The sequence below is a fragment of the Labrenzia sp. ATLA3 genome (assembly GCF_057180185.1).
In genome coordinates, this window is the sequence record NZ_JBXUKV010000005.1 from 115,344 (window position 1) to 346,029 (window position 230,686).

General features: G+C 59.1%; 201 protein-coding genes (1 of these 201 running past the window's edge). 74 read left to right on the plus strand and 127 right to left on the minus strand.

The window, feature by feature from the left end; translation table 11 throughout:
• Positions 1-221 precede the first annotated feature (221 nt).
• Positions 222-1,091, plus strand: a complete 870-nt coding sequence (locus AC2A6O_RS14780; RefSeq protein ID WP_148583919.1) for a dioxygenase family protein — start codon at positions 222-224, stop codon at positions 1,089-1,091.
• A gap of 93 nt (positions 1,092-1,184) precedes the next feature.
• Positions 1,185-2,075 (plus strand): LysR family transcriptional regulator, encoded by an 891-nt coding sequence (locus tag AC2A6O_RS14785; RefSeq protein WP_498928151.1) that lies wholly within the window; start codon positions 1,185-1,187, stop codon positions 2,073-2,075.
• Between the two features lie 214 nt (positions 2,076-2,289).
• Here AC2A6O_RS14785 and AC2A6O_RS14790 read toward each other — a convergent pair whose 3' ends face one another.
• The 8 genes from AC2A6O_RS14790 to AC2A6O_RS14825 all read right to left on the minus strand — a co-directional run bounded on the left by AC2A6O_RS14790 (position 2,290) and on the right by AC2A6O_RS14825 (position 11,736).
• Positions 2,290-3,444 (minus strand): muconate cycloisomerase family protein, encoded by a 1,155-nt coding sequence (locus AC2A6O_RS14790; protein ID WP_498928153.1) that lies wholly within the window; start codon positions 3,442-3,444, stop codon positions 2,290-2,292.
• Positions 3,445-3,697: 253 nt separating this feature from the next.
• Positions 3,698-5,203 (minus strand): aldehyde dehydrogenase family protein, encoded by a 1,506-nt coding sequence (locus tag AC2A6O_RS14795; RefSeq protein ID WP_498928155.1) that lies wholly within the window; start codon positions 5,201-5,203, stop codon positions 3,698-3,700.
• A 27-nt stretch (positions 5,204-5,230) separates the two neighbouring features.
• A complete protein-coding gene (locus AC2A6O_RS14800) occupies positions 5,231-6,739 on the minus strand; it encodes a tripartite tricarboxylate transporter permease (RefSeq protein WP_148583923.1) in 1,509 nt (502 codons plus the stop codon).
• 12 nt (positions 6,740-6,751) lie between these two features.
• Positions 6,752-7,291, minus strand: coding sequence for a tripartite tricarboxylate transporter TctB family protein (locus AC2A6O_RS14805; protein ID WP_498928158.1), 540 nt, complete (start codon positions 7,289-7,291; stop codon positions 6,752-6,754).
• Positions 7,292-7,341: 50 nt separating this feature from the next.
• Positions 7,342-8,280, minus strand: coding sequence for a tripartite tricarboxylate transporter substrate-binding protein (locus AC2A6O_RS14810; protein ID WP_498928160.1), 939 nt, complete (start codon positions 8,278-8,280; stop codon positions 7,342-7,344).
• A 129-nt stretch (positions 8,281-8,409) separates the two neighbouring features.
• Complete coding sequence (locus AC2A6O_RS14815; RefSeq protein WP_498928162.1) at positions 8,410-9,267, minus strand: intradiol ring-cleavage dioxygenase; 858 nt, start codon at positions 9,265-9,267, stop codon at positions 8,410-8,412.
• Between the two features lie 28 nt (positions 9,268-9,295).
• The gene (locus tag AC2A6O_RS14820; protein ID WP_498928164.1) at positions 9,296-10,372 is read right to left on the minus strand and encodes a maleylacetate reductase; all 1,077 of its coding nucleotides are present in this window, start codon (positions 10,370-10,372) and stop codon (positions 9,296-9,298) included.
• Complete coding sequence (locus tag AC2A6O_RS14825) at positions 10,369-11,736, minus strand: aminotransferase class III-fold pyridoxal phosphate-dependent enzyme (RefSeq protein WP_498928166.1); 1,368 nt, start codon at positions 11,734-11,736, stop codon at positions 10,369-10,371. The genes AC2A6O_RS14820 and AC2A6O_RS14825 overlap by 4 nt, the downstream gene beginning before the upstream one ends.
• Positions 11,737-11,888: 152 nt before the next feature.
• On the opposite strand from AC2A6O_RS14825, the gene AC2A6O_RS14830 reads away from it, so the two are divergent.
• Both AC2A6O_RS14830 and AC2A6O_RS14835 read left to right on the plus strand, forming a co-directional pair.
• Positions 11,889-12,929 carry an AraC family transcriptional regulator gene (locus AC2A6O_RS14830; RefSeq protein WP_209001062.1) on the plus strand — a complete coding sequence of 347 codons (1,041 nt, stop codon included), beginning with the start codon at positions 11,889-11,891 and terminating at the stop codon, positions 12,927-12,929.
• Positions 12,930-13,079: 150 nt separating this feature from the next.
• The gene (locus tag AC2A6O_RS14835; RefSeq protein WP_148583929.1) at positions 13,080-13,535 is read left to right on the plus strand and encodes a MarR family winged helix-turn-helix transcriptional regulator; all 456 of its coding nucleotides are present in this window, start codon (positions 13,080-13,082) and stop codon (positions 13,533-13,535) included.
• Between the two features lie 64 nt (positions 13,536-13,599).
• Here AC2A6O_RS14835 and AC2A6O_RS14840 read toward each other — a convergent pair whose 3' ends face one another.
• A complete protein-coding gene (locus tag AC2A6O_RS14840) occupies positions 13,600-14,367 on the minus strand; it encodes an amidohydrolase family protein (protein WP_498928169.1) in 768 nt (255 codons plus the stop codon).
• Between the two features lie 87 nt (positions 14,368-14,454).
• On the opposite strand from AC2A6O_RS14840, the gene AC2A6O_RS14845 reads away from it, so the two are divergent.
• Genes AC2A6O_RS14845 through AC2A6O_RS14860 form a run of 4 tightly spaced genes read left to right on the plus strand, consistent with a single transcriptional unit; the run spans position 14,455 to position 18,107 of the window.
• Entirely contained in the window at positions 14,455-15,183 is a 729-nt protein-coding gene (locus AC2A6O_RS14845) for a GntR family transcriptional regulator (protein WP_498928171.1), read from the plus strand.
• A gap of 27 nt (positions 15,184-15,210) precedes the next feature.
• Positions 15,211-16,161 (plus strand): tripartite tricarboxylate transporter substrate binding protein, encoded by a 951-nt coding sequence (locus AC2A6O_RS14850; RefSeq protein ID WP_498928173.1) that lies wholly within the window; start codon positions 15,211-15,213, stop codon positions 16,159-16,161.
• Positions 16,158-16,595 (plus strand): tripartite tricarboxylate transporter TctB family protein, encoded by a 438-nt coding sequence (locus AC2A6O_RS14855; RefSeq protein ID WP_498928175.1) that lies wholly within the window; start codon positions 16,158-16,160, stop codon positions 16,593-16,595. The genes AC2A6O_RS14850 and AC2A6O_RS14855 overlap by 4 nt, the downstream gene beginning before the upstream one ends.
• A 12-nt stretch (positions 16,596-16,607) precedes the next feature.
• Positions 16,608-18,107 carry a tripartite tricarboxylate transporter permease gene (locus AC2A6O_RS14860; protein ID WP_498928177.1) on the plus strand — a complete coding sequence of 500 codons (1,500 nt, stop codon included), beginning with the start codon at positions 16,608-16,610 and terminating at the stop codon, positions 18,105-18,107.
• Positions 18,108-18,277: 170 nt separating this feature from the next.
• Here AC2A6O_RS14860 and AC2A6O_RS14865 read toward each other — a convergent pair whose 3' ends face one another.
• The 5 genes from AC2A6O_RS14865 to AC2A6O_RS14885 form a co-directional block, all read right to left on the minus strand.
• Positions 18,278-19,750, minus strand: coding sequence for a methyl-accepting chemotaxis protein (locus AC2A6O_RS14865; protein WP_498928179.1), 1,473 nt, complete (start codon positions 19,748-19,750; stop codon positions 18,278-18,280).
• Between the two features lie 323 nt (positions 19,751-20,073).
• Entirely contained in the window at positions 20,074-22,422 is a 2,349-nt protein-coding gene (locus tag AC2A6O_RS14870) for a cytochrome P450/oxidoreductase (protein ID WP_498928181.1), read from the minus strand.
• A 114-nt stretch (positions 22,423-22,536) separates the two neighbouring features.
• A complete protein-coding gene (locus AC2A6O_RS14875) occupies positions 22,537-23,850 on the minus strand; it encodes a TRAP transporter large permease (protein WP_498928183.1) in 1,314 nt (437 codons plus the stop codon).
• The gene (locus tag AC2A6O_RS14880; protein ID WP_498928185.1) at positions 23,843-24,271 is read right to left on the minus strand and encodes a TRAP transporter small permease; all 429 of its coding nucleotides are present in this window, start codon (positions 24,269-24,271) and stop codon (positions 23,843-23,845) included. The genes AC2A6O_RS14875 and AC2A6O_RS14880 overlap by 8 nt, the downstream gene beginning before the upstream one ends.
• A 122-nt stretch (positions 24,272-24,393) precedes the next feature.
• Complete coding sequence (locus AC2A6O_RS14885; RefSeq protein ID WP_498928186.1) at positions 24,394-25,410, minus strand: TRAP transporter substrate-binding protein; 1,017 nt, start codon at positions 25,408-25,410, stop codon at positions 24,394-24,396.
• 379 nt (positions 25,411-25,789) lie between these two features.
• Between AC2A6O_RS14885 and AC2A6O_RS14890 the strand changes: the two genes are divergently transcribed.
• The gene (locus AC2A6O_RS14890; RefSeq protein WP_353619191.1) at positions 25,790-26,218 is read left to right on the plus strand and encodes an acyl-CoA thioesterase; all 429 of its coding nucleotides are present in this window, start codon (positions 25,790-25,792) and stop codon (positions 26,216-26,218) included.
• A gap of 12 nt (positions 26,219-26,230) precedes the next feature.
• Here the strand turns inward: AC2A6O_RS14890 and AC2A6O_RS14895 are convergent, their stop codons facing one another.
• Genes AC2A6O_RS14895 through AC2A6O_RS14930 form a run of 8 tightly spaced genes read right to left on the minus strand, consistent with a single transcriptional unit; the run spans position 26,231 to position 34,504 of the window.
• Positions 26,231-26,956 (minus strand): SDR family NAD(P)-dependent oxidoreductase, encoded by a 726-nt coding sequence (locus AC2A6O_RS14895; RefSeq protein ID WP_498928189.1) that lies wholly within the window; start codon positions 26,954-26,956, stop codon positions 26,231-26,233.
• The gene (locus AC2A6O_RS14900) at positions 26,953-27,726 is read right to left on the minus strand and encodes a cyclase family protein (protein WP_498928191.1); all 774 of its coding nucleotides are present in this window, start codon (positions 27,724-27,726) and stop codon (positions 26,953-26,955) included. Before AC2A6O_RS14900 ends, AC2A6O_RS14895 begins: the two co-directional genes overlap by 4 nt.
• Positions 27,723-28,979 (minus strand): SDR family NAD(P)-dependent oxidoreductase, encoded by a 1,257-nt coding sequence (locus AC2A6O_RS14905; RefSeq protein ID WP_498928193.1) that lies wholly within the window; start codon positions 28,977-28,979, stop codon positions 27,723-27,725. Before AC2A6O_RS14905 ends, AC2A6O_RS14900 begins: the two co-directional genes overlap by 4 nt.
• Positions 28,976-30,151 carry a thiolase family protein gene (locus AC2A6O_RS14910; protein WP_498928195.1) on the minus strand — a complete coding sequence of 392 codons (1,176 nt, stop codon included), beginning with the start codon at positions 30,149-30,151 and terminating at the stop codon, positions 28,976-28,978. The genes AC2A6O_RS14905 and AC2A6O_RS14910 overlap by 4 nt, the downstream gene beginning before the upstream one ends.
• Positions 30,151-31,764, minus strand: a complete 1,614-nt coding sequence (locus tag AC2A6O_RS14915; protein WP_498928197.1) for an AMP-binding protein — start codon at positions 31,762-31,764, stop codon at positions 30,151-30,153. The genes AC2A6O_RS14910 and AC2A6O_RS14915 overlap by 1 nt, the downstream gene beginning before the upstream one ends.
• On the minus strand, positions 31,761-32,234 hold the full coding sequence (locus tag AC2A6O_RS14920; protein ID WP_498928199.1) for an aromatic-ring-hydroxylating dioxygenase subunit beta: 474 nt from the start codon (positions 32,232-32,234) through the stop codon (positions 31,761-31,763). Before AC2A6O_RS14920 ends, AC2A6O_RS14915 begins: the two co-directional genes overlap by 4 nt.
• Positions 32,234-33,544, minus strand: coding sequence for an aromatic ring-hydroxylating dioxygenase subunit alpha (locus AC2A6O_RS14925; protein ID WP_148583945.1), 1,311 nt, complete (start codon positions 33,542-33,544; stop codon positions 32,234-32,236). The genes AC2A6O_RS14920 and AC2A6O_RS14925 overlap by 1 nt, the downstream gene beginning before the upstream one ends.
• Positions 33,545-33,571: 27 nt before the next feature.
• Positions 33,572-34,504 carry a PDR/VanB family oxidoreductase gene (locus tag AC2A6O_RS14930; protein WP_498928201.1) on the minus strand — a complete coding sequence of 311 codons (933 nt, stop codon included), beginning with the start codon at positions 34,502-34,504 and terminating at the stop codon, positions 33,572-33,574.
• 122 nt (positions 34,505-34,626) lie between these two features.
• Here AC2A6O_RS14930 and AC2A6O_RS14935 point away from each other — a divergent pair, with 122 nt between their 5' ends.
• The gene (locus tag AC2A6O_RS14935) at positions 34,627-35,085 is read left to right on the plus strand and encodes a MarR family winged helix-turn-helix transcriptional regulator (protein WP_498928203.1); all 459 of its coding nucleotides are present in this window, start codon (positions 34,627-34,629) and stop codon (positions 35,083-35,085) included.
• A gap of 70 nt (positions 35,086-35,155) precedes the next feature.
• Here AC2A6O_RS14935 and AC2A6O_RS14940 read toward each other — a convergent pair whose 3' ends face one another.
• Positions 35,156-37,219: a DNA translocase FtsK gene (locus AC2A6O_RS14940; protein ID WP_498928729.1), complete on the minus strand. Its 2,064-nt coding sequence runs from the start codon at positions 37,217-37,219 to the stop codon at positions 35,156-35,158.
• A gap of 872 nt (positions 37,220-38,091) precedes the next feature.
• Positions 38,092-40,602: a heavy metal translocating P-type ATPase gene (locus AC2A6O_RS14945; RefSeq protein WP_498928205.1), complete on the minus strand. Its 2,511-nt coding sequence runs from the start codon at positions 40,600-40,602 to the stop codon at positions 38,092-38,094.
• Positions 40,603-40,761: 159 nt separating this feature from the next.
• Here AC2A6O_RS14945 and AC2A6O_RS14950 point away from each other — a divergent pair, with 159 nt between their 5' ends.
• Positions 40,762-40,968, plus strand: coding sequence for a heavy-metal-associated domain-containing protein (locus tag AC2A6O_RS14950; protein ID WP_498928207.1), 207 nt, complete (start codon positions 40,762-40,764; stop codon positions 40,966-40,968).
• 307 nt (positions 40,969-41,275) lie between these two features.
• Entirely contained in the window at positions 41,276-41,749 is a 474-nt protein-coding gene (locus AC2A6O_RS14955) for a fasciclin domain-containing protein (protein ID WP_148583950.1), read from the plus strand.
• Positions 41,750-41,957: 208 nt separating this feature from the next.
• On the opposite strand, the gene AC2A6O_RS14960 is transcribed toward AC2A6O_RS14955, so the two are convergent.
• A complete protein-coding gene (locus tag AC2A6O_RS14960) occupies positions 41,958-48,593 on the minus strand; it encodes an autotransporter outer membrane beta-barrel domain-containing protein (protein WP_498928209.1) in 6,636 nt (2,211 codons plus the stop codon).
• Between the two features lie 281 nt (positions 48,594-48,874).
• Between AC2A6O_RS14960 and AC2A6O_RS14965 the strand changes: the two genes are divergently transcribed.
• Both AC2A6O_RS14965 and AC2A6O_RS14970 read left to right on the plus strand, forming a co-directional pair.
• Positions 48,875-50,017 (plus strand): sensor histidine kinase, encoded by a 1,143-nt coding sequence (locus tag AC2A6O_RS14965; RefSeq protein ID WP_498928211.1) that lies wholly within the window; start codon positions 48,875-48,877, stop codon positions 50,015-50,017.
• A complete protein-coding gene (locus AC2A6O_RS14970) occupies positions 50,005-50,751 on the plus strand; it encodes a LytR/AlgR family response regulator transcription factor (protein ID WP_498928213.1) in 747 nt (248 codons plus the stop codon). Before AC2A6O_RS14965 ends, AC2A6O_RS14970 begins: the two co-directional genes overlap by 13 nt.
• A 92-nt stretch (positions 50,752-50,843) precedes the next feature.
• Here the strand turns inward: AC2A6O_RS14970 and AC2A6O_RS14975 are convergent, their stop codons facing one another.
• Positions 50,844-51,176, minus strand: coding sequence for a VOC family protein (locus AC2A6O_RS14975; RefSeq protein WP_498928215.1), 333 nt, complete (start codon positions 51,174-51,176; stop codon positions 50,844-50,846).
• A gap of 27 nt (positions 51,177-51,203) precedes the next feature.
• The gene (locus AC2A6O_RS14980) at positions 51,204-51,650 is read right to left on the minus strand and encodes an SRPBCC family protein (RefSeq protein WP_498928217.1); all 447 of its coding nucleotides are present in this window, start codon (positions 51,648-51,650) and stop codon (positions 51,204-51,206) included.
• A 50-nt stretch (positions 51,651-51,700) separates the two neighbouring features.
• On the opposite strand from AC2A6O_RS14980, the gene AC2A6O_RS14985 reads away from it, so the two are divergent.
• Positions 51,701-52,078, plus strand: coding sequence for an ArsR/SmtB family transcription factor (locus AC2A6O_RS14985; protein ID WP_498928219.1), 378 nt, complete (start codon positions 51,701-51,703; stop codon positions 52,076-52,078).
• A gap of 795 nt (positions 52,079-52,873) precedes the next feature.
• Positions 52,874-54,052, plus strand: a complete 1,179-nt coding sequence (locus tag AC2A6O_RS14990; RefSeq protein WP_498928220.1) for a PAS domain-containing protein — start codon at positions 52,874-52,876, stop codon at positions 54,050-54,052.
• Between the two features lie 31 nt (positions 54,053-54,083).
• Here AC2A6O_RS14990 and AC2A6O_RS14995 read toward each other — a convergent pair whose 3' ends face one another.
• Positions 54,084-54,998: a PhzF family phenazine biosynthesis protein gene (locus AC2A6O_RS14995; RefSeq protein WP_498928221.1), complete on the minus strand. Its 915-nt coding sequence runs from the start codon at positions 54,996-54,998 to the stop codon at positions 54,084-54,086.
• Between the two features lie 85 nt (positions 54,999-55,083).
• Here AC2A6O_RS14995 and AC2A6O_RS15000 point away from each other — a divergent pair, with 85 nt between their 5' ends.
• The gene (locus AC2A6O_RS15000) at positions 55,084-56,013 is read left to right on the plus strand and encodes a LysR family transcriptional regulator (protein ID WP_498928223.1); all 930 of its coding nucleotides are present in this window, start codon (positions 55,084-55,086) and stop codon (positions 56,011-56,013) included.
• 76 nt (positions 56,014-56,089) lie between these two features.
• Here the strand turns inward: AC2A6O_RS15000 and AC2A6O_RS15005 are convergent, their stop codons facing one another.
• Both AC2A6O_RS15005 and AC2A6O_RS15010 read right to left on the minus strand, forming a co-directional pair.
• Positions 56,090-56,833 (minus strand): response regulator transcription factor, encoded by a 744-nt coding sequence (locus AC2A6O_RS15005; protein ID WP_148583960.1) that lies wholly within the window; start codon positions 56,831-56,833, stop codon positions 56,090-56,092.
• A complete protein-coding gene (locus AC2A6O_RS15010) occupies positions 56,830-58,068 on the minus strand; it encodes a GAF domain-containing sensor histidine kinase (protein ID WP_148584069.1) in 1,239 nt (412 codons plus the stop codon). Before AC2A6O_RS15010 ends, AC2A6O_RS15005 begins: the two co-directional genes overlap by 4 nt.
• Positions 58,069-58,325: 257 nt before the next feature.
• Here AC2A6O_RS15010 and AC2A6O_RS15015 point away from each other — a divergent pair, with 257 nt between their 5' ends.
• The 5 genes from AC2A6O_RS15015 to AC2A6O_RS15035 are packed head-to-tail and all read left to right on the plus strand — an operon-like array spanning position 58,326 to position 63,637.
• A complete protein-coding gene (locus tag AC2A6O_RS15015) occupies positions 58,326-59,342 on the plus strand; it encodes an ABC transporter substrate-binding protein (RefSeq protein WP_148583961.1) in 1,017 nt (338 codons plus the stop codon).
• Positions 59,343-59,399: 57 nt separating this feature from the next.
• Positions 59,400-60,836, plus strand: a complete 1,437-nt coding sequence (locus AC2A6O_RS15020) for a sugar ABC transporter ATP-binding protein (RefSeq protein WP_498928226.1) — start codon at positions 59,400-59,402, stop codon at positions 60,834-60,836.
• On the plus strand, positions 60,833-61,774 hold the full coding sequence (locus AC2A6O_RS15025) for an ABC transporter permease (RefSeq protein ID WP_498928228.1): 942 nt from the start codon (positions 60,833-60,835) through the stop codon (positions 61,772-61,774). Before AC2A6O_RS15020 ends, AC2A6O_RS15025 begins: the two co-directional genes overlap by 4 nt.
• Positions 61,767-62,729, plus strand: a complete 963-nt coding sequence (locus AC2A6O_RS15030; RefSeq protein WP_148583963.1) for an ABC transporter permease — start codon at positions 61,767-61,769, stop codon at positions 62,727-62,729. Before AC2A6O_RS15025 ends, AC2A6O_RS15030 begins: the two co-directional genes overlap by 8 nt.
• Positions 62,726-63,637, plus strand: coding sequence for an SMP-30/gluconolactonase/LRE family protein (locus AC2A6O_RS15035; protein ID WP_498928231.1), 912 nt, complete (start codon positions 62,726-62,728; stop codon positions 63,635-63,637). The genes AC2A6O_RS15030 and AC2A6O_RS15035 overlap by 4 nt, the downstream gene beginning before the upstream one ends.
• Before the next feature lie 55 nt (positions 63,638-63,692).
• Here the strand turns inward: AC2A6O_RS15035 and AC2A6O_RS15040 are convergent, their stop codons facing one another.
• The 4 genes from AC2A6O_RS15040 to AC2A6O_RS15055 form a co-directional block, all read right to left on the minus strand.
• Positions 63,693-64,688 carry a zinc-binding alcohol dehydrogenase family protein gene (locus AC2A6O_RS15040; protein WP_498928731.1) on the minus strand — a complete coding sequence of 332 codons (996 nt, stop codon included), beginning with the start codon at positions 64,686-64,688 and terminating at the stop codon, positions 63,693-63,695.
• 38 nt (positions 64,689-64,726) lie between these two features.
• Positions 64,727-65,518 carry an ATP-binding cassette domain-containing protein gene (locus AC2A6O_RS15045; protein ID WP_148583966.1) on the minus strand — a complete coding sequence of 264 codons (792 nt, stop codon included), beginning with the start codon at positions 65,516-65,518 and terminating at the stop codon, positions 64,727-64,729.
• A gap of 74 nt (positions 65,519-65,592) precedes the next feature.
• Positions 65,593-66,534, minus strand: a complete 942-nt coding sequence (locus AC2A6O_RS15050) for an ABC transporter substrate-binding protein (protein WP_498928233.1) — start codon at positions 66,532-66,534, stop codon at positions 65,593-65,595.
• Positions 66,535-66,580: 46 nt separating this feature from the next.
• On the minus strand, positions 66,581-67,603 hold the full coding sequence (locus AC2A6O_RS15055; protein ID WP_498928235.1) for an ABC transporter permease: 1,023 nt from the start codon (positions 67,601-67,603) through the stop codon (positions 66,581-66,583).
• A gap of 199 nt (positions 67,604-67,802) precedes the next feature.
• Between AC2A6O_RS15055 and AC2A6O_RS15060 the strand changes: the two genes are divergently transcribed.
• The gene (locus AC2A6O_RS15060) at positions 67,803-68,642 is read left to right on the plus strand and encodes a GntR family transcriptional regulator (protein ID WP_148583969.1); all 840 of its coding nucleotides are present in this window, start codon (positions 67,803-67,805) and stop codon (positions 68,640-68,642) included.
• Here AC2A6O_RS15060 and AC2A6O_RS15065 read toward each other — a convergent pair.
• Both AC2A6O_RS15065 and AC2A6O_RS15070 read right to left on the minus strand, forming a co-directional pair.
• Positions 68,627-69,628: an aldo/keto reductase gene (locus AC2A6O_RS15065; protein WP_498928237.1), complete on the minus strand. Its 1,002-nt coding sequence runs from the start codon at positions 69,626-69,628 to the stop codon at positions 68,627-68,629. The genes AC2A6O_RS15060 and AC2A6O_RS15065 overlap by 16 nt on opposite strands.
• Positions 69,625-70,746, minus strand: a complete 1,122-nt coding sequence (locus AC2A6O_RS15070; RefSeq protein WP_498928239.1) for a mannitol dehydrogenase family protein — start codon at positions 70,744-70,746, stop codon at positions 69,625-69,627. The genes AC2A6O_RS15065 and AC2A6O_RS15070 overlap by 4 nt, the downstream gene beginning before the upstream one ends.
• Positions 70,747-71,054: 308 nt before the next feature.
• Between AC2A6O_RS15070 and AC2A6O_RS15075 the strand changes: the two genes are divergently transcribed.
• On the plus strand, positions 71,055-72,041 hold the full coding sequence (locus AC2A6O_RS15075; RefSeq protein ID WP_148583972.1) for a class 1 fructose-bisphosphatase: 987 nt from the start codon (positions 71,055-71,057) through the stop codon (positions 72,039-72,041).
• Positions 72,042-72,106: 65 nt separating this feature from the next.
• On the opposite strand, the gene AC2A6O_RS15080 is transcribed toward AC2A6O_RS15075, so the two are convergent.
• Complete coding sequence (locus AC2A6O_RS15080; RefSeq protein WP_498928242.1) at positions 72,107-73,000, minus strand: LysR family transcriptional regulator; 894 nt, start codon at positions 72,998-73,000, stop codon at positions 72,107-72,109.
• A 69-nt stretch (positions 73,001-73,069) separates the two neighbouring features.
• Here AC2A6O_RS15080 and AC2A6O_RS15085 point away from each other — a divergent pair, with 69 nt between their 5' ends.
• On the plus strand, positions 73,070-74,023 hold the full coding sequence (locus tag AC2A6O_RS15085) for a DMT family transporter (RefSeq protein ID WP_498928244.1): 954 nt from the start codon (positions 73,070-73,072) through the stop codon (positions 74,021-74,023).
• A gap of 2 nt (positions 74,024-74,025) precedes the next feature.
• Complete coding sequence (locus AC2A6O_RS15090; protein WP_498928246.1) at positions 74,026-74,646, plus strand: LysE family translocator; 621 nt, start codon at positions 74,026-74,028, stop codon at positions 74,644-74,646.
• Positions 74,647-74,672: 26 nt separating this feature from the next.
• Here the strand turns inward: AC2A6O_RS15090 and AC2A6O_RS15095 are convergent, their stop codons facing one another.
• From AC2A6O_RS15095 to AC2A6O_RS15110, 4 genes are all read right to left on the minus strand, one after another.
• Complete coding sequence (locus AC2A6O_RS15095) at positions 74,673-76,667, minus strand: alkaline phosphatase D family protein (protein WP_498928248.1); 1,995 nt, start codon at positions 76,665-76,667, stop codon at positions 74,673-74,675.
• Between the two features lie 460 nt (positions 76,668-77,127).
• The gene (locus AC2A6O_RS15100; protein ID WP_148583977.1) at positions 77,128-77,427 is read right to left on the minus strand and encodes a CcdB family protein; all 300 of its coding nucleotides are present in this window, start codon (positions 77,425-77,427) and stop codon (positions 77,128-77,130) included.
• Positions 77,427-77,660, minus strand: a complete 234-nt coding sequence (locus tag AC2A6O_RS15105) for a type II toxin-antitoxin system CcdA family antitoxin (RefSeq protein WP_148583978.1) — start codon at positions 77,658-77,660, stop codon at positions 77,427-77,429. Before AC2A6O_RS15105 ends, AC2A6O_RS15100 begins: the two co-directional genes overlap by 1 nt.
• A gap of 216 nt (positions 77,661-77,876) precedes the next feature.
• Positions 77,877-78,308, minus strand: a complete 432-nt coding sequence (locus AC2A6O_RS15110; protein ID WP_498928251.1) for a RidA family protein — start codon at positions 78,306-78,308, stop codon at positions 77,877-77,879.
• Positions 78,309-78,392: 84 nt separating this feature from the next.
• Between AC2A6O_RS15110 and AC2A6O_RS15115 the strand changes: the two genes are divergently transcribed.
• Positions 78,393-79,112 carry a helix-turn-helix transcriptional regulator gene (locus AC2A6O_RS15115; protein WP_498928253.1) on the plus strand — a complete coding sequence of 240 codons (720 nt, stop codon included), beginning with the start codon at positions 78,393-78,395 and terminating at the stop codon, positions 79,110-79,112.
• An 87-nt stretch (positions 79,113-79,199) separates the two neighbouring features.
• On the opposite strand, the gene AC2A6O_RS15120 is transcribed toward AC2A6O_RS15115, so the two are convergent.
• Positions 79,200-79,604: a hypothetical protein gene (locus AC2A6O_RS15120; protein ID WP_498928255.1), complete on the minus strand. Its 405-nt coding sequence runs from the start codon at positions 79,602-79,604 to the stop codon at positions 79,200-79,202.
• 29 nt (positions 79,605-79,633) lie between these two features.
• Positions 79,634-80,032, minus strand: a complete 399-nt coding sequence (locus AC2A6O_RS15125) for a hypothetical protein (protein ID WP_498928257.1) — start codon at positions 80,030-80,032, stop codon at positions 79,634-79,636.
• A 189-nt stretch (positions 80,033-80,221) separates the two neighbouring features.
• Here AC2A6O_RS15125 and AC2A6O_RS15130 point away from each other — a divergent pair, with 189 nt between their 5' ends.
• Complete coding sequence (locus AC2A6O_RS15130; RefSeq protein ID WP_148583983.1) at positions 80,222-81,043, plus strand: AraC family transcriptional regulator; 822 nt, start codon at positions 80,222-80,224, stop codon at positions 81,041-81,043.
• A 152-nt stretch (positions 81,044-81,195) separates the two neighbouring features.
• On the opposite strand, the gene AC2A6O_RS15135 is transcribed toward AC2A6O_RS15130, so the two are convergent.
• From AC2A6O_RS15135 to urtA, 7 genes are all read right to left on the minus strand, one after another.
• Positions 81,196-81,570, minus strand: a complete 375-nt coding sequence (locus tag AC2A6O_RS15135; protein WP_148583984.1) for an FmdB family zinc ribbon protein — start codon at positions 81,568-81,570, stop codon at positions 81,196-81,198.
• A gap of 83 nt (positions 81,571-81,653) precedes the next feature.
• Positions 81,654-82,883: a formamidase gene (gene fmdA / locus AC2A6O_RS15140; protein ID WP_498928260.1), complete on the minus strand. Its 1,230-nt coding sequence runs from the start codon at positions 82,881-82,883 to the stop codon at positions 81,654-81,656.
• Positions 82,884-82,941: 58 nt separating this feature from the next.
• The gene (gene urtE / locus AC2A6O_RS15145; protein WP_148583986.1) at positions 82,942-83,631 is read right to left on the minus strand and encodes an urea ABC transporter ATP-binding subunit UrtE; all 690 of its coding nucleotides are present in this window, start codon (positions 83,629-83,631) and stop codon (positions 82,942-82,944) included.
• A 9-nt stretch (positions 83,632-83,640) separates the two neighbouring features.
• On the minus strand, positions 83,641-84,396 hold the full coding sequence (gene urtD, locus AC2A6O_RS15150) for an urea ABC transporter ATP-binding protein UrtD (RefSeq protein WP_148583987.1): 756 nt from the start codon (positions 84,394-84,396) through the stop codon (positions 83,641-83,643).
• 9 nt (positions 84,397-84,405) lie between these two features.
• Positions 84,406-85,569 carry an urea ABC transporter permease subunit UrtC gene (gene urtC / locus AC2A6O_RS15155; protein ID WP_498928262.1) on the minus strand — a complete coding sequence of 388 codons (1,164 nt, stop codon included), beginning with the start codon at positions 85,567-85,569 and terminating at the stop codon, positions 84,406-84,408.
• A gap of 9 nt (positions 85,570-85,578) precedes the next feature.
• Positions 85,579-86,505, minus strand: a complete 927-nt coding sequence (urtB, locus tag AC2A6O_RS15160; RefSeq protein WP_148583989.1) for an urea ABC transporter permease subunit UrtB — start codon at positions 86,503-86,505, stop codon at positions 85,579-85,581.
• Between the two features lie 168 nt (positions 86,506-86,673).
• Positions 86,674-87,852 carry an urea ABC transporter substrate-binding protein gene (urtA, locus tag AC2A6O_RS15165; RefSeq protein ID WP_498928733.1) on the minus strand — a complete coding sequence of 393 codons (1,179 nt, stop codon included), beginning with the start codon at positions 87,850-87,852 and terminating at the stop codon, positions 86,674-86,676.
• A gap of 505 nt (positions 87,853-88,357) precedes the next feature.
• Here urtA and AC2A6O_RS15170 point away from each other — a divergent pair.
• The 6 genes from AC2A6O_RS15170 (at position 88,358) to repC (ending at position 98,225) form a co-directional block, all read left to right on the plus strand.
• Entirely contained in the window at positions 88,358-91,771 is a 3,414-nt protein-coding gene (locus tag AC2A6O_RS15170; protein ID WP_498928264.1) for a hybrid sensor histidine kinase/response regulator, read from the plus strand.
• Positions 91,758-92,687 (plus strand): response regulator transcription factor, encoded by a 930-nt coding sequence (locus AC2A6O_RS15175; RefSeq protein WP_148583992.1) that lies wholly within the window; start codon positions 91,758-91,760, stop codon positions 92,685-92,687. Before AC2A6O_RS15170 ends, AC2A6O_RS15175 begins: the two co-directional genes overlap by 14 nt.
• Before the next feature lie 523 nt (positions 92,688-93,210).
• Complete coding sequence (locus AC2A6O_RS15180; protein WP_498928266.1) at positions 93,211-93,846, plus strand: response regulator transcription factor; 636 nt, start codon at positions 93,211-93,213, stop codon at positions 93,844-93,846.
• Positions 93,847-94,331: 485 nt separating this feature from the next.
• Positions 94,332-95,570, plus strand: a complete 1,239-nt coding sequence (gene repA / locus AC2A6O_RS15185; protein ID WP_148583994.1) for a plasmid partitioning protein RepA — start codon at positions 94,332-94,334, stop codon at positions 95,568-95,570.
• Positions 95,571-95,572: 2 nt separating this feature from the next.
• Positions 95,573-96,577, plus strand: a complete 1,005-nt coding sequence (gene repB / locus AC2A6O_RS15190; RefSeq protein WP_498928269.1) for a plasmid partitioning protein RepB — start codon at positions 95,573-95,575, stop codon at positions 96,575-96,577.
• A gap of 373 nt (positions 96,578-96,950) precedes the next feature.
• Positions 96,951-98,225, plus strand: a complete 1,275-nt coding sequence (gene repC / locus AC2A6O_RS15195) for a plasmid replication protein RepC (protein ID WP_498928270.1) — start codon at positions 96,951-96,953, stop codon at positions 98,223-98,225.
• Positions 98,226-98,302: 77 nt separating this feature from the next.
• Here the strand turns inward: repC and AC2A6O_RS15200 are convergent, their stop codons facing one another.
• The 5 genes from AC2A6O_RS15200 to AC2A6O_RS15220 form a co-directional block, all read right to left on the minus strand.
• Positions 98,303-99,313, minus strand: a complete 1,011-nt coding sequence (locus AC2A6O_RS15200) for an ABC transporter permease (protein WP_148583997.1) — start codon at positions 99,311-99,313, stop codon at positions 98,303-98,305.
• A 16-nt stretch (positions 99,314-99,329) separates the two neighbouring features.
• Entirely contained in the window at positions 99,330-100,859 is a 1,530-nt protein-coding gene (locus AC2A6O_RS15205; RefSeq protein ID WP_498928273.1) for a sugar ABC transporter ATP-binding protein, read from the minus strand.
• Between the two features lie 59 nt (positions 100,860-100,918).
• Positions 100,919-101,866 (minus strand): sugar-binding protein, encoded by a 948-nt coding sequence (locus AC2A6O_RS15210; protein WP_498928274.1) that lies wholly within the window; start codon positions 101,864-101,866, stop codon positions 100,919-100,921.
• Positions 101,867-102,145: 279 nt separating this feature from the next.
• Positions 102,146-103,138: a substrate-binding domain-containing protein gene (locus tag AC2A6O_RS15215; RefSeq protein ID WP_162530018.1), complete on the minus strand. Its 993-nt coding sequence runs from the start codon at positions 103,136-103,138 to the stop codon at positions 102,146-102,148.
• A 39-nt stretch (positions 103,139-103,177) separates the two neighbouring features.
• Positions 103,178-104,158 carry an NAD-dependent epimerase/dehydratase family protein gene (locus tag AC2A6O_RS15220; protein ID WP_498928277.1) on the minus strand — a complete coding sequence of 327 codons (981 nt, stop codon included), beginning with the start codon at positions 104,156-104,158 and terminating at the stop codon, positions 103,178-103,180.
• A gap of 189 nt (positions 104,159-104,347) precedes the next feature.
• Here AC2A6O_RS15220 and AC2A6O_RS15225 point away from each other — a divergent pair, with 189 nt between their 5' ends.
• From AC2A6O_RS15225 to AC2A6O_RS15235, 3 genes are all read left to right on the plus strand, one after another.
• Positions 104,348-105,088 (plus strand): ATP-binding cassette domain-containing protein, encoded by a 741-nt coding sequence (locus tag AC2A6O_RS15225; RefSeq protein ID WP_498928279.1) that lies wholly within the window; start codon positions 104,348-104,350, stop codon positions 105,086-105,088.
• 13 nt (positions 105,089-105,101) lie between these two features.
• Positions 105,102-106,097, plus strand: a complete 996-nt coding sequence (locus tag AC2A6O_RS15230; protein ID WP_148584001.1) for an ABC transporter permease — start codon at positions 105,102-105,104, stop codon at positions 106,095-106,097.
• Positions 106,098-106,268: 171 nt separating this feature from the next.
• A complete protein-coding gene (locus AC2A6O_RS15235; protein ID WP_209001066.1) occupies positions 106,269-107,273 on the plus strand; it encodes a LacI family DNA-binding transcriptional regulator in 1,005 nt (334 codons plus the stop codon).
• Between the two features lie 29 nt (positions 107,274-107,302).
• Here AC2A6O_RS15235 and AC2A6O_RS15240 read toward each other — a convergent pair whose 3' ends face one another.
• The 3 genes from AC2A6O_RS15240 to AC2A6O_RS15250 all read right to left on the minus strand — a co-directional run bounded on the left by AC2A6O_RS15240 (position 107,303) and on the right by AC2A6O_RS15250 (position 109,327).
• Complete coding sequence (locus tag AC2A6O_RS15240) at positions 107,303-107,782, minus strand: DUF6636 domain-containing protein (RefSeq protein ID WP_498928282.1); 480 nt, start codon at positions 107,780-107,782, stop codon at positions 107,303-107,305.
• 7 nt (positions 107,783-107,789) lie between these two features.
• On the minus strand, positions 107,790-108,212 hold the full coding sequence (locus tag AC2A6O_RS15245; RefSeq protein WP_498928284.1) for a hypothetical protein: 423 nt from the start codon (positions 108,210-108,212) through the stop codon (positions 107,790-107,792).
• Between the two features lie 221 nt (positions 108,213-108,433).
• On the minus strand, positions 108,434-109,327 hold the full coding sequence (locus AC2A6O_RS15250; RefSeq protein ID WP_498928286.1) for a LysR family transcriptional regulator: 894 nt from the start codon (positions 109,325-109,327) through the stop codon (positions 108,434-108,436).
• A 158-nt stretch (positions 109,328-109,485) separates the two neighbouring features.
• Here AC2A6O_RS15250 and AC2A6O_RS15255 point away from each other — a divergent pair, with 158 nt between their 5' ends.
• Both AC2A6O_RS15255 and AC2A6O_RS15260 read left to right on the plus strand, forming a co-directional pair.
• Positions 109,486-110,712: a serine hydrolase domain-containing protein gene (locus AC2A6O_RS15255; RefSeq protein WP_498928288.1), complete on the plus strand. Its 1,227-nt coding sequence runs from the start codon at positions 109,486-109,488 to the stop codon at positions 110,710-110,712.
• Positions 110,713-111,352: 640 nt separating this feature from the next.
• Positions 111,353-112,969 carry an EAL domain-containing protein gene (locus AC2A6O_RS15260; RefSeq protein WP_498928290.1) on the plus strand — a complete coding sequence of 539 codons (1,617 nt, stop codon included), beginning with the start codon at positions 111,353-111,355 and terminating at the stop codon, positions 112,967-112,969.
• Between the two features lie 76 nt (positions 112,970-113,045).
• On the opposite strand, the gene AC2A6O_RS15265 is transcribed toward AC2A6O_RS15260, so the two are convergent.
• Entirely contained in the window at positions 113,046-114,257 is a 1,212-nt protein-coding gene (locus AC2A6O_RS15265; protein ID WP_498928292.1) for an aromatic amino acid transaminase, read from the minus strand.
• A 131-nt stretch (positions 114,258-114,388) separates the two neighbouring features.
• Positions 114,389-115,426 carry a zinc-dependent alcohol dehydrogenase family protein gene (locus AC2A6O_RS15270; RefSeq protein ID WP_498928293.1) on the minus strand — a complete coding sequence of 346 codons (1,038 nt, stop codon included), beginning with the start codon at positions 115,424-115,426 and terminating at the stop codon, positions 114,389-114,391.
• A gap of 140 nt (positions 115,427-115,566) precedes the next feature.
• On the opposite strand from AC2A6O_RS15270, the gene AC2A6O_RS15275 reads away from it, so the two are divergent.
• Both AC2A6O_RS15275 and AC2A6O_RS15280 read left to right on the plus strand, forming a co-directional pair.
• Complete coding sequence (locus tag AC2A6O_RS15275; RefSeq protein WP_148584009.1) at positions 115,567-116,043, plus strand: Lrp/AsnC family transcriptional regulator; 477 nt, start codon at positions 115,567-115,569, stop codon at positions 116,041-116,043.
• 421 nt (positions 116,044-116,464) lie between these two features.
• Positions 116,465-117,205 (plus strand): carbonic anhydrase, encoded by a 741-nt coding sequence (locus AC2A6O_RS15280; RefSeq protein WP_498928296.1) that lies wholly within the window; start codon positions 116,465-116,467, stop codon positions 117,203-117,205.
• A 143-nt stretch (positions 117,206-117,348) separates the two neighbouring features.
• Here the strand turns inward: AC2A6O_RS15280 and AC2A6O_RS15285 are convergent, their stop codons facing one another.
• The 8 genes from AC2A6O_RS15285 to AC2A6O_RS15320 form a co-directional block, all read right to left on the minus strand.
• Positions 117,349-118,140 (minus strand): DNA-binding transcriptional regulator, encoded by a 792-nt coding sequence (locus AC2A6O_RS15285; protein WP_498928298.1) that lies wholly within the window; start codon positions 118,138-118,140, stop codon positions 117,349-117,351.
• 36 nt (positions 118,141-118,176) lie between these two features.
• Entirely contained in the window at positions 118,177-119,019 is an 843-nt protein-coding gene (locus AC2A6O_RS15290) for a fumarylacetoacetate hydrolase family protein (RefSeq protein WP_498928300.1), read from the minus strand.
• A gap of 4 nt (positions 119,020-119,023) precedes the next feature.
• A complete protein-coding gene (gene mhpA, locus AC2A6O_RS15295; RefSeq protein ID WP_498928302.1) occupies positions 119,024-120,517 on the minus strand; it encodes a bifunctional 3-(3-hydroxy-phenyl)propionate/3-hydroxycinnamic acid hydroxylase MhpA in 1,494 nt (497 codons plus the stop codon).
• Positions 120,518-120,519: 2 nt separating this feature from the next.
• Positions 120,520-121,500 carry a VOC family protein gene (locus tag AC2A6O_RS15300; RefSeq protein ID WP_148584014.1) on the minus strand — a complete coding sequence of 327 codons (981 nt, stop codon included), beginning with the start codon at positions 121,498-121,500 and terminating at the stop codon, positions 120,520-120,522.
• Positions 121,501-121,673: 173 nt separating this feature from the next.
• On the minus strand, positions 121,674-122,684 hold the full coding sequence (locus AC2A6O_RS15305; RefSeq protein WP_498928304.1) for a TRAP transporter substrate-binding protein: 1,011 nt from the start codon (positions 122,682-122,684) through the stop codon (positions 121,674-121,676).
• Between the two features lie 18 nt (positions 122,685-122,702).
• Positions 122,703-124,004, minus strand: coding sequence for a TRAP transporter large permease (locus AC2A6O_RS15310; protein WP_498928306.1), 1,302 nt, complete (start codon positions 124,002-124,004; stop codon positions 122,703-122,705).
• A gap of 2 nt (positions 124,005-124,006) precedes the next feature.
• A complete protein-coding gene (locus AC2A6O_RS15315) occupies positions 124,007-124,489 on the minus strand; it encodes a TRAP transporter small permease (protein ID WP_498928308.1) in 483 nt (160 codons plus the stop codon).
• A gap of 448 nt (positions 124,490-124,937) precedes the next feature.
• Positions 124,938-125,930, minus strand: a complete 993-nt coding sequence (locus AC2A6O_RS15320; protein ID WP_498928310.1) for an NADPH:quinone reductase — start codon at positions 125,928-125,930, stop codon at positions 124,938-124,940.
• A gap of 407 nt (positions 125,931-126,337) precedes the next feature.
• Between AC2A6O_RS15320 and AC2A6O_RS15325 the strand changes: the two genes are divergently transcribed.
• The 3 genes from AC2A6O_RS15325 (at position 126,338) to AC2A6O_RS15335 (ending at position 130,982) form a co-directional block, all read left to right on the plus strand.
• Positions 126,338-128,413 carry a Vgb family protein gene (locus AC2A6O_RS15325; protein ID WP_498928312.1) on the plus strand — a complete coding sequence of 692 codons (2,076 nt, stop codon included), beginning with the start codon at positions 126,338-126,340 and terminating at the stop codon, positions 128,411-128,413.
• Between the two features lie 224 nt (positions 128,414-128,637).
• Positions 128,638-129,438 (plus strand): ABC transporter ATP-binding protein, encoded by an 801-nt coding sequence (locus tag AC2A6O_RS15330; protein WP_498928314.1) that lies wholly within the window; start codon positions 128,638-128,640, stop codon positions 129,436-129,438.
• Entirely contained in the window at positions 129,435-130,982 is a 1,548-nt protein-coding gene (locus tag AC2A6O_RS15335; protein WP_498928316.1) for a permease, read from the plus strand. The genes AC2A6O_RS15330 and AC2A6O_RS15335 overlap by 4 nt, the downstream gene beginning before the upstream one ends.
• A gap of 58 nt (positions 130,983-131,040) precedes the next feature.
• Here the strand turns inward: AC2A6O_RS15335 and AC2A6O_RS15340 are convergent, their stop codons facing one another.
• The 4 genes from AC2A6O_RS15340 to AC2A6O_RS15355 form a co-directional block, all read right to left on the minus strand.
• Entirely contained in the window at positions 131,041-131,793 is a 753-nt protein-coding gene (locus tag AC2A6O_RS15340) for a DeoR/GlpR family DNA-binding transcription regulator (RefSeq protein WP_498928318.1), read from the minus strand.
• Positions 131,793-133,475: an ABC transporter permease subunit gene (locus tag AC2A6O_RS15345; protein WP_498928320.1), complete on the minus strand. Its 1,683-nt coding sequence runs from the start codon at positions 133,473-133,475 to the stop codon at positions 131,793-131,795. The genes AC2A6O_RS15340 and AC2A6O_RS15345 overlap by 1 nt, the downstream gene beginning before the upstream one ends.
• The gene (locus AC2A6O_RS15350) at positions 133,472-134,512 is read right to left on the minus strand and encodes an ABC transporter ATP-binding protein (RefSeq protein WP_498928322.1); all 1,041 of its coding nucleotides are present in this window, start codon (positions 134,510-134,512) and stop codon (positions 133,472-133,474) included. Before AC2A6O_RS15350 ends, AC2A6O_RS15345 begins: the two co-directional genes overlap by 4 nt.
• A 90-nt stretch (positions 134,513-134,602) precedes the next feature.
• On the minus strand, positions 134,603-135,610 hold the full coding sequence (locus AC2A6O_RS15355; protein WP_498928324.1) for an ABC transporter substrate-binding protein: 1,008 nt from the start codon (positions 135,608-135,610) through the stop codon (positions 134,603-134,605).
• A 200-nt stretch (positions 135,611-135,810) separates the two neighbouring features.
• On the opposite strand from AC2A6O_RS15355, the gene hisN reads away from it, so the two are divergent.
• Positions 135,811-136,599 carry a histidinol-phosphatase gene (gene hisN / locus AC2A6O_RS15360; RefSeq protein WP_498928326.1) on the plus strand — a complete coding sequence of 263 codons (789 nt, stop codon included), beginning with the start codon at positions 135,811-135,813 and terminating at the stop codon, positions 136,597-136,599.
• 67 nt (positions 136,600-136,666) lie between these two features.
• On the opposite strand, the gene AC2A6O_RS15365 is transcribed toward hisN, so the two are convergent.
• The gene (locus AC2A6O_RS15365) at positions 136,667-138,271 is read right to left on the minus strand and encodes a DHA2 family efflux MFS transporter permease subunit (protein ID WP_498928328.1); all 1,605 of its coding nucleotides are present in this window, start codon (positions 138,269-138,271) and stop codon (positions 136,667-136,669) included.
• 1 nt (position 138,272) lies between these two features.
• On the minus strand, positions 138,273-139,451 hold the full coding sequence (locus tag AC2A6O_RS15370; RefSeq protein WP_148584028.1) for an HlyD family secretion protein: 1,179 nt from the start codon (positions 139,449-139,451) through the stop codon (positions 138,273-138,275).
• A gap of 639 nt (positions 139,452-140,090) precedes the next feature.
• Here AC2A6O_RS15370 and AC2A6O_RS15375 point away from each other — a divergent pair.
• Entirely contained in the window at positions 140,091-140,858 is a 768-nt protein-coding gene (locus AC2A6O_RS15375) for a ChbG/HpnK family deacetylase (RefSeq protein WP_498928330.1), read from the plus strand.
• Positions 140,859-141,018: 160 nt separating this feature from the next.
• On the opposite strand, the gene AC2A6O_RS15380 is transcribed toward AC2A6O_RS15375, so the two are convergent.
• Positions 141,019-141,948, minus strand: a complete 930-nt coding sequence (locus AC2A6O_RS15380; protein WP_162530021.1) for a LysR family transcriptional regulator — start codon at positions 141,946-141,948, stop codon at positions 141,019-141,021.
• Between the two features lie 614 nt (positions 141,949-142,562).
• On the opposite strand from AC2A6O_RS15380, the gene AC2A6O_RS15385 reads away from it, so the two are divergent.
• The 11 genes from AC2A6O_RS15385 (at position 142,563) to AC2A6O_RS15435 (ending at position 155,396) form a co-directional block, all read left to right on the plus strand.
• On the plus strand, positions 142,563-143,114 hold the full coding sequence (locus tag AC2A6O_RS15385) for a peroxidase-related enzyme (protein ID WP_498928735.1): 552 nt from the start codon (positions 142,563-142,565) through the stop codon (positions 143,112-143,114).
• A gap of 288 nt (positions 143,115-143,402) precedes the next feature.
• Positions 143,403-144,344 (plus strand): LysR family transcriptional regulator, encoded by a 942-nt coding sequence (locus tag AC2A6O_RS15390; RefSeq protein ID WP_148584031.1) that lies wholly within the window; start codon positions 143,403-143,405, stop codon positions 144,342-144,344.
• A gap of 2 nt (positions 144,345-144,346) precedes the next feature.
• On the plus strand, positions 144,347-145,804 hold the full coding sequence (locus tag AC2A6O_RS15395; RefSeq protein ID WP_498928333.1) for an NAD(P)-binding domain-containing protein: 1,458 nt from the start codon (positions 144,347-144,349) through the stop codon (positions 145,802-145,804).
• On the plus strand, positions 145,801-146,670 hold the full coding sequence (locus AC2A6O_RS15400; protein WP_498928335.1) for an alpha/beta fold hydrolase: 870 nt from the start codon (positions 145,801-145,803) through the stop codon (positions 146,668-146,670). Before AC2A6O_RS15395 ends, AC2A6O_RS15400 begins: the two co-directional genes overlap by 4 nt.
• A complete protein-coding gene (locus AC2A6O_RS15405) occupies positions 146,667-147,587 on the plus strand; it encodes an ABC transporter permease (protein ID WP_148584034.1) in 921 nt (306 codons plus the stop codon). Before AC2A6O_RS15400 ends, AC2A6O_RS15405 begins: the two co-directional genes overlap by 4 nt.
• A gap of 11 nt (positions 147,588-147,598) precedes the next feature.
• A complete protein-coding gene (locus AC2A6O_RS15410; protein WP_148584035.1) occupies positions 147,599-148,456 on the plus strand; it encodes an ABC transporter permease in 858 nt (285 codons plus the stop codon).
• Positions 148,453-149,646 carry a M24 family metallopeptidase gene (locus tag AC2A6O_RS15415; protein WP_498928338.1) on the plus strand — a complete coding sequence of 398 codons (1,194 nt, stop codon included), beginning with the start codon at positions 148,453-148,455 and terminating at the stop codon, positions 149,644-149,646. The genes AC2A6O_RS15410 and AC2A6O_RS15415 overlap by 4 nt, the downstream gene beginning before the upstream one ends.
• Position 149,647: 1 nt before the next feature.
• Positions 149,648-150,655, plus strand: coding sequence for an ABC transporter ATP-binding protein (locus tag AC2A6O_RS15420; protein WP_498928340.1), 1,008 nt, complete (start codon positions 149,648-149,650; stop codon positions 150,653-150,655).
• The gene (locus AC2A6O_RS15425) at positions 150,652-151,563 is read left to right on the plus strand and encodes an ABC transporter ATP-binding protein (RefSeq protein ID WP_148584038.1); all 912 of its coding nucleotides are present in this window, start codon (positions 150,652-150,654) and stop codon (positions 151,561-151,563) included. Before AC2A6O_RS15420 ends, AC2A6O_RS15425 begins: the two co-directional genes overlap by 4 nt.
• A gap of 38 nt (positions 151,564-151,601) precedes the next feature.
• Positions 151,602-153,092, plus strand: coding sequence for an ABC transporter substrate-binding protein (locus tag AC2A6O_RS15430; protein ID WP_148584039.1), 1,491 nt, complete (start codon positions 151,602-151,604; stop codon positions 153,090-153,092).
• A gap of 69 nt (positions 153,093-153,161) precedes the next feature.
• Positions 153,162-155,396: a molybdopterin-dependent oxidoreductase gene (locus AC2A6O_RS15435; RefSeq protein WP_498928342.1), complete on the plus strand. Its 2,235-nt coding sequence runs from the start codon at positions 153,162-153,164 to the stop codon at positions 155,394-155,396.
• Positions 155,397-155,615: 219 nt separating this feature from the next.
• On the opposite strand, the gene AC2A6O_RS15440 is transcribed toward AC2A6O_RS15435, so the two are convergent.
• The gene (locus AC2A6O_RS15440) at positions 155,616-157,097 is read right to left on the minus strand and encodes a methyl-accepting chemotaxis protein (protein ID WP_498928344.1); all 1,482 of its coding nucleotides are present in this window, start codon (positions 157,095-157,097) and stop codon (positions 155,616-155,618) included.
• Positions 157,098-157,609: 512 nt separating this feature from the next.
• Positions 157,610-158,041, minus strand: coding sequence for a nickel-responsive transcriptional regulator NikR (gene nikR / locus AC2A6O_RS15445; RefSeq protein ID WP_498928346.1), 432 nt, complete (start codon positions 158,039-158,041; stop codon positions 157,610-157,612).
• Between the two features lie 127 nt (positions 158,042-158,168).
• On the opposite strand from nikR, the gene AC2A6O_RS15450 reads away from it, so the two are divergent.
• From AC2A6O_RS15450 to AC2A6O_RS15470, 5 genes are read left to right on the plus strand one after another with little or no spacing between them, the layout of a single operon-like run.
• Positions 158,169-159,749, plus strand: a complete 1,581-nt coding sequence (locus AC2A6O_RS15450; protein ID WP_498928348.1) for an ABC transporter substrate-binding protein — start codon at positions 158,169-158,171, stop codon at positions 159,747-159,749.
• 4 nt (positions 159,750-159,753) lie between these two features.
• Positions 159,754-160,755: an ABC transporter permease gene (locus AC2A6O_RS15455; RefSeq protein ID WP_498928350.1), complete on the plus strand. Its 1,002-nt coding sequence runs from the start codon at positions 159,754-159,756 to the stop codon at positions 160,753-160,755.
• Positions 160,752-161,615: an ABC transporter permease gene (locus AC2A6O_RS15460; protein ID WP_498928352.1), complete on the plus strand. Its 864-nt coding sequence runs from the start codon at positions 160,752-160,754 to the stop codon at positions 161,613-161,615. The genes AC2A6O_RS15455 and AC2A6O_RS15460 overlap by 4 nt, the downstream gene beginning before the upstream one ends.
• Positions 161,612-162,412 carry an ATP-binding cassette domain-containing protein gene (locus AC2A6O_RS15465; protein ID WP_498928354.1) on the plus strand — a complete coding sequence of 267 codons (801 nt, stop codon included), beginning with the start codon at positions 161,612-161,614 and terminating at the stop codon, positions 162,410-162,412. The genes AC2A6O_RS15460 and AC2A6O_RS15465 overlap by 4 nt, the downstream gene beginning before the upstream one ends.
• On the plus strand, positions 162,406-162,993 hold the full coding sequence (locus AC2A6O_RS15470) for an ABC transporter ATP-binding protein (RefSeq protein WP_498928356.1): 588 nt from the start codon (positions 162,406-162,408) through the stop codon (positions 162,991-162,993). Before AC2A6O_RS15465 ends, AC2A6O_RS15470 begins: the two co-directional genes overlap by 7 nt.
• Here AC2A6O_RS15470 and AC2A6O_RS15475 read toward each other — a convergent pair.
• Together AC2A6O_RS15475 and AC2A6O_RS15480 are read right to left on the minus strand one after the other, a co-directional pair.
• Positions 162,876-163,211 carry a thiamine pyrophosphate-binding protein gene (locus AC2A6O_RS15475; RefSeq protein ID WP_498928358.1) on the minus strand — a complete coding sequence of 112 codons (336 nt, stop codon included), beginning with the start codon at positions 163,209-163,211 and terminating at the stop codon, positions 162,876-162,878. The two genes, AC2A6O_RS15470 and AC2A6O_RS15475, sit on opposite strands and share 118 nt — an antisense overlap.
• 66 nt (positions 163,212-163,277) lie before the next feature.
• Positions 163,278-164,084 carry a class II glutamine amidotransferase gene (locus AC2A6O_RS15480; protein WP_498928359.1) on the minus strand — a complete coding sequence of 269 codons (807 nt, stop codon included), beginning with the start codon at positions 164,082-164,084 and terminating at the stop codon, positions 163,278-163,280.
• Between the two features lie 1,038 nt (positions 164,085-165,122).
• Here AC2A6O_RS15480 and AC2A6O_RS15485 point away from each other — a divergent pair.
• A complete protein-coding gene (locus AC2A6O_RS15485; protein ID WP_498928361.1) occupies positions 165,123-166,910 on the plus strand; it encodes a methyl-accepting chemotaxis protein in 1,788 nt (595 codons plus the stop codon).
• 141 nt (positions 166,911-167,051) lie between these two features.
• On the opposite strand, the gene AC2A6O_RS15490 is transcribed toward AC2A6O_RS15485, so the two are convergent.
• The 9 genes from AC2A6O_RS15490 to AC2A6O_RS15530 all read right to left on the minus strand — a co-directional run bounded on the left by AC2A6O_RS15490 (position 167,052) and on the right by AC2A6O_RS15530 (position 178,087).
• Entirely contained in the window at positions 167,052-168,821 is a 1,770-nt protein-coding gene (locus AC2A6O_RS15490) for a BatD family protein (protein ID WP_498928363.1), read from the minus strand.
• A gap of 14 nt (positions 168,822-168,835) precedes the next feature.
• Complete coding sequence (locus AC2A6O_RS15495) at positions 168,836-171,205, minus strand: VWA domain-containing protein (RefSeq protein WP_498928365.1); 2,370 nt, start codon at positions 171,203-171,205, stop codon at positions 168,836-168,838.
• Between the two features lies 1 nt (position 171,206).
• A complete protein-coding gene (locus tag AC2A6O_RS15500) occupies positions 171,207-172,226 on the minus strand; it encodes a vWA domain-containing protein (protein ID WP_330563954.1) in 1,020 nt (339 codons plus the stop codon).
• Entirely contained in the window at positions 172,223-172,687 is a 465-nt protein-coding gene (locus AC2A6O_RS15505; protein WP_148584051.1) for a DUF4381 domain-containing protein, read from the minus strand. The genes AC2A6O_RS15500 and AC2A6O_RS15505 overlap by 4 nt, the downstream gene beginning before the upstream one ends.
• Positions 172,684-173,604 carry a DUF58 domain-containing protein gene (locus AC2A6O_RS15510; RefSeq protein ID WP_498928368.1) on the minus strand — a complete coding sequence of 307 codons (921 nt, stop codon included), beginning with the start codon at positions 173,602-173,604 and terminating at the stop codon, positions 172,684-172,686. The genes AC2A6O_RS15505 and AC2A6O_RS15510 overlap by 4 nt, the downstream gene beginning before the upstream one ends.
• A 17-nt stretch (positions 173,605-173,621) precedes the next feature.
• A complete protein-coding gene (locus AC2A6O_RS15515; RefSeq protein WP_498928370.1) occupies positions 173,622-174,611 on the minus strand; it encodes an AAA family ATPase in 990 nt (329 codons plus the stop codon).
• Between the two features lie 284 nt (positions 174,612-174,895).
• Positions 174,896-176,287: a sensor histidine kinase gene (locus AC2A6O_RS15520; protein WP_498928372.1), complete on the minus strand. Its 1,392-nt coding sequence runs from the start codon at positions 176,285-176,287 to the stop codon at positions 174,896-174,898.
• On the minus strand, positions 176,274-176,951 hold the full coding sequence (locus AC2A6O_RS15525; RefSeq protein ID WP_148584055.1) for a response regulator transcription factor: 678 nt from the start codon (positions 176,949-176,951) through the stop codon (positions 176,274-176,276). Before AC2A6O_RS15525 ends, AC2A6O_RS15520 begins: the two co-directional genes overlap by 14 nt.
• Positions 176,952-177,112: 161 nt before the next feature.
• Entirely contained in the window at positions 177,113-178,087 is a 975-nt protein-coding gene (locus AC2A6O_RS15530; protein ID WP_498928374.1) for a helix-turn-helix transcriptional regulator, read from the minus strand.
• A gap of 653 nt (positions 178,088-178,740) precedes the next feature.
• Here AC2A6O_RS15530 and AC2A6O_RS15535 point away from each other — a divergent pair.
• Positions 178,741-182,928 carry an autotransporter-associated beta strand repeat-containing protein gene (locus AC2A6O_RS15535; protein ID WP_498928376.1) on the plus strand — a complete coding sequence of 1,396 codons (4,188 nt, stop codon included), beginning with the start codon at positions 178,741-178,743 and terminating at the stop codon, positions 182,926-182,928.
• A 152-nt stretch (positions 182,929-183,080) separates the two neighbouring features.
• Here AC2A6O_RS15535 and AC2A6O_RS15540 read toward each other — a convergent pair whose 3' ends face one another.
• From AC2A6O_RS15540 to AC2A6O_RS15560, 5 genes are all read right to left on the minus strand, one after another.
• Positions 183,081-184,259 (minus strand): pyridoxal phosphate-dependent aminotransferase, encoded by a 1,179-nt coding sequence (locus AC2A6O_RS15540; protein WP_498928737.1) that lies wholly within the window; start codon positions 184,257-184,259, stop codon positions 183,081-183,083.
• Between the two features lie 258 nt (positions 184,260-184,517).
• Positions 184,518-185,513, minus strand: coding sequence for a branched-chain amino acid ABC transporter permease (locus AC2A6O_RS15545; RefSeq protein WP_498928378.1), 996 nt, complete (start codon positions 185,511-185,513; stop codon positions 184,518-184,520).
• Positions 185,510-186,424, minus strand: coding sequence for a branched-chain amino acid ABC transporter permease (locus AC2A6O_RS15550; protein ID WP_148587695.1), 915 nt, complete (start codon positions 186,422-186,424; stop codon positions 185,510-185,512). The genes AC2A6O_RS15545 and AC2A6O_RS15550 overlap by 4 nt, the downstream gene beginning before the upstream one ends.
• Positions 186,421-187,161 carry an ABC transporter ATP-binding protein gene (locus tag AC2A6O_RS15555; protein ID WP_148587694.1) on the minus strand — a complete coding sequence of 247 codons (741 nt, stop codon included), beginning with the start codon at positions 187,159-187,161 and terminating at the stop codon, positions 186,421-186,423. The genes AC2A6O_RS15550 and AC2A6O_RS15555 overlap by 4 nt, the downstream gene beginning before the upstream one ends.
• Positions 187,158-188,009 (minus strand): ABC transporter ATP-binding protein, encoded by an 852-nt coding sequence (locus AC2A6O_RS15560; RefSeq protein WP_148587714.1) that lies wholly within the window; start codon positions 188,007-188,009, stop codon positions 187,158-187,160. The genes AC2A6O_RS15555 and AC2A6O_RS15560 overlap by 4 nt, the downstream gene beginning before the upstream one ends.
• Before the next feature lie 69 nt (positions 188,010-188,078).
• Here AC2A6O_RS15560 and AC2A6O_RS15565 point away from each other — a divergent pair, with 69 nt between their 5' ends.
• Genes AC2A6O_RS15565 through AC2A6O_RS15580 form a run of 4 tightly spaced genes read left to right on the plus strand, consistent with a single transcriptional unit; the run spans position 188,079 to position 191,517 of the window.
• Positions 188,079-188,813, plus strand: a complete 735-nt coding sequence (locus tag AC2A6O_RS15565; protein WP_498928381.1) for a GntR family transcriptional regulator — start codon at positions 188,079-188,081, stop codon at positions 188,811-188,813.
• A complete protein-coding gene (locus tag AC2A6O_RS15570; RefSeq protein ID WP_148587693.1) occupies positions 188,810-189,157 on the plus strand; it encodes a TIGR04076 family protein in 348 nt (115 codons plus the stop codon). The genes AC2A6O_RS15565 and AC2A6O_RS15570 overlap by 4 nt, the downstream gene beginning before the upstream one ends.
• Positions 189,154-190,212, plus strand: coding sequence for an aldo/keto reductase (locus AC2A6O_RS15575; RefSeq protein ID WP_498928383.1), 1,059 nt, complete (start codon positions 189,154-189,156; stop codon positions 190,210-190,212). Before AC2A6O_RS15570 ends, AC2A6O_RS15575 begins: the two co-directional genes overlap by 4 nt.
• Before the next feature lie 54 nt (positions 190,213-190,266).
• Positions 190,267-191,517, plus strand: a complete 1,251-nt coding sequence (locus AC2A6O_RS15580) for an ABC transporter substrate-binding protein (RefSeq protein ID WP_148587691.1) — start codon at positions 190,267-190,269, stop codon at positions 191,515-191,517.
• A 121-nt stretch (positions 191,518-191,638) separates the two neighbouring features.
• Here AC2A6O_RS15580 and AC2A6O_RS15585 read toward each other — a convergent pair whose 3' ends face one another.
• A complete protein-coding gene (locus tag AC2A6O_RS15585) occupies positions 191,639-192,016 on the minus strand; it encodes a RidA family protein (RefSeq protein WP_148587690.1) in 378 nt (125 codons plus the stop codon).
• A gap of 71 nt (positions 192,017-192,087) precedes the next feature.
• Here AC2A6O_RS15585 and AC2A6O_RS15590 point away from each other — a divergent pair, with 71 nt between their 5' ends.
• Positions 192,088-193,380 (plus strand): NAD(P)/FAD-dependent oxidoreductase, encoded by a 1,293-nt coding sequence (locus AC2A6O_RS15590; RefSeq protein WP_498928386.1) that lies wholly within the window; start codon positions 192,088-192,090, stop codon positions 193,378-193,380.
• Between the two features lie 37 nt (positions 193,381-193,417).
• Here the strand turns inward: AC2A6O_RS15590 and hypF are convergent, their stop codons facing one another.
• The 22 genes from hypF to AC2A6O_RS15700 form a co-directional block, all read right to left on the minus strand.
• Positions 193,418-195,745 (minus strand): carbamoyltransferase HypF, encoded by a 2,328-nt coding sequence (gene hypF / locus AC2A6O_RS15595; protein WP_498928388.1) that lies wholly within the window; start codon positions 195,743-195,745, stop codon positions 193,418-193,420.
• A 7-nt stretch (positions 195,746-195,752) separates the two neighbouring features.
• Positions 195,753-197,207: a nickel-dependent hydrogenase large subunit gene (locus AC2A6O_RS15600; RefSeq protein ID WP_498928390.1), complete on the minus strand. Its 1,455-nt coding sequence runs from the start codon at positions 197,205-197,207 to the stop codon at positions 195,753-195,755.
• Positions 197,207-198,232 (minus strand): NADH-quinone oxidoreductase subunit B family protein, encoded by a 1,026-nt coding sequence (locus tag AC2A6O_RS15605; RefSeq protein WP_498928392.1) that lies wholly within the window; start codon positions 198,230-198,232, stop codon positions 197,207-197,209. Before AC2A6O_RS15605 ends, AC2A6O_RS15600 begins: the two co-directional genes overlap by 1 nt.
• Positions 198,213-199,583 (minus strand): sensor histidine kinase, encoded by a 1,371-nt coding sequence (locus AC2A6O_RS15610; RefSeq protein WP_498928394.1) that lies wholly within the window; start codon positions 199,581-199,583, stop codon positions 198,213-198,215. Before AC2A6O_RS15610 ends, AC2A6O_RS15605 begins: the two co-directional genes overlap by 20 nt.
• A gap of 12 nt (positions 199,584-199,595) precedes the next feature.
• On the minus strand, positions 199,596-201,077 hold the full coding sequence (locus AC2A6O_RS15615) for a sigma-54-dependent transcriptional regulator (protein ID WP_148587684.1): 1,482 nt from the start codon (positions 201,075-201,077) through the stop codon (positions 199,596-199,598).
• A 24-nt stretch (positions 201,078-201,101) separates the two neighbouring features.
• On the minus strand, positions 201,102-202,139 hold the full coding sequence (hypE, locus tag AC2A6O_RS15620) for a hydrogenase expression/formation protein HypE (protein ID WP_498928396.1): 1,038 nt from the start codon (positions 202,137-202,139) through the stop codon (positions 201,102-201,104).
• Complete coding sequence (hypD, locus tag AC2A6O_RS15625; RefSeq protein WP_148587682.1) at positions 202,136-203,284, minus strand: hydrogenase formation protein HypD; 1,149 nt, start codon at positions 203,282-203,284, stop codon at positions 202,136-202,138. The genes hypE and hypD overlap by 4 nt, the downstream gene beginning before the upstream one ends.
• Positions 203,281-203,535, minus strand: a complete 255-nt coding sequence (locus tag AC2A6O_RS15630; protein ID WP_148587681.1) for a HypC/HybG/HupF family hydrogenase formation chaperone — start codon at positions 203,533-203,535, stop codon at positions 203,281-203,283. Before AC2A6O_RS15630 ends, hypD begins: the two co-directional genes overlap by 4 nt.
• A gap of 11 nt (positions 203,536-203,546) precedes the next feature.
• Positions 203,547-204,434, minus strand: a complete 888-nt coding sequence (hypB, locus tag AC2A6O_RS15635; protein WP_498928398.1) for a hydrogenase nickel incorporation protein HypB — start codon at positions 204,432-204,434, stop codon at positions 203,547-203,549.
• Complete coding sequence (hypA, locus tag AC2A6O_RS15640) at positions 204,434-204,775, minus strand: hydrogenase maturation nickel metallochaperone HypA (protein WP_498928400.1); 342 nt, start codon at positions 204,773-204,775, stop codon at positions 204,434-204,436. The genes hypB and hypA overlap by 1 nt, the downstream gene beginning before the upstream one ends.
• Positions 204,775-205,836: a nickel-dependent hydrogenase large subunit gene (locus AC2A6O_RS15645; protein ID WP_498928402.1), complete on the minus strand. Its 1,062-nt coding sequence runs from the start codon at positions 205,834-205,836 to the stop codon at positions 204,775-204,777. The genes hypA and AC2A6O_RS15645 overlap by 1 nt, the downstream gene beginning before the upstream one ends.
• Positions 205,833-206,423: a [NiFe]-hydrogenase assembly chaperone HybE gene (gene hybE, locus AC2A6O_RS15650; RefSeq protein ID WP_498928404.1), complete on the minus strand. Its 591-nt coding sequence runs from the start codon at positions 206,421-206,423 to the stop codon at positions 205,833-205,835. Before hybE ends, AC2A6O_RS15645 begins: the two co-directional genes overlap by 4 nt.
• Positions 206,424-206,431: 8 nt before the next feature.
• Positions 206,432-206,656: a rubredoxin gene (locus AC2A6O_RS15655; protein ID WP_148587676.1), complete on the minus strand. Its 225-nt coding sequence runs from the start codon at positions 206,654-206,656 to the stop codon at positions 206,432-206,434.
• Positions 206,653-207,486 (minus strand): hydrogenase expression/formation protein, encoded by an 834-nt coding sequence (locus AC2A6O_RS15660; RefSeq protein ID WP_498928406.1) that lies wholly within the window; start codon positions 207,484-207,486, stop codon positions 206,653-206,655. The genes AC2A6O_RS15655 and AC2A6O_RS15660 overlap by 4 nt, the downstream gene beginning before the upstream one ends.
• Before the next feature lie 28 nt (positions 207,487-207,514).
• The gene (locus AC2A6O_RS15665; protein WP_498928408.1) at positions 207,515-207,949 is read right to left on the minus strand and encodes a thioredoxin domain-containing protein; all 435 of its coding nucleotides are present in this window, start codon (positions 207,947-207,949) and stop codon (positions 207,515-207,517) included.
• An 8-nt stretch (positions 207,950-207,957) separates the two neighbouring features.
• Entirely contained in the window at positions 207,958-208,278 is a 321-nt protein-coding gene (locus AC2A6O_RS15670; RefSeq protein ID WP_498928410.1) for a HypC/HybG/HupF family hydrogenase formation chaperone, read from the minus strand.
• A complete protein-coding gene (locus AC2A6O_RS15675) occupies positions 208,278-208,964 on the minus strand; it encodes a HyaD/HybD family hydrogenase maturation endopeptidase (RefSeq protein WP_148587712.1) in 687 nt (228 codons plus the stop codon). The genes AC2A6O_RS15670 and AC2A6O_RS15675 overlap by 1 nt, the downstream gene beginning before the upstream one ends.
• A gap of 369 nt (positions 208,965-209,333) precedes the next feature.
• Positions 209,334-210,047, minus strand: a complete 714-nt coding sequence (gene cybH, locus AC2A6O_RS15680) for a Ni/Fe-hydrogenase, b-type cytochrome subunit (protein ID WP_498928412.1) — start codon at positions 210,045-210,047, stop codon at positions 209,334-209,336.
• A 9-nt stretch (positions 210,048-210,056) separates the two neighbouring features.
• Entirely contained in the window at positions 210,057-210,626 is a 570-nt protein-coding gene (locus AC2A6O_RS15685; RefSeq protein ID WP_498928414.1) for a HupE/UreJ family protein, read from the minus strand.
• Between the two features lie 14 nt (positions 210,627-210,640).
• Positions 210,641-212,440: a nickel-dependent hydrogenase large subunit gene (locus tag AC2A6O_RS15690; RefSeq protein ID WP_498928416.1), complete on the minus strand. Its 1,800-nt coding sequence runs from the start codon at positions 212,438-212,440 to the stop codon at positions 210,641-210,643.
• Complete coding sequence (locus AC2A6O_RS15695; RefSeq protein ID WP_498928418.1) at positions 212,440-213,534, minus strand: hydrogenase small subunit; 1,095 nt, start codon at positions 213,532-213,534, stop codon at positions 212,440-212,442. Before AC2A6O_RS15695 ends, AC2A6O_RS15690 begins: the two co-directional genes overlap by 1 nt.
• A 284-nt stretch (positions 213,535-213,818) precedes the next feature.
• Positions 213,819-214,379, minus strand: coding sequence for an HdeD family acid-resistance protein (locus AC2A6O_RS15700; RefSeq protein ID WP_498928419.1), 561 nt, complete (start codon positions 214,377-214,379; stop codon positions 213,819-213,821).
• 167 nt (positions 214,380-214,546) lie between these two features.
• On the opposite strand from AC2A6O_RS15700, the gene AC2A6O_RS15705 reads away from it, so the two are divergent.
• Together AC2A6O_RS15705 and AC2A6O_RS15710 are read left to right on the plus strand one after the other, a co-directional pair.
• Positions 214,547-215,224, plus strand: a complete 678-nt coding sequence (locus tag AC2A6O_RS15705; RefSeq protein ID WP_148587667.1) for a response regulator — start codon at positions 214,547-214,549, stop codon at positions 215,222-215,224.
• Positions 215,211-216,599, plus strand: a complete 1,389-nt coding sequence (locus AC2A6O_RS15710; protein WP_498928421.1) for a HAMP domain-containing sensor histidine kinase — start codon at positions 215,211-215,213, stop codon at positions 216,597-216,599. Before AC2A6O_RS15705 ends, AC2A6O_RS15710 begins: the two co-directional genes overlap by 14 nt.
• Before the next feature lie 368 nt (positions 216,600-216,967).
• Here AC2A6O_RS15710 and AC2A6O_RS15715 read toward each other — a convergent pair whose 3' ends face one another.
• The 11 genes from AC2A6O_RS15715 to AC2A6O_RS15765 all read right to left on the minus strand — a co-directional run bounded on the left by AC2A6O_RS15715 (position 216,968) and on the right by AC2A6O_RS15765 (position 226,536).
• A complete protein-coding gene (locus tag AC2A6O_RS15715; protein WP_148587665.1) occupies positions 216,968-217,750 on the minus strand; it encodes a 3-hydroxybutyrate dehydrogenase in 783 nt (260 codons plus the stop codon).
• A 31-nt stretch (positions 217,751-217,781) separates the two neighbouring features.
• Positions 217,782-218,519 (minus strand): acetoacetate decarboxylase, encoded by a 738-nt coding sequence (locus AC2A6O_RS15720; protein WP_148587664.1) that lies wholly within the window; start codon positions 218,517-218,519, stop codon positions 217,782-217,784.
• Between the two features lie 11 nt (positions 218,520-218,530).
• On the minus strand, positions 218,531-219,634 hold the full coding sequence (locus tag AC2A6O_RS15725) for a DUF3734 domain-containing protein (protein WP_148587663.1): 1,104 nt from the start codon (positions 219,632-219,634) through the stop codon (positions 218,531-218,533).
• 577 nt (positions 219,635-220,211) lie between these two features.
• On the minus strand, positions 220,212-221,516 hold the full coding sequence (locus tag AC2A6O_RS15730; RefSeq protein ID WP_498928424.1) for an MFS transporter: 1,305 nt from the start codon (positions 221,514-221,516) through the stop codon (positions 220,212-220,214).
• Positions 221,517-221,673: 157 nt separating this feature from the next.
• Entirely contained in the window at positions 221,674-222,258 is a 585-nt protein-coding gene (locus AC2A6O_RS15735) for an OmpA family protein (protein ID WP_498928426.1), read from the minus strand.
• A gap of 23 nt (positions 222,259-222,281) precedes the next feature.
• Positions 222,282-222,701 (minus strand): hypothetical protein, encoded by a 420-nt coding sequence (locus AC2A6O_RS15740; RefSeq protein WP_498928428.1) that lies wholly within the window; start codon positions 222,699-222,701, stop codon positions 222,282-222,284.
• A gap of 284 nt (positions 222,702-222,985) precedes the next feature.
• Positions 222,986-223,255: a PA2433 domain-containing protein gene (locus tag AC2A6O_RS15745; RefSeq protein WP_148587660.1), complete on the minus strand. Its 270-nt coding sequence runs from the start codon at positions 223,253-223,255 to the stop codon at positions 222,986-222,988.
• 550 nt (positions 223,256-223,805) lie between these two features.
• On the minus strand, positions 223,806-224,348 hold the full coding sequence (locus AC2A6O_RS15750) for a hypothetical protein (protein ID WP_498928431.1): 543 nt from the start codon (positions 224,346-224,348) through the stop codon (positions 223,806-223,808).
• Between the two features lie 178 nt (positions 224,349-224,526).
• Positions 224,527-225,927, minus strand: coding sequence for a DUF1254 domain-containing protein (locus AC2A6O_RS15755; protein ID WP_498928433.1), 1,401 nt, complete (start codon positions 225,925-225,927; stop codon positions 224,527-224,529).
• A gap of 34 nt (positions 225,928-225,961) precedes the next feature.
• A complete protein-coding gene (locus AC2A6O_RS15760) occupies positions 225,962-226,195 on the minus strand; it encodes a hypothetical protein (RefSeq protein ID WP_498928435.1) in 234 nt (77 codons plus the stop codon).
• An 86-nt stretch (positions 226,196-226,281) separates the two neighbouring features.
• The gene (locus AC2A6O_RS15765; protein ID WP_498928437.1) at positions 226,282-226,536 is read right to left on the minus strand and encodes a hypothetical protein; all 255 of its coding nucleotides are present in this window, start codon (positions 226,534-226,536) and stop codon (positions 226,282-226,284) included.
• A 741-nt stretch (positions 226,537-227,277) separates the two neighbouring features.
• Here AC2A6O_RS15765 and AC2A6O_RS15770 point away from each other — a divergent pair.
• From AC2A6O_RS15770 to paoA, 3 genes are all read left to right on the plus strand, one after another.
• A complete protein-coding gene (locus AC2A6O_RS15770) occupies positions 227,278-228,258 on the plus strand; it encodes a dienelactone hydrolase family protein (RefSeq protein WP_498928439.1) in 981 nt (326 codons plus the stop codon).
• A 196-nt stretch (positions 228,259-228,454) separates the two neighbouring features.
• Complete coding sequence (locus AC2A6O_RS15775; RefSeq protein WP_498928441.1) at positions 228,455-230,146, plus strand: methyl-accepting chemotaxis protein; 1,692 nt, start codon at positions 228,455-228,457, stop codon at positions 230,144-230,146.
• Between the two features lie 362 nt (positions 230,147-230,508).
• On the plus strand, positions 230,509-230,686 hold the beginning of the coding sequence (gene paoA, locus AC2A6O_RS15780; protein WP_498928443.1) for an aldehyde dehydrogenase iron-sulfur subunit PaoA. The gene runs 464 nt beyond the window's last position; 178 of the gene's 642 nt are visible here — the first part of the coding sequence; its start codon is at positions 230,509-230,511; the stop codon falls past the right edge of the window.

A 230,686-nucleotide genomic window follows, 5' to 3' on the forward strand; every position in this document is an offset into this window, starting at 1 on the left:
CATCCAGTCAGACGCCAGCTTGATCCGCTTGAACGGCTGGATTCAAGGTCGCTGAAAGTATCGGCCGATACTTGGAGATAATGGCAATGTGGGGCAAAAGTATCGAGCGATACTAAACCGCGTCTTGGACTATGCTCCCGCTTGCGGAAACATTGGTTCCCATACCGGCGGATAATGGGAAGAAACACCGCCGTCGTTTGAAGGTTCAAGAGGAGGAACCAATGCGGAATGTCACCATCGAAAACGTCACCGATCTCGTGATCGGCTCACTTGGCGAGAACGGCGAGATCACGGACAGGAATCGTCAGATCCTGTCAGCACTGGTTCGTCACCTCCACGACTTCTGCAAGGAGGTCAATCTGCAGCACCACGAGTTCCTGGGGGCGTGTGATTTCCTGGCGCGTGCTGGTCACGTGTGTGATGACAAGAGGCAGGAATTCATCCTTCTGGGCGATATTCTGGGCGTTGAAGTTCTGGTCGACATGCTCACCAACCGTGTCGGGGGAGCCGAGAGCGAGTCCACAATTCTCGGTCCGTTTTACCGCGAAAATCCGCCTGTTCTTCCGAAGGGGGCTTCCACGGTTCAGAAGCATTTTGACGATGAGGAATCTGTCTATTTCGAAGGCCATGTTCGTGACGCGGATGGCAGCCCGATTTCCGGAGTGATCATCGACGTTTGGGAAGACGCACCGAACGGCCTTTATGAAAACCATGACCCGGACCAGCCGGACTACAATCTGCGTGGACGGTTCATAACCGACGACAACGGACACTATGCCTTCCGTGCCGTTCGCCCTGTGCCTTATCCGATCCCGGACAATGAAACCGCCGGCGAATTGCTGCGCGCGATGGGTCATCACCCGAACCGTCCGGGCCATATGCACTTTATCCTGTCCAGGGAGGGGTTCCGTCCGCTGGTCAGTCAGGTCTTCGACGGCAGCAGCGCGTGGCTCGACGATGACAGCGTCTTCGCTGTCAAGCAAAGCCTGGTCGCTGAATTCAAACCGGCTGGCGATGATTTGGATACGGACTTGCACGTGGAATTCGACTTCACCCTGAAACGGGAAGCCGTCGCGATGGCCGCGGAATAACAACAGCAGCCCAACTTTGGCCCCGGCTTCGCCGGGGCTTTTCTTTTGTCGAGGGATGTGTCCATGTAGGTGGATGAACCGATGGAGAAAAGCTTGAATATCAAGCAAATGGGCTATTTCATCGCCGTCGCTGAAGAACTTCATTTTGGCCGGGCAGCCGAACGGCTGAATGTCGCCCAGCCTCCCTTGAGCCGTCAGATCAAGCAGATTGAGGAAGAACTCGGCGCCCTGCTTTTCAACCGGGGACGCAACGCGGTCACGCTCACCCAGGCGGGGGAGCGGCTCTATGTCCGGCTGCAGAAGATCCTTGCCGATCTGGAGGACACCAAGCTGGAAATCAAGCGCCTTGGCCAGGGCGCAGAAGGGCGTCTTCGGATAGGCTTCGTCGGATCCTCGACCTATGGCGTGCTGCCTACCATCATCAAGTCGTTCAGAGCGAATTTTCCGCAGGTCAACCTGAGCCTGCTGCCCATGAACAATGCCCAATTGCATCGGGCGTTGATCCGGCGCGAAATCGATATTGCGTTCGCCCGTCCGGCGCTGAACGATCTGGAATTCACGACGCGCCATCTCAGCAAGGAAGACATTGTGGCAGCCGTGCCGGACACGCTTGAGACAGCTTCGAACGGCGTGATCTCGGGTGAGGAGGTCGCTGCGAATAACACCATTTTGTATCCCGAGTATCCACGACCGAGCTTTGCCGATTTCATCATCGACAATTTCGAACGCCAGGGCATTCAGCTCACCAAGCGCGTCTTCACCATGGATCTTCAAACCGCGCTCAGTCTCGTTGCCATCGGCGAGGGCATTTGCATCGTGCCGGCGTCCGTTGCCAGCACACGGCGGGTCGGTATCAAGTTCATGAAGATTGGGCTGAAACTGGAGCAGACAGCCTTGTCTCTGAACCATCGGCTGGATGAGCGTGGTGTGCAGGTCAATAAATTTGTCACCATCGCCCAACAGGTTGCGAGAAAGACCATCTAGGGTTTGGCCCCCTGAATGAAAGGGTTTCACCGCGCGTCGTCAGCATGCCTGACCGGGCATAAAGCCCGCTTCACTCACCCGTCCTAACGCCATTTCATCTTTATTTATGGGGCTACATCCCAGCGCCGTTCGGCCCTGAAAACCGGGGCGCAAGCGTCGGAGACCCGGCCCCTTCCAGTCGCTTTCCGGCAAACCTCTCGAGTTCAATTCAGGATCACGACACTTTCGCGACCGTTCGTACCTTGCTGACGGCAGAATCGCGACGGTAGAAGTTGACCTTGTCCATATCCAGATCGACGCCGTTGCCGTCTCCTTGTGGGACATGCACGTGAAAGTCGCCGAACCGGATCGGTTGTTGCAGGATCTCATCGGTGAAGAGAAGCGGACCGAAGAATTCACAGCCCCAGTCCAACCGGTCGGCGCAGGCGAACACATGCAGCGCCGCGGCTGTTCCCAGACCGCTCTCCAGCATGGTGCCGCCATAGACGCCGATACCGGAAGCGTTGGCCAGCGCGCAGACCTCCTGGGCCCGCTTCAGGCCGCCCGACTGCATTATCTTGACGGCAAAGACATCGGCTGCGCGGGCACTTGCAACCTTCTGCGCAGTCACAGGGCCACTCAGAGCCTCGTCGGCCATAATTGCGACGCGGTATCCAGCCGTCAGCTCGGCCATGGCCGCGATGTCCGTTGCGGCCACCGGCTGTTCGATCAGGTCGATACCGATTTCATCGAGACCGGCCACGCCCCACCGCGCTTCAGTCAGAGACCAGGCCTGATTGACATCCACCCGGATGCTTGCCTGATCGCCGAGCGCGGCCTTGATCGCCGCCACATGCTCGATGTCGTGGCGAACCGGCCGTTTGCCAATCTTGAGCTTGAAGATGTTGTGACGGCGCGAGGCAATCATCTCCTTGGCTTCTTCGATGTCCGTTTCCGCCGCGCCGCTGGCAAGTGTCCAGGCGACGGGCATGGAGGTTCGAAGCGCGCCGCCGAACAAGGCGCTCAGCGACATGTTTCGCCGGCGTGCGAAGCCATCCCAAAGCGCCATCTCGACCGCCGCCCGGGCAATGGGATTGCCGCGAACGGATCGTTCGATCATTGCAATCAGCGCGTTGGGGTTGTCCCCATCGGCTTTCAGGATCAACGGGGCAATGTAATCCTGGATCGCGGAACAGATGCTTTCCGGGCTTTCGCTGCAGTAGCTCAACCCGCCAATCGTGGTGCCTTCTCCTGTGCCGATGGAACCATCGGAAAAGCGGATCTGGACGATCACAAACGATTGCTTCCGCATGGTTGTCATCGCAAGGACATGACCGCGAATGGTCGGCACGTCGAGAATGATGACTTCAATCGTGTCGATATGGGGCAAGTGTTTCCTCCGGGAGTGTTTCCCGGAGATTGACCGAATTAGCCCGTTCGATCCATCACCGCCGTGGTCTTGGGTAATACTCAGATGATGCAAAACGTGAATGTTGAAGAATTGGCCGTTTGTTCAAAAATAGCCTGCCGGCCCTTGAAGGATGAGGCCGCCCACAAGGGCGGCATCGCGCAGCATAGAGTTGACACCGGTGCGCGGAAGCGTCGGGCACCGGTGTCTGCAGTTTGAAAGCAAGCGACAGGCTTTATGAGTAGGCAACGCAGACCGACTTGGTCTCCAGGTAGTTGTCGAGCGCACCAGAGCCATGTTCGCGGCCGAGGCCCGACTGCTTGAAACCGCCAAAGGGCATGTTCTGATCCGGAATATTGTGGCTGTTGACCCAGACAGTTCCCGACTTGATGCGCGGTACGAGGTTCATCACCCGGTTGATGTCACGGGTCCAGACGGAGGCACCAAGCCCGAAGCGGGTATCGTTGGCCATTGCCACGGCTTCGTCTTCGCTGTCGAAGGGCGTGATGGTGGCGACCGGACCGAAGACTTCGTCTTGCATCAGGCTGGAGCCGCTGCGCGCATCTGTAAACAATTGCGGGGCCACGAAATAGCCGCCGCCGTCCGGAACGGACAGATCCAGAAGCGGCGTCGCTCCATCTGCGATGCCTTTCTTGACGGCCGAGGTGACATGCTTGTGATGCTTGGCGGAAACCACCGGGTTGATGTGATGCGCAGGGTCAAGACCAGGGCCGATGGACAGGCTTGAGACGATGCCCTTCAGGGTCGCAAGCGCTTCCTCGTAGATACCCTTCTGGATGTAGAGGCGCGTGCCCGCACAGCAGGTCTGGCCTGTGTTCAGAAAGACGCCGATGCCGGTTGCGGGACCGAGCAGGGACAGGTCCATGTCGTCGAAGAAGACCATCGGGGCCTTGCCGCCCAACTCCAGCGTGACCGATTTGACGTCCTGCATCGCCTGAATGCCGATCAGCTTGCCGGTTTCCGTGGAGCCTGTGAAGGTGATCTTGTTGACGCCCGGATGTTTGACCAGGGCCGCTCCGGTGCCACCATCGCCGGTCACGACGTTGACGACACCGTCCGGGAAACCGGCCTCGCGCACCAGTTCAGCCAGGCGCATCGAGGTCAGCGGGGTTTCTTCGGCCGGCTTCAGCACAACCGTGCAACCGGCGGCAAGTGCAGGGGCAATCTTCCACACCGCCATGTTGAGCGGGAAGTTCCACGGGGTGATGGCGGCGACGACGCCGACAGGTTCCTTGCGGGTGAAGGCGGTGTATTTGGTTCCCGGCGGTATGGCGATGGACACGTCGAGAGTTTCGCCACGGATCTTGGTGGCCCACCCGGCCATGTATCGCAGATATTCGGCGGATGACAGCACCTCGATCAGGCGCGACATCATGATCGACTTGCCGTTTTCAAGCGTTTCAAGCTGGGCCAGTTCCTCGCCGTTTTCCTCGATCAAATCGGCCAGTTTGAGCATCAGCCGCGTGCGTTGAGCCGGGGGCATTCCGCCCCAGGCACCGTCAAGGGCAGCGCGTGCGGCCTTGACCGCGTCGTCGACATCCGCCTTGCCAGCAGAGGGAACGTTGGCGAGAACGGATCCGTCCGCCGGATTGTGAACGTCGAACGTCTCACCGCTTCCCGAAACGCTCTTGCCGCCGATGAGCATCTGCGGCTTCCGCAGAAAGCTGGTGACATCCGTGCTGATGCCGGATGGGGCCTGGTCTGGTGCGCCAATACGCATGAATGATCCTCCTTCAGGTCGTCTGCTTCACTGCGCAAGCGCAGTGGTTTCCTTGTTGTGTTTTTTCTGGAGCCGTTCGCGGATGCTGTTAAGCACGCTGACCACGACGATAAGAACGATGGCCGCTGCCAGAAGGCCTGAAATCGGCCGGTTGACGAAGTCCAGCGGACCGTTGATCTGGGCCATGGAGGCCCTGAGCTTCACTTCCATGATGCCGCCGAGCACCATGCCGAGGATGATCGGCACGATGGGAAGGTTGAGCCGCTTCAAAATCAGCCCGAAGACACCGAAGCCGGCAGCGATCAGGCAGTCGATCGACGAGTTCCTGAGCGAATAGACACCGACGAAACTCAGGATCAGGATGCCCATGCCAAGGAACCGTGTCGGCACCTTGATCAACCGGATCAGAAGATTGGAAGACCCGAGCATGAAGATGATCACGATCACATTGAGCAGCAGCAGGGCGATATACAGGGCGTAGACGAAGTGAAGCTGACCCTGAAACAGGGCAGGGCCCGGCACCACGTTGTGGACGTAGAAGACCGACAACATCATGGCCGTCAGCGCCTCGCCCGGAATGCCGAGGGCAAGAAGCGGAATGAGGGCCGCGGCCGGAACCGCGTTGTTCGCACTTTCGGAAGCGACCAGTCCTTCCGGACTGCCTTTGCCGAAAAGCTCCGGAGCTTTGGAGGTGCGCCGCGCCGCTGTGTAGCTGAAGAATTGCGCGGTGAACTCGCCGACACCGGGGATCATGCCCATAAGCACGCCGAAGCCGCCGCCGGTGGCTGCAATCCGCTTGTAGCGGAAGACTTCGCGGATGGCTGAGCTCATCTTGCCCTTGACCCCATCCATCTTCGGAGACGCGTTCGGTTCGACCATTAGCAGGAAAGCCTGACTGATTGCGAACAGACCAAGGACCACAACGATCAGATCGAGCCCGGAGGTCAGCCAGGTCAATCCGAAGGTGAAGCGCATGGTGAAATTCACCGGTTCCATGCCGACCGAATTCAGCAGGATCCCGAGACCGGCGAGCATCCCGGCCGCTGCGATCTGGCCCTTGTGCGCCACAATCACGAGAGTGATGCCGAGCAGTGCAGCGAGAAAGATTTCCCGGGAGCCGAACATTGGGGCGATTTTCGCCAGAACCGGCGAGAGCAGGATGAGCAGCACGATGGAAAGGATGGCGCCGAAGAAGGAGGCGCCATAGGCCAGCCCGAGCGCGCGCAGGGCCTCGCCGCGCTGGGTCATCGGGTAACCGTCGTAGGTCGTGAGCGCGTTGACCGCTGTCCCCGGGGTGTTGATCAGGATGGCTGGCAGGGAGCCGCCATACATGGAAGACCCGTAGATGCCGAGCAGCAGGGTCAATCCGACCAGCGGATCGAGCGAGAAAGTCGCCGGCAGCAGGACGGCGATGGCGACCGCCGGTCCGACCCCCGGAATTGCGCCTATTATGACGCCGCCGATGGACCCCAGGAGCAAGGCGGCAATAACCTGCCAGGACAGGACAAGATCGAGCGCTTGAAGCAGAACATGCATCGGAAGCGTCCTTTAGAAATTCACCATGAAGGTGCTGCGTAGGGAAGTCGGCAGATACTGATAGATTGCGCCGCCGGGCAGCTTGACGCCGAGACCGGTCTTGAAGACCAGGACAACGGCGACGGCAAAGACAGCCGCAAGACCGAGTTCCTGCCAGGATCTGAAGCCCAGCCGAGCCGAAAGCGCGACAGCGAAGGCCACGGTTCCCGGCAGATACCCGAGATAGGGCACGGCGAAGACGTAGACGACAAACCAGGCGACATATTCCAGCGAGCGACCCCACAGAAGGACCTCTTTCAGCCTGCCGGGCAGACGCGGAGCATTCAGCGTGGTTATCAGATGGAACCCGCCGAACAGCAGCATCATGCCGACGCCGATCAGGGGCCAGAAACCCGGTTCGGAGACAAACTCCTTGTTACCGAGAAACCTGGCCTGGCTCGGAAGAGCGGCGGCGGCAAGAGCCGCAAGCACCAGAAAGGCAACAGCGAAAACCAGATCGCCCGGACGCCGCTCGCGTCGAAACATCGCGAGAAAGGAAAGAATACGTATCATGAAGTGACCACCCTGTTCGGGGCCGAGGGACTGACCCTGGCCCGAGAGGCTTATTCGCCCAGGATTTCGGAAATACGGGCCAGAGTGGCCTCGTCCTTCTTGATCTGCGCGTTCGAGGCATCCGCGTCGAGCCAGTAGATCTCGGCGCCGGTTTCCTCGGCCACCTTCTTGGCTTCGTCGGAATTGATCACTTCAATAGCGGCCTCCGCGATCGCGGTGCGGGCTTGGGCCGGTGTATCCTTGTGAACGAACAGGCCGTTCCAGGTGGAAAGGGCCAGGTCTGGATAGATTTCACCCGCTGTCGGGACATCCGGCAGGATCGGGATACGCTGGTTGGTGACGCTCATCAGAACGTTGAGGTCATCCAGGCACGGGCGGATCAATTGCAACGTGGTGTTGATCACGTCGACGTCGCCGGAGGCCAGGGTATTGCAGTCCAGGGCGTCGAAGGCTGCATCCGTGGAATAGGAGAAGTCCAGGGCTTTCGCGATGGCCTTGGTGTGGCGTGCCGGGGTCGTCGCATCGCCGAAATGTCCCAGCGTTACGTTGTGGTCCTTGGCGTAGGCGGCAAGCTCTTCCATCGTAGCGTAAGGTGCATCCCCCTTGGCAGCAAGCACGAAGGGATAGCTGAGGAAAATCCCGACAGGATCGAACGGATTGCCCTCAAGCGGCGGAATGCCGATATGCGGGCCAACGAGCGGCACGTCGATGACGAAGGAGCCGACTGTGTAGCCGTCCGCGGGCGCGAGCGCGACGGACACGGCTCCGGGGAACGGACCACCGCCGCCGCCGGGTTTGTTCACGACAGCCGCCGCTACGCCGTAGTCTTCCTGGAATTTGTCGGCGATCATCCGCGTCAGCACGTCTTCAAGATCCCCCGGGGGAAAGGGGATCACGAATTCAACCGGCTTTTCGGGGTATTCGGCGGCGGCTGAAAGGGGGAAGGCAGTTATGGCAGCTGCCAAACATGTTTTCGCTAGAGTGTTCATTGTGGTGTTCCATCTGGTAGGTTTCTTTATTGCGTGATTTTTCACGTTATAGTTATAGTTCTACGTTGAAATACGGATGGGATCAATGGCCGCTTGCGCTTGTTTTTTTGGCATTTGGCGAGCGATTGATCAGGCTTCCGTAGAGTTTTCCGGCGGAAGGACGAAGTCGTAGGCAGCCTTCCACTTCGGGCTTCCGTCAGTCGCGTCCAGTTCCTGAAACCGCGTGATCAGCGGGGCTTTCACGGCGAAAACCGCATCGCTCTCGAGATATGGATCGCCCGCCACGAATGTATGAGTGATCAGCCGTTGGTAGCCGGGTGCGGTGATCAGGAAGTGCATGTGCGCCGGACGGTAGGGATGGCGGCCCAAATGCCCGAGCATTTGTCCAACCGGCCCGTTGTCGGGAATGGGGTAGGACACAGGTTTGATGCCGGTGAACCAGTAGCGCCCGTCAGGACCAGTTCTGAAAATGCCGCGGTTGTTGTGTTGCGGCTGAATGTCAGGTTGCTGGACGTCATAAAATCCGTCCGCGTTGTCTGACCAGACATCGACGCAGGCCCCCTCGATAGGCTTGCCGTCGAGATCCAGAACGCGGCCCTCGAACAGGCACGGCTCGCCTTTGCCATCGAGCGAAATCGATGCGCCCATCTCGCGTTCGGGCACACCATCCACATGGAACGGGCCGAAGACGGTGGAGGGGGTGGACCCGGCAGGTTTCCGGTTGTTGACGGCATCGACCAGCATGGAGACACCAAGCACGTCGGATAGCAGAATGAATTCCTGCCGTGTGTCGGAGCACATGTGACCCGTTTGCGTCAGAAACGCGATGGCGGTTTCCCATTCCGCCTCCGTCAACCGCACGTCCTTGACGAAATCATGCAAATGCCGAACGAGCGACTCCATCACCTGCTGCAGACGCTCAGGCGTTTTTGGGGACATCCGTGCGTTGACAGTCTCGTGCGATCCGTCTTCCGACAGGTACGTCATATTCCCCTCCTCAGTTTGCCCGTCTTGCTTAAGCAGGGTCTCCCGACCAGGCACGGTTGAGCGTGCTTCGTATGGCCTTTGCTTCAAGCGGTCTCGGGTTTGGGTATCTGGCCTTCAGGGCCAATTCGGTCGCAGTGTCGATGCCGTCTTCAGGCATGCCGATCTCAGCCAGGCTTTGCGGAGCACCGAGCCGTTTTGCGAAGTCCTGCAGACCCCGTGCGGGATCGGTGCCGAGCACCGGCCGCAGCCGTTCGATGACCGCCGGAATAGCCGGCGCGTTGTAGGCAAGGGCGTGGGGCAGAACGACCGTGTGGGTTTCCGCATGGGGCAGAGCGAAGCTGCCGCCCAGCACGTGGCACAGCTTGTGATGCAGGGCCATGCCGACGCTGCCCAGACAAATACCGCAGAGCCAGGCACCATAAAGCGCATTCTCGCGTCCGGTCGCGGATGTCTGGTCCTCAGCGATGTCGGGCAGGGCCTTGACCAGGGCTGCTATGCCTTCCAGCGCCAGTGTGTCGACCACCGGATTGCCATTGACCGCGTAAAGCGCCTCGATGCCGTGCGCTATGGCGTTGATGCCACTGGTAACAGAGGTCGCAACCGGCAGCCCATGGGTTAACTCGACGTCATAGATCACGGTGCCGGGCAATGTCTCCGGACCGGAGCGTGTTGTCTTGATGCCGTCCTTGGTTTCGCCAAGGATGGGCGTCATTTCCGAACCCGAATAGGTTGTCGGCAGCACGATCTGAGGCAGGCCGGAGCGGGCCGCCAAGGCTTTTCCGAGGCCGATCGTCGAGCCGCCGCCAATGGCAAGGATGCCATCGGCCTCATGAGTTTCCAGAACCTTCAGCGCCTTTTCGGTTACCTCGACCGGCGTATGCATGGCCGCGCCGTTGAACACACCGGCAATCCGGGAGGCGGCGGATAAGCAGACCTCATCGGCAAGCGTGCCGCGCCCGGGTGTGGTCAGAACCAGGACCCGCGACAGATTGGCGTGCGCCAGTTCCTCATCCAGTGTTTTGCGCGTGCCACTGCCGAACAGCACCCGGGACTGTATCGGCCCGAACTGAAAGGTCTCTCTTCGGATTGCGCCGGGGTAGGTCAATTTTCTTTCTCGAAACGGCTGCAGGCAACCGTCAGGGACCGCACGATCGTATCGATCTCGGTTTCGCTGATCACCAGCGGCGGCGACAGGATGATGACATTGCCGGCCGGGCGTACGATGGCCCCTTCTTCACGGGCATAGGCGGAGATGCGTTCGACAATGCCGTTGCCGGGATCCATCGGAGTTCTCTTCGCCTTGTCGGACACGAAATCGATACCGACCATCAGACCCTTGCCACGCACTTCGCCGACGATAGAGCAGGTCTCGGCCAGTGGCTTGAGACCCTCAAGCAGACGTGCCCCCATCTTCGCCGCATTGCCGGGCAGGTCTTCCTGTTCGACGATTTTCAGGCAGGCGAGGGCGGCGGCGCAGCCTACCGGATGACCGGTCGAGGTGTAGCCGTGCATGATGATGCCCTGCGGGCTGAATTCCTTGTACCAGGCACTGGCAACACGCTTGTTCAGGGCGGTCGCGCCCAGGGGGACATAGCCGGAGGAAATGCCCTTCGCCAGGCACATGATGTCCGGCTTCACGCCCCAGCCACGGGCGCCGAACATGGCCCCCGAGCGGCCGAAGCCGGTCACAACCTCATCGGAGATCAGCAGCACGCCGTAGCGGTCGCAGACTTCGCGCAGTTTTTTCCAGAAACCGTCTGGCGGAACAATGACGCCGCCGGCACCCTGAACCGGTTCGGCAATGAAAGCCGCGACCGTGTGGGGCCCCTGGAATTCGATCAGCCGCTCGATCTGGGTGATGACGGCATCTGTCAATTCAGTCGGATCTTCCGAATAAGGGTTGCGGTAGGACCAGGGACTGTCGACCTGGAAGCATCCCGGCAACAACGGTTCGTAGGCGCTGCGATAGTAGGAGGCACCATTGACTGAAAGACCGCCGAAGTGGACGCCGTGATAGCCCTGCTTCAGGGAAATGAACTTGGTGCGCAGGGGCTCGCCCACGAGCTGCCAATACTGCCGGGCCAGCTTCAGGGCCGTTTCGACCGCGTCTGATCCGTTGGCGGAAAACAGGACCTTGTCGACCTCTTCCTCTGCCGCCATGGCGCAAACCTTGGTCGACAGTTCGATGGAGGGTGGTGTCGCGGTACCCGCGAAGGACGAATAATAGCTGATCCGGTCCATCTGTGCGGTGATGGCGTCTTTCACTTCCTTGCGGTTATGGCCGACGTTGACGTTCCAAAGGCCACCAAGACCGTCCACCAGACGATTGCCGTCGATGTCCGTTACGTAACAGCCATCGGCCTCCACGATAACCTGGGGCGGATGTTCCGCGCTGGTCAGCGGATGGATCATCGGATGAAACTGATGACGAGCGTTTTTCTCCCGAAGGAAGTTTTCGTTTTCGAACATTTGTAGAACCCCGGATTGAGACGTGTCTCATGTGCTGGAAGAGGTCGGGTCTTTGCGCCCGGCTTCGAAAAACAATGAAGACTGAAAATGGGTATCACCATTGATTATTACGCCATTTATCCGATAATTTGCGCCAAACAGGGGGAGAGTGAATGCCTTCGCGCACATCAGGCGGCGAAACTCCGCAGTTTTCAGCGATACGGGCGTCCTTGCTGACAGCCCTGATCGACCGGCTTGAAGCCAGCAATGAGAGCGCCCAGCCGATCCTCAATCGCATCGGTCTCAGTCCTGCGCAGCTCTCCGATCCCTACGGCTTCATTCCCATGCCTCAGTTCGTCGCGTTTCTTGAGGGGGCCAGTGCTTCGGTGAAGGACCCGGTTCTGGGCGCGCGCATCGGCGCTGGTCTGAAGGCCGGTGACATGGGACCGCTCGGGATCGTTCTGTCATTGTCGGAGAGTATTCAGGCCGGAATTTCCCGCCTCGTACGCTATACCAATGCCTTGCAAAGCGGCACTCAAACCCAATGGATCCAGGTCGATGACCAATGGGTGTTCAGCTACCGGCTCACCGACAGCCGGATTTGGCCGCGGAGGCAGGATGCGGAATTCTCCCTGGCGTCTCTGGTGCAGGTGGTCCGCGACAATTTCAGTCGGGGATGGTCGCCGCAGGAAGTTCATTTTGAGCATTCGGAACCGGAAGATACGGGGTTTCTTGTAAAGTTCTTCCATTGTCCGGTGCTGTTTCGCCAGCCAATCAATCGGCTATTCGCGAGGCAGGGCGATTGCAGCGCGGTCGTGCGGACGGAAGATCCGCACTTGCTTGCGACCTTGGAACGCCATGTTTCGGATCTCGTTTCGCCGGGCAAGGAAGCCGACAGTCTTGAGCAGGCGGTGAGGGAAATCATCGAAGTCAATCTCGGCCTGGCGCCCGTATCGGTGGAACGGATTGCCCAGGCCTTCGGATATTCGCCAAGAACATTGCAGCGCAAACTTGCCCTCGAAGGCACGACCTTCAGATTTCTTGTCGAAACGATACGTCGGCAAAAAGCGGAGAAAATGCTGGCCTTGCCCGGAGCCAGGGTCAACCAGGTGGCAATGGCACTCGGTTACGGGGATGCCACCGCCTTCTGGCGGGCATATCGAGACTGGAACGGAATGCCGCCCTCGGAGGGGATGCCGCCGACCGGCATCTGAATGGACGCCTTCGTGTGTCCGGCCCAAAGCCCGGACTTCGGATTGTTGCCTAAGACCAAAAGGTGTCTTGAAATAAATACGGGAGTCACCGCATTCACAACGGGATAGAAATCATATATCCGCAGGTTGCGATGAACAGACAGGCATAAAATGACAAAAAGTCGATACGACAGCCCTGCACACGTTAAGGAAAACTGGCCCTTTTACTGGATCAGCCAGATCAATGCGGCTTACTCCGACGCCCTGGAGCGCAGAATTAAGTTGCATGGCATCGATATTCCACGCTGGCGGGCCATGATGAGCCTCTATGAAGACAAATATCTGTCTGTCTCGGAGATTGCTCAGTTTTCCGCTCAAAAGCTGAATACCACGACAAAAGTCATTCAACGGATGCTCAACGACGGCCTTGTCACAACGCGCATCAGCCCGCAAGACGGTCGGGTTACAGAAGTCTGCCTGACCGAAAAAGGCGACAATCTGCGCAAGGAAGCCTTTGTTGAAGCCCGCTACGTCTTCGACAACTCGTTTTCTGAATTGACCCAGGAAGAAATCGACATTCTCAACAGCACGCTGTCGGGTGTACTGAAAAAATTGCGCAAGCTGTAAAGCGTCTCAAACCAGCGGTGACGACTGTCCCCATCGGCCGTGCCTGCCACCATGACTGTGCCCGTCAGATCATGATGCCGTAAAGCGCCTCGGCTGCGCTGGCATCGTCGTAGTCTTTACCGAGCGCCAGCAGTCCATCGTAGACGGCGTAATTCTCGTGCCGGGTGTGCGGCCAGTCGCTGCCCCAGACGAAGCGGCCGTCACCCAGCAAATCCCGCAGGCGCGCGATGTGGTCGCGAGGATCCGGGATGCCGCGATAAGGTGCGCTCAGCTTGACGTAAAAGGAGGAACGGTCAGAGAGCGCCGCCAGCGCATCGATCCAGGGTTCGTTCTGTGCGTCCAGTGAAACCGGTAGGCCGATATGATCGATAACGACAGGCAGCCCCAAACGCGACAACGGCTGAAGCCAGTCTGCGAGCCGCGGGCTCTCAAGCTGAATCTCGACATGCATCCCGAGGTCGCTCAACCGGCCGGCGAAGCGGTGCAGACTTTCCGACTCCAGATCTGGAAGCGGGGTGTCCCCGACGAGGTTCCAGCGCAGACCCCGCACCCCGCCGCGGCAAAGCTCCTCCAGTTCCTGTTCCGGCACATCAAGGCCGGTCACCGCAACCCCCGCGAAACGGTGCTTGTCCAGGTCCGCAAGTGCGCAGAGAAGCTGGCTGTTGTCTGTGCCGAGAAAACTGACCTGAACGATCACACCTCCCATCAGTGCGTTTGAGGTGATTTTCGAAAGCCACTGGGTAAGCGGGGCAGGATGCTCCGGAAGATACCGAACGGGACCCGTGGGCACGACTTGTTCGTACACATGTGCGTGGCAATCGAACCTGAACATTCCGTCTCCTTAAGTGAAAGTTATATATAGAACTGGTTGACTAGAGGGGTCAAATGCTGTTTCGTGTGCCGCGAGGAGGACGAGCGTATGGTCGAAACTGCGTCAACGATCGATACCAGATTGCCCGCTTATCTGCGGCTACGGGATGACCTTGCCGCGCGCATTGCCGCTGGTGAATGGCGCGCCGATGAAGCGCTGCCCTCCGATAACCGCCTCGCGCGTGACGGCGGCCTTTCCGTCGGTACGGTCCGCAAGGCCGTTCAGATGCTGGTGGACGAAGGCCTTCTCGAACGGCGTCAGGGGTCAGGCACCTATCTTCGCAAACCGGCCTTCAATGCAACCTTGTTCCGTTTTTTTCAGATGCGTGACGCTGGAAGCGGCCAGAGTATTCCCACAAGCCGGCTGCTCTCACGCTCGCGCGTCAAAGCACCAGATTTTGTTGCAAAAGTGCTGGGCACGGATGACGTCATCCGGATCGAGCGCCTGCGCGATTTCGCCGACAAGCCGTTCCTGTCCGAAGACATTTACATACCGGCCAATCTGTTCGCTGGTTTTGAAATGATCCCGGACAATGAAGTAGGCCCACTTCTCTACCCGGTTTATCTCGACCGTTTCGATGTCTTCGTCGCATCGGCCGATGACGAGGTCAGTTTTGGAACTGCGGACGAAATAACCGCGGCCCGGCTTGAAATAAAGCCAGGTGAAGCGGTCGCGGTGATCGAACGGACCGCCTATTCCATCAAGGGTATTCCAATCGAATGGCGTATCGCTCGTGGCCCCGCAAACCGGTTCCGCTATCGCAGCCGCATCGGTTGAGCGAACACACAACAAGGAGGATTCACGTTGAAAAAACTGCTACTTGGCATTGCCTTGCTGCCGCTTGTCTCTGCGCCGGCACTGGCGGAATACCCCGAGCGCGCTATCGAGGTGACCGTGCCCGCGCCAGCTGGCGGCGGCACCGATACCAGTGCCCGTAAACTGGCGATCCTGCTTGAAAAGGAACTCGCTGCCTCGATGGCGATCCTTAATGTTGCCGGCGGTGGCGGTTCGGTTGGCGTGACCCAGTTCATGCAGGCGCAACCCGATGGCTATTCCCTGCTCGCAACCTGGAACAGCCCGATTACCACGGTGCCGCAGGTTCAGAAGACCGCCTATGGTCTCGACAGTTTCACGCCAATCGCTTCCACGTCGGAAACTGCGTACACGATGTGCGTCAAACCGGACTTTCCGGCAGAAGACGGGGCTCAGTTCCTGGACGAACTTGCAGCCAATCCGAACAAATACACCTACGGAAACGACGGTATCGGCGGCACCATGCAACTTGCTGCCGAACGTATCTTTCAGCAGCGCGACATCAAGGCAGTGGCCATTCCCTTCGGCGGAGCGGGCGAGACGCTGCAGAACTTCCTCGGCGGCCATATCGACATCTATGGCGGGTCCATCTCTCCGGTCCTCCCTTACGTGGAATCGGGCGAGGCGAAATGCCTGATCGTTACATCGGCGTCCCCGGTTGACGCTCTTCCGCAGGCGGCCGGTCTCGAAAGCCTCGACCTCGCCGCCCAGGAAACCTTGCTGTGGCGCATGTTCCTTGCTCCGGCAGGTCTCGATCAGGCCATTGCCGACCGGCTTGTCGCCGCACTGGAAAAAACCGTCAACGACCCGGAATATGTCGAGTTCCTAGCGACCAAGGGCGAAATCCCGAATGTCGTTACCGGAGAAGCGCTCTCAGCACGGCTGCAGTCCGAATTCGACGGTCTGGCAGAAGCTGCCAAAAACCTCGGTCTCTCTCAGTGACCGAGCAGCGGCAAGACATACTGCTCGGCGTCGTTTTCGCAGTGATAGGGGTGGCAGCGGCTATAAAAGCCGCCGCTTATTCCGGTGCCTCGGGCGGATATCCGATGGTGCTGGGGGGGATCCTGGCCGGGCTTGGCGGTCTCGTTTCTCTGAAGGCGCTCAAGCGAAAGCGGCTCGACGAGCGGCCGCTTACCCAGCACACGCCGCGCATGCTGCTGACACTCGTGTGCGCTGCGCTCTACCTTGCACTCGTCCCCGCTCTTGGCTTCTACACCACATCGGCGCTGCTCGTGATCGCCTTGCCCGTTGTGCTTGGCTTCCGGCAGCCAATCTATCTCGGCCTGGTCACGGTGGTCTTCATCGGCATCGTCTGGTCGGTCTTCTCGCTATTGCTCGAAAAACCGCTCCCCACTGAAATCTGGAAGCGGTTTTAGGTCTGGCCCCTCATGGAAACGATCGCCTCCATATTATCCAGCGTTTTGGCCACAGGGCCGATCCTGGCCATGATCGGCTCCTCCATTCTCGGTGTCTTCATCGGCGCGCTGCCGGGACTGAATCCCGTCATGGCAATTGCCCTGCTGCTGCCGCTTACCTATTCCATGGATCCGCTGGTCGCCCTTGCGATGGTCGCCGGCATCTATAACGGCTCGATGTACGGTGGCGCCATCCCCGCGATCCTTCTGCGTATTCCAGGCACACCGGCTGCAATCGCGACCACCTTTGATGGCTACCCGATGGCGCAGAAGGGGCAGGCCGCACGCGCGCTGAAGATCGCCTGCTGGTCTTCCGCGATCGGCGGCACGGCATCTGCCATTGCGCTGATCACTGTCGGTCCTCTGCTCGCCCGGGCGACGCTCGCCTTCGGGCCGGCGGAATATTTCTGGATTGCCGTCTTCGGCATGGCCTCTGTCGGGGTTCTGGTTGGTAACGACGCGGTAAAAGGCCTGATGGCCGCGGTCTTCGGACTGCTGCTCGGCACGGTCGGCCTCGACCAGCTCTCTGGTGCACCACGCTACACCTTCGACCAGACCTGGCTGCTGAGCGGCCTGGACCTGATCGTGATCCTCGTCGGCCTTTACGCACTGCCGCCTGTTCTTTCGCTCGCAGAAAGGGCGGATCTGGACGGACTGTCGGCCAGCGACCTCAAGCTCGACAACGTTCGGGTTCCCTGGAGCGAGGTCAAAACGCTGATCCCGACCTGGATCCGCTCCTCGCTGATCGGCATCAGCGTGGGCATTCTGCCGGGCGCGGGCGGCAACGTCGCGGCTTTTCTCAGCTACAACGCGGCAAAGAACGCCAGCGACGACCCGAAGAGCTTCGGCAAGGGTAATCCGAGAGGCGTCGCGGCCGCCGAATGCGGCAACAATGCCGATAACGCGGCGTCGATGATCCCGGCACTCGCGCTCGGCATTCCGGGCAACGTCATTGCCGCTCTGGTGCTGGGGGCCCTTCTGATCCACGGTCTCCAGCCAGGACCTCAGCTGTTCCACCAGAACCCTCAACTGGTCGGCGGGTTTATGGTCGAAATGCTGCTGACGTCGCTGATCATCCTCATTGTCGGCGGCGCGGCGGCGACGCGCGTCTTCGCGCAGGTCCAGCGCCTGCCCGGCGTACTGCTCGTGCCCACCGTTCTCGTCCTCATGGCTGTTGGTGTCTACGTCATCAACGGCCGTGTCGTCGATCTGTGGATCATGTTCGTCGCGGGTGCGTGCGGCTATTTTCTTGAAAAGATGGAAGTGCCGCTCGCTCCGATCGTGCTTGGCCTTATCCTGGGGCCGATGGCCGAGCAGAACATTCGCCGCGCCCTGCTGATCAGCCGCGGCGACTTCAGTGATCTCGTGACGCGGCCGATCTCTGCGACTATCGCGATCGCCACCCTGGCCCTCATCATATGGCCTATCGGCTCAGCGCTTTTCCGGCGCAGGAAAACGTCAAACGACGCCTAAAACCAAGAGGTACGGTAGCACTCCGGAAGGTGCTTCCGTACCTCTTGTTGGCTTCGGTTGCCGGGCTGCAGACGGTTTGAGGCAAAGCCGCTTCGTTGTCGGCTATTGCCTCCCGGCTAAAGGTGAGCTCCAGGACAGAACACTCATCTGATGTGTGTTCCGTCTTTCGGTCACATCAACGACTGGGATGCTTCCCTGACATTCTGCGTGGCGACATCGATTTGGGCCGTTGCCGAGGAAATCGACTGCATGCTGGCGGTGATGTGCTCAACGCCTTGCGCCGCAGATTGCATGTTGGCGGAAATGTCGTTGGTAACGGCGGTCTGTTCTTCGACGGACGAGGCGATACTGGCGGCGATGTCCCCGATGTTCGTAATCACCGCCATGATGGCTTCGATTGCGGTGACCGCATGTCCTGTCGTGTCTTGCATTGCACTGATTTGACTGGAAATTTCTTCGGTCGCGCTACTGGTTTGCGAGGCCAGACTCTTGACCTCGGAGGCGACCACGGCAAATCCCTTGCCTGCCTCTCCGGCACGCGCGGCTTCAATCGTCGCGTTCAGGGCCAGAAGATTGGTTTGGCTGGCAATGCCATCAATCAATTCGATGACAGAACCGATCGTCTTGGCATTCTCGGAAAGCCCGGACATGATCTCGCCGGAACGTTGTGCCTCATTGGAGGCATCCTTGGACACATCCAGGGCGGTCTGCACCTGTCGGCTGATTTCCTGAATAGACGCGACCAGTTCCTCGGCGGCTGCTGCCACGGTTTGCACACTGGAGGAAGTCTCTTCCGACGCCGATGCCGAACTCGTAGCCTGATCTTTCGCACTTGAAATCGCCTCTGCGATCTCCGAAAGGTCCTTGTCGATTTGTTCCTGCAGGACAAGTCGGCGCTGCCGCTCCATTACCTGTTCGGTTATGTCGAAGGCAAATTTGACAACTTTGTAAGGGTTTCCCGCAGGATCGAAAAGGGGATTGTAAGTTGCCTGAATCCACACCTCCTTGCCGCCCTTGCCGATGCGCTTGAACTCATTGGACTGGAATTTTCCCGCCTTGAGCTCATCCCAGAAGCGGCGGTAGTCTTCGGACTCACGCTCCTTTGGGTCCACGAAAAGGCTGTGGTGTTGGCCTCGAATTTCATCGAGTGAGTACTCGAAAGCACTCAGGAAATTCTCGTTTGCATCGAGAACCGTGCCTTTCATGTCGAATTCGATTACGGCCTGAGACCGACTGATAGCGAACAGCTTTTCCTTGAATTCCAGGTTCTGAAGCCGTTCTTCGGCGTTGGCCCATTCAACGACGGTGCCAATTCGCTTCTTGCCCTGCCAGACGTGGCTCGCAATGAGATCAAAGAACGTATCACCGATCTTGATGGTCGCCCGATGCGTATTGGTGAGGCTGTCGAGCAGATTTCTCTGGTGTGCAGGGTTCTGGTGGAAGATGTCGATCGACTTGCCGAGAAGTTGATTCGCCCGAAAGTCAGGGAATTTCGTTCGAATTTCTTCTTCTGCTTCCTGCAACAGTTCCTGCACAGCCGAGTTCATGTAAGTGATGTTGTAATCGCCATCGGCGATCATGACATTAGCGGTCAACTTTTCCACGGCAGCGGCAACAAGTGCGCTTTGCGCTTTTCCAAACATTCCCACGCTCCATAAACACGGTTCTGGTATTTATTTCTGGCAGAAATGTATTAACAGACTAACCATACGTAAATTTCCATAAATCGATTGTTTAAGTGCACGTTGTCTCTGTGTTGTTCGGTGAGTATTGTGGGATTTGACAAGGATATATTTGCAATCAGCGGATAATAATACTACTATTGGTTGTGAGAATGTTTTGCCTGATTGGGATTTTCATTCTGTGCAATGTTATGCGGCACACTTTGAAGTTGCACATACCCGCCACAGCCATGCTGGCACATAGCGAAGAGGATGGTATTTGCAAATGTCAGGATCGTGCAGATCTACAGCGCCAGCTTGAGTTTGCCACCCCTCACCGAACGCGAGCAGCAAGACATCATGCGCCGGTTTTCTGCTCGTTCAGTGCGCGTCAACACCACGTCGCGATGATCGATCTCTCCTTCGAGCACCTCGACCTCGCAACTGCCACAGAGGCCTTCCCGACAATCGCAGGAAATGTCGATACCTGAAGCAAGAAGCGCGTCGAGCAGCGTCACATTGGCGGCGACTTCAACAGTCAGGCCGGAGTCTTTCAAGTCGACCTGAAAGGCGTGTTCCTTCGATGGATCGAGAGTGGTCTCCTGCGCTGAGAAATGTTCGAAGTGCAATGTGCCATCGGAAAGTCCGGCAGTGAGATCTTCCAGTTCGGTGATCATTCGTTCCGGCCCGCAGGCATAGATCTGTCCGCCTTCAGGCAAGCGGGCGACGATGTCTGCCAAATTGGCGCGCGGGCTTTCGTCTCTGGCATGTACTGAAAGCCGCTCGGCGTGGTCGGCTTGCAGCCGGTCCAGAAAAGCCATGCTGCGGCGTGATCGCCCGCAATAGTGGATGGCATAATCTCGTCCCAAGTTCTTCAGACGGTCTGCCATCGCGAGGATAGGGGTAATGCCGATCCCTCCGGCTATGAGGATGTATGAGGGTGCATGCTCATCGAGCCGGAAGAGGTTGCTGGGGCCGCGAAGGCGGAGTTCCACCCCCTCTGCGGCGACTTCGTGGAGGCGGCGGGACCCGCCACGTCCTTCCTTTTCCAGGAGCACGGCGATGTCGTAGGCCCCGGCATCGGCTCTGCCGCACAGCGAATATTTGCGATCAAAGCCGTCCAGGCACAGTTCGATATGGGCTCCGGCGCTCCAGCGCGGCAAAGGCCGTCCTTTGGCGTCCTCAATCGTCAGACCCAGGATACCGTCAGCTTCCCGGCGGACAGTCTTGATGCGGATTTTGCGGGCAATGTCGCGGCGTGCCGGCGCTCCGACTGCGAAGTGGTGATTGCCTTGGGCAATCGAAGGGTTTGCCCTCTCGGGGTTCCTTGCCGGATCCCATTCGACCCAGACATGATCGGGACCTCTGAAAGAGGTGTTGGACAGATAAGTAAACTGCTGTTCAGCCAGCTGAAGATGAGGCAGCCGGCGGGTGATCTCTTCAAGAAAGATCCGCATTTCCATGCGGGCGATATTCTTGCCCATACACTGATGGCTGCCATAACCGAAGGTCAGATGATCGACGGCATTGTCGCGGTAGATATCAAACTGGTCGGCATCTTCGAAGTGCTGTTCATCCTGATTGCCGGACGCTTGAACGATGAGCAGCTTTGCGCCTTCAGGTATTTCGACGCCGCCGATGCTGGTCGCCGCCGTTGCCTGCCGCCGCCAGGCAACGATGGAGCCGGAATAGCGCAGGCATTCTTCCACTGCGTTCGGGATCAGGCTCGGATCCTCACAGATATCCAGCCAGGCCTGCCTGTTGCTGAGCAATGTCTTGAACATGCCGGCCGAGGCAAGTGACGTCGTTTCGTGGGCGGCGACGATGATCGCCATCATCATCGAATGCACGTAGCTGTCCGGCACGACATCAGGCATTTCCGCGTTCTTGCGGATCGTTTCATGCATCCAGCCGGTTCCTTCCGGCTCTCTGCGCATCTTTTCGATGATCTTGCCGGCATAGTTCCAGAACTGGCCAACGTCATGCGCGATGGCAACCTGCTGTTCGTCGGTGGGCTTGCCCCAGGTATTGACCGAGTGGGCGACAGAAAAGTTTTTCAGAACGGCAATGTCGTCTTCCGGCACGCCGAGAAAATGCAGGGCGACATTCAGCGGAACTTCGTAGAGCATGGCGTCGACCAGATCGACCCGGCCGCTGTCGATGAAGGCATCGATCTTTTCGCGGGTCAGCCGGCGCACCATATCCTGCCTGGCTTCCAGATTGTCCGGCAGGAAATGATCCATCAGGGCGCGTCGCCGTTCCATGTGAACAGGCTCGTCCTCGTTCACCATGGTCCGGTTCATGGCGTAGCCGTAGCCCTTGAGAACCTCCATGGCCTCCGGTGTCGCCGGCGTGATTTTTTCCAGAGCGTTTCGGGGCGAAAAAAGAATATTGTCGCGGAAGACAGCCTTGATGTCGTCGTAGCGGCTAACCACCCAATACCCGAGTTTGGGGCTGAAGAAGACGGGCAGTTGATCGCGTGACCAGCGCAAGGCCTCTGCCGGGTCTGCCTGATAGGGACCGGCGAAGGCATCGAAGTCTGCTGCCATCTTCGAAAACGGGCACTGGGCTTCAGCCACCGCCGGAGTGCGCCCTTCGCCTCCTGAAGACTTTCCGCCTGTTGGCACGTCTGCGGGGTTCGCAGTGCGTTCCATTTTTTCCTCCCAGAAAAATTTCAGACAGCACACACCGGAAGTTACGGTGATTGCGCTCCCGTTGCCAGCGCCCATACCTGAGGTTTGCCGGCTGCTGTCACTAAGTATCCGGCTTTACATCTGGTTTGGCAGCAGGAGCACAAGCCCCGGCAGTGTCAGCAAGATGATCAGCCGAAGAATGTCGACCATCCAGAACGGCGTGACACCCTTGAAGATGGTAGCTGTCGGCACATCGCCGACCACAGCCCGCAACACGAAGACGTTGAGGCCGACCGGAGGTGTGATCAGGCTGATTTCCGTCACCACGACGACGATAATGCCGAACCATACCGGATCATAACCGAGCCCGGTCACAACCGGAAAGAAGATGGGCACGGTCAACAGCAGCATCGACAGGCTTTCGAAGACACAGCCGAGCGCAATATAGATCAGCAGGATCAGGCCCATGACCATCCATGGCGGCAGATTGTAGGCGGTCACCAGATTGCTGAGCGCGGTCGGCAGGCCTGCGATGTTGACGAAGTTTGAAAAGATCCAGGCACCAATCAGCACGGCAAACAGGCTGGCTGCGGTCATGGCCGTTTCGCGCAGGGCTTCCAGGGTATCGGCGAGGGACAGGCGTCTGCGGGCAAGGGCAATCAGAAAAGCCCCCATTGCGCCCATGCCGGCAGCTTCCGTCGGTGAGAAGGTCAGGTTGATCGGGGGCACGTCGAAGACCCCGTAAAGCCCGCCAATCACCAGAAAGAACAGCAACAGAACGGCCCAGACTTCCTTCAAGGCGGACAGTCTGCCACTCAGGTTCACCCGTTCGCCCGCCGGTCCGGCTTTCGGATCGCGCCAGACTGTGAACTGAACCGCGACGAGGTAAAGAATGACCCCCAGGAGACCGGGAAGGATGCCGGCGACAAAAAGCTTGCCGATAGAGGTTTCGGTCAGGAGACCGTAAATGACCAGGATCACCGACGGCGGGATCAGGATGCCGAGCGTACCACCCGCAGCAATCGAGGCTGTCGACAATTTGTCGGCGTAGCCGAACCGGCGCATTTCCGGCATGGCCACTTTCGACATGGTGGCGGCAGTTGCAAGTGACGATCCGGAGATGGCGGCAAAGCCGCCGCAGGCAACGATGGTTGCCATGGCCAGTCCACCGCGGAAATGACCGAGAAACGCATTGGACGCGGCATAGAGCTCGCGGCTGATCCCGGCCTTGTTGACGAGCAGGCCCATGAGAATGAACAGCGGCACGACCGATAGGCCATAGTCCTGGCTTGTGTCGATGATCAGGCGGGCCGTCATGGAAATCGAGGCACGGTAGCCCATTTCGATCGTGAAGCCGACCATGCCCACAAAGCCCATGGCAAAGGCGATGGGAACGCGCAGCAGCACAAGTGCCAGAACTGCCGCGAATCCGAGAAGTCCTTCAAGCATGCTGGGGGCTCATCAATTTCGGTGCGAAAATATGGCCGAGCCCGCGGACAATGAGGACTGCGGCGGTAATTGCCGTAACGACGGCAATGAACCATCCGACATAGTGCAAGGGCAGGCGCAGGTATTCCATGACGTCGCCGTAAGACCGGCTCCGTTCGGCGAGATCAAACACGCGCATGGCCGGCAGGATCAGTATCAGGCCGCAAAAGAGATCCGTGAAGGCGTTGCGCCAGCGGGTCAGTCGGGCCCGCTTGAACATGCCGTCTGTCAGGTCGACGCAGATGTGGCCCTCCTTGGCGGAGACGACCGGCAGGACGGAGAAAACCATGATTGCCATGAGCAGGCGCGTCATGTCGGCGGCAACTTCAATCGGAGCGTTGAATACCGACCGGAGAACCACGTCGCAAAATGTCATGACCATGAGGACGAACAATGCAAACGAGGCTAGAAGCGCCGGCAGACTGGCCGCAAACTTGAGAAGACGGGGCACGTCCTGATCCTTAAGCTACGGGCGGTCCGGACAAACCGGACCGCCCGGTCTCGTTAGTTTCCGGCCATTTCCTTCTTGACCATCTCATAGGCGGCTTTCGCATCCACCCCGGCTTCCTCAAGTTCTGCCAGAACCTTGTCCGTGACTTCCTTGCTGATTTCCTTGAACTTGGCGATGTCATCGTCGCTCGCGGGCGTTATTTTCGTGCCTTCTGCGTTCTTGGTCGCTTCATAGGCAATCTTGTCGGACTCGTCCCAGGATGCACCTGCCATCCGGCTGGCGGGCTCCCCAAAGACTTGCTCGTCCAGGGCCTTCTGGACATCTTCCGGCAGGCTATCGAATTTTTCCTGGCTCATGATCACAGCAAAAGAGCCGCGGTAGAGACCGCCCGGCATGTCATAAAGATACTTGGCCACTTCGTTCAGCTTGAAGCCAACACGCTCGCCGACGTTCATCGCCACAGCGTCGGCCGCACCGGATTCTAGTGTTTCATAAACCTTGGGAGCCGGAACGTTGATGCCTATCAGACCCAGTGCCGATCCAACGTCACCAGCAACACCGCCGCCGATGCGCGTTTTGAGGCCGTTCATGTCGGCAAGACTGGAAACTTCCTTGCTGGAATGGATCTGACCGGGGCCATGGGTGTTGAGCGAAATGACCTTGACGCCGCGATGCTCGTTCAGGTCGGCGAGGTATTTTTCATAAACGCGCCAATAGGCGACGGATGCAGCTTCCGCGTTGCCTTCATAACCCGGCAGTTCGATCAGCTTCGTCCCGACGAAACGGCCCGGTTGATACCCGTGGAAAATGATAGCCATGTCTGCGGCCCCATCAAGAACCAGGTCCATCTGGGCCGGGGGCGGTGCGAGCCCGAAGACAAGCTCGCCTGTGACTTCTCCGCCGGTGGCTTCTTCCATCATCGTGATGAGATTGGCAAAAATGCCGGTATTCACGCTATGGGTTGGCGGCAGCCAGCTTGAAATCTTGAGAACGGTTTCTGCCGAAAGCGCCGAAACGCTGAGGCTCAGTGAAACTGCGGCAGCGCCAACAATCCTGAAAAGCGACTTCATCTTCCTCTCCCTTGAACGATGCGTCTATCTGGCTGGGCACCTCCGCATGCCGAGACCGTTATGAATACTTTCATTGATGAGCCTGCCTTGTCAATAAATATGAAACTGCATGTATTTTTTGCAATTACTCAGAGAATGTATTGAGGTGTCACAATCAGCCTTTCGACTGGTCTGGTCACGGTGAGATGACAGTATTTGAAGAAATTTCAATGATATAGAGACTGTTGATGTGACGGAAAGAGTCTCGAGCAAGCCCGGAGACACCGGTCGTGCGAATGACGCTCGTGTTGAAGCGTGTCTGCAATATGTGCAAAATCAAATAAATTATTTTCAGCTTCCGTAGAGAGGCAGACTGTTCAAAGGCAGGGAGACGCGCATCTTGGACGTACCATTCAAAACCACCCGAATGCTCAACTTCGGAGATTGCGATATCTCCGGAACAGCCTATTTTCCCTCATACCTGAACATTCTCAACGGTGTGAACGAGGAATTCTGGCTGAAACTTGGCTATCCCTGGCACAAGATCATCTGGGAGGAACGCTGGGGAACGCCGACCGTTCATCTGTCCAGCGACTTCTCAAGCCCTTCTTTCTTCGGGGAAGAGCTGGAATTCGAGGTAACCGTACAGCGGGTCGGCCGGTCGTCGGTCACCATGCATCATGAAATCAGCTGCAAGGGCGAAAAGCGCTGGTCGAGCACCCAGGTGTTGGCGGCCAGCAATCTCGACGAACATTGCTCCATTCCCTGGCCGGAAGATGTCAAGGCGGCCCTGCTGGCCTGTATGCCGCAGGAACAAAAAGACAGCTGAACGTCAGGCGGTTCAGATCGTCAGGGTTCCGACGCTCGCACCGCCGCAGACGTATAACGTCTGTCCGGTCACGAAGCTGTTTTCCGGATCGCAGAAAAACAGGAACGCATTGGTCACGTCCCGGACGTTGCCGATGCGCCCGACCGGAATGCGTTTGGCAAGGGCTTCCTGTTGCGGGCTGTCCTTTTCGACGATGCCCCAGAAATTGTCTGTCAGGATCGGCCCGGGGGCGACCACATTGACTGTGATGCCGTGAGGGGCAAGCTCCAGGGCCCAGGTCCGGGCCATGCCGATCATGCCGGCCTTGCTGGCGCTGTAGGCCGTGCGGGTCGGTGCGCCGAGCGCCGCCCGGGAGGCATTGAACATGACACGTCCGAACTGGCGCGCCTTCATGTTCGGCAGGGCCGCCTGCAGAAGCGTCAAGGCCGATCCCAGGTGCAACTGCGCAAGTCCGGTGATGTCCTCGGGCTTGGCGTCCTCGACAAGGTTGGGCCAGATGAGCCCGGCATTGTGGATCAGGTGGGTGACATCGAACTCCGCCGCAATGGTGCGGGCAGCGGTCGCAACGGCTTCCGCATCAAGCAGATCGGCTTCCACCGAATGCAGGTTCGGGTGAGACTTTTCCGGGGCGGATCTTGCAACGGACACGACCTTGTAGCCCTGACCGAGAAGCCGTTCGGCCAGGTCAGCACCAATCCCCTTGTTGCCACCGGTAACGACTGCCGTAAATTCACTCATTCCGCCACCATCGCCAGAACCCGAAGCGGGCTGCCGGTTCCATTCTTGATTTTGAGGGGGGCTGCGATCAGCACGGCGCCGGTCGCCGGCAGTTGATCCAGATTGGCCAGACATTGCAGCCCGTATTTTCCTGCGCCATGGAGAAAGTAGTGGGCAGGATAGGGCGGCACATAATGTGCGCCCTGGCCTGCGTCCGTTCCGACCGTCTCTGTGCCGAAGCCGCGGATGTTCCGTTCCTCGATCAGGAAGCGGATGGCCTCCGGCGTCGGTCCGGGCGAATGCGGCCCGTCCGTACGCATGTTCAGATACTCGGCGCCGCTGCGTTTGGACCAGTCGGTGCGCATCAGCACCCAGGCATCTGCCGGAATACGGCCATGATCGCTTTCCCAGCCGGCGAGGATCTCGGGCGTCAGTTCGAAATCGTCGTTCTCTGCCGCCCCTTTGGAGCAATCGATCACCACAACAGGCCCGACAAAAGCCTCTGCCGGTATCTCGTCAACCGAGCCGTTCGGCACGTCCTTGCCGGAAATCCAGTGCGAGGGCGCATCAAAATGGGTGCCGGTGTGCTCGCTCATGGAAATGTTGTGCCATTTCCATGCCGGACCGCGGTGATCGTAGGCGCTGACTTCCTCCATCCGGAAACGTGCGCACTGACCGAATTCGGGCGGCAGAACGATCACCGGAAAATCCGGGTCGAGCGTGTGGGTCAGGTCGACAATTCTGACAGCTCCGGAAGCAAGGCCGGAAACAAGCATGTTCAGAGTGCTCATGCGCCTTCTCCCCCTTGCGTGAGTTCGCGTTCCAGAACCTTCGGGTCCCGTCGCCAGCGTTCGCGGATCTCCATGGCAACGTCGCCGCACCACACATCTTCAAGGCCCTGCTGCAGCCCTTTGACGACTGCCTTTGCCAACGCCTTTGACGTGACCTTGGGCGGCGGCACCGGCTGGGTCCAGTCGTCGTCATCCGGCCCGGTGAAGACGGTCATCACACGCAGCCCCGATGACCGGAATTCACCGCGCAGAGACTGACACAGCGAATAGGCTGCCGCGTTGGAGGCGGAAAAACAGCCGAAGTCCGGGGCGTTGGAGAGCGCGAAGACGGAAAGAACATTCACCCAGGCCACCGCCGAATTGACGCCATCGTTGGTGTGGGCGCACATGCCGGGCCCAAAGGCCTGGGCAAGGCGCATCAGGCCGAGATAGTTGGTCTCCATTTCTTCGCGCGCGAAGGTGGTATCCCCGCGCGCCAGAACGCCGCCCGGCCGGACGAAGCGGGCGTTGTTGACCAGAATATCCGTCTTGCCGCCGATTTCCCCGGCCAGCCGCTGCACCGATGCGGTGTCCGTTACATCAAGTGGCAGCACGCTGACACCATCGAGCCCGGAAAGCAGATCGCGGTTGGCGTGCGGGCGCCAGCTTTCCGCTTCGCCAACAAAGACGGTTGAGGCGCCCGCTTCCAGCAGCGAGGTCACCAGTGCTGGTGTGTTCGGGTTTCGCAGGTCCGTGATCAGGATGCGCCTGTGCTTTGGATCGGCCGAAAGGGCACGCATTTGCGGATCGTCTTCCATATTGCTTGTCCTGTTCGTGGGCACTGCCAGCAAGACGCCCTGGCCGGATGCGTCGAGACGATTGAGAAGGGTTACCGCCTCACCGCGTGCGCAGTCGCCATGCACATGGCACAGGACCACGGGGCCGGCCTCCAGTTTCACAGAGCCCATGCGCCAGGGTGTTCGTTCCCGGAAATAAAGATTGATCGATGTGCGGATGCGGGTCTCCGCCAACAGCGTGCCCGCCGGTGAGATGTTCTGCCATTCCAGTCCGGTTGACAGACAGTGGCCGCAAACGTCCCGGGGGGGATATTGCACCGTGCCACAGTCTTCGCAGACCTGCAGTGCGAAGCGGCCCTCCGCCGCTGCTGCCGTCAGTCCGAGGGCCGCACGGGAGCGGGCTTCCGGTGGGCGCAGGGGAGACTGCGTGCGCTTTTGCGGGTCTTTCTTGAGGGGAGGAGAAAGCGGTGTGCTCATGCCGTGCTCCCTGCCTTCAGGATAGCCGCGCTCGTACAGACGCCGCGGTCGTAATTGATCATGCCGAAGCCGGACACCATCGCGGTCGTGGCCTCTGCTACCTGCGTGCCTCCGGCAGAGCCCAGAACCTGGCGAAGCGCTTCTACAAGGCCGATGAAACCGCCCGCAGCGCCAGCCTGGCCTGCCGATAGTTGGCCACCAGACGTGTTGTGCGGAAAATCTCCAGAAATCGTCAGGTCGCGGCTTCGGACGAAATCGGGGCCGCCGCCCTTTTCGCAGAACCCGAGATCCTCGATCTGCATCATCGAGATGACGGGATAATCATCATAGGTCTGCAAGAGATCGATGTCGTCCGGCGTACAGTCCGCCATGGCATAAAGTTCTTCCACGTCGAGCGTCCAGCCACCGCGCAGTTGCACGGGATCTTCTGCATGGGCGTTGTGGCGCTCGATCGTGCCGCCGATCACGGCATAGGGCAGGTCCCGACGCTCTGCTTCCTCAACGGACATGACAAGAAAACACTCGGACCCGGCACAGGGCATGACACAGTCAAACAGAGCGATCGGGTCTGCAATCGGGCGGGCGCGAAGATATTGTTCGAGCGTCAGCGGTGTTTTCATTACCGCGTTCGGATTGCGCAGGGCATTGGCGCGCTGCGCCACGCAGATCCTGCCGAAATCCTCTCGTGTAGCGCCATATTCGTGCATGTATCTGTCTGTCAGAAGCGCGAAATTGGCATTAGGGCCGCCAAAACCGTAGGGGTAGGAGGCGTCCTGGGCGAAGCGGGAAAAGCTCGACAGCAGATTTCTGAAGCTGTCGATATGGTTGGTGTCGCCGGCAACGCAGGCGACAATATCGGCATCGCCGGCCTGGACCGCACGTGCGGCCCGGCGCAGGGCGATAACACCACTGGCGCCGCCCATCGGAATATTGTCCAGCCATCTGGGACACAGGCCAAGATGCTGCGTCAGCCCGACGGCCGTATCCGGAAACAGGGTGAAACTGGCAACCGAAAACCCGTCGACATCTGCCGGTCGCAAGCCTGCGGCCTGAAGGGACCCACGCAACGCGCCTGCAATCCACCAATGGGCTGTCTCGATGGAGTAACGCTGATAGGGCACTGAAACCGGTGCAGTGACCGCGACACCCTCATAGCTCTGTCGTTTTCCCATCAACTGGCCTGCCGTTTCTTCATGTGACCGGTGAAGACTGTATCGGGATGGTCCAGAAGCTGCAGGGCCAAATCCTTCAAGGCAGCTCGCTGGATCTTCTGTGTCGGCGTCAACGGCAGCTTGTCGACAAAGGCGATGTAGCCCGGAGCCTTGTAATAGGCCATCTGCTCCAGACACCAGCGTGTGATTGCCGCGGCCTTTTCGGGGCTAGGGGTCTTCACCTTCAGGCAGGCAAAAACCTCGTCGCCGCGCACAGGGTCAGGGACGGGTGCAATGCCGGCGGCCTCAATGTCAGGATGACGCATCAGGATCGACTCCACCTCCACAGCAGCAATGTTCTCGCCCGACCGCCGGATGACGTTTTTCTTGCGGTCGACAAAAAACAGGTTGCCGTCAGTTCCCCGGCGCACAATGTCGCCGGTGTGGAACCAGCCATCTTTCCAGGCTTCTTCCGTTGCGGCCTCGTCCTTGTAGTATTCTGAAAAGAAGCCGTAGCGCGGATCCGGCCCCGCGTGGCGCACCAGCAATTCACCTTGAACTGCCTCCTCGCCATTCTCATCGACAATCCGGCAGTCCACGCCCTTGCTCGGCTTGCCGATGCTCGCCTGGGCCACCAGACGGTCTTCTCCCGAGGCTGCGATGACAGCACCGGCACCGGTCTCGGTCATCGCCCAGGCTTCCACCAGCGGAAAGCCGAAACGGTCCTCAAAAGCGATCTGCAGCTTCGGGTCCACACCTGCGCCAAACCCGAAGCGGACTTCATGCGCGCGATCCGAAGGAGAGGGATCAAAGCCCATCAGCATGGAGGGCATCACACCCAGATAATGCAGACAGGTTGCCCGAGACGCGGCGACATCCTGCCACCACGTGCGTGGGTGAAAACGATCCAGCACGGTGAGGCAGCCACCGACCGTCACCATTGCCATGAACGAGTAGGCCATGGCGTTCATATGAAAGACGGGCAGGGGCGTGATCATGCGCTCGCCCTCTTCCGTCAGCGTCGCCAATCCGCCCACACCGGCATACCAGCGCCCGGCGAGCAGGAAATAGGTATTGGGCAGCACGCAGCCCTTCGGTTTGCCAGTGGTGCCCGAGGTATAGAGGATAGCCGCCTCGCGGGCCTCTCCTTGCAGCAGCCGGGCAGTTACAGCCTCGTCCCGTGGCCGGGGGATCGGCTCTCCGGGAGCGATCACAGCCGCGTCGATGCCGGCAGCGGCGACAGCTCTCTCAAGCTCCGTCTTGCGGTCGGCAATCGAAACGAGCAGCGCCGGTTCGGAATGACCGATGAGATATTCCAGCTCCGCGGCTCGCAAGTCAGGATTGACCGGCACCACGGACCCGCCAATCCGGTTCACCGCAAGCCAGTGAAGGAAGAACGTGGGCCGGTTCTCCAGAAGCTGGGCCACGCGCATGCCGGCGCCATAGCCTGCCTCCATCAGGTCCTGTGCGAGCGCGTCGACCGTCTGCAAGGCCGCCCCATAGGTCAGGTCCCCGGCTGGTATGCCGTAGATATCCGCAGTCTTGGGCAGAACCTTCAGAAACGGCCGGTCCGGAAATTTCTCAGCCGCGGCAGCGAAGGCGGCATAGACTGTATCTGGCGGTGTCGCGGTCATGGCAGCAACTGAATATTGCCGAAGGCGGCGTCGCAGTTGAGGATGTCGACCCGCTTGTTGGCGATCCTGATCGCGCCGTCGACCACCTTCAGTTCGTGCGTAGCCGTCAGCGCCAGCAGAAACTGCTCGTCGAGGCGTGTTTCGACGTAATGCATGGATGTGTTGGTGACGATCCGGTCTCCATCCATCTCATCGATGAACGGCCGCTGGATGACATGGTGGCAACGGCTCTTGGGCTTCTGGCTGAAGGTTCTGGCCCCGTTCAGTCGTTCCACCCGCAAACGCAACATGAACATGTCCTCATAGAGCAGCGACGTCACGAGATGCGGATCGGTCTGCTTGTAGTCGAGTGGCATCCAGTAATGCCCGTCCTCCAGCCAAAGCGACAGCCATTCGCTGAAGCGTCCCTCGTCCAGCATCCTTGCTTCGTCGTAGATGAAGTCGATGACCTCTTCCCTGGAAATTGCCATCACGCCTTCTCCATCGTAGCTGTCATGAATTTCACCCAGGCATCGAACTGGTTGCGCATCTGCCGTTCCGTTGTGCCGTTTTCCACGGCCTCCTCGGTGAAGTCTTCGTCTCCGGTTTTCAGGCGTTGAATGTTCACCCATTCCATGCCGTTGGACATGAGGCCTTCCTGGGCGCGCTCGTACATTTCCAGATCGTCGTGCCCGACCATCGACGTCGGTGCATTGATCATCCGGTTGTACATGGCGGTGCGTGCCAGCAGTTCATCCGGTGCCCCGACGAGCCGGTAGATGTAACTTTCAACCAGCGTCTTGTCCGGCCCCAGCGGAATGAAGTTCCGCAACTGCTGGATCGGACCCTTGATCATGATGTTCGGGAAATAGACCGTGTTGTGCCGGTTCTCGTCGAGAATTTCCTTGGCGCGGTCCTTGCCATGGGTCGCGCTCAGGGCCTCGAAATAGCCCGGTATCGCGGAATAGTCGGAGTGGATCGAGTGATGCACGCCCGTATGTCCGTGGCCGTTCGGCCAGGTGCGGATGCCCATGTTCTCGAAGAACTCGTAAGGCGACATGAAGGGCGCAATGATTTCCATCGCGGGTGGGCGTGGCTCCGGGTTGCCCATCTCCTTCCAGATGTTCACCGCGGTTCCGGCGGAACTTTCATGGGCAACCATCGGGTGGCAGGTGTCCGTCTGGTTTTCAACCAGCATCTTCCAATTGCACTTGTGCATGTAGCGCAGCGGCGGCCCGGCGATTTCCAGCCGCCCTTCGGGGGACCGGTCGACCATGTTGTCGATGGAGCTGATGCTGTCGCCGAAATAGTCTTCAAAACCGATGCCTTCGGCAGCCAGCCGGGCAAAGACAAAACCGCGATAGTTCCGGACCGCACCGACCGGTGTCATGCCCTTGGCATTCTCGGTCTCTTCGAAACCGGTATTCTCATAGCCCTTCTTCAGGGGGATCGCGAGCAGACAGCCATTCGTCTTGAACGACCAGGCATGGTAGGGGCAACGGAAGAACTTGCCGGTGTTGCCTTCCCGGTCGATGGCGATTTTGGTGCCCTTGTGCGGGCAGCGATTGTAAAGAACGTAGATCTCATCATCCGAGTGACGCACCTGAATGACCGGCTGATCGCCAATCTGCGTGGTGAAATAGTCGCCCTTCTTCGGGGTCTGGCTTTCGTGGCCGACAAACACCCAGGTGTTTGCGAACAGGTGCTGCATTTCCAGTTTGTAGATTTCCGGGCACGTATAGACGTCCCGGTGGACTTGCGGCCCCGTAAACAGAGCGGCGATCTGGCTGGCCGTTCGCATGCTGGCTCCTCCCTGGAATGCGAAACCCTAAAGATCGAGGACAAGCCGCGCGCATTTCGCGCGGCTGACACAAATCTGCATAACCTTTCCGGATGCCTTTTCTGCATCCGACAGTACAACGTCACGGTGATCGGGCGTTCCGCTGATCACATCCGCCTGGCAGATGCCGCAGTCGCCGCGTTGACAGTCGTACATCACGTCGACACCGGCAGCTTCCAGAGCCTCGATGATGGTCTGGTCCGAAGCAACCGTCACCACCTGACCCGTGCTGTGAATTTCCACTTCGAATGGCGCGTCACCGGTTTGCGCCTGCGGTGCACTGAAGAGCTCAACATGAATGGCGTCTTCCTGCAGCCCCGCATCGGTTGCTGCAGCGCGTGCGGCGTCGATCATTCCCTTGGGGCCGCAGACGTAAAGATGCGTTCCGGAGGGCTGGGCTTTCATCAAGGCCGTCAGGTCGAGCGGATCGGTGTCGTCAAAATAGAAATGAGTGCTATCGCCAAAGGCAGCCTTGAGCTTGCCGGCAAACCCCATTCTGGATGCCGTCCGGGCCGAATAATGCAATTCGAAGGAACGATCTTTCAACTTCAACCGCGTCGCCATCGATATTAGCGGCGTGATGCCGATGCCGCCTGCCAGAAGCAGGACGTGAGCCGCGTCTTCAACAAGCGGAAAGTCGTTGTTAGGTTCGCTGACGGAGATCGATTGACCAGCGTTCAAGGCATGCATGGCCTTGGAGCCGCCCTGGCCATCCTCTTCCCGCTGCACAGCCACGGTATAGAGCTCATCAGCCTCTGGCCAGTCGATGAGGGAGTAGTCGCGCTCCCCCAGGGGGCCGAGGTCAAATGTAATATGAGCGCCGGGTTCATAGGCAGGCAATGGCGTGCCTGCCTCCGCGCGGAACCTGAAAACACGAATCTGATCGGTTTCCGGTTCTATGCTTTCAAGAACAAGATCCACCTTAAATGCCTCCTCCTTTAAAAAATATGAAATTTCATATATAATGAGTCAAGACTCTTTTTTTCTTGATTGGTCCGCGATAAAGGACGCTTTCAAAAGAGTGCATTGATGGAGGAAGGGTTTTGACCCAGACGCCGGGAAAATTCGTTTCTTCTTACCTGCTGTACCTTCTGGCGGCGTCGAGTGAAGCGGCCAGCCACCAGTTTCATGCGCGTGTCCGGGAATTGGGCCTGCGAGTGCCGGAATGGCGCGTCCTGGCCTGTCTTTACGATCAGGACGGACTGATGATCACGCAGCTGGCGCGATATTCTCTGATGGAACAATCCAGAATGACACGCATTGTCGACCAGATGGAAAAGCGCGGTCTGGTCGTTCGCAAAAGCGACGAAGGTGATGGCCGCCGTGTCCGCGTCCATCTGACGGAGGTTGGGCAGAAATTGAGCTCAGACGTGGTCGAAGAGGCAAGGGAACACGAAAGAACCCTGCTGTCGGCCCTCCAGGAGGTCGATGCGGAACGCATCAAGCCGTCTCTGGAAAGGCTTCTGGACTCTCTCAACAGCTGGAACAGTGCCAAGCAATAGGGGCCGGACAGAGGTCTTCCGGCCCCCTGGGCCGATACTCCGTCTGCCCATACCCCGCGTGCCGGGTTACCTATTCTTCGGAAGGCGGCTCTTTTTTCGTGGCCAGAATTTCGCGCTTGCCGACGTGGTTGGGCGCCCCCACAAGGCCATCGTTTTCCATTTTCTCGACCAGGGTAGCGGCGCGGTTATAACCAATGCCGAGACGACGCTGGATGTAGGAGGTCGAACAGCGCTTGTCGCGCAGAACGATTTTCACCGCCTTTTCATAGAGATCGTCCCCGTCTTCGGAAGCGATTGCGCCTTTGTCGAAGACGGCTTCGTCTTCTTCCGGCTCCTCCTCCTCTTCCGCGGTCACGGTTTCGAGATAGGCGGGCCGGCCCTGGCTCTTCAGATGGGCGACAACCTGTTCGACTTCTTCATCCGAAACGAAAGCACCGTGGACACGGTTGATGCGTCCGCCGCCTGACATGTGAAGCATATCGCCCATGCCGAGCAGCTGCTCTGCACCTTGCTCGCCCAGGATCGTGCGGCTGTCGATCTTCGAGGTAACCTGGAAGGAAATCCGGGTCGGGAAGTTTGCCTTGATCGTGCCGGTGATAACGTCCACCGACGGGCGCTGCGTTGCCATGATGAGATGGATGCCAGCAGCGCGGGCCATCTGCGCCAGTCGCTGGATCGCGCCTTCAATTTCCTTGCCGGCGACCATCATCAGGTCGGCCATCTCGTCAACGATGATGACGATATAGGGCATCGGAGCGAGGTCCATTTCCTGCTGCTCGTAGAGCGGCTCACCCGTATCCCGGTCAAATCCGGTTTGCACGGTCACGACAACCGGTTCGCCCTTCTGACTTGCAGCCGCAGCCCGCTGGTTGAAGCCGTTGATGTTGCGCACACCAAGGCGCGCCATCTTGCGATAACGGTCTTCCATTTCACGGACGGCCCATTTGAGCGCTGTCACGGCTTTTTTCGGATCGGTAACGACCGGTGTCAGAAGGTGCGGAATGTCATCGTAGATTGAGAGTTCCAGCATCTTCGGATCAACCATGATCAGGCGGCACTCTTCCGGCTTCAACCGATAGAGCAGCGACAGGATCATGGTGTTGATCGCAACCGATTTGCCCGAGCCGGTCGTTCCGGCGACCAGCAGATGCGGCATCTTCGCCAAATCGGCGACAACGGGCTCTCCGCCGATTGTCTTGCCGAGGCTCAGCGCGAGCTTGCAATTGGTGGCACGGAAACTGTTCGAGTCGATCAGTTCACGGAAATAGACGGTTTCACGCTCCGTGTTCGGCAGTTCTATCCCGATGACATTGCGGCCGGGCACGACCGCAACGCGCGCCGAAATGGCTGACATGGAGCGCGCAATGTCATCCGCCAGATTGACGATGCGCGATGACTTGATGCCCGGAGCCGGTTCGAACTCATAAAGGGTAACGACAGGGCCGGGCCGAACGTGAATGATCTCGCCGCGCACCTTGAAGTCTTCCAGAACGCTTTCCAGAAGCCCTGCGTTTCGTTCCAGTTGCTCCTGCGTCATCTGGAAGCCGGGGCCATCCTGAGGAACTTGCAGAAGATCGCCCGACGGAAACTCGTAGCTGCCGAACAGCGACTGCTGACCCGTTCTTGCGCCAATGGGCGGAAGGGCCTGTGTGCTGGAGGACAAGGGACGGGATGCAGGGGTTGGCATTGAAACCTGCACCTTCGCCGCAACATGTTCACGCTGGTTGCCATCGGCGCCAGAAGGAGCTTCCGTCCTTTGGCTACCGCGTTGCACCGCCTGTCTTGAAGGCGCGGGCGCAATCTGTTTGGCAGAGGAAGGCTCGGATTCAGCCGGTGCGGACCCGTTGCATTCAACGACTCGGTACAGCGATACGATTCCTTCCGCTGGCCGTGCACTTTGTCCGGCAACTGGAACTTCTTCGTAAACCGTCCGGACTTGCCGGGCTGGCCGCACCGGTTCCGGAGCTTTCTGAACGGGTGCCACGGTGCTCGCCTGCGGGGCGAGGGCATCGTCAGACATGAACTCAAAGAAGGCGTGATCGGACAGGAACCCAAGGTGTGTCGCAGAGGACCCCGTATCGTTTGCGACGGCTTGCACATCCACCGGTCTACCATCGGCGGTGGGGCCGCGCATATGCGTGACCGGTAGCGATGGAGCGACGGCAGGGACGGGTGTTGCTGCGGTCAGGGGGGGCTGGTCAATGGGGTCTGCCTCGACCGGCAAAACCGTTTCAGGAAGCGTGTCTTCGCTAACGTTTTCCGCTGGAACAGACCGCTGTTTCGAGCCACGGTCCGGCGTCCGGGTGAAGCGGACGTTGGGCGCGAGATAGAAGTAACTCTGACAGGATTCGTCTGAAGGGGAATTCACCGTCCGGCTTCCATCTGCTGTTGTGTGTTGTGGGGTGGCTTCAATGCGCGGCACCTGGTGCGTCTCGGAGGTCCGCTCACCGTCTGTGGTGCCGGTTTGCGCGAGCACACTTCCGCCATGAGCTTCCCGATTGGTTTCATCGGCAGGAGCTGACTGGCCGGCATCGTTCGAATTCGAAATTGAGAAATTCTTCCGGGAAATACGCATGGACAAAGAAGACTAGTGTTTCGGGTTGAACGCCTTTGAAAGAGATGTAGGAAAATAAGGTTAAGAGTCTCTATCCAAACCCGGTCCGTCCTGGGTCGATATCCCTGTTTGTCCACATGGGTGATAGACATTTTTCGGCAGAAAACCGCCAAAAAATGCCTTTATACCGGCATTGTTGATGACGTGATTATGTGCAGAGAGTTTTTGCTGGCCTGCGCCTGTCTGACCGATGCGGAAACGGAAGTTGGCAGTGATGCCCTGTCCCTCTAAGTGCCGTGGCGGCAAAGAGCTTCGGCCCTGCCCGTTGACCGAAACGCAGAACAAAGGCGGCAGTCCTGAAACGGATTGCAAAATTGCCCGTTCTGAGAGGTTCGATGACGCGGCCGCCTTTGTTTCAGCAAACGGCCGCGCTGACCGGGTTTGAGAACCTTCTACTCGGCAGCTATCGCTGTTGCATTCGGGGCGGCAGAGGTTCCAGGTCTTGCTTCAGCCATCGCCGGCGCGATCCTGCGAAGCCGCAGCGCATTGGTCAACACAAACACGGATGACAAAGCCATGGCGCCGGCCGCCAGAACAGGCGATAGCAGCACGCCAAAGGCGGGATAGAGTGCTCCGGCGGCCACGGGTATCAAGGCGGTGTTATAGGCAAACGCCCAGAATAGGTTCTCCTTGATGTTGCGCATGGTCCGGCGAGAGACCTCGTAAGCATTCACGACGCCCCTCAGATCGCCCGACATCAAGACGACATCGGCCGATTCAATGGCCACATCCGTGCCCGTGCCGATTGCAATGCCGACATCCGCATGGGCGAGGGCAGGAGCATCGTTGATACCATCCCCGACGAAGGCGATGCGGCGGTTGTCGCTGCCCTTGAGGTTGGTCAGGGCGTCGACCTTGCCGTCGGGCAGAACGCCCGCGATGACGGTGTCGATCCCGGTTTCCGCGGCGATCGCCTCTGCGGTCTCCCGTTTGTCGCCGGTAATCATCGCGACCTTCAAACCCCGCTCGTGGAGAGCTGCGATTGCGGCCCGGCTCGAGGATTTCACCGGATCGGAAACTCCGATCACAGCCGCAATCTTGCCGTCAATGGCAGCATAAAGCGCCGTACGCCCGCGTTTCGCCAACCCGGTTTCTTCGTTCGACAGGGCATCCGTCGCAATCCCTTCGCGTGCCATCAGCCTGTCGGCACCGACAAGCACCCGTTGACCGTCCACGACAGCGGAAACGCCATGACCGGTGATAGAGTTGAACTCGCTCACCGCAAGCTTCTCCACGCCTTCCTTGGCTGCTGCCCGCATGATGGCCTCGGCGACCGGATGTTCCGAGCGGGCCTCGACGGCTGCAATGCGCGACAACACCAATGAGCGTTCAAATCCATCTGCCAGAACCAGATCGGTCAGTTCCGGTCGGCCTTCCGTCACGGTTCCCGTCTTGTCCAGGGCGACAATGTCGACGTCGGCAAGTTGCTGAAGCGCGTCGCCCTTGCGAAACAGAACGCCCATTTCGGCAGCCCTGCCTGTGCCCACCATGATGGATGTGGGCGTCGCAAGGCCCATGGCACACGGGCAGGCAATGATGAGCACCGACACACCGGCCACCAGGGCGAGTGTCAGCGCCGGGTTCGGACCAAAGATCAGCCACACAACGACCGTCGCCAGGGCGGCGGCCATGACGGCGGGCACGAACCACAGCGTGATGCGGTCCACCAGTCCCTGAATTGGAAGCTTGGCGCCCTGAGCTTCTTCGACCATACGGATGATCTGCGACAGCGTCGTGGGGGCGCCGACACGCGTCGCCCTGAACTGAAGTCCACCGCTGCCGTTCACCGTGCCGCCGGTCACCGCGCTGCCGGCTGACTTTGCGACAGGCTGGGGTTCACCCGTGATCATGCTTTCATCGACGTGAGAGATCCCTTCGACCACTTCACCGTCAACCGCGAGCCGCTCTCCGGGGCGAACGACCACGACGTCGCCGATCGTCAGCGTTTCAAGAGGCACATCCACCATCTCGTCGTTCCGCAGTACCCGGGCCGACTTGACCTGCAGGCCCAGCAGGCTCTGGATGGCCGCCCCGGTGCGACCCTTTGCCCTGGCTTCAAGAAAGCGCCCCAGCAGGATCAGAACGACAATCACAGCCGCTGCCTCGTAATAGACCGCGCGAACCTCGGTCGGAACCATGTCCGGCAAAAAGGTGGCAACCACCGAATAGAGATAGGCGGCGCCGGTCCCGACAGCCACCAGACTGTTCATGTCGGGAGCGCCTTTCAAAAGGGCCGGAATGCCCTTCAGGTAGAAAGTCCGGCCCGGACCGAAAAGTACGATACTTGTCAGCACAAATTGCAGGATCCAGCTCGTTTGCTGACCGATTGTCGCTGCAATCAGGTGATGAATGGCGGGGATCAGATGTCCCCCCATCTCGATCAGAAACACGGGCAGGGCAAAAGCGGCTGCGATGGCCATCCTGCGCGCCAGTTCCCGTGCTTCTTCCGCCTTGCGTTCGGTCCGATCCTGTGACGTTCCCGCGTCTGCGAGGCTTGCCGGATAGCCGGCGTCTGTGCTCGCTTTGATCAGATCCTGAACGCTCGTGGCACCTTCCGCAAAGACGACTGTTGCCGTCTCGGCCGCAAGGTTTACGTTGGCGCTGATGACACCGGGCACAGCTTGCAGCGCCTTGTCGACGCGGCCGACGCACGACGCACAGGACATGGACTGAATGGTCAGCGTGACCGTTTGCGTTCGGGCGGGATAGCCGAGATCGTCCAGCTTGGCGACAGCAGCTGCAATCTTGTCCGGGGCGGCAGAAAATTGAGCACTTTCGGTTGCCAGGTTCACGCCGACATCTTCAAGGCCCTCGACAGAGGCAAGGCCGCGCTCGACGCGCCCCACACAGGATGCGCATGACATTCCCTGAACCGACAAGGAGATTTTCTGTTGCCCAGACATGGGTCCGACTCCGGCATGGATTGTTCGATTGCTGTCAAATGGGCTCTCCAGTCACTGGAAGGTCAAGAACCTGCTCCGCATTTTCAGGTTTTTTTCTTCTTGACCCTCCTGCTGCTGGATGTACGAGAACCGGGAATTCAAACAGCTACGGAGCAAATCATGAAGTTCAGCGTTCCAGACATGAGCTGTGGTCACTGCAAGGCGGCCATCGGAAAGTCCATCGAGCAAACGGATGGCGCTGCCCAGGTCGAGTTCGACATGGAAAACAGAACCGTGACCGTCAAAAGCACCCGGTCCGCACAGGAAATTGCAGGCGCTCTCAACGAGGCGGGCTACAGCTCCGAGTTGCTTCAGGCAAGCTCCTGAGGAGTGCAAGCCGTCTCGGTTTCGCCGAGACGGCAATACGGAAGCCTGTTTTGACGGGGGCCGCCCTCACCAGATTGACAAGAAAACAGCCTGACATGTTTCGATGCGGTTGCCGTAAGCATCGATCCCTTGATGAGGGCTGAAGTGTGGAATGCATGGATCGGCTTCTGGATCACTTCTGGACCATCAAATTAACGTAACGTTAATGTGTCCAGATGCCCTGCGTTTTCGCAGATCTCTCCCCCGCACGGTCACGTATCGAAGTGGCTGGTGCAAAGCCAGTTTCATAACTGACGAGGAGGATCAGATGAAAATTGCCAAGTATCTTGCCATCGGTATCGTAGCATCCGTGATGTCTCTTCCGGCCAAGGCGGCCGATATTGTCGACACTGCGGTCAATGCAGGTTCGTTCGGCACGCTTGTTGCTGCCGTTCAAGCTGCCGGATTGGTTGAAACCTTGAAAGGCGACGGTCCGTTCACCGTTTTCGCGCCCACGGATGAAGCCTTTGCCGCGCTGCCCGCCGGCACCGTCGACGACCTTCTGAAGCCGGAAAACAAGGGAAAGCTTGTCGCTATCCTGACGTACCATGTGGTTCCCGGCAAAGTCATGTCGACGGATCTTTCGGATGGAATGACGGCGAAGACCGTGGAAGGCAGCGAAATCACGGTTGATCTCGATAACGGCGTCATGGTCAACGACGCCAATGTCGTGACCGCAGACGTTGCCGCCGACAATGGCGTCATTCACGTGATCGACAAAGTCATCATGCCGCCGATGTAATTCGGCCCCGGAAAGAAGGTTTGCCGGGGCCTAAACGCCGGCAAACCTTCTTCCGACTTACGAAAAGCCTTTGGTTTGAACAGCGGAACTCATCTCCAACCTCTGTTCAGCAACATCTCGCAGATCCTGTCTTGCCCCAACCTCTACCGGCCTTTCCTGTCGCTTTTCCAACGGCGGGACATGGCCTCCCGGTATTTGTCCCGCTGACCTAAAACGGGATGCTGAGCCTCAGAGATCCGCTGTTGGTGGCCAGTTTTTCCGAGAAGCGGCCGTTGTACTCAAGCCGCAGGTCGACCCCTTCGATGGATGTGAGCTGCAGGCCGGCGCCAATGGTGGCAAACAGGTCTTCATGCTCGACAGATGTCTTGAAAGACCCGGTTCCCCCGGAGCGGTTGGTGAAGCGGGCATCGGTTTGCCACTCGTTGCTGGACAGAAAGGAGACGCCGAGCTTGCCGTAGACCCGCAGGTCCTTGCCGTCCTTGTAGCGCAGACGGCTGCCGAACTCGACGGAAGGCGTTGCAGCGAAATTCCAATGGCCCGTGGAGTCGAATTCCAGCCCGTAGTCACCGCTTTCCCGGTAGTTGCCGACCCTGGAATAGATCGCGTCAAAGTCGATGTAGGGTTTGACGTAGACGTTGGTTGCCGCAAATGTGCGGGCGATCCGCGCCCTGATGGAGCCTGCCAGCACGTCGGGCGAGCTTGAGATGGTTTCGTTTAGGTCTGAAATCGACAGGTTGCGGTCGAACCGCGTGCTGCCATAGCTGCCGGCGGCGGCGGCAGAAAGGGTCCATGCCCCTATCTCCCGCTTCAGGCTCGCCCCGAGATATCCCGATTTGCCGTCTCCCTTGACGGTTCCGGAGGCCTGGGAAATCCAGGTCTGCTGAAAGGCCGCGGCGCCGCCGATGAACCATCCCGGGGCGATTTCCCGTTGCCCGCCGAGCTGATAGGTCAGCGCGTCGGCGTTATAGCTCGGCGAATTGCCGATGGCCGCGCGGTGGCCTGTGCCGCCGGTTGCCCGTGCCCAGCCACAGGAGCCCTCTGTTATGCCCGCGCCATCGCCTTCGAAGACGGGGCAGCTCATCAAGCTGTCACCGAAGGTCAGCATTTCGAATGTCTGTTCAACGACGGCAGCGAGCCCGGTGCGCGGCAGAAGCTGGTTCAGGGTGTCTGCATAGTCTCCAGACTGATTGTCGACCTCATCGGCAATCGCCCCGAACAACGTGCCGAACACGTTGTTGCCGCCGCGATCCCAGATATCCTGAAGGTTTTCCGCAACGGCCTTCTGATCCCGGTTGAGCTTCACCTTGCCGTTGGGGGTAAAGTCGGCGCCGGTTACCTGGAAATAATAGTCGGAGCCTTCCGGATTGAACAGGTAATCAAAAATGAGAGAGTTCTGCGGGGTGAGGGTACCTGAAACAGATCCGCCGACCGACAGAACCTTTGTCTTCCTGTCCGGAAGAAGGCTGATGGTCTTGAGGCCGAGCGTTCCCGCCAGCGTCGCGTCGCCGCGCACTTCCAGCCAATCGGAATCGAAATTGTTCAGGTCGATGTCCGCGACCAGAAAACCCTGTGCGCTTTGCGTGAAGTTGCCGGTAATCACTGTCTTGCCGGGGTCGCGTGTGCGGCCCAAAACGAAGCGGCCGTTGTTGACCACATTTGCATCGTACAGATAGCCGTCAGCAAGGGTGTTGGGGGAATTGTTGGTGACCGTCCCGGCGCTGCCGCCGTCGGCATTGGTGAGGACGACATCGCCGTAAAGCGATGCGGTGTCGTTGACCGTTACATCGAGGGTTGCCCCGTCAGCGGTCGTTCCTATGCCGGTGTACCAGACGGCATAGGAGCCGCTGTCGTCGGTTCCGTTGCGCGATGCGCCCGACTGGACAATGGCATCGTCGTTCAGAACCAGCGTGTTGTTGAGCCCGTTGGAGACCCTGATAGCCGCTGCGTCTGTGTCCGTGCCGCCCTGAACATTGCCGTTTCCGTCAACCGTGATCCCGACTGTGCCGTTGCCGTCAGCACCCTGGCTTTGCGCAAAGACGCCTGAGGAACGCGCGCCGGTGGCTGCCACCTGGCTTGCGATGTCCAGATTGATAGCGCCTGCGGTTCCCGTGCTGTCCGTTGACATGAGGCCGGCCGAGCCGCCCGAGCCAGTGCCCGAAATGCCACCGCCGCCGCCAATGGACTGAGCGATAATGCCAATTGACTCGTCGCCGGTGACGGTGATCGGCGCATCGATATCCAGTGTGATCTGCCCGCCGTTACCGCTGGCACCGCCGGAGGTCAGGTTCGCGGTGGCATTGGTCATGGAGCTGCCGGTCGCATCGCCTGCCAATCCGCCGCCACCACCGATGGATTGGGCCACCAGGCCGAAAGCGCCGTCGCCGCTGGTCTGGATACCCGTACCGCCGGTTAGCTGGAAAGTGACCGTATCGCCATTGCCAGCCGCCCCGCCCGTGCCGCCAAGAGCCAGATCAAGCCCGCCTTCGACGCTGCCGGTGACACCATACCCGCCGCCGCCGCCAATGGACTGGAGCAGGACGCCATGAGAGCGGTTGCCGTAGGTGGCAATCGTCGTGTCCATTGCCAGATCGATTGTGCCGCCATTGCCGGCCACACCGCCTGAACCACCCACGGAGACGCTCAGCTCACTGCCGTCGACGCGGGTTGTCTCTGCGCTGCTGCCGACCCCGCCGGTGCCGCCGCCACCGCCGATTGACTGGGCAACCAGGGCAACAGCATCATTGCCGTTGGTGGTGATCGTTACGGCGCTGGTGTCATAGGTGTGAACCTCACCGCCATCGCCGCCTGCACCACCTGTACCGCCGCCGTCGCCACCGATTGCCAGTGTGCCCGTCTGGTTGTCCGAGCCATCACCGCCCTGGCCGCCACCACCACCAATGGATTGCAGCGTCATGCCGGTGGCGCCGAAACCGGCCGTGTTGACGAAATTGTTGTCGCCGCTATTGAGCCAGACAGCGACTTCACCACCGTCCCCGCCGGACCCGCCCTTGCCGCCGACGGCAAGCTCGATGGAGGCGCTGACTTCGCTGCCGCTGGCCGTGGACGAGCCGCCCTGACCGCCGCCGCCGCCAATTGATTGCAGGACGACACCGTCCGCCCAGGCACCTTGCGTGATGATCTGGCCATCATGGTAATATTTGACCTGATTGCCGTCCCCTCCGGACCCGCCGCCGCCGCCGACATCAACCGTGAACGAATAGGAAGCTCCCGCATCCGACAGGCGCTTGATCTGTTTCTTCAAGGCCCCAATGGCGTCAAGAACCTTGTGAGACGACGCGTCATTGCCGAGCGATCCGCCGATACCGCCGCCGCCGCCGATGGATTGCAGCACGACACCGTCCGAGTCGCCGCCGAAGGTTTCGATGCGGCCGTATTGTTCGGCGTAGATGGTGCCGCCATCGCCGCCACTGCCACCAATCGCGCCAACACCCAGGGACATGCTGCCGGAGACGCTGCTGGCGCCAACGCCGAGGTAGACAGTGCCACCCTGCGAGTTGCCGCCACCGCCACCGATGGACTGTCCGACCAGGCCCTTGGAGCCCGATCCCTGCGTCTGGACCGTGTAGCCGGCAAAGTTATGGATCTCGACGGAGGAGCCGTGACCGCCCGAACCACCTTGGCCGCCCAGGGAAATCTTCGCTTCAAGTGACGCGATGCCACCTTGCGAATAGGCATTGCTGTTGCCCAGACCGCCGTTACCGCCGCCGCCGCCAATCGATTGCGCCAGAACGCCATGGGCACCGTCGCCGAAAGTGAAAAGCGTGCTTTCCGGGGCCAAAGTTGTCAGTTTCGTTGCAGTGGTGCCGCCTGAATTGGAGGACGAGCCGTAGGTTCCAAGGGTTACGTTGACTGCCCCGCCGTTGCCGCCACCGGATGTCGTGAACGCATAATCCGAATTGAAAACACTCAGGGCATTGCCGGTGCCGCCTCCCAAGGCGACGGTAGCGGTGGATTCCACCGTGTCCTTGTCGCCAAGGGTGGCTGTCAGCGCGGACGCATCGCCGCCGTTGCCGCCGCCACCGCCAACCGATTGGGCCAGGATCCCGTGAGAGGCATCGCCAATTGTGGAGAGGCTGGAGGGCTGGTCGTAGGTGACGGTCACGTTGCCGCCTGCCCCCGCATTGCCGCCGTTGCCGCCGACGGTTGCCACATAGTTGAAGGCGAGGGGAACACCGGTGCCGGTTGGAGCGGCAACAAGGAAATCGCCGGCGGATGTCGACCCGCCATTGCCGCCACCGCCGCCAATCGACTGAGCCAGAATGCCGGTCGCATTGTTGGGAGCGTATTTGGATGTGGAAGACGCGGAAAGGCCGGTTGCAATGGTGCCGCTCGATAGGTCGATTGTGACGTCGTCCCCGTCACCTCCGGCACCACCGCTTCCGCCCAGGACAAAGGCGGCATTGAAGCCGATGGTCGCGTCGAAGTAATTCGCGCTGCCACCCGTGCCGCCGCCGCCGCCGATGGACTGGGCGAGGACAGCCGTCGACTGAGCGCCTGAAGTCGCGGCGTAGAACTCGTTCTGGACAAGGGAAACAGTTCCCCCGTCACCGCCATCGCCGCCGCTGCCCCCCATCTGGAAGGCGAGGAAGGACAGGACGCTGAAATCCTTGACGCTGCCGCCGTTGCCGCCACCGCCGCCGATGGACTGGGCGATCAACCCCGGCGCGAATACGCCGGTGGTGGTGATGTTGGCGTTGCCTTCGCTTGTGGCGGTCAACAGGGAAGACAGGTCAGCGTAAACGCAACCGCCGGTGTTGTTGACGCAGACCTCACCGCCGTCTCCACCCAGATCGGCAGACCCTCCGACACCGATGGAGGCGATGGTCGACAGGGTCTGTACGCTGCCGCCGTTGCCGCCGCCGCCACCAACTGACTGGAAGATGGCTCCAGGAGAATAGCCGCCGGAGGTGACGATGGTTCCGATGTTCGGAATGGCGACCGTTCCGCCATTTCCGCCCGCTGAGCCCTGGCCACCCACGCCGACAGTACCGGTGCTGTCGCCGCCGGACCCGCCGCCACCGCCAATCGATTGCGCCAGGATACCGGCCGAGGAAGCGCCTTTGGTCGTCACTGTGTCCGTATTCGAAACGCCGACGTAACTTCCATTGGACACTGTCGATCCGGCCGCACTGCCGCCGATGCTGACAAACCCGCTGGAAGACCCGGCGGCCCCGCCGCCACCGCCAATGGACTGGGCGATGATGCCAAGCGAATTGAAGCCACTGGTCGTGATGTCTGCGCTTGAGTTGACCGTTACAGTGCCGGCCGCGCCTCCACCGGCGCCATCGCCGCCCAGTCCAACCAGGGTTGAAGCATCGATCCCGCCGGTTCCACCACTTCCCGCGATCGACTGCACGACGACACCGAAGGCATGATCAGCTGCTGTCGAGACCGTGGCATCGCCGAGCGAGAGGGTGACGTTTCCGGCATCGCCGCCATTGCCGCCGTTGCCGCTCTGGCCGCCGAGAACACTTTGGAAATCGCTGCCTGTTCCGCCACCGCCGCCGATGGAGTGCAGCGCGATGGCTGCGGAAAAGACGCCGCTTGTCTCAATGCTGGTGCCACCTGAAACGGTGACGGAAACCGTGCCGGCATCACCGCCGAAGCCGCCGCCGCCTCCAGTGCCGGCCAGCGCCGTCCCGTCGCCGCCGTCTCCGCCTTCACCACCGATGCTCTGCGCCAGAACGCCGTACACATTGGCGCCACTTGTCTCGATGGATTTTCCGTTTTCAAGAGACACCGAAACTGTCCCGGCTGTGCCACCGTCGCCGCCGCTGTGATCCTTGGTGGGGCCGGTTCCACCCTTGCCGCCGAGGCTTTTCGCGCCGATTGCCGCGCTCGGTTCGTAGCTGCCGCCTGTAACGTCGAGAACGAGCCTGGCAGAGTTAGTGATCGAGACGTTGCCGCCGTTGCCGCCATCGCCCCCGTCGTCGCTGTTGTCCGTCGAGGCGGTGCCGGCGCCGCCTTCGCTTAACCCATAGAGAACGAACAGGCCGTCGCCCCCGGTCGTGGTGACATCCCAGTAGATGTCGCCGTTCATGGCGTTGTTGATCGTGACTGTTCCACCAGCACCGGCATTGCCGTTGTTGTCGCCGCCGCTACCGCCAAAGGATCTGGCGATGAACCCGCCGCCTTCTCCAAGCCCCTGAAAGCGGTTGCTGCTCGAACCGACAGTAAAATCGCTCGGGGCGGTGTTGTTGACGGTGACGCTGCCGCCGTTGCCGCCCTGGCCGCCGTATTGGTCCGACAGGATGCTGTTGTTCTGGTTGCCGCCGGTCCCACCGTTGCTCTCGGCAACGAAGATGGCAAATCCGAAGTTGGCGTAGCCGACGGCGGAATAGCTTGCAACGCCTGTGTTGGTGACCTGAACGGAGCCACCGTTGCCGCCGGAGCCGCCGTTCGAGTTGTTGTTCCCATTGGACTGGTCGCCTTCGCCGCCGCTGGAACGGGCGAAGATGCCCATGGCAAATTGGCTGACTTCCGACACATCTATGTCGAGACTGCTCTGATTGACGATCGTAACCGTTCCGCCTGCCCCGGCCGGACCGGCGTCCTCGCCGTCCGCGCCTCTGGATTCGACATACCAGTTTGCGTACAGCCCCTCGCTGGTGGGGATGTTCATGTTCTGCTGGCCGGAATTCTGGATCGTGATGCCGGGTGCTTGCGCGCCAGCGGATGCGCCCGTTGCGGTCAGATCGACGTAACTGACATCTGATGCGGCATCGAATGTGCAAACCCAGGGGTCGCCAGATTGATCGCACAGGGAATTTGCCAGCGCGGGGGACGCAAGGCAAAGGCTTGCCAGGGATGCGGTCGAAAGCAAAAGAGACTTTTTTCGGCTGGTTCCCCTGTGAGAAGGGTAAGAAGCCTGTGCTTTTCCAGCGGTTGCGAGGCCGCGGTCCATATGCGTTTCCCTGAAGCAATTGTCTTGAATGTTTTAAGCAGGCATTTTTTGATCTTCTTCAGGAGGCACTATGGTTGCCGGTTCATGGATTTCACTGCAAATTCGATGAACCTGCTGAAATCTTCGATGAAATTGTCAGCTGTCCCGACATGGGTATCCTATATTGAGCAACGTCATTTCATAATGAGATCGCTTGAAACATGTTGTTAGACGAAGCCCTTCCGGGGAAGGCGCGCGGAACTTTCGCGTCAGCAGATGACATACGAAACGGGCAAAACGCAGGTGCGTTTGCTTCGGGCGAAATCCTGCAGCCTGAGACAGAGCATCTCTTCTGGAAGCTGCAGATCGGCGGCTGGCTGTTCATCGCCATTTACGGTTTCTTCGCGCGAATGGTGACGTTTTCCGACGCCAAGCTCGCCCTCACATTGACCCTTTCGATGGACACCGTCGGCTTTCTGCTGACAAGCGCGGCACATCTTTATTTCTTCCGAAAAGTTCAGCGGCTCATTACGCTTCCTGTGTTTCTGGCAGCCGCAGCCTTCTCGCTCATTGGTGGCACCGTGCAGATGGCTGTGGCATGGGTGATCCGTGATACGTTTTTTCCAGAGGCGCTGCCGTTCAACAATTCCTTCACGCCGGCGGTCTTTTACACCTCGGTTCTTCTCGGTTGGATGCTCGCCTATTTCTGTCTGAGGTCCGACTACGAAGCGCGCATTGCGCGGCTGCGGCAAAGCGAGGCGCTGGCGGAGACCATGCGGTCCGAGCTGGAACAATTACGGCTGCAACTCGCGCCGCATTTCCTGTTCAACGCGCTGAACTCGGTTGCATCGGAAATTCACGAAAGACCGGATACGGCGCTCGAAATGGTGCGGGAAATCGCAAGTTACCTGCGTTATTGCCTCAATCAGCAGCGGCGTGACCTTTGCCCGCTTTCAGAAGAATTGGAGGCGATGAATGCCTATCTGCGGATCCAGGAAATCCGCTTTGAGGACAAACTCCAATGCACTGTAAGCGTTGATGAAACGGTCAGGAACATGATCGTCCCGCACATGATGCTTCAGGGGCTGGTTGAAAATGCCGTCAAGCACGGGTTGAAACAGCAGTCCAACCGGATCGACATCCAGGTGACCGTCCGCGAGCTTGACGGCCAGACCGTCGAGATTGCCGTTACCAACTCCGGAGAGATTTCAGAGGCCGATCCGACGCGAAAATCCATCGGCCATGCCAATCTGCGAAAACGTCTGCAGCTGCACTATCCGGACAAGCACGACTTCAGCTTGAGCGAACATCAGGGAACCGTCGTTGCGCGTATCCTGCTGAAGGGGCCAGCATGTTCCGTGTAGTTCTTGTCGATGACGAGCCATCCGCCAGGCGCGGGCTCAGGCGCATGCTTGGAGAATTTCCCGAGATCACGATTGCCGGAGAAGCGGGGGATCTCGTTTCCGCCCGGAAGTTGATGCAGGAGGTCCGTCCGGACGCGGTTTTCCTGGACGTGGAGCTGACCAACGGCAAGGGCTTCGATCTTGCAACGGATCTGCCGCCCGAAACCTTCGTGATCGTCGTCAGCGCCTATGATCTTTACGCAATCAATGCCTTTGACGTTGCAGCGCTCGATTTTCTCGTCAAACCGGTCAAACCGGAGCGACTGGAAACCGCAATCGGCCGCTTGCGGGACAGGTTGCCAGAGCGTCTTTCCACGCCGGAAAAGTCTGGAGTGCCCTCCCAGGAAACGGCAAGCGACCGACTTCAGCTCAAGACCAGCTCGGCTTCGATCCTCGTCTCCCACAACGCGGTTTCCTTCCTGCGGGCAGAAGGGGACTACACCCGTGTTTATCTTGAAAACGGGCAGCAACATCTGGCCAGCGGATTGCTGCGCGTCTTTGAAACGAAACTGCCATCACCGCCGTTTCACCGGCTGGACCGCTCCACCATCGTGAACTGCGCACAGATCCAGCGTGTCAATTGGCATGTTTCGGGACGCAGTACCATCCACTTCACCACCAACGCCCATGTCGTTGAAATCGGCCGTCCCGCATCCAAGCGACTGCGGTCCATCCTGGGGCCGCGGGCGAGATGACAGCCCGAAGGCGGGTGATATCGACGACCGGTTCAAGACGTCATTTCAAGGGTGCGGGCGATTGCTCATTGCCTTGATTCGACGCCTGTTCCTCAGGTGTTCTTGCGCACAAGAATGACCGTCCCGGCAGGGTCGCTGGTCCAATGGCCGCAAACGCCGTCCAGCGGTTCCAGTTCGTCGCGTTTGGGAGACCCCAATGCCGCCAGTGCATTTTCCGGGTCGTCGTCGAACAGCTCCAACCAGACGTCTGTCTGGCTTTGATGCGGCACCCGGTCGATCCACAAGGTCATCGATCCGAAGGAAAAGCCGGTACTGTTGTCCAGCTCTCGCGCCACCTTCAGTCCGATCTTGTCCCGATAGAACGCAACGGTTTCCTCCCACCTGTGGAGGGGCACCTTGATAGCGATGTTTCTGCCAGGTTCCATCTTCGAACACCTCCCGAAACGCAACGCCTATTTGTAAAATCCGTCCCGAAGCCTGATGCCGTGTTCCAGCCAGACCTTCATGGCGCAGAGCATTCCCGTCCAGCCTTCGCAATTTCCCAGACAGGATTTCAAACCCGTGTCGGTTTCCGGCCAGCCATATTCGCTGATGCGGACGTACGTGCGCCCGTCTTCAAGCGCTTGAAAGGTGATGGTCACGGTCGTCCAAGTGCCAGGGTCGCCATCTGCTTCCCATTGCAAGACGATCTTTTCGTTCGTCACCACTTCCTGCACAAGCACCGGGGTTGCGCCGGGAAAATCATGGAAGTCCCAGGTGACTTCGGCTCCCGGCACAATGCGGCCACGCGCGCCGCCGGTTGTGAAAAATTCCGAGAGCTGATCCGGGTTGACGACAGCTTCAAACACATCTGCGACGGGTTTTGAAATTCGCCCGCCAACAGTGAATTTCAGGTCCATGGCCGTGTTCCTTGTTGCCTCTCGGATCTATTATGTTATAGAATTATAACATGTCAACAGATGATCAGGATGACGCGCTTTTCAAGGCGCTAGGCCACCGGGCGCGCAGGCACATTCTCGACCTTTTAAAGAATGGTCCAAAGACCACCGGCCATCTCTGCGAAGCGCTGCCGCAGATGGATCGCTGCACCGTGATGCAGCATCTCAAGGTTCTGGAAAAAGCAGACCTTGTGGTGGTCGAACGGCGGGGGCGGGAACGGTGGAACCACCTGGATGCGCTGCCGATTCATGCAGTTCACGAACGCTGGATCGGTCCCTACGCGGCGTATGCGGCAAATATGCTGGGCGCTCTGCGCAAGAGCGTAGAAACTGACAGCAACACGTCAGTGCCGGCAGAAGATGATGGTGACGACAGCGCAAAGGCATGACGACACTCACCGGCTGGAAATCGGCTCCAAGGGGTGGTGCTTGCTGCGGAAGTATTTTTGAAATAGCGGCGCCATACGCGCGGCACGAGATGCGGGATCCCGGCGATTGAAGCTTGCTTCTTGGCGGAGAGCAAAACCGTCCGCGATATCCTTCAGGTTTCTTGAACTGGGAACAGGCCCCAGCTTCAGTGCTTACGCATGTTCTGCGCTTCGCGACACACAGCAGACCATGGTTTCGGGATGACACTGCCCGGAACTGAACAGACCGGCCTTGGTCCCGATGAGATAAAGCGGAAACGCTCTTCCAAGCTTTTGAATCCAGTAATCAATTTCCAGATTTTCAAGGCTATTGCAGGTCTTGCAATAACTGCTGAGCGAATATCCCCTGTCCTGCAGATCTTCGAGCGTCGTGCAGTTGTTTGTGTCCAATGGCTCAAGAATTCTCACGTTGAAAGACATTTGGGTGCACCGTTGCTATTGTCTCAAGCAGTTCCAACGCCCCAATTTTTTCATTCTTGACGACAGGGCGCCTGAAAGGTGCTGTTGTTTTAAAAGTCTGGCGAGGTTATCGCAATTCGGGGGAGTACTTAAGTATAATTCTAAATCTTGATCGAGCGGTACTCTGCGTTCCATGTTGACGGATACTTGGCACTTGCCTCCCATCCGGCGGAGCGGCGGACTTTTTTTGCTATTTCAGCAGGATAAGCCGATTTCAAATATGAGGATTCAGGCTTTCTTCAGCTTTGGATTGCTCAATGATCTGGTGCAAGTTGGCGCTAATCACGAAGTCGCAGCATGTCTACAGAAGTCAACGTCCTCATTCGTTCCATGCGGCAGCTCGTTCCCAATCCCGAAACGAGCGCCATTCTGACGGCCATGGGTGTTTCGTACTGGGCGTACGACCCTGTTGCCGAAGAATTATGCTGGCAAAGAACGGATCCGACGTCTGTCAGGGGATATCGTCTGGCAAAACTGTCGATTCAAAAGGCGCTTAACTACTACGTTCAACGGGACAGAACCCGTTTCCTGAAGGTGATTTCCAACGCAGTGGAACATGGCCTGTCGCAGACGACCCGAGTCACCATGAAAGCGGATGGCCGGCTCAAGTCCTACGATCTGGTCGCCTCCCGAATTTCTGGCAAACCGGCGTTCCTGATAATCGGATTGATGAAGGAATGTCCGCCGGAAGCGCCTGTCAACGCAGAACTGCCAGACATCCTGGAGAACCTGTCCAGCATCTTCGTTTCCCATGCCAGCGCCGTGATGATTACGGACACCAAGGGGGTGGTTCGGTCCGCCAATCGCCAGTTCCTGAAACTCTTCGGCATCAGCAACGCAAAACAGATCGTCGGCCGGGATGCAAGAACGATCCCCAACCACATTGGCAAGAAGCTCGCCTCGGCATTCACCGATATCTTGAGGAGCAGTCTTGCCTCGCAGGGAACGCTGAAACTGCCTCAGTCCACTGGCGAGGCTGTCGACATTCTTTACGATTTGCACCCGATGGCGCTCGACAATCCAAACGGCGGTATCATCTTCGCAGGCGAACTTGCCGCCCATTCCATGGAGATCTCTGCCTCTGAAGTTCTGGATGCGGTGCCAACGCCCATTCTGGTTGCCGATCTGGACTCCCGCCGGATCAAATACGCCAACAAGGCCGGACGCGGCGAACTCGGCCTTTCCCCTCGGCAGATCGGCACTGAACGGCTTTCGGACACGTTGATGAGCGCGAACGACGTGCGCGATCTGACCCTTGTCCTCGACAAGGTCGGCTGGGATGCCGGGCGGGTTTGGCAGGTTCAAAGCCACATCGGCCTCAAGCGGCATTATCGCATCCGCACCTGTTTCATCGGCAAACAGTCGGCCCGGCAAATCGTGCTCGAGTTTCTGCCTGTCAGGCTTGAAAAAGACAAACCCGGCAATGAGAAGGCTCAGAACTTCTTTACGCGTCTGCTGGACATGAGTTTCAACTGAACTGGCGGCGATTGTGCGCCGAAGCTTGCCGTCAGATCGAGACCGTCATTTCCTCCATGACGGATCCATAGCCACCCGCCATCAGGCCGGTGATCTTGCAGTCCTCCAGGTCAAGCTCCACGGTTATGACACTTGGCGAAGCCGGGGTCATGAAGTGGCCCTGCTCAATGACGAACCGGGATTTCCTCTCGCCGAGCAGGTCATAAAGCACGCAGGCGAGGGGACCTGCGGCCATTCCGGTGGCGGATTCCTCTTCGATTGCATAGCGCGGTGCGAACATGCGTGTGGTGGCGTCGGCCTGTGTCGCGTTCCCATCGGTGGTGAAGACGTAATATCCTATCAGGTCCAGCCTGTTGCTGATGTCGTTGATCTTTGACTGGTCCGGAACGATCCGCTTAAGGACAGCGGCATCGCGGACGGCGACGACAACAAAACTGTTGCCTGTGTTCACGAGCACAGGCCGCAGGCGCTCATCCAGGTCGCCTTCCTTCAGACCGAGCGAAGCCAGAACGTCGGCTTCACTGACACCGCGGTCGGCCCAGGCTGGGCTCCTTTCATATTTCGGCGCGAGCTGTTCCATGTAGGCCGCACCGTTCTTGATGACGATCTTTCGTGGGCCATCGACGGTTTCCTTTGAGGTGACACCCTCCAGCACCTTGCCCAGTTCGGCCATGTAGCTGAAGGTCGCAATCGTCGCGTGGCCGCAATGGGCAATCCGCCGGTTTGGCGTGAAGAAATCCAGCTTGAAACCTTCCGTTGCCGATTTCGACACGAAGGCTGTTTCTGAGAGCCCGACCTTGCCGGCAACAGCCAGCATATCCGCCTCCGACAGGCTGTCAGCGTCCAGAACGACACCCGCCGGATTTCCACCAAAGGCTTCCGAACCGTTCTTTCGGGTCACAAACCCGTTCACGATGCGGGCTACAACGTCTTTTGCGTCATTCATTTCATGCACCTTCCATCATTATCTGGACACAAGAATGATGTCGGAATATGCATTTGTTCAATGCCTCAATACATGAGTGAAATTCATGAATGAGCGGGACGACCTGCAAAGCAGGCTGATGCTGAACGCAGTGCTGCTCAACGCCATTGCGGAAGAGGGAAACTTCTCCCGTGCTGCCGTCGCAGTTGGGCTGGAGCAATCGGCTGTCAGCCATCGCATCAAGTCTCTGGAAGCTGCGCTCGGCATCCGGCTTTTCGAGCGGACAACCCGGCGGATCGTCCCCACAGAAGCCGGACGGATCGTCTGCGACGCCGCCAAGCGCTGTCACGAGGTCTGGGACAGTGCGCTGTCCCGGATAGCGGACGTAAGGACCTCCAGGACTATCCGCCTGTCCGTGTCGTCCTCGCTTGCCATGAAGTGGGTCATTCCGGCCCTCCACCGCGCCCAGGCCGCTGGCCTCGAACTGGTGGTCGACGTGGAGGACAGGCTTATCGACCTGCACGAAGGCGAAGCCCAGGCCGCAATCCGCTACGGTGCCGGGCCTTATCCCGGTTTTCATGCCGAAGCGTTGTTAACCGCACATCTTGTCCCGGTTGCTCGGCCCGGTCTGTTGAAAGGCCAGATGACCCCTGGCGAGCAGGAGCTTGCCCTTCTTTCCGACAGAACCGGCGTGTCGGACGGTACGGGGTTCAGTTGGAACGACTATTTCAAAGGCCGGGACTGGATGGAACCGCCGGCAAGGCCTCTCAGCTCCTTTGCCCGGGCAGATTTGGCGATCCAGGCTGCCATCAGCGGCATGGGTGTGGCGCTCGGACGAACACTTCTGGTCGAAAACGACATTGAGGCGGGATTTCTGGAGGCCGTCGGTGAGCCTGTCGCATCCAGAGCAAAATACTGGCTGATCACCACGCCTGCCTATGCTGGCACGGAAGGCTATCGGGACCTGCGCGCCTGGATCGTCAGTGAGGTCGAGATAGCGCGCGCCCAGTTCAGGCAATTGATCGCCCGGCTCTGACCGCGGCCCCTTTTCGGAGGCGATCTATCTGGCACTATCCGGTTCCGCGGTGAGGCTTGTGCGCCGTGCCGCTGCTTCAGCGCACCTTCTCGATCGGGTCGTGATAGGTATCTAGCCACTTCTGCAGGTCCCGTTCGGCACTTTCCAGGCTTTCGGCGTTGATGGCGCGCAGGTTCAGGGCGCGTGTGATGGCGCGCGTCCGCTTGTTGATCGCAAAGTCGGCGGGAACCGTTTCAAGATTATCGACGCCCAGTTTGTCATAGAGCGACAAAAGCCGGTTCTGAACGGTCCGCAACGACAGACCTTGCCGCACGGCGATGATCTTGTCCGACAGGCCGAGGGCCATGTCGAGAAGAACCGCATATTCGCTGTCGGTGAGCGTGTCGTGGGTGCGGATGTGGCGTTGCTGGACCCGGTGGATTTCCTGATCCACCACGATCTGGGATTCCAGGAACACGCCCCGCAGTGCCAGGTGAAGCCGCTCCTGTGTGGCCGTCTTCAACACGTAGCCATAGGATGTTTCCTGAGGCACGATCCGCGCAATGCCGCGCAGGTAGGCCTCGTCGGAATAGTTGGACCAGAACAGGATACGGGTCTGGGGGCGCTCTCGCCAGATTGTCCGGGCCGCATCAATCCCGTTGCGTTCCTTCATTTGCAGGTCCATCACCACCGACTGTATGGAATGCTTGCGGGCCAGCAATTCACCTTCGAGGCCGTTGGTTGCGTGAAAGATGTCCTTCACGTCCGGCAAAGCCAGCTGCAGGGCTTCACTCAGGTAGCCGGCATGAAACTGATCGTCTTCGACGAGAAGCACCTTCATGCGAGCTCTTCCTCGACCGTCTGCGGCATATTCTCCTGGGTCGTGGCGCAGCTCAGCGGCAGCTTCACCGTAATGGTGGTGCCGGCCTTGCTCGCCATGCTGAATTCCGCGGCGATCAGCCGGGCCCGTGTGCGCATGTGGGCAATGCCACCTGTTGCCTTGCTGGGCTGACGGCCAAACCGGTAGCCGGGAAGCCCCTTGCCGTTGTCCTTGATCGTCATCTGCAGGCCGGATTTCACGCGCTTTACGGTGACGCTTATCTGGTCGGCGCCGGAATGGCGGGCGGCGTTGTTGATCGCTTCCTGGGCAATGCGAAACAGGGCGATGCGGATGGTGGGGTCGAGTGTGTCGATCTCGCCGTCCGTTTCGTCCAGCGTTTCAAGGCTCGTGGACGAGACATCCTCGACAGCGCGTTCCAGGTGTATCCGCAAGGCGTGGGCAAATCCGAACAGATCCAGGATCGTCGGAACGGCGGTGTCGATGATCCGCCTGAGATCGCCGATGCAATGCTGAATGCTGCTGATGACCTGCGCCTTGTCCGTGGCCGCATCCATTTTCTCGACATCGCGCATGATCCGGGTCAGGTCGGCCAATGTCTGGTCATGCAGATCCATGCCGATGCGCTGACGTTCCTGTTCGAGAACCCGCGTCAGCTCCAGCGCGCCTTGCCGCAGGCCTTCTTCGCGCGCCTGGGCTTCCGCGCGCACCACGGCCGCACGCTTGGCTTTTTCGTTGGCGCGCAGGGAATAGAAATACGGCGCGAGCACATCGGCAATCTGCCTGACCCGCACAACGGTTGCCTCGTCGTAGATGTCCGGGGTGCAGGAAGAACAGTTGAGTGCGCCAATCGTGCGGCCAAGCACCTTCATGGCAACATTCACGCGGCTGCGCAGCTTGTGCTTGATGATCGGCTGGGCCAGCGCACCTTCGTAGGTGTAGCGTTCGTCTTCCATCGCGTTGCTGGTGAGCATGTAATCCGTTTCACCAAGCAGGATGCTGCGTATGGGCGAGATGGCCACGGGCGTGCGCGACAGGCTCCACCGCGTCTTGATGCCCACTTCATAGCTTGTGTTCCAGGTTACCTTGTCATCCACCAGGCAGACATCCAGGTGATCGATTGGCAACAGGTTCTCGATCTCGGCCTTGACCGATCTCAAGGCGGCCCGAATTTCCACCTGGCCGGCCAGATGACTGGAAATGCGCAGCAGGGAGACGAGAGCCGTCGGCTCTGACATCTCCTGATTTTCATTGGCTTCCTGTCGCATGGCAACAACAAGCTCCTCCCGTTTCTTGTTCGCCAGTGTGCGGTACGGCGCCTGCATCGGCAACCCATCTGTTAGGCGTTCAAGTGCATCACGGTTGCGGGTTCCCGCAACCGTGATGCGTTTCTCCTGCTTTACGCAACTCCTTCCGCTCCGCAATCTGACCACGGGATGCGTTGGGAGAACCGTGTCCCGTTATCAAAGGCGCCTGTTGGCGTCAGGGAGGAAACATGAACACCAAAGCCAAGCTCCTGGGGGCTGCCGCGCTCGTTGCGGTCACCCTGCCGGGTCACGCTGTCGCGGACACCGCCGACAAACGTATCGCTCTTTCCAACAATTACGCCGGCAATTCCTGGCGGCAGGCCATGCTGGAAAGCTGGGCCAAAGTTGGCGACAAGGCCGTGGAAGACGGCGTGGTCGCCGCCGCCGATGCATTCACCACATCCGAAAACCAGGCCACCGAACAAGCCGCCCAGATTCAGAACATGATTCTGCAGGGCTACGACGCAATCGTGGTCAACGCAGCTTCGCCGACCGCCCTGAATGGCGCGATCAAGGAAGCGTGCGACGCGGGCATCACTGTCGTTTCCTTCGACGGCATTGTCACCGAACCCTGTGCGTGGCGCATTGCTGTCGATTTCAAGGAAATGGGCCGCCAGCAGGTCGAATATCTCGCCGGGCGCCTGCCGGATGGTGGCAACCTTCTGGAAATTCGCGGTCTTGCCGGTGTCTTCGTGGATGACGAAATCCATGCGGGTATCGAAGAGGGTGTCGCGGAGTTTCCGAAGTTCAAGATCGTCGGATCGGTGCATGGCGACTGGGCACAGGATGTCGCTCAAAAAGCGGTTGCCGGTGTTTTGCCAAGCCTGCCGGAGATCTCTGGCGTCGTGACGCAGGGCGGCGATGGCTACGGTGCCGCACAGGCGATCAAGGCCGCCGGCCGGGATATGCCGATCATCGTGATGGGCAACCGTCAGGACGAAATGAAGTGGTGGGCCGAAGCTCGTGATGAAAACGGTTATGAGACCCTCTCGCTTTCCATCGCACCGGGCGTTGGCACGCTCGCCCTCTGGGTCGCCCAGCAGGTTCTTGATGGTGCCGAAGTGCCCAAGGACCTCACCGTTCCTTTCCTGAAGGTGACCCAGGACACGCTCGACGAGACGCTTGCCGCGACACCGGAAGGGTCGGTGGCGAACGTCGAATACAGTCAGGAAGACGCCAAGTCCGTCATTGCTGCTGCCAAATAAGGAGTGACGGAATTGGAAGTGGCAACTGGCGCCGGTAGGTCGATACCGGATGTCCCGTTGGTTGCCCTTTCGGGCGCGTGTGTCCACTTCGGTGCGGTGCGCGCGCTCGACGGGGTCAGTCTGTCTGTCAGTGCCGGCGAATGTGTCGGTCTGATGGGACACAACGGAGCGGGCAAGTCGACAGCCGTCAACGTGATCAACGGCGGACTGACACCAACGGATGGACAGGTCCGGTACGGGCATGAAGATGGCAAGAACGGTACGGGCGTGGCTCGTGCGCGTGCGTGCGGTATCCGCAGCGTTTTTCAGGAGCTTTCGCTGTGCCCCAACTTGTCTGTTCTGGAAAACCTGAGGGTTCCACATCGTGATCTGACAGGCTTCGGCTGGCGCAGAACCGCTGCCGGGCGGATTGCCGGTGCGCTTGACGAGATCTTTCCGGGACACCGGATCCAACCCGGTATGATCGTTGGCGACCTGACCCTGGCCGAACGTCAGATGGTGGAAATCGCAGCCGGTTTTGCCGGTGGCCCGACACCGCCGCGCCTCGTCATTCTCGACGAGCCGACGTCGTCGCTCGATGCCTCCATTGCCCGGCAATTGCTCGACCATGTGCGCCGCTTCTGCGCCAACGGCGGTGCTGTCATTTTCATCTCGCACATGCTGGGCGAGGTTTTCGAAGTCGCTTCGCGCATCGACGTGATGAAAGACGGCAAGATCATTGCCAGCAGGCCGGCGTCGGAGTTTACCCAACAGGGTCTGATCGATGCCATGGGGCATGTTGCTGCCGAGAAGACTGCGGCTCGAGCCACGGTTGAAAGCAGCCAGCGCATTGGCAAGGAAGTTCTGAAAACCCCTGAGGGCCTCAACGCCCGAAAGGGCGAGGTCGTTGGCCTGGCGGGCCTTGCCGGGCATGGACAGGCCGAAGCCCTGGCCCGGTATTTCATGTCGCGGTCTGGAAAACCCGGGTGGGTGAAAGATCCTGAAGTGGCCTTCGTTGCCGGTGACCGTGGCCGGGACGGCGTGATGCCGCTCTGGTCGATCCTTCGAAATCTCACCCTGACCCACCTTCCGAGCCTGACCCGGCGGGGGCTGGTCGACGCGGTGGCGGAACAGGCTCTGGGGGCGGACTGGAAGAAGCGCATCGGCATTCGGACCGACAATCTGGACAACCTCATCCTGTCCCTGTCCGGCGGCAACCAGCAGAAAGTGCTGTTTGCCCGAGCGCTGGCCTCAACCGCTCCCATCGTGGTGATGGACGATCCCATGCGCGGTGTCGATGTCGGCACCAAACAGGAAGCATACGACATGATCCGAACGGAAGCTGCCAACGGGCGAACCTTCCTCTGGTATTCAACGGAAACGGAGGAAGTCCGCCAGTGCGACCGGGTGTTTGTGTTCCGCAATGGCCAGATTTCAGCAGAACTGACCGGTGACGGCATCACCGAAGAGAACATTCTGGCGGCCTCCTTCCAGATGCAGGGAGCCGGGGCATGAACGGCAAGTACCGCATTCTGCTTCCTGTGCTGTCCCTGACGGTTCTGCTGGCGGCCGTTTTTTATCTTCAGCCTCGGGCGATGAGCTATTTCGGCCTGAACCTGCTCTTCAATCTCGCCGTGCCCATCGCACTGGCAACGATCGCGCAGATGATGATCATCATGGTCAACGACATTGATCTGTCGGTGGGAACGTTCGTCAGCTTCGTGGCCTGCGTGACGGCAACTTTCCTGAACGACGCACCGCTCATAGGCGTGGCCATCCTGTTGGCGTCGATCCTCGCCTATGCGGCCATCGGCGCGCTTATTCACATCCGCCAGCTTCCGGCCATCGTGGTCACGCTCGGCATGTCGTTCGTCTGGGGCGGTCTGGCGGTTTTGTTACTGCCTTCACCGGGGGGCGCTGCTCCGACGTGGATCCGAACGGTCATGACCGTCAAGCCGCCGCTGGTGCCGATGGCAGTGGTGGCCTGCATCCTCATTGCCGGGCTGACGCATCTTCTGATCATGCGCTCCTCGACAGGCACGCTTCTGCGGGCCGTCGGCGGGAATGCCCAGGCCGTAGCCCGCTCCGGCTGGTCGGTCACGAAACTGAAAGCCGGCGCCTATGCGCTGGCCGGTGTCTTCGGCGTTCTCGCCGGAGTGTGCCTGGTCGGTCTGACCACTTCCGCCGATGCCAACATTGCCCTGCGCTACACGCTGCTTTCCATCGCAGGCGTGATCCTGGGGGGAGGGGAGTTCACCGGCGGTCGGGTGTCGCCTGTCGGGGCGGTTCTCGGTGCATTGACGCTTGCCCTGGCCGGTAGCTTCCTGTCGTTCATGCGCCTGTCGCCCGACTGGCAGATCGGCGCCCAGGGCGCCATCCTCATCCTTGTACTTGCCGTGCGGCTGATCTTCTCCCGCCGCGGCCGGAAATGGAAGGGAGCCGAAAATGGATAACTCCCGTCTTTCGACAGTTCTTGCCATCCCCAGACGCCCCTGGTTCTGGGCATTTGCGGCCAGCGCCATCGCTTATTTCGCAACCCTTTCACTGACGGAAGGGCGGGGCGGCGGAGAACTGCTGTCCGCAGCACTGACGTTCGCGTCCTTCTCGGCCATTGTCGGGCTGGGCCAGATGTTCGTCATCACGCTGGGACCCGGCAATGTCGATCTGTCGATACCGGCTACCATGACGCTGGCAGGCACCCTGTCTCTCAAGTTCATGGATGGCGCCGCGGCTCTCATCCTGCCGGGATTGGCGCTCGCGCTGGCCGTCGGCATTGGCGCCGGGATCTTCAACTACCTGCTGATCCGTCTCTTGCGGATCCCACCGATCATCGCGACCCTGTCGGCGTCCTTCCTCTACCAGTCGCTGGCAATCTGGTGGAACCGCGGTCTCAGGATCAAACCACCGGAAGCGCTTGCGGATTTTTCGACCGGTTCGCTCGCAGGCCTTCCAAACCTGACGATCATCGGTGTGCTGATCGCACTCATGAGCTGGGTGGTGCTGGAGCGCTCTCTTTTCGGTCGCTGGGTGTCCGCCTTCGGTCAGAACACCCGTGCAGCCCGCCTGAGCGGGATACCGGTGGAGACGGTCCGGGCGGTCACCTATATCGCGTCCGCCGTGCTCGCCTCCTTCACCGGATACCTTCTGGCAAGTTTTTCAGGAGGAGCCGCGCTCAACATGGGCACGGAATACCTTCTGATCTCCATCGCCGTCGTCGTTATCGGCGGCTGCTCCATCGCCGGCGGCAATTCGAATGTGCCGGGTATCTGGGGCGGGGCGCTGCTGATGTTCCTGGTCGTCTCGATGTTGAATTCCTATGGGTTCGGCGCAGGCGTGCGCCTGATCATGACCGGCGCAATCATCATCGCCATTGTCGCTGCCGCATCCGGAAAGGGCAGATCCGCATGAACAGTTTCTCGTCCCCCTATCAGATCGATGATCCGCGGTTCACGGCGCTGATCCAGAAGAACGCCAGGCTGCGCCAGCTTACGACCGGTTTCGAATGGACGGAAGGGCCTGTCTGGTTTGCCGATCACCAGGTGCTGCTGTTCTCCGACATCCCCGCAAACCGGGTGATGCGCCTGACCCTCGACGGCCAGATCAGCACCTATCGCCAGCCTGCGGACTACGCCAACGGCAACACAAGGGACTGTCAGGGGCGTCTGGTTTCCTGCCAGCACGGTACAAGGTCCGTTACCCGCACCGAGCTGGACGGCAGCCTGACCGTGGTTGCCGACCGCTACCAGGGCAAGCGTCTCAATTCGCCAAATGACGTCATCGTCCAGTCGACCGGGGCCATCTGGTTTACCGATCCGACCTACGGCATTTTGAGCGATTACGAAGGCTTCCTGGCAGAACCGGAACAGGCCGCGCGCAACGTTTATCGCATCGACCCCGCAACGGGTGAGGTGGAAGCGATGATTACCGATTTCACCCAGCCGAACGGCCTGGCGTTTTCTGCGGACGAGCGGGTTCTTTATGTGGCGGAGTCCGGCTCCAGTCACGACCCGGACGTCCCGTCCGTCATCCGCGCCTTCAAGCTGGACGACACCGGCAAGATCCTGTCGGACAAGGTGTTTGCCACGATAGACAGCGGCCTTCCGGACGGAATGCGGGTCGACGCTGCCGGTCACCTGTGGAGTTCTGCCTCCGATGGAGTCCACTGCTTCCACCCGGACGGCACACGCCTCGGTAAGATCCTGGTACCGGAAGTGGTCGCCAATCTCTGTTTCGGTGGCGTTCGGGGCAACCGGTTGCTGATCACCGCAACCACATCGGTCTATGAGATTGCAGTCAACGCAAAATCGGCGATCTAAAAGATCGCCGATTTGAAACCTATCGCGCTACTGAGCGGCAACGCCTGTCAGGTGTCTACAAGGTCACGATGGCCTTGATCAGGCCTTCTCGGTCCTTTGCGAGTTCGCTGAACTTGTTCGGAAGATCCTCAAGCCGGAGTGTCAGCGTGCACAGGGCATCGGTATCGATCCTGTCATCGCGAATTGCCGACATGACGGTCTCGAAATCTTCCTTGGTCGCGTTCCGGCTGCCGATGAGCTGGGTTTCGCGCTTGTGGAACTCCGGATCGCTGAAGCTGATGGTTTCCTTCACGACGCTCACCAGAACATAGCGGCTGCCATGGGCGAGCAGGGAAAAGCCGGCCTCGATTGCATTCGCATTGCCTGTGGCATCGAAAATGACGTCGAACCCGTCCTGCAGCGGGCCTGACAGAATATCGGTGCCTGCAAGATGCGTGTTCTCGAACCCGAATTTTGCAGTTGCCTGGTCCAGCCGCGCGCGGCTCATGTCCATGAGATGGACCTCGGCTCCCGAAAGCCGGGCGAAAAGGGCTGTGCCAATGCCGATGGGACCGGCCCCGGTGACCAGCACCCGGTCCTCGGCAGAAAGGGTTGCGCGGCGCACGGCATGGGCCCCGATGGCGAGAAACTCCACCATCGCGGCCTGCAGTGCGCTCAGGCCGGTCGCGGGATAGAGATTTTGCTCCGGTACAGCGATGCGGGAACACAGGCCGCCATCCCGGTGAACGCCGAGAACCTCGATATTGCTGCAGCAGTTCGGCTTGCCGCGTTTGCATGCGCGGCAGGTGTTGCAGGAAAGGTAGGGGTTGACCACCACCAGTTCACCCGCGGTCCAGGAACCGGTGCTTTCCGCGATCCTGCCGCTGAGCTCATGACCGATCACCCGCGGGTAGTTCAGGAACGGGTGTTTGCCTTCCAGGATGTGATAATCCGTACCGCAAATGCCGACAGCCTGGATGTCGATGAGCACCCAGCCCGCTGGTGCTTCGCCCGGCATGTCCCGCGTTTCGAGCGTGAAGACGCCTGGCTCGACAACGGTGCCGCAGGCCATTGATTGCGCCACCGCCGGCGACTTGGTCGTTTCGAGAGTCATTGAACGGCTTTCTGGCTCCGGGGAGCCCAGTCATGAGGCAGGTCGCCCTTGATGATAAGGCTGAGGACATCGTCCTTGGTCACGTCTTCAATCGGGTGCGAGCCGACTTTCCGGCCCTTGTTCATGACGATGACGCGGTCGCAAAGTTCGAAAACGTCATGCATGTCGTGGCTGACCAGAAGGATACCGATCCCTTCCTCACGCAACTGCCTGATCAGGGAGCCGACCATGGCGGTCTCCGAAGGGCCGAGAGCGGCGGTCGGTTCGTCCATGATCAGGATCTTGACGTCAAAATAGATCGCTCTGGCGATGGCTACGACTTGTCTCTGGCCGCCAGACAGGCTGGATACCGGATCGTTGAGGTTCTTGAAATTCGGATTGAGCCTTTTCAGAACACTGACCGCTTCGGCCATCATCCGGTTGTCGTCCAGATTGCCGAACCGCGTTTTCAGCTCCCGGCCGAGAAACAGGTTGGCGGGCGCGTTCAGATGATCGGCCAATGCCAGTGTCTGATAGATGGTCTCTATGCCCAGATCGCGCGCGTCATGAGGCGTCTGGATATCGACGACTTCTCCATTGACCCGGATCGTCCCCTCGTTGGGGATCATCGCTCCGGACAGGATCCGCATCAGGCACGATTTGCCAGCGCCGTTGTGGCCGAGAACGCCCACGACTTCACCCGGATAGAGGTCAAGGGAGACGTCGTTCACGGCTTTGATGCCGCCAAAGTGCTTTTCGATTGAGTCCATCTGCACCAGCGGTGTCGCGGACTGAGCATCTGGTTTCATATTCCGTGTCCCGATCGACGATTGGTAGGACCGGAAGCCCTGCAAATGCGGGCTTCCGGCCAGGTTTTTTGGCTTTAGTAGAGGACGTTCTGAACGCTCGGATGATCGATGTTGTCCTTGGTTGCCAGAACAACGCCGGTGTCGATGAAGTTCGGCACCGATTCACCGTTCAAGAGCTTCAGAATAGTCTGGACACCGATCTCGCCCATCTGGAACGAGCCCTGAACGGCCGTTGCGGCCAGGGTGCCGTCACGTACGAAATCCTGCAGGTCGGTGTTACCGTCAAAGCCGATTGCGACGACCTTGCCGGCCTTTCCGGCCTGTGCCAGGGCCCGGCCCATGCCGATGGCGGTCGGTTCATTGGCACCGAAGATGCCGACAAGATCCGGATTTGCGGCCAGGATGTCGGTGGTCTGGTTCAAGGCGGTGGCCATCTGCGACTGAGAGTAGTAGGGACCGACGATCTCGATGTCCGACTTGTCGTCGATCCGCTTGACGAAACAGCCGACGCGGCCGAGTTCGGAGCCGACACCGGCGACGTAGGACATCACGGCAACCTTGCCTTCGGTTCCCACTTCCGAAATCATCTTGTCGGCAACCAGCTGTCCTGCCGCGCAATTGTCGGTCGACAGGAACGCCTGGTAATATTCCTTGCCGTTTTCAGCGAGAGCGGAGTCGATGATGACGACGGGAATTTCGGATTCATAGGCCTTCTTCACGGCCGGGATCAGGGCTTCCGGATCGGACGGAGCCAGAACAATGCCCGATACGCCCCGGTTGATGGCGTTCTCGACAAGATTGACCTGGTCTGCGACGGCCGATTCCGATGCCGGACCGTTGAACGTCATCGTGTGGTCGGTCTGACCCTCGATAGCCGCGCTGGCGCCCTTGTTCACGTTCTGCCAGAAGTTGGAATTCGTCGTCTTGACGATGACCGCGATTTCTCCAGCCTGTGCGGCTGCTGCCGACAGTGCAAGGGCGCTTGCCATCATTGCTGTTGTCAAAAGCTTCTTCATTTCATTCTCCTCCGTCTGAAGTTACTCAGGTAAACGACCGGCTTTCTCAGCGCCGGTTTCTGATCTGATCTACGTAGACCGCCAGAATGACGATGATGCCGATCACGATTTGCTGGATGAAGGCCGAGACACCGGCCATGTTGAGCCCGTTCCGCAGAACCCCGATGATGGCCGCGCCGATCATCGTTCCGGAAATATTGCCAACGCCGCCCATGAGCGAAGCTCCGCCTATGACGGCCGCCGCGATAGCGTCGAGCTCATACATGACGCCTTCGTTCGGCTGGACCGTCACAAGGCGGGACATCAGAACGTTGCCGGCGAGACCGGCCAGGGCGCCCGACAGGACGTAAGCGAAGATCTTTGTGCGGTCGACCAGGACGCCGGAGAGACGCGCGGCTTCCTCGTTGGATCCGGTCGCATAGATATGCCGGCCGATCTGGCGCCGCCTGAGCAGGTAGGCCCCGGCGACCGCGACGATGCCAAGCAGAATGACCGGATAGGGAATTCCCGGAAAAACGACTTTCGGAAAGATGCCGCCGGTTTTTTCCACGATGCGGAACAGCGAACCGTTGCCGAGAAGGCCGAAGCTCTCACCCAGTCGCGAAATCGGTGCGGCGCCTGTCAGTTGAAGGGCAACGCCGCGGGCGATCAGCATCATGCCGAGGGTCGCCACAAACGGGGTTATGCGCATCTTGGTAATGACGAACCCGTTGATGAGGCCGCAGGCCGCGCCGGCCATCACGCCAATGGCCATGGCCGGGGCCACCGGTATGCCAGCCTTGATGCTCAAGCCGGTGACGGTTCCCGAAAGCGCCAGGACGGAGCCGACGCTAAGGTCGATACCGCCGGTGATGATGACCATCGTCATCCCGATCCCGAGCAACCCGATGACGGACGTCTGCAAAAGCACCGTCAGTCCGTTGTTGATGGAGAAAAAAGCTGCGTTGCCAAAGGAAAACGCGAAGATCAGCAGAGCAAGCGTCAGCAGCGCCGACAGCTTGTGAAAGGAGCCGGCTGACAGTTTGAGCGTCCAGGCTGCAGGCTCTGCTCCTCGATCAAGATCCGCCATAAATCCTCCCGGGCCGGATATTGAGTTTAATAATTAAAAACATATGAGCTTGAATGAACTGTCGCGTCAACAGTTTTTTATTTTTTAATACAGTCGATTGGAATTGTCCGGCGTTTTGGATATGTTACGCTACGCCATGGCAAGAACGGACGAACGATTCAGAAGCGCATACAACAGGTTGCTGGACATATGCAGCGACATGGAGGTTGGCGATCAGCTGCCCGCCGAGACCGCACTTGCGGACAGGATGGACGTGAGCAGAACCATCGTGCGCAGCGCTCTGCAAAAGCTGGATAGCGACAAGCTCATCCGCTGGGAAGGACGCAGCAAGATGCTGATCCGGAAACCTCAAGCGGAGCACCGTCTGGTTCCAGCGGAAAGCGCCTTGTCCGCCGAGGAACTGGAACACAGCTTCTTCGAATGGATCCTGCGTTTCGACGTTCCAGCGGGAACCTCGCTTAACGTGGCGCAGCTCTCCCGCCAGTTCGGTGTTCCCGTTCACAATCTGCAGGAATTCCTGGCCGGGCTAAGCCGGCTGGGTCTCGTTGAGCGCCGCCCCAGAGGCGGCTGGTCGCTCCTGGGGTTTACCTCGGAGTTCGCGATCGAACTCTCCGAGTTTCGCATGCTCCTGGAACTGAATGCGGTCAGGCAATTGCTCACTCTGCCTGCGGACCATGAAATCTGGAACAGACTGAAGGTATTGAGGCGCGAACACGAGGACCTGAAGTCCGTCATCGCAGAGCGCTACCACGACTTTTCCCTGCTGGACGAAAAGTTTCACTCGGCCATCAACAGCGTGGTCCGGAACCGGTTTGTCCTTGAAGCGCAAAAGCTTATCAAGCTGATCTTCAATTACCACTACATGTGGGACAAACGCGACGAACTGGAACGCAACGCGGCCGCGATTGATGAGCATCTGGAGTGGATCGACGCAATGCTTGAGCGGGACAGCGAAAGGTCGGAGGCCGCCGCGATCAAGCATCTCCGCCGATCAAAGGAAACGCTCCTGCAATCGCTGCGCGTTCACAAATTTGCCTGAAGGCTCACTGTCAGAGGACCGCCGAACCTACTTGAAAAATCAGCAGGCAGGTTCTCAGCGAGGCTGTCCAGATTGCGTCGCAAGGACGTGACTTTGGACGTTCCCAGAAGAACGGACGCAACGCCAGGATAGCTGTGGGCGAAGTGAAGGGCCGCGCTGGCGAGCGACAGTCCCATGTCCTCGGCCTGCTCTTGGAGAGCGGTGACCTTTGCAAGAATGTCGCTGGAGGCTGGTGCGTAGTCGAACCAGGCCCCCTCGACCGGTCCTGTCGCCAGAATACCGGAATTGAAGATGCCGCCGAGAACCAGGCTGGTCTCCCTTTGCCGGCATTCCTCGACGAGACCGTTTTCGGCTTCCCGATCGAGCAGGGTCAAGCGTCCGGCAAGCAGGATGGCGTCCAGATCGGTCTCTTTCAGAAGGTCCATGCAAATTCGGGTCTCGTTCACGCCAATACCGAAGGCGCGGATCTTTCCCCGATCCTTCATCCGTTGCAGACGGTCGAGGCCGGTCGCCAGCAAATCCCGCATATGCGTTTCATTGGCAGCACCGTGCGTGTAGGTGCCGATATCGTGGATATAGACGATATCCGCACAAGACGTCTGCAGCCGCTCGAAGCTGCCTTCCAGCGACGCTTCAATGCCGTCACCCGAATAGTCGTAGCGAACGTCGTTTGGCAGCGGATCGATGAAGCCGTCAGCTTCCTTCATCGTGGGCCCGGGAGACAAGACACGCCCAACCTTGGTCGACAGGACATAGTCTTCACGCGGTCTGGAGGCCAGGAACCGGCCAAGTCGTTCCTCGGACCGGCCACGGCCATAATGCGGCGCGGTGTCGAAATAACGAATACCGGCGTCCCAGGCCGATTGAAGAACTTCAAACGCCTCCTGGTCCGAAACCGCCCGTCCGAGGTTTCCGATCGCAGATGCTCCGAACGAGATGTCCGTCACCTGAACATCCGTCTTGCCGATGCGTCTGCGCTCTCTCATGACTGTGCAGCCGCCAACGTATGCGCAACTGCATCCAGCCGCGGCATTTGAAGCGACGGGTCGGCTTTGCGGGCCCAGGACAGGAAGGACGAAATGCGCCGGATTATCTTCTCATCATGATTTTGCGCGATGTCGGCCAGCTTGTGGTCCAGAAACGGGTTCTTGAACCTGTCGATCGTCGTGGTGGCGTAAGCTTCGGCTTCATGCCTTCTGCCATGAGCCGCAAAGGCGGGGAGGACTTCCCGTCGATAGAGATCTTTCAGGTCGGGGCCAAAGTCGGGACTGTCCATCAGTTCCCGGACGAACTGCAGGCGCGCGTTGCCTGCCGCCAGCCACCGCGACACGAGATAGGTGTGTCCGAGGTTCAGGATGAACAGCTTCAGGGTTTCGACCTGGTCCAGATCCTTGACGACCTGAACGCAGGGGTGCTCACAAGGCAGAATGAGGCCCGGTTGATCCTCGATTGCCCAAAGCGCATAAGGCTCGGCCACCGCCCCGGCGGGGTCCAGTGGTTCGGAGACGATCCTGTCGACAAGGGAATTCACCCAGGTCACCTTGGAACGTAGCCAATCGGTAAATTCGGGTGGATAGAGCGCAGCAATCGCCATGACCAGATCTCGGAGAACCTTGCCGTTTTCAGGGATCAGTTCGGCCGGCATGACCTGAATGGGCGCTCCAGTGCCTTTGAACCTTTGAAACAGAAACCACGTGAGCTTGGCCGGATAGGACATCTCAATGGAAAACTCGGTGCTTGTGTCGGCTTTATGAGGCCGAAATCCTGCATCGGCGGTGTTGGAGACAATGATTCGCGTTTCTTCGGCCACGATCTCCACAACCTCGTCGAGGTCGTCAGGCAAGGAGAAGGCGTGTTTGATGCTGTTGACGGTTTTGCTCGTATCCACCAGAACGCCGTCTTCGATGCCCTTGATCCGCACTTCGTAACCAGACGGGGCTGCCAGAGCTTTCAGACGCTGTGCCCGGGATGTGTCGCCGCTGGTCTGCACCACCGTGATGGGGCCAGCGTCCTGCCCTTCGGCCATGGCCTCCGATACGAACAGATCCACATGCGCCTGAAGGAAGCGACTGGTCCCGAATTGAACGATTGCTGATGTCGGCATTTTTCACTCCCGAATGATGACTGTTTATTATTTTTACAAACAATCTAAATCAAGCGGTTTCCTGTTCCGGTTTGGTCCGCTCAAAAATAATCCATTGCATTTGCAAACAGGTGCGTGGATCTGGAAGGAAGGATGGCAAAATTAGCTGCCCTTACGGCATTTTTCTGCTTTCGAGATGCAGGAACCGATACAGATGGCGTCAAAAGACGTGCTACAAGCAATGTCGAAGCGATGGAAACGCCTGAAACGACGTAATTAAGAGCGGGCCAACCGCAACAGATGACCCCGCCCGGGGAATTTAAGGAACCATGCTGAAACTTCCGAATGACAAGGACACAAACGCCGAGACGCTGCAGGCGTATCTGGCAAGACAACACGCTGCGAGAGATACAGCTTTGGTGCTGGAAGCCATTGCCGACGCGACCGGGGCTCTGGCAGACAGGCTCGCTGCGGGCTGTTTGCCGGGAGACCCTGCCGAGATCGTCGGCACCAACGAAAGCGGAGACCGGCAAAAGGCGCTCGATGTTGGTGCCCATCTGCACATGGTTGAAGCGCTTCGGGCCGCTGGTGTCCGCCAGCTGCTTTCCGAAGAAGCGGAAGAGATCATCCTTCTCAATCCGGAAGGCACGCTGGACGTTGCCATCGACCCCATCGACGGGTCCGGCAGCATCGGCACGGGCGCACCGCTGGGGACGCTGTTTTCGATCCTGCCGGCATCCGAACAAGGTTTTATGTGCACGGGGCGGTCCGTCGTTGCGGCCGGCTATGTCTCCTTCGGACATTCGACAGATCTCGGGTTCAGCCTGGGCAATGGCCTCCACCTTGCTGTCTTTGACAGGGCTGCGGGCGCCTTCAGGATGTTGCGGGAAAATCACCAGGTACGGGCAAGGTCCCGCACTTTGGCTTTCAACGCCTCCAATGCTCGCCACTGGCCGGATGCGGTCAAGCGGTTCTCCGAAGATGTTCTCAAGGGCAAGGAGGGGCGGCTCGGTGAAAACTACAACATGCGCTGGTTTGCCTCGGCAGTCGGAGAGTTTCACCGGATTCTGCTCCAGGGCGGATTGTTCTTCTATCCTGGCGACCAGCGCCCAGGGTTTGAAAACGGCCGGCTGCGCCTGATCTATGAAGCCATACCGATCGCGTTCCTGATAGAGCAGGGAGGCGGCAAGGCGACGGACGGACAGACGCCTATTCTGGATCTGCTGCCGGAAAGCCTGCACCAGAACATACCGCTGATCTTCGGTTCGCCCGAGAACGTCGACATGTTCATTTCCTATTGCGCGGAAAACGCCTAGCGCGTGGCCTGCTGGCCCCCGCAACCGGCGACGGCGACGCGGGGGCCGTTTTCAGCGCTTTCAGCTCACGTCAATTCGGTGCGGAGCCAAGCGATCAATTGGTCGACGGCCCCGTGCCGCGACTGTTTTGTGCCCCGGTAGACCGAGATTTCACTCGGTCTTTTCAAGGTGACGTCGCAGAGCGAACACAACTTGCCTTCTTCAATGAGGCCGCCCACCGTGCGTGCCCAGCCAAGGGCGACACCCTGTCCGGCGACAGCCGCCTGAAGCACCAGCGGATAGCTGTCGAAGTAAATGGTTTTGTGAAGGGTTGGCCGCGGCACGCCGATGGCCTGGTACCAGTCAGGCCAGTCAAACCAGTCCTGAGGCACGACCCGGTGCGACAGGAGCGGGAAGCGCGAGACCTCTTGCGGTGTCAGCGGTAAAGGCAGGTCTTTCAGAAGAGCCGGTGCGCAGACCGGGAAAATTTCGTCCGATGCGGTGAACAACAGGCGAGCGGCTCCGGCGGCCCGTCCCGTGGTCTGAAGGGCAACGTCGAAGGGTTCGCGGGCTTCCGTCAAAGGTTCCAGGGCGCTGACAAGTTGAAGCTGGATTTCCGGATGTGCCGCGTGAAATCCGGAGAGGCGGGGCATCAGCCAGTAAAAGGCCTCGCAGAGTTGGCAGCGCAGGACAACGGTGTCGGGATCGCCCGTTCCGCGAATTGCGGCAACTTCTGTGCGGATGGCCCGCAAGGCCTCACCGACAACCTGGCCAAGACGTTTTCCCTCCTCTGTCAGAAATACCGCGCGGTTGCGCCGCTCGAACAGATGCACACCCAGTTCTTCTTCAAGCTGGCCGATCTGCCGGCTGATGGCAGTCTGGGTCAGGCCAAGTTCTTCCGCCGCGCGTGTGAAGCTTTCATAGCGCGCCGCAGCTTCGAAGGGCCTCAGACGGGCCAGGGGGATGTCGTCCTTATTCATGCGTTCCAGTCATGTATTTTTCGAAAAATCTCATTTTTGCAGGCGTGAAAAACATAGTTCCATGAGGAAATGATATCCTTATTTTCCGCAAAACAACAAGGTGGACCTCTCCTCGCCGGGATCCTTTCGATTACCGGAGCTGTGCTGCTGCTGTCCCTGTCCGACGCACTGGTCAAGCTGAACAGTGATGGCATTGCGCTTGGTCAGCTGCTGCTGGTTCGCTCAGCCGTTGCGGCCTGTCTGCTCGCGGGCGTGCTCTTTGTCAGGGGGCGTATTTCGCGCGTGGGGTTCTCTGGCAACATCTGGGTCTGGCTCCGTAGCCTGTGCCTTGCCCTGATGTGGGGCTTCTACTTCGCTGCGCTGCCCCTGATGCCGCTCTCCCTGGCGGCTGCCTGCTACTACACCTCGCCCATGTGGATGGCCGTTCTGACGTCGGTTCTTCTCGGCAAGCCTGTCAGCGTGAAAAGCGGCGTCTCCATTCTCCTTGGGCTGGCGGGTGTGGTTATCCTGCTGCGGCCGGGCGCTGGGGACGTTTCTCCCGTGATGGTTCTGCCCTTGCTGGCGGGATTCTTTTATGCCCTTGCGGCGGTCATCACCTTCGCCAGATGTCGCTACGAGCCTCCGCTTGCGTTGGCGTTCAACCTGAACCTCGTGCTTGCCGTTTCTGGCGGTGCCTATGTAGCAGTGCTTCACCTCGTGTCCGTCCCTGACGGCGCAGGGTTCCTGCTGAACGCCTGGCCAGATCTTTCTGGGTCGGCGTGGGGTCTTCTGATCCTGCTGGGACTGCTGCTTGCAATCATCACGGTGGCCGTGGCTTGTGCCTACCAATTGGCACCGGCCCCTTTGATCGGGGTCTTCGACAACGGTTATCTCGTTTTCGCGGTGGTTTGGGGTGTTGTCTTCTTCGCGGATATGCCAGACAGAGCAGATCTGGCTGGCATACTCCTCATCGGGTGTGCCGCGCTCCTCGCCTCACTGCCTCTTGCCGCAACCCGCCGCTGCCTGATCCCAAAGGAGAGTTGAACGTGTCTCTGGAAACCTGGCTTGCCTACACACTTGCCTGTGTCATTCTGACCATCATTCCCGGGCCGAGCGTCATGCTCGTGGTGGGTCAAACCCTCATGCGGGGGAAGACCGCGGCAATGATGTGCATTGTTGGCGATGTAGTTGGAAGCATCATTCTGACAGGTCTGTCCTTTGCCGGGGTCGGCGCAATTCTTGCCGCGTCTACACTTCTGTTCCAGACAGTAAAATGGGCGGGTGTCCTCTATCTCGCCTGGCTGGGGTACAGCCAGATTCGCGAGGCGCGCCGCGACGGCGGGAGCCATGAAGCCTCCGTGCAGGCAGGCTCACCCTGGGCCAGCTTCTGGGCCGGAACCGTGACGGCCATTTTCAATCCCAAGGCTATCGTCTTTTACATGGCCTTCCTTGCGCAGTTTATCGACCCCGCACGCGATCTGGCGGTCCAGCTCGCGGTGCTGACGATAACCTCCAGCCTTGTCGTCGTTGTTTTTCTGACCGGCTATGCTGTTATCGCCGCACGTGCGCGGAAAATCTTTCAGAGCAGCCTGGCCCGGCGGCGCATGGGATACGCAGGCGGTGGTTTCATGATGGGTGGAAGTGCGCTCATGGCGATAACGCGCTGAAGAAAAAAAGCTTGCGTCGGCAAGCTTCAGTCTTCGCGGGCCTCCGCTTCCCGGCGCTCGAACGACACAAGTGAGCCGTCTGGCATGACCTCGTGAATGTCGACAGGCGCACCCGTTTCATCCAGCTCCACAAGCCCGATCCCTGACGCATTCAGGAGCCGGCGGCCATGCGGTGTGCCGACGGGCTTACGCGGGATGACGCGCATGCCGCGGCGCTTGGTGAACCAGTTCAGGGGGGAGCGAGGCGAAAACGCCCACCTGTTGCCACGGTCGAGGATATCGATCAGCTTGTCCGGCCACTTGTTCTTGATGCCGCTGCTGCAGATCTGCCAGATCTTGGGTCCGTCGTCGACCACGCCGGAAAGTTTCGGTGCCGACTGCCGCAATTCGACATCATAAACGAACGAGTAGTGCACGTCGCCCGACAGGATGACGAAATGCTGGGGTGTGCCCCGGTGAGTGAACACGTTCAGGATTGCGCTGGCGGTTCCCGGGTGGGCCATCCAGTATTCCGCATCCACCGTCAGCGGCTTGCCCACAAGCGTGAACAGCTTCTGTACCGTTTCGATCAGCTTGACGCCAAAGATCGGGGCCGCGCATACCAGAAGAACCGCATCCTTGCCTTTCAGGTGGGTCTGAAGGTCCGTGACCGCCTCCCAGTCCAGAAGGCCGGACGGATTGCTGGCGTCGCGTTCGGAGCGCCAGCGGCGCGTGCGCGTGTCCAGAACGATCAGCGGCGGCGACGTTTGCCACTGAAAGTCCCATTGTTCGTATTCAAGCAGCCGGTTGATCGCCGTTTCATGTGCCTCTGACCCCGGAGCGTCAAGCGCAGCCTCCACGCTGGGAATGATGTCCGGCCCGATGGTCGGCGCCCGGTTCCCCCAGGCCTGGTTGAGCGCATAGGCAATAAGGGCATTGCCGATCACCCGTCGCGACAGCGGATGGGTGTAGGCGGCCTGCTCCCAGGCTAGCGACAGGTTCCAGTCGTCCGTGATGTCGTGATCGTCGAAAATCATCGCTGTGGGAAGATGTGCCATCACCCGCCTGCAGGCGGGCAGATCGGCCCGGAATTCCTTCAGTGTTTCCGTTTCTTCGGCATACATTGCCGCGTCGTCGGCCTCCAGATCCTCCGGTTGTTTCAACTCCGGCATGTCCTGCCATGGGGCAGGCGACCAGACGAGCAGATACATCGCCAGCATCTCGCCGAGTGTGACGAGGTGGTTGCGGGCGTGCTGGGTGGTGAAAACCGGCTTCTCCGTGCCGCCGAACAAGACGTCGAACACGGTCTTGTCCTTGTAGACCCGGGGAAGAAGCTTGTCGCGGCGGTAAAGCAGGTTGCCGGATTCTCGCAGCGCGCTGCCGGAAGCCGGCAGGCCCGGCTCGGCGCCGTCCAGGGGTTCGTCGGCAAGCCCCAGCTTTTCAATCAGCAGACTGACGGCCTGGAGCATGGGTCCGGCAACGTCGTCGGCATAAATCTGGTCACCACTCATGACAATCAGCGACGGCAGGGCGGGGGCGTCGGAAGCTTCTGCCTTCGTGCAATCAAGGGCCTTGCGCAGGAGTTCATCGGCTCCGACCAGGCCGTCCCGGGTGCGCGCATGCGGTTTGCGACAGGACCCGTGCAAAAGGGACGTAATGCGGTCGGGCACTTTGAAACAAGGCAGGTCGCGTCCCGGATAGCAAAGGTCGGATGCCCACACCGTGTGATCCTGCCAGGCTTCCTCCGCGCTGTTGGTGGGCTTTACGCTCAGGCGGTAGGAAATGAGGACGTCGGTGGGCAGCGATGTCTCCAGCTCGATGTCGACAAGCAGATAATAAAGGCTGTCCCCCGCCTTCACGATCGGCCAGTTCGTGCCGCCTGTTTCATATGTCTGATTGAGGTCAGCCTGGCCTTCCGGGAAAAGTTCCAGACGCACGTCGCAAGGCCGGGAGGCCGCGAGCCAAAGGCTAACGCTTTTCGCCGTGACACGGCGCAGGATCGGTCCCGCCAGGATGATAGGGAGACCGGCTCCGACTGTCATAGTGAACTCCTCGTCCGTCTGCCAAACACACACGGTGTGAGTGCCCACCGTCTTCGTCATGCTGATGTTGCTGCCGTAGAGATATGGCTTGCAACGTCGGTATCCAAGTATCTCTAGATCAACGATTGCTCCGCGGTTTCGTTCGCGGCGCGGGAGACTTTTTTCAAAGCGGAAGGACGAGGCTGCAGAAACGTTGGGCGTCAGCCCTTCATATCCGATGAGATCAGGACAGCTTCCGTGACCTTGAGCTAACCGACATCCGCAAATTCTGGCCGGGTGGACCAGAAGTGCTGCACGGCGCCATGCCATGCCATGGGATGACCGCAGGAGGACAAAGCATCTGGATCGGCTATGACACCGATCAGGCTATCTACTTCGACGCCCAAAGCGAGAGCCGGGTGGAAATGGCTTGAGTCATATGGTGTTTTTTGGGCGCCGACGCACCTTGCTTCGGCGACGGTCAGAAGCCCTGAAACAGGGTGTCCAGCGCTCGCGTGATTTCGGCGAAGTTCTCGTCAAGGCTTCCGAGAGGATCCCCCAGTTGGGACACTGACACGGCAGCGAGAAATTGGGTTGCCATGACGTAGTCCTCGCCCTCCCAACGGAATACCGGGTTCAGGTAGGCTGCGGGGGTCGGGGCGCGTGACTTTGGCAATAGCGGCACCACGACACGTGTGTTCAGGCTTTCCAGAAGGTCGGCCTGCACGTCCAGCACCAGGACGCGATCCGGCTTCATCCGGTAGAGCTGATTTCTGGCCATTAAAACAGGCGGCTTGTTTCGAGCGGCAAACCGTGTTGATCGACAAAGTCGTTGGAGCTGTTCAAAGCCGCCTGATTTTCCTGTTTCCAGCGGTCCGCACGGGCTTGCGATACGGCACGCCGGATGCCTTCCTCGGCCGCCTGGGAGATATTCACGCCCAAATCCTTCGCCGAACCGACCAGGGACATATCAATCGTCAAATTCGTCGCCTTGCGGGCGTGAACGCGTGCCATTGTGCTTCCAAACCATTCAGATCCTGAAACAGAAGGTAGCCCCTTTCTCACGCATTTTCAATGCGCGTAATTTATGCGCATTGAAAAAACTATAATTGCCAGCGGCGCATGGACACTCCGGACGCCCCTTAACCTGCGGCGAAGCGGTGACATTGTTCCCACCTCTGACCAGGCGGGGCTGCCCAGGCACCGGCGTGGCGGACTTCAACCGGATAGTCAGTCCAGATGAACCACAGCCTCAACCTCGAAAAGCATGGGGTCGATGGCAAGCTTTGGTACGGGTACCAATGTTTGTGCTGGAAGTCTGGCACCAAACATCCGGGTCACATTCTTCGTCAACACGCCCAGTTTGGACATATCGTGGTCGACCACGAATACGGTCAGTTTCACGACTTGATCCGGATGGGCACCGAGTGCCTCGATTACAGCGGCAAGGTTTGCATAGGCTTGTTTTACCTGCTCACCGAAGTTCGGCGAAAGTGTGCCGGTCTGGTCCTGTCCACCTTGACCGGAGATGAAGGCGAGCCGACCGGACGCAGGGGTGATGAGGGCCGTGCTGTAGCCATTTGGCGTTGGGTCGTGCAGGTGGGAAGGATTGACGATGACCGGTTTAGAAGAAATGGCTCGGGCTGGGTCCTGGGATGTCATGTTCACTCTCCTTGTTGAGTTGACATGACCCGCTTAAGGTAATTCGGTGCCAAATTTTGTCACCGAAAGCGATACCTTGGGCAAATGAACATCCGTCTCAGACACGACGCCATTGTCCGCATCCTACGGCGTAACGGAACCTCAACGGTCGATAGTCTTGCGCAGGAAATCGGGGCGTCCCGGCGAACGGTGTTGCGCGATATCGGTGCGCTGCGCGACCAGGGCTTCGTCATTCATTCGGAGTCCGGTCGGGGTGGCGGGCTGCAACTTGATCCGGCATCGATGCAGACCACAGCGCGTCTCTCGGTGGTTGAAGTATTTGCGCTGATTATCAGCGTGGCGTCGATGCGCGCGGCCCGATCTCTTCCCTTTTCCGATCTTGCCGATTCAGGCCTCGCCAAGATCGAAAAGGCGCTTGCCGGCGACAAGGTGCGTGACCTGCGTCGGCTTCTGGACTGCTTGTATGTGGGGAAACTGTCACCCCGGCAGGATATTTCAAATCTGGGTTCAATTGATTCCGAGTTGCTGCCTGCGTTCGAGGCGGCATTTCTGCAACGGCAGCATCTGAGGTTCTGTTACCGTGATGCCAAGGGAGTTGAAACCGTCAGAGAGGTCGAACCTCAGGCCATGCTCATCCTGCCGCCGCTTTGGTATCTGGTGGCCTGGGATTTCAACCGTACGGATTTTCGTCACTTCCGAATGGACAGGATCGCCAAGCCGGAGATTGTGAACGGTACGCTGTTTCGGCGACGGCATGTGCCCTTCGAAGACGATGTATGCCCATTCGGCGACATGCGGCGCTGAGCGCTCTGGCCGAACGATGTGACGTTCGTTGCTCTTGCTCCATCCTCTTGGTGAGAACGCAGGACGTGGACAAGGCAGCGTTATATGTCAGCCTGTTGCAGACACGGCGCGCTCCGACAGCAGTTTCCTCGCGATCTCCAAGCCTTCCTCGCGGGACGAGGCGAGTTTCATTGGATAGCCCCAGAATTTGGCAAAGGCCACGCCGAAGGGCTTGAATGCCATACGCTTGGCGAGGTTCGGCTCAATCACGATCATCGCCAGAACGAGCGACCGGAGTTCGGCCTTGTGTTTCTTCATCCACAGCACGGTGCGCTTCTTTTCTTCCGGGCTGTGCTCGTGGTGTTCGGTCGGAGCGTTATCGGTCAAGATCACGAAAGGTGTGCCGCGCCTAAAGCTCGCCTCCAGGGTCTCGAAGTCTTCGTCGTGGTCGTGATCGGGCTCTTCGTCATAGCTCATCCAGACGAGCGGGAAATTTGTGTTGTCCAAAGGCATGTGTCGTCTCGCTAAGGGGATGGATGGTTTCAATTCGAGCGGATGTGCCGCCACGACAAGATGAGTGCGACCATGCCCGGAAGCGTAACGGCCAACAGTTCCAGGCCAACAAGATGGCCGCCGTCGCGCAAGCCGTCCATCACGCCGGCGAGCGTGCTCATGATGAAAAGGAGACCGCCGAGGCCGAGCATGGCCCAATCGGTGGCACGCCTTCGGGCGAGCGCCAACAACGGCGGGATAACCCAGGCACCGTAAAATATGGATACGCCCCACAGTGCGGCGGGGTCGAACGTCGTGGCCTGCATCGTTCCGCCGCTGCCGACGTAGCTGTTCAGATAAGAGAAGCACTGGATCGTGACGAAGATCGTGGCACCGACTGCTGGCACGAGCCATACGAGTGCGAGCTGAACCGTTTTATTGTCGTTCACGTTAAAACTCCTATCCGTATGTGCTCGATAGGGCAGTTAAGTGCTGCCCCTTTTGAAGGGCAGGGCGATCATGATCGCCGCCATGTCCCTTCTTCCAGAAAGCACTACGCCAGTCGGCGAATGGCGTCATTGCGCAATCCTGCCATTATATGTTTTGATCCGGCCAAACGAAGCATGACGAGGCCTTTGATGTATCTAGACGTCCGGAGCGATTGGCTTTCTTATGTCGATGAGGTTCCTCGCGCTCTCGTTGCGGCCAACGCTGTCGCCAATCTTGAGGCCCTGGAGCGATCGCCGCGGCACCACCATCAGAAAGCGCAACTGCTTTTCACGGTCCGTGGGGTCTTCAACTGCGAGGTTGAAGACGCTGTCTGGATCGTGCCGCCGCAGTGTGCCGTGTGGATTCCCGGCGGGCTGCCCCATACTGTTTTCGGCTCGGGGGAAGTGGAGTGGATCTCCCTGTTCATCGAACCGCCCGAGGCTTCGAACCTGCCGAGCGAGTGCTGCACGATCACCGTGTCGAGCTTTTTCCGTCACCTGCTGATGCGGGCCAACGAGCTACCAGAGCGCTATGATGTCGACGGTCCGGACGGCCGCATCGTGTCGGTCATTTTCGACGAGTTGGCTGTGGCGCCAGTCGAAGACCTCCGCCTCCCGATCCCCAGTGACCCGCGCCTGAAGAAGCTCACCGACCTGTTGATCGAAGCGCCTGCGGATCATGCCACCGTGGCGGAGTGGGCCTCGCGCATCGCGCTCAGCGAGCGCAGCCTGAGCCGTCTGCTGGCGGAACAGGTGGGCATGAGTTTCGGCCGCTGGCGCCGGCAGCTGCATGTTGTTCTCGCCTTGCGGCATCTGAGTGCCGGCCAGACGGTTCAGGCCGTCGCGATGGACCTCGGCTATGAAAGCGCCAGCAGTTTCGTGACCATGTTTCGAAAGATGGTCGGCAAGCCGCCAAGCCGCTATCTGCTCGAAAGGCTCAGGCCTGCACCCCACGATCATGGCGAGCAATAGCAACTGCCGGGTTTCATCCACGGTGATCGCATAGCGAATGCCCTTGCAGAGGGGCTGCCTGGGCACCTTGCGTGTTCAGAAACAAAAAAAGCTCTCGCTGATCCCGAGACCGATGCCATCGCAAACTGATTTTTCGTCCGCGCAAACCTGTGTCAGTGGCTGATCATCCAGGGGCGCTTGCTGGGAAATGTCTTGCTGCCATCGGCCTTGTAGACCGCGCTTGAGCGAAAATTTCCCTTCGTCCCCGAACAGCAGGAGCAGCCCGAAGGATGGCGCTTGCGGTTCTCCCGGCTCCTGTCCTCGCGATCCGACTTGGTGGAGAAGGCGGGATTGTGCCGGGACGTCTCGTTGCGCAGATGGGCAGCCCGGTCGCTGGGGGACAGGCCGGACATGTTCGGGGCCTGCAGGATTGCACGCGGGGCTTCCGCCTTGCAGATCGGGCATTCGATCGGATCCGCATGAGCGGACATCGGGCGGTTGGCGGAAAGCGGGCCGCAGGAAGCGCACAGATAATCGTATGTCGGCATGATTGATCCTGAAACACAGAGAGCCGGATTGCCGGCGGAAGGGGTTCGAGACGGGCAGGGCCCGTCTCGTCGTCTCGGCCGGATCAGAGATCCGGGGCAAGTGGAACGTCGACGGAACCGTCGATGAAGGTTTTTGGGCCTTCCGCACCTGGCATCATGTCAAAGTCAAAGATGTCGGTCGGCAACCACAAGGTGGCGCACGCATTCGGAATATCGACCACGCCCGAAATGTGTCCCTGCACAGGCGCCGTGCCCAGGATGGCGTAGGCCTGCGCGCCGGAGTATCCGAACTTCTTCATGTACTCGATGGCGTTGAGGCAGGCCATGCGATAGGCGATGTGCACGTCGAGGTAATGCTGGGTGCCGGCCTCATCAACCGAAATGCCCTCGAAGATCAGGTAGTCGTCATACTTCGGCGTGATCGGCGAGGGTTTGAAGATCGGGTTCTTGATGCCGTATTTCGCAACACCACCCTTGATCAGATTGACCCGAATGTGCAGCCAACCGGCCATTTCAATCGCGCCGCAGAAGGTGATTTCACCATCTCCCTGGCTGAAATGCAGGTCGCCCATGGAGAGACCGGCACCGTCCACATAGACCGGGAAATAGATCTTCGACCCGCGCGACAGATCCTTGATATCGCAATTGCCGCCGTGTTCGCGCGGGGGAACGGTCCGTGCGCCTTCGGCTGCTGCCTGGTCCTTTGCTTCACCTTTCAGTTGCCCCATATGCGCCGACTGGGTGTTCGGCAGGGCAGCAAGTGCCGGAACGCGGTCGGGATCGGTGTCGAACAGTTCCTTTTCGCGGCTGTTCCACGTGTCCAGCATCTTGCGGTCCGGCAGGCAGCCGATCAGGCCCGGGTGGATCAGGCCGGCATAGCTGACGCCTGGCACGTGGCGGGACCGGGTGAACATGCCTTCGATGTCCCAGATGGATTTCTGGGCCTCCGGGAAATGCTCCGTCAGGAACCCGCCGCCGTTCTGCTTGGAGAAGAAGCCGTTGAAGCCCCAGAGCATTTCTTCCTTGGCGCCGATGTCGAGAATATCGACGACCAGAAGATCGCCCGGCTCGGCCCCTTTGACGCCAATCGGTCCGGAGAGGTAGTGAACCTGTTCCAGTTCGACATCGCGCACATCCGCCGCGTTGTCATCATTCTTGATCTGACCGCCGGTCCAGTCATAGGTCTCGATCTTGAAGTCGTCACCCGGCTCCACCCAGACCGCCATCGGAATATCCGGATGCCAGCGGTTGTGGACCTTTTCATTGGTATGCGGCGACTCGCTCAAATCTACCGAAATAAGAGTATCTGCCATGGGGTTCTCCTCTGGATATGCACCTGAAAAGTGCGCGCTGTTGAACGGGATGGGCGGATTAGACGGACAGAAACGCGGAAACTTTCTCCTCGTCGACGCTGGCCCGGGGTTCGTCATGGACAAGGCGTCCATTTTCCAGGACGAGCACCCTGTCGGCCACGTCGAGGGCGAAAGACAGAACCTGTTCGGACACCACGATGGAAAGCCCTCGCTCGTCGCGAATACGTTTCAGGACACGGCCCATCTCGCGAATGATCGACGGCTGAATGCCTTCTGTCGGTTCGTCCAGCAGAAGGACCTTCGGATTGGTCGCCAACGCCCGGGCAATCGCCAGCTGCTGTTGCTGACCGCCCGAAAGATTGCCGCCGCGGCGGCCCTTCATGTCGAGCAGGACAGGAAACAGATCGTAGATGTCGCCGGGAACCTTGCTGCGGCCGCTGATCGTCAGTCCGGTCTCGATGTTTTCCTGCACCGTCATGGTCGGAAAGATCATCCGCCCCTGAGGGACATAGGCGATGCCCTTGGAAACGCGCTCGTAGCTCTTCATGGTGGTGATATCGACGCCGTCGACAGCGGCAGCGCCGTTGCTGGTGGGCACGATCCCCATCAGGGATTTCATCAGCGTGGTCTTGCCCATGCCGTTGCGACCCATGATGGCGATGATCTCTCCCGGCGCGACGGTGAAGTCCAGGCCGTGCAGGACTTCGCTCTGGCCGTAGGCGACGTGATATTGTGCAACATTGAGCATGGTCGCCTCCTAGTGGCCGAGATAGACGTCAATGACCTTGGGGTCGGCCTGCACCTTGGCCATGGAACCTTCCGAGAGGATCTTGCCCTGGTGCAGGACGGTGACGCGGTGGGCGATGTCCTCGACGAATTTCATGTCGTGTTCGACCACCATCACCGATCGTCCCTTGGTGATTTCGTTGAGAAGCTTCGCGGTCTGCTTGCGCTCCGAGACGCTCATGCCGGCGACAGGTTCGTCGAGCATCAGAAGCTCCGGGTCCTGGATCAGCAGCATGCCGATCTCCAGCCACTGCTTCTGGCCGTGGCTGAGAAGGGCCGCCTGCATGTTCAGGAGCGCGTCGAGGAACACCATTTCGGCAATCTCGCGCACGCGTGTCGTCACCTCCGCATCGCGCTTGAAGGTGAGGGCACCGAAGACGCTCCGGCCGCGGGGAAAGGAAAGCTCCAGGTTCTCGAAGACCGTCAAATCTTCATAGATGGACGGGTTCTGGAACTTGCGGCCGACCCCCTCGCGCACAATCTCGTGCTCGCGTAGCTGGGTCAGTTCTTTTTTGCGGAACTTGATCGAGCCTGCAGTCGCCTTGGTGCGGCCGCAGATCAGATCGAGAACCGTTGTCTTGCCCGCGCCATTCGGCCCGATGATGACGTGGATCTCATTCTCGTCGACGTAAAGGTTCAGGTCGTTCACTGCCTTGAAGCCGTCAAAGGAAACAGACAGGCTTTCGATGGACAGCAGGAAGTCGGTATTGTTGCTGATGGTGTTCATGTGGGTCTCCTACTCGGCTGGCTTTGCGTTGGCTTCGCCGTCAAGATCAGGCGGAGGGTTGGCGGGTTCCGGCGGGTAGGAGCTCCCGCCCCGTGAAATCAGCCGGTCGACAAGCGGTGCCAGGTAGCTGCGATAGAGGCCGGACAAACCGTTCGGGAACACCAGGACCACGGCGATGAAGAGACCGCCCAGGCCGAAGAGCCACAATTCGGGGAAGATTTCGGAAAAGGTGGTCTTCGCCCAGTTCACCAGCAGTGTTCCGTAAACCGCGCCGAAGATGGAAAGCCTGCCGCCGACCGCACAGAAGATGACCATCTCGATGGACGGAACGATGCCCACGAAGGACGGAGACATGAACCCGACTTGCAGGGTAAACATGGCGCCGCCTATGGCAGACAGGACAGCCGCGAAACAGAAGACGAAGATCTTGATGTTGGAGACGTCGTAACCGGAAAACCGGACCCGGTCCTCCTTGTCCCTGACGGCCACCAGCAGGCGGCCGAGCTTGCTCTTGAGAACGAACTGGCTCAGCAGCAGGACAGCGATCAGAAGACCTCCGTTGACGTAGTAGAGAACGTATTTGGCCTCATCGGTGCGGATGTCCCATCCCTTGAGGGTTCTGAGATCCGTGATGCCGTTGACGCCGCCGGTATAACCCTGCTGGCCGATGATCAGGATCGTCAGGATGGCCGCAATAGCCTGGGTGATGATGGCGAAGTAGACCCCGCCGACCCGCCGCTTGAACATTGCCGCACCGATAACGAAAGCGAAGAGCGTGGGAATGACGAGGATGGCCAGCAGCGTGAATGCCAGGCTGTTGAAGGGCTCCCAGAACCAGGGCAGGCTCGTGATCTGGTTCCAGTCCATGAAGTCGGGAATGCCCGGGGTGGACTGGATCGCGGTCGCTTCCGGTGTGGAGGCCTCCAGCTTCAGGTACATGGCCATGCAATAGCCGCCCAGGCCGAAGAAAACGCCTTGACCAAGGCTCAGGATGCCGCCCTTGCCCCAACACAGCACCAGCCCGATGGCGACGAAGGCATAGGTCAGATATTTGCCGAACAGGTTGAGGCGGAAGATGTCCATCGACAGGGGCATCACAACGAAGATCAGCGCGGCGACGACCAGCAGTCCGATCAGTTCCTGTCGAGACAGCAGGGATTTCACATGTGTCATCGGAACACCTCAGCGACGGATTTTCAGGGAGAAGAGACCTTCGGGACGCAGCATCAGGATCCCGACGACGGTCAGCAGGGTGAGGACCTTTGCCATGGAGCCCGAAAGGAAGAACTCCATGGTCGACTGGGCCTGGCTGATGGCGAAGGAAGACGCGATCGTTCCGAGCAGGCTTGCAGCGCCGCCGAAAACGACGATCAGGAAGGTGTCGACGATATAAAGCTGTCCGGCGGTGGGGCCGGTTGAGCCGATCATGGTGAAGGCGCTGCCCGCAATGCCGGCAATGCCGCAGCCAAGGGCGAAAGTGTGCCGGTCAACTTTTTCGGTGTTGATGCCGACGGCGCCGGCCATGACGCGGTTCTGGACCACCGCGCGGGTCTGCATGCCCATTCGCGAGCGGAACAGGATGAAATAGACCCCGATGGCAATGACCAGGGTCAGCACCATGACGAAGATGCCGTTGATCGGAATTTCGATGATGTCCGTCAGCGGCACGGAACCGAGCAGCCAGTTCGGCAGGCTGACGCCGACCTCACGTGCTCCGAAGATCGACCGATAGGCCTGCTGCAGGATGAGGCTCAGACCCCAGGTGGCCAGCAGGGTATCGAGCGGGCGCTTGTAGAGATGCCTTATGAGAGACCATTCGACGAGAGCTCCGAGTGCGCCTGCGGCGACAAAGGCCAGCGCCATGGCGAAGAAGAAGTAGATGCCGAACAGGGACGGAATATAGGTCTCGACGATATTGGAGCAGAGATAGGTGACATAGGCGCCGAGGATCATGAACTCGCCGTGAGCCATGTTGATGACGCCCATCTGGCCGAAAATAATTGCAAGACCCAGGGCCATCAGGACGAAAACGGAAAACAGGATCAGTCCGGCGAAACCCTGCATGGCGAATATGGACCCGAGTTCCGTCCATGAATAATCGGCGAACATTGCGCGCGTCTCCATGCTACGGGGCGAAGGCGCTGTGCCACTGCCCCTGCTGTGAATGAGGGTTTGAAACGAAGGGGACGGGCGCTGCGCAGGCTGCATCCACGCAGCGCCCCTTGTGTGCCCGTTTTCTGAAAGGGCGTTTCCATCCCTGGGGGAATTAACGGAGGCTTATTGGTAGCCTTCCGGGAACGGATCCGGTTCCATCAGGTCGGTCGTCTCGTAAACCAGCTTGTACTGGCCGTCCGGCTTGGCAAGACCGATCCGGGTCTTGGACCACAGGTGATGGTTTTCATGGACGCGGACATAGCCTTCCGGCGCAGTGGTGAGTTCGATGCCCGGGGAGGCGAGACGCACCTTGTCGATGTCGAAGCTGCCGGCTTTTTCAACCGCTGCCTTCCAGAGCCAGGGGCCGAGATAGGCGGCCTGGGTCACGTCGCCGATGACGATGTCATCGCCCCACATTTCCTTGAAGGACTTGACGAATTCGGCGTTGTTTTCGTTGTCGAGGGACTGGAAGTATTTCATCGCGGCGTAAGCGCCTTCGATGTTCTCGCCGCCGATGCCGCGGATTTCATCCTCGGTTACCGAGATGGTCAGAAGAAGCGGCTTTTCCTTGGTCATATCGATGCCGGCTGCCTTCAGCTGCTTGTAGAAGGCAACGTTGGAACCCCCCACGACGATGGCGTAGATCACGTCCGGCTTCTTCAGCTTGATCTTGTTGATCACCGAGTTGAACTGGGTATGGCCGAGCGGATAGTACTCTTCGCCGACGACCTTCAGGCCAAGCTTCTCGATGTGCTTGCGGGCGATCTTGTTGGATGTCCGCGGCCAGATATAGTCGGAACCGAGCAGATAGAAGCTCTTGGCGCCCTTTTCCTTGGCGACCCAGTCGATGCCGGCGATGATCTGCTGGGTTGCTTCCTGGCCGGTGTAGATCACGTTGGGCGACTGCTCCAGGCCTTCATAGAAGGTCGGATAGTAGAGCATGCCGTTGTATTGTTCGAAGACGGGCAGAACGGCCTTGCGCGATGCGGATGTCCAGCACCCGAAAACGGCCGCGACCTTGTCGTTCACCAGCAGTTTCTTCGCCTTTTCAGCAAAGGTCGGCCAGTCGGACGCGCCGTCTTCCTGAATGTATTCGATCTTGCGTCCGAGCACGCCGCCCATGGCGTTGATCTGCTCGATGGCAAGCTTTTCCGCTTGTACGGACCCTGTCTCGGAAATCGCCATGGTTCCGGTGACGGAGTGCAGGATGCCAACCTTCACGGTGTCATCGGTTACAGCAAGCCCGGTCGTGTTGACGTCGTCGGCAAAGGCAGGTGCGAATGTGCTGGCTGTGGCCAGCATTGCTGCGGCAGCTGTGCCTGACAGCACGGATCGGCGGGACAGCCGGTGATCAATCAAGTCTTTCAGACGTTTCATTCTCTGGACCCCTCTGAGGTTGAGGTTGAAGCAGAGCGCCGTGAAGCTCCTCCGCATGCATCCAAGGCTCGTCTGGAATTGTGCAGTGCCGCAATGCGTCAGTTGCTGTGGGTTATTTGACTTATTTCTCTGAGCTGCGGCATGTGAAAGACTTCCATGTTTGCAATAAAATCATAATCAAAAAACTGGAAAATACGTCCTCAGGTAAGTCGTGAATCGTAATACTCAATTCTTGAGAGTGGAGGTATCCTGAAATTCGAATATTACCTGAATAAGGCATAGAAATTGCTGGGAAGAAGGACGGCCGGTGTTTGCCGATCAATTCGCGGGGAGGTCGCAAATCTTGAACAAAAATGTGCATGAAAAATAGATGCGATGCACAATGAGTGGGCTGGCACGCCGGTTCCGGCGGTCAAGGTGGTGATGGGCGATGGGTAGTCATCAGCGGGTTGTACGCCTGCGGAGAACATACAATCAGTGGGTCGCAAACCAGACCCTGGAGGACTTTGCGCTCCGTTTCACCGCCAAAAGCGCCCGTCGCTGGTCACCGGTCTGGGTTGCCAACACCGCACTGGGCGCGATTTCCTTCCTGGCCCTCGAGGCGATCGGTGCAGCGGTCACCTACAACTACGGTTTCACGAATGCTGTTTCGTCGATTGCCGTCGTCTGCTTGATCATCTTCATCACCGGCCTTCCGATTGCCTATCACGCCGTTAAATACGGCGTGGATATCGACCTGCTCACCCGCGGGGCCGGGTTCGGTTACATCGGATCGACGGTAACTTCGCTCATCTACGCAAGTTTCACTTTCATCTTCTTCGCCCTTGAGGCGGCCATTATGGCGACCGCGCTGGAGCTGTTTCTCGGGGTGCCGCTCAATATCGGCTACCTTCTGTGTACGCTTGTGGTCATTCCGTTGGTGATCTACGGCATCACCCTGATCAGCCGGCTGCAGATCTACACCCAGCCACTCTGGATCGTATTGCAGATCCTGCCGTTTGCTTTCCTGGCCTGGCAGGGCGTGGCCCCGCTGGACGACTGGCAGAGTTTTTCCGGCCGGCTCGGGGACGAAGGCGGTCGGTTCAGTCTCCTTCTGTTCGGGGCTTCGAGCGCCGTTCTGTTCTCGCTGATCGCGCAAATTGGCGAACAGGTCGATTTTCTCAGGTTTTTGCCGCGTCAGCGTCGGGGACAACGGCTGAAATGGTGGTTTGCCCTGCTGGCCGCAGGCCCTGGCTGGATCCTCATCGGCGCGGTGAAACTGCTTCTGGGATCGTTTCTTGTGGTGCTGGCGCTGCAAAGCGGCCTTAGCCCGGACAAGGCAATCGAGCCGACGCACATGTATCTGGTCGCCTTCACCAAGGCCACGTCGCCGGAAGTGGCCGTCGCCCTGACCGGGCTCTTCGTGATTGTCTGCCAGGTCAAGATCAACGTGACCAACTCCTATGCCGGCTCCATTGCCTGGTCGAATTTCTTCTCCCGCCTCACTCACAGCCACCCGGGCAGGGTGGTGTGGCTGGTCTTCAATGTGTCGATTGCGCTCGCGCTTATGGAGCTTGGTGTCTACAAGGCGCTGGAACGCACGCTCGGTCTTTATTCCGTGGTTGCCGTTGCCTGGATCGGCGCGATCTTCGCCGATCTCGTCATCAACAAGCCGCTCGGGCTCAGCCCGAAACACATTGAGTTCAAGCGAGCCCACCTCTATGACATCAATCCGGTCGGCCTAGGCTCGATGGGCGCGGCAAGTCTGATCGCCCTGATTGCCTATTCCGGCGTGTTCGGCCAGACCGCCCATGCGCTGGCAAGCTACATCGCCCTTTTTACCGCTATACTTCTTGCCCCGCTGATCGCCTATGCGACCGGCGGCAAATATTATATCGCCCGTGAGCCCGTGAGGGCTGCAACTGCCGACGGAGAGCGGCCCCCCGACATTCAGTGCTGCATTTGCGAGCACACTTTCGAACACGAGGATATGGCCCATTGTCCGGTCTACTCTGGGCCGATCTGCTCGCTGTGCTGCTCACTCGATGCGCGCTGCGAGGACGACTGCAAACAGGAGGCGCGCATTGCCGACCAGGTCGGCGTTCTGCTTCATTCGATCCTTCCGGACCGGATCGCCGGCTGGATGAGTTCTCGGATCGGGCTGTATTTCAGTCTCATGATCCTGATCACCGCCTCGCTCGGGGCAATCCTGTCACTGGTCTATCTCGAAGCGGAAACCATTTCTCCTGGAGCGGGAAGCGAAGGCGTTGCCAGGGCTTTGACCCAGGTCTTCTTTATTCTTCTGATCACCTCGGGTGTCATGGCCTGGCTGTTCGTTCTCGTCCACGAGAGCCGGAAATTCGCCAATGAGGAAACAAGACGCCAGACCAGTCTTCTGATGAAGGAAATTCGGGCGCACAAGCGCACTGACGCCATGCTGCAGAAGGCAAAGGAAACGGCGGAGGCCGCGAACGAAGCCAAGAGCCGCTATGTGGTGGGGATCAGCCACGAACTGCGCTCGCCGCTGAATGCTATTTCCGGCTATGCCCAGTTGATGCGCAAGGACCCGGCGATCCCGGCCCACAGACGCGACGCCGTGAAAGTGATCCAGCATTCGGCCGATCACCTCGCCGGGCTGATCGAAGGTCTTCTGGATATCTCCAAGATCGAGGCCGGGCATCTCACCATCTACCGGGAACGCTTCAATCTGCATGAATTCCTGGCGCAGACCGTCGACATGTTCCGCCTGCAGACAGACGCCAAGGAATTGCGCTTCCTTTTTGAACCGGCGGAAAACCTACCTGTCTTCGTGTTCGGTGATGAGAAGCGTTTGCGCCAGGTGTTGATCAACCTGCTGTCGAACGCGATCAAATGGACGGACTCAGGCAGCGTCAAGCTGAAGGTGTCCTATCACAGCCAGGTTGCGGAATTTGCGGTTGTCGATAGCGGCATAGGCATCGCTCCGGAAAATCTCGAGCGGATCTTCAATCCGTTCGAACGTATCGAGGAAGACGGCAAGGAGGCAGTTCCGGGAACAGGGCTGGGTCTGACGATCACCAAGCTTCTGAGCGAGGTGATGGGGGGCGATATCCAGGTTTCAAGCACGCCCGGTGTCGGCAGTACATTCAAGGTCCGCATGCTGTTGAGTGCTGCGGAGGCGCCGATCCAGGCGGGACGGGCGGAAAAACGTATTCTCGGATACCAAGGTCCGATCCAGACGATCATGGTGGTGGATGACGACCCTGCCCAGAGAGCGCTCATCAGGGATTTCCTGTCGCCGCTTGGGTTCAAGGTTCTGTCGGCCGCCGGCGGCCGTTCTTGCCTGGCGATGGTAGAGGACGAACGTCCCGACGCCTTTCTGCTTGATATCAGCATGCCGGGCATGAGCGGCTGGAACCTTGCCCGAAAATTGCGGGAAAGCGGATTTGGCGACGCGGTCATCATCATGATTTCCGCCAATGCGGATGACAGCGGCCGAGACCCGGTGCACAGGATCTATCATGACGATTACCTGGTGAAGCCCGTGAGGCTGCAGGAATTGCAGGACAAGCTTCAGCTGGCATTGAAACTCGTCTGGCGCACGGACGCTGCGATGGTAGCATCGCCGGTTGACGGTTCGCGATCGTCAGGGAGAGCGATATTCGAGAAGGCCTGTCTGCCGTCGGAGGAGAGCCTCGGCATCTTGAAGCAGCTGAGTGACGTCGGCTATGTGCGGGGCATCAAGGCCAAGCTCGACGACATCGAGGCGCATGAACCGCATGCGGCGGACTTTGTCCATCACATGCGGGGTCTCATCAAGGAATTCGATCTCACACAATACGACAAGCTTCTGGAAAGGCTCGGACATGATCATGAGTGCTCCTAGTCAGGCCGAAACGGTGCTGCTGGTCGACGACACACCTTCTTCCCTGGGCATGCTTTCGGATGCTCTGGAGGAGGCCGGCTTTACCGTGCTGCTGGCGCAAAGTGGCCGAAAAGCGATTGAAATAGCAGCCCGCGTCATCCCCAACGCGATCCTCATGGACGCGATCATGCCGGAGCTTGACGGGTTCGAGACCAGCAAACGCCTGAAGGCACTGGAAGACCTTCGGGATGTGCCGGTCCTTTTCATGACCGGATTGAGCGAGACGGAGCATATCGTCATGGGCCTGGAGGCAGGCGGCGTCGACTATGTCACCAAGCCGGTCAACCCTGACGAACTGATTGCCCGCCTGCGTGTTCATATTTCCAACGCCCGGAATTCACGCAGCGCTCATGTGGCGCTAGATGCTTCCGGGCGTCACCTTATGTCGGTAGATCTGTCCGGGGCGGTGTGCTGGGCGACGCCGCAAGCCTCCGCGCTTCTTGGAACGGGCACGGCCGAGGACGCCGCCGCTTCCGGTCAGCTCCCCGAGACCGCTGTCGACTGGTTGCGCCTCTACCTGTTGCCGAAGGGCAAGGCTGCGCAGAAGGAAGAAGAACTGATCGCCCGTGTCAAAGGCCGCGAGCTGCGCTTCACCTATGCCGGCAACATCAGCGCAGGCGAGCATTTGCTGCGTGTATCGGATGTCTCGGACAGCGTCCCTTCCGAAATCCTGAAGGACGCCTTCGATTTGACGGGACGCGAAGCCGAAGTCTTGATCTGGATCGCCAACGGCAAGTCCAACAAGGAAATCGCCTCGATCCTGGATATGAGCCCTCGCACGGTGAACAAGCATCTCGACCGGATCTTCGGGAAGATGGGAGTTGAAAACCGAACCTCAGCCGCTGTGGTTTCACTCAGGCGCATCCTAGAAAGCTGAGCTAATTTCAGTACACTTTTTAATAGTGTCAAATATGACTGCGGATCTGTTTGTCGAGCGGCTGAAGATCATAACCAAATGATCGTCTTTTCTTAGGCTATGGACCTATAAATGGGTTCGCTGAAAGATTTTGCTCAACAAGCGGCCTTTGTATTGTGCGGCTGGTTCATACTTTAAGTGCCAGTCAGAAAATTAATAAGTAAATCAAATTTATTTTTTATTTCATCCTTTGCCGATGATGAATATAATCCGACAAAAAGAATAATGTTTCGATTTTTATCTATCTATGGTAACAATATTAATTATTAATAGCATTTTTGATCATTTTGCATCATCGACTTACAAATTGAGTGGAATTAGAACCTTATTGATCCTTGTCAGCCAGCGCTGTGATCTTTAGTTCCTTTGCGTGATTTGTGAAGGGTGAGCATGGTCATTTGGGAGGCTCTCAATGTCTGACCATTTGCGACATCTATTTTTTATGGGCCCCAGGGACAAATTGCCGAAACCCCTGGAAAATGCATTGGTTCGAGAACTGCCGGATCTCGTTGTTCAGGTGTCAACCGACTGGAAGGCGCTGACAGAAAAGGCCGAGCGTGAAAAGGTGGTACCTGCCTTGATCCTTGTCGATGAAGGGTTCGGCGCTTTGAATACCAATCTGCTACAGCAATTTCAGGACAAATATCCCGATGCCGTCCTGTGTTTGACCTTCAACGGAGAATACGGGTCCAGACAGCATATTCGCGACTGCTTGAGCACCGGCATCGTCAACAACGTGATCCCCATGAACCTGAGGCTGGACCTTTGGCTCTACGCCATCCAGATAATGTTGCAGGGAGGTTCCTATATGCCACCCGATCTGTTCGAGCTTCTTGAAGACGGTTCGAACATGCGGCTTGAAAAGGCAAACCATCTCGTTGATGCCAAAAACAACAGCGACGTCGACCCGGTCAATACGCTGACGCGAAGAGAGCGTGAGGTGCTGTCGCTGATTGCTCAGGGGCATCAAAACAAGAATATCGCTGCAAGTCTTTCCTTGTCGGAGCACACGATCAAGCTCCACATTCATCACATCATCTCGAAAATGGGCGTCTCGAACCGGACGGAGGCCGCCGCAGCCTATCTTCAGTTTCACCGATCCGACAAAGGCAGCAGCTAGGTGGGGGACCTGGCGCACCGGCGGCACGCAGAGCCGGACACTTGATGAGGTGTTATGCCAGCTTGGCATGCTGGTCAGTGCGTTTTCTGGCAGAGGCGATTCTGTTGATATATCGGGAAATTTCTGTTTTTCCGGCAAACCACTCTGAAAAAAATCCGGAACAGGTTTGTGTGGGGCGAACCGCCTTTGGTTATTGCGGAAACTTGTAAGCTCGAGACCAAACGGTAAAACCGCAATTTGGAAGATGACTTAAGTTATTGAAAAATAGAACTAAAAATAGAAATCCTGGATGCCGTGCGTCGGGAAAAAGCGCTAAATGATGCAAAGCTGCATGCGGAAAGTTACCTCCGCGGCCTTGCGCAGCCTGTTCAACCTTGAAGTGTTAGGGTTTCGTTAACTTAAATTTCCTTGCACCATCAGCAGGAATCCGGCATCCATGACGGAGTTAAAGCTCATATCGGGCATAAAACCGTCAGAGGGCATTGATGGCCGTTACCGAACAAATTTCCGGTGGACGCGATACGACCGCAAAGATCGAAAGTTTCACTCAGAAGCTTTCGGACCGTTTGCAGACGATGCGCGAAATGACCTATCCACCGGAAGCCCGCAAGGTTTTTGGCCGGACGTTTTCCACCACGGATCTGGTACGACTGCTGGGTGTCCCTGAAAGCACGCTGCGCACGCTGACACTTGAAGGCAAGGGGCCGCAGCCACATCGCGCTGAAAACAACCGCCGGATCTATTCGGTCGAGCAGGTTTGGGAACTGAGAGCGTTCCTTGCCGAACTTCGGCCGGACGATGCCCATCGTCTGGTTCCGCATCGCCGCGCGGGCGAGAAGTTGCAGGTGATTGCCGCTGCAAACTTCAAGGGCGGCAGCTCCAAGACGACCACATCCGTTCATCTGGCGCATTATCTGGCCATTCAGGGATACAGAGTGCTGTGCGTTGATCTGGACCCACAGGCGTCCATGACCACGACATTCGGCATTCAACCGGACCGCGATCTTCGCTCCGGCGAGGATGATGACGAGCGCACCGATACGACCTACGACGCGCTGCGCTATGACAATTACCGCGTGCCTTTTTCCGACGTCATTCGCGAAACCTACTTCCCGGGCATTCACCTTGCCTGCGGCAACCTGCGCCTGATGGATTTCGAATACGATACGCCGACTGCGCTGGCCGAGCGGACAACAGACGAACTCGGCCTCTTCTTCCAGCGGCTCGATGCCGTGATCAAGTCGGTGGAGGATCATTTCGACGTCGTTGTCCTCGATACGCCGCCGTCGCTCGGATACACCACAATGGCGGCGCTTTACGCTGCAACGGGTCTGATCATCACCGTTCATCCGGCCATGCTCGACGTGTCGTCCTGTTCCCAGTTCCTGAAGATGATTTCGGATGTGACCCACACGCTGTCCGAAGGCGGTGCGGTTTTCGAACATGACTTCACGAAGTTTCTGCTGACCAGGGTCAATCCCAACGACGGGCCGCAGAAGATCATGTCCGGCACGATGCGCGACCTGTTCGGAACGGACGTTCTCGTGGCCGAAGCGATTGAATCGACCGCTATCGCGTCTGCCGGAGTTGCCAAGAAAAGTCTTTACGAAATCGAACCCGGTGAAGTTGGCAGGGAAACCCTTAAGCGGGCGCTTGAAAGCGCGGACCGCGTCAACGCCGAAATTCTTGATCTGATCAAGAGTGTGTGGGGCAGGGAGGTTTGACGATGAAAAAGTCGATCGTCAAAATGATGTCCGATGCAGCGGCGGCAGCCGCTGACAAGAATGAGCCGCCAACACCTGTCGCGAGCCAGAAAGTGACCGCACCCGTCGTGAATTCCATGGGGCGCGCCTTGTCGCATATGCGCGAGGACAGCATCGTCGCTCTCGATCCCTCCAAGATCGATCCCAGCCCTTTCTCCGACCGTTTCGAAACCGACCACGAAGCCGAAGAAGCTCTGGAGGAACTCAAGCTCTCCATCCAGGACGAAGGCCAGAAGATCCCGGTTCTGGTGCGGCCGCACCCCACGGAACGGGACCGGTATCAGCTTGCCTACGGTCATCGCAGGTTGTTTGCCATCAAGGCGCTGATGGCGGAAGCGGGCAAGCCTGAGACGTTCAAGGTCAAGGCGTATGTCCGCAAGTTGAGCGACGCGGAGCTGATCAAGGAACAGTCGCTTGAAAATGGCGTTCGTGAAAACCTGACCTTTGCCGAAATGGTTCTCTGGGCTGTGCAACTTCGCGAGGCCGGTCTCAAGCAGCGTGAAATGCAGCCGGTGCTTGGCCAGGTCCAGACCGTCATTTCCAACATGCGAAAGATCGCCGACAGCATCCCGCACGACATCATTCGCACCATAGGGCGCGCCAGAAATGTCGGCCGGCCAGCGTGGATGGAACTGGCAAAACTGTTTGAGGATCCTGCAGCGGAACAGCGCGTACGTGATGTCCTCACCAGCGAGGACTTCAAGCTTGCCGCGGCCCAGGACAGGATGGCCATGGCAATGCAGGCGGCAAGGGGCAAGCAAAAGAAGGCAGCTTCATCAGCGCTTCCAGCCGCGGAAATTACCTCGAACGGTGCCGTGCTGGCCAAACTGAAGAGAACATCGGCGGCAACCGTGTTCTCGATACCGAAATCCGAAGCCGAATTCGGCCACTGGCTGGAAGAGAACCTTCCGGACGTTTACCGCGATTTCCTGGAGCAAAGGAAGGGAACGGGACGGACGAAAGGATGAGTAGAATTGCGGCACATCTCGATGAGATTTGCCGGGCACATGATGTTCCGGGGCGGGGGTTCAACGATCGTTCCGGACCAGATCGGCAACAGGCCGGATGTCGGCCGAGGCCGGTAGGAAAGGAGACGGTGCGAGACAGCTAAAGATAAAATGAAAAGAGACCGAAACGGCGGCAACCGTTCAGTCTCTTTAATCACGGTTCAACTTGGAACGTCCAAACAGGAACCTCAACACTTCCCTGTTTTAGGCGAATTCCGAATCACGCGCAAGATCCATCTTGTGTGAGCGGTGGATTTCGGCCGATTTCCTGACGTTGAACCTCCTGAAACGCACAACGCCGCACGTTTGCTCGTGTCGGCGAACGGAGGTTGTCATGCCTACTGTTTCGAACGTCTCTTCCTTTCGGAAGGTGACGCCGGGAATGCTTGCGTCCCAACGACTGGCGATGTCGAATGATATTCCCGATATTGGAAAATCCGAAGTCGCAATTGCCCTGAAACGGGCGGCGCAGCCGATCGGGCTGACGTCGACAGCCTATCATGTCCTGGACATCCTGCTTGGCCTTTCAAAACCTGACGATTGGAAAGGGGACAACAGGCCGGTTGTAGCCATCTCGAACGAGAAGCTGGCCTCTTACGTCGGCAAGAGTGAACGCACAGTCATTCGAGCGATCAAACAACTGGTGGAAGCCCGTATTCTGGCCTACCGGGACAGTTCGACCGGCCGCAGATGGGTGCACCGGAACGACAGTGGCGACATCACGTTTGCCTATGGACTCGATTTTACACCTGCCAGGGTGCGCTACCGGGAAATCAAGAGGCAGGCCGACGAATGGCAGGCGCATCTCAATGCCGTACGTGAAGCTAAACGAACTGTTGCAAGACTTTCCAGAGCAATTGTCGACATCGTTGAAGCGACGAAGGATATCGACCTCACTGATTTTCATGACCAAATGCAAGCCATTCTGGAAAACAGGCAGGATATCCAACTCAAAGCCCAGGCCTTGCTGGATCTCTACGATCTGCTGATGGAAGCTCTGAAGGAAGCCACAGACACACAGGATAAGGCGCCTGAAAACAATAATATGTCAGGCGAACATGACAAGAATGTCACCCCTTTATTTAATACAAGCTCACCAGACTCTTATACTAATAACCGGACATCTGCTCACGCAGATGAAAATCAAAACAATACTGACGTCGCCTACGGCGCCGAAATAGCTCCTGACAGGGAGCAAGCGGAGCGGGGTCAGGTCCCTAACCAGCATTCTTCCGGGCAGAAAGGCACAGGTAAGGCGGATTTTGCCCGTTCTGAAACCCTGGACGCTGTTTCGATCTCTTTGCTGGAAAGTGCGTGTACGTCCATTCAAAGTGATTTCGGCATTACTCTCAACAGCTGGCCTGATCTCATTTCTGCTACGGATGTGCTGAGGATCGGCATCGGATTGAGCGAAAAGGGCTTTACCGAGGCGTGCGGAAAGCTGGGACGGCATGTTGCGGCGGCAATCCTGGCGATGGTGGCCGAAAAGGCGCTGCGCGACCCGGAAAAGATCAGTTCACCTGGCGGCTACTTCCGGGCGTGCTGCGAGCGCGCGGCGGAGGGCAAGCTTGCGCTGGCAAAATCGCTGTTCGGGCTGGCGGCGCGTTGAGCCGCGGTCAGACCAGTCTCCTGGGCCTGACCGGGCATCGTTGCGAAATCGTGGCTGTCCGTGCTCGCCAGTCCGGATCATTCAGGCAGCGACTGAGGCTGAGGTGTTGCGCCCTTGATCGTTGCAAGCGCAGCGGCCTGGCGTCTGGAATTCCGGTGCTTGGTGATTTGCGTGTCGGCAATGACACCGATGAGTATCACGCTGCCCATGACCGCAAAGTTGAGGGAGGAGGGGATGCCGAGCAGATTGACGAGGTTCTGCAGAACCTGCAGCAGGATGACACCAAGGACGACGCCGACAACCGATCCTTCGCCTCCGCGCAGGGAAAACCCGCCCAGAACGGCGGCGGCGATTGCGTAGAGTTCGTAGAAGTTTCCGTGTGAGGCCGGGTGAATGGAGCGCGTATACATGGCAAAGAAGATTGCGGAAAGGCCGGTCAGAACGGCGCAGATGACATAGGCAAGGACGATGACCCGTCTGGTGTTGATGCCTGTGAAACGCGCAGCTTCCTCATTCTTTCCGACGGCGAAAAGATGCCTGCCGAACACGGTCCGGTGGAGAACGAACCAGGCGATCACCGCGATGATGGAAAAAGCAATGATCGAGTGCGGCACGCCGCCGGTTCGCCCCGAAATCAACCATTCGAGCACTGGAAAGTCATCGCCGAAGGAAAAGCCGGCGGTTCCGTCCTTGGTATAGAACCGGGCAACGCCGCGATAAATCAGGAGCCCGCACAAGGTAACGATGAAGGGCTGCAACTGGAGCCGCGTGATCAGCCAGCCGTGAATCGTGCCGAAGATGGCCCCGCAGGCCAATACGATGAGGGCAGCAATCGGCCAGGGCACACCCTGAACCACAATAAGGTCGACAAACAGCACGCCAAGCAGTGCAATGAGCGAACCGACGGACAATTCGATGCCGGCCGTCACAATCACGAAGGCTTCGGCCAGGGAAAACAGGCCGAAAAGACCGATGAGGTTGGCTGTGTTTGCAAGGTTGATCGGCGACAGAAACCTCGGATTGATCAAGGCGACAACCGATCCGACGGCCAAAACGAGCAGGGCCAGCCCGATATCCTTCTTTTGCATTCGTATTCCTCACCGATTAACCGACTGCAAGCCGGAGTATGTTTTCTTCCGTCAGTTCGTCCGAGTTCAGAATTCCCGTCACATGCCCCCGGCGCATGACCGCCACTCGGTCGGACACGCCGATGACCTCTTCCATGTCGCTCGAGATCATGAGTATGCCGACCCCTTCGCGCGCCAGCGCTTGAAGCAGGTGGTAAACTTCGGCCTTAGCGCCGACGTCGATGCCGCGGGTGGGTTCATCGAAAATGATGACCTTCGGATTGGTGGCTAGCCATTTCGCCAGCACGACTTTTTGCTGGTTTCCGCCCGAAAGCTCCGCAGCAGTCTGGAAGACGGAACTTGTCTTGATGGCGAGACGGGCCTGTGAATCCTTTGCAAGGGCTGTCTCGCGCTCTCTGTCGACAACGCCGAGACGCGACAGCAATTTCAGGCAGGGCAGAGAAATGTTGCCGGTAATCGGGAAGTCCAGAAGGAGCCCCTGTTCCTTCCTGTTCTCGGGGACAAGCGAAAGTCCGGCCGAAATCGCTTCAGGAACTGAATGTGACTTGAGCTCGGTGCCATTGAGACGGATCATTCCCTCTGACAAGACATCAACACCGAAGATGGCCCGCGCAAGCTCCGTCCTTCCTGCTCCGACCAGCCCCGCCACACCGAGAATTTCTCCAGCATGGAGGTCGAGGTCGACACTGGCGGCGGGGAAGGTGCTGGTGCGGACACCCCGCAGGGAAAGGATTGGAGTGGCCACGCCATGCGCGGTTTTTTCGTAGAACTGGTGAACGTCCCGGCCGATCATCATCCGCACCATCGCGTCCTTGCAGATTTGCGAGCCGGTAAGGTCGCCGGCATTTCGGCCGTCGCGCAGGCAAACGACCCTGTCGGCGACGTCCTCAACCTCACTGAGGCGATGGCTGATAAAGAGAACCGCAACGCCCCGGCTTCGTAATTGCCGCATGACGGAGAGCAGTCTTTCCGTCTCCGACAGGGTCAAACTGGACGTCGGCTCATCGAGGATCACAAGACGCGCGTTCATCGACAGCGCTCGGGCAATTTCAAGCAATTGCTGATCGGCAAGAGAGAGGCCGGATACGGGATCGGCGGGACCAAACCTTGTGCCAAGAAGTTGCAAGATCGGCGCAACCTTGGCTTCCATGGCCCGCTTGTCGAGCAGCCGCAACGGGCCTGAGGTAATTTCACGCCCAAGCAGGACGTTCGCGGTCACGTCGAGATTGGAAAACGGATTGAGTTCCTGATGAACGAAGGCGATGCCCAGGCTGCCGGCCTCCGCAGGCGAAAGAGCGCTGCGATGCTGGCCGTCGATGTGAATGTCGCCGCCATCAGGCGAGACCGTTCCGCCGAGCACTTTCATCAAGGTGGATTTACCGGCGCCATTTTCGCCAATCAAACCGACGATCTCTCCGCCCGAGATACTGAGATCGACATCCTGCAGGGCGACAACACCTGGATAGACCTTCGTTACCTTGGAAAGTTCGAGCGAAATCTTCTGAAAACCGGATGGCAAGAGCTGGCTCCAATAGGTCGGTGGCATAGGCTGCGCAGTCCGCAATCTGCGGTCCGCGCAGCCACTGGCAGGCTTGGGAGTGTCGCCTAGCCTTTGATCCGCGCCTTCAGTTCCGTTTCGAAGGCATCGACGTTCGATGTGTCGATGATCTTGGTTGGAACGATGATGAGTCCGTCCCCCGGAATGCCGCTCTTGTCGCCTTCCAGGAACTTTGCCATCAGGTGCATGCCCTGATAGCCCCATTGGTAGGGGTCCTGCACGACGGTGCCGGCAAAGCTGCCTTCGCGGATGGCGCCGAGCGTGATCGGGTCTTCATCGAAGGCAATTACGGTAATCTCGCCCAGTTTGCCTGCGGCCTGCAGCGCTTCGTAGATCTTGGGCGGGTTGTAGGAATAGAACCCGACCATGCAGTCGACCTCGGGATTGGCAGCCAGGACGTCGTCGACATTCTGGCGGGCCTTGGGAAAGTCGACATCGTCGCCGCGCACGTCGACAAGTTCGATACCTGAGCCCTTGACCGTTTCCCGGAAGCCGGCGATGCGCTCCTTGGCGTTATCCGCGCCGAGGAAGCCAACAAAGCCCATGCAGGTGCCGCCATTCGGCAGAGCCTTCTTGGCGATTTCGCCTGCCTGATTTCCGGCAAGCGTGTTTGACGATCCGAGATAGGCGATGCGATCGCTTTCTGGCGCATCGCTGTCTGTCGTGAACAGCGGAACCTGCGCCGCGATGCGGTTGAATGCGCCGATTGACGTCTTCGGATCGACCGAGGAAATCATGATGGCGTCCGTACCGGCGGCCACAAGATCGTCCATCAGCGCGTTTTGAAGCGCGGCCGTTCCCTGTGCCGGGTACCGGAATTGCAGTTCATAGCCGGGCAGTTCGGCCTGGGCGGCGTTCACGCCCGCCTCGGCCAGTTTCCAGAAATCAGACGCTGCGTTGACGACGAATGCGAGCTGCGGTTTGTCCTGGGATTGCGCCGCTGTAGCAGTGAAGGCGGCGACGGCCGCGATGCAAAGAGTTTTCCCGAATTTCATATTCTCCTCCCTTTTGAGACTGTTGGAACTAATGCGCCCAACAAATTATTAGTAATATTATTAGTAAGTGAATTCAAGCCATGCTTGGGAAGCGCCTGTCGTCATCTCAGTGACCCGCACCGTAACGGCACGCTTCCGTTGTGTTTGTCTGAAGGTCCATTTCAGGCACGATTTCACATTTCCGGAATGCCGGCCGGAGCGTCTCCCTGTGAGGCTTTTTGGAAAAAGCGCCGCCGGATCCAATGCGCAAATCCGGCGGCCAGAGGAGAGGCTAATGGGTTAGTTGTTCGCGCAGAACCCCGGATCTTCCTGGTTGCAGACATCCAGGCCCGTGTAGAGCGGATCTTCAACGCTCTCGCCGTTGATCAGCTGAATCATCACATCGGGTGCACGGTAGCCCATTTCAAAGGGGCGTTGTCCGACCTGGGCGTGGCTTCTGCCTTCGCGGAATGCCTTCGTCTGCGGGGGCAGCGTGTCGCCCGCGATGATGATCAGATCCTTTGATTTCAGCTTGTCCATGACCTGGTCTGTGACCTGCGTATAGGCCTGGGGCGCGAATTGTGCCCATCCGCCAATAAGGATGAACGCATCGAGATCCGGGTTGGCGATGAAGGTATCTGCCATCTGCTGGTTGGCGAGATCGGCCTGGTCGTTCGTGAAGACCGGGCATCCGTCAATTTCAGTCCAACCATTCTGACCGGTCAGGCGGTCGGTCCCTTTTGCGCCGGAAGCCGTGTCACGGAAGCCTTGAGCGCGGGCGTTGATGTTGTCCGCAGCCACGTTGCCGAGCTGCAGGCAGACTGAGCCGCCCTCAGGCTTCAGTTTGGCCGCTTCCTCGGCCATCTTGACGCCCATCAGGTAGTTGTCGGTTCCCAGATAGGTTTTGCGCAAATCCCGGTCTTCCGCCAGAAAATCCGCATCGATCGTCATGACGGGGACGTTCGGCGCGATCTGGCGGATGCGGTTGGCCATCGCGGGAGCGTTGGACGGTGAAATCGCGATCGCCGCAACGCCGCGTGTCAGGAGATCGTCCACGATCTGCACTTCACCGGCTTCGTCAGCGGAAGACGCAGGCCCTGTGTAAAGGCATTCGTACTCACTGTTCGCGTTTTCGGACAACCATTTCTGGCAACCGAGATTTATCTGTTCGAAGAACGGGTTATCGAGACCTTTCACGACAATCGCGAGCGTTTTCTTGTCCTGCGCCGGTGCGGAACCAATCTGGAAAGCCATTACGACCGCAGTCCCGAACATCAATATCTTGCGTCTCATGCGTATCACTCCCTTCTGTTTTTCAGGTCCCGGCGCGGATTACCCCGGGTACCAGATCATGCGGGGATCTTTTTCGTCCCTTCTGTAGTTCCAGGCCCGTTCGATGAGGGCCTTGAGGTCCACCGACGGGCTCCAGCCGAGCAGCAGGCGCGCCTTGGTGTTGTCGAGCCAGTTGCTGTGCATGGATGTCGGGATTTCGGCGATCTTCAACGAACGGCTTTCGGCGAGGTGACGTGCGGCGCACCCATAGTCGACCGGTTCGTTCATCGAGATGTTGAAGAGCTGTCCGGCCGCTTCCGGCGCATCGAGAGCCGCCAGAATGGCCAGGACGAGGTCGTCCACATGGACGAAGTTTCTTTTCAGCGGGTGACCGTCCCTGTCCTTCAGAAGCGGCACGTGGTTGCCGTCTGCGTAGGTGCTTAGATCCTCCTCCGGAAGCAGCTCCGTCCAGAGTGGACCGCCGAACTGGTCAGGCCCGAAAGAGAGCGCAAAGCGGAAATCATCTTTCTCCATGATCCAGGGCGCCCGTAGGACACAGCCGTTCAGGCCGTATTGATGCCGGTATTGTTCCAGCATCACTTCCTCCAGCACCTTGGTCAGGGCATAGCAGCCAGGGTAGGCCTTGCGCTCCGAGGCTTCCGTCACCGGGCCTTCGAATGGCTGAAAGGCATGGCCGACGGCACAGTCTCCGCTGATCAGAACGAACTGACGGGCGGTCTCCTGTCTGCGGAATTCCTCCAGAAGAACGAACATGCCCTTGACGGAAACATCTATTGCCAGATCGGGGGATTCCTTGACCGCGGCCATGTGCAGGACATGTGTTACGCCCTCCATGGCACTTGCAACAGCGGCTGGATCGGCAATCGACCCCTGAACGACCTGCACCCGCTCACCACCGGAAATCATCCGGTTGTTGCAAAGCGCCACGACGCTCCACTCCCGGAAACGATCCGATGACAGGAACTCCGGCAAAAAGTTTTGTCCAACCTTTCCGGAAGCGCCGGTGAGCAGCAATTTCATTCAACGTCCCCCTTGCGTTTATTAAATAGTATTTATTAATATTAGTTAGTCAAGGATCGAAATTGATTGAACGGCGGTGTCTCAGGTGGGCGGGGGGCGGGATGGGAATGATCATCCCCGCAGCCGGACTGCCGAGGTCGGCAACGGTCGCAGAACCGGACCGAAAACCGATTGGGGAGGAGCGATCGAATGTCGAGGCTACGGCTGACAGGAATCTCAAAGAGTTTTGGTGCCATCCAGGCCCTGAGCGATGTCTCGCTCGAGGTCGCACCAGGGGAGGTGCTGGGGCTGATGGGCGATAACGGTGCGGGCAAGTCGACGCTGGTGAAGATTGTCGCCGGCAACTTCAGGCCCACACACGGATCGATTTCCATCGACGGCGACACGGTGGACTTTCACAAGCCGCGCGATGCGCAGCGGCAGGGAATTGAAGTCGTCTATCAGGATCTCGCGCTGTGCGACAACCTGACGGCAGCTTCCAATGTGTTTCTCGGCCGTGAACCGAGGCGGCAGTTCGCCGGGTTTCGCTTTCTTGACTACGCCACCATGCACAGTCGCTCGGCAGAGCTTTTTGCCATTTTGAAGTCGGAGACCCGGCCCCGCGATCTCGTCAGACGTATGTCGGGAGGGCAGCGCCAGGCCGTCGCCATCGCAAGGACGCTGCTGTCGAATGCCAAGATTGTGCTGATGGACGAGCCGACTGCTGCGATCTCGGTGCGTCAGGTGTCGGAGGTGCTGGATCTGATCCACCGTCTCAGCGACCAGGGTATCAGCGTCGTGCTGATCAGCCATCGCATGCCCGATGTCTTTGCGGTGTGCAGCCACATCGCCGTCTTGCGCAGGGGACAAATGGTCGCCAGCAAACTGGCCAGGGACAGTTCACCAGAAGAAGTGACCGGCCTGATTACCGGCGCCATTGAAACGGCGTGAGGAGAAGTTTCCGATGACAACTCTCGAACAAGCTATCGACCTCAGCCAGCACCGGTCTCCGGTCTCCCGGATCCTCGGTTCCCAGATTTTCTGGGTGTTTGCAGCCGCCGTTCTGGCGTGTCTTGCGCTCACGCTGCTGACGGATTCCTTTGCTACCCAACGCAATCTCTTCAATGTGACGCGGAATTTTGCCTTTGTCGGCCTCATCGCAATCGGAATGACGACCGTGATTGCCTCCGGTGGCATCGACCTGTCGGTCGGCTCTACGGTGGTTCTGGCCGCAATGGTCATCAGTGTGCTGATGTCGTCGGGATATCCGTTCTGGATTTCCGCGCTGGCCGCGCTGGCCGCCGCGGCCGGGGTGGGATTGCTTAATGGGCTTTTAATCGCCTATGTCGGCATGCCACCCTTTGTCGTGACGCTCGGAATGCTGTCGGCGGCCCGCTCGCTTGCGATGGTGCTATCGAACAACAAGATGATCTGGGAATTCGGACCCGATCACGATTTGCTTCTTTGGGTTGGCGGAGGCTCGACCCTCGGTCTGCCGCATCCGATCTATGTTCTCATCTTTTTGGCCGCGTTGATGAGTGTTGTCTACCGCTGGACGAGGTGGGGCCAATATGTGTTCGCAATCGGCGGCAACGAGCAGGCGGCGACGCTCACGGGCATTCCGGTCAAGCGAATCAAGGTCTCGATTTACATGTTTTCCGCGCTGACCGCCGGTGTTGCAGGCATCCTCATGGCTGGCTGGCTCGGCAGCGTGACCACAAATCTCGGTCAGGCGATGGAATTGACTGTGATCGCCGCCGCCGTCATCGGCGGCGCGAATCTTGCGGGTGGCCAGGGAACGGCTCTTGGAGCGGTGATAGGGGCCCTGTTGATCGAAGTCATTCGCAATTCATTGATACTATTAGGTATTTCGACCTTCTGGCAGGGAATGTTCATTGGCTGCTTCATCATTATCGCTGTTGCCTTTGACCGCATCCGAAATTTGAGCACAAACGACTGAAGGCACTGGAGTACCAGATACATGGCCGGCGAAGACAACCTTGGAACCGTTGATTTTGCAACGCAATACGGATAGTCATTCGCCGGCTTTGCGGCCACCTTCTTCAACGGTGAGGAAAACCGGAAACTAATGTCGAAAAAACGCCGGCTCGGAACAAATAGACGTCCTACGATGATGGATGTTGCCGCGACTGCCGGAGTTTCGCAGGCAACGGTTTCACTCGTTCTGAACGGCAGTCCGGGCGCGAAACTGAGCGATGCGACGCGCAGACGGGTGAACGAAGCTGCAAAGCAGCTTGGCTATAACCTTGTGCGCCGCGGCCCCCGAACGGTCATGGGCGACCGCACCAACATTCTTTTCATTGCCGACGAGATCACGACGGATCCCTGGATGGCGCTCGCGTTCGAGGGGGTCAGGGACAAGGCCTACGAATACGGCATACACGTCAGCCTTGCGGTCAGCCACGGCGACGAAGAAACCGAAAAGATGATCCTCTCGCAGATGAGCCACATGCCGTTGCTGGGGATCGTCTATGGAACAATTCTGACCCGCCGGGTTGATTTGACGCCGGTCTTCGACGACCAGCACACGGTATTGCTGAATTGCTATCGGCCCGAGCGTGACCTGCCGTCTGTCGTTCCGGGCGATGTGCTCGGCGGACGTACCGCGACGGATCATCTCATTAATGCCGGTTACAGTCGTATCGGGCTCATCAACGGGCAGCAGGGGGTGGATGCGTCCAGAGACCGGCTCAAGGGCTATCGGCAGGCGCTTTCAAGTCACGATATTCCGTTTGACAGCGAGTTGGTCAAACCCGGGAACTGGGAGCCGCTTTCGGGTTACGAGCACACTCATGCTCTCCTTGATCTCGACACGCCTCCGGACGCAATATTCTGCGCCAACGACCTTATGGCGCTGGGGTGCTACGATGCCTTGAAGGAACGTGGCCTCCGCGTTCCGAACGATATCGCGGTGATAGGCTTCGACAATCGCGAGATTTCCAAGAGCATGCACCCGCCGCTGTCAACGCTTCTCCTGCCGCATTACGAAATGGGCGAAATTGCATTCGAGCTTCTTCTCGACAATGCCAATGGCCGTCAGGCCGGCCCGGCACAAATCAAGGTGGAGTGCCCGCTTGTCGAGCGCAATTCGGTGAAGGCAACGGCTGACGACTGAAGCGCCAGGGGATCACTCAACGCGGAACGCTAAAAAACGCTCTGTTTTGCCCTGGACAAGAAAAATCCATGACCATCCTGGTTGCTGCACTTCAACCCTTTGCGTGAGGAGTGGCAGATAAAGCCGCCGAACTCGCCGGTCACGCCGTATTCGGCTCTATCAAATCCGCCTTTGGTCCTGTCCGTTTGAACGCAGAGGATTTCAGCGGGACCTTTCTCTTTCATGGAAAAAGTATGTCCCCAATCGAGATTGCAGCCGCCTGGTTTCGGCAACGCGGGCGGGCCAGATCGCTGGATTATCGTACAGGTGATTTCAGACAGAACATTGAAGTCCTCGCCCACGGTGCACTGGATGTTTTCCGACGGTGTTTCAAATGTCCAGATGTCAGCCAATGAGACGCTGATGGTGAACCATAGGCCCAGAGCGAGTGACGACAGGAAAAGCATGGTGCGAAAACGCGAAGATACGCTATTGCCGTTCGATTGAGTAAAGCCGTTTTCGTCGATCATATCCAACTCACTCTCCCCATAGGAGCATTCGCATTTGCTCAAATTCTCCCGCGGAGAGAATATTCACCTGTGCAACGTGCGGGAACTCTCCGATTGTCATGACTTCAAGGTATCGTCCGGCGGGCTCCTGAAAATACAATTTGCATGGGGCCTCCCCAACAGGAGAGCAAGTCGCAACCTCGACATAGCCGTCCTCGTAAAGGCCGCGTGCAACGAACGCGAGATCCTCGGCAACCGGATTCTCGAAAGGCTGCCAACCGTTTGTCAAAATAATGGACCTGGCTTGATCATAGGGAAGGCCTATTAACTCGTGTGCCGAAGACTGAAACTCTTCGGACGCAGCCAGGACGGCATCGCCCGCGATCAAGGTTTTGGTCACGAGCACAGCGGCCACACCCAAGGTTGCTGTATTCCACTGTCTCTTGTTCATGTCAGGGCTCCCCTTTCACCTGCAGAAGTGAGCTGTTCCCAAACCCTTGCACAAGTTATGGCGTAATTTAACCTACTTTTTGCACCTTCTGGTTGGGTCGTTCGGTGTAAAGTCACTCCAGCAGTGCAGGGCAGGCGGTTTGCCGCCACGTTCAGGGCACTCCGAGGCACCACGCCGGTCAAGGCCTGTGCCCGGACAACAAGCCGGGCGTTTTGACAAGTTCAGATGCTTCCGATCAGGCGGGTTGAGATGTCGATGATATCGCGGGACACCAGCGAGTTTGGTGTGTACCTGCGGGTCAGAACACCCAGCTGCATCTTGGGAGGCAAGTCGGGAACGTCTATCGGGCACAATCCGCTGCCCCAGAATGAGTCATTCAGAATTTGAGGCGGGCAGAAGGCGATGAGATCCGTCGAGCGGTTCAAGGCGGCCAGGAGAAAGGGGGAGCGGCACAGGGTTGGCGGGTGAGCCAGTGTTATCTTTTTCTGCGTCAGCCAATCGAGGGCAACCTGGTCTGCACTTCCGGGAGAGGGATTGAGGAGCCAGCGTTCGCCCGCCAGTTCCTCCCAGGTAACAATGCGGTTGGCGAACCGTTTCGAGCGACTGACAGGCGAGATGGTCACCTCCGTGAAGGGCTGGAACGCCAGATCCGCCGGCAATGCTTCGGGCGTTGCGATACCAAGGGCAAGGTCCAGCTGTCCATCCAGCAGACGTGGCACAATATTCCCCAGCGTTCCGGTTTCAACGTCCAGCTGGCCCTGCGGATGCCGGCGTTGAAATTCGTGAATGATCCCGCCGAGCTTCGTCACCGCAACCACGGGCGTAACCGCGATACGCGCAGTCGCAATCGCTTGCCCCGAAATTCGGCGAACCTCCTCTTCGGCCCGGCGCATGGAGGTGAGGATCAGGCGTGCGTGGTCCACCAGAACTTTTCCCGCTGGCGTGAAACGCGTCCCCCGGGAGGCCCTGACGAGCAAAGCAGCCCCCGTTTGCGTTTCGAGTTCGCGCAGCGTCTTGGTCAATGCGCTCTGGGACAGGCCCATGTCACGCGCTGCCCCGCGGATTGAACCGCTTTCGGCAAGCGCTATCAGGGCCTTGAGTTGGTGTGTTTTCACTTTGAATGACCACCTTTTGTTGTCAGTAGACAACATTATGTGTCTGTACAGCTCCTGCCAACCTGCTCTGATTGGAACGCCAAAGCACGCCGGGTCTCACGCCAGACGGAGGCTGAGGCATATCGTTACAAAAATCGGAAGCCTGGAGGAGGGCACTTGTGGTTCATAAAAATATTCGGACATTTTCGGCGGTGTTGACGATGGCGCTGTTGAGCCAACCCATAGCCGCGTCTGCCGACGACGACACACGTTGGTTGTCTCAGACAATGATCAACGGCCGTGCCAGCATGTTTGACCCTGCGCTGAATTTTCTGACATTCCAGCACATGGACCAGATGTTCGCCACGCGCACGGTCGAGGCGGGAGAAAACGCCAAAGCGCTGCCTTCGAAGCCGGTCTCCCTGGAAGGGGAGTATGAAATCGACGGCAAAAAAATGAGCCTGGAGGAGGCGCTCGAGAGCACTTCCACAAATGCCCTTGTCGTCGTGAAGGACGGCAATGTCGTGTTCGAGACCTACCGGAATGGCAGCGATGAAAACACCCGTTTTCTTACGTTCTCGGTCGCGAAGTCCTATGTTTCGACCCTGATCGGCATGGCCCTTGCCGATGGCTCTATCAAAAGCCTGGACGACAAGGTTACCGACTATCTGCCTGACATGAAGGGGAGTGGCTACGACGGTCCGACGCTTCGCGACCTGTTGCGTATGCGCTCAGGCGTGGAGTGGCTCGAGGTCTATGAGTTCGGTAGCGATACGCAGCTGACAAAAGTCCACGACAATTCACTTGTCGCATACAAGTATCGCTGGTGCGATTACGCGGCAAATGAATCCAGGCCAGGCCCAGACACGCCAGGATCTGCGTTCAACTATGCCACGCTCGACACGAGCGTTCTCGGCTGTGTGCTGGAGAAAGCGGTTGGCATGACCGGGGCGCAGTACATGTCCGAGAAGCTTTGGAAGCCTGCCGGAATGGAAAACGACGCCTATTGGATCATGGACGGGCCGCCTTCCGTCGGCAGGGAGTTCTTCGGCGCCGGCCTTGCTGCGACGGCCCGGGATCATGCCCGTTTCGGTCTGATGTTTCTGAACAATGGCCTTGCGGACGGCAAGCAGATCGTGTCCGCGGACTGGGTGAAGGAGGCCACAGTTCCCGATGAGGGCTCGGAACCGACAGGTCCGGGCGAGGATTTTGGCTACCAGTATCAGTGGTGGACGGTGCCTGGGTCGGACGCGTATTCGGCGATCGGGCTTTACCATCAGTTTATCTACGTCGATCCGGCCAACAATCTGGTGATCGCAAAGGCCAGTCATACGGCCGAGCCGGTAGGCCATGACAAAGAGAATATGGAACTGTTCAGCCAAATCACGGACCGTCTGGAAAACTGAAACGCCCGTTGAACATGTAAAAATGCGCGGTGTTTTCTCCCGCGTGACCACCGAACCGCACTGCTTTCCCGTGGTGCGGTTCGAAGGTTTTCAGAGGTTTTTGCAATTTTGGCCTCTGTCGCGCGATTCCTGCTTATTCAAAATAATTTTAATAAAACTTCCGTAGATGCGCGACCGACGGTTCTCTGTATTTGTTGTAAATCGGTGCTTCATGCGTCAGTTTTCGAAATTAGAGTTGACCTAGCGGCATGCTTGAAGCATATCGTGAGTTGTTCTAACGACGGTCATTCATCATTGGTTATGCTGGTGTAAGTATTCTCAAGCGAGAAAAGCTATTTCTGACCGCGGAATGACATGAAACAGGTGACTTGTTAGCGTCAATTCAGGCTAAAGATAGTACTTAGAGCGACTATTCCTCAGAGTTATCTGCAGTTTGAAGCTGGCCTGATTTGAGCGAAGTGACATTTTTCACTTTTTCTTGTAGTTGGACATGGAATCACGGGAATTGTGACATGAATTGTACTTTATTTAATGCTTTCGTGATAAAGCTAATCGATTAATTGACCGGATCGATCTACCCGACGTTCGTCTTTCTGTGGCGTGTCTTGGAATGGCGGTCCGGTGTGCAGGATAGAATTAGGTGACGGCACAAAGAAAAAAACAAGGGTCCCGAGGTGTTATCCGCCTTCTCGTAGAATATTCTCCAAAAGTCGCAATTTTGGGAACTCTTCTGGCTGCTTTTTCAACAATCCTGTTTGGTTTAAGCTGGCTGAATATCTATGCGATTTTTGAGACGGCGGCCACGCCACCTGTCAATTCAATCAGCATCTTGCTGACGGGACTTTCACTGTTTTTGTCTCGCAGGCCCTTTCGGTCGAAGCGACTTCCTCTGGCAATCGCGACCGTCAGCTTGCTTATCGCCATGATGAAACCGCTGCTTGGCCTAGCAGGCTTGATGAGCAGTTTCTGGATATTGACCAACTCCACCATTGTTTGCCTTCTGGCAATCGCCGCAATTCTTGTCTCGATCCAGAAGCCGGTGGCTGCACAGGTAAGCGCAGTGCTGGCGATCCTGTTGTTTGGCGCCAGTCTGTTGGGCGTTGTGCAAGCCGCTCCCGGCTCGAAGGTTGCCATTCTGATTTTATATGCCGGCGGCTTTCTCGTGGCTTCAGGCGTTTTGACCAGGACGATCTACCGGGGGCCGCTCTATCGCATGGTCAGTGCGGGGTCGAGCGCCAAATACATTTTTGCGCAGGCCTTTTTGGTCGTTCTTCTGGCGATCGGCATAACCTATCTCAGCATCCGCAACACCATCCATCCGTACTTTGTTCCCCTGGCCGTGATTGCCATTCTCTGTCTGATCTACTTTGTGCTTCTTAAATTGATGCCGTTCCTTTCTCACAAGCAGGTGCAGCCACTCGTTCCCCCGGCGAGAAGGCAGGTTATCAATGACATTGAGCAAGCATTGGCTGACAAGCAATTTGCGACCTACTATCAGCCGCAGATTGAATTCGAGACGGGCAGGCTGGTCGGTGCGGAAGCACTCGCCCGATGGATACATCCGGAAAATGGTGTTGTGTCCCCGGCAGATTTCATTCCGGTTGCTGAGCAAAGCGGTCAAATCATCGAAATTGGATACCAGGTCCTGGAACGGGCATGTATCGATGCGATGAAGTGGCCCTTTTTCGAAAACCCCAATGTGAACCTTTCCGTGAATGTCTCTCCGGTGCAGTTGCAGGCGCCTGATTTGCTGGAAAATGTCCAGCGCATACTCGGAACGACAGGTTTGGCCCCCGAGAAACTGGTGCTCGAGTTGACGGAAACAGCGCTTGTCCGCCGCGGGGAGCCGGGTTTCGATACCATTTGGGCGTTGCACAACCTTGGAATATCGATTGCGGTTGATGACTTTGGAACCGGATATTCCTGCTTGGCCTACCTGAGTGATTTGCCGGTCCAATATCTGAAGATCGATCAGTCCTTCGTCAAAAAACTTCCGGATGACGCACCTTCAGCGACGATTGCCCGCAGCATCGTCGGGCTTGGGTGCGGTCTGCAAATCAAAATCGTTGCCGAGGGTGTTGAAACGGCACAGCAGGAAGAGTTCCTGAAATCCATCAACTGTCACAAGGCACAAGGATATTTTTATTCAAAGCCGATGTGTCAGGAAGATTTCCTCGATTGGGCCAGTGACTTCGAAGAGAGGTCCGCCATGGAGAAATCGGGGCGAATGGAAGGGAAAAAAATATTTTTTGCTTGAGGTCTTTTGTCGGCTCCACCGTCTCTTGACGCCTGCAATGGTATCTGCGCCGATCGCTCGGCGGCCCCCTTGGGACTCAGGTTTGCGTCACCGCCTGGACGGCACTGATAAGCCAGCCGATATCTTCGGAACCGAGACGGGCGACGTTCACCCGGCCTCCCTTGACGACATGAATGCCGTGATCACGGGTCAGGGCTGTTTCCTGGCTCTCCGTAAGCGGCAGCAAGGAAAACATTCCGCGCTGCCCGGCAAGGTAGGCAAGGTTCCCGGTTCCAAAATCATCCATTTCTGTTTGCGCGATTTGGGCGCGGACCCGGGCAACGCGGGCGCGCATCCGGTCAAGTTCCTGCAGCCAGAGTGCCTTGAGTTCTTGATCCTGCAAGATTGTGCGCACCACGGACGGGCCATGATCCGGCGCGTGAGATGCCCCTGAACGCACAATGGCCGATACGGCTCTGTGGACGCGGGACCGATCGTCTTTTCGGGTCTTCACGAACAACGCTCCGGCACGATCCCGGTAGATGCCGAAGGATTTGGAAAGCGTGATGCAGACGATGCATTCGCGAAAGCGTTCAGCGATTTGCCGGGCCGCGGAGCCATCAGCCTCGAAACCCTGATCAAAGCCAAGGTAGGCCAGATCGATCCACGGAATGATGCCCCGCTGCTCCAGCACCTCAAGCAGAGCAGCAAACTGCTCTGGCGTCATGTCCGCACCTGTCGGGTTGTGGCATACCCCCTGCATCAGAAAGACGTCGCCGCTTCTGGCGTTGGCCAAACCGTCGAGCATCTGATCGAACGTAATCTTGCGCCCGATGGGATCGTAATACGGCACCTGCGTAAATCGGGTGCCTGCCGCCGTCAGAATGGGGATATAATTGCCGTAGGTCGGCGTTTGCAGCCAGACCGTGGGCGGTTCGGGCATCTGCGCCAGAAGATCCGCCATGACCCGCAACGCCACAGCCCCGCCCGAGGTCTGTGCCGCAACCCAGTCGCTGCCGAAGGTTTCGCCCAGAACTTCCTGCCCCAGAACCGTGCAGTATTCTGCGTCACCCGTCAGGGCGAGGTAAGACTTGGTCGTTTGCGTCTCAACCAGCCGCCGCTCCGCTTCTTTTACAGCCTGCAGAACCGGAGTTTGGCCGTGCTCGTCCTGGTAAATGCCGACGGTCAGGTTAAGCTTGTCCGTGCGCGGATCCTGAGCGAAGTAATCCGCTCCAATCATGATGGGATCGACCGGGTAATTCTCAACCTTCTCGAACACTTCTGAACCCTTTTTCCGAATCGACGGCATGATTGCGGTAAACCTCCGCTGCCTTGCAGATCATCTCTTGGAAGTCATTGCCCTGCAATGGGGCGGCAGAACGGCGGTGACGCTCGCAAGAGAAGCATTCGCAACAGGCTGCCGGAAGTGCTGCCCGGGCTTCAGAACCGCGTGATGACCGTGGCGCCGACAGACTGGAAGCTGTCCATGCTCATCAGGGCCTCCGGCGCATCCGCCAAACTGATCTGGCTGCCAACCAGCCGCGAAGGATCAAGTTTGCCGCTGGCCACCATGTCAAGCATTGCGCCGTAGCGATGCGCCTGCATCCCGTGTGAGCCGAGCAACTCGATTTCCTGACCCACGATCTTGGGCATCGGAATGGCGGGTGCGGCATGGTCGCCGAGCATCAGCCCGACCTGGATGTGTTTCCCGCGTGGCCGCAGGCAGAGGATAGAGTTGGTCATGGTCACCGGATGGCCGAGCGCATCCAGCGAGACATGGGCACCGCCCCGAGTGATCTCTTTGATGGCCTCCGGCACATCGGCTTCGCTGCCGTTGATGACCGCCACAGCACCGAGGTCCTGCGCGAGTTTCAGCTTGGCGGGTGCGAGATCCACCCCGATAACGTTGGCCCCGGCGGCCGCCGCGATCATGACAGCCGACAACCCCACGCCGCCGCAGCCATGCACGGCCACCCACTGGCCCGCGCTGACCTTGCCCTGATCGATCACGGCGCGAAAGGACGTCGCGAACCGGCACCCGAGGCTGGCTGCGGTTGCAAAGTCCATGCTCTCCGGCAGCGCCACAAGGTTCAGGTCGGCCTGATGAATGCCGACAAATTCGGCGAACGACCCCCAGTGGGTGAAGCCGGGCTGTTCCTGGTGGAGGCAAACCTGCTGGTGCCCGGCGTGACATTCGGGACAGCTTCCGCAGCCGCAGATGAAAGGAACGGTTACCTTGTCGCCAACCCTCCAGTTGGTGACGTCTTTACCCACCGCTTCAATCACACCCGCCAGTTCATGGCCGGGCACATGCGGCAGCTCGATATCGCTGTCATGTCCCATCCATCCATGCCAGTCGCTTCGGCAAACACCAGTTGCTGCAACCTTCAATACGACGCCATGCGCCTCGGGGCTCGGGTCATCCACGGTGACCAGCTTGGGCGCTTTCTGGAACTTTTCAAACAGCACGGCCTTCATGGCAGGGTCTTTCGGTTTCGTCGTTAATCTCCGGGAATCATAGATGGAAAAGTGGAAAAAACTTTGCTAATCCCGCGCAGTTCCGCATATTTCAGGTCAGGAAAACCTCAGTTTCTCCCTCTTTCAAGAGGAATCTGCCCTTGTCTGACATCGATGCCGCCAACGCCCAGATCCTTTCCCTGCTGCAAGAGGATGGCCGGATGACCAACGCAAAGCTGTCTGAAAAGCTGGGTATGAGTGAAACGCCCTGCTGGCGCCGCCTGAAACGGCTGGAGGAAGCCGGTTTCATAGATGGCTATCAGGCCAACTTGAACCGCCGCAAGCTGGGGCTGGGTGTCATGGCTTTTGTGCAGTTGCGCTGTTCAAAACATGATCAGGCCGCTACGGCTGAATTTCAACGGATTGTAGAGACAACCCCGAGCATCCTCGCCTGTCACAACACGACAGGGGCGGACGATTTCCTGCTGATCGTCGTCGCGCGGGACCTGGACGATTACAGCTCCTTTGTCGACAGCACGCTGCGCCGCCTTCCAGGTGTTACCAGTATTCGCTCCAACCTCTCGCTGAAAGAGATGAAAGCGTCCAGCAAACTGCCGATCACGCCATCCGCTGTGTAGCGGTGATGACACAAGGCCCGCCCGAGGTTTGCCGCCGACCGTGTCTTGAGATTTGGCTGTTGAAAGAGCGCTCCCGATCCAGTGCCCCAGATGATCAAGCGTTTGTAACAGGGCATTGAAAGTGACTATTTCAAGTTGAAGTAGAAAAAATCTTAGATCTACGGTGAAAGTTAATGAAGATTCAGCGAACGGATGGTTCGTTAACCATTTTGGGATCTGTTTTTCAAGTAAAAATTGTTCTGGATCTCACGCTCACGGTACAAATACTTCATGTTTACGCATAAAGGGAGGGCGTTCAGAGATTACACCCAATAGTTTCATTACATATATTTAATTACCGCTCCGTAGGAAAAATACCTAAGTCATTGGTCACCCAGAAGGCGCGACGGTGGATGCCGCGCTGGGTGGAATGGAGTAACTCATGAAAATTCGCTTTCTCGTGACGGCTGTAGCCGCCATCGCTCTCACATCGTCTGCTATGGCTGCGGCGCCTCACCACTGGTCGTATGAGGGTGCGACCGGCCCGACGCATTGGGGCGACCTTTCAGAGAAATTCGAAGCCTGTGAAGCCGGGATGGAACAGTCCCCGGTGGACCTCACCCATGCAATCAAGGCAGATCCGGCTGATATCGAATTTCATTGGAACAAGGATGCCGATTGGACCGTCGTCAACAACGGCCACAGCATCCAGGCAAACTCGGACGATGCAGGCTACATGGTTCTTGACGGGAAAGACTATAAGCTCGCGCAATTCCATTTCCACACGCCTTCGGAACATGCAATCGACGGCAAGCGGTTTCCGATGGAAGTCCACTTCGTGAATGTTGCGGACGACGGTGAATTCGCCGTTATCGGCGCGATGATCGAAGGGGGCGGTGACAACACCCTGTTCGATGCGGTCATGGATGCCGCGCCCGCAAAGGAAGGCGGTTCCGCTGAAATCGGCAAGGAAGACCCGGCGTCTCTGCTGGGCAAAAAAGACAGCTTCTTCCGCTACGAGGGCTCGCTCACGACTCCTCCCTGCTCACAGACGGTCGTCTGGACGATCATGAAAGAGCCGCTGAAGGTTTCCGATGCCGAAATCAAGAAATTTCAGGACATCTACCAGATGAACGCCCGGCCGCTGCAGGAAATCGGCCGCCGGTTTATCCTTGAACAATAATCTTTCAGGCATTTCCTGACCAATCCGACCGGACCGGCTTGAGCAGCTGGTCCGGTCGACGGTTTTAATGACCTGTTTTGGAGAGGGTCTTCGCGGGTTTGAATGCGCCTATCCTGCCCGGCGCCTTAATCACAGCTCATGGATTAGTCGCGCAGCGCCTCAGCAATCCTTTCGGCAATTTCAAGAACCAGCGGCCCGAACTTTTCAAGCGCCTCCGGGGTGCTCATCGCGCTTCGGATCCAGATGAGCGAGACGCAGCCAAGAACAGCGCCGGCCGAGCGGATCGGTACGGCAATGGAAGCGGTTTCCTGGCGAAATTCGCCGCTGTCTCTTATGGCAATCCCGCGATTGCGGGTCTCTTCGAGCAGCCTTGAAAGCCAGCGCTCCTCCAGATACGGGGCATCCTTCTCATCGCCGAGACGGCGCAGATGATCCAGGATCAGCGCGCGCTCCTCCTCAGGACAGAAGGAAATATATGCTCGCCCGGTGGAGGTTCGCAGCACCGGCAAGCGATAGCCCGTCATGCCGCGGTCGATCGACAGTGGCGACCGGCCATGTGTCGTTTCCTGGATGACCATTGCAGCATTGTTGTAGACCGTGAGGTCGAGTGGCCAGACAACCTGTCTGGAATATTCGCTGAAGATGGGGCCGGCCGCCTGCGTGATTTCCGTGGTGAGCGCGTAGCCGTCACCGAGCGCAGCGGCAAAACGTGTCACCCGGACGTAATTGGACGTTGCGGAAAACGCGACATAGCCAAGTTCTTCCAGCGTCTCCAAAAGCCTGTAGACCGTCGGACGCGGAAGACCAAGTGCCTTCGCCACCTCGCCCGGGCGCGCTTCGCCCACCTTGTTCACGTACCGCAGGATGGCAAGCCCGCGCGCGAGTGCGCGCACGGGCCCGGATGTTTTTTGGGACGAGGCCGGTTCACTGAGCATGGCTGAAACATTGCACAGGCCGGGCTCGGGAAAAAGTCAGACTTCCGCCTTCACCGGGTTCGACAGAACGCCTATGCCGGACACTTCGACCTCGCAAACGTCTCCGTCCTTCATGAAAAGGGGCGGAGACCGCCTGGCGCCAACCCCCCCCGGCGTGCCCGACACAATGACGTCACCAGGGAGAAGCGGCAGGATGGTCGAGCAATAGGCAATGAGACGGGGAATGGAGGTGACCAGCAACGAGACGTCCGTATCCTGGACCACTTCGCCATTGAGCCGCGTCTGCAGGTGCAGTTTTGACGGATCGGGAATCTCATCGGACGTTACCATCCATGGACCGAAGCCACCGGTACCGGCAAAGGTCTTGCCGGGCATGAACTGGTGCGTATGCTTCTGCCAGTCGCGCACCGAACCGTCGTTGTAGCAGGAATAGCCAGCAACGTAGCTGAGAGCGTCCTCTTCAGGAATGCGCCGGCCCTCCTTGCCGATGATCACGGCAACCTCACCCTCATAATCGAACATGTCGGATTCCAGCGGTTTGATCAGCGGTGCTCCGTGTCCGATCTGGGAGCCGGAGTAGCGTGCGAACAGCACCGGGTTTGGGGTCTCGTCACGGCCCGTTTCCGTGATGTGCGCATGATAGTTCAACCCGACGCAGATGATCTTGTCCGGGTTCGGGATGACGGGATCCAGCGACACGTCCTGAAGGTCGAAGTCCGGGTTTGCCGAGGCGAGTTCGGCAACTTGTGCCATGTCGCCTGTGGCGAGAAATGCGCGCAGGGACTTTTCGGCAAAGCGCCGGCCGAGGTCGACGAGACCCTTGTCGGTGACCAGGCCGTAGGAGGACGTGCCGTCCTTGGTGAAAGAACAGAATTTCATGGTGTCAGGCCATTTCCGGTTGCTGAGTTTCGATAGGGTTGGGAAGGACGAGCGCCAAAAGCGCTTCGAGGTCTTCTTTGGTGTCGGCGCCGCCCAGTGTGTGACGGTCGGGCCGCAATACGGTGGCCCGTGCACCAAGGCGCGCGAGATGTTCGGCGGCGTTCGAGGTTTCGCTTGTCACAAGTGCGACACCGTCCGGCAGGGTGAGACCGTCGGCAAGCCCGGCCTCGGCGACCACGACGAACTGATACGGATAAACAGCATCCATCAGTCTTCCATCGTTGAGACGCGGCTGGCCGAAGAGGCGGCCCGCCTTGTCACCCTGGCCAAGGCCCTGGCCAAGAGGAGGGGCAATGCTTTCCATGCGGGCGGACCCGTCACGCGCGGGCAGGGCGGCGCGAAGTGCTTCTTGCGTTCCGGCAGTGTTGATCAAGCCGCCTAGACGCACGGCCGTCTGGATGTATTCGCGGGCATTCGGCTTTCGTTCGCTCTCGTAGCTGTCCAGCAGCCGTTCGGCGTCGCTGCCCGTGACCTTGCCCTTGCAGACGAGCGCAAGCTTCCAGAAGAGATTGGCGACATCGCGCGTGCCTGCACACATTCCCTGGCCCATGAAGGGCGGCGTCTGATGGCAGGCGTCACCAGCCAGCAGAAGCCGTCCCTTGCGCCAGTCTTTCGCAACGAGGGAATGGAAGACATAGACCGCGGTGCGTTCGAGATCTGCTTCGTCCGGCGTGATCCAGTCGGACAAAAGCGCCCAGACGTTTTCCGGCTTCGTGATCTGCGCGCTGTCCTCTTCGGGACGCACGGTAATTTCCCAACGGCGACGCTTTCCCGGCGTACGCACGTAAGTCGCCGGTCTTTCGGGCCGGCAATACTGGATCGAATGATCACCAAGTTCCGGTTTTTCGGTCTTCAGGATCACATCGACGACGAGCCAGCGTTCATGAAAACCAAAGTCCTCCATGCCGCTTTCGATATAGCGGCGGATGAGAGAGCGCGCTCCGTCGCAGCCGACGACATATTGCGCCGAAATCCGTTCGATGCTGCCGCAGCTCATGTCCTCGTAGCGCAGCTGGACCCGCTCGCCCTTGTCCTCTACGTGGAACACCTCGCAGCGGCTGCGCACCACGACGCTCTGACGCCGGGCCATATGGTCGCGCAGGAGTTCTTCGAGGTCAGGCTGGTGGAAGCGGTAGTTCGCTCGCCAGCCCTGTGGTCCCTCGCCCTGTGGCCGCGGCCAGTCGAGCAGCAGTTTGCCCTGCGGGTCGACAAAGCGCATGCCCGGATGGGGATGGGTCTTTTCTTCCATCTCTTCGGCGATGCCGATCCACTGGAAGACGCGCATCACCTCGGCATCGAAATGCACCGCACGCGGCAGGTGATAGTGTGCGCTTTCCCGTTCGAGAACGAGCGTTTTCAGCCCGCATGCGCCGAGAAGATGCGCGAGCGTTGCCCCTGCCGGCCCATAGCCGACAATGGCGACATCGAAATGCTCCATGGTTATTTCCCCTGTTTTGCAAGTTCGCCGTAAAGCCACGGGCACTCCACAACGGGTGGCGAGCGGCGGCCGGCCTGTGCGGCTTCAAGGCGCATGTCGCGCAGGCGTTTGCGCCCGCCTTCCTCGGTCAGATAGAGGCGCTCGTGACCCCAGAAGCTTGGCCCGTCGTGGGTCTCGTGCGGTTCCCAGGTGGCGGGGTCGATCAACCGGCCGCCCCAGCCGTTTTCCACGAAAAAGCCCGATGGCGAGTTGGCGTAGAAGGAGGTCATGTAGTCGTTGGTGTGCCGGCCGAGCGTGTAGGCGACGCGGCCCTCGTCCAGTTGGGCAAGGTCGTAGCCCTGACCGACGTCATCGAGGTTCTGGAATTCGACCATGAAGTGATGAAAGCCGGCCTGTCCCGATCCGACCATTGCGAAGGAATGATGGCGTTCGTTCACATGGAAGAAGTAGAGCCCGTAAGGCTGAAGGCCGTAGTCCGAGACCTGGAAGTCCAGAAGGTCCCGGTAGAAAGGCAGCATGACGTCGATGTTCTTCACGTGCAGCACGGCGTGCCCCATTCCCAGGGGGCCTGTCATAAAGCCGTCTATCGGCCGCCCCGGACGGAAAGGGTCCGATGCGATCATCGGGTTGTGAAACAGTTCGATGCGGTTGCCCATCGGATCTTCGAAGGCGATCAGGTTTTCGACGAAACGCCGGTCGCACAGCGCTTTTGAGCCGAGGGTCACCCGGACGCCCGACCGTTCAAGCCGGCCGGCATAGGTCTGTAGGTCGTCCGCATTCTCGACCTCCCAGCCCATGAAGGCGAGGGTGTCGCCGTCTTCGTCCGACACGAGCAGGCGTTGCATCCGGTCGTCCATGCGAAAGGCGAGCGCCTTGTTGCCGCGGTCGATCGTCTGCATTCCGAGCAGCTTGCCGGCAAAGTCGCTCCAGTCATCCAGCCTGTCGGAGCGCACACCGAGATAGCCCAGTGCATTGATTGCCATGGTCGTTTTCCTGTTGAATTAGCGATGACACAGTTTAGGCGCCGCGGACGGTCCGCACCCAGGTGAGATTGAGTGCCGTCCGTTGGACGGACAGGCAGTGGGCCACCTGTCCGTCCGCTGGATGAACGAGACCGGTCATTCCTGCCGCATTGGCGCGGATGACACGGGCCGGCTCATTCTCCGGCGATTTCCTTCGCACGCTCGAGCGTTGCTGCAGCGGTATCCGCATCCGGTTGACCGTTTACCCAGGCTTGTGCCGCGCCCGAGAATGCCTCGTCCCAGGCGGCCAGGCCCGCATCGTCCAGATCGACGAAATTGACGTCGCCGTTCTCCCGGAAGCTCTTTTCGATCTCGGCATCTGTCGTATCGACGACCGAGGCAATCCATTCCGCTGTTGCACGACCCGACATCTCGTCGACAACGGCCTTGTCGGCGTCGGACAGGCTGTCATAGGTGGTCTTGTTCATCAGGATTGCCATGGGCGAGGCGATGAAGCCGGTGGTGGTGATGTTCGGAGCAACCTCGTTGAGGCGGAAGGTGCGGTAGGCATCCATCACCCAGACGGCGCCTGAGACCACACCACGTTCCAGACCTTCGTAGACCTGAGGCGCGGGAAGGCCGACACCAGCGGCACCCACCATATCGAAGAGCTCGGAGCCGAACTTCGACGGAGAGCGCAGCTTGAGCCCGGAAAGCTGAGCGGGGTCACTGACTGGTCCACTCGCCATGAAAAAGCGGTACGCAGGCGTTGTGAACAGCGCGATGACCTTATAGTCCGCATATTCCCCGGCGAGGCTGCCGTCCTCGAGCAGCGAATTGAGAATATCCGCTCCCACCGCGCTATTGCTGACAATGCCGGGCACCTCAACGACGCCTGTCAGTGGAAAGACGCCGGGTGTATAGGTCGGCACCACCAGCGCCACATCCGCGACACCTGCTTTCAACAGATCTGCCTGTGCGGGCGGAGCGCCCAGGATCGAACCGGGGTACAGCTTGAATGCCGTACCGTCGGAAAGCTTGGTGTTGACCTTGTCGATCCAGGGCTGAAGGATCTTGGCGGAATAGAAGCCCTGCGCCGGTTCGAAAGACGAGACGCGCATCTCGCGGGCTTGCGCGAATGTTGCGGTCAGCGACGATGCGCAGAAGAGCGCGATGGCCGTGGTTTTAAGCAGTTTTTTGAACATGAAATCCTCCCTTTGAAGTCACTTGGCGTTGAGTGGCAGCCAGAGCACGATCGCCGGAACGGCAATGATGATGGCAACGCGGATGAAATCGGCAGTGACGAAAGGCGCCGCGCCTTTCCAGAGCTCTGTCAACCGGATGTCGGGGGACACGGTCTTGAGGACGAACAGGTTCATGCCGACCGGTGGTGTGATGAGACCCATTTCCACCACCATCACCGCGAATATGCCGAACCAGACGAGGTCGATCCCGGCGGCCTGTGCGACTGGAACAAAGAGCGGCACCGTGAGAAGCAGCATGGCGAGACTGTCCATGAGCGTCCCGAGCACAAGGTAGATCGCCAGCATCAGAAGAATGACGAGGAGCGGCTGATCGATGATGCCTGAGAACATGCCGGTCAATGCAAACGGCAGACCCGACAGCGCGAGGAAGAAGTTGAACAGATTGGCCCCGATCATGACCAGATACAGTGCGCCGCAGGTCAGTGCCGTATCTCTGACGGCCTCGAGAAATCCGCTCGGCGACAATCTGCGCGACAGGAACCCGTAGGCCAGAACCAGGGCTGCGCCGATGGCCGCCGTTTCGTTGGCCGTGAAGACGCCGCTGTAGAGGCCGCCCATGATCAGGCCAAAGATCGCCAGCGGTGGCAGTAGCTCCCGGAGCGCTGCCCGGCGTTCGGCGCGGTTGGCCCGTTCGTGCCGGGGCGCTGTCGACCAGCCGGCCCAGATCGGAACCCAGATTGCCAGACAATAAAGAAGGATTGCCAGAAAGATGGGGCCGGTCGTTGCAAGCAGGAGCTCGCGGATCGACTGTTCGGCGATGAATGCATATATCACCAGAACCGTCGACGGAGGGATCAGGATGCCGAGCGTGCCACCAGCTGCGACAGCCCCCGCCGAAAGCGATTTCGAATAGCCCGCTTGCCGCATCTGGGGCATGGCGATGCGGCCCATGGTGGCGGTGGTGGCGAGGGACGAGCCGGAGATCATGCCGAAACCGGCAGAGGCGCCTATGGTCGCGAGCGCCAGTCCGCCCCGGCGATGACCGAACAACACCGACATGGACTGGTAGAGCTTCGCCGACAAGCCGCTGTGCGCCGCCAGATTGCCCATCAGGACGAACAGCGGCAGCATGGTCAGCGTGTAGTTGGTCACGCTGTCCCAGACCGTGGTCGCGCCAATCGTCATGGTGCCGGCGAAACCGATGATCATCGCAGCGCCCAGAAGACCGACGAGGCCAAGGGCGACAGCGACCGGAATCTCGAGAAAAATCATGATGATGGCGGCGCCGAAGCCCAGCCCGCCGAGCAGAAGACCGTCCATTATCAAGCCTTCTCGTTACGAACGACAAACCAGACGCCGGTAATTGCGGCGAAGAAGGCTGCAAGAAGGGCGAGCGTGACGATGGTCAGGGCGACCGGGATCGGAAAGCCGAGATCAGCTGTGGTTTCCGGGGACCCTGCCTTGGCAAGGGCGTTCTGGCCCACAGCCCAGAGGATCAGTCCGGCGAAGCCGAGCGACACGATACTTCCCAGCAGGCCAAAAGGCCGGGCGAAGCGCGCCGGCGCCAACTCGGAGAGCAGTTTTGCGCTGACGTGTCCCTGTCTGGCGTAGCAGACCGGCATGGACAGAAGCGCACCAAGGCCAATGGAAAGCGACGTCAGCTCGATGGCGCCTGGAACATTGGTCCCGGCAGTTGCGCGCAAGACGACATCGCTCACCGTGACGGCAGTGCCGAACAGAAAGCAGATGCCGGCGGCTGCCAGAAAACTGTTGGAGACAATCGTCGTCAAAGAGTGGCTGTGCATGACATCCGTTTCTCGTTGTGACTAAGGACGGAGGTCGAAGTGCCGGTAAAAACCGGGCCTTTGTGGCTGCGGCGCCGCGTTCCTCCCAAACGCAACGGTCGAACTATAGGGACCGGTGCTGGGATCCAGGTACTGGAAACAGGAGGGTGTCCACCAGGCGGACACGTTGTGGTGTGCAAGCGCCGGTCCGGGATACACCCAGAACCCCAGAGAAATCAGGTTGGCCATACCTGCGGAACTGCTCAACGGCCAGCAGTCCCGAATGCGTCGCTATTTCTCGCCGCACAAAGGCCTGATCGCATCCGTGCACAAGTTCCAGGGGTTCAAGGAGCACCTCTTTTGTGTCGGGCAATCGGGCGGCATTTGGCAAGGCCGGGAAACGGCCTTGCCAATGTATCGTGGAAAGTTGTGCTTTTTGATCGCCCGGCACGTTGCCGCGCCGAACAGGTCAGCTTTCCTGACAGAGAAGCACCACGCAGCCACGGGTTTTGCCGCTTTCGATCAGTGCATGCGCCTCGGCGCAGGCTGAAAGCGGAAACACTTTCGCGATGCGGTGCTTCAGTTTGTTCGCCGAAAGCGCAGCATCGATATCATCGATGGCCCGTTTCTTGGCACTGTCCGGCATGGCATAGACAATGACCAGATGTATGGTCAGGTCCATGTACATCATCCGGTAGAACGGCAGTTTGGGCTGCATGTCGGCGGAAGATGAGTAGGTCGCGATCACGCCACTGGTCCGAATGACGTCGAGCACCTTTTCCAGATTAGCCCCGAATTCGACATCGATCACCCGATCGACCTTGGTACCACCTGTCGCGGAGAGCAGTTGCTGCGGCCAGTCGTCATTCCGATGGTTGATAACGATCTCGGCGCCCGCGTCCCGGCAGGCAGCTTCGTCTTCTTCGTTGCTGGCCGTGGCGATGACGCGCGCGCCGGCAAGGGCCGCCCACTGTATCGCATAATGGCCGACGCGGCCCGCGCCTCCAGTGACCAGGACGGTTTGATCCCTGACATCACCATCTGCAAAAACGCACCGATGTGCCGTCATGACCGGAATGCCGAGACAGGCACCGGTCTCGAAATCAGCCGCTTCGGGCAGGGAAGGGGCGTGATCGCTGTCGACAGCGACATACTCAGCAGCCGTGCCGAACCGGCGCCCGAACTGGGCGTTGTAGATCCAGACCCGTTCTCCGACACGGGCCGTGGAAACGCCGTCACCAACGGCTTCGATTATGCCGGCGCCGTCGCTGTGCGGGATGACGTAACCCTTGTCGAGAAGGTCCGGAAACGAGCCAAGGCGTTTCTTGGTGTCGGATGGATTGACCCCGCTCGTTTCGACCTTCACCAGCACCTGGCCGGGTCCGGGCGTGGGCTTGTCGATATCGCGAGATTGAAGAACATCGGCAGCGGGACCGAATGTTTCGAACAGCATTGCTTTCATGATTTTTCTCCTTCCCCCGGGACTGACAGAGATTCCGTGTGCTCGTCAACCACGATCACCCGCCTGGACACCCATCGTGCGGCATTAGATGGGCATTATTCAGATGCTCTGCCTGGGGTTTGACGTTGGCCAGTCCTGGCGAACATAGCGCCGATTGTTCAGCTTCGAGCACAGTCTCGGCGTTCCGTTGCCTCTTTGTCGAAAGAGAGAAGGCATGGGCTTGCTTATTCTGAGACAAACCCTTGAAAACCAAAGCAGGGAGGTTGAGAGCAGATAGCCCTGGCGGCAGCTTTTCCTTGCAAGAAATCGGGGGTTGATTACGCTGCGGAATATCGAAATTTCGAACTCGGCATCAATGGGTCGAGCCACATGGATGATTTCTATTCTGTCTTGAAAGGTCGTTCCCAATGTTGCGCTTTGTAAATCGTGCTGCCCTGACCCTTGCTGCGGCTCTTCTGTCCCTGCCAGCGTATGCCGGGGACAATATTTCAGGACAGGTTGAAGTCGGCCGCAGTCCGGTCTCCGGAGCTGAAGTGACCCTCTGGCTGGCAGGTCCGGGCGCCCCTCAAAAGCTTGTCGCGACCAAGACCAAAGACGATGGCAGCTATGACCTTGCGGTTCCTGAAAGGACCGGGGAAGCTGGTGTTCTCTATCTTTTGGCGGCGGGCGGAGAAGCAAAGTCTGCAGCCGGCAAAGGCGACAATCCGGCAACCAGATTGATGGCCACACTGGGGGTAGAGCCACCGCAACGCGTGACGATCAACGAACTGACCACGGTGGCTTCTGCCTGGACAGCCGCACAATTTCTGGACGGTAGCTCACTGAGTGGCAACGCTCTTGGGCTGAAGATTGCCGCAGGCAACGTGCCGAACCTTGTCGATCTTGAAACGGGCGGCCTTGGGCCGGTTATCGTGGATCCGCTGAATGCTCCGGTGACCACGACACTGGCCAAGTTCAACACGTTGGGTCTGCTGCTGTCGGCCTGTGTGACAGCCATTCCGGACGCCTGTGACAAGCTGTTCGAGGCTGCCACGCCGCCTGGCGGCGCAGCGCCGACAGATACGCTCCAGGCGGCGCAGAACATCGCGCGCTACCCCTGGCACAATGCGGACAAGCTCTTCGGGCTGCTGGACACTTTCTATCCCGTGCCGGAAGGCAAACGCTACCGAGACGTGTCACTGGTTCCCTACCTTTTCCATGCGCCCAGTTCGTGGACGTTGTCGCTGGTCTATTCCGGTGGCGGCTTTTTCGCGGTGGGCGGCGCCGCCATTGATGTTGAGGGTAATTTCTGGACCAACAACAATTGGCTGGTCGGGTCCCAGACCACGATCTTCCAGCAATTCGGAGCCGGCAGCGGGAAATTCGCACCGAATGGCAAACCTCTGTCACCTGCAATCACAGGCTTTCAAGGCGGCGGTCTCGACAGCCCCGGATGGGGCGTCGCCTTTTCCGCCGATGACAAGGTCTGGCTCACAAATCTGATCGGCAGCACGATTTCCGTGCTGGACCGCAAGACTGGCAAGCCGCTGTCGCCTGAAGGCGGCTACAACTTTGATGGCAAGCTCGGGCAGATGCAGGGCGTCCTCGTCGCACCCAACGGCGATGTCTGGGCGCTGGACAATGCCAACGGCCAAATCGTCCACATTCCCGGCGGCGACCCGTCCAAAGGACGCCTTCTGGGCCAAACCGTGGACGGCAAACCCGCAGATGGCACGTTGCAGGTCAAGTTGCCCTTCGGCATCGCCATTGACCAGAAGGACAGGATCTGGATCACCAACAGCGGCTCCGACACGGTGACCCGGTTTCCGGCGGACAATCCATCCAAGGCGGAAGAGTTCAAGGTCGGCTTCAGCCCACATGCCATTGCCATCGACAGCCAGGGCAATGCCTGGGTCGGCAACCTTGTCGGGCATCCAGGGACAGGGGAGAAACTGGCCCTCGTCAAGCAGAAGCTCGAGTCGCGGCTCGAGGCACGGGAAGGGACAATGTCTGCCGACGACATTGCGGCCCATGCATGGATCGACCTGTGGGGCATCGTCAGCAAATACCCCGGTGGTGATATCTCCAGGATCTCCCCCGACGGTACGGTCCACGGTCCTTTCAACGCGAACGGCGCCATTACGGGCCCTTGGGGCGTCGCCATCGACGGTAATGACAATGTCTGGGTGGCGAGTTCCACCAGTCAGTCCGTTACTCAGCTTTGCGGTGTGCGCACCGAAACCTGCCCGGCAGGACTGAAGACCGGCGATCCGATCACGCCCGCCGAGGGGTATATCGGCGGTTTGCACACCGTCGCCCCCATCGCGATTGACCCGGCAGGCAATACGTGGGTCGGCAACGGCTGGAACGATACGAAGGCAGGGTTCAGCGAGAACCCTCCCGAGGCGGTGTCGACGCACTTCTCGGCTCACACCATCGTTGTGTTCTTCGGGGTCGCAAAGCCTGTAAAGACACCGCTTATCGGGCCCGTCCGAGCTCAGTGAAGAAGGGCTTTCGGGGCAGATTGTGGGGGCTTCTGGCGAGGCCTCCCGAACCGGCGCTGATCGTTTCCAACCAAGCCGGGGGTAGGGGGGGACGAAATGAACGAACCTGTCTTCCAACCCTTTTTTCGCTCAACGTGCTTCAAACGGCGACAAATGACCGGGTTTTACATTAACGAAAGGACCCATCGGTAAACTGGACAAAATCTTCCAGAGACGAGAAACAGATGCCGTCTTCCAGTGCCGCCGCTCTCGAAATTCTCAATCTTCACAAGCGCTTCAGTGAACCTGCCGTCGACGATCTCTCGTTGAAGGTGCGTAGTGGCGAATTCTATGCCTTGCTGGGCCCGAACGGTGCAGGCAAAACCACCACGCTGCGGATGGTGGCGGGTTTGCTCCAGGCCGATGCGGGCATGGTCAGGGTCTGCGGCATCGACGCCTTTGCGGACCCGATTGCCGCCAAACAGGTCCTGGCCTGGGTGCCGGACGAACCCATGGTCTATGACAAGCTGACCCCGCTCGAATATCTTGAGTTCGTGGCAGGCCTTTGGAGCATGCAGCCGGACCTTGCAAGGTTCAAGGCCGATACTCTTCTGGAATCCTTTGGGCTTGCCTCTCACGCCAATGAACGCTGCGGCGGATTATCGAAAGGGATGCGCCAGAAGGTGGCGCTTGCCGGTGCCTTGATCCACGAACCGCGTTTGATCATTCTCGATGAACTGCTCACGGGACTTGACGCAGGCTCTGCCCGGCAGGTGAAGAAGGTTCTATCCGGGCTTGTCGCGCAGGGCGTGTCGATCATCATGACGACGCATATCCTCGAAGTTGCGGAGCGCATGGCTGACCGGATCGGCATTATCGCTCGGGGGCAGCTCGTCGCCGAAGGAACGCTGGAAGAGCTGCAAGGAGAACGGGCGAACGCCGTCGGCAATTCTCTGGAGGACATTTTCCTGGAAATCGTGGGCGGCAACGTCGACGGCGATACACATGCGGGCACGGCCAATATCCTGGATGAGAAAGTGGCATGAGAGCGATAGCGGCACCTTCCGCCCTGTTACGTTTCTCACGGCATGAGCTGCGGCTTGCCTGGCGCGACTGGGCGTGGATGTTTTCAGGCTGGCGCAACACGAGCCTGTCGCGCGCCCTGATCGGCATGAGCATCTTCTATGCGGTCATGCACCTGATCGCCTACGCCGTGCTTTCCCCCCGATTTGCCACGGGGCTTGTGCTCGATCAGACCGTACAGGCAGTGCTTTCGGTCACGGTCCTGCTCAGCTTCACGATGATGCTGTCACAGGCGATGGAGTCTGTAACGCGTGCGTTCTACTCCCGTGATGACCTCGACCTGATCCTGTCTTCCCCTGCGCCCTCCCGCGACCTGTTTCTGGTGCGAATTGTCATGATGGCTGTGACAAGCTGGGCGATGTCGGCGCTGGTCATTTCGCCATTTCTCAACGTTGCGGTGGCGCTTGGCGGCGCGCACTGGCTGGCGGGATATATTGTTCTCCTGGCGGTCTCGTTGAACGCAACCGGGGCAGGGGTGCTGATCACGCTTGCGTTGTTCCGAATGGTTGGCGCACAGCGCACGCGCTTCTACGCGCAAATTCTGGCTGCGGTCGTGGGCGCGGCGTTCCTGATCGGGATGCAAGTGGTTGCGATCCTGTCCTTCGGATCAATGTCCCGGTTCACGCTCTTCGATCCGGACTTCCTGGCAAAGCATGCACCAGGTGAAGGTTCGGCATGGTGGTTCCTCGCCCACACGGTGGCCGGCCAGACCAGTGCCGTCTTTCTGTTCCTCGCAGTTTCTGCCGTGTTTTTTGCGGTGGGGGCCTGGCGCGGCGCGGTTCAGTTTCGCAGCATTGTCGTGTTGGCACTTGGCGTTACGGAAAAGACCCGGCGTGGACGCGCCTCTGAACGGACTTTTCGCAGTCATTCGCCGCTCGGCGCGCTCGTTTTTAAGGAACTCAAGCTCATCGCCCGCGATCCCTGGCTGGTTTCCCAGTCATTGATGCAGGTTCTCTATCTCATCCCGCCCGCTGTCATGCTCTGGGTCAGCTTTGGCGAGAAAACCGAGATTTCCGCGATAGTCGCCCCCGTTGTTGTCATGGCGGTTGGTCAGCTAGCCGGCGGTCTTGCGTGGCTGACGATCTCCGGTGAGGATGCACCAGACCTGATTGCAACGGCCCCCATCTCTGCGTTTACACGCCTGTGGGCGAAAGTGGTGTCGGTCCTGATCCTCATCGCAGCAATTGTGCTGCCGATTACCTTGGGTCTGGCACTCATATCAATCCAGGGTGCCGTGATTACCGCCGCAGGCGCAATGATTGCAGCAGCATCTGCAGTGCTGGTTCAACTCTGGTTTAGAGCGCAAGCCAATCGCTCCACCTTCCGACGTCGGCAGGTCGCCTCGAAGACGTCGACGCTCGCGGAAGCTGCGGCATCCATTGCGTGTGCGGCGGGCACAGCACTCATCGCGGCGGGGAGCCCTTTGGCGATCCTCCCCGCTGTCATGCTCTTGAGTGTGCTCGGGATCTCCTGGAGCATCCGTCCGCAACACGGCGCAAGATCCTGATGGGTTTGCGCATTCCAGGCAGGTCCAAATTGGTCCACACCCTGGTGTTTTCCAGGTCTCAGGACACGACATCCACGCCGGCTTGACGGAAGGCGGCTATCTGCTCTGCAGCAACCGCCTTGTTTGTTACCAGCCGGCCGATCTCTCCGGCCTGCCAGGACTGCACCCTGCTGGTTTTGCCAAGCTTGCTCTGGTCGGCCAGAATGACTGTCTGCAGCGCCTGTGCCGCCATGGCGATGGCGATTTCGGCTTCCTGCAGGTCGTAGAAATACGCGCCGGTTGTCGGATGCACCGCGACCGGGGCGGAGAAGCAAAGGTCGACACGGAAACGGCGGATTTCGGAGAGGGTGAGTTCTCCGACCGTTGCCGGCACGTCAGCGGCCATCCGCCCGCCCAGCAGCAGCACTTCCTTGCCGGCTCCCTGCAGCGTGGTGGCTATATCCAGGGAATTGGTAATGACTGAGAGGTCCGACAGTTTCACCAGTTCCCGCGCGAATATGGCGGTGGTCGTGCCTGCGTCCACCAGGATCGTCTGCCCGGGCTGGATCAGACTGGCCGCCTTGCGGGCAATCTCCGATTTTGCCCGGATCTGCGTCGTCATCCGTTGGCGGAAAGGCTCTTCGGAACGTGGCTCGGGCAATACCGCCCCGCCATGCACGCGGCTGACCTGACCGGCTTCCTCCAGATCCAAAAGGTCGCGACGCACCGTCTCGCGAGAGACGTTCAGCATCTCCGCCAGGTCATTGGCGCTCACCTGCTGCTTCGCGCCCAGCATTGAGAGGATGCGCCGGTGACGTTCCTTTGCCCACATCAGACTGGCCTCTTGATCCTGTTTCGCCGCCCCATCAACGTCAGTGTTGCCTTCATACCCAAAAGCGCGACGCAGACAACCGCCATAAGGCAGGTGGCAAAGGCGGCAGCCTGCGAGGTCAGACCTGCATCGTCCAGCCGCATGATGGTGACTGCCGCGACACTCAGGTCAGGTGTGGTGAGGAAGACAACAGCCGACAGCGTGACCATGGACCGCATGAAGAGGAAGAAGAAGACCGAGACGAGCATGGGGGCTATGAACGGCGCGATGATATCGACCGCTGTCCGGGCCATGCCGGCCCCAAGGCTGTCCGCCGCTTCCTCGAGCGCTTTGGGCAACTGGCGAAAACCGGTCATCACCGTCAGAAAGCCCTGCGTGTGGTAGTGGTAGAAGTTGACGATCGCGATGAGGGCCGCCGTCCCATAGAGGAGGTAGAGCGGTGTCGCCGTTGAATTGAAAGTTAGAATATAGGCAAGCCCCAGGACCATCCCCGGCACTGCGGCCGGCATGGCGGCGAGCATCTGGATGGACTGGGCCACGCTGCGCGGAAGCCGGCGCAGCCCAAGGCACAGGAGGAAGACGGCAAGCGTGCCTCCCGTCGCCGCCATGAGCGATATGGCGATGGTCATCCAGAGCGAGGAATAGCCCCCGGCCAGCGTGATGTCATAGTGCTTGAATGACAGCGCCATGTTGTAGGGCCACAGGGTGACGAAGCTTGCGTAGACAACGATGCCGATCACCGCGACGATGCCGGCGCAGATTAAAAGCGAAAGCGATGCCATGACCGGGTCGCGCACCGCTGCAAAGGATGGCCGGTATGGCACCTGACCGGTCACCTGTCCGACTTGTTGCCGTTTCATCGCCTGACGCTCGATGGCGTAGGAAACCACCGTTGGCAACAACAGCATGATGCCGACCACGGCGCCCATGTTGAAGTTCCGCTGGCCAACCACCTGAGAGTAGATTTCGGTTGCCAGAACCGAGTAGTCCCCGCCGATCACAGCCGCGTTGCCGAAATCGGTGATCGTGATTGTGAAGCAGACGAAAGCCGCGTTCAGGATGCCGAAGCGCGCAGCGGGCAGGGTGAGGTCGCGAAACTGGCGTGACGGCGAGGCGCCCATCACTTCCGCCGCTTCGTAAACGCGCGCATCCAGCAGGACCAGCGCCGCACCGATAATCATCACCGCCTGCGGCAGAGCATAAAGTGTGTTGGCGATCAACAGGCCCCAGAAGCCGTAGATATCGATTTCGACACCCAGGGCACGGCTGATGACGCCGTTGCGCCCCAGAAGGAATATCAGCCCAAGTGCCTGCACAAGGGAGGGGGCGAGCAGCGGCAGGACGATCACACCGCGGATCAGCCACTTGCCCGGGAAAGCGCAGCGATAGAGGCCGTGTGCGATGATGAAACCCAGGAAGACGCTGAGCACCGTCGTGGCGGCCCCCATGAGCAGGGAATGTTCGGTTGCACGCCAGAACCCCGTCGAGCCCAGAACGCGCGTGTAGTTGGCAAGCCCGTAACCGTCGTCAACCGTCAGGGATCGCAGGAACACGACCACCATCGGGTAGAGAAAGAAGAGGACGAGCCCAAGCAGAGGCAGCCCGACGCAGACAAGCGTCAGCAGCCGGTTCGCATCCAGTTGTCTGCGCGCAGGCGTGGTCATCGTTTCTACACCGCTCATGCGGCGGTCTCGGCAGGCTGTTGGGGCATATCGTCAGTCACCCAGGTGCAGGCTTCCGGTGGAATGCTCAGGTTCACGCGCTCGCCCTCGTGACAGGAATTGTAGCCGTGAGTCTCGACAACCAGCGGCCCGATTGCGCTGTCGACCTCAAGCCGCCGCAGATTGCCAAGGAAACTGATGCTGCGCACGGTGGCGTTGCCGTCCTGCGCGGGTGTCAGGCCGATCTGTTCCGGGCGAATGCAGGCCACATGGTCCGCGCCCGTTCCTTCCGGCCGCTGTGCCATCAGATCCGGGAATTCTCGGCGGATAGGCTCGGCGGAAACGAGATTGCTGATCCCCATGAAGTCCGCCACGAAGCGCGTCGCCGGACGGTGGTAGAGATCTTCCGGCGTGCCTGCCTGCACCACGACGCCATGGTTCATGCAGATGATCTTGTCCGCCAGCGCCAGCGCCTCTTCCTGATCGTGTGTCACCATCAGGGTTGGTATGCCGAGCGAACGCTGAACATGGCGGATTTCGCCGCGCAACTCGGCCCGAACCTTCGCGTCCAGCGCAGACAGCGGTTCGTCCAGCAGCAAGACGCGCGGATCGACGGCGATTGCCCGGGCCAATGCGATCCGCTGCTGCTGTCCGCCGGACAGTTGACCGGGAAACTTGCCGGCGACTTTCGGTAACTTCACCAGCTCCAGCAGTTCAGTCACGCGGCGTGAAATCTCTGACTGCGGCGTGCCACGGATCTTCAGCCCGTAACCGATGTTCTCGGCCACTGTCATGTTGGGAAAGAGCGAGTAGGACTGGAACACGATACCGAAGCCCCGCTTGCGTGCGGGAAGGTTTGAAAGCGCGGCTCCCTCCAGAAGGATATCGCCGCTGTTGAGCTCCGATAGCCCTGCGATCAGCCGCAGGAGGGTCGTTTTGCCACAGCCGGACGGACCCAGCAGACAAACGAATTCCCGTCGATCAATCTCGATCGAGACGTCGTCGAGCGCTTTGAAGGACCCGAAGGTCTTGGTGGCGTTGCGGACAGTCAGATACACGGCGGGTCAGGTCTCCTGTCAAAGTGGGGCGCGGGTCTCCAGCGAAGCCCCGCGCGCTTCTGGCGGCGGCCGGAGCCGCCGCGCGCACCATCAACGGCCCAGCTTTTCCTTCCAGGTAGCCTTCACGTCCGTCTGGTTCTTGGCTGCAGTGACGAAGTCGATATCCGCCAGGACAGTCGAAATGTCAGCCGGCAGGCCCGCTTTTTCGGCCGCCTCGGAAGCATCGACACCCGGAACCGTGATCAACGCCTTGTACTGCTGGTAGAGGTCGATTGCCTCGTCAGACATTGTCCAGTCAAGAAAGGCCTTTGCCGCCTCCTTGTTGTCGGAGCTGGCCATCAGGCCGGAGGCTTCAAGCTCATATCCAACACCTTCCTCTGGGAAGACCATGGCCAGCGGATAGCCTTCCTCGATGGACTGCATCGCGGTGAATGCCAGTGAAATGCCGACAGTGTATTCGCCGACGCGCGCGGACTTGCAGGGCTTGGATCCGGACGAGGTATATTGTGCCATGTTCGGGTCGACGGCTTCGAGCTGCGCCCAACCGGCCTCTTCACCCATGGTTTGCAACACTGCATTGACGTGCAGATACCCGGTCCCGGAAGAATTCGGGTCCGGCATCAGGATTTCGCCCTTGAAGTCCGGGTTCTCGAGATCCTTCCAGCTCTTGGGCATCGGCAGGCCCTTTTCCTCAAGCCGTGCCGTGTTGACGCAAAACGCTCCCATGTAGCCGATCGGAGCAAACCATTTGCCGTCTTCACCACGGAAAGTGGCGGGCAGAACATCGACGCCCTTGGCTGCGTAGGGTTCCAGCATCTCGAGGATCTGAGGATCCATCATGGCGCTGACGGCCCATCCCCAGATCACGTCGGCCTGCGGATTTCCCGCTTCTGCCAGAAGACGGGCGCCCAGCTTGCCGGTGGACAGGCGTAGCACATTGATCTCGGTATCAGGCATCGCCTCCTGCGCCGCCTCGACATATGCCGCGATCTCTTCTTCCTCAAGCGCTGTGTAGACAGTGATTTCATCAGCGGAGGCTGTTGTCGCCATGCCGACGGCAAACAGCGAAGCCAAGGTGAATTTGCTCCAGGTCTTCATTGTCGTCTCTCCTTGTTGATCCACGTATTCGTGTGCCAGTAGCTGCCCCGGATCGGATCCTCCCGAGACCCTTTTTTATTGCCGCGTCCTCTGGTCGCGGTTCTGGGGATATTTGTGTAGTCTTGCATTTTTGTGTCTTTTGTCTACAGTTAATTTGCTGGCGAACCATCGTTGCCAGCCCCCGCAGACGAGGAAAATTCATGCAGAGCTCCACGACGCCGCCCGAAACGGAGATGCTGGCGCGTTTTGCCGACGGGCTCGCCGACGTGACCGACGCCATGGCGATGACCTACTTCCGCAAGCCTCTGGACGTGGAGCAAAAAGCCGACCTCTCCCCGGTCACCCAGGCCGACCGCGCCATCGAAGCGGCCATGCGTGAACGCATTGTCCAGCGCTTCCCGGTCCACGGCATCCTTGGCGAAGAGCACGATGATGCCCGCCTGGATGCAGATTACGTTTGGGTGCTGGACCCGATTGACGGGACAAAGAGTTTCGTTTCCGGGATGCCGACCTTCGGCACCCTGATTGCCTGCCTTTACAACGGGGCGCCGGAACTCGGTATCATCTCGATACCGCCGACCGGTGAACGCTGGACGGGTCAGCGCGGCAAAGCATCGACACTCGATGGTGCGCCCTGCCGTACCAGCGGCCGAACCCGGCTGGACGAGGCGATCCTTTATACAACGACACCCGATACGTTCGATGCTGCGGGAAGTGCAAAATTCGAGGCGCTCTCACGAAAAGTCGCCATGCGCCGCTTCGGGGGGGATTGCTACGCCTACGGTCTGCTGGCGTCGGGGCACTGCGATCTGGTGTTCGAAATGAACCTGCATCCCTACGATTACATGGCGCTCGTTCCCGTAATCGAGGGCGCCGGAGGCGTGATCACCGACTGGAAGGGGGAAGCCCTGGGCCTGCACTCGGAAGGCCATGTCATCGCTGCGGCCAATGCCGCTTTGCACGCAGAAGCTCTGGCAGCCTTGTCCTGACACGACAAACATTATCAGAAGCGACGGCACCTTATGCTTGATGCCGTCGCTCTGGACACCTTCTGCCTCAATGGCTCGTGGCGGCTTCTCCTGGTTGTCCTGATGTCCTCGTTGCCTTTCTCGTCCGCAGGAAGAGAACGAACGGGAGCACCGAGGCCGTGCACCACATCAACACGTAGAAGACATCGATATAGGAAAGCATCATCGCCTGTTGCTGGACGCTCTGGTAAAGGGCGGCAAGTGCCCGGCTGTGTGAGCCCAGTTGTTGCGTCAGCGTGGCGATGGTCTCTCTGTAGTAGGGGTTCAGCTCGTTTACGGTTTCCGTGATGCGGCTCTGGTGAAACTGGTCGCGTCGTTCCAGCAACGTCTGGGTCAGTGAGATACCGAAAGCGCCGCCAAGATTTCGGAAGAAATTCAGCATGGCCGACGCCTTGTCGCTGTCTCCCGGCGGCAGGCCGATATAGGCGACCGTGGTGATCGGGATGAACAGGAAGGGAAGGGCGATGGACATGGTAAAGCGACCCCACGCTGCATCCGCGAATGTGCTTTCCAGATTGAAGCCCGAAAAAGTGTAGAAGGCGAGTGCCTGCATGCCGAAGGCGGGCAGCAGCAACAGGCGGGGATCGACCTTGCTGGTCAACACGCCTGATATCGGCATCATGAAGATTGCAATGAAGCCGCCGAACGTCAGCACCAGTCCGGCATTGTAGGCGGTATAGCCATAGACCTGCTGCAGCATCTGCGGAATGATCTGAATGGTACCGAAGACCAGCATTCCAAGTAGCAGCATCATGATTGTCGCAATCGCCAGGTTCGGCGTCCGCAACAGTTTCAGCGGAACGATCGGGTCGTCGTGCTTGAGCTCCCAAACGGTGCCGACGCCGAGGCCGATCACGGCCATGACGATCATCACCCTGATCAGGTTCGAATCAAGCCAGCCTTCGGTCTGGCCCCGGTCGAGCGTGATCAGCAGTCCGGCCAGGCCAAAGGCCCAGAGCAGGAAGCCGATATAATCGACCCGCAGACCTTTCTTCAGGCGCTCCTTGCGTTCGCGCACCAGAAGCTCCGGCTCGCTGACGAGAAAGTAGACGAGGAAGAGGGCGATGATGCCGACCGGCAGGTTGATCAGGAAGATCCAGTGCCAGGAAATCGTGTCGGTGACATACCCGCCGATGGTCGGCCCGATAATGGGAGCCACAACGACGACAAGGCCGAATGCGGCGAAGGCCTGGCTCCGCTTTTCCGGTGGGAAGCTGTCGCTGAGCATGGACTGTTCAACCGGCGCCAGTCCGCCGCCCCCGATGCCCTGAAGCACGCGCGCAGCGATCAGGAAGCCGAGATTGGGAGCAAGGGCACACAGCACCGAGGAGGCCGTGAACAGGAAGATCGAGATCATGAAATAGCGCTTGCGGCCGATCGCCCGGGACAGAAAGCCACTGATCGGAATAACAATCGCGTTGGCGACCAGATAACTGGTCACCATCCATGTCGCCTCGTTGTCCGATACGCCGAGACTGCCGGCGATATTGGTGAGCGAGACATTGGCAATCGACGTGTCGAGGATTTCCATGAACGTCGCTATGGAGACGACGAAAGTCATCAGCCATGGCGACCGTGTTCCGGCGGCCGAGCGTTCGTTCGACCAGTCCTGACCGGGGATGGAGCCGGCCATCTCAGTCGACCTTGATGTTGGTTGTCACGGACATGCCAGGGCCAAGCACATAACGGTCCGGATCAGGGTTGGTCATGGAAATGCGAACCGGGACACGCTGGACCACTTTCACGAAGTTGCCGGTGGCGTTCTGCGGCGGCAAAAGCTGGAACGCCTGCCCGGCACCCTGCTGGATCGACACGACCTTGCCCTTGAAGTCCGTCGAGGGATAGGCATCCACATGGATGTCGACTTCCTGTCCGGGGCGGATCCGGTCGAGCTGTGTTTCCTTGTAGTTGGCTGTCACGAAGATGTCGTTGGGAACCAGTGCCATCATCGGCGCGGCCTTGGTGGCGAAAGCGCCGACACCGACGTTGTTCTGAACAATCGTTCCGGCCTGACTTGCAGTGATGGTGGTGTAGCCGAGCTGGATGCGGTTGGCATCCACCTGCGCCTTCGCAGCCTTGATCGCGGCATTGGCAGCAGCGACTTTTGCTTCGGCAACGCCGACATTCGTATTCGCGGTCGCAAGAGCCTGTTCGGAGGCCTTTGCCTGCGCTTCGATCTGCCGCGCGTTGGCCTGGCTGTCATCGACCGCCATATCCGATATCGCAGCGGAATTCGATTGGAACAGACGCTGGTTGCGCTCGAAGTTCTTCTGGGCGTTGTTTGCCTTCACGTTGGCCGCGTCCAGGTTGGCCTCGGCTTCCGCCGCCTGTTGTTTGGCCTGCGCGACGCTTGCCTCCGCCTGCTGCTTTTCCGCTTGCGCCCGTGCCAGTTGTGCGGTCGCCGTTTCCAGTGCCGCCCTTGCCGGAGCAGGGTCGATTTCGATCAGGAGGTCACCTTCCTTTACGGGAGCATTGTTGCCAACCGCGACCTTGATCACCTGGCCGGAGGTCTGCGGTGTGACCTGAATGATGTCCGCATCCACAAAGGCGTCGTCGGTGCTTTCATAGGGCGCTACGTTGATCCAGTAGTAAAGGACGGCGGCAACGATTGCCGCTGCGAGCCCGAGGAGTAAGATCAGAAAGACGGGACGACGCCAAAACGGCTTTTTGGGCGCGGTCCCGCCTGTCTCAGTCTCACTCTGTGCATCGCCGGTCGATGGCGCGGACCGGTTGTTCGTTGCCGCGTCGGCGGTCAAACCCGCTTCATCCGGGGCGCCAGAACTGTCACCCGTACGCCGATCTAGTTTTTCCATTTGAAGTTTCCCTGAATGGGCTTGTCGAGGATGTGATCCGACACGCGGAAACGGCAGGCCGCCGGAGAGGCGCCTGCCTTGCTTGCGTGGCTGTAACGCAAATGCGGTTTCGTTTCCATCTATTGGATCACATAGAGATAACTTACAGAACAGCTTGCGGTTTCAAACAGATTGATGCTGCGACAACTTGACCATTTTCGGGGAAGCATTCGCCGTTCATTGGAGAGCAAACAGAACGACCTGTCTGTCGTGCGTCCCGTTCAATCGAAAGAAACCTGGAGCGCTGGTCATTCCAACATGCCTTTTCGTGCATCGACTGCGATACGAAGGGAACGCAAATTACGGAAACCAAATCCCAAGACCATAGAATGATCGTGCTTCAAGCAAAATTGCGGAGCCGTGTTGTCTTTGTTTGAGACATATAAATATTCCATAATCAAAATTATGCGTGCAGCCCGTGTGGCTGGGGCACATTCCGAACCGCAATAACGGTGCTCAAAGCTGGATTCCTGCCCCTCCGATCCTTGGTTTGCAACACAACATGGCAACGTTTCAGGCTGACGGAGCGTGCCGAACATGGTTTGCTTGCCGCCGGTCAGATGAGGATCCGGTATTTTGGCAAAATCGATAAGACTGTTAGTGCGTGTGGACGATGCAGGTTCAAGTTGGTCGTCAAACATCGGCTGCTTGAAGGCGTGTACCGATGGAATTGCTCGCAGTGTCGAAGTTATGATGCCGTGCCCATGGGTAGCGCATGCGGCTCGGCTGTTTGGAGAGCGTCCGGAAATAGATATCGGGATCCACCTGACACTCACCAGTGAATGGGAGGGTGTGAAGTGGCGGCCGCTTACCCCTGCCAAGTCTCTGAGGGATGAGACGGGCGCGTTCCTTCCGCTGCTGACGCCGAGAGATGGCGACAGCCGCCAATCTCTCACAGAAAGTGATTGGTCAATCGACGACATTGCCAACGAATTGAAAGCACAGATCGACCTTGGAATGGCGATGTTTCCGCACGCCTCCCACATCAGTTCTCACATGGCGCGACACTTCAAGGACTTCGACCCGAAAGTTGGAGAGATCGTGTCGGACCTCTGTTCTGAGGCAGGCCTCAAGGACGATCCGTTTGGAAGCGGGCTTCCGAGAATAGACGGCTACCCCAAGTTTCCGCGCAATGCAGAAACTCGCATTTCTGCTTTCACGTCAGAATTAGCTGAGCTTTCGAGCGGAACCTACATCTTCATCGACCACCCCGCAGTTGAATCGGCTGAACTGAGAGAAACAGGCCATTGTGGGTATGAAGACGTACAACAAGATCGGCTTACCTGCCTTCAGACGCTCACCAGTGATGTTTTGCGGAAACAGGTCGAGAGACTGGGGATCGAGTTGATCAGTTACAGGGACATCTAGCCAAGATCATCCATTTCCGCAGTGCTGACATTTGGAGGGCAACACCCCTCCCCTTACAGGTTTTCCCTGTTTCCGACGATCTGCAGGGCTGATTTCTGCTTCGTGAACTTGATGCTGAAAGCATCTGTCACTCCACACTGATCGAAGCAGATGGTCCCTCCTATTTGGACAGGGAGATGATCTCCGCCCCAAGCTCCCTGGACACGTTGCAGAAGCTATCCAGCAACGCATCTTCCAGTTCCGGCAGACCGGTACCGGTTCGACGGAAAAGCCCCCACTCGTAGGGAATCTGTTCAACCAACGGCACGATCCGGGCGCCAGCGACCGCGATCCCGCGGGCCGAGACACAATCGACCAGCGCAATACCCAGGCCTTCGGTCGCGGCCCGAATAGCGTTGAGGGAACTGTTGGTGACAAGTTCGGCCACCGGTTCGACCCCATGCTTGGCCAAGTGCGCGTTTATCGCATGCCGAATTCGATAGGAATTGCCCAACGACAGCAGCCGATACTGGCGGAAAAGCGCGACGTCCAGCGGTTCTGTCGGCAGGTCGGGCGGGAGAACGGCCACCAGTCCGGCGCGCGCCACGCAGAGACAATCGAGCTCGGAATGAGACAGCGGCATGGCACAAGCGCCGTAATCCACTGCCCCGGAAAGCAGCACCTGGGCCAGGTGTTCTGCATCCATTGTCTGCAGGCTGACCTTCGGTGGCAGGCCTGAATGACGATCAAGCGCTGCCAGCATTCCCGGTACCAGACCCGCAGCCATAGCGGGGTTCGCCACCAGTGCGAGCGATTGTATTCGCCCCTCGCGCAGGCTGGTCGCGCGTTGCGTGACCTGCTCGAAGGAGGCGAGAAGCTGCCGGGCGTCTTCAAAGAACTGCACGCCTTTGGACGTCGGCGAAATACGCGGGCCGTTTCGGCGGAAGAGCTCGAAGCCGATGGTTGCCTCCAGATCGCGTACCATGCGGGTCACAGCCGGTTGCCCGATCCCGAGCTGTCGTGCGGCACCTGTCATTGAGCCTGTTGCCATTACGGACACAAAAACTTCCAGTTCGCGAATGCCGAGAGTTTCATTATTTCCGTTTGACATGATTGCGCCTACATGATCAGAAAACATGATAAAGAAGCTTCTATCATGCGTTGTTGGCATTTTTAGCATGTCAATGCCGTATTCGCCATGTGGAAAGTCCTGCTATGACAACATCTTCTGCCGCTCTGGCCGTGATCGACGGCCGTGTTCTGGACGCCCTGAATGCCAGGCGCCCCGCGTTCGTAGAGGGGATAGAGACCTGCCGTGATGCTGTCTTGTTCCCCGAGGAAGATCTCGGCTTGTCATCCGACCTGCGCGCTGCCCTTGGGCGCCGGGTGGTAGCAACCGCGGAAAATGTCCTGCTGCTTGAAACCTATCCCGCGCCGGGGACGGCGGATCTGAAGGCTCTGGCCTCTGGCGAAATGCCGACGGATCCAGCGCTTGCAGCCTTGGCGCGGCATGCGGACATGATTGCGCGCGAACCGGCGACTTCGGGGCCACAGCATCTGCAGTCTCTTCAGGACGCCGGGTACAGCGTGCCACAGATCATCGCCCTGTCGGAACTGCTTGCCTATGCCTGCTACCAGATACGTGTGGTGCATGGCCTCAACTTGCTGGCCGATAAAACGGATGTGCTGGAACAGGTCGAACCGGGGTCGAGTGAAACAGACGGAATTCCTCAGATTAGTCTGAAACCGCTGACCTGGACGCCCTATTTGCCACCGGTGGAGATCGCGGATGCCACGCCGCGCCAACTCGAGGCAATGAAGGTCACTCCCTCGGCCAAGAAGGTTTCGCCCTATGTGCGCACTCTGGCGCACGATCCTGACAGCTATGTAGCCCGGACAGTTCTTTTCAACGCCATCATGTACGCAGACGGTGGCCTGAACCGTGCGGATCGGGAACTCGGTGCGCTGGGGGCGTCGCTCGTCAACGGGTGCCAGTATTGTGCGAATGTCCACGCGCGACAGTATGCGCGCCTGAGTGGCACGGCGACGACCTCGGCTCTTTTTGCCGGAAGGCGTGACGCTCTTTCCCTGCGTGACGGAACAATCATGGATTTTGCCGAGGCCCTGACGGCAACGCCTCCTCTTGCTGATACCAGCCATATCCAGCGGCTGAAAAGGGTCGGCTTGGATGATGCCGAGATTCAGGACCTGGTGCACTCCATTGCCATTTTCGGCTGGGCCAATCGCCTGATGCATCCGCTGGGTCATTCCAGCTAACGGCAGACCCGGCAACTCTGACCCCATCTTGGCTTCCGCGTTTCAAGCGTGGCTGCCAGATGGGGTTTTTCGTGCCCGGTCACGCGCAAGAAGAAGCGTCGTTTCACCCATCCGGAATGCGACTGATGGCCGGTGAGGAGCGGTTAGTGCGCATTTTTTGGAATAATAAGCTTCCTATTATGCCTATTAAGGCATCATTACGCTCAAATTATTTGCTTTTTGGCCTCAGGAATTGATCTATGTCATTTTTGAATTGATTCCGTCGATCAATTCAGAAAACATCAGGTCATGAACAAAAGAGACCTGCAAACCTTTCTGAAAGTCGCTGAAACCGGAAATGTGACCCAGGCAGCCGAACTGCTGGATCGGTCACAACCATCAGTGACGCGCTGCCTTCAGGACCTTGAAAGCAGCCTCGGCTTCGCGCTCACCGAAAGAGTGGGGCGCCGCATTTCGCTGACCGCCGAAGGGGTCGCTTTCGAGGAAGAAGCCCGCCGCCTTCTGGCGATGTTTGAAGATCTGCCGGCTCGTACGCTCGCCCGTGCGAAAGGTTCTGCTTTGCCCATGTCGATTTCGGCAACTTCCGCGTTGGGCACCGGGTTGGTTCCTCACGTTCTTGAGCGCTGGCCGGAGGCGGATCGCCCAAAAGAAATCCGGCTGATGCAGGCGGCGCCCAACACGGTGGCCCAGGATCTCTTGAGCGGGAATGCACGGATCGGCTTGTCTTCCTTGCCGCTTGATGTGCCCGGCGTGACGGCCGAGCGCGTCTTTTCTGCGCCGCTTGTCGTTGCGCTTCCCGAGTCTCGTGCAGCTGAATTTCCCGAGAACGTTCCCGTATCCCTGACCCAGGTTGCCACCAACACGGTGGTGACGATGCTGGATCAGACGCGTCTCCAGGGCCGCATTCTGCAGGCTCTCGATAAGGCCAGTGTGCATCCTGAACGCGCGATCCGCGTAAATTCCTCCGTTTCTGCGTTGCAGTTCACGCGTCTGACCGGAGCCACGGCCATCGTCGAGCCGATTACCGCCCATGGCATGCGGCCGTCGGGCGTCATCCTGCGGTCGCTGGTGGAGCAGATCGATTTCTCGATCGGCTTCTTCGCCGCAGCAGGTCTCGCAGGCGCGCGCGACACCAAGGAATTCTTCGACCTGTGCGAAGCGACCCTGTTTGATCTCATCCCTCAAGTCCGCCGCATCGACGGCCCACTCCCTTCCAATACCAGAGACTGAAAATGACACATGACCTCGCCGGCATTGCTGGCCTTGAAGCCCGTCTTGCCAAGGATTTGAGCCTCCTTGAAATGCCTTCCAAGTCCTGGGTTCCGGCTCGGACGAAGGATGGGCAACGAGTGCGTGACGTGATCTTCGTCGGCGCCGGCATGTGTGGGTTGACGGCGGCCGCACGTCTGATGCTGTCCGGCGTGGACAACATTGTCCTCTATGACGCAGCTCCGGAAGGTTTTGAAGGTCCCTGGGAAACCTTTGCCCGCATGAACACCCTGCGCTCGCCGAAGACGCTTGCCGGGCCGGCTCTCGGCCTCCCGGCTTTGACGTTTCGCGCCTGGTTCGAGGCGCAATGGGGCGAGAAGGAATTCGACGCTCTCGGCAAGATCCCGAAGGGCATGTGGATGGATTACCTGCGCTGGTATCGATCTGCACTGAAGCTGCCGGTCGTCAATGAAACCCGGGTGACCGGTGTCCTGGATGCCGGAGAGAATCTGATTGCCGTGAGCCTCCTGGATGCCGAGGGACCGCGCACCGAGTATTGCCGTCACCTGGTCCTTGCCACGGGCCGTTCGGGGCTCGGCGGCGGCGCTGTCCCGGGGTTCCTGGAAAAGGTGGATCGCCGGTTCTGGGCGCATAGTGCCGACGAAATCAACTTTGGGTCCCTACAGGGCAAGCGTGTGGCCGTTATCGGTGCAGGTGCTTCCGCAATGGACAATGCGGCGACAGCCTTGGAAGCAGGGGCTGCCAGCGTTGACATGTTGATCCGCCGCAAGGACTTGCCCCGGGTGAACAAGATGACCGGGATCAGCAGTCAGGGGGTCGTGCATGGAATGCGCCATCTGCCTGACGCCTGGAAGTATCGCTTCAACGACTACGTCAACGATCAACAGGTACCGCCTCCTCACACCTCGACTTTGCGTGTCACGAAACATCCGAATGCGCGCACCTTCCTGGGGTGTCCGGTCGAGGACGTGATCGAGGCTGGTGATCATGTCATCGTCAAGACGCCCCATGCCGATTTCGAGATGGACTTCGTGATTGCGGCAACCGGCTTCCGCAACGATTTCACGGGCCGCCCGGAATTTGCTTCCTTCTCCGGCCAGATCAAAACCTGGAAGGACGGTGTCTACGAACCGTCGATGGGCTCTGCCAAGCCCTTCATGGTCGATGCGCCCTATCTGGGGGATGCCTATGAGTTTCTTGAAAAGGACCCGGGCAGTTGCCCGATGCTGGCGCGTATCCATTGCTTCAATGATGCCGCGATGCTCTCCCACGGGAAGCTTTCCGGCGATATCCCGGCCATTTCAGCGGGTGCGGATCGATTGATGCGTGGCATCGTTTCCGAGGTCTTCGCGGCCGACGTCGAGATCCATTTTGCGGGTCTGCAGGCCTATGACGTTCCCGAGTTGCAGGGGGATGAATGGGTGGATTCCACTCCAAGCCTGATGGAAGCCGTGAAATGACGTCGCAAACTTCCGGTCGTGAAGACTATATCACCCTGAACGGATGCCGTTTCCGCTACTGCATGGCCGGTGAGCACCATGAGGAGACCATCATCCTTCTTCACGGTGGACGCGGAGCGGGGGACTATCTCGGCGAGTGGGCGGCCTATTCCGCCCTTGCCGACAGGTACCGGGTCATTGCCTTTGATCAACGTGGCTGCGGTCTGAGCGAAATCGCCTACCCCATGAACTTTCGTCAGTACGCAGATGATGTGGAAGCCTTCCGCCGTCATTTCTGTGGCGACGACGGTAAAATCATCCTGCAGGGCGGCAGCTTTGGAGGGATGATTGCCCTGACCTACGCCGTTCACTATCAGCACCATCTCAGCAGGCTGATCCTGCGCGGCACCGCTCCAAGCCACCATCACGAAGCAGAGGCCATCGAGACCTTCAAGGCACGGATCGACAAAGTGCCGTCCGCGTCTGCGGAAATGATCGACAAGCTGTTCGGCACCACCATTCAGGACGACACAGAATTCCGTTTGATCTGGTTTGCCCTGCAGCCGCTCTACTACGAGGTTTTCGACCCCAACAGCGCGTTGGAGCGTACGCGGACCATGCATCTGCACGCCGAGACCCACAACGAGATGTTCCGGGAAAAGGAATACGACCTGCGTGAGCAGCTCAAGGACATGACCGTCCCCACCCTCGTCTTCTGCGGGGAGAAGGACTGGATCTGTCCGCCGAGCCAGACCGGGTTGATTGCCGAACTCTGCCCGAATGCCGAATGCTGGCTCGTGCCGGGCGCCAATCATTCCTGCCACCTCGAGAAGAACGATGAGGTCCTGACGCGGATCCGTACATTCCTGGAGGGTGGTAGCACATGACCGGTTTCATTCTCCGAAGACTGGCTGAATCCCTGTTGGCCGTATGGGGTGTCGTGACGATTGTTTTCTTCGTCACCCGCGTCCTCGGCGATCCGGCAGCCCTGCTGCTGCCCATCGGCGCGTCCGAAGCCGATATTCAGGCCCTTCGTGTACAGCTCGGGCTGGATCAGTCCCTGATAGCGCAATATGGCCATTTCCTTGTGAATGTGGTTCAGGGCGACTTCGGCACGTCTTTCCAGCATGGCCGTGGCGCAATGCAGGTGGTTCTGGAGCGGCTGCCGGCGACCGCTGAACTTGCCATCAGTGCCATTGTCATCGGACTTCTCATCGGTGCCGTCGCCGGGTCCATCGCGGCCCTGAAGCGCGGCAAGGCGATTGAGCTTGTCGTAATGGCCGTGGCGCTGTTGGGACAGGCTACCCCGGTCTTCTGGCTGGGGATCATGCTGATCCTCTTCTTTGCCGTGAACCTCGGCTGGTTGCCGACCGGAGGGTATGGAACGCTTGCCCATCTGGTCCTGCCGGCCTTCACTCTGGCGGTCTTCGTTTCCGCTTCGATCGCTCGCTTGCTGCGATCCTCAATGCTGGAAATCCTGAAGGAAGATTATATTCGAACGGCCAAGGCCAAGGGTTTGCTGCGGCACACAGTGTTCTTCTGGCACGTGGCGCGCAACGCCCTCATCCCCGTCGTGACCATGACCGCTATTCTGACCGGTGAACTTCTGGGCGGTTCGGTGGTGACGGAAACCGTCTTTTCCTGGCCGGGCATCGGGCGGCTGATCATTCAGGCCATCGAGGCCAAGGACTTCCCGGTCATTCAGGCCGGTATCACCCTCATCGCCACGATCTTCGTTCTCATCAACTTCCTCGTCGACCTGCTCTATGGCGTGCTCGACCCGCGTATTCGCGCCAATCGCTGAGGAGCCGGACCATGAAACATTTCTTCAAGGATCTTACGAGTTCGAAGGCGGGTCTGTTTGGCGCGGTGCTGCTGGTGATCATCGTTGCCCTGGCTCTGTTGGCGCCAATGCTGCACCTGCCGGATCCGACCCGTGGTGACCTGCGCGCGCGGCTCGCCGGCCCGACCTGGGACGGTCTCTTCAGCCCTGGAGCCCACCCGCTGGGAACAGACGAGGTGGGACGCGACATTCTCTCGCGGCTGATCTTCGGCTCCCGCATGACGCTGATGGTTGCCTGCACCGCAGTGGTGCTTGGAGGCATCGTCGGAACAATCCTGGGTATTCTTGCCGGTTACAAAGGCGGCTTCGTCGACAAGTTGTTGATGCGATTGGTCGACATTCAGCTGGCCATTCCCCTGATGCTTCTTGCGCTTCTGATTGTCGCGGCCCTCGGCCCTTCAATCCAGAATGTGGTGCTGGTGCTGGCCCTGACCTCCTGGATCCGATATGCGCGCATCATTCGTGCCCAGGTCCTCAGCCTCAGGGAGCGTGAGTTTGTGCAATCGGCCCATGCCATCGGGGCGTCGACCTTGCGGATCATGTTCCTGCACATCCTGCCGAATGTCATGACACCTGCCCTCGTCGTCGGCACGCTGGAACTTGCCCGCATCATCATCATGGATGCCGCCCTGTCCTTTCTCGGTCTCGGCGTTCAGCCGCCGACCCCGTCCTGGGGTCGCATGCTGGCGGACGGCCGCGTCTACCTCTCCTCGGCATGGTGGGCTGTGACTTTCCCCGGTCTCGCCATCGTGCTGACCGTGCTGTCGGTAAACCTCTTCGGTGACTGGCTGCGCGACTATTTCGACCCCAAAACCCGGAGCGCCAAATGAGCCTCGAAACCACAGCCCCCCGCCCCCGCATCGCACGCCTCAAGGCGGCGATGGCCGAGAAGGGCATCGATGCGCTGGTCTCCTTCAAACCCGAGCACACTTTCTACATGTCCGGCTTCAACCCGGTGCTCTACTCGCATCCGGTGGTGATGATCCTGCCGGCGAATGGCGAGCCGACCCTGCTGGTTCATGCTCTGCGCGATGCGCACGGCCGCGACGAGGGCTTTGTTGAGGATACGCGTGCGTATGGTGTGTGGTCGACGACGAAGACCATGGGCCCGACCTGGCCGGAAGCCCTGCAGAAGATCCTCGGTGAGAAGGGGCTGGAAAATGCCACCATCGGGCTGGAAGCAGACAGCACGCCAATCGCGCGCTGGCAGCAGGTCCAGGGTTTGGTGCCGAATGCCAGGTTGCAGGACAGCTCCAAGCTGATCGACCGTTGCCGTCTGGTCAAGGATCCGGACGAGATTGAAATGGCCCGGGTTGCTGCCGATCTCGCCGACCGCGGCATGGACGCTGCCATTGCAGCACTGGCGGCAGGCGGCACGGAGCGCGACGCCCATACGGCCTCGCAGCTGGCCATGAACAATCACTGGACAAAGAACCTGCCCGACAGCATCGAAGTCGCGGATTTTGGTGGGCTAGAAGGCGGCATGGTCAACGGCCTTGCCACCTGGGTTCTTTCCGGTGAGCGCATGTTCCGCAACTGCGACAATTCCATTGCGCGCAAGCCTGAGCAGGGTGAGACATGCGCAATCTTCATCTGGTCCGTCGCCAACGGTATTCACGCCGAAAACGAGCGCACTGTCGGCATCGGGGCTTTGCCTGAAAAGCGTCGGCGCGCTCTCGAAACCATCCTCTCGATCCGCGAGCAGATTGCCCCGGTGATGAAGCCGGGCACGCGCCTTGCCGAACTTTACGAGATCACCAAGGCTGGTCTGGTGAAGGCGGGCTATGACGCCAACATCCCCGGCCGTATCGGTCATACGATTGGTATCGGTGCGCATGAGCACTTCTCCATCGATGGCAAGTCCGACGTCATTCTCGAGCCGGGCATTCTTTTCACTCTGGAACCCAACTTGCGCGTCCCCGACCAGGGCGTGGCCACTCAGATTTCGGACACGATCCTGATCACCGAAGATGGCCACGAGTTCCTGACGAAATCGCGTGGCGGCTATATCGAGGTCTGACGTGGCTCTGCTTGAGATCAAGAACCTGACGATCGAGTTCGACACCCCAGGCGGTATCGTCCATGCCGTCAACGACCTCAGCTACTCCATCGAAGCTGGCGAAACCCTTGGGATTGTCGGTGAAAGCGGATCGGGCAAGTCTGTCCACATCCTTGGGATGCTGGGCCTCCTGCCCTGCCCTCCGGGACGGATCGTCTCCGGTGAAGCCTGGTTCGATGGCAACAACCTGATGGCTCTTTCCGACCGCGAGCTGCGTGAGATCCGTGGCGGCCAGATCGGCATGGTCTTTCAAGATCCGATGTCTTCGCTCAATCCGGTGCTGACTGTCGGACGGCAGCTGAAGGAAGTTCTTCAGCGGCACACGACCCTCAAGGGCGACGCGCTGAAAGCGCGAATGGTGGAGCTGCTCGACATCGTCGGCATTCCCCATCCGGAAGCCCGTCTTTCGCAATACCCACACGAGTTTTCCGGCGGAATGCGCCAGCGTGTTATGATCGCCATCGGCATGTCCTGCAATCCGCGCCTCCTGATCGCCGACGAGGCAACCACGGCGCTGGACGTGACCGTTCAGGCACAGATCCTCGATCTGGTGCGCAAGTTGAAGGAAGACTTTGGCACGACGGTTATCTGGATCACCCACGACATGGGTGTGGTGGCGGAGCTCGCCGACACGATCCAGGTCATGTACGGCGGCCGGATCATGGAACGTGGACCGGTGCGTCCGGTGTTCCATGATCCTCGATCGGCCTACACCTGGGGGCTGTTGAATTCCCTGCCCGACGAGGGCGCGCGAACACAGCGCCGCCTTTACCAGATCCCCGGCAGCCCGCCCGACATGGCCAATCCGCCCGCCGGCGATCCCTTTGCCCCGCGCAATCCTTTCGCAACAGAACGATGCCACCAGGAGGTTCCCGTCTTGCGTGATGTCGGTGACGTGCCGGGCCACAAGGTCGCCGCCTGGTACGACCTGCCAGCCTTGCTGGCGGCCGAGAAGGAGAAGACGCGATGAACAGCCTTCCCGTTCTGGAAGTCAACGGCCTCATGCGCAGCTACGGCGGCGGCAAGTCGCTGTTCGGTAAGCGGAAACCGGTGATTCATGCCATCAACGACGTCTCCTTCAAGATTGGCGAGGGCGAAACTCTCGGTCTTGTCGGCGAATCCGGTTCCGGGAAATCGACGACGGGGCGAGCGGTATTGCACCTGGAAACGCCGGATGCAGGGTCGGTGCGGTTTCGCGGGAATGAGCTGACGCTTCTTGGGCCCCAGGGGTTGAAGCCATATCGCCGTCAGATGCAGATGATCTTCCAGGATCCCTATTCCGCGCTCAATCCGCGTATGAAGGTCGGACGCTTTGTTGCAGAGCCGCTGGTGGTGCACGGCGTTGAAAAGGGGTCTGCCCTTCGGGATCGGGTTGCGGAACTCTTCAAGCGCGTCGGTCTCGATCCAAGCTTCATGTCGCGCTATCCGCATGAATTCTCCGGCGGCCAGCGGCAGCGGATCAATATTGCCCGTGCCATTTCGCTAAACCCCGCTTTTATCGTCGCGGATGAGCCGATCACAGCGCTTGACGTGTCGATCCAGGCGCAGATCGTCAACCTGTTTCAGGATCTTCAGGACGAATTGGGACTGGCCTATCTGTTCATCGCCCATGACCTGTCGATGGTTCGATATCTCTGCCAGCGCGTGGCCGTGATGCTTCGCGGCCGGATTGTCGAGGTTGCCCCGACCGAGCAGATCTTCTCCGATCCGCGCCACCCTTACACCCGCTCGCTACTTGCCGCGATCCCGATCCCCGATCCGGACCGACGGCGCCCGGACCGCACCCCTTTTGACGTTGCCGCAAACATTCCGGCACGTGAAGCGCAGATGGTCGAAGTTGCGCCCGGCCACTTCGTCCTCGATCAAACCACACAATAAGAGCCAAAAGGCCCCAACCTTCAGAAGATAGGGAAACAATGACCAGACTTACCAAACTTCTCGCCGGCTCGGCGATTGCGTCCATGCTCACGCTCCCCGCCTTCGCGATGGATGTCACCATTGCGCAGACCTCCGCCGTGAACACGCTCGACCCACATGGTTCGGCCTCTGTCGGTCTTGACCTGTCGGTCCTCAGCCATGTTTACCCGACCCTGATCCTGCGTCAGCCGGACTATAAGCTCGTTCCCTCGCTTGCAGAGTCCTGGGAAGCGGTCGACGATCTGACCTGGAAGTTCACGCTCGTTCCCGGCGCCAAGTTCGCAAATGGCGAGCCACTCGATTCAGAAACCGTGGCCTGGAACATCGAGCGGGTGACCAACCCCGACAAGCCGATGAGGATCTCTTCCTGGTTCCGCCAGATCGAGTCCGTAAACGTGATTTCGCCGACCGAATTCGAGATCAAGACTTCCTCACCCTATCCGGCCCTTCCGGCGCAGCTTTCGATGTTCATGCTGCTCCCGCCGAAGTGGGCCTCCGAGCATGATCCCGTCACCGAGACCATGTCCGGCTTCAAGTACAAGATGGTCGAGAATGTTCCCGGCGATCACATCACCCTTGAGCCGAATCCGGACTTCTGGGGCACGCCGGCGCAGTTCGATCATGTGACCTTCCGCGTCATTCCCGAAACGGCAAGCCGTATTGCGGCCCTCATGGCGGGGGAAGTCGACCTGATCAACAAGGTGCCTGCTTCCGAGATCGGACGCATCAAGGAAAGCCCGAAAGCCGATGCCGGTGCTGTGGACAGTACCCGCTCCGTGTTCATCAAGCTCAACACGGAAAAGGCTCCGCTCGACAACAAGAAATTCCGCCAGGCCCTGAACTATGCCGTCGACAAGACCCTGATTGCAGAGGCGCTGTTCGACGGGCTGGCAACGGTTTCGAAGTGTCAGGTCATGACGCCCGACTATTTCGGCTACAACCCGGATCTGAAGCCCTATCCGTATGATCCGGAAATGGCCAAGAAGCTCCTGGAAGAATCCGGTGTCGACCTGAGCCAGACCTTCGAATTCGAGCTGCCCGCTTCCACCTATCTGCAGGGAGAAGAAGTTACGCAGGCCGTGGCCCAGATGTTCGGCGATGTTGGCGTGAAGACCGAAATCCAGACCATGGAATTCGGGGCATATCTCGACAAATACCGCAAGGCGCATGACCTTGGCCGGATGTCTCTCCTTGGGCAGGCCTGGGCAACCATCGACGCTGACGGTCTGTTGACATTGTTCAAGCCGGGCAACCAGTATTCCTACTGGAATGACGCGGCGTTCGATGAACAGCTCGTGGCCGGTGGTTCGACTACGGACGAAGCTGCGCGCAAGGCTGCCTACAAAAAGGCCACCGAGATCATGTGCGACGAAGCACCAGTCGTCTTCCTCTATGCCCAGCCGGCCACTTATGGGGTCTCCAAGAACGTGTCCTACAAAGCGCGTGGCGATGACTGGATGCGTGCTTACGACATGACGCCAGCCCAGTAATCTAGGGTCTGTCAAAAGAAGGCGGACGGCGAAGACCGCCCGCTTTCATTCTCATCTGCGGAGCTCGCCATGAACCTCTTTGCCAGTCACTTCGGCACTTACGAGATCGAGCAGGGCTCCGACGGGCCATCCCTTCAGGCCTTCCGACATGATCCGGCGCCCTCCCCTGTGGGCGCAGGCTTCCTCGATCTTGCCGACCACCCCACCCGTATCCGTCAGCCCATGGCGCGACGGGGATGGCTGGAGGGGGACAAGGGCAAGGCTCGAGGGGACGACACGTTTGTTCCCCTCGATATCGAGACGGCTTGCGACCTGGCGGCCGATGAAGTGGTGCGTATCCGCGAGAGTTTCGGCAACCGGTCGATTTTCGGAGGTTCCTACGGCTGGGGATCGGCCGGTCGTTTCCATCATCCGCAAAGCCAGTTGAAGCGCTTCCTCAATCTTGCAGGTGGTTTCGTCTCCACCGTCAACACATACAGTTACGGCACGGCGAAAGTCCTGATCCCGCATCTGGTGGGGCGTGAATATTCCGACCCCGGCGCCCTTAGCCCGAGCTGGGACCGCATCGTCACCATTCGGCCGTTCATCCTGTCTTTTGGCGGCATGCGCCTTGCCAATGCGCAGGTTGAGGCGGGAGGGACCGGTGCACACCGGACCCGTGGATGGATCGAGGCCTTTGAGCGGGCCGGCGGCGAGATGCTGACGCTGTCTCCGGATGGGCGCGACGCCCCGGTCGGCGAACATCTGGCCATCAATGCCGGAACGGATGCCTGCGCCATGTTGGCAATGGCCTACATTCTCGTCACCGAGAAGCTGGTTGATGAACCTGCCGTTCGGCGCATCGCCAACGGCTATGACGATATTCAGGATGTGCTGCTCGGAAAAACGGATGGGCAGCGCAAAACGCCCGAATGGGCGGAAGGTCTGACCGGCATTCCGGCGCAGACCCTGGTCTGTCTGGCACACAGGCTTGTCGAGGGGCCGGCCCTGATCAATCTGGCCTGGTCGCTCCAACGCGCGGTCGCAGGCGAACAGCCCTATTGGGCCGCGGTGGTTCTTGCGGTTCTGTCCGGTCAGATCGGGCGTCCCGGATGCGGGGTGGCTTGCGGCCTTTCCGCAGTCTCCTCTGTCGGCAACCCGCTACGCAGGCTGCGCGGACCGGCTTTCGAGCAGGGCAACAACCCGGTCTCCGACTTCATCCCGGTTGCAAGGATAACCGAGATGCTGGAGCGGCCGGGCGGCACCATTCGCTATAACGGCAGCACGCTGACCTTGCCGGATATTCGACTGATCTGGTGGGCCGGCGGAAATCCCTTCCATCATCATCAGGACCTCAACCGCCTCGCGCGGGCCTGGAAGCGACCAGAGACGGTGATTGTCCACGAAAGTGTCTGGACAGCCACGGCGCGTCACGCCGACTTGTTTTTTCCCTCGGCTCTGCCTTTCGAACGGGACGACATTGCAGCAGCTTCGCGAGATGACTGGATCATCCGCTCGTCGCGTGTGATGGATCCGCCCGAGGGTGTGGAGACCGATCACGAGGTACTGGGCTGCATCTCCGATCGTCTTGGTCTGGGTGACAGTTTCCGGGGTGGTCGAAGTATCGATGAATGGATCGAAACGCTCTACCAAGGTTACCGCGAGGCCTTCCCGGAACTCCCCTCCTGGGAGGACTTCCAACGCAAAGGGTACGCCCGTCTGGCCGACCCTGCGCCCGAAGAGGTCGCTCAACCACTTGAAGCCTTTGTCGAAGCACCGGAAGAGCATCCCCTGGCGACCCCAACGGGCCTGATAGAGCTGATACCCGACCTGATGCGCTGCAATGATCTGCGTCTTGGAGCAGCTCTGAGCACCCCTCGCCCCGGCGATCAGGAAGAGGACACCGCCCTGCCCCTCCGCCTTCTGTCGCCGCAACCGGAAGTCCGGCTGCACAGTCAGCTAGACGGGGCGCGCGCCGCAACCGATGCAAGGGTCGAAGGGTGTGAGGTGGCCCGCTTGAACCCCGCTGATATTGCCGCCGCGGGTCTTGCAGATGGCGCGCTGGCCTGCCTCTGTAACAGCCGGGGTATCGTTAAGGTAGCGCTCAAGGCAGACGCGCGCGTGATGCCCGGCCATGTGGTCCTGCCCACCGGTGGCTGGTACCGGCCTGAGCTTGGCCCCGACGGAGTGCGCATCGACTTGGGAGGCAACCCCAACACATTGACCCGCGACTTCGGTTCTTCCGAGTTGTCGCAAGGGGCCAGTGCAGGCGGTGCAAGAGTGGAGATTAGGTGCCTGAACCCGGGGGATGATGTGATTGTTTGACCAAGCGACAGGGCATTGTCGCAAGTTTGGCTCGCGAATGGCTGTTTCCTGATTTCTGCCGAGATCCCGTGCAGGGAAACGCTTCTCATCACAAAAAAGGAATGCCCGGCGCGATTGCCGGGCATCAAGTTGGTTGGAGCGGCTGCGCCGTGAGAGCACTGGCTCTTCGGCGCTTTTTTATGGGATCGGTTTCAGGACAAAGGATCGCATTCAAACGCCCTACGCAGCGATTGACCGGGAGACTTCCTTGACGCTTTGGGTCGCCGTGCTGATCTGGGCCGTCGCCGCGGAGACCGACTGCATGTTGGCGGTAATCTGTTCCACGCCCTGAGCCGCGAACTGCATGTTCGAGGAGATTTCGTGGGTCACGGCTGTTTGCTCCTCCACGGCCGAGGAAATGCTTGTGGCAATATCGCCGACTTCGCTGATGACCTTCATGATTGACTGGATCGCCTGAACCGCGCTCTCCGTCGTGGTCTGCACCGAGTTGATCTGGGCCGAGATTTCTTCCGTGGCTTTGCTTGTCTGCGATGCCAGGCTTTTCACCTCGGAGGCGACCACCGCAAATCCCTTGCCGGCTTCGCCGGCGCGTGCGGCTTCGATGGTTGCGTTCAGAGCAAGCAGATTGGTCTGTGCGGCGATGCCGTCGATCAGTTCGAGCACTGAGCCGATGGTCTTGGCATCCTCAGACAGGCCGAACATGATCTGGCTGGACTGTTCGGCTTCCTCGATGGCTCTTTGAGATACTTCCATGGCCGTCTGGACCTGCCGGCTGATTTCCTGAATGGAGGCAGCCAGTTCTTCCGAGGCGGCGGCCACGGTCTGGACGCTGGAGGAGGTCTGCTCCGACGCTGAGGCCGTTCCGCTGGCCTGCTCGGTCGCCAATGTGATGGCGCTCACGATCTCAGAGAGGTCCTTGTCGATCTTCTCCTGTGCTTCGGCCTTGCGGAAGCGCTCCATAACGCGGTCCGTGACGTCGATAGCGAATTTGACAACCTTGAAAGGGCGACCGGCTGCATCGAAGATTGGATTGTAGGTTGCCTGGATCCAGATCTCCCGCCCCCCTTTCGCGAGACGCTTGAACTCGGCGGACTTGAAGTTTCCTGCGGCGAGATCCCTCCAGAATTGGGCATAGTCCGGGGTGGCGACGTATTCGCTTTCAACAAACATGCGATGGTGTCGTCCGATGATTTCCTCAAGGCTGTAGCCCATTGCGGACAGGAAATTCTCGTTTGCGTCGAGGATCGTACCATCCAGGTCGAAGTGAATGACAGCCTGCGCACGATTGATGGCGTTTACCTGACCCTGCAGGTCAGCGTTTTCCATCTTGCGCGCGGTGATATCCGACGCGATCTTGACGACTTTCGTGACCTTTCCCGAAGCGCTCAGGATCGGGTTGTAGGAAGCTTGAATCCAGATTTCTTTCCCGTTCTTGCCGAAACGCTGAAACTCCTGAGACTTGAACTCGCCGCGTGCAAGTTCCTGCCAGAAGGCCTGATATTCCTGGCTCTCGCCGTAGGCGGGATCCACGAACATCCTGTGATGGTGGCCTGAAATTTCCTCGAGCGAGTAGCCCATGGCGTCAAGGAAGTTCTGATTTGCCGTAAGGACCATGCCATCCGGCGTAAATTCGATCATTGCATGAGAGGTGCTGATCGCCTGGACAACAGACTTCCAGGAGTTTCCTGCAAAAATACCCATTCGAACGTCTCCAACAATATGTTCTTGTTGAAACTTAAATGAAGTCGAAAAAGTAAATAAAATTGTACTTGGTGAAATTAAACGCGGCGAAAAACGAATAAAATTTGAAACAATTTTGACTAGGTAAGTAGTTATTTAAAGTGATGGCTAAAATTTCAGGGTTTAGATTAAGAAATTGGTATATTTCTATTTGGCGCCAAATACAGTTTCTGTCGTCTGACTGGGAAGGGGCAGGTGTGAGGAGCAGTCTCATTGCCATGCGAAATCCGTGACCGGAGACGCATGAGACAAATGTCGAGTGACACCTGCCGTCTCAACCCCGGTAGGTGGGCTGTGCATGTCCGACGTTCGCTGCGCCCAGTTTTCAGCGGCTTGTTCTGGTGCTTCAATTTCAAGCTTTGGCGCAGGTTGCCGAAAATCTGCGATAAACCCCACAGTATCGCGACCACGGCCAAGCGATTGACCGGGGCGCAGTGAGCGGAAAAATCAGTCGGAGGTGACGGCCTTGACCTTCAGTCCGGTTTGTCTTCTGTGGCGGTTTTGTCGATCTGGGGCACGATCTGGAGCGCGCCGTGGCGTACTGATCGTTCGGCGATGACATGCTCGGCGAAATGCTGCACTTCGGAGGTTGGCCCCTTGAGGATCCCGATTTCCAGGCAATTATCCTCATCAAGATGCACATGCATGCTGGCGACCGTCAGGTCGTGATGATGGTGAAACGTGCTGGTCAGCCGACGCGCAAGGTCCCGTGATGCGTGGTCGTAGACATAGCTGAGCACGCCAAAGCAGGGCTGGCGGGTTTGAGCCGTGCGTTGGGCCTGGCCGAGCCCTGCCCGTGTCAGATCGCGGATTGCTTCGGAGCGGTTCTGATATCCTCGCTCCTCGATCAGTTTGTCCAACTCATCCATCAGATCATCGTCCAGAGTGATCGTTACGCGTTGCATTGCCATATCCCGAATGAGTATGATGTTTTGACCTAGACATCATACAATTTGGCTCCTAGTGTCTGCCCGAACGCGGCGATGGCCACGGTCAGGCTGACTCGTCCAGCAGGATATTAGGAACGATTTCATGACAATGCCAATTTCCGGCACCTTGAGCCTTATTGCGGTCTCCCTTTTTCTCGGGGTTTCCACAACTGCCCTGGCTGCACCGAAAACCGATCTCGTACTTGCCATCGGCGGCGAGCCGGACGAAGGCTATGATCCTCTTCTCGGTTGGGGGCGTTACGGCCATCCCCTTTTCCAGTCGACCCTGCTTACACGTGACGCGCACATGCGCACGCAGCCGGAACTGGCGAAGAGCTGGTATTTGTCCGAGGACCGATTGACCTGGACCATCGAGCTTCGCCCGGACGCGAAATTCTCCGATGGCACCTCGTTGACCGCAAGAGATGTCGCCTTCACCTTCAACCATGCCAAAACCGCGGGTGGCGAGCTTGATTTGGGTGTCCTGGAGCGGGCAAAGGCAATTGACGACACGACTGTCCAGATCAAGCTGTCCCGGCCCTGGATCACCTTTTCCGACTTCCTGTTCAATCTCGGAATTGTGCCAGCGGACAGCTACGGACCGGAATACGCTCGCAATCCCGTCGGCTCGGGCCCTTACGAGATGGTCTCCTGGACTGAAGGTGAGCAGCTCATCGTCAAGAAGAACCCATACTATTACGGCAAGCAGTCGCCCTTCGAGCGGATCACGTTCCTGTTTACGGGAGAAGACACCAGTCTTGCGGCCGCTTACGCCGGGCATGTCGACGTCGTATCGGTTCCGGCAAGCTCTGCCGATGCGCCGCCCACCGGGTTCAAGCAGGTGGTCGTTGACACTGTCGACAATCGCGGCATCAGCCTCCCAATGTCTCCTGACGACAGCAAGACCTCGCCGGACGGTTATCCAGTCGGCAACAACGTGACCTCCGATCCGGCTGTCAGGCAGGCGATCAATCTCGGGGTCGACCGGGAGCAGATTGTTGAAGTCGCTCTTTTTGGCCACGGAACCCCCGCCTTTGGTCCAGCCGATGGGCTGCCATGGTCGAACCCGGAAGCAGCGGTGGATCATGACCCCGAAGCTGCCCGGGCACTGCTTGAAGACGCCGGCTGGACAGTCGGCTCCGATGGCATCCGCAGCAAGGACGGCATACGCGCCAGTTTCCCACTCATCTATCCGGCTTCCGACAGCACACGCCAGGCCATCGTCATTACGGCCGCCGAACAGTTGAAAGACATCGGCATCGAAGTGGTGCCACAGGGCAAGAGCTGGGATGACATCGAGCGGCTCATGCATGCCAATCCGGTTCTCTTCGGGTGGGGCAGCCACACGCCCCAGGAAGCATATAGTCTCTATCAGAGCTCCATGGGTGGTCAGGGATATTTCAATCCCGGTTTCTTCTCCGACCCGAAGGTCGATGCGCATTTCGCTTCGGCACAGGCAGCCGAAAGTCTGGAAGCCTCCTATCCGCACTGGCAGGCCGCCGAATGGGATGGGGAAACGGGCTATTCAGGCAAGGGCCTGGCGGGCTGGGCCTGGCTCGTCAATCTCGACCACATCTATTACGTCAACGAGTGCATGGACCTCGGTCCAACCCAGATCGAACCTCATGGTCATGGTTGGCCCATCACGTCCCTGATCCAGAACTGGACCTGGACCTGCGACTAGCTGCATGACGAGCAACTGGCCCCTCTTTGTGACACTCCGGATCGTGCGGTTGGCGTTCCTGCTGGCCGCCGTTGCCGTTGTTGCGTTCATGCTGGCGAAAATGTCGCCTGTCGACCCCGTCCAGGCCTATCTTGGCCCGGCGATCGCCAAGGTCGGGCCGGAGCAACAGGATCTCATCGCACAGAAATGGGGGCTGGACCAGCCGCCGCTCACCCAGTTCGGCAAATGGCTTGGAAATGTCGCCCAGGGTGATCTGGGCATGTCGATGACCTACAATGAACCCGTTGTGGATGTGCTTGCAAAACGCGTGCGGGCCTCCCTGCCGCTTATGGCGATGGCCTGGTTGCTGTCCGGCCTTCTCGGGTTCGCACTCGGAGTTACCGCAGGTGCAATGGCAGACACGTGGGTTGACCGCATCATCCGCACCTATGCCTACGTCCTCGCGTCGACCCCCACATTCTGGCTGGCAATTGTGCTGCTGGTGGTGTTTTCGGTCGGCCTCGCGTGGACGCCTGTGTGTTGCGCCGCGCCTATCGGGGTTCTTCCGGAAGACGTGACGGTCCTGGAAAGACTGCATCATCTCATTCTTCCGTTGATCGCGCTGACGGTGCTGGGCGTGGCCCAGATCACGCTTCACACCCGTGCAAAAATGATCGAGATCATGCAGTCCGATTTCGCACTCTATGCCAGAGCACAGGGGGCTTCTCTTGCGGACGTCGCCATCAGGCACGGCGCGCGCAATACTGCATTGCCTGCAATAACAGTTCTTTTTGCCTCGCTTGGCGAATTGTTTGGCGGATCGGTGCTGGCCGAGCAGGTTTTTGCCTATCCCGGGCTCGGGCGTGCCGCCGTACAGGCGGGTGTCTCGGGCGACGTCCCCCTGCTTTTGGCGGTTGCCCTTTGCCTGACGGTGTTCGTCTCCGTCGGCAACACGATTGCCGACATTCTCTATCATGTCGTTGATCCCCGTATCGGAGCGACACCCGACATGGAGATCAGCCCATGACCGAAGCCGTCGAGACGACCTCCCGCGCCTCATCGCGCCTGCGCATCAACAAGCGGATGCTGACCCTTGCCGCCACGGGAATAGGCGCTGCAGGCATTGCCTGTGTCGTTGCCGGGGCAATCGTCTTCGGCGACTTCGGTATCGCCACCGACTTTTCGGCAAGACTTGCGCCACCGTCCTGGGCGCATTGGTTCGGTACGGATCAATTCGGTCACGACATGTTCGCCCGGACTGTTCACGGCCTGAATGTGAGCTTGTGGGTCGGCCTGATCGCGGCAACGCTGTCGGCCTTCATCGCGCTCGGGCTTTCTATCTTTGCAACGACCTGCGGCCGGTGGGCTGACAGGCTCGTATCCTTCCTTGTGGATGCGACCATGGGCCTGCCCCATCTGGTGTTGCTGATCCTGATTTCCTTTGCCCTGGGCGGGGGCACCCATGCCGTGATCGTCGCCGTGGCCGTAACGCATTGGCCAAGGCTGACGCGCGTGCTGCGGGCCGAGATCCTTCAACTTCGAAACGCCGATTTTATCATCGTCTCGCGGCAACTCGGCAAATCGTGGTGGTATGTCGGGCGTCATCATTTTCTGCCCCACCTGATGCCTCAGATGCTTGTCGGACTGGTGCTTCTGTTTCCCCACGCAATCCTGCATGAGGCAGGCCTGACGTTCATCGGCTTCGGCCTTGAGCCGACCAAACCGGCTATTGGCGTCTTGCTGGCAGACTCAATGCGCTACCTGACGGCGGGCAAGTGGTGGCTCGGTCTCTATCCGGGCGTCAGCCTGTTGCTGCTCGTGCTCTGTTTCGATGCAATCGGCAATGGGTTGCGCCTTTTGCTGGATCCAAGGCAGGCGCAGCTATGAGCTTTCTTCGTCTCGATCAGGTGTCTGTTGGCTTCACCCGCTATGATGGCCTCATACGTCAGCGGGAACTTCGCATTCTCGAAGGCCTGAGCTTTGGGGTTGACCGGGGTGAACTTGTTGCGCTGATCGGTGCATCCGGTGGCGGCAAGAGCCTCCTTGCGCACGCAATCTTCGGCATACTGCCGTCGAATGCTGTTGTGGGTGGGCGTATCCACGTCGATGGTACCACACTGGATGCTCCGCTCAGGCAGAGGTACTGCGGCAGGCGGATGGCCCTGGTGCCGCAGTCTCTCAGCCACCTCGATCCGATGACCCGTTGCCGCAAGCAGATTGCCTGGGCAGGCCAGCGTGCCGGCCATAAACTCAACGCCGAGAGCATCGAAAGTCTGCTTGCCCGATACGGCCTTGACGAACAGGCAGCAAATGCGTTTCCTCATCAATTGTCCGGAGGTATGGCACGGCGCATGATGATGGCCATCGCGGCGGTGGGCGACCCCGATCTGATCGTCGCCGACGAGCCAACGAGCGGGCTGGATGGCGAGAACAGCGCAAATGTGTTGGCACATCTGCGCGAACAGGCGGATTGCGGCAAGGCCGTGCTGTTGATCACGCACAGCCTTTCAGAAGCGCTTGCGTTCGCTGACCGTGTTGCCGTGATGAAAGGGGGACGCCTCGAGTCCATTGAGGCGGCTTCGGACTTTGCTGGCGGTGGCGAGGCCCTGCGATCACCGTTTGCGCGTGCCCTGTGGACGGCACTGCCCCAGAACGCATTCAGCGCCGGAGGTGCAATTTGCTGACCGCACACCGCGTGAGCTTCCGCCACGGGCCAGGTGCGCCCTACATTCTGCGCGAGTTTGACCTCTCCATCCGTCCTGGCGAGATCGTCGGATTGTCCGGCCCGTCCGGGCGAGGCAAATCGACCCTGGGCAGACTGCTTGCCGGGCACCTTGGGCCGACAAGCGGCAGCGTCACGGTCGATGAGCGCGCAAACCAGTATCGCTTCAACCCGGTCCAGTATCTGCATCAATCACCGATTTTTGCTACGGATCCACGGTGGCGGATATCCCGGATCGTTGCGGAGGGATGGACACCGGACGATGTCACGCGGAACGAACTCGGTGTCAAGGAAAGCTGGTATGATCGCTATCCGCACGAGATTTCCGGCGGAGAGTTGCAACGGGTCGCCCTTCTTCGTGCCCTGGCACCTGGCTTGCGCTACCTGATCGCCGACGAAATCACTTCAATGCTTGATCCGGTCGCTCAGGTGGAAATCTGGCAGGTCCTGCTTAAACGGGCTCGGCAGGGCCTGGGCATTCTGGCCATCAGCCACGACCGGGCTCTGCTTGAGCGCATCGCAACGCGGGTTGTCACGATCTGACACGCCAGCAGGTGCACAGCGCAATCTGGAGTACGCTGTAACATCCCGAACGGACGGGCGGCGCACAAGCCGGAACCATTCTCGGCGTGGCGGACGTCGACCCCGCGAAGGTTGCTCTTGGCTCTGGTAGCCTTGAGAGGGTTGATGGTGTCGCCGGGAAGTCCGTAAACGCGTTTCGTTCCCGCCTTCTGCAGGGCATGGACAATGATTTCTGCCACAGGTCTCGAAAGGCTCTTCCTTTCACCGGGAAATCGGCAAGGCGCACTTGCACTAAGCTTGAGGTATCAGCTCTTGCACTGAGACACGATCTCTCCGTCTTTCAAGACGAGCGTTGTGCCGCGTGGCAGCGGCTCCCAGCCTTCCGGATCCAGCGGCACCGATGCAAAAAGATACAACGAGCCGGAAATTTTATTGATACTGGCGCCGCGCGCATTCCACGGATCCCCGTGATCCTGTTCGTCGAAATGGCGGACATTCAACCCCGGTTCACGCGGTTCGGTCACCCCGTCTTCGGTTTCGAAGCGCCGCCGGTCGGCGTGGACGAAGAGGTGCTCACCGTCGAAGAACAGGAAGTTGGAGCTGCCCAGCTCGCGCATTTCAGAAGCAAAACGTGCAAACACATCGAACCGCGCTGCGACATCGGCGGTGTCTGTCGTGCCCAGCCGGTCGAGCAGCATCAGGAAAGCCAGTTCCGAGTCTGTGTCTCCTATCCGGTGCGGGAGCCATTTATGCGCGTCCTTATGCTCCTCGATGCCGGGTAAATCGCCATTATGCGCAAATGCATTTCGCTTGCCGTGCACCACGCGGTCGAAAGGGTGGGTGTTCGCCAGCGCAGGAGTGCCCCTCGACGCCCTGCGAACATGTGCCATCAAATTCTTGCAGGGGCGCTCATTGCGAACCACCATCTGGGTCAATTCGCTTGTGGCAGCCGGATCGGGTTCCCGGAACAGGTAGGCATCGCGGTCCTGCGCGAACAGGATACCCCAGCCGTCGCGATTGCGATGTCGCTCGCCCCCCTCCGCAGCGAACAGATCGAGCTCGTAGCGAACCCTGTGCGGGACCGCCGCACTCATTGCAAACAACTCACACATCGATTTCCCTCCGGTTCCAAAAGCCAGTCGGCACCAGCGCCATCATGCAGTCGAGCAGGCGCACCAGCGTCGATCTGTTTCCCTGCCCCATGGAACACCTCCCCCTTTCATAAGCAGGTGCTGGCCCTTAAAACCGGGTAAATCCAGACAATCTGTTTGGCGGTCCAGATGCCCTCGACCAGCATTCCCATCGTGCGTTCCCTTCTCCTGTTCGGGACGACATTAGCTGGTGATCGAATTCGTTGATGTTCTCAAGATAGAGCGTATTGGTCTATATTCGTGACCATGCGAGATCTGCCTCTCAATGCCCTGCGTGCGTTTGCCGGACGCCTACCAACTCGTCATCAATCCTGAGCGGCGCGGGCATGCAAGCGTGCGCGCCGTCCGGATCTGAGCTGCAAAGCTTGCACGTCAGCTGCCAAACATACCGGTTGCCTCGTCCGCATCTGGTCTTTACTGCCACCGCAATCTCGCTTGCGGTCGAGCGGGAGCGAGCCTCACAACCCCGCATTGCGCATCTGGCAAGCGTTTTCAAACAAGGCATCGCTCTTGGCTCACCAGATTGAGCCGCCTGTTCGGTCCAGGGCGGTACACTGACTGGCAAGACGCCGCTTCAGCGTCTGTGAAGGGTTGATTCCCCCTTTTCCGCCTGAGCGATTGCGTTCGGAGAGGGAACCGAGAGCGCCGTCACTGAATTTAGTCGTCTTTGAACGACGTCACGATCTTCCGCGGTGAGTGCGACATCGTCTGACTTACAACAAAATATGAGTTATGCCGAAATCGGATTAAGGGCGAAGTCAGCTCTATGCGGGGGGCAAGAGATATAAATTGCATATAAAATCATATGCAACCAATAGGTGTTTTGCGCGCTGTTATTTTGCCTTCCTCTACTGGAATTACGCAATTATACGTATGAACTGACGCAGATTAGAGCAAACATTTACGTAAATTTTACTAGGTGTACTTATTGTATTTGGAATATTTCTTTTTTCTTCAGCGAGGGGCGGGCTGAAGAAGTGTTTTCGAAGGATCCAACACATGCTGATCCAGGCATTGTCTCGATTTTCTCTGGCTGCGAAACTGGGCGCTTTCGGCTGCCTGATGATCTTGTTTCTCGTGGCGACGGCCACTGTCGGTCTGCGGTCCATGTCTACGATTGGCGGGGAATTGAGGTCGGTTGCCGAACACGATCTGGCAATCTCCGATACCGTTTCCCAGCTGACCGAGATGCAGCTGGAACAGGCAATTCTTTTCGAGCGAGCTATAAGACTGGGTGAAGAAGCGGCCAATGGCAGTCGACAGGCTTTCGAAGACTTCTCCAGCACAAGCTCCGAGTTTTCGGAACTTGCCGCTGCCGCGAGCGAGAAGTTAGGTCTCGCGCAGGAAAAGGTTCAAAACATCAAGTCCGAAACCCGGAACGAGGAGGAACTCGCGGAATGGGGGCACGTTCTCGAGGGATTGGAAAACGTTGAGAAGGCAAATCAGGTCTTCAAGACCGATGTGCAGGCTGCAATAGAGAAGATCTCGGTCCGGGCGAAAGCCGCTCAGGTGAATGCCAGCGACCTGATCAGTGAAGAACAAATATTGATTCAAAAGGTTGCGAGCGAAGAAGACGCGCTGAACCACAGTCTTGAGAGCCTGGCAAACCAACTGATGGAGTTCACGCTCAAGGCAGCGACGAATGCGGAACACCACGAGCGGCAAGCGACTTGGTTGATATCGATCCTGGGAGTCATTTCTACCCTTCTGGCGGCTGGCGCGGCCTTTGTTTTGACGCAGGCTATTTCCAAGCCGATCAAACAGGTTGTTTCGGCGCTCGCTCGGTTGGGTGAGGGCGACACAACTGTTGAATTGAAAGCCACGGGACGAGACGAAACCGCCCAGCTCACCCAGGCCTATGAAATCTTTCGCGAGCGAACCGTCGAAGCCAAAGCGGCAGCTGAACGCGAAAAGGAAGCTCAAGCCGCGCAACTGCGGCGCGCAGAGACCATTGCCCGTTTGACATCCGAATTCGATGCGGATGTGGCGGAGCTTCTTCATTCCGTCGACGATGCCTGCGGAGAACTGAACGAAACCGCCCAATCCATGAGTGCGATCGCCGAAGAGAATACCAATCAGTCGTCAGCCGTATCGGCGGCCTCGGAACAATCGGCAGCCAGTGTTCAGACCATTGCGTCTGCCATTGAAGAAGTGTCCGCATCCATAACCGAAATTGGCGGGCAAGCCACCAAGTCGTCCAAACAGACGAGCAGCGGGCGTGAAAGAGCAACCAGGGTCAATGAACAGGTGCTTGGCTTGAAAACGGCTGCTTCGCGGATCAGCGAAGTCACCTCGCTCATTCAAGCTGTTGCCGAACAGACCAATCTGCTCGCACTTAATGCCACGATTGAAGCTGCGCGTGCCGGAGAGGCCGGCAAGGGCTTTGCGGTCGTGGCGTCGGAGGTAAAGCAACTGGCCGGTCAGTCGGCAAAAGCTGCAGAAGAGATCTCCAATCAGATCGCCCAGATCCAGTCGGAAGTCGATGGCGCTGTCATGGGCGTGGAAGAAGTGGCAACCATTATTACGGAACTGGAGAGCATAGCGGTTTCGATCTCCTCAGCAGTCGAACAGCAGGGCGCGGCGACCGGAGAAATCTCCCAATCCATTCAGGACGTCTCCGTTGGTGTTCAGGAGACCACCCGGAACATTGCTGGTGTCAGCGATGCGGCCGCAGAGACCGGATCAGTGGCCACACGCGTGGTTACCGCCAGCCAACAGCTCTCCGGGCAGTCTCAGAACCTGAAAGTTTCGGTAGACAAGTTCCTCGAGGGCGTCAGGGCTGCATAGCTTGTTGGCCGGGGTTCCGGGTGCCGATTGACGGTGCGGATAAAACTTCATGTTGGGGAACGTGTAAGTGAATGATGATCGGGTGGGCGGAAAGCTGCATCAAAGCAGCCTTCCGTCCACCCGTTGGCTTTTCGGCCTTCCTCAGGCCGGATAAAGCGACGGCAGTTGTGTTGACGACAGGTCCTTTTGCGCAGAACCGATCTTGCGGTCTTCCTTTACAAGGATATTGAGCCAGTCGCGGCTCCGGCCTTCGGCGGTTTCGGAAGCGGGTGCAAAGGCTGCTTGCTCCAGAGCTGCAATGGCATCTCTTGCGGCAGCGGTCATCGCCGGTTGGCCACCGGCCAGGCGGCGCCAGGCCAGAACGCAGCCGTAGCATCCGCGCAGATCACCGGCTTTTTCCTTGGTAGATGCAAGGGCCAGTTGCTTGCGGCGCTCGGATTGCCCGTCCGCCTGGGTCTGCTTCCGCGGTGTTGCTGGTACGGGCTTGCGGCCATTTTCGGCAGGTCTTCCTGTTCTCCGGAAATAGACAGCGGCCCCGCCAAGTGCGGCAAGAACCGCGGCAGCACCCAGTCCGGCCAGTAGATAGATGCGCTGATTTCCCACGTCCGACTGCTGAAGCTGCGGCGCTGCATTCGCAGTTGGTGCTGCCTCTGGCGAGACGGCGGCCGACTGGCCGGCCTGCGGCACCGTTCCTTCCGCAGTGATGACTTCACTCGGCAAGGTGACGGTCTTTGCTTCGCCGCTGACACTGTCGGTCCAGTTCACCTTGATCTCCGGGAGCGTTATCTTGCCGCCTCGTGTCGGCACGACCGACAGAAGAAAGTCCTTCCTGGCGACCGTGCCCTCAGCCGTCTGATCCTCGCCCGTCTGGACGTCATCCAGATAGATCCGTGCGCCATCCGTGTTTTCGAACGAGAGGTCCGGAAGCTGAACGGCGCTCGCGCCGAGAGCCAAAAGGCTGACGCGCCGGCTTACCGCCTCCCCTTCCCGGAAGACCGGATGCGCGGGCGACCATTCGGCGGTCAGTCGGACATCCTTTGCGGGCAGGAACCACTGATGCTGTCCCGAACCTGCATTGGGGTCCGCCCGCACTGTCAGCTTGATCGGATCGGAGCGAACAGCAAACGGTTTGCCCGGATCGAACATGTCGTTGAACATGGACGATGGGAACCCGGAAAAGCCCTTGAAACCGAAGCCCGCGAAGGGATCGCGCCGCCGCGCATTGGGGTCCTCGACGGAGCCGCGCAGGACGAAGGGCGGGATTTCGATCGCACCCTCCTCCTGGGGCTTGAGCATATAGGTACGCTCGATCACGTTGACCGTCCGTCCGCCCCGGGTGGCCTGGCTTACCCGGTCCTCTCCGCGCTGAACGAGGTCGAAGGCGCTGGAATGCGGTGCGATCAGTTCAGCGCTCTTTATGGGTTGGCTTGTCTCGATACGGACGGTCAGGGGCGTTTCCTGGAAGAGAAACGGTTCGCCGTCTTCAAGTGTTGCCGAAAGACCGATCCCGGATGCGCCCGTTGCCTTCGGCATGGAACCGGCGTCGACCACCTTGATGGCGACAGGAGAACTGCTCAGGCTTCCCGCGCTGATCGACGGAATTTCGACGGTGCCCTTCGTTTTCGGCGACAGCGACACGATCCAGCTCACGCTTTGCGAGCGTTTGCCGTTGATGATCTGCGTCGAACTGGATTGCGATGTGCCGAGGATATCGAAATCCTTCTGCAGCGGTGCGAGATCCGGACTGGCGTTTACCTGGCCGTCGGCGGTCAGGGTCAGCTGGATCGCGTCCCCTTCGGCCACCGTGCCACTGTTCACGTGGGCGGCCAGTCCGCCGGCCCAGGCTGGGACGGCAAGCGCGATGGAAAGAACAGCGGCGCTGACGGTGGTTTTAAGCGTATTGAATGTCATGGTCCTGTTTCCTCTCAGTTGGCGCCAGACCGAAGCTGGACATAGTGTTGGCGGATGCGGGCGCGCAGCAGGCCGGACGGATCGTCAGGAACTTTGCGCAACTGTTGCTCGACCGCCTGATCGACCATAGGAGCAGCGCCCGGAACGGAGGCCTCCACCGGCTCGCCGCTGGTGTCCTCGCCATTGCCGTCCAGCATGCTGGAAAGCAGTTTCGACAGAGGGTTTTCACTCTCCTTGCCGGCTTCGCCGGTATCGCTTCCAGAAGCGCTTGCCTGCTGACGAGCCTTGGCAGCTTCCTGTGCGGCGCGGTCTTCCTGGGCAAGGCCCTCGGAGCCGGCTTGGTCTTGCTGAGCGGCTTGCTCGCTGCCGTTTTCCTGGCCCTGCGGCCGGGTTCCGGAAGCTTCCTGCGTCTGCTCTTCACCAGCACCTGCCTTTGTTTCGTCAGCCTTTGCAGCGGAGCGTTCCTCTTCGCCGGCCTGGGGAGACTGGCCGTCTTGCTTGTCGTCGGAGGAGGCAGAAGCTTCGGCAGATGCCTGGTCTTCCGCTTGCTCGCCTTGCGACGCGCTTTGCTGGCCGGCCTCTTCAGGCGAAGCGGACTCCTGTCCCGACTGAGAGGCGGACTGCTGCTGATCACCAGATTGCTGCTGCGCACCGGACTGCTGCTGTTCGCCGGATTGGCCGGACTGCTCGCCGTCCTGTTTCTGCGAGCCCTCGGAGGCCTGCTGCTGCTCGCCGGACTGGCCATCAGCGTTTTGCTGATCCTGCTGGCTCTGCGAACCGGACTGCTGTTGCTGCTGACCGGACTGGTTCTGGGATTGCTGCTGGTCCTGCTGTCCGGAGTTGCCAGACTGCTGCTGCTGATCCTTTTCGCCAGAGTCGCCAGCTTGCTGCTGTTGGTCCTGTTCGCCAGACCCTCCAGCTTGTTGCTGCTGATCCTTGTTGTCGCCCTGGCCGGACTGCTGCTGTTGCTGCTGGTTCTTCTCCTTCTCTTGTTCTTCCTGCTTTTTCTGTTCGTCGAGCAGCTTCTGGACCAGATCGCGATTGTACTTTGCGTCTGCATCCTGCGGATTAGCCGCCAGTGCCTGATCGTAGGCTCCAAGCGCCTCCTCAAGCTGCCCGGATTTGGCAAGCGCGTTGCCGCGGTTGTAGGCGTTGGCGGAAAAATCCTGTGCCGCCGCTGCATAGTCGCCGGCCCGGTAGGCGGCACTGCCGCGCCAGGAAGATGTCTCGAACTGGCGGGACGCCGTGTCGTAGTCGCCGGACGCGAAGGCTTTCTGTCCCTGCTGGTCGGAGGTCGACCAGAGATCCTGCCAGGTTCCTGCGTGAGCAGGCTGGGGTGCAATTCCGGGGACCAGGCCCAGACATGCAACCAGTCCGATGCTGAATACGAGCCCGCGGCGGAACGCGAAGGGCAGCAGCAGCACGGGCAGGATCAGGAGCCAGTAGCCCATGTCGACCCAGCTGTCGGCCTGGAAATCCTCTGCCTTGCCGGCGGTTTCGATCCGGTCGGCCTTCGGCAGGATGCGGTTAAGGTCTGCGCTGTTGGCCGTCACGCTGGAATAGGTCCCACCACCGGACCGGGCAACCTGGCCAAGCCCTTCGGTATCCAGGGACGTCGTCAGCTTTTCACCAGAGCGTCTGGTGATAGCCTGACCGTCCGCGGTCTGCAGCGTGGCGCCCTCTTCGGTGCCGATACCCAGAACGGAGACAGTGTAACCGGCCTTGCGCGCTTCGCTGGCTGCCTTGGCGGTTGCAGCCGTATCGCCCGCGTTGTCTGCGATCAGAACAATCTCGCCACGTCCGGCATCAGCTCTCTCCAGTACGGAGACCGCCTCGGAAATGGCAAGGTCCGGCCGGTTGCCGAGAACCGGCATCAGCTTGGTGGAAAGTTCGGGGATCATCTGAGAAATCACCTTCTTGTCACTGGTCAGGGGGGCCGCGACGAAGGGAATGTCCGAATAGATGACCAGTGCGCGCTCGTCCCCTTCGGTCCGGGCGAGAATATCGCGCAGCTTGTGCACCGCGCGCCGCAGGCGGCTCGGCGACAGGTCGTCGGAATTCATGGATTGCGCCAGACTGAGGACTGCGACCACCGGTTCACCGCCGGTGAAGGAGGGAACCTCGGCCTTCTGCCAGGTCGGCCCGGCCAGCGCCGTCACCAGAACGACAATCGCGGCGGCTGCCAGTGCCGGCAGGACACGCGATGCGCGGGCGGTGGCCCCGCTGATCGCCAGATGCCGCAGCAGATGGGCGTCCACGTATTTGCCCCAGTTGCCGCCTGTGGCGCTTTTGCGGGATCGCAGGACGAGCCAGAAGAGAAGGCCCGCCGGGACCAGTGCCCAGAACCATTCCGGGCGCAGGAAGTGGAACAGATCGTTTTCCATGTCAGGCTTCCTTGTGTACGGGGCGTTGCGTGATGAGGGCCGGAACCGTCGCGAACAGCGCGGCAAGCGCCGTCAGGAGCAGGGCCAGACCGGCCGGCCAGAAATACAGGGCGACTTCAGGGCGCACATGCACCGGGTCGGCTCCAATCGGCTCCAGCTTGTCTATTGACCGGTAGACCTGTGCCAGACCGTTGACGTCGGTTGCCCGGAAGTATTCCCCGCCGGTCAGTTCAGCGATCTTGCGCAAAGTGCCTTCATCGAGGTCCGCGGACGGATTGACCATCTGGCGGCCCATCGGGGTGTTGACTGCCATCGGACCTGCGCCGACGCCGATGGTGTAGATCCGGATCCCCAGTTTCGCGGCAAGTTCGGCCGCCTGGATCGGGTCCATCTTGCCTTCGTTGTTCGCACCGTCTGTCAAGAGAACGAGAACACGTCCTTCAGCCGGCCTGTCTTTCAGGCGCTTCAGGGAAACCGCGATGGCATCGCCGATAGCTGTTTTCTGGCCGGTCAGGCCGACTTCCGCCTGATCAAGAAGATCGCGGACCGCCTGCCGGTCAAAGGTCAGGGGCGCTTGCAGATAGGCGCGGTTCGAGAACAACACGAGGCCAACCCGGTCGCCTTTCCGGCGTTCGATGAACGCATCCGCCGCATCCTTGACGACGCCAAGGCGGGTGGTCGGCTTGCCGCCGACAGCGAAATCCTGTTCAGCCATGGAACCAGAGAGGTCGATGGCCATCATGATGTCACGGCCTTCGACGGGAAGCGGAACTTCCGGGCCGACATAGGCCGGCCGGGCCACGGCCGTGACCATCAGCAACCAGACAAGTGAGGCGGCAGCAAGCTTCCACCAGGATGTTGTGATCCGGTCGGCACGGCTTCCCAGATCCCGCGACAGGCTGGCAAAGAACGGCACCTTCAGCGCGCCGCCCAGCCCCTTGTCAGCGGGTTTGAGAAAATAGCGCAGCACAAAGGGCAGCGGCAGCAGAAGAAAGGCCAAAGGCCAGAGAAAGGTAATCATCCGTTCCTCCTGATCCAGGTGGCGGTTTCGGCGCGCAGCGCCTCCGGTTCGAAATTCTGGTTGGCCGGCGGACCGTAGGGACCGGTGGCCAGAAGCGCCGCGGTGTCGCGGTCCATGCCGTGTTTGCCTTCCATCAGGAACGCGCTCCACGCCTCGCCGGTCAGCACGTCGGCACCGGCCGAGCGGCGACGGGCAACACGCCGGAGCAGGGACGAGATCTGCGTGAGGAATTCGTCTTCCCTCTCCGATTTGATCGCCTCAAGCTCGCGAAGCGCAAGGAAGCGTGCGCTGCGGCGGCGGAGCCAAGTCCAGACGACAGCGGCCACGACGAGCGCGCAGACGAGGGCGAGCAGAGCCCACCAGCCTGGCGCGACCGGCCACCAGCCAACAGGCTCCGGCAGGTGGATGTCGCGAAGCTGGTCCAACTGGGCCAGCATCTGCGGAGAGAGATCTGTGCTCATGCTGCCATACTCCGGTTGAGATGCGGGTGGAGGATCCAGGACGGATCGTCAGGGGTCTGCAGGAAGTGGCAGACCATGCCGTGATGACGGCTGACCAGTTCCAGCCGCTCCCTGCGGGCTTCGAATTGCTGTGCGTAGTGCTCGAGCTTCCGCCCGCCGAGAGCTGAAATGGCCAGCGCATGTTCGCCATCGGTGATACGCCCGCCGCGCGGCGGCAGCGCCGCATCGAAGGGATCGCTGACCTGGATGTTGGTGACATGGGCATTCACCGCCAGATGCCGCAGCTCTGTCTCCGCGTCGTCGCCGAAATCGGAGAAATCGCTTATGACGAAGGCAAGCGTTCCGGGGCGGTTCCGGTGACGCAGGCGGCGCAGGGCATGTGCCAGCGTCACCTCCGTTCCCAGGGGGCGCTCCGGCCGCGTTTCTTCCGCAAGAGCTTCCAGGTATCCCAGCACAGAGCGCCGGGTTCTGGAGGCACGAAAGTCCCGCAGGCCTTCCCGCGTCATGACAAGTCCGCCGACACGGTCGCCGCCGTCATGCCCGGTCCAGGCCATCATGGCAGCCACTTCCGCTGCCAGGTTTGCCTTGAAACGGTTTCTGGTGCCGAACTGCATCATCGCGCGCATGTCGGTCAGAATGACGATGGGCCTCTCGCGCTCTTCCTGGAAGAGCTTGGTGTGAGCCTGGCCCGTGCGGGCCGTCACGCGCCAGTCGATGGATTTGACGTCGTCGCCGGGCTGATAGATACGGCTTTCGGCGAATTCCATGCCGCGTCCGCGGAAAACGGAGCGGTTGGCGCCCCACTGATGGGTCGCGACGCGACCCGAGGGCGCAAACCCTGTGAGGCCGCGCTGCGGGCGCACCCTCACCAGTTCGGGCAGGGTCGCGACGATACCTTTGAGTTCATGGTCTGTCATGACGGTCCCCCGTGTGTTCAAGCAACCGGAACCCTGTCGATCAGGGCGTCGATGAAACCGTCCGCTGTCTTGCCTTCCGCTTCTGCCTCGAAGCTGAGGATGATGCGGTGGCGCAGCACGTCATGCAGGACGGACTGCACGTCGGACGGAGTGGCGAAATCCGCGCCGTTCATCCAGGCGTGGACCCGCGCACAGCGGTCCAGGGCGATGGTCGAACGGGGCGAGGCGCCGTAGGAGATCTGATGGGCAAGGTCGTCGCCATACATCTGCGGGCGGCGGGTCGCCTGGATCAGCTGAATGATGTAGTCCGTGAGCGCATCCGAGACGTGGGTTTTCAAGGCCGCCTGTCTGGCGTCGAAGATCTCCTTCTGGGAAACCTGGAAGGTGGGCTTCACGTTTTCGGCCATGGCCTCGCCACGTACGATCCGCAGCACCTCGCGTTCGGCTTCCGCTGACGGATAGTCGATCTTGACGTGCAGCATGAAGCGGTCGAGCTGGGCTTCGGGCAGCGGATAGGTGCCTTCCTGTTCGATCGGGTTCTGGGTTGCCATCACCATGAAAAGATCCGGCAGATGGTAGGTCGCTCCGGCGACGGTCACCTGACGCTCGGCCATGGCTTCGAGCAGGGCCGACTGCACCTTGGCCGGTGCGCGGTTGATCTCGTCCGCGAGGATCAGGTTGTGAAACAGGGGGCCGGAATGAAACTCGAAGGTTCCTTTTTCGGGCCTGTAGACTTCCGTCCCGGTCAGATCGCTGGGGAGCAGGTCCGGGGTGAACTGGACACGGCAGGGCTCGCCTTCGATAAGTTCGGCCAGAGTGTTGACGGCCTTTGTCTTGGCAAGGCCCGGAGCTCCTTCGAGCAGAATGTGCCCGTCGCCGAACAGACCCAGAAGCAGCCTGTCGACGAACTGCTCCTGGCCGACGATCCGCTGGTTCATATGATCGCGGAGCGCGTCGACAAGCGCGTTGTTCGGGCGGGCGGCGGTGTGAAGTGCATTGCTGGTCATCAGAGTCCCTCGCAATCGGGCCCGGCATCGTGCCGAGGCGCCGCGGTTTCAGGTTCAAAGCTTCTGTGAAAACGAGAACCAGCCTGCGGGTGGCTGCAAGGCCTCCATTCGCCTTGCTTAGAGGCGCTGGTGGGCCGTGCAATCAGGGAGATCGCTGAAAAGGAATCAGACTTTTCAGTCCGACCGACCTAAATGGTTCTCGCTTTCAAGGTTCACTTCCCGAAGTCCATGAACTACGAAAACCCTAAGCGGCGGAGTTTGAGGCAGCTTGCGGCGTTCTTTAATTATTGTTGAAGTTGGCGTTTGGGGAACGAGACGGTGACCTGCAGCCCCGGATGATCGGCGGAGTCGGGGTCTGTCTTAGACAGCGCTATGGCAGCCTCGTGATGGTCGGCAACGGCTTTGACAAGGGCAAGGCCGAGACCGCTGCCTGGCTTGCTGCGCGCACTGTCGATCCGTTTGAACAGGTCGAAGACCTCATGCCGCTGCCCGTCGGGAATGCCCTCGCCCGTGTCCTCCACGACGAGATCAAGCCTGTCGGGCCTGTTCTCAAGACGCACCCGGACCGAAATGCCGGGACCCCCATGCACGATTGCGTTTCCCACAAGGTTGGCGAGCATCTGCTGCACCATGTTCTTGTCGCACAGAAGCTGGCAATCGCCGGCTTCCCCGGGCAGAAACGCGAGTGTCTGACCGTTCTCCTGTGCAAGGGGCGTGAAGAACTCGACCGTATTCTCGATGAGACTGCCGAGGTCGTTCATCTGCATGTCCTTGCGCGGTGAGCCCGCACGGATCCGGGTGATCCGCAGAATTGTATCGATGATGTCGTTGAGCGACCCCGTCTCGGTGAGTGCCCGTTCGACTTGAGGCTGCGCATTGCCGCCGGCCTCGATTTCGTCCAGAGCATCGTTCAGCACGAGGCCGACACGGGCAAGCGGGGTCTTCAGGTCGTGCGCGATGGCAGTGGTTGTCGCGCGCATGCTGTCCATCAGGCCGGAGAGAGCGTCGAGGTTGGCGTTGATCTGGATGGAGATCCGGTCGATCTGGTCCTTCCTGTCAACGATCGGAACGCGCGCGTCGGACTCTCCCTTCGCAACGCGTGCGAGAACGCCCTCGATCGACCGGAGTTTTGCGAAACTCTCACGGCTCGCTGCAAGACCCAGAACCAGCGTTCCGAAAGTCAGCAACACGGTCATGACGACGAGGCCCGCAATCATGTGAGTGCGTGTCTCGTCAACGTCCTTGAGGCTTCGGCCAACAACGAGCGTTGCATCGTTGAACTTCTGGACCGACAGCACGAAATGGCCTGCGCTCCCTTTTGCGGAGACAGATTGCAGCCTGGTGTCGCGGAGACCGATGAAATCCGGCATGGCAAGGTCGGCCCCCGCCAGATTGACGCCCTTTTCATCGAAAACAGCGGAGACCCGTTCCTGACTGTTGACCAGGTCGCTCAGGGTGCCGATTGCCTTCACCAGGCCCTTGCGCCCTTCCGAAGAATAGATGTCGCTCAGAAGGACCGCTTCTTCCAGGGTCTGCTGCTCCGTGGCATCGCGCAGGGCCTGTGTGGCAGACCAGATGAACAGCGTCCCGCCCAGGCACATGAGAACCAGAACACCTATCGCGACCTTGGTGGAGGTCCGAAAGGAGCTGCCCGACAGAAGGTCAGTGAGGCGCACGGATCCGGTATCCCATGTTGCGAACGGTGTGGATCAAGGGTGTATCGAATGGCTTGTCGATCTTCTGGCGCAGCTTGCTGATGTGGGTTTCAACGACGGTCGTTCCCGGATCGAAGGAAAAATCCCAGATGCTCTCCAGGATCATCGTCCTGCTTACGACCCGGCCCTCGGCTTCCATGAGAAGTTCGAGCAGGGCAAATTCCTTGTTCTGCAGATCGATGACCTGCCCCTGGCGCACCGCGACCCGCTTGAGCAGGTCCAGCTTGAGATCGTGACACGTGAGTTCGGTCTTGTGGTTGTTCTGCTTGGGCCGCCGCGACAGCGCATGAATGCGGGCAAGAAGTTCTGAAAAGTGAAACGGTTTGACGATGTAGTCGTCACCGCCCGCCATCAGGCCCTCGACCTTGTCTTCGACATCGGAGACCGCCGTCAGAAAGATAACCGGCAGGGAGCTGTTGGAGGCCCTGAGCGCCTTGACGAGCGAAAGCCCGTCAAGCCCGGGCATCATCCTGTCGATGATGGCAACGTCGCAGGTATTGTAAAGGCAATAGGTCAGCGCTTCGCGGCCGTCGCTCACCCAATCGACCGAAAATCCCTGCTCGAGCAGACCTTTGCGGACGTATTCCGCCATCGTCTCATCGTCTTCAGCAACCAGAATTTTCATCGCTCGGGCTTTCGATCAGAACAAATCGCCGTCTTCGTGAATTACTCCCTGATTGGCGGTAGTGCAATCGGTTCGCTGCGAGTGAATGCCGGATTTCGATCCGGACGAGGCCCAATGCGACACATCCGGCAAGCTGACGACCCTAATTGCGCCCTGCGCGTCTATTTCGTCGACGCGCCCTGTCGAAAGGTTTTCGTGGTTGCGCCGGTCCAGCCCCTGAAGGCGCGGTAAAACGAGTTCAGATTCCGATAGCCCAGCAGATCCGCGACTTCGGCAGCGGGTCGACGTTCTTCTTCGAGATAGCGGATGGCAAGGTCGCGCCTCGTCTGTTCCAGAATTGTCCGGAAACTAACCTGCTCGGCCTTCAACAGTCTCTGCAACTTTCGTGTGGTCATATCGAGATGCTCGCTGACATCGCCAATACCGCACCTGCCCGAGGGCAGGATTTCAACAAGCGCCTTGCTGACCTGGCTGCCGATCCGGGACCGGGGAGCAGGCGGACTTTCGGAAACGTGTTGCGTATCGTCCGTTGATTGCACCTTCGCCTGAGCCATCAGGAGCGGCCGATGAACGTCATTGTTGGAGAATTCGATGAACGCATGATCGGCTTCGACCGGGACGATACCAAGATAGGCGACGTCTTCTTTCCGGAGGCGGCCGGCGGACATAATGCCGACCCTCAACGGTTGAATGTGGCATCCGGTATAGATGCGCCCCAGGTCGACAAGGTACAGAATTACCCACAGCACAAACCACTGCATCAGAACGACCTCAGCAGTCACCGGCCTTATTTCAATGCGAAAACGGTCAGCACGCCTTTCCATATGAAAGACTGCGCCACCCCCGGGCCCCTTCAATTCGGAAAGGTTCTCATAGCCCGTTTGCAAGGTCTCGCATCGAGCGAAGACCAGGGTGCTGGCAGGGCGGGGAGTGCGAGCCCAAAACGTTGCCAATTTATAGGAAATATCATCGCGTCCGCTCACGCGCTCGATCGCACGCTCCAGAGCGAAAAGCTCCCTGGGCTTTACTTGCCGGGTTTCGTCCAGCAAGTAGTCGGCCGGCAACCCGGCAGTCTTCGTGACCGAATATTCATCGAGCTGAAGCACACGAATGATGGATTTCAGGATCTGTGGCATGAGGAGCAAAGGCGCTGGAGGGAGAGATTCTTGAAAGGCCTATGCTGCGCTAGCGCAGGAGAGGTTTTAACGCAAGCACTCGAACGAATATCATTTCCAATCAAGTGCATAAAACCATGGGTTGTCGTTTATTGCGAGAAAAAGTGTGCATTCTGCTAGATCCGAGCGGCGGATAATCTGAAATAACAGCGAGAGCGTTTCCCAGGGTGTGGACCCATAAATAAAGACAAAATGGCATGAGACATGGCGAAACCGCGTTAGGAGATGTGGTCGGAGCGGGCTTTCTGCCCGGTCAAGCACGCTGACGACACGCAGTGAAGCCATTTTCATGTTCTTCGGATTTGACCGGATTGGTCCGCCTCAAACCATTTCATCTTCATTTATGAGTCCCCACCCTGGGGAAATCAAACCCTCCGACAGGCCACGCAATCTTTCGCACGCCAGCATCGGTGGATGCGGTAACCAGTTGAACTCGGGCAACAAGATGTTTCTGAACGATTTGGTTGCGGCGCACGCTTCTTGCCAACAGCCCAGACACACTTTCGACAATCAACCGGCAAGGCCCTGCCGGTCTTGACCACCCGAAGCGATGGAACCGCGCCACCCTCCCGGGAGGGTGCCGTTCCGGCGCCATGCTCTCGAGACAAAAGCCAATGATCCTTGCACCACGCCCTTCGCGGCTTCGTATTTTTCTGCTGCTTTCTTCCGCGCTTGTTTCTTCCGCACTGGCTGATCCAGGTGATGGCGGCGTGGGAGGTTATAACGACGGCGAAGAGCCGGGAAAAGCATCTCTGGACGGTGCAGGGGGGGATGCAGAGACACCCCGCCGTGAAGATTTCGGGGGCGCCGGTGGCGGCGCCGGTGTCAAAGGCGGCGTTGGAGGGGTTACTCCTGACGACGCCCCCTACCGCGCCGGAAGTGGCGGCAATGGAGGCGCTCATGACTACAGCGGAAACGGAAGCGACATCGGAAGCGGTACGGTTAACCTTCAGGGGACCGATGGTGGCGCGGGAGAGGACGCGCCAGAAACGTTTTCCGCCGCTGGCGGTGGCGGCGGTGGTGGTGGTTTCGGGGCCGTCGTAACCGACACGTCTTCGCTGAACGTCACAAGCGGTAGTATTGCCGGTGGGGCGGGTGGAGCAGGTGGAGCCTCCCCCAAGCGGTACGCCGGAGCAGGTGGAAGTGGCGGCTATGGGCTCGTCCTCAACAAGACGTCCGGCATTCATACGATCGGTGCGACCGTTTCGGGAGGTAGCGGCGGTGATGGCGGCGATGGTAAGTATGGTAGCTACAATAACGGAGGTGACGGTGGGTCGGGGGTTTATCTCACCGGCCATTCTTCACCGGTTACGGTCATCATTGAAGGGAGTGTCACAGGCGGGGACGGTGGCAATGCCGGCGCGGTCTCGGATCAAATGAGTGCGGACGGTGGTGATGGCGGCGACGGTGTGAGGGGACGGAATATCAACGTCGTCGTTTCCTCGACCGCTTCCATTTCCGGAGGGGTGGGCGGAACACCGACGACCGATCCGAGAAACTCGTCCTGGCTTGGCACGGCAGGGTCTGAAGGGCATGCCATTACCTTCTCAGGCGGCACGAATTCGCTCGAGCTCCAGGCCTCCTCCGGCGGATCGCTCGCCACCCTCAATGGCGGCATATCCCATGCCGGGACCAATGACATCCTGAAACTCGGCGGCGGCAACAACGCCAACTTCGCTCTCTCCGGTCTGTCCGGAACGTTCAGCGGCTTCGGCTCTTTTCAGAAAACCGGGACTGCGACCTGGACACTGACCGGCACAACGACTTCAACAAAAGACTGGACCGTTTCGGCCGGTGTGCTGAAGCTCACCGGCGGCAGCATTGCCGGAGCAACCACTGTTGAAAGTGGAGCGACCGTTCAATTCGATCAAAGCGCCAATACCACCCATTCCGCCTCGATTGATGGGGCGGGTGGCCTTAAAAAGAGCGGCAGCGGAACGCTGACCCTGACGGGCAACAATAGCTACTCGGGTGGAACGGACGTGTCCGCAGGAACGCTGGAAGCCAGCACAACGTCCGTAACCGGCAATATCAACGTTTCGTCGGGCGCGAGAATGCGTTTCAATCAGACGTCGGATAGCATCTATAGCGGGGCAATCTCCGGGGCTGGGCGCTTTGAAAAAAGTGGTGCCGGCACTCTGAGCCTGACGGGCCGCAACACCTATACGGGTGGGACGGATGTGTCCGCAGGAACGCTGGAAGCCAGCACAACGTCCGTGTCCGGCAATATCAACGTTTCGTCGGGCGCGAGAATGCGTTTCAATCAGACGTCGGATAGCATCTATAGCGGGGCAATCACCGGGGCCGGGCGTTTTGAAAAAAGTGGTGCCGGCACTCTGAGCCTGTCGGGCAACAACACCTACACTGGCGGAACGGATGTGTCCGCAGGAACGCTGGAAGCCAGCACAACCTCCGTATCCGGTGATATCAACGTTTCGTCGGGCGCAAGAATGCGTTTCAATCAGACGTCGGATAGCAGCTATAGCGGGGCAATCACCGGCGCCGGGCGCTTTGAAAAAAAGGGTGCCGGCACTCTGAGCCTGAAGGGTCGCAATACCTACACGGGCGGAACGGATGTGTTCGCAGGAACGCTGGAAGCCAGCACAACGTCCGTAACCGGCAATATCAACGTTTCGTCGGGCGCAAGTATGCGTTTCAATCAGACGTCAAATGGCATCTACAGCGGGGCAATCTCCGGGGCTGGGCGCTTTGCAAAAAGTGGTGCCGGCACTCTGAGCCTGACGGGTCGCAACACCTATACGGGTGGAACGGATGTGTCCGCTGGAACGCTGGAAGCCAGCACAACGTCCGTAACCGGCAATATCAACGTCTCGTCGGGCGCGAGAATGCGTTTCAAGCAGACGTCGGATAGCAGCTATACCGGGGCAGTCTCCGGAGATGGGAACTTTGAAAAAAGTGGCGCCGGCGCCTTGACCATGACGGGCACCTATTCGCTCACTGGTGAAACCCTGTTGAGTGCTGGTGAGCTACTCTTCAATGCTTCCAGTCTAGGGGCCGCAACGAAGTTCAACCTGGCCGGCGGCGACCTGACGCTGTCTGGCAGCGGGTCCGCGACCATCAAGGAACTGAAGATCAGCAGCACGAGCGAGCTTAAACTGGACGGGGTGAAGTTGATCGTAAGCAACACGATCAGCTCAACTCAAAGGTTCACGTTAACGGGTGGAGGAACGCTGAATCTGGATCAGGCCGGCAACACCTTCGGTGGCGGAGTGACAGTGTCGAATGGCAAGTTGATCGTCGGCTCGGATTCTTCCAAAAGCGGTGCCAGCGTTGACGCGAACATTTCTGTCGCCAGCGGGGCTACCCTTGGGGGGCACGGTTCGATCACAGGCAACGTGACCAACGCCGGCCGGCTGGCGCCTGGCAATTCCATTGGCACGACAACGATCAACGGCAATCTGTCCGGTTCGGGAACGCTTGAGATCGAAGTGGACGGAGACACGCCCGGCACGCCGAGTGCCGACAAGCTGATTGTCAATGGCGCTGTCGACATCAGTGCCATGACCCTGGACCTGGTTCTGTCGCCAACGAACGTGGCCAACTGGGCCTACGCCCCGACGGGTCCCTTCACCATCATCGAGAACGACGGCAGCGACGCGGTCACGGGGTCATTCGCCACGGTAAAAGACAATCTGACGTTTCTGGACGCCTCCCTGAACTACGCAGCCGGGACCGGCAATGATGTTGCACTAACGCTTCTGCGCAACGACATCGATATGATTTCCACCGCTCGAACGTTCAACCAGACCCAGACGGCGGCGGCGATTGAAAGCCTCGGATACTCAAGTCCGGTTTATCTGGCAGTGGTCACGACGGTTTCCGATGAAGCTGCAGCCCAGACCGCGTTCGACAGCCTTTCCGGTGAAATCAATGCGTCTCTGCGCTCCGTACTGGTGAGCGACAGTCGACAGACCAGGGACGCGGCCTTGTCACGGCTCCAGCGCAGTGACGCTTTGAGCCCGAACCTCTGGGGTTCCGCGATCGGCAGCTGGGGCCGCTACGGTTCCGGGGGTGAAACTTACCGGACCGACAGCACGACAGGTGGCTTCCTCGTTGGCTACGACCACACCCTCTCCGAGACGCTGACGCTCGGTGTCCTGGCAGGTTACACCCGTACCAACGTCTCGGTGGATCAGCTGAATTCCAAGGCAGTCACAGACAGCTATCACCTTGGCCTCTACGCCGGCGGCGTCTGGAACGGACTGACCTACAAGGGCGGTGTCGCGACGGCCTACAACAAGGCCGCGGTGGACAGGGATGTGAGGGCGACGAGCACGCTGTCGCAGTCTCTGAGCTCCGATCAGAACATCTATTCCTCGCAGGTCTTCGCCGAAACAGGCTATGCGTTTGACACTGGTGTTGTCGCCCTCGAGCCATTCGCAGGCCTTGCGCTGGTGCATCTGGGCAGCGGCGGGTTTACCGAAAACGGCGGCACGGCCGCTCTTTCAGCCGACGGACAGGGCGAGGACACCACCTTTTTCTGGATGGGCCTGAGAGCACAATCCGCATTCAACCTGTTCGGGGCAAAAACAACCGCGAAGGCTGGTCTCGCCTGGCAGCATGCAAGCTCGGAAAATGCCACTTTCGAGCAGGCGTTCTCTTCCGGAGGCGACAGCTTCACGGTGGAAGGGGCTCCGTTCGCGCAGGATATGGCGCTGGTCGATGCGGGTCTGGGGGTAAACCTCGGGGCAAACACGAACTTTGAGGTTTCCTACTCTGGTCAGCTTGCACGCGAAACACAGAACCACGGACTGAATGCCCGGCTGTCGATAAAATTCTGAAGCCCGCAGAAGAGCGCCAGCTTTTCATAGGTCCTTGTCAGGATAGCCACTTACATAAATGGCTATCCTGTCTCTGTTTCACGCCACCAACGGCGTTGCCCTGATCAGCCGTCTGAACCTCAATCGGTGAACACCCTCGTTGGAAAGCACACCTAGGCTTCTTTGGGAACACGTGCGCTAACGAAGGCCTGAATTCTGCTCATGGCGGTGTCGATCTCCGCAAGCGACGTGGAACCGAAGCACACGCGCACATGGCCCTCCCCCGTCTGGCCGTAGAAGCTGCCTGCCTCGACCACGACACCGGATTCATCGAGAAGTTTGTCGGCGAATTCCTGGGAGCGAAGGCCGGTGCCGCTGATGTCGGGGAACGCGTAGATCGTGCCTTCGGGCCATTCACAGGTGATGCCTGGCATTTGATTTAACCGGCTGACAACCATCTGGCGTTTTTCGGCGTCTTCCGCGATCAATTCATTCAAAATCGCCGGATCGCCCGTAACCGCGGCGAAGGCGCCTTCCTGAATAAACGTGTTCACGTGCGTTACGTCGTTTGCCGTGATCTTCAAAAACGCACCGATGGCCGCCTTGGGCGCAACCATGTAACCGAGGCGCCAACCGTCCATGGCGTAGCTCTTGGTGAAGGCAAACAGTGTCACCGTGCGGTCGTCCATGCCATCCAGCGAGGCGATGGAGATATGCTCGGCGTTGTCGTAAAGAATATCCTCATAGACTTCATCCGATACGACGAGCAGATCGTGCTTGATCGCGAGATCCGCCAGAGACTGCAGCTCGTCCCGGCTATAGACGCGGCCCGTCGGATTGCAGGGATTGATGAGCACGATCATCTTGGTGCGGTCGGTGATCTTTGCCTCGATCATCGCGGCGTCGAGCCGAAACCCGTTTGCTGCGTCAAGTGGCGCAATTACCGGCACAGCGCCCGCCATTTCGATCTTGCCGATGTGCTGCGGATAATAAGGTTCGAGCAGGATCGCCTCGTCGCCCTCGTCGAGAAAAGCCATGAGAGCGGCATAGGACCCATGCGTCAGACCATTGGTGACGATGATCCGGTCAGCGCCGACGTCCAGCTTGTTCTTGCGCTTCAGCTTTTCGGCAAGAGCCTCGCGCAGATGCGGCAGACCGGCGAGATCGGAATAGTGAACGCAGCCGTCCTGAAGAGCCTTGATGGTCGCGTCCTTGATAGGCTGCGGCGTATCGGCGAAAGGACGGCCGACTTCGAGGTGAATTAAGTCGTCACGCCCGGACATCGCCGCTTTCTGGAACATGCCGAAGGATTTTGGCGAGGTGTTGGTGATACGTTTTGCGAGGTGTTTCATCATCTTGCCGTTCTTCATTTCCGGTTGATCTGATTGAGTGCATTGGTTCCCGCGGCGTCCGGCCCTCGGCCGTGGCGGAGGATGGACGGCCGAAGATCTCCGGGCCGGTGCCCACACAGGCGCGTGGCCGCCAGCGGATTTATCTGCTTCGGGTCAAGAGCCGGAACTTTGGCTCATGTCACTGCGGTGGAACGCGTAATGCCTGTGTCTTCCACGGACGCATTCGCGTGGGGCTTTCACTACGCACAGATGAAGAAATCATGTGCGGGTACTCAGGCTGGCGCTGCCCGTAGCGGGCTTTTTCCGGGCCTTGATGTGTCGTGACACTGTCGCGTTTTCTCCAAGAATGCCGCGCGGGCGGAAGAGCAGCACGACACACAGGGCAATGCCGATAAGCACGATCTGCAGGGAGGACGCACGTGCCTGCTCGCTGGCCGGGAAGAATTGTGAAACGACGTTGCCCGATACCGCCCAGATGCCCCAGACGAGCACGCCGCCGAGGATCGCGCCCCGCATGTTGCCCGAACCCCCGATGATCAGCATCGTCCAGACCTGGAATGTCAAAGTCGGGAGGTAATTGTCGGGGGCGATAAAGCCGATGAAATGGGCCTGCGCCGCTCCACCGAGCCCCATAACGAAGCCGCCGATGGCAAAGGCCTGAAGCCGATAGGCCTCCGGGTTTTTTCCAAGTCCTCGAGCGGCGGTCTCATCTTCGCGGATCGCGCGCAAGACACGCCCCCAGGGCGAGCGAACCAGGTGTTCAAGCACAAGATAGGTCACACTCACGAGCGCGGCCATCACCGCCAGATTTGCATAGCTGAAGAGGTCGGTGTTCTCCGCCAGGTCGCCGAAGGGACGGGGGATAAAGCCGATACCGAACGGGCCGCCCGTAAGACCGACCAGATTCAGAAGCACAAGCTGGATCATCACCGCCGCGCCAAATGTCGCGATTGCGAGGTAGTCCGAACGTAGCCGCAGGGTGATAAACCCAAGGGCCGCGGACAGGAGCCCCGCAACAAGCCCTCCCCCGAGCCAGCCGATTACGATCGGCAGGCCGAAGCCGCCGATGCGATCCGCGATGAAAGGGGTCGTCAGCAGCGCTGAGGTGTAGGCGCCAACCGCTACAAAACCCGCAACGCCGACATTGAACAATCCGGTCTGCCCCCATTGCACATTGAGGCCAAGACAGATGACCGCGTAGCTGAGGGCCATGGTTAGAAAGAAGGCGCCATAGGAAAGAAGGTCGAAGATCATGCCGGTGCCTTTCCGAAAAGTCCGTTGGGCCGCAGCAGAAGCACTGCGACGAGAATGACGAAGGCGACTGCAGCGCGCCATTCAGCGCCGATGACCTGGACCGTCAACGCTTCTGCAAGGCCGACAATCAGGCCGGCCAACATGGCGCCGGGAACCGACCCGATGCCTCCGAGGATGGAGGCTGCGAACAGCGGCAGGAGCAGATCGAGCCCCATTGTCGGCCGAATCTGGACAAGCAGGCCCGACATGACACCGGCCACTGCCGCAAGCGCGGCGCCCAGTATCCAGACAAGACGGATGACGTTGCGCACGTCGATGCCGGTCAGCGCGGCAAGCTGGGCGTTCTCGGACACGGCACGCATTGCGCGGCCGGCAGGTGTGCGGGTGAGCAGGAGATGCACCAGCACCACGGTTACGACGGCAAGACCAAGAACCAGGAGCTGGTCGGGCGTTGCCCGCATGCCGCCGAACAGAGGTTTCGAGATTTGCAGCGCGTTGGTGAAATACGCTGGCTTGGATGTGTAAATGAACTCGAGCAGGTTCCGCAGGGCCAGGGCTGCACCGAAGGAGGCCATCACCAGGATGATGATTGCCGAACCGGAGCGACGCAGACGGCCAAAAAGGAGCCAGTCGACCGTCAGCGCCAGAAGTGCGGTCAGGATCATCGAGCCAATCAGGGCAATCGGTACGGACCAGCCGAAAGAAAATGGACCTATCGGAGTGCTGAGTGATGGCAGCAGCGCACCGAGCGCCGCGCTCAGGGACAAGGCCACATAGGCGCCCCAACTCAGCAGTTCACCATGCCCGAAGTTGGCGAAACGCAGGATCGAGTAAGTCAGCGTCACACCGATTGCGCCGAGGCCGATGATCCCGCCGTTAATGAGACCATCCATGATGGCTTGCGTGATCATGCCGTGACCTCTTCTTTTTTGTGACCGCCGAGATAAAGCTCGGAAACGACCGGGTCCCCCAGGAGCCCGTCTGCCGGTGCATCATGAGCAACACGGCCCTCCACGAGGATCACGCCGCGGCTTGCGATTTGCAGTCCGGCCTTGACGTTCTGTTCGACAAGGATGGTGGTGACGCCCGAGGCATTGATCCGTACGAGTTGTTCGAAGACTTCCGAGACCATCTTGGGTGACAGCCCGGCGGAAGGTTCGTCGAGTATAAGGATTTGCGGTTCAACGATGAGAGCGCGCGCGCAGGCAAGCATCTGGCGCTGACCGCCCGACAGCGCCCCGGACCGGGTCGACTGGCGTGAGGCGAGATCCGGAAACATGGCCAGCATCGCGTCGATTCTTGCAGCACGATGTGCTTTCGGAAGAACCTGCGCCGCAAGTTGCAGGTTTTCGCGAATGCTCATCGTGGCGAAAATATTCTCGGTCTGCGGAACAAAGCCCAGGCCCTGGCGCATCTTGCGGTGCGTCGGCACATCGGTGAGATCGGCTCCCGCGAGGACCACCCGCCCCGAATGCACAGGGACAAGTCCGGCTATGGTTTTCACAAGAGTCGATTTCCCAGCACCGTTCGGCCCGAGCAGAACAACGAATTCCCCCTCGCCTACGCTCAGGTCCACCCCCTGAATGATCGGCAGGTCGGGCTGGTAACCGGAGACGAGACCTTGCAGCTTGAGAATTTCGCTCTTCATGCGTCCTCTCCCAGATAGGCGCGGATCACGTCCGGGTCGCGAATCACATCGTCCGGTTTTCCCTGGGTCAGCTCTTTGCCGGTTGCCATGACGACGACGCGTGAACACAGCTGAGCGATCATGTCCATGTTGTGCTCGATGATCAGGATCGTCTTTTCGTGCTTTTCGTTGAGTGCCACGATCCGCTCCATGATCTGTTCGAGAAGGCTTGGGTTCACGCCTGCTGCCGGCTCGTCCAGAAGGATCATTTCCGGGTCCGCCATGAGAATGCGAGCAAGCTCAAGCAGTTTGCGCTGCCCTCCGGAGAGCACCGAAGCCGGTTGGTTTTCCAGATGCGACAGCAGAAGGAAATCCAGCAAGGCATGAGCCTTTTCCTGTGCGGCCTTTTCATCGCGGCGCACGGCACCCGGCCGTAAACACACGTCCAGCAGCCGCTCCCCTGCCTGGTTCTGGGCACCGGTCAGGACATTTTCCAAAACGGTCATGTTCGGAAAGGGTCTCGGGATCTGGAAACTGCGGCCCATTTTGCGCCGGGCCCGTTTGTGTGCGCCTTCGTTGGTTACATCGGCGCCCAGGATCCTGATTTCTCCACTGCTCGGCGGCAATGTGCCCGCGAGCATGTTGAACATGGTCGTCTTCCCTGCGCCATTCGGGCCGATAAGCCCCAGCAATTCGCCTCTCTTCAAGTCCAGAGACATGCCGTCCACGGCTCGGAAGCCACCGAAGCTCCGCGTGAGGTCTTTGGCCTGCAGCAGAAAACCGCCTTTTTCGATGAGCGATGTCACATCTTTTCCCTGTTGCTGTTTCAGGTCGTAGAGCCCATGTGTCGAGTTTGTATCTTTGATCAAAGATATTGACATTGAGGTATCGATCAAGCAAAAAAGCTTTAGGCACGAAATTTTTTGGAGATTGGCAAATTGTCTACTCTACCCGAGCAGAAGCCGTCGGGGCGCGTTTCCGCCTTGCCCGAACTCGCACGCGTCCAGCGTGAATCCCTTCAGGAACGCGTCTACCAGGAAGTCAGCCGCAACCTCATGCATGGGGTCTTCGAGGCAGGGCAAGTGCTCCGCATGCAGTCGCTGGCAGATCAACTGGCTGTCTCCGTTATGCCGGTTCGCGAAGCGCTTGCCCGGCTCGTGTCCGAAAATGCGCTGGAAGTCATGCAGTCCCGCTCCGTCCGCGTGCCGCTCATAAGCGAGGAGGCGATTGAGGACCTGAAAAGTGCCCGTTGCCTGATAGAAGGCGAGCTGGTCAGAATTGCCGCGCAGCGGCTGACGCAAGAAAGCCTCAACGAACTCAAGCAGCTGACGGAAGAATGCGAGGCGGCTTTTGCGGCACTGGACGAGAGTTGCGCGGCGGAGACGTCGCTTCTGAACTATCGGTTTCATTTCGGCATTTACGAAGCGGCAGGATCGAAGGTTCTCTTGCCGGTGGTCAAAAGCCTCTGGCTTCAGTCCGGTCCTTACGTGCGGACCGCAGCGACGATCTACGGCAAAAATCCGAACCTGACGGCAATCCACCACCATTGGGCACTCATCGAAGCGCTGGAAGCCAGGGACGCGGACCGGGCCGTCGCCGCGCTGCATGAGGACATCACCCAGAGTTTCAATCTCATCCGGAAGCAGATTCTGGAAGGGGGCCTTGAGGCATGAGCGGCGAGACCTTTGAACTGTACGATTTGCGGGTCGAAGTTGTCGCTCCCGAAGGCGGTCCAATTTATTGCGGCGCCAAGGTGGGGGACTACTTTGAACTGCGGGGGGAAATGCTCCACCTGCCAAAAGATCAGGGGTTTTCGATCTACTCCCTGGCCTCTGTCCTTCCGCTGCTGGCCGCAAAACAACGCGAAACTCATCCGGCGGACTGGATGAGCACGGACGCGGACGTTGCCTGCCCTGATCCGAACTGCAGCACAAGATTGCGGATCACCCGTTTGGATAAACGGGTGTTCAACCACGCCGACACGACAGCAGTTCCGATGCCAAAGGAAGCAAAATGAGCGGAGCGAAACGCATCGAACTGGCCCCGGGCTACGAAATTTCCCGTGTGATCCGTGGCGGCTGGCAGCTTGCGGGCGGTCATGGCTCGGTCGATCGGGAGCGTGCTGTCCAGGACCTTGTTGCCTTCGCCGATGCAGGCATCACCACGTTCGATTGTGCCGACATCTATACCGGCGTTGAGGAGATTATGGGGGCGTTCCGGGCCGCTTACGGCAACCAACGGGGTTCCGAAGCGCTGTCCCGCATTCGCGTTCATACCAAATGCGTGCCTGACCTCGACAAACTGAACCGGCTGACACGGAGCGATCTACGAGCCATGATCGATCGTTCCCGCAAGCGCCTGGGTGTCGAACGTCTCGATCTCGTGCAGTTTCACTGGTGGGACTACGCCCAGGGCGACTGGCTTCAGACGGCAAGCTGGCTTCGCGAGTTTCAAGACGAGGGTCATATCCATCTTCTGGGCGGGACCAATTTCGACACCGAACACGTCGCGGCAATGTTCGACGCAGGTATCCGGCTTGCGTCGATGCAGGTTCAATACTCTCTTCTCGACCGCCGTCCGGAAAAGCGCATGGCGGCGCTCGCTACGCGGGAGGGGTTTTCCTTTCTGTGTTACGGCACTGTCGCGGGCGGTTTTCTGTCCGACAAATGGCTCGGCAAACCCGATCCCAGGTCCGAGTTCGAAAACCGCTCTCTCGTGAAATACTACCTTGTGATCGAGGATCTCGGCGGTTGGGATTTGTTGCAATCGCTGCTCTCCACGCTGCGGACGATCGCGGACCGGCACGACACCGACATTGCCACCGTTGCCTCTGCCGCTGTGCTCACGCGCGCGCATGTCGCGGCAGCAATCGTAGGCGCCCGTAACGCCGACCATCTTGCGGGAAATGTCGCAATCTCCAACCTCTCGCTGACACAGGAAGATCTCGCCGAGATCGAAGCTCTTCTCGGCGGAGCCAGTGCGCTCGATGGAGACGTCTACGCGCTCGAGCGTGACCGCCACGGGCGGCACGGTGCCATCATGAAATACAACCTCAACAAAGAAGAGGCCTGAACCTCTCTTAATGCCCCAGAGGGTATTCCACAGCTAAACCAACAGGAGTCGTCCATGAAGAAACTGCTTCTTGCAACGAGCATTCTTGCTCTGTCGGCAACCGCGAGTGTCGCCAAAGATTGCGACATCGAGGTTGGTCTCGTCCTCGAACTGACCGGTCCCGCCGGTGTTTATGGTCAGGCCGGCGCCAAAGCTATCGAGATGGCCTTCAATGACATCAACGAAGCCGGCGGTGTGCTGGGGTGCGATATCGTCGCCGATACGCGCGACAGCCAGAGCCAGGGCAACGTGGCAGTCGATCAGGCGACCCAATTGGTCAATATCGACAAGGTGCCGGTAATCATCGGCGGCATTATTTCTTCGGTGTCGGTCCCGATTTTGACCTCGGTGACCGCTCCGGCCAAGATCGTCCAGATCTCGCCTGCCTCTTCCACCCCGACGCTGACCGCGTTGGCAAAGGAAGGCAAGACCGATGGCTACTTCTTCCGCACCATCACCTCGGACGCACTGCAGGGTACCGCGGCAGCCAAGTATGCCATTGACCAGGGCTTGAAAAAGCTCGCGATTATTCATGTGAACAACGACTTTGGCCTCAACCTGATGCGAGAGTTTTCTGCTGCATTCGAAGCCATGGGCGGCGAAATCACGTCTGTGACGCCTTACAACGAAAAACAGTCGAACTACTCGTCCGAAGCCAGCGCCGCGATGGCGGGTGAACCGGACGCGCTCTATCTCATCAGCACGCCGGTTGACGGGGCAACGATTGCCCGCGCCTGGATCTCCAATGGCGGCCCGCAGAAATTCCTGCTGAACGATGGCATGAATTCGGAAGACTTCATCAACTCGGTCGGGGCGCAATATCTGAACGAAGCCTATGGCACCTCCTCCGGCACGGCAGAGACGCCCTCGACAAAGTATTTCTACGAGCACTTTGCAGACGTTTCCGGTGGCATTGCACCCGACGCGCCGGCTGCTGATCGCTCCTATGATGCAGGTGCTATCACGGCGCTGGCGATTGCGCAGGCAGGGGAAGCTTCGCCGGCGAAAATTCGCGATGCAATACGCCAGGTGACCAGCCAGGAAGGCGAGCCGATCTATGCAGGCGCTGAAGAATTCAAGAAAGCGCTCGCGCTGATCGAGGAAGGCAAGCCGATCAAATACGAAGGTGTCATCGGCCCGGTAAGCTTTGATCAGTATGGCGATATCACAGGTCCGTTCCGTCTATGGAAGATAACCGACGGAAAGGTCACGGTTACCGGCACGATCAGTGCCGAGGAAGTTGCTGGAATAAAATCTGAAATGTGAACCTGGAAACGAAAAGAGGCGGCGTCTTGCGTCGCCGCCTCGCTGATGCCCTCCGGAGAGCCAGAGGGCAGCAGCTTTGAAGTCTGCTCGGGTTTGTACCTCGAAACAGGGTCTTGATCGTTTACTTCCGAATGCGCGCGGTAACCTCGATCTCGACCTTGATTTCGTCGGTCACGAAACCGCAGGTCACCGTGGTGTTTGTCGGGCGTGGGTCCTGGAAAACGGTCCCGAGGTGTTTGGCGATGTCGATGATATCTTCCCGGCGCGCGACAAAGACCCTGAGTGAAACGATATCGCCTAACCCGCCCCCCGCTTCGGCGAGCGTGGAGGAGATGATCTCAAGCGCCTTTTTTGTCTGCCCTACGGCGTCATCGGCATCGGTTTCGCCTTCCACATAGCCGGACGTTCCTGAGATGAAAACCCAGTCGTCGTCAACGATCGCGCGGGAGTAACCGCCGATCTTTTCGAAAGGGGAGCCGGATGAAATTGCGTAGCGCATGGGGTGCCTCGTGTTCTATCTTTGATCAATGATCAAGAGTTTATTTTATCGGATTTTGCAAGGCAAATAGAATGCGAGCCAGCAATATGGAAAAACAGGACACGCTCTGGCGCCGGACTGCGCGCGGTTCCTTCAGCACAACGGCATCCCTGCCCGATACTGTTGATGTGGCGGTTATTGGTGCCGGGTTTACCGGGCTGACAACGGCGCTCTGTCTTGCCCGGGCAGGCAGGAAGGTTGCCGTTCTGGAACGTAGCTTCCTCGGAGAAGGGGCAAGCGGCCAAAATGCCGGTTTCGTCGTGCCCAATTTTGCGCTCGCTGATCCTCAGGTTGTTCACCGGAAACTGGGTGAGGAGAAAGGCAATGCGCTTCTGGATCTGGTCAGTCAGGGCGCGGATGCGGTTTTCGAGACCATTCGTGACCATGGTATTGCCTGTGATGCCTTGCAATCCGGCTGGCTGAACCCCGCCGTCACGGATGATGCTGCGGACATGCTCAAGAGCCGGGCCGAATTCTGGCAGTCCAGAAACCGCCCTGTCCGGTATCTCTCACAGCCGGAAATCCTGCAGCAGACCGGTATGACCCTTTACAAGGGCGCGTTGCTCGATGAGAGCGGCGGCACGATCCACCCGCTGGATTATCTCTTTGGTCTTGCCCATGCCGTCGAAGCTCAAGGGGGAACTGTTCACGAAGCTGCATGTGTCAAACAGGCGCGGCAAGAGAACGGGAACTGGCACCTGACACTCGAAGACGGTCGCGCCTTGACGGCAAGGCAGATTGTCTACTGTACGAACGCCTTTACCAAAGGTGTTTCCAGAAGACTGGGACTGTCGACGGTCCCGTTGCGCGTTTATCAAGTTGCGACGCGTCCAATTGCGCAAGAGGTCGTTGACCGGATTTCCCCGGATCGCCGCAGCGTAGGCGACACTCGCAAGAACCTTTTCACTTATCGCCTCGATAGGGAGAACCGGCTGATCTCCGGAGGGATGTCTGCAATCCCGATCGGAGCAAAGAAGCGGTTAGGGGAGGCAATCGTGAACCGTCTCGCTCACGAACTCTCTCTGCCAACGGTTCCCGAAATCGAAGTGGTCTGGACTGGTGTGGCAGCGATGACGCCGGACTTCCTGCCGCGCATCCATTGCATGGGCGACAATGCCTTCGCAGGCATCGGGTGTAACGGCCGTGGGATCGCGATGACAACGCAACTCGGCCGGGTGCTTGCGGACGCCCTTATGGGCGCCCCTGTCGACAGGCTTCCGATACCCCTTCGCAAGGTTCGGCGATTGCCTTTCCATAGTTTGATGCCACTTGCCACTTCAGCCAGCCTGATCATGGCGCGCATTGAGGACAAATTGGCGCGCTAAACGTTGAGCAACGGGTTCAGGGGTCAACCGAAGCGCCTCACATCGTCGCGCTGAGAGCCCCGGCGATTATGGCCTGTCCGAGGGCCAGTCCGCCGTCATTCGCGGGAACCAGGCTGTGGGACAACACGTCCAGACCCGCTTTCTCAAGTTCCCGGGTCAAGCCCTCGTGCAAGATCTGGTTTTGCATCACACCGCCGGACAGGGCCACGCGGCCGACGCCGCAGGAGGCGCTGATTGCCGCCACCATTTCGGTCAGTCCCCGGATCAGTCCCAGATGGAACCGGGCTGCGATGCGTCCGGTTTCGACGCCCGCGCCGACATCGCTCAAGAGGCTGCGCCACATCGGTTCCCAGGAAATCACGGCGCTCTCGCCGTAGCTGATGGCAACGGGATATCCTGTTTCACTCGCAATGAAGGGGCGCGCGAGGCATTCCAGCGCCATACCGGCATGGCCCTCGTAGTCCTGGACTTCGAAACACACACCGAGAGCGCCGGCGACTGCGTCGAACAAGCGGCCGGCGGAGGACGACAGTGGCGCGTTGAGGTTTGCCGAAATCATCTTGTCGAGGACCGACAGGGGTTTCGCGCGAAGCGCCGCTGCCAGCGGCTCGTCTGACACCTCTTCCAGATAGGCCGGCCCGAAGGCCGCCATCAGATGGGCCGCAAGGTTCCGCCAGGGTTCGCGAATAGCCTTTGTCCCGCCCGGCAGCGGGACAGGCAGGAAATGGCCCTTGCGTTCGAAATTCCGATAGTCGCCCAGCAGGATCTCCCCGCCCCAGATCGTCCCATCCGGGCCGAGCCCCAGCCCGTCCAGCACAAGGCCGAGGGATCGTTCTTCTCCCGGTGCCAGATGATTGTCGGCAAGGCAGGCCGCGAGATGGGCGTGATGATGCTGCACGGAAATGATGCGGGCTCCGCTTTCCCTGGCCAGCTCCTGCCCCCATTGGGAAGACAGGTAATCCGGATGCTGATCGACGGCGATGACCTGTCGATCATGCCGGTAGATCTGCCGGTAGAGCGCCAGCGTCCGGCGGTATTGCGCGTGGGTCGTCGCCTCCTCCAGATCGCCCAGATGCTGGGACAGGATCGCCTGGCCGTCCTTCAGCAGGCAGAACGCAGATTTCAATTCGCCGCCCATCGCCAGCACGGGCGCAGCTTCCGAGAACGCCTCGGGCAGGACAATCGGCGCCGGGGCGAAGCCTCTGGCGCGGCGGAGAATTTGTGGGCCTGAGGTATCGATGCGGACAACGGAATCGTCCAGCCGGTTGACGATGTCCCGGTCGTGCATCAGCCAGATATCGGCGATGCCGGAAAGCCGCTTCCTGGCAGCGTCATTGGCTGTCGCCTGCGGTTCGTCTGAGAGGTTGCCGGACGTAAACACCAGCGGTCCGCCGGTCTCGCTCAGCAGTTGATGATGCAAGGGCGTATAGGGCAGCATGAAGCCGAGCTGGTCCTGCCCAGGCGCGAGTGAAGCTGCCAGTTGCTCTCCGTTCCTGCGAAGCAGGACAATCGGCGCCGCCGGACTTGTAAGCGCGGTCTGTTCTTCAGTCGAGACCCGGCAATAGGCCCGGATGTCCGCCAGATCCGCCGCCATCAGAGCCAGAGGTTTCGCCTGCCGTCGTTTGCGCCGGCGCAGCTCTGCGACGGCGCTCTCGTTGCGGGCGTCGCAGGCAAGATGAAACCCGCCGATTCCCTTGATCGCGGCGATTTGACCCGCCTTGATGCGCCGTGCGGCCTCCTCAAGCGGAGCTGCGCAGTTAACCGGTCCGTTCCGGTCTTCAAGCCACAGCCTCGGTCCGCATGTGGGGCAGGCGTTCGGTTGGGCATGGAATCGCCGGTCGGCGGGGTCCCCGTATTCCGTCCGGCAATCGTCGCACATGGGAAAAGCATCCATCGACGTGTTGGCCCGGTCATACGGAATGGCCCGCACGATGGAGAGCCGCGGCCCGCAGTGAGTGCAATTGGTGAAGGCATAACCGAAGCGCCGGTTTTCCGGGTCGCGCACATCGGCAAGGCAGGCCGGACACACAGCGGCGTCAGGTACGATGCCGGTCGAAACGGCCCCGCCCGTGCTTGCGGAAATCTCGAAAGCTGCGTCCGGTGCAGGTTCTGCAAGCCTGCTCCAGGAGATGCTGTCGATCCGGGCCAGCGGCGGAGCTTTGTCGGCAAGCTCCGCCAGAAAAGCGTCGAGCAACTCTTCGCCTCCCCAGGCATCGATCTCAACGCCGGCGCCATCGTTCCGGACGGTTCCGGAGAGCCCCCGATCCCGGGCCAGCCGCCAGACGTGTGGCCGGAAGCCAACACCCTGTACCAGTCCCCTCACCCTGATGCGGCGACCTGTGCTTTCGGGAGGGTCCGGATCCATGGCGTTCTCAGTGCACCGTGCAAACAAGGCAGGGGTCGAACGAACGGACGATATGCTGAACCGCCACCGGCTCGGTTTCGCCCGCCCGGACCGGTGCTCCGGCGAGCGCCTGTTCCAGCGCACCTGGCACACCGGTCTCGTCGCGTGGCGAGAAGTTCCAGGTTGTTGGTGCAATGATCTGGTAATTGGCGATACGGCCCTTCTCCACCCGCAGCCAGTGCCCCAGCGAGCCGCGCGCTGCTTCCGTCAGCCCAATGCCTTCGGCCTCGTCCGGCATACGGCCATGCACGATGAAGGGCTGTTCCGGCACAAGGTCCGCAGCCCAACGTTCCATGGCCATCACCACCAGGGCGATTTCGGTCACGCGCGCGACGACACGGGTATAGACATTCCCGCCGGAAGCAGAAACGAGATCGCGTATCAGCGGGTGGCCATCGACCAGTTGCCGAGCCAACGCGCCAACCTCCATCACCCGGCCACCAAGCCGGGGCGCCTTGCACCAGCTATAAGCGTCTTGCCGGTCCGCATCCGGCCTGGTTTCTCCCGTGAAGGGCGCTTGCGGTCCGTCCGGCGCCGCGTACCAGGCATGGCTCAGGTCTTCCGTAATCAGGCCGGGATCCAGCGGGCGCGTCTCGCCCTCCGCGAAGATACCCGGCTGGAACATCCACGCGCCGCCTTCCTGGTAGGAGCCGAAGCTCATGAAATGCCCGGCTGACGGGCCAAGGGATGGAAGATCAAGGCTTTGCGCATAGTGCAGGAAGCGCCGGAAGTCACTGCCCGTCGCCGGTTTTTCGGCTGCCCAGGCCGACAACTCCTGCGCTGACGAAAGCCCGGCGATCCGTTCAAGCTTGTCGCCGAAAAGATGACGTTCAAGAAATGCCCTGAAGGCGGCCAGGATTGCCGCAAGGCGGGCCGTTTCACCGGCGGAAACCGACCGCGTCGAGCCGCCAGGCTGGACGGTCAGCGTGTGTGGCCATTTGCCGGCAAGCAGGCCGAGCACGTGCATGAACTGAGCCCGGGCGGGCAGCATATCCCGCGCCGCCGTGCCTTTCATCGCCGTGAAACGGTCGCAGGCATCCTCGTGCCAGCTTTCGTTGCTGTACACCTCCCGGGCGAAATCGGGCATGAAGAACAGGTAGAAATGGGTCAGGTGGTCGGCGACATTTTCCGTGGCGTGAATGAGATTGACGGCCAGTTCGCCATTCGTGGGCATTGATAGGCCCATGGCTGCAGCCAGGGATTTTGCGGCGGCAACCGACTGTGACACGGAGCAAATACCGCAAATGCGCGGCGCATAAACCAGTGCGTCGAGCGGCGGTTTGCTCGCGAGGATCCGCTCAAACCCCCTGTAGAGCGGTGAAACCACCTGTGCCTGGGTCACGCGACCGTCCCGGATGTCCAGTTTGACTTCCAGATCCCCTTCCACGCGGTTGAACGGTCCAACAATCAGACGGGTTGTCATCAGCTCTTCTTTTGCTTGTCGACGGGCGGCCGCCGGAAGTGATCGGCCACCGCGTTTTCCTTGAGCCGTTTCGGCGTTGCCGCCTTGGAGAGCGATGCCAGTGCCACGAACCAAGCCTTTGGCATGTCGGTTGGCAGACCAACCGGAATACCTGAGATCTTAGGGGTTTCGGTAAAGCCGTGCCCCGGCTCCTCGAAGCCAGGCGCCGTGCAGTTGATGCAAGGGTAATTGCCATCCAGACAAGAGCCCGCGCCATTCCAGCTGCGCATGTTGCAATCGGCCCGGGCCTGGGTTCCCTTGCAGCCAAGGTTTTCCATCATGCAGCCGAGATCGCACAGGCGTTCGGCACTTGCCTTGAACTCATAGAATTCATTGCGGGCGCAACCGTGGTGAACCAGATGCGTGGTGTAGGAGAGTGGCCGTTCCCACTCGTCGATGTCCTTTTGCGAAAACCGGCCGCTGGAAATCTGATGCAGGGTTTCGGTCAGCCAGCCCGGATGGATGGGGCATCCGGCAACGTTGATGACCGGCAAGCCCGCACCGGAGCGGAATTCCGGTCCAAGCAATCCACCCGGCTTGCGTCCGTCATAGGCAAGGCCACAGGCCTCGGGTTCGTTGCTGCCGGCAGCGGTGATCCCGCCAAAGGCTGCGCAGCTTCCCACCGCGATGACATAGCGTGCCTTTTTCGCCAGGGCCTCGATCCACGCCATCACCGGTTTGCCGGTTCCCGCCATCATGTGGAAACGGCCCGTGCCGTTTGGTCCACGCATGACTGACCCTTCCAGGCACAGGATATCAAGCGGTTCCTCGCCGTCGCGGATGCGCTCCATCATACCGATGACACTGGCGCCACTCGAAACACTGAGCGACGGGTGCCACAGAACCTCGATATTGGCGGCCTCCAGCACGGTGACCAGATCAGGGGCCTCGGCACCGAGCAGCGACAGCGAACAGCCGCCACAGCCTCCCGACTGTATCCAGAACAGGCTGACCGGAGCAGCCCTATCAGGTCTCGGTGCGGACATCGGCCGGTATCCTTAAAGTGAACTCGGCTCCGCCCGCAGGCCGGTTTTCGACCGACAGGCTGCCGCCCTGTTTGGCGGCCATGTTGTAGCTGATATAAAGCCCGAGGCCGGTGCCCGTGCCGATCGGTTTCGTGGTGAAAAAAGGTTCGAAGATCTTGTCCCGGTGGGCGTCGGATATGCCGGTTCCATTGTCGGCGACCTTGATGACGATATCCTCCTCCTGCTGCATACCTGACAGCAGAATTTGTCCGTCCGGGCGTCCGTCGAGCACATCCGCCGCGTTCTGCACCAGATTAACCAGGATCTGATGCAGCTGTCCCTTGCGTCCTGTCATCTCCAGCCGGTCCGGAAGATCCAGCTGCAAGTCAGGCTTTACCCTTTGTGCCTTGATCACCCAGTCCGCCGCCGTGTGGATCAGCCGCACCGCGTTGAATTCCTCCGGCTGTTCCTGCTGATTGGAGGAGAAGCGCCGCAGCTCCTGCACGATATCGCGCACCCGCTCCGCCCCTTCCAGGGTGCCATCGACCAGTGGGCCGATGTCCCGCAGAACCTGGTCTATCTTGAGGTCCTTGCGGAGCACTTTCATTTCCTCGGGTGACTTGTTCTCGTCACTGGCCGTCAGATAGCGTGTGATGGCGGAGCCATAGCGCTTCAGCGCGTACATATTGCCGAAAACGAAGCTGATCGGATTGTTGAGTTCATGGGCGACCCCGGCGACGAGCCGGCCGAGCGCCGCCATTTTTTCCGAGACGAAGAGTTGCTGCTGTGTTCTGGACAATTTTGCCTGGGCAGCGTCGAGATCCCGGTAGGCGCGTTTCAGTTCCCCGACAGGCCGCCCCACCAGCACCATGCCGACCAGCCGGCCGCGATGGTCCCGGCGCGCGGTGCAAATGGTTGAAATCAGGGCGTTCTGGCTGTCCGATGCCACCAGCGACACATCTTGCTGGTCAATGCTTCCACCGGACCGGAGAGTTTCCAGAAAACCGGTGACAACCGATTGCGATTTTTCCTGAAACAGCTCCGTGATCGGTCGGCCGATGAGGGCCCGTTCGCGTTTTCCAGCAATCGCCTCCAGGGCCGGGTTTACCTGCTGGATACGGCCATCCGTGTCGCAGGCGACAAGCACGTCTGTCATGGCGCCAAGGACTGAGCCGATGAAATCCTGTGCTTCCTCCAGCCGTGCGTTTTGTTCCTCCAGCGCCGTCTGGGAATCGACGAGGTCGGTATAAACCTCATCCATTTTCTGGATCACCTCGATCCAGACGGTATCGCCAGTTCCCTCAATCGCGCTGCTCAGCTGCGGCACTTTGAGGTCATGAGCGGCATGGCTTTCTGGCAGACGCGTTGTCATGAGCGCTCCCGGTTAACCCGCAGCCCGGCGCATGGACGGCAGCGGTTTGACTTTTTCCAGTTCGTAACGCTCCAGCTTGCTGCGAAGCCCGACCCGCGACAAGCCCAGTTCCCGGGCCGCCTTCGACTTGTTCCAGCGGTTGCGGATCAGGGACTCGCGGATGATCCGGCATTCCAGCTGGCCAATCTGATCCTTGAGAGTGCCTTCCAGCCCGTCAAACAGATCGGCACCATCCTCGTCCACGGTGTGGTCGGCCCGCAGGATGTGGCGGGACAGAAGATCAGCTCCCAGCAGGCCGCCTTCCTTGCCCATCACGAGCATTTGCTGGATCTCGTTTTGCAGTTCCCGGACATTGCCGGGCCAGTGGTAGCTTTGCATACAGTCCAAAGTCTCTTCCGAAAAGCCTTCCACTTGCTTGCCGAGATGAGCCATCGCCCGGGAAAGAAGCGCCTTGGCCAAAACCGGAATGTCACCACGCCGGTCCTTCAGGTCCGGCAAACGGATGACCATGCCGGCAAGACGGTAGTAAAGATCGGCCCGGAACCGACCCGCCTTGACTTCATCTTCCAGGTCCCGGTTGGTAGCGGCAATCACCCGGACATCGACCTTGCGTGTCTTGGCGCTACCGACCGGACGGATTTCCCCCTCCTGGAGAACGCGCAAGAGCTTCACCTGAAACGCGGGCGAGACCTCGCCGATCTCGTCCAGAAAGACACTGCCACCGTTTGCCCGCTCGAACAGTCCGACGTGGTCCTCGACCGCGCCGGTGAAAGCGCCGCGCTTGTGTCCGAACAATTCGCTTTCGAGCAATTGATCGGGCAATGCACCGCAGTTCTCCACCACGAAGGGTTTGTTCCACCGCAGGGAGCCGTAATGCAGTGCGCGGGCCGCAAGTTCCTTGCCTGTACCTGAGGCTCCCGACAGAAGCACCGGCACATCGTAAGGCGCGACCTGACGCAAGGTCGCGCAGACCTCGTTCATCGAACTGTCCGTGCCCCGGATGATGCCGTCGTCGAAGTCATAGTCCTTGCGCAGTGTCTCGCGGCGCTCGGCCACCACCTTGTCCGCACCAGAGGGCGACATTTTCAGCTCGATGGCGAGCAATTCATTCTGACGCTGTAGCTCGTAAAGACGGCAGGCATTCTTCAGCGTCAGGATGAGGTTCTCCGGGTGCCATGGCTTGGTGATATATTGAAAGATGCCGGCTTCATTGATGCCGTCAATGATGTCATGGGCATCCGTGTAGCCCGACACGATCATCCGAATGATATCGGGCCAGCGCGTGCGCATGGCTTTCAGGAATTCCACGCCGGTTTGTTCCGGCATGCGCTGATCGCACAGCACCAGCTGAACCCATTCCTGTTCGAGAATGGCGTTGGCGTCCTTGACGGTCGAGGCAGTCTTGACGTCGAAATCGTCACACAGGATGCGCTGCAACGACTCCAGCGAGCGTATTTCGTCGTCGATCACCAGGATTGTGGGCAGGTCTGTCATGATTGAGCCCCCATTGTCCAAACCCTAACATATCCGGGGCAATTGCTCGCCCGCCAGCCAATCGACGACCCGTTGTCCTCCGAAGCCGGTGCGCATCCGGACCAGGGCATTGCCGTCTTCCACCACTTCGCCGATCAGGGCTGCATCGGCCCCATGGGGATGACGCCGCATCACGGCCAGCAGGTGCTCCGCATCAGCTGCCTCGCACAGGCAAATCAGTTTGCCCTCATTGGCGACATAGAGCGGGTCAAGACCAAGCAGCTCGCAGGCGGCAGCGACATCCGGTTTCACCGGTATGGCCGCTTCGTCAAGCAGCATACCGACCCCTGCGGCACGGGCGATCTCGTTCAGGGTTGCAGCCAGCCCGCCCCGGGTTGGATCCCGCAGCACCGAAATGCCCGGAACATCGCGAACCATATCCGCCACCAGCGTGTGAAGCGCGGCGCTGTCGGAGTGGATTTCCGTCTCGAACTCCAGATTTTCGCGGCTGGAGAGGATGGCAACGCCATGATCGCCAACGGAACCTGACAGCAGGATCGCCTGGCCCGGGCGCGCTTTTTCGGTTGCGATGTGCACCCCATCGGGAACAACGCCAAGCCCGGTTGTGGTGATGAAGACACCATCTCCCTTGCCCTTTTCCACCACCTTGGTGTCACCGGTGACAATGGGCACACCTGCCTCGTTCGCCGCGCGCGCCATCGACATGACGATCCGCTCCAGATCGGCGAGTGGAAAGCCTTCCTCCAGGATGAACCCGGCGGTCAGATAAAGCGGCCGCGCCCCGGCCATGGCGACGTCGTTCACCGTGCCATGCACCGCCAGCGAACCGATGTCGCCGCCGGGAAAAAACAATGGAGAGATCACGTGGCCGTCGGTAGACAGAACCAGCCGGCCGGCCGGCACATCGAACAACGCGGCGTCATGTCCCTGATCCAGGATCGGGTTGGCCAGATGCCGGTGAAACAGATCGCGGATCAACTCGGCCATCGCCCGACCGCCGCCGCCATGTGTCATGTCGACGGACCCGGTCCGGAACGAGACAGTCTCATCCATCTTGTTCATGCGACAGCCTCCTCCGCTTTCGCCGGCGTGCGGAACCGGCCGTAGCTCCAATAGGCGGCGCAGGCTCCTTCAGAAGACACCATACACGATCCCATCGGCGATTCCGGTGTGCAGACTGTGCCGAACAATTTGCAGTCCGTCGGCTTCTTGGCCCCGCGCAGGATCGCGGGGCATTCGCAGGACTTCACCTCCCGCGAAACCTTTTCACTGACCTCAAACCGCTTTTCGGCATCGAACGCCGCATAACGGTCGCGGATCTTCAGCCCGCTATCCGGCACGGTGCCCAGACCGCGCCATTCGAATTCCCGCCGCAGTTCCAGAACGCTGGCGACAAGATCCTGTGCCTTTTTGTTACCCTCGCGGGTCACAACGCGGGTGTACTGGTTTTCAACCTCGTTCCGGCCCTCATTGATCTGGCGGATCAGCATCAGCACCGACTGCATGACATCCAGTGGTTCGAACCCGGCGATCACCACCGGTTTCCGGTACAATTCGGCTCCAGCTTCATAGGGCCTGGAGCCGATGACCGCACTGACGTGAGAGGGCCCGAGAAAGCCGTCGATGCGGACTTTTTCCAGATCTCTCGGATCCGGCGACCCCAGAACATGGCCGATGGCAGCCGGGGTCAGCACGTGATTGCAAAACACCGAAAAGTTGGTCAGGCCTTCCGCTTCGGCTTGGAGGATCGCCACCGCTGTTGGCGGCGTTGTGGTTTCGAACCCGATGGCGAAAAACACCACCTCCCGGTCCGGGTTGTTACGGGCGATCTTCAGGGCATCGGCAGTCGAATAGACCATGCGAACATCGGCGCCGTCCGCTTTGGCCCGGATCAGCGAACGCTGTTTGGTGCCGGGCACACGCATCATGTCGCCATAGGTGCACAAGATGACGCCGTGGCGCTCGGCCAGTTCCACCGCGTCGTCGAGCCGGCGTACAGGCAGGACACAGACCGGGCATCCCGGACCATGAACGAAGGTGACATTGTCCGGCATGAGATCCTGTACGCCGTAACGGAAAATCGCATGCGTGTGACCACCGCAAAATTCCATCAGGTAATAGTGCCGTGCCGGATCGGCCTCCTTGCGAATTGCCTTGGCGAGTGTGGCCGCCAGATCGCGGTCCCGGAATTCATCGACGTATTTCATGCCGCGCTCTCCCCGATCTCGGCCAGTTCCTCCTCAAGAACGCCAGCCTCCGCCATCAGCTGAAGCGTGCGGGCAGCCTCTTCCGGACTGACCTTGTGGAGCGCATAGCCGACATGGATCAGGACATAATCCCCAACCGCAACCTCCTCCAGGAGCGCTGTCGAAATCCGTTTCTTGACCCCCTCCAGCGCCACGATGGCAATATCGTCGTCTTCCAGCTCAATGACCCTTGCCGGGATTGCCAGACACATGTTCCCCTCCCTTACTGCGCCGCCTCACCAGCCGGGTGGCCAGCCAGTTGCATTGCTCTTGCCGCCTCGATCCAGGCGCACCAGGCCTCCATCCCCTCGCCGCTACGTGCCGAAACCCGCAGTACCTTAACCTGAGGATTGACCTTGCGCGCATTGGCAATTGCTACATCCATATCGAAATCAAGATGCGGCAGCAGATCGGTCTTGTTCAGGAGAACCAGATCGCTCGCGGCGAACATATCGGGATATTTCAAAGGCTTGTCTTCGCCCTCGGTCACCGACAGGATAGCCACCTTGTGAGCTTCGCCGAGGTCGAAGGCCGCCGGGCAAACGAGATTGCCGACATTTTCGATGAAGAGAATGCCGCCATCCACGAGCGGCAACTGCTCCAGCGCGTGACCGACCATATGGCCATCCAGATGGCAGCCCTTGCCGGTGTTGACCTGGGCCGCCGGTGCCCCGGTGGCGCGAATCCGGTCCGCGTCGGCGGACGTCTGCTGGTCCCCCTCGATAACGCAGGGCTTGAACCGCTCTGCCAGCATTTCGATGGTCTTCACCAGAAGCGTTGTCTTGCCCGAACCGGGGCTGGAAACCAGATTGAGGGCCAGAATGCCCCGTTCGGCGAAGAGCTGGCGGTTTTCCGCCGCATAGGCATTGTTCTTCGACAGGATATCCTGTTCCAGCTGGATCAGGCGGGTCTGACTCATGCCGGGAACCGAAACGCCGGCCGGGCCTTCACCATAGTGCTGCGCACCGTCGCCATGACCATGCCCGTGACCATGGTGGTGATGATGACTGTGCCCATGCTCATGGTCATGACCATGGCCGGTATCGTGGTGATGGTGATCGCCACCGTGAATGCGAACCTCTCCTTCGCCGCAGCCGCAGACAGTACACATCAGTTCACCTCCAGTTCCTTGACCCGAAGTTCGCCGCCACCCGTAACTTGCAGCTGATGCGAGCCGCATTCCGGGCATGCGTCAAAACGCTGTTCGATTTTTACGGTTTGTCCACAAGGCATGCACCAGGCCGTGCCTTCCGGCTCGATAATATCCAGACGAGCCCCTTCCGCGAGCGTGCCGCGCATGACCACGTCAAATCCAAACTTGAGTGCCTCGATCTCCACACCGGAGAGCGGCCCTATCTCAAGGCAGATCCGTTCGACCTTCGAGAAGTTCTGTGCCTGCGCCTGCTCCTGCAGCAGACCGAGAATGCTTTCGCAAATCGACATCTCATGCATCAGGCGGCCCTCACTTCATAAGCGACACAGGGGTCGACCGCGTTGACCACGAGGTGGGCGCAAAGGCGCTGCTCTTCTCGATCCATTGCGGCAATCGCATTCAGACATCGGCTGGCAACGCCATGGTGACCAAAATTGCACGCCGTTGGCGGCACGATCCGGTACTCCTGCACCTGGCCTTCCTCGATCCTTGCCCAATGCACCAAGGGACCGCGTGCCGCCTCGACCTCTCCCCGGCCGGTTGCAAGCGGCGCTGGAGCTTCGGTTTTGCCAGCCAGAACGGCCCGGATTTCGCTCGGCAACCGGGCGAGCTCCACCAGACGCGCGACAAACCGGGCACCAAGTGTCGGAGCGCCCAAGCTGGCAAGCAGCGGATCGCTCGCCCGGCGGACAAAGGAAGTCGCCTCGGCACGCGCGCCCCCGGTTTCGAAGGTCGGGAAAGCGGCAATCCCGAAACGGCCGGTGTCAAACAGCCAGGCGACAAAGCGGGCAGCTGGTGTCTCTGTCGTCATTGCCCACAGCCGTAGCTGATCCAGTCCGCGCCGCGAAAGCCATTCATCAACGGCTTCTCCATAAACACCGGTTTCCAGAAATGACACCGCCTCATCAAGAACTTCGGACAGGCGTGGAAGATTGAAAACAACCTCGGCGTTGAGGCTGAAAGCGCTTCCGTCACCGGTAAAGCCGCCTTGAAAACGCGGTAGAAAGGCCATTGCCTGCCGCGCCGCCATCACTTCTCCCGTCAGGCCCATCAGTTTCGGCCAGTCGATCATCGCACGCAAGGCATGTTCCCGCAGGCACTCCATCATCGTCAACGTTTGCCGTGCCGACAGGGTTTGCCTGGACGCTGCGATGCCGAGGGCGCCTTCCAGCGCCAGCACCGAGGCATGCGTTTGCGCCGTCGCACAAACACCGTGCACAAGCGGGATGATTTTCAAAACCTCTTCCGGCGTTTTCCCGATCAGCAGACGTGTCACATCCGCCGGCGGTTGATAGGTCATGCCCACGGGCGCGCCAGGCGTTGCCGGCAGATCGATTATGACCTTGCCTTCCGCTGTCATCGCGAACTGTCCCTGAGCTGGCCGGTCAAAAGCTTCCGGCGGCTTAGCTCCGCTGCGACCGGTGCCTTTCCAGCATCTTCTGCAGCTCCGGCTTCTTCTTGTCCTGCAGCCGCATTCTCTCCTTCAAGGTCCACAGCCTCCGGCAGGTCTCCCTGCCAGATCCGCTGCATGTCGCGGTCCTCGTCCTCTTGAGCGCCTTCCATCAACCCGGCGAGTGCCGCGATGGCCGTGGCCTCTGCCGTTTCCATATCTTCGAACTCAAACACCGGCGAGAACAGGGAGCACATCCAGAAGGGCCCGAGACCGTCTTCGTGCCCCCGGATGAATTCGAACGGTCCGGCAGGAAAGGCGAACAGTCGCTTTTCGCCGGAGCGGATGATTTCCTCATCCGCTTCCTGTGGCAACAGCACGAGGTTCATGAACCAGGGCGTGATCAGAGCGCCGAACCAGAAGCCGTTCCAGGGTGCGATACCGACCGCGCGCACGCCCAGCTTACCGTTGAGGATCGGAATTCCGGTCATGCGTTCGGCATGCACCTGCCGGAAGCAGGCCTCCAAACGGTCGGTAACGGCAGTCTCGTTGCTCATGTTCGGACCTATGCGTCTCCAATCACCATGAACCCGTCCTTGCTGGCATCGCATTCCGGGCAGGTCCAGTGGTCCGGCAGTGCCGCAAAAGGCGTTCCGGCTGGAATTTGCCAGTAGTCATCTCCCTCGGCAGGGTCGTAGACATGCCAGCAGATCTTGCATTCAAGCCGTGTCGCGGGACCGATCTTGCTGGCATCGCCACCATAGGAACCGGCGAAGAACCCCTCGCTCATCGGTAGACCTCGAGAATTTCCTTCAGGCGTTCCGCTGAATCGGCGATGTCCTCCGGGGCGGCGCAGGCGACGGCCGGAATCGGGCAGATCTCTATGGTGTTCAGGATCATCGTATCCTGGGAATTGTAAAACTGAACCCACCAGGTATCCCGTGTTGCTGTCGCCATGATGCGGCAATTGCCGTAACCGCGCGACAGGATCGTGATCTCGCCCCGGCCGAGAAGGTCGTTCAAAAGCACCAGGTCTTCCTCCGTGTGCGGCAGCAGCGACAGATTGATCACATGCGGCCGCGACCCGGCGATATGCTCGTTGATTTCGGGCAGCAAAGGCGGTGCGTTAAAGACGTTGGGGCCGAAGCGGTCCGGTATCGCGACCTGTCCCTGCGCGCCCGCGAAGGCCCTGGCCAGAACAGTCCGCGGGAACGCGGCAACCTCAATGTAATCGGCGGTCGCGCGGCCGTCCGCCGCCGTCTCCCGCACCCTCCAGACACCGGCGAGGACGGCTTCCTGGGCTTGTAGCGTCGCACCGCCGATGACCGAGACCTCCCCTTCCCCGAGTACCTGATTGACCAGGGCCAGGTTGGCTTCGTCCAGGCCGGCCAGGTCCACGCGCCCGGCAGAGCCGGTCTGCTCGAAACCTTCGAGCAGCCCTAAAAGCGCCTCAAGCGCGGCCTTGCCGGCGACCATATCCTCTGCTTCCTCGGCCTCCGGAAGGTTCGGGGTTGCAAAGGTCATCATGCCCGACGGCATGGCCATATAATCGAGAACACCGCCGTCCTCATCCAGCGGCTGGCTACCAGGCCCGACCACCGGTCCGATTGGATTGTTCATCTTGCCGTCCCCTCCTTGAGACAAATAGTCAGTGCCGAAGGCTGTCGGGCGCAACGCCGCAACCGTCCGGGAATTTGAAAGGTGGCGGATCGCTTGGCTCACGCCCCAGGATGTCGGGGATCTGGTCCAGGTAATCGGCCCAATCGAGAATGCCCTGAAGAACGCCGAGATAATCGCCCCGGCGCAGAAAGACGATTGCCGGAAAGGCATTGAAGAGAAAACGCCGTTGCAGCTCACGCTCGCTGCCCCGTTCGACGATCAGCGTCGCGACCTTGCCCATCAGCGCCTTGCCAAGTTCCGGCAGCACGACAGCGACATCGTTGCTTTCCGCCAGCCGCTCAGCATCCCCCGGGAAAAACACCATGGCGAACTCATGTGCCTGCGCGGCTGTTGCCAGCGTCTCATGACTGACGACTTCGTAGCCTTCCCGGTCGATGATCGATTGCAGAAGAGGTGAAAACATGTGTTGCCTCAAGATTTGGAGCTACCGCTCTCCGTGGGTTTCAGGAAATCCGGCAGGCTCGGTTCCCGGCCGGTCAGATCGGCGAAAAGATGATCGAAGTCGGTCTCGCCGCGCATGGCCATGCCGAGCGCCTTCAGCGCGTCGGCTGTCTGTTTTGCCGTTTCCTCGCTCAGGATTTCGCGGGCAGCGCCCAGAAACACCATCAGCCAGGTTCCAGGCTCGACGGGGCCGACAAGGCTCAAATCGACCACAGTTTCCGTGCCCCGGTCACTGCATCGTGCCGTCAGTCCGGAGGTGGAGAGCACCTGCATGGGTATGCCGAGACACATCAGCTTTGCTCCGCTGCCGTATGGACCAACCGGGCCATTTCGGCATCGAAGTCTTCCGGTCCCCGCCAGCCTTCGCTGGCCAGAACGCGGTTGTCGCCATGGCGGTAGGCCTCGTCCTCTGCCGGTCTTCCGGCTTCATAACGGCCAAGCGTCATCTCAAGCGAGGCGATGGTGTTGTCTTCATCGAGAGTGTCGCCGCGCGGGGTGACCGAGACGCCGTGGTCCTTGAGAAATGAAAGGGCCAGATCAATCGCCGGGCCGATCTGCGCCTTGACCTCCGGCCGCAGGCTGCCGCCATAGTCGTCCAGCTCCACAGGCTGCACGCCGATCAACAGCAGGTGGTCGGGATAGTCGCCGAGCATTTCCGCCATGGCGAGCACTTCCTGAAACCCGGTCTGGTGCAGCGAGATCTTCTTGGCTCCGAGGAATTTGGGAACCTCCTCACCGTCCACCCGCTTCAGCGTGCCGGGCGGCAGGCCATAATCGACGGCGTCGAACACAATGAGGATGTCGGCATCGCGGATATACTGGACGAGATAAACCCCCTGGGTCCCTCCATCCATGACCCGTACATTTTCAGGCACCTCGAAGCGGCGGTGAAACTCTTCCACGGCGCGAACGCCGAAGCCTTCGTCCGCCCACAACAGATTTCCGATGCCAAGCACGAGTACAGCTGGCGCGTCGATAGTCACGGCTTTTCCTCCCTCTTGCGCCCGAGACGAAATCTCCGCAGCGCAACCCTTGTCCCCGTCAGCGTCTTTTCGAGCCTTGCCGGAATGCGGGGTGAGGTAACTTTCGCAAGAGGCGTGCCAGACCTTTGGCTTATTCATCTCCTTGTTTTTGCTGAATTTTTGTTCAACGCCTTATTGTGTAATGGATAGTAGCCTTCCAAAATTCTCTACATTTGGAAGGTTTTCTTCCAGTTCGCGATACGGGTCTCGAGCTGCGGCTCAGCTGCTCCTAAGACCTGGAAGCGGACAATCCAGTTGGCGAAAAAAAGGGCGGAGCCATTACAGCTCCGCCTGAGTAAGCTTGGATGTGCATAATCGACCAAGCTAGTGAGGATCATCCATCGGCTTGTCGTCCCTGAAGGTCCGCCAGCCGGAAAACATGGATGAAATGATCGACTGCCGGGACATGATGTCTTCCCGGACAGCAGCGTAGACATGAATGATGACAAAGCACACGATTGCCCACAGTCCAAGGTGATGCCACGTGTGGACATCCTGGCTCTGGCCGAACAGGGGAATGATCCAGCTCGAAAACAGAGTGTACTGCCACGACCCCATGCCGGTTCCCTCGCCATAGAGCGCAAAGCCGGTGAAGATCATGAAGAGGATGACCCAGACGAACATCACGTGCATCGCCAGGGTCGCGAGCGGGTTGTGGCCGGCATATTTTTTCGGCTCCGGCGCGATCATGGCGTACCATTTGACCTCGTGAACAAGCTCCGACCAGAAACCGCCCCGCCAGATTGGTGGCAGGAAGATCTGCCGGGCGTGCTTGTTGCCGACAAAGGCCCAGTAGATCCGCAGCAGGATGCCGACGGCGAGAATGTAGCCAGCGCTAAAGTGCATGACCCTGATCCAGCCGAACAGGAAATGGGCTGACGCCTCGCCATGGATCGCCGGAGGTGGAGATCCGATCAGATAACCGGTGACAGCCAGAACAAGGATTGCGAGGGCATTGATCCAGTGCCACACCCGCACCGGCGCCTCATAGACATAGACGGCCTCTTCCTTGTGGGATGGAGTGGTCTCAATAGTCATCGCCCCCTCCTATCCGCCGGCCAGCAAGAGACCGGATCCGGCAATCGCCAGTCCGATACCTGCAAGCCCGTGCTTCAACCTGCCGGCAAGACGGCCAAGGCCATAACCGGTCGCATGCAAGGCGGCACTTGCGATCATGAAACCGGCCATATACCCCGCCAGGGCTCCAACGGCCTCCGTGCCATGGGCGTGACCATGAAACAGGGCGAAGACTGCGATTGCAGCAAGACCAGCCCCCGTGGGTAAAACGCGCGTGGCGGCAATCATGAGGCCAAGAACGACGATGGAGGCGAGAATGCCCGGCTCGACCATCGGCAAGGACAAACCGTTAACGCCGAGCAACGCACCGACTGCCAGCACGCCGACGAACAGAACCGGACCGCGCCAGGCCTGCTTTGCCGGCTGCGCGGCCGACCAGACCCCGACGGCGGCCATTGCAAGCAGATGGTCGGCACCCAGGATCGGGTGGACCAGGCCGGAAGACAACCCGCCGGCAGCGCCCCCCGTGTGCGCCAGGGCGGGTGTCGCCATGGCTGTCAGCACGACTGCGCAAAACATCTTTCCGAAAACAGATTTCATGATGTCCTCCTCCCTCAGCACACCTTGATGTCGGCGAGCTCTTCGCCGTCCGGTCCCATCACATGGGTCGAGCAGGCAAGACACGGATCGAAGCTGTGCAGCGTGCGCAGGATCTCGACCGGTTCCTCGGCGACCTCCACCTTGGTGTTCATCAAGGACGCCTCGAAGGCGCCGATGTTGCCCTCGTTGTCTCGCGGCGATCCGTTCCAGGTGGTCGGCACGACGCATTGGTAGTTGTCGATCTTGCCATCCTTGATGCGGATCCAGTGGCCAAGGGCGCCACGTGGTGCCTCTGTGAAGCCCACACCCTTGACCTCTGCCGGCCAGGTGGAAGGATCGAACTTCTCCGTGTTGGCCGTCGCGCTGTCGCCAGCCTTCAGGTTGGCTATCAGCTTGTCGAAGAAATAGACCTGCATTTCCGCCGCCCATTCTGCCTCCAGCGCGCGCGCTGCGGTTCGGCCGAGCGTTGAAAACAGGGCATCAATGGGAACGTCGAGGGTGGTCAGAGTGCGGTTGATCTGCTCGGTGAAATACTCATGCCCCTGGGCGTAGCCGACCACATAGCGGGCGAGCGGTCCGACTTCCATCGCATGGCCACGCCAGCGCGGCGCCTTGATCCAGGAATATTTCGCGCTTTCATCTAGCTCGATGATGTTGGTGCTGGTTCCCTTCGCGTTCGGCCCCAGCGCGTAGTTCGGCTCTGTGATGCCGTCCCAGGGATGCAGCCCCTTCTTTTCGTCCGGATAGCTGTACCAGGAGTGCGGCACATATTCCTGGATCTGCTCGGGATCCCGGTGGTCGACCTCATGCACTTCCTTCAAGTTGCCGTTGATGATCGCGCCCCGCGGCATCAAGAGGTTTTCTGGCGAGTAGTCATTCGCCCTGTCCGGAATATCGCCATAAGCCAGAACGCTCTGGCCCGACAATCCGCCGCCATAGAGCCAGCTCTTGTAGAACGAGCCGATGGCGAAGATATCGGGAAGATAGACGTTGCGGACGAAGTCGAGTGAGCGGTCGATGATGCTCTTGACGTAGTTCAGACGCTCCATGTTGAGCGGTGCACCGGCCGCCAATTCACCATCCAGATTGATCGCGCAGGGCACCCCGCCGACCAGCCAGTTCGGGTGGATGTCCTTGCCACCGAAGATCGTGCGCGTGGTCATGATCTCCTTCTGGAAATCGAGAGCTTCCAGATAGTGGGTCACCGCCATCAGATCCGCTTCCGGCGGCAGCAGATAGGCCGGGTTGGTCCAGTAGCCGTTCTTGAACGGGCCGAGCTGGCCACTTTCCACGAACTTCTTCAGGCGGTTCTGGATATCCCGGAAATAGCCGGGCGAGGAATTCGGATGATGCGGGGAGACCTTCTGCTGCAGCTCCGAGGTGGCCTTGGGATCCGCCTTCAGGGCGTTGACCGGGTTGACCCAGTCAAGCGCGTGCAGATGGTAGAAATGCACAAGGTGATCGTGGATCTGCAGCGACAGCTGCATGATGTTGCGGATCGAGTTGGCATTTTCGGGAATATCGATGCCGAGGGCATCTTCCACCGCGCGCACGGACGTCAGCGCGTGGGTGCCGGTGCACACACCGCAGATGCGCTGGGTGAACGCCCAGGCGTCGCGCGGGTCGCGACCTTTCAGGATCACCTCAAGCCCGCGCCACATGGTGCCGGTCGAGACGGCATTGCGGATCATGTTATCCGCATCGATGTTCACCTCGCAGCGCATATGGCCTTCGATACGGGTCACCGGATCAACGACCACCCGCTGGCCGGAGGTGTCGAGGTTGAACCCGTTGGGTGTCTGGATCGTCGCCATCAGTTATCTCCCCCCTTGTGGCTGTCGCCGCCCTTGTGCCGCGCGCGTTTGACAGCGCTTGCCGCTGCGTGGGTCGCTGCCGCCGCACCGACGACAACCGCCGCAGTAGCGCCGATCTTGTCGGCGTTGGCCTCGATGCCGAAGCCGTGGATATCGGTCAGGCGGTCATAGAAGGAGCCCTTGTCCCAGAAGCCGTCTTCAGAGCAGCCGAAGCAAGGGTGGCCGGACTGGATCGGGAAGGACAGGCCGCCGTTCCAGCGTACGGTGGAGCAGGCGTTGTAGGTGGTCGGGCCCTTGCAGCCGACCTTGTAAAGGCAATACCCCTTGCGCGCGCCTTCATCGTCGAAGGATTCAACAAACTGGCCGGCATCGAAGTGTGGCCGGCGATAGCACTTGTCGTGGATCCTCTGGGAATAGAACATCTTCGGGCGGCCCTGGCGGTCCAGTTCCGGGAAACGCTCAAAGGTCAGGATGTAGGTGATCACGGCGGTCATCACCTCGGCAATCGGCGGGCAACCGGGCACCTTGATGATCGGCTTCGGCGCCAGACCCGGCACCTTGTGGATCGGGGTCGCCTGGGTCGGGTTCGGCCGCGCCGCCTGGACGCAGCCCCAGGATGCGCAGGAGCCCCAGGAGATAATCGCCTTGCAGTGCTCGGCGGCCTTCTTCAGCTGTTCCAGATAGGGCTTGCCGGCGATGATGCAGCTCATGCCTTCCTGATTGAGCGGCGGATTGCCCTCGCACGCCAGAATGTAGTTGCCGTCGTATTTGGCGATGGTCTCCTCGACGATCGCTTCGGCCTGATGCCCGGCCGCCGCCATGATCGTGTCGTCATAGTCCAGAGAGATCATCGACAGGATGACGTCCTTGGCGAGCGGATGAGCCGAGCGAATGAAGCTCTCCGAGCAACAGGTGCACTCCAGCCCGTGCAGCCACAGCACCGGAATGCGCGGCTTTGTTTCCATCGCTTCTGCGATCTTCGGAGCGAAGCTGGGTCCGAGACCAAGAGCCGCCGCCGTTAACGAACAGAACTTCAGAAAACTCCGGCGCGTAATGCCCTGTCGGCGCATCACGTCATAAAAGGTTTCCGTCATACGGGTGTCTCCTCCTCCAGATCCCCAAAACGCGTCGTTATATTTCTCACGCGTCCAGACGGAGCAAAGCAACCGCTGTGCCAGATACTCTTATTTCATATGTTTCAGATACTTATTCCAGTTTCCGGCCATAACGGAGCATCAAAAGCGAAAGCTGTCTGTCAGCTTTCCAGCCGAACTGGAAACTCCGCTTCCAGCTTCCTGAAGCGGTTGGGCAGGCAAACTGGAATGGCGTGAGCCGGACTTAAATCGATAGTGATGGAAAGATCTCGTGGCTCACCGCATCAGTTCGCGGTCTGCGTCGCACGGCCGAGCAGAATGAGAGACAGCCCGTTGGACAGGAAATTCAAACCCATCAGCAGGCCAAGGGTCACGGTTGCCGTATCGGGCCAGCCGATGACAACGATGAGCCCGACGATCAGAGAACATGCGCCGCTGAAGACCAGCCAGCTCCAGTTGGCTAAATACGAGGAACTGCGCAGGCCCAAAAGGATGCATACGATCCCTTCAATCAGGAAGGCGATTATCATGAGTATGGTCAGCGTCTCGATGCCCACAACGGGGAAGGCAACGAAAATCAGGCCGACGAGTAGAAGAAAGGCGAAGGCCACGGCACCATATCGCCATTCGGGGGCAGAGCGCATCTCCAACATGAACCAGAGACCGGCCCCGCCCCAGAGGAGAAACATCGCGGCAACGAGGCGTTCGGCCGCAAGCGTCGCGATTGACGGCAGAAGCATGACAAGCAGACCAATGGCAACAAAGACCGCTCCGATGATCGTGCGACGGTGCGTATCCTGCTGCGCAAGGGTGTGATTCAACGGTGCGGCGGTTCTCGTGTTCATGAGTGTTGCTCCAGATGATCCAAGCCCGAGGTCCCGGATCCACAACTTTGATACGTCCGCCAATGCCCCTGAAATTCGCGTGAAACTTACATCCGTGTAAGAAATGCAGTTTGGCTGGTGAGAAAGCCGCCGCTGTCATAGGGTCGTTGGAAAGGAGACGCCGCTTCATGAAAATCCTGCTTGCCGAAGACGATGCCAAGATGGCCGAGTACATTGTCGCCGGGTTGACCGAGAACGGTCACAGTGTCGATCACGTTACCGACGGACGCGATGCGCTGAGCTATTGCCTGTACAACGATTGCGACCTGGCGATATTGGACCGGATGATGCCGGGCATGGACGGGTTGTCGGTGCTCAAGGCGTTGAGGGCTTCGAAGAAAGACCTGCAGGTGCTTTTTCTGACTGCGATGGGGCAGGTGGATGACCGGGTCGAAGGCCTGTCGGCGGGTGGCGATGACTATCTGACAAAGCCATTCCATTTCTCGGAGCTGCTGGCGCGGATCGGGGCGGTCACAGGACGCAGGAAGACAAGCGGAGTAGACCAGTTCCTGAAGGTGCATGACCTGACGCTCGACCTTCTCGCACGCACGGCAACACGCCAGGGCATGCTGATCGAATTGCATACCAAGCAGTTCAACATGCTGGAAATTCTGATGCGCAACGCGGGCCATGTCGTCAGTCGGACAATGCTGCTGGAACGCGTCTGGAACTTCAACTTCGAACCGAACTCCACTGTTGTGGAGACCCACATGAGCCGCCTGCGCGCGAAGATCGACAAGCCTTTCGACGTGGCCCTGATCCATACGATCCGCAACACCGGGTATTCGTTGCATGGACCGCGGTGAAGTTCTTTCAGGAGCCGCCTTCACCGCTGTGCTGCGGTCATCAATTGTCTTCCTTTTCATCCTGATCGCGGTGGGATGGGCTGCGCTGACGTATGTCGAACACACCTTGCTGGAGGAATTCCGCAGCGACGTGAAGGAACGCTGGGACATTCTGGCTGCGGATCATCAGGCCGAAGGAGTCGATCACGTCGTCGCCGCAATCAGCCATGTGGCCGCGCTTGAGGAAACGGGAACGCGCGCACTGGCAATCTTCGATGAAAACGGACATTTGGCCGGCAACCTCGCGACACGCCCACCGGGGTCCGGGTTCCAGGTTGGCACTCTGGAATACATGACCCCACCGCAGCCCGGCGCCTCGACTGAATCCATATACTACGGCGACGAGTTGGACGGACGCTGGCTGGTCGTCGGACAGCGGCTGGACGTTCTGAAGCGTACGCGGGAAGCTTTCGTGAGAACGCTCGCGTTGACGGGCTTCATCGTGGTCCTGTCGATGCTGGCATTCGGATACTTCCTCAGCCGGCAGAGCCTGTCCCGCCTGCGCGAAATCGAGGCGACGCTGGAGCGCGCAAGCGAGGGAGATGTCACGGCGCGCATTCCCGGGAACGGCGGCACGACGCAGATCGACCGTCTGGCGCGAGAGATGAACCGGCATCTCGACCGGTCATCGCGGTTGATGACCACGACGCGCAACACCGCCGCTGCAGTGGCGCATGATCTGAAGTCGCCTCTGGGCCGGGCCTATCTTGCGCTCGGCCGCGCGCAGGACAAGGTCGAGGAAGGGGCAGATCCGAGGGATGCTCTGCTTGATGCACAGGACGAACTGGAGCGGATGCGCGGCATCTTCGACACATATCTTCAGTTGTCGCGGATTGAAGGGGGAACGGACAACGCAACATTCAAGACGGTCAAGCTGAGCGACCTGGTTTGCGAATTGGCCGAGACGTACGCAATGGTCGCCGAGGATGCCGGACAGAACCTCGTGACACGTCTGGATGACGCAGATGCATGTGAGATCCTCGGCGATACGCAGATGTTGCAGCAACTGATCGTGAACCTGCTGCAGAACGCGGTCAATTACGGGCCGGAAGGAAACGAGATCAGCCTGGAATTGACCCGGCACGAGGACCGCGTCGCTCTGGTGGTCGCTGACAATGGGCCCGGAATTCCCGAAGCAGATCGCGATGCAGTGTTCCAGCCGTTTTATCGACTGGACCCGAGCCGAACCAAATCGGGCAGCGGGCTGGGTCTGGCGCTGGTGCGAGTGATCGCGGAACGTCACGGGGGCACCATTGCCTTGCACGACAACCATCCGGGACTACGGGTCGAGATTGCATTTCCGTCTCTGGCGGAACCGCAAGGGGGTCCTGGCTAACCGTGTAAAGAGGACCGCAGGCGAATTTCCCGTTTCCCAGGTTCTGTGATCACGCGCGTGGATGTGTGTGAATGACGTTGCCGACCACGACGCGGTCAGGAGGCGTTTTTCATCCACCTAAGGGTCGGGCTGCTTGCTGGCTTTTGCTGGTTGTCACTTGCAAATATCCGGACCTAGAGAAATCCCGCGGCCGATACACTTCGTTTTGCCAGCTTTGCAGCGCATTGCATGCGCCTTCAAATTGAGAGTGAGGTGCAACTTCGTATGAAAAGTTGCACCTCACATGTCACGCAGTCGTGCGCCCAATTCGTCTTAGGCGGGAGCACAAGGCAGATTTACGATCCCGGGGGCCGAATGCCTCAGACGGGTCAGTTCATGTACCAGCCATGGCTGACAACGAGTGATTGCCCGGTGAGCGCATTTGTCGGGAAGGCTGCGAAGACGTGAGCCACTTCTGCCACGTCCTCGATCGTGGTGAACTCCTGGTCGACCGTATCGCCCAGCATGACGCGGTTGACGACTTCCTCTTCGGAAATGCCAAGATCCTTCGCCTGCTCGGGGATCTGTTTTTCCACCAGAGGTGTCTTCACGAAGCCGGGGCAGATCACATTGGCGCGCACGCCGTGTTCCGCACCTTCCTTCGAGATCACCCGGGCAAGGCCCAGAAGTCCGTGCTTGGCCGTGACATAAGCGGATTTCAGCGGCGAGGCTTCCTTGGAATGGACCGAGCCCATGAAGATGATCGAGCCCGATCCTGCCTTGTACATGTACGGCAGGCAGGCCTTTGTCGTCAGGAAAGCCCCGTCAAGATGAATTGACAGGAGTTTCTTCCACTCGTTGAAAGGGAATTTCTCCATCGGATGCACGATCTGCACACCGGCGTTGGAGACCAGCACATCGATCTGGCCCCATTCTTTCACGACCTTTTCGACGCCGGCGTTGACTTGTGCCTCGTCGGTCACGTTCATCTCGACCGCGATCGCCTTGCCGGGGCCTTGAGCGTTCAATTCGTCCGCGGTCTTCTGCGCCGCGTCGAGGTTCAAATCGGCAATGGCGACCTTCGCGCCATCGGCAATATAGCGTTTGGCGATGCCCTGGCCGATACCACTGGCAGCACCGGTAACGATGCAGACTTTATCCTTGAGGTTCATGACGAATTTCCTTCTTTTTCAAATAAGCGTTTCAGGCGAGATAGTCGTGGACGACGTCGCCCAGACCGAGCGTCAGGTCGGTCACCAGATGTACTGCCGAGACCACTTCGAGCACCGGCAGGTCGGCGACGGGAGCAAGCGCGTGGTGGAACAGTTCCAGCCGCGCCGGGCCTTCCCAGGCACCCTTCAGGGTCACGTCGGTCGTGTAGTAGCGGACCAGCTCGCAGATCCGCGGTGTGCAATCCACATGCGGAACGATCTTCAGCAGAAAGTTCGGGCCTTCCAGTGATTTAAGAACCTTGGCATGATCCAGTTCCCGATGCTTGTAGCCCATCGTGCCGGTCGCCACGCGGATGCCACCCATGTCGAGCGTGCCGATGAGCGTGTCCTTGTTCACGGAGAGCGAGGGATCGGCGAGTTTCTTCGGAAAGCCCCAGATTTCGCGTCCGCCTGCGATGGGGGCCTCGTCGTTGAGATACATCGAATGCGAATAGCCCCCAGCAACACCATTGAGGGTAACCGGGATGACCTGGCCGCTTTCGGTGTAGTCGCCAAAGCCCGTGGAATCCGGCATGCGAATGAACTCGTATTTCACCAGCGGTTCGGGGATTTCCAGCGGTTCCGGTACGAGGCGGCGCAGCACCTCGGGGTCGGTACGATACGTGATGGTGAAGAATTCACGGTTTACGAACTTGTAGGGGCCTTTCGGATAGGAAGGGTTGGTGAGTGGCATTGAAAATGCGTTTTTGGCGACGTCTTCCGCTTTCATTTTCTTTTCCTTCATGAGTTCCTGGAACCCAGGTCAAAGACCTGCAGTCCATCCTTGCCGATCTCGCGGCTTTTCCATTTTCTGTGTGCAAGCGTTCGCTTCACGTCATCGACGCCGGCAGCCCAATGCTCCGTCATCGATAGCCGCGAGAATTCGTAATCCTTGGAATTGCTCTCAAACCCTTCCTTGCGGTGGATGAGATGCACCAGCGTGATCGGGCAGGCCGGGCTGGCATTTCGCAGAAGGGCAAGATCGGGGTCCGACTGCATGTCCTTCGGCAGCTTCTCCATCAGTCGCTCAGCTGCGGCACGCAGATCGTGAAGATGCCGGAACCTGTCGGTCGTCAACCGGGTGCGGCTGGAAAAGCGGATGTCCTTTTCGCGCTGCTGCACATCGGCAATGTCGGCAGGCACGTCGCCCTTCGCGTTGAAAAGGTCGATCTGAAAAATGCAGAGCGTGTCGGCCCCGGCGTTTTCCATCACGTATTGCAGAGGTGTGTTCGACACCAAACCGCCATCCCAGTAGAAACGCCCATCGATCTCGACCGGTGGAAATCCCGGCGGCAGCGCACCGCTGGCCATGATGTGCCGCAGATCGAGGCGCATCTTCTCGCTGTCGAAATAGATGAAGTTGCCGGTTTCGATGTCGGTGGCGCCAACACTCAGCCGAGGCCCTTCTTCGTTGAGGTAATCGAGATCGATCAGCTCGCCAAGCGTGCCTTCCAGCGGCGTGGTATCGTAGAAACTGAGGGCTGGATCGGACGAAAAGGGCCACAGAGCCATAGGCACGCGGGGCCTGAAGAAACCGGGCACGCCAGCAATCGTTACCTCAGCTGCAGCCAGTTCCGAAAAGGTCCGGCGTGACTTCGTGCCCCACGAGAAAGGCTTCACGGTCAGGTCCGATGTCACTTCTTCCCAGAAGGCCCGGAGCCGTTCCATGCGCAGTTCGACCGGATTTCCGCAAATGATTGCTGCGTTGATTGCACCAATGGAAATCCCTGCAACCCAGTCCGGCGCAAAACTGCTCTCGCTCAGCGTCTGGTAGGCACCTGCCTGGTAGGCGCCGAGAGCGCCGCCACCTTGCAGCACCAGCAGGTTTTGCTCTGCCTTTGGCATCTACAGTCTCCTTGATCGATGTATCGTTGAGACAGAGATAGGATGCTGGCCGGGCATGGCCTTTGCTCGAATCTTACAATCGCGACAACTTCACCGAATGCGCCATTGAACCCTTCTTTTCACGGTGGAGCGGCATCCGTGATTACGGCCATGGAGCGCGACGTCTGAAACGACTTGAACACGCCCCTGTTGTTTTCAATAAGTCGGTGTCGCAGCGTCTGCTTTCCCAACTGCTCTTGGAACAGAAGCGCTGCGTTGACCGACCGCTCGTTTGGGCGCGTAGAAGCACACGTCGACTTCCGCGCCGGGTTGGCGAAACAATCTGGAAGGCGGAGAACGCGCAAGGGCGCCTTGAAAATACGCGAAGGACGGCCCGACGTCCGCAGATGCGTCGTTCGGGCCGTCCTCACAGGATCTCGTGCCGAGGATCCATCATGTGCATGCTGAGAGCGAGCTGTTCGAAGAGCGGATTGTCTCGTGTGGCAGGCTCTCAAGACTTGCGTTTTTCTGGCTCAGCTTTTCGACTGTTGGTGTGTTGTTAACACCCGACCTTGAACCGGTTGCGCAATCGCTGTTTTCATTTCTCCCATGCCTTGTCGGGACGATGAAAGATCAGGGTCAGGATCACAGAGGATGCCGCCAGTGCCGACATGAGCATGAAGGCCTCGGCGAAATTACCGCTTTCCCCGACGATCCAGCCGGTCAGCGCCGGGGCGCTGAAACCAGCTATCGCAAAGCCGAAATCCATGATGCCAAGCGCGGTGGCTGACCGGTCGCGTGCCACGTCGATATTGACGGCGTAAAATGCGGCGTTTGCACCCATGGACGAGGCAACAGCTATGGTGATCAGGATGAGTGCAACCGTCAGATTGTCTGTGAAGGCGACCGGCAGGATCACGATCGCTGCAAGGGCCTGACTGCCCGCGATCAACCAACTCCGCGCAATCCGCAGCTTTCCGGTGCGTTTCAAAAGGGTATCGGACAGGTTACCGAGCAGGACCAGCACCACGGCAGCAGCAAGCCAGGGAGCAACCGAGAACCAGCCGACGCTTGTGATCGACAGATTGAAAGTCCGCTCCAGGTAGCCCGGCAACCATGTCATGAAGAAGAACAGGAAGTATCCGAAAACGAAGAAGGCCCAGTAGTTTGCCAGAAGCGTGGGATCCGTCAGCAATCTGGCCCAGCTTGTGTGACCCTGTGTCGAGCCGGCGGTTTTGGTTGCATCTTCATGTGCGGTGTCCTCGATTGCCGCGATTTCGGCCGGGTTCACGTGCTTGCTGTCTCTGGGGTCGTCGCGAAACAGGAACCACCACAGCGGCAACCAGAGGATGCTGACGGCACCCAGCAAGAGAAACATCTCGCGCCATCCGGTGATCTCCGTGAGATAGGAGACAATCGGTGCGCCGATAGCGAGCGAGACGGGCACCGCGACCAGCGAATAGGCAAGCGCGCTTCCGCGCTCCTGCCGGGACAACCATTTCGCAATGGCACCTGTCTGACCGGGGAACATCGGCCCTTCGGCCAGACCGAGTGTTGCGCGGGCCACCAGGATCAGAAGAAAACTGCCGACCACGCCGACGAATGCGGTTGACGCCGCCCAGGCGACCACCGAGACGGCCAGCACAATGCGCGCCCCGAAGCGGTCGACCAAGATACCGCCCAGCAGGGTTGTCACGGCATATCCGATCCCGAAGGCACCAAGTATCAGCCCTTGCTGAGCATCGCTGAGGTTCAGCTCCTTCGACATGGGGCCGATCGCATAAGAGATCGCCGAACGGTCGATGTAATTGATGAGGATGATGGCAGCGAGCATCGCCACAACGATCCAGCGGAATCTGGTTGCTGTATCCGAAGTGGCGGAGTGTTTGGTTTGAAACGTCATGTATCCCTCCCAGTTTGAAAGGGAACATCGGGTATGCAATTGAACCGTCTCTGACGCAAACTTTACAAACGTGTCAACTACAGCTACAGACGTCGGTCCCTCCGCCACCCACAGACGAAGGGACCCGGCAGCGTCCACACCCTGATGCGGGACTTGCCTATTTGTATCCGAGGTTGATCAACTGAACCCTTCGATTGACAGCAGCGTCCGGATTTGAGGGGTCGCGAAGCTGTTCTTCGCCAAGGCCGACGGCAAACAGGTATTCTGCGGGCACCTGAAAGGTTGTTACGAGCGCGTCACGAACGGCATTCGCCCGCTTGATCGAGAGCTCGAGATTGTATTGCCGGGTCCCCTTGGCGTCGGTGTGCCCCACGATGAAGAAAGTCTGCCCTTGCAAATAAGGCGTGTGGAGCGCATCGGCGATCAATCCCACAGTCTCGTATGAGCCAGGTGCGATGGTTGCGGAGTCGAAGTGAAACGTGATTTCAAGATTGAACTGACGCAGCGATGCCAGCTTTTCCGCGAGCGGTAACTGCTGAGGCGAATTCGCTCCAGGGTATTTTTCAATGTTTTCAATCGCTGCCTTTTGCAATTCGTCGGCGCTGATATTTACCTCATTTTGTGCCCCTTGCAGGGAGTTGATAATTTCGTTGCGGCTCAGTTTGGTTTGCGAAAGCGACCCGGATGCACAGGCGATGACGGCGACGGCGGCGGTGATGCTGCCCAGAAAAATCTTGCTCATTGAAAAATCTCCTCGGCGGAATGTTACCGGTAGCCGGCCAGATCGATGGCCTCATTGCATTTTGCGCTGACGGACGGCTTTGCCTTGAGAAGGCAACGCAGCATGTGACCCGCGCCCGGCTTCACACCCTTGCAGTATTGAGCCATGTCTCGATTGCAGATTTTGGCGACCTCAGACTGGGCGGCCAGTCTTGCCGCAATCAAACCGACCACAACCTGCCGGTCAGCATTGCATTTTTGTGAGACCCTGGACTGGTTCTTTTCCAGACAGTTTGTAATGCCGCTATTGGCAAGAGAGGCAGACTGACAATAGGCCTTGATGTCCTTGCCGCAACTGGCCGCCAGGATCTTGATCGCATCTGCAAACCCTACGGTCTGCGCAGAAGCCAGCGATACTGACATCACCAAGAAAACTGTACTGGCCGAAACACGTAGAAACTTCATGATAGTCATCCCCTAGATCGTGACGCCTTTTTGCACTCTGTCGATTCAGGCCCATTAGCCGGCTCAGGCGTTCCTTGACCAACCGATCGGAGAGGCGGGATTTCCAGCGTCTCGACGCCGGAATGTGTGTGTTTGCCCCCAGGTGACAATCCGGGACATGCACGTTTCGCTATGGAAACCGCGCAATCTCAAGGCCCCTGAACAAGTGCCCTCCCAAGACTGCCAGTTTCCGGGCAGTCTTGGGTTTCAGGCAAACAGTTGCTCAATGGCCAGATCACCAGGTGTTATTCGATGTCACCCATTTGCATGGCCTGATTGATCAATTCCTGGCACTTCGCCTCGTCGCCCTTCTTTTTTTCCTCATTGGCTTCGTCAAGAAGTGCGCGCATCTGCTCTGCGGTCGTTTCGGCAATTCCGTTTTCCTGGGCTTTGAAAACGGCAGCTTCCACCTTGTCGATATCCGTCGAACAGTCTGCCAAAGCGCTCATGGGTGCGGCCATCAAGACGCCCATGACCATGATCACCTTTGACACGGAACTCAGATGCTTAGTCATACTTCCATCCTCCTCTCGAACATTGGTTTTGCCCTTGGGGCTTTACGGCTCGGTGGAAATCACGTCTGCGTCTCCGATGCGGCGCTGTCAGGTCAAACACAATCGCGACCCGGGACACAAGGGAAGTAAACAGAAGAATTCCCATCGAGATCAAGTCAGATGAATACGGTATAATACTTACCAAATATCCATAAGACTTATTTATAGAAACATGAATGTTTGAGCATTTCAACCTTAATCTACATATTTTGTAGATTTTGTTCAAGTAAGCGACCTATTCATTCTGATAAATGTTAATATTTGCGATTTACCTGAAGTAAATCGCTCAATTGTTTTAGTATTTCACAAGAGGTCAAATCAGAACCGGGTCCGCGGTCCGGAAATGTCCTCCTGACTTCATTTATGGGTCCACACCCTAAGGCTCACGAACAGCTCATGTCTCGTTGTTTCGGTGTCGAACGTGCGGGACCTGCCTTTTTGAACGGCCTGGCCGCGGCGAGACAATTTGTCGGGGAGCCCAGGATCACAGAGGAAGCGAGAGCGCCCCTCCTCACCAGCATGTGACGCCAACCGCGCACCGTCTGACGGCGCGCCGTGTTACACGCCGGCCCACACCAGCGTAGGACAGCGGTGTCAACGGACGTCCGATAATGTCTATGAACATGGACCCGGGTTGATCTGTCGAAACCGGATCACCCTCGAGGATCGTCATCTTGTAGGTGAATTCGTCGCCTGCAATTGTCGGTTTTTCCAGCAATTCGACAACGACATCGTGCGCGTCGTTGCCGTCCAGGACGGACAGCATGGCGTTGGGTGGATCTGCCGTGAATGAGTCTTTTCCGGCATCCCAGGCCTTGAGATACTCCTCATTGGACAGATGCCCGGCATGACGCACCGGACGGTCGCAGAAAAAGGAAATGAGCGGGCTCACTCCTTTCAGCGTAATGGTGGTGTCCGTCATTTCGACTGCCTTCGCCGTCTGCACAAAAAGCGTTTCGCATTCAGGTTGTTGCGCTTGTGCGTGCGACGCCCACAGTGCGGTAACCAGAACGCTGGCAACGCCTAATGTTTGTTTGAAGATGCTCGAGCTCATGAAAGGTTCCTTCGTGGTTCGGTATGGCGTCAACCGACAGGATGTGTGATGGGGCCACTGCGATCAATTTTCATCCTGCCGCGCGATCGGGGGGGGGGGCGAAATAAGGGCTTCCTGGTTCTGGTGACCAAAGCCAGGAGGCTTGGATGCCGGTACGGCCCGGGTCGGGAATGCAGTCCTAGTTTGTTTTGACGACGGCAGGCGGTGTCCAAGAGCCATCGAGAATTGTGGGACTGTCCGGTTGAGGCCAGTACATGCGCAGCATCAGAATAAAGTTGCCTTTGGGCGCTGGCAGCCAGTTGGCCTGTTTGTCTTTGCCAGGCGACTCGTTCTGAAAATACAGCGTCAGCGACCCGTCGGCATTTTTGATAAGGTCATTGCGCGGGCTCACTGTAAATTTGTTCAGCTCGTTCGGCGTGAACCACCACCCCTTGTTGATCTCGTACATGGTGATCGACCAGAAGCCTTTGACCGGAGGCTCCTCGCTCTTGGCAAAGGTTACCGTGTACCGGTTTGCACCGTTCAGCAGGGCTCCGGTGCTGTCGGTTCCGGTATTGGGATAAACCGCATCCTCCTGGCGGTTGGCCGGCCATCCGAAGGCGGCGACCACCGCCCTTTTCAGATAATCGGTGCCGTATGCACCCAGACCTTTGGTAATGATCCAGCCATTGACGGTTTTCCCGAGGACCTTCCGGTTTGCCTCGATCTTTGCGAGGGCGTCCTTCGGCACGGTTTCCAAAGCCGCTCGCGTTGCGGCATCAAGTGCGCCCGGATCGAAATCCTTGCAAGGTTCGATGCCAATCTCTTTCATCCTCGTGAGGATGGCCTCGTCGTCCTTGGCTGGAGGGGCGACCTTGCACATCAAGGTTGCCATCCTGTCGAAATAGCCTTCGACGCCCATGTCCAGGATCACGGCCTGCGGCTTGTCCGTCATCGAGAACGGCGGCGGCGTTTGCACCGGTGGCGCTTTGGGGGTGTAGTCAGTTCCCCAGGCCGACAGCGGTGTGATCTTCAGCTGCGCCTGAAGCGCGTTGACCGCCTTGTAGTCTTCTTCAGTGCCTGTCGAATAGATGCGGCCGAGCACGGTCATGTAATCGGTGGCGATGGAAATATGCTCCACGCCTTCCGGCACGGTTCCCTTCCAGTTTGGACCGGTGAAGAGGATGTTTCGCGCTTCTCCACCGAGCGTCCTGATGCCAGGCGAGTTCGCCAGATCATGCATCCAGAGATCAACCACTTCGAACAGGAAGTACCGGTCGCCCATGGCAGGATAGCTGAACACCTGAGGTTCGGACAGATCCAGCCAGCCCAGGGAATAGAGTGTGTCCGCGTTCGGAGCAGAAACGCCGCGATAGTCTGCCGGCGGATATCGCGGCACGTTTATCCATTGGCCCAGGGGCGCCTTCATCGCTTCCAGGTCCGTCTGGTCGACATTGGACATCTGGACGCGGGTCACCTCGGTGGTCATGAGGGAATAGCCGTAGATGTAGGCGTCCATTGCGATGGACCTGGCATCCTTAGTTGTCAGCGCGTGAGCAGGTGTGCCCGCAACGACTGCCGCGACTAGGGACGAAGACAACAGTTTCCTGCGTGCGAGCATTCTGTTTATGCATTCAAACACGAGAGCTCTCCTGTGTGGCGTTCGCGCAGAAGCGGCAGCGGCAAAACGCGCTGCTGTCCGGCTTCGTGCTCAAGGAATAGAAATTGAGGGCACCCTTCGCCGCGGCGGTGTTGGCTTCATCCAGCGTCAACACCTGTTTTGAAGCTGTTGTCGTTGGTGCCGCGACCGTCGCTTGCGCTAAAATCTTGCGGGTCGCATTCAGTGCAAACATTCCAACAACAAGCATGACGCCCCCTGAATTTGACTTATCGAATTGCAACCTTGTTCACTGGCTGAATTGGACTGTTTTCCGCTGACCAGTGAGCTTCTTCCTCAAGAAGGCGAGCCTGCTCCGTTGAGCATCTCTTCGATCTCCAGGACGAGTTCGCTCACCAGTTTTCCGTATTCATTTGCCCTTGATCCATGCGGGGCATTTTCTGGTGTGCCGGACCATCTTGCGAAAGCAGCTTCTGCATCCGCGAGGTCTGCGCACATCCCACGAAACGTCTCGTTGTTTTGAGCAAGCCGTCTCAGTTCTTCGTGTCGAAGCGGAAAGCGTCGCAGTGCAGCCTCCAGCCCCTTGTCCATCTCCTCCGAGCCTCTCAGCCAGCCAATCGCCAAAAGTGACCTTAGGTAGAATTTCTGATGGGCAGCACGTAACGGAGGGTAGACTACATAGAGGTTACGGATAGAAACGCGGAGGTTTTTGCTACCATTCCGGGTGGCGATGTCGCGTAAGCTCCTGATGGCGTTGGTTTGGTTCCAAACCGTCAGGAAGTGCTGTCAGATGCTGGAAGCCGCCAGGCCCTCTATCCGGAAAGTTTGAGCAGGTCTCGAAAAGTTACTGGCGAGGCCGGATTTCAATGGCCCGTCTTCGGTTTTGGGCCACACCCTAAAGCGGACGCTTTTGCGCAATTGCTGTGCCTGGACGAGTCTTTTCGCCTCCGGTCGACGAAATTAACAGGAAAATCAGAACAACAAGATGCAACACCAGTGCGGCCGGACGAGGCTGCTCGCGTTCATCCGGTTCTTTACTTCGCAGCGCATACAACTTGATTCCGCGACGTCGGTTGCCCTCACAGCTTCACGTTGATTGTGACAGGGCATCCTGAAGCCAGAAGTTTGATGGGGCGGTCTTGTCTCATCAGGCTTTCTCAAGCGGTTCGCGCCCTTGCACGCATGCGTCCCGCCGGACATACATTTTCCAGAAGCTTCTTTTCAAACAAGGCCTTGCACAGACTGAGAAGCAGGCTTCAGTTCAAACCTGTCTCCCCAACCTGCCGTCTCAGTTTGCCGCCTCCACGGCAGTTGAAAACCGAGAGGATCAAGATGAATTTCAAGATAATCGCTGCCGCGGCGCTGTTCCTGGCAAGTGCCGGGTCTGCCGTGGCATCCCAGGCCTTTACAACCGATATGGCCGTGCGCGAAGAAATCTACCCCTTTCCAACACAGACCCTTTCCGATGAACAGTTTCTGACCGGGGCCGAGGGTAAGGCTGAGCAGATTGGCGGCATTCTGCGCCTTCCGCAGGGCAAGGGCCCCTTCCCCGCCGTCGTGCTCATGCACGGCTCAAGCGGCATCGGCGCGAACATCGAACCCTGGGTTCGCCAGCTGAACGCCAGGGGCATTGCAACCTTCACCATAGATTCCCTGACGGGCCGAGGTTTCAAGAAGCTTGGTGACAAGCAGGCAGCCCTCGGGCGGCTAAACTACATCGTGGACATCTACGGTGCTCTCGACATCCTGGCACACCACGATGCCATCGATGCGAAACGTATCGGTCTGCTCGGCTTCTCCCGGGGTGGCCAGGCGGCTCTCTACGCCAGCGTCTCCAGGTTCAACGATCTCTGGAACAAATCGGATGCCCGGTTTGCAACCTATGTTCCGTTCTATCCCAACTGCGTGTCTATCTATAGGCAAGACGAAAAGCTTGAAGCCGGTCCCGTCCGGATCTTCCACGGCGGTGAGGACGACTACAATCCGGCCGGTGTCTGTGAAAAATACACCGAGCGACTGAAGGAAGCCGGAGCTGACATCGAATTGACGGTTTATCCAGAAGGAGAACACGGATTTGATGTCCCGACCCTTTTCGGAAAATCGATTCAGCTCAAGACCGCGCAAACGGCAAGGGACTGCAAGATCGAGGAAGGCGAGAACGGAATTCTCATGAACGGCGAGACCGGCAAGCCTTTCACCTATCAGGACCAGTGCGTTGTGCTTGGACCCCATGTTGGTGGAAGTGCCGCAGCGGCTGAAGCATCTTACGACGCAGTTCTTGCTCATTTCGTAAAAACGTTCGGTTTGAACTGACCCTGGGTCATCACATTCACGACGCCCGCTCAACCAGCGGGCGTTTTTTGTCCGACAAAAAGAAAATCAATCTGGTCGACCTCCTACCAGATGAATTTAAGCTCGAACGCGAACACTTTGTAATCCTGAATTTACTCATCATTAAATTGCAAGGGAGTAATTAACGGCAAAATACCAATTACTTAGGTCAATAGACATGCTCAATCGCATTGGTCTCGGCGTCAAGTTCTGGCTCCCGGTCATCACTCTAACCGTACTCTCAATCATCGTAGCTGGCGTTAGTCTGTCGGCATTGAATACTGCCTTGCTCAATGAGCGGATCAACAAGACACAATCCCTAGTTGATATGGCGCTGTCCGCCTCGCAGTTCTATCACGAGAAGGAACTCTCGGGCGAAATGTCCAAGGAGGAGGCCCAAGATCGTGCGAAGGAACTGATCGGTTCCCTTCGCTACGATGGAGACGGCTACGTCTTTGCCTATGCGCTTGATGGTACACGGCTGATCGCAAGCAATCCAAAGCTGGTCGGTAAAAACGGTTTGGACAGCAAAGACGCGAACGGCAAGTATCAGATCCGCGAAATGATCGAGGCTGCGAAGGCAGGCGGCGGCAGCGTGGATTACATGGTGGCTCGGTTGGGTGGCGATGAGCTCCTTCAGAAGATCTCCTGGGCGCAGACCTATGAACCCTGGGGATGGGTATTCGGCACGGGGCTCTATGTAACCGACGTTCAGGAAACCTTCTGGAACAATGCAATGCAGCTGATCGCAATCATTCTCGTCGGTGGTGCTATTGCAGTTCTGATCGCCTACGCCACAATCCGGAATGTTGCCCGTCCGCTGAAGGCGCTGACCGAGAACATGCGCGAGTTGCACGAGGGCAATACGGACATCACCGTCGACGAAACGGACCGGGCCGATGAAATCGGTGACATGGCCAAGGCAATGGGAGCCTTCGTCCGCAACGAACGGAGCCGGAAGGAGCTTGCCGCAGGCGACGCCGAGCGGCGCAAGCTGGATGTGGAGCGTGCGCACAACATTCAGAACCTGTCGGGTGCATTCGAGACCCAGGTTCATGAGATGCTCGAAATGATCACCACGTCGGTGACGGAACTGAAGGCAGCCTCCACACAGTTGAGCCAGGGTGCGGAACATACCTCTGAACGAAGCCGTTTCGTCGAGACTGCAGCCGCCAATGCATCGCACAACGTGGAAACCGTTTCCGCAGCAGCAGAAGAGCTGTCTGCCTCGGTCAATGAAATCAACCGCCAGGTCGTCATCTCCGCCGAAGTGGCGTCCCGTGCGGCAACCCAGGCCGGCACGACCAACGAGCGTGTTCGCGGCCTGTCGGAAGCAGCAAGCCGCATCGGCGATGTGGTGAACCTCATCCAGGCAATCGCGGAGCAGACCAATCTGCTTGCGTTGAATGCCACGATCGAGGCAGCGCGGGCCGGAGAGGCCGGCAGGGGCTTTGCAGTGGTTGCTGCCGAAGTGAAGGAACTGGCCACTCAGACCTCCAAGGCAACGGAAGATATCTCGACGCAGATCTCCAGCATTCAGACGGAAACGGGTGCAGCGGTCTCCGCGATCAATGAGATCACTGAAACCGTCGCAAAGATCAACGAGATCACATCGACCATCTCCGCTGCCGTTGAACAGCAGGGCGCGGCAACAGCCGAGATTGCCCGCAATGTGCAGGAGGCCGCAGAAGGGACCAACAATGTGTCCCTGAACATCACTGAGGTTTCCCAGGCGGCAGAACAGACCAACCAGACCTCGACGGCCGTGTCGTCGGCAGCACAGTCTCTGGATCAGCAGGCAACGGGTCTGAGACAGCGGGTCGCGGACTATATCGACGGGGTCAAGACAAACAGCGTCGAAGCTGCCTGAAGAGCCGGATAAACCGCAAAAAGATCAAGAACCCGCCAAGGCTGCCTTGGCGGGTTTTTTGTTCCCCATGCCAACCGCTTTCCCGGCCATTAAACGTGCATCATTTCAATGTTGGATTTTAATGCCGTCGAGTTGGGGGCCGAGACCCCAACTCCGGCTGCGACGCAACTTTTTGCCTTTTTCAAACGTTCATCACCTGAGGACGCGATTGCCGGCCGCTCGCAGGCCTGAGCCGGCGCGGCACGAACAGCGGCTCTCCGGAGCTGGCTGACCTTGCACCGCAGACAGCGTCTCGCCATTGAACCGGCCGGAAGCGTCCTGACTCAGGTCTGGATCTTCGCGGCGAAAAAGGAAGGTTTCCCATGCGCCCAGGCACAGCCAGGCACTCGCCCAGCCAGTCGCAGCCAAAGGATCTCGCGCCGCAGACGGCAGCACGTCACCAGACACCGTCTGCCCCTTCTCCAAAACCAGGAGAACGAACCCCCTCAGGAGACGTTTCGAGCGTTTCCTTCAACGTCAACGGCGAAGAGCACACGCTCA

Excerpts from the sequence above, each read along its gene's own strand:
- AC2A6O_RS14780 (WP_148583919.1), top strand. The coding sequence starts at position 222 with ATGCGGAATGTCACCATCGAAAACGTCACCGATCTCGTGATCGGCTCA.
- AC2A6O_RS14795 (WP_498928155.1), bottom strand. The coding sequence starts at position 5,203 with ATGCGTATTGGCGCACCAGACCAGGCCCCATCCGGCATCAGCACGGAT.
- AC2A6O_RS14800 (WP_148583923.1), bottom strand. The coding sequence starts at position 6,739 with ATGCATGTTCTGCTTCAAGCGCTCGATCTTGTCCTGTCCTGGCAGGTT.
- AC2A6O_RS14805 (WP_498928158.1), bottom strand. The coding sequence starts at position 7,291 with ATGATACGTATTCTTTCCTTTCTCGCGATGTTTCGACGCGAGCGGCGT.
- AC2A6O_RS14810 (WP_498928160.1), bottom strand. The coding sequence starts at position 8,280 with ATGAACACTCTAGCGAAAACATGTTTGGCAGCTGCCATAACTGCCTTC.
- AC2A6O_RS14815 (WP_498928162.1), bottom strand. The coding sequence starts at position 9,267 with ATGACGTACCTGTCGGAAGACGGATCGCACGAGACTGTCAACGCACGG.
- AC2A6O_RS14825 (WP_498928166.1), bottom strand. The coding sequence starts at position 11,736 with ATGTTCGAAAACGAAAACTTCCTTCGGGAGAAAAACGCTCGTCATCAG.
- AC2A6O_RS14830 (WP_209001062.1), top strand. The coding sequence starts at position 11,889 with ATGCCTTCGCGCACATCAGGCGGCGAAACTCCGCAGTTTTCAGCGATA.
- AC2A6O_RS14835 (WP_148583929.1), top strand. The coding sequence starts at position 13,080 with ATGACAAAAAGTCGATACGACAGCCCTGCACACGTTAAGGAAAACTGG.
- AC2A6O_RS14840 (WP_498928169.1), bottom strand. The coding sequence starts at position 14,367 with ATGTTCAGGTTCGATTGCCACGCACATGTGTACGAACAAGTCGTGCCC.
- AC2A6O_RS14845 (WP_498928171.1), top strand. The coding sequence starts at position 14,455 with ATGGTCGAAACTGCGTCAACGATCGATACCAGATTGCCCGCTTATCTG.
- AC2A6O_RS14860 (WP_498928177.1), top strand. The coding sequence starts at position 16,608 with ATGGAAACGATCGCCTCCATATTATCCAGCGTTTTGGCCACAGGGCCG.
- AC2A6O_RS14865 (WP_498928179.1), bottom strand. The coding sequence starts at position 19,750 with ATGTTTGGAAAAGCGCAAAGCGCACTTGTTGCCGCTGCCGTGGAAAAG.
- AC2A6O_RS14870 (WP_498928181.1), bottom strand. The coding sequence starts at position 22,422 with ATGGAACGCACTGCGAACCCCGCAGACGTGCCAACAGGCGGAAAGTCT.
- AC2A6O_RS14875 (WP_498928183.1), bottom strand. The coding sequence starts at position 23,850 with ATGCTTGAAGGACTTCTCGGATTCGCGGCAGTTCTGGCACTTGTGCTG.
- AC2A6O_RS14880 (WP_498928185.1), bottom strand. The coding sequence starts at position 24,271 with ATGGTCATGACATTTTGCGACGTGGTTCTCCGGTCGGTATTCAACGCT.
- AC2A6O_RS14885 (WP_498928186.1), bottom strand. The coding sequence starts at position 25,410 with ATGAAGTCGCTTTTCAGGATTGTTGGCGCTGCCGCAGTTTCACTGAGC.
- AC2A6O_RS14895 (WP_498928189.1), bottom strand. The coding sequence starts at position 26,956 with ATGAGTGAATTTACGGCAGTCGTTACCGGTGGCAACAAGGGGATTGGT.
- AC2A6O_RS14900 (WP_498928191.1), bottom strand. The coding sequence starts at position 27,726 with ATGAGCACTCTGAACATGCTTGTTTCCGGCCTTGCTTCCGGAGCTGTC.
- AC2A6O_RS14905 (WP_498928193.1), bottom strand. The coding sequence starts at position 28,979 with ATGAGCACACCGCTTTCTCCTCCCCTCAAGAAAGACCCGCAAAAGCGC.
- AC2A6O_RS14910 (WP_498928195.1), bottom strand. The coding sequence starts at position 30,151 with ATGGGAAAACGACAGAGCTATGAGGGTGTCGCGGTCACTGCACCGGTT.
- AC2A6O_RS14915 (WP_498928197.1), bottom strand. The coding sequence starts at position 31,764 with ATGACCGCGACACCGCCAGATACAGTCTATGCCGCCTTCGCTGCCGCG.
- AC2A6O_RS14920 (WP_498928199.1), bottom strand. The coding sequence starts at position 32,234 with ATGGCAATTTCCAGGGAAGAGGTCATCGACTTCATCTACGACGAAGCA.
- AC2A6O_RS14925 (WP_148583945.1), bottom strand. The coding sequence starts at position 33,544 with ATGCGAACGGCCAGCCAGATCGCCGCTCTGTTTACGGGGCCGCAAGTC.
- AC2A6O_RS14940 (WP_498928729.1), bottom strand. The coding sequence starts at position 37,219 with ATGCGCGGCCCCACCGCCGATGGTAGACCGGTGGATGTGCAAGCCGTC.
- AC2A6O_RS14945 (WP_498928205.1), bottom strand. The coding sequence starts at position 40,602 with ATGTCTGGGCAACAGAAAATCTCCTTGTCGGTTCAGGGAATGTCATGC.
- AC2A6O_RS14950 (WP_498928207.1), top strand. The coding sequence starts at position 40,762 with ATGAAGTTCAGCGTTCCAGACATGAGCTGTGGTCACTGCAAGGCGGCC.
- AC2A6O_RS14955 (WP_148583950.1), top strand. The coding sequence starts at position 41,276 with ATGAAAATTGCCAAGTATCTTGCCATCGGTATCGTAGCATCCGTGATG.
- AC2A6O_RS14965 (WP_498928211.1), top strand. The coding sequence starts at position 48,875 with ATGTTGTTAGACGAAGCCCTTCCGGGGAAGGCGCGCGGAACTTTCGCG.
- AC2A6O_RS14970 (WP_498928213.1), top strand. The coding sequence starts at position 50,005 with ATGTTCCGTGTAGTTCTTGTCGATGACGAGCCATCCGCCAGGCGCGGG.
- AC2A6O_RS14975 (WP_498928215.1), bottom strand. The coding sequence starts at position 51,176 with ATGGAACCTGGCAGAAACATCGCTATCAAGGTGCCCCTCCACAGGTGG.
- AC2A6O_RS14980 (WP_498928217.1), bottom strand. The coding sequence starts at position 51,650 with ATGGACCTGAAATTCACTGTTGGCGGGCGAATTTCAAAACCCGTCGCA.
- AC2A6O_RS14985 (WP_498928219.1), top strand. The coding sequence starts at position 51,701 with ATGTCAACAGATGATCAGGATGACGCGCTTTTCAAGGCGCTAGGCCAC.
- AC2A6O_RS14990 (WP_498928220.1), top strand. The coding sequence starts at position 52,874 with ATGTCTACAGAAGTCAACGTCCTCATTCGTTCCATGCGGCAGCTCGTT.
- AC2A6O_RS14995 (WP_498928221.1), bottom strand. The coding sequence starts at position 54,998 with ATGAATGACGCAAAAGACGTTGTAGCCCGCATCGTGAACGGGTTTGTG.
- AC2A6O_RS15000 (WP_498928223.1), top strand. The coding sequence starts at position 55,084 with ATGAATGAGCGGGACGACCTGCAAAGCAGGCTGATGCTGAACGCAGTG.
- AC2A6O_RS15005 (WP_148583960.1), bottom strand. The coding sequence starts at position 56,833 with ATGAAGGTGCTTCTCGTCGAAGACGATCAGTTTCATGCCGGCTACCTG.
- AC2A6O_RS15010 (WP_148584069.1), bottom strand. The coding sequence starts at position 58,068 with ATGTCAGAGCCGACGGCTCTCGTCTCCCTGCTGCGCATTTCCAGTCAT.
- AC2A6O_RS15015 (WP_148583961.1), top strand. The coding sequence starts at position 58,326 with ATGAACACCAAAGCCAAGCTCCTGGGGGCTGCCGCGCTCGTTGCGGTC.
- AC2A6O_RS15025 (WP_498928228.1), top strand. The coding sequence starts at position 60,833 with ATGAACGGCAAGTACCGCATTCTGCTTCCTGTGCTGTCCCTGACGGTT.
- AC2A6O_RS15030 (WP_148583963.1), top strand. The coding sequence starts at position 61,767 with ATGGATAACTCCCGTCTTTCGACAGTTCTTGCCATCCCCAGACGCCCC.
- AC2A6O_RS15035 (WP_498928231.1), top strand. The coding sequence starts at position 62,726 with ATGAACAGTTTCTCGTCCCCCTATCAGATCGATGATCCGCGGTTCACG.
- AC2A6O_RS15040 (WP_498928731.1), bottom strand. The coding sequence starts at position 64,688 with ATGGCCTGCGGCACCGTTGTCGAGCCAGGCGTCTTCACGCTCGAAACG.
- AC2A6O_RS15045 (WP_148583966.1), bottom strand. The coding sequence starts at position 65,518 with ATGAAACCAGATGCTCAGTCCGCGACACCGCTGGTGCAGATGGACTCA.
- AC2A6O_RS15050 (WP_498928233.1), bottom strand. The coding sequence starts at position 66,534 with ATGAAGAAGCTTTTGACAACAGCAATGATGGCAAGCGCCCTTGCACTG.
- AC2A6O_RS15055 (WP_498928235.1), bottom strand. The coding sequence starts at position 67,603 with ATGGCGGATCTTGATCGAGGAGCAGAGCCTGCAGCCTGGACGCTCAAA.
- AC2A6O_RS15060 (WP_148583969.1), top strand. The coding sequence starts at position 67,803 with ATGGAGGTTGGCGATCAGCTGCCCGCCGAGACCGCACTTGCGGACAGG.
- AC2A6O_RS15065 (WP_498928237.1), bottom strand. The coding sequence starts at position 69,628 with ATGAGAGAGCGCAGACGCATCGGCAAGACGGATGTTCAGGTGACGGAC.
- AC2A6O_RS15070 (WP_498928239.1), bottom strand. The coding sequence starts at position 70,746 with ATGCCGACATCAGCAATCGTTCAATTCGGGACCAGTCGCTTCCTTCAG.
- AC2A6O_RS15075 (WP_148583972.1), top strand. The coding sequence starts at position 71,055 with ATGCTGAAACTTCCGAATGACAAGGACACAAACGCCGAGACGCTGCAG.
- AC2A6O_RS15080 (WP_498928242.1), bottom strand. The coding sequence starts at position 73,000 with ATGAATAAGGACGACATCCCCCTGGCCCGTCTGAGGCCCTTCGAAGCT.
- AC2A6O_RS15085 (WP_498928244.1), top strand. The coding sequence starts at position 73,070 with ATGATATCCTTATTTTCCGCAAAACAACAAGGTGGACCTCTCCTCGCC.
- AC2A6O_RS15095 (WP_498928248.1), bottom strand. The coding sequence starts at position 76,667 with ATGACAGTCGGAGCCGGTCTCCCTATCATCCTGGCGGGACCGATCCTG.
- AC2A6O_RS15100 (WP_148583977.1), bottom strand. The coding sequence starts at position 77,427 with ATGGCCAGAAATCAGCTCTACCGGATGAAGCCGGATCGCGTCCTGGTG.
- AC2A6O_RS15105 (WP_148583978.1), bottom strand. The coding sequence starts at position 77,660 with ATGGCACGCGTTCACGCCCGCAAGGCGACGAATTTGACGATTGATATG.
- AC2A6O_RS15110 (WP_498928251.1), bottom strand. The coding sequence starts at position 78,308 with ATGACATCCCAGGACCCAGCCCGAGCCATTTCTTCTAAACCGGTCATC.
- AC2A6O_RS15115 (WP_498928253.1), top strand. The coding sequence starts at position 78,393 with ATGAACATCCGTCTCAGACACGACGCCATTGTCCGCATCCTACGGCGT.
- AC2A6O_RS15120 (WP_498928255.1), bottom strand. The coding sequence starts at position 79,604 with ATGCCTTTGGACAACACAAATTTCCCGCTCGTCTGGATGAGCTATGAC.
- AC2A6O_RS15130 (WP_148583983.1), top strand. The coding sequence starts at position 80,222 with ATGTATCTAGACGTCCGGAGCGATTGGCTTTCTTATGTCGATGAGGTT.
- AC2A6O_RS15135 (WP_148583984.1), bottom strand. The coding sequence starts at position 81,570 with ATGCCGACATACGATTATCTGTGCGCTTCCTGCGGCCCGCTTTCCGCC.
- fmdA (WP_498928260.1), bottom strand. The coding sequence starts at position 82,883 with ATGGCAGATACTCTTATTTCGGTAGATTTGAGCGAGTCGCCGCATACC.
- urtE (WP_148583986.1), bottom strand. The coding sequence starts at position 83,631 with ATGCTCAATGTTGCACAATATCACGTCGCCTACGGCCAGAGCGAAGTC.
- urtD (WP_148583987.1), bottom strand. The coding sequence starts at position 84,396 with ATGAACACCATCAGCAACAATACCGACTTCCTGCTGTCCATCGAAAGC.
- urtC (WP_498928262.1), bottom strand. The coding sequence starts at position 85,569 with ATGACACATGTGAAATCCCTGCTGTCTCGACAGGAACTGATCGGACTG.
- urtB (WP_148583989.1), bottom strand. The coding sequence starts at position 86,505 with ATGTTCGCCGATTATTCATGGACGGAACTCGGGTCCATATTCGCCATG.
- urtA (WP_498928733.1), bottom strand. The coding sequence starts at position 87,852 with ATGCTGGCCACAGCCAGCACATTCGCACCTGCCTTTGCCGACGACGTC.
- AC2A6O_RS15170 (WP_498928264.1), top strand. The coding sequence starts at position 88,358 with ATGGGTAGTCATCAGCGGGTTGTACGCCTGCGGAGAACATACAATCAG.
- AC2A6O_RS15175 (WP_148583992.1), top strand. The coding sequence starts at position 91,758 with ATGAGTGCTCCTAGTCAGGCCGAAACGGTGCTGCTGGTCGACGACACA.
- repA (WP_148583994.1), top strand. The coding sequence starts at position 94,332 with ATGGCCGTTACCGAACAAATTTCCGGTGGACGCGATACGACCGCAAAG.
- repB (WP_498928269.1), top strand. The coding sequence starts at position 95,573 with ATGAAAAAGTCGATCGTCAAAATGATGTCCGATGCAGCGGCGGCAGCC.
- repC (WP_498928270.1), top strand. The coding sequence starts at position 96,951 with ATGCCTACTGTTTCGAACGTCTCTTCCTTTCGGAAGGTGACGCCGGGA.
- AC2A6O_RS15200 (WP_148583997.1), bottom strand. The coding sequence starts at position 99,313 with ATGCAAAAGAAGGATATCGGGCTGGCCCTGCTCGTTTTGGCCGTCGGA.
- AC2A6O_RS15205 (WP_498928273.1), bottom strand. The coding sequence starts at position 100,859 with ATGCCACCGACCTATTGGAGCCAGCTCTTGCCATCCGGTTTTCAGAAG.
- AC2A6O_RS15210 (WP_498928274.1), bottom strand. The coding sequence starts at position 101,866 with ATGAAATTCGGGAAAACTCTTTGCATCGCGGCCGTCGCCGCCTTCACT.
- AC2A6O_RS15215 (WP_162530018.1), bottom strand. The coding sequence starts at position 103,138 with ATGAGACGCAAGATATTGATGTTCGGGACTGCGGTCGTAATGGCTTTC.
- AC2A6O_RS15220 (WP_498928277.1), bottom strand. The coding sequence starts at position 104,158 with ATGAAATTGCTGCTCACCGGCGCTTCCGGAAAGGTTGGACAAAACTTT.
- AC2A6O_RS15225 (WP_498928279.1), top strand. The coding sequence starts at position 104,348 with ATGTCGAGGCTACGGCTGACAGGAATCTCAAAGAGTTTTGGTGCCATC.
- AC2A6O_RS15230 (WP_148584001.1), top strand. The coding sequence starts at position 105,102 with ATGACAACTCTCGAACAAGCTATCGACCTCAGCCAGCACCGGTCTCCG.
- AC2A6O_RS15235 (WP_209001066.1), top strand. The coding sequence starts at position 106,269 with ATGATGGATGTTGCCGCGACTGCCGGAGTTTCGCAGGCAACGGTTTCA.
- AC2A6O_RS15240 (WP_498928282.1), bottom strand. The coding sequence starts at position 107,782 with ATGATCGACGAAAACGGCTTTACTCAATCGAACGGCAATAGCGTATCT.
- AC2A6O_RS15245 (WP_498928284.1), bottom strand. The coding sequence starts at position 108,212 with ATGAACAAGAGACAGTGGAATACAGCAACCTTGGGTGTGGCCGCTGTG.
- AC2A6O_RS15265 (WP_498928292.1), bottom strand. The coding sequence starts at position 114,257 with ATGCCGTCGATTCGGAAAAAGGGTTCAGAAGTGTTCGAGAAGGTTGAG.
- AC2A6O_RS15270 (WP_498928293.1), bottom strand. The coding sequence starts at position 115,426 with ATGAAGGCCGTGCTGTTTGAAAAGTTCCAGAAAGCGCCCAAGCTGGTC.
- AC2A6O_RS15280 (WP_498928296.1), top strand. The coding sequence starts at position 116,465 with ATGAAAATTCGCTTTCTCGTGACGGCTGTAGCCGCCATCGCTCTCACA.
- AC2A6O_RS15285 (WP_498928298.1), bottom strand. The coding sequence starts at position 118,140 with ATGCTCAGTGAACCGGCCTCGTCCCAAAAAACATCCGGGCCCGTGCGC.
- AC2A6O_RS15290 (WP_498928300.1), bottom strand. The coding sequence starts at position 119,019 with ATGAAATTCTGTTCTTTCACCAAGGACGGCACGTCCTCCTACGGCCTG.
- mhpA (WP_498928302.1), bottom strand. The coding sequence starts at position 120,517 with ATGGAGCATTTCGATGTCGCCATTGTCGGCTATGGGCCGGCAGGGGCA.
- AC2A6O_RS15300 (WP_148584014.1), bottom strand. The coding sequence starts at position 121,500 with ATGGCAATCAATGCACTGGGCTATCTCGGTGTGCGCTCCGACAGGCTG.
- AC2A6O_RS15305 (WP_498928304.1), bottom strand. The coding sequence starts at position 122,684 with ATGTTCAAAAAACTGCTTAAAACCACGGCCATCGCGCTCTTCTGCGCA.
- AC2A6O_RS15310 (WP_498928306.1), bottom strand. The coding sequence starts at position 124,004 with ATGGACGGTCTTCTGCTCGGCGGGCTGGGCTTCGGCGCCGCCATCATC.
- AC2A6O_RS15315 (WP_498928308.1), bottom strand. The coding sequence starts at position 124,489 with ATGCACAGCCACTCTTTGACGACGATTGTCTCCAACAGTTTTCTGGCA.
- AC2A6O_RS15320 (WP_498928310.1), bottom strand. The coding sequence starts at position 125,930 with ATGAAAGCAATGCTGTTCGAAACATTCGGTCCCGCTGCCGATGTTCTT.
- AC2A6O_RS15325 (WP_498928312.1), top strand. The coding sequence starts at position 126,338 with ATGTTGCGCTTTGTAAATCGTGCTGCCCTGACCCTTGCTGCGGCTCTT.
- AC2A6O_RS15330 (WP_498928314.1), top strand. The coding sequence starts at position 128,638 with ATGCCGTCTTCCAGTGCCGCCGCTCTCGAAATTCTCAATCTTCACAAG.
- AC2A6O_RS15335 (WP_498928316.1), top strand. The coding sequence starts at position 129,435 with ATGAGAGCGATAGCGGCACCTTCCGCCCTGTTACGTTTCTCACGGCAT.
- AC2A6O_RS15340 (WP_498928318.1), bottom strand. The coding sequence starts at position 131,793 with ATGTGGGCAAAGGAACGTCACCGGCGCATCCTCTCAATGCTGGGCGCG.
- AC2A6O_RS15345 (WP_498928320.1), bottom strand. The coding sequence starts at position 133,475 with ATGAGCGGTGTAGAAACGATGACCACGCCTGCGCGCAGACAACTGGAT.
- AC2A6O_RS15355 (WP_498928324.1), bottom strand. The coding sequence starts at position 135,610 with ATGAAGACCTGGAGCAAATTCACCTTGGCTTCGCTGTTTGCCGTCGGC.
- hisN (WP_498928326.1), top strand. The coding sequence starts at position 135,811 with ATGCAGAGCTCCACGACGCCGCCCGAAACGGAGATGCTGGCGCGTTTT.
- AC2A6O_RS15365 (WP_498928328.1), bottom strand. The coding sequence starts at position 138,271 with ATGGCCGGCTCCATCCCCGGTCAGGACTGGTCGAACGAACGCTCGGCC.
- AC2A6O_RS15370 (WP_148584028.1), bottom strand. The coding sequence starts at position 139,451 with ATGGAAAAACTAGATCGGCGTACGGGTGACAGTTCTGGCGCCCCGGAT.
- AC2A6O_RS15380 (WP_162530021.1), bottom strand. The coding sequence starts at position 141,948 with ATGTCAAACGGAAATAATGAAACTCTCGGCATTCGCGAACTGGAAGTT.
- AC2A6O_RS15390 (WP_148584031.1), top strand. The coding sequence starts at position 143,403 with ATGAACAAAAGAGACCTGCAAACCTTTCTGAAAGTCGCTGAAACCGGA.
- AC2A6O_RS15395 (WP_498928333.1), top strand. The coding sequence starts at position 144,347 with ATGACACATGACCTCGCCGGCATTGCTGGCCTTGAAGCCCGTCTTGCC.
- AC2A6O_RS15400 (WP_498928335.1), top strand. The coding sequence starts at position 145,801 with ATGACGTCGCAAACTTCCGGTCGTGAAGACTATATCACCCTGAACGGA.
- AC2A6O_RS15405 (WP_148584034.1), top strand. The coding sequence starts at position 146,667 with ATGACCGGTTTCATTCTCCGAAGACTGGCTGAATCCCTGTTGGCCGTA.
- AC2A6O_RS15410 (WP_148584035.1), top strand. The coding sequence starts at position 147,599 with ATGAAACATTTCTTCAAGGATCTTACGAGTTCGAAGGCGGGTCTGTTT.
- AC2A6O_RS15415 (WP_498928338.1), top strand. The coding sequence starts at position 148,453 with ATGAGCCTCGAAACCACAGCCCCCCGCCCCCGCATCGCACGCCTCAAG.
- AC2A6O_RS15425 (WP_148584038.1), top strand. The coding sequence starts at position 150,652 with ATGAACAGCCTTCCCGTTCTGGAAGTCAACGGCCTCATGCGCAGCTAC.
- AC2A6O_RS15430 (WP_148584039.1), top strand. The coding sequence starts at position 151,602 with ATGACCAGACTTACCAAACTTCTCGCCGGCTCGGCGATTGCGTCCATG.
- AC2A6O_RS15435 (WP_498928342.1), top strand. The coding sequence starts at position 153,162 with ATGAACCTCTTTGCCAGTCACTTCGGCACTTACGAGATCGAGCAGGGC.
- AC2A6O_RS15440 (WP_498928344.1), bottom strand. The coding sequence starts at position 157,097 with ATGGGTATTTTTGCAGGAAACTCCTGGAAGTCTGTTGTCCAGGCGATC.
- nikR (WP_498928346.1), bottom strand. The coding sequence starts at position 158,041 with ATGCAACGCGTAACGATCACTCTGGACGATGATCTGATGGATGAGTTG.
- AC2A6O_RS15450 (WP_498928348.1), top strand. The coding sequence starts at position 158,169 with ATGACAATGCCAATTTCCGGCACCTTGAGCCTTATTGCGGTCTCCCTT.
- AC2A6O_RS15455 (WP_498928350.1), top strand. The coding sequence starts at position 159,754 with ATGACGAGCAACTGGCCCCTCTTTGTGACACTCCGGATCGTGCGGTTG.
- AC2A6O_RS15460 (WP_498928352.1), top strand. The coding sequence starts at position 160,752 with ATGACCGAAGCCGTCGAGACGACCTCCCGCGCCTCATCGCGCCTGCGC.
- AC2A6O_RS15465 (WP_498928354.1), top strand. The coding sequence starts at position 161,612 with ATGAGCTTTCTTCGTCTCGATCAGGTGTCTGTTGGCTTCACCCGCTAT.
- AC2A6O_RS15480 (WP_498928359.1), bottom strand. The coding sequence starts at position 164,084 with ATGTGTGAGTTGTTTGCAATGAGTGCGGCGGTCCCGCACAGGGTTCGC.
- AC2A6O_RS15485 (WP_498928361.1), top strand. The coding sequence starts at position 165,123 with ATGCTGATCCAGGCATTGTCTCGATTTTCTCTGGCTGCGAAACTGGGC.
- AC2A6O_RS15490 (WP_498928363.1), bottom strand. The coding sequence starts at position 168,821 with ATGACATTCAATACGCTTAAAACCACCGTCAGCGCCGCTGTTCTTTCC.
- AC2A6O_RS15495 (WP_498928365.1), bottom strand. The coding sequence starts at position 171,205 with ATGGAAAACGATCTGTTCCACTTCCTGCGCCCGGAATGGTTCTGGGCA.
- AC2A6O_RS15500 (WP_330563954.1), bottom strand. The coding sequence starts at position 172,226 with ATGATTACCTTTCTCTGGCCTTTGGCCTTTCTTCTGCTGCCGCTGCCC.
- AC2A6O_RS15505 (WP_148584051.1), bottom strand. The coding sequence starts at position 172,687 with ATGAGCACAGATCTCTCTCCGCAGATGCTGGCCCAGTTGGACCAGCTT.
- AC2A6O_RS15510 (WP_498928368.1), bottom strand. The coding sequence starts at position 173,604 with ATGACAGACCATGAACTCAAAGGTATCGTCGCGACCCTGCCCGAACTG.
- AC2A6O_RS15515 (WP_498928370.1), bottom strand. The coding sequence starts at position 174,611 with ATGACCAGCAATGCACTTCACACCGCCGCCCGCCCGAACAACGCGCTT.
- AC2A6O_RS15525 (WP_148584055.1), bottom strand. The coding sequence starts at position 176,951 with ATGAAAATTCTGGTTGCTGAAGACGATGAGACGATGGCGGAATACGTC.
- AC2A6O_RS15530 (WP_498928374.1), bottom strand. The coding sequence starts at position 178,087 with ATGCCACAGATCCTGAAATCCATCATTCGTGTGCTTCAGCTCGATGAA.
- AC2A6O_RS15535 (WP_498928376.1), top strand. The coding sequence starts at position 178,741 with ATGATCCTTGCACCACGCCCTTCGCGGCTTCGTATTTTTCTGCTGCTT.
- AC2A6O_RS15540 (WP_498928737.1), bottom strand. The coding sequence starts at position 184,259 with ATGAAACACCTCGCAAAACGTATCACCAACACCTCGCCAAAATCCTTC.
- AC2A6O_RS15545 (WP_498928378.1), bottom strand. The coding sequence starts at position 185,513 with ATGATCTTCGACCTTCTTTCCTATGGCGCCTTCTTTCTAACCATGGCC.
- AC2A6O_RS15550 (WP_148587695.1), bottom strand. The coding sequence starts at position 186,424 with ATGATCACGCAAGCCATCATGGATGGTCTCATTAACGGCGGGATCATC.
- AC2A6O_RS15555 (WP_148587694.1), bottom strand. The coding sequence starts at position 187,161 with ATGAAGAGCGAAATTCTCAAGCTGCAAGGTCTCGTCTCCGGTTACCAG.
- AC2A6O_RS15570 (WP_148587693.1), top strand. The coding sequence starts at position 188,810 with ATGAGCGGCGAGACCTTTGAACTGTACGATTTGCGGGTCGAAGTTGTC.
- AC2A6O_RS15575 (WP_498928383.1), top strand. The coding sequence starts at position 189,154 with ATGAGCGGAGCGAAACGCATCGAACTGGCCCCGGGCTACGAAATTTCC.
- AC2A6O_RS15580 (WP_148587691.1), top strand. The coding sequence starts at position 190,267 with ATGAAGAAACTGCTTCTTGCAACGAGCATTCTTGCTCTGTCGGCAACC.
- AC2A6O_RS15585 (WP_148587690.1), bottom strand. The coding sequence starts at position 192,016 with ATGCGCTACGCAATTTCATCCGGCTCCCCTTTCGAAAAGATCGGCGGT.
- AC2A6O_RS15590 (WP_498928386.1), top strand. The coding sequence starts at position 192,088 with ATGCGAGCCAGCAATATGGAAAAACAGGACACGCTCTGGCGCCGGACT.
- hypF (WP_498928388.1), bottom strand. The coding sequence starts at position 195,745 with ATGGATCCGGACCCTCCCGAAAGCACAGGTCGCCGCATCAGGGTGAGG.
- AC2A6O_RS15600 (WP_498928390.1), bottom strand. The coding sequence starts at position 197,207 with ATGACAACCCGTCTGATTGTTGGACCGTTCAACCGCGTGGAAGGGGAT.
- AC2A6O_RS15605 (WP_498928392.1), bottom strand. The coding sequence starts at position 198,232 with ATGTCCGCACCGAGACCTGATAGGGCTGCTCCGGTCAGCCTGTTCTGG.
- AC2A6O_RS15610 (WP_498928394.1), bottom strand. The coding sequence starts at position 199,583 with ATGACAACGCGTCTGCCAGAAAGCCATGCCGCTCATGACCTCAAAGTG.
- AC2A6O_RS15615 (WP_148587684.1), bottom strand. The coding sequence starts at position 201,077 with ATGACAGACCTGCCCACAATCCTGGTGATCGACGACGAAATACGCTCG.
- hypE (WP_498928396.1), bottom strand. The coding sequence starts at position 202,139 with ATGAACAAGATGGATGAGACTGTCTCGTTCCGGACCGGGTCCGTCGAC.
- hypD (WP_148587682.1), bottom strand. The coding sequence starts at position 203,284 with ATGAAATACGTCGATGAATTCCGGGACCGCGATCTGGCGGCCACACTC.
- AC2A6O_RS15630 (WP_148587681.1), bottom strand. The coding sequence starts at position 203,535 with ATGTGTCTGGCAATCCCGGCAAGGGTCATTGAGCTGGAAGACGACGAT.
- hypB (WP_498928398.1), bottom strand. The coding sequence starts at position 204,434 with ATGTGTACTGTCTGCGGCTGCGGCGAAGGAGAGGTTCGCATTCACGGT.
- hypA (WP_498928400.1), bottom strand. The coding sequence starts at position 204,775 with ATGCATGAGATGTCGATTTGCGAAAGCATTCTCGGTCTGCTGCAGGAG.
- AC2A6O_RS15645 (WP_498928402.1), bottom strand. The coding sequence starts at position 205,836 with ATGACAGCGGAAGGCAAGGTCATAATCGATCTGCCGGCAACGCCTGGC.
- hybE (WP_498928404.1), bottom strand. The coding sequence starts at position 206,423 with ATGAGCAACGAGACTGCCGTTACCGACCGTTTGGAGGCCTGCTTCCGG.
- AC2A6O_RS15655 (WP_148587676.1), bottom strand. The coding sequence starts at position 206,656 with ATGAGCGAGGGGTTCTTCGCCGGTTCCTATGGTGGCGATGCCAGCAAG.
- AC2A6O_RS15660 (WP_498928406.1), bottom strand. The coding sequence starts at position 207,486 with ATGAACAATCCAATCGGACCGGTGGTCGGGCCTGGTAGCCAGCCGCTG.
- AC2A6O_RS15665 (WP_498928408.1), bottom strand. The coding sequence starts at position 207,949 with ATGTTTTCACCTCTTCTGCAATCGATCATCGACCGGGAAGGCTACGAA.
- AC2A6O_RS15670 (WP_498928410.1), bottom strand. The coding sequence starts at position 208,278 with ATGTGTCTCGGCATACCCATGCAGGTGCTCTCCACCTCCGGACTGACG.
- cybH (WP_498928412.1), bottom strand. The coding sequence starts at position 210,047 with ATGACTATTGAGACCACTCCATCCCACAAGGAAGAGGCCGTCTATGTC.
- AC2A6O_RS15685 (WP_498928414.1), bottom strand. The coding sequence starts at position 210,626 with ATGAAATCTGTTTTCGGAAAGATGTTTTGCGCAGTCGTGCTGACAGCC.
- AC2A6O_RS15690 (WP_498928416.1), bottom strand. The coding sequence starts at position 212,440 with ATGGCGACGATCCAGACACCCAACGGGTTCAACCTCGACACCTCCGGC.
- AC2A6O_RS15695 (WP_498928418.1), bottom strand. The coding sequence starts at position 213,534 with ATGACGGAAACCTTTTATGACGTGATGCGCCGACAGGGCATTACGCGC.
- AC2A6O_RS15700 (WP_498928419.1), bottom strand. The coding sequence starts at position 214,379 with ATGAACACGAGAACCGCCGCACCGTTGAATCACACCCTTGCGCAGCAG.
- AC2A6O_RS15705 (WP_148587667.1), top strand. The coding sequence starts at position 214,547 with ATGAAAATCCTGCTTGCCGAAGACGATGCCAAGATGGCCGAGTACATT.
- AC2A6O_RS15710 (WP_498928421.1), top strand. The coding sequence starts at position 215,211 with ATGGACCGCGGTGAAGTTCTTTCAGGAGCCGCCTTCACCGCTGTGCTG.
- AC2A6O_RS15715 (WP_148587665.1), bottom strand. The coding sequence starts at position 217,750 with ATGAACCTCAAGGATAAAGTCTGCATCGTTACCGGTGCTGCCAGTGGT.
- AC2A6O_RS15720 (WP_148587664.1), bottom strand. The coding sequence starts at position 218,519 with ATGAAAGCGGAAGACGTCGCCAAAAACGCATTTTCAATGCCACTCACC.
- AC2A6O_RS15725 (WP_148587663.1), bottom strand. The coding sequence starts at position 219,634 with ATGCCAAAGGCAGAGCAAAACCTGCTGGTGCTGCAAGGTGGCGGCGCT.
- AC2A6O_RS15730 (WP_498928424.1), bottom strand. The coding sequence starts at position 221,516 with ATGACGTTTCAAACCAAACACTCCGCCACTTCGGATACAGCAACCAGA.
- AC2A6O_RS15735 (WP_498928426.1), bottom strand. The coding sequence starts at position 222,258 with ATGAGCAAGATTTTTCTGGGCAGCATCACCGCCGCCGTCGCCGTCATC.
- AC2A6O_RS15740 (WP_498928428.1), bottom strand. The coding sequence starts at position 222,701 with ATGAAGTTTCTACGTGTTTCGGCCAGTACAGTTTTCTTGGTGATGTCA.
- AC2A6O_RS15745 (WP_148587660.1), bottom strand. The coding sequence starts at position 223,255 with ATGACTAAGCATCTGAGTTCCGTGTCAAAGGTGATCATGGTCATGGGC.
- AC2A6O_RS15750 (WP_498928431.1), bottom strand. The coding sequence starts at position 224,348 with ATGAGCTCGAGCATCTTCAAACAAACATTAGGCGTTGCCAGCGTTCTG.
- AC2A6O_RS15760 (WP_498928435.1), bottom strand. The coding sequence starts at position 226,195 with ATGCTTGTTGTTGGAATGTTTGCACTGAATGCGACCCGCAAGATTTTA.
- AC2A6O_RS15765 (WP_498928437.1), bottom strand. The coding sequence starts at position 226,536 with ATGGACAAGGGGCTGGAGGCTGCACTGCGACGCTTTCCGCTTCGACAC.
- AC2A6O_RS15770 (WP_498928439.1), top strand. The coding sequence starts at position 227,278 with ATGAATTTCAAGATAATCGCTGCCGCGGCGCTGTTCCTGGCAAGTGCC.
- AC2A6O_RS15775 (WP_498928441.1), top strand. The coding sequence starts at position 228,455 with ATGCTCAATCGCATTGGTCTCGGCGTCAAGTTCTGGCTCCCGGTCATC.